Below are 230,686 nucleotides of genomic sequence, written 5' to 3'. Positions count from 1 at the left end.
ATTGAATGTAAATGGCGGCGCAGTAGCGATGGGACATCCAATTGGAGCAAGCGGAGCGCGCATTATCGTTACACTAATCCATGCGCTTAAGCAGCGCGGCGGCGGAATTGGAATTGCTTCGATTTGTAGCGGTGGCGGTCAAGGGGACGCAGTGATGATTGAAGTTCACTAATTAAAGTTCGAGGGTATAAAATTTATTAACAATTAAGGGGGAAGAAAAAATGGGTGTACAAAACATTGTTGTAATTGGTGCAGGGCAAATGGGATCAGGAATTGCACAAGTATGTGCAATGGCAGGATATGACGTGAAGGTACAAGATTTAAAACAAGAGCAATTAGATAGAGGTTTGGCTATCATTACGAAAAACTTAGCGCGCCAAGTAGAAAAAGGACGCATGAAGGAAGAAGAGAAGGAAGCGACATTAAATCGTCTTACAGTAACGCTTGATTTAGATTGTGTGAAAGAAGCGGATCTTATTATTGAAGCAGCTGTTGAGAAAATGGATATTAAAAAGAAAATCTTTGCGAATCTAGATGAAATTGCTCCAGAACACGCAATTTTAGCGACGAATACGTCATCTCTGCCAATTACAGAAATTGCAGCGGTAACGAAGCGTCCGGAAAAAGTAATCGGTATGCACTTTATGAATCCAGTTCCAGTTATGAAGCTTGTTGAGATTATTCGTGGTTTGGCTACAGATGATGCGGTATATGAAGCAATTGAAGATATTACGAAAAAAATTGGGAAAGTACCAGTTGAAGTAAATGATTTCCCAGGTTTTGTATCAAACCGCATTTTGTTACCGATGATTAACGAAGCAATTTATACGTTATATGAAGGTGTAGCGACGAAAGAAGCAATTGATGAAGTAATGAAGCTGGGTATGAACCATCCGATGGGGCCTTTGACGCTCGCTGATTTTATCGGTTTAGATACGTGTTTATACATTATGGAAGTGTTGCATGAAGGATTAGGAGATAGTAAATATCGCCCATGTCCGTTATTACGTAAGTATGTGAATGCAGGATGGTTAGGTCGTAAAACAGGTCGTGGATTCTACGTTTACGAATAAATTCCCCCTTTGTTACAAAATAGTGGTCTTACCAAATTGTTAAAAGGATATATAGCAAATGGAGGCGGAGTATATGAACTTTCGTTTTAATGAAGAGCAGCAAATGATGAGGAAAATGGTTCGGGATTTTGCACAGAAGGAAATAGCTCCCTTTGTTCCTAGTATGGAACAAGGGGTGTTCCCAAAAGAGGTTTTACAAAAGATGGGTAATCTTGGATTAATGGGGATTCCAGCGCCTGCAAAATACGGCGGGGCAGAAATGGATTTTATTTCTTACATTCTAGCAATTGAGGAAATCTCAAAGGTAAGTGCAACAGTTGGTGTAATTTTAGCTGTACATACGTCAGTTGGAATGAATCCGATTTTATATTTCGGAACAGAAGAACAGAAGAAAAAATATGTTTCTAAACTTGCAACCGGGGAATATTTAGGCGCATTTGCTTTAACAGAGCCAAATGCAGGATCGGATGCAGGGAGTTTGAAATCAAGAGCTGTAAAAAAAGGCGATCATTATATTATTAATGGATCGAAAGTGTTTATTACAAATGGTGGTGAAGCAAGTACGTACATTGTATTCGCTTCTACAAATCCAGATGCAGGAAAAAGTGGTATTTCTGCATTTATAGTAGAGAAAGATACACCTGGTTTAATCATCGGAAAAGATGAACATAAGATGGGGCTTCTCGGTTCTCGTACGGTACAACTTACTTTTGAAGATATGAAAGTGCCAGCTGAGAATTTACTTGGGGAAGAAGGACAAGGATTCAAGGTGGCAATGGCGAATTTAGATGTTGGGCGAATTGGAATCGGTGCACAGGCGTTAGGAATTGCTGAAGCGGCGCTTGCATGTGCGATTGATTATGCAAAAGAACGAGAGCAATTTGGGAAACCAATTGCGGCGCAGCAAGGGATTGGCTTCAAACTTGCAGATATGGCAACAAGTGTCGAAGCAGCAAGGTTACTCGTATATAGAGCGGCGTCTCTTAGGGCACAAGGATTACCATGCGGTAAAGAAGCATCTATTGCGAAATTATTTGCTTCTAAGACAGCGGTTGAAGTCGCGATTGAGGCGGTGCAAGTATTTGGTGGTTACGGTTATACGAAAGACTATCCAGTAGAACGATTTTTCCGTGATGCGAAAATCACGCAAATATATGAAGGAACAAGTGAAATACAGAAACTTGTTATTAGCCGTGCTTTATAAAAGGGCGAGGGGGAGACGGAGATGCATTTTAAACTATCAGAAGAACATGAAATGATAAGAAAAATGGTTCGAGATTTTGCTAAAAATGAAGTAGCACCAACAGCAGCTGAGCGTGATGAGGAAGAGAGATTTGATCGAGAGTTATTTGATCAAATGGCAGAGCTTGGTTTAACCGGTATTCCGTGGCCTGAAGAATACGGAGGAATTGGAAGCGATTACTTAGCATACGTAATTGCTATTGAAGAATTATCTCGAGTTTGTGCTTCAACAGGTGTAACACTATCTGCACATACTTCACTTGCGGGATGGCCAATTTTTAAATTTGGGACAGAAGAACAAAAGCAAAAGTTTTTACGACCGATGGCTGAAGGGAAGAAAATTGGTGCATACGGCTTAACGGAGCCAGGATCTGGATCGGATGCTGGTGGAATGAAGACAATCGCAAAGAGAGATGGCGACCATTATATTTTAAATGGATCAAAAATTTTCATTACAAATGGCGGTATTGCTGATATTTATGTTGTTTTTGCGCTAACTAATCCTGAATCGAAGCAGCGCGGTACGAGTGCATTTATTGTAGAAAGTGATACACCGGGATTTTCAGTTGGGAAGAAGGAGAGCAAGCTAGGGATTCGCTCTTCACCAACGACTGAAATTATGTTTGAAGATTGCCGTATTCCTGTAGAGAATCTACTTGGAGAAGAGGGGCAAGGATTTAAAGTTGCGATGCAAACATTAGATGGAGGTCGTAACGGTATTGCGGCGCAAGCTGTTGGTATTGCACAAGGGGCTTTAGATGCTTCTGTAGAATATGCAAGGGAGCGCCATCAATTTGGAAAGCCAATTGCGGCGCAGCAAGGGATTGGCTTTAAACTTGCGGATATGGCAACAGATGTAGAAGCGGCACGCCTTTTAACATATCAAGCGGCTTGGCTTGAATCAGAAGGGCTTCCGTATGGAAAAGAATCAGCGATGTCAAAAGTATTTGCGGGGGATACAGCGATGAAGGTGACGACTGAAGCGGTGCAAGTATTTGGTGGTTACGGTTATACGAAAGATTATCCAGTAGAGCGTTATATGCGAGATGCAAAGATTACACAAATATATGAAGGAACACAAGAGATTCAGAGGCTTGTAATTTCTCGTATGTTAACGAAGTAGGAACGAAAGCGTAGGTATTTTCCTACGCTTTTTCCTTCCAAAAAATAATAGAGAGAGGTGAAGGTAATGGTTAAACATAATGTACATGCATCGGTGAAAGATGAAAAATTAGTTGCGTTAAGACGTGAACAAATGATTAAAGGTGCGGTGCAACTGTTTAAACAAAAAGGATTTCCGCGTACAACAACGAGAGAGATTGCAAAAGCGGCGGGATTTAGTATAGGGACACTTTATGAGTACATTCGTACAAAAGATGATGTTTTGTATTTAGTTTGTGATAGTATATATGAACATGTAAAAGAACGATTAGAGGAAGTAGTATGTACAGAAAAAGGGAGTATAGAAAGTTTAAAGATAGCGATAACGAATTACTTTAAAGTGATGGACGAATTACAAGAAGAAGTATTAATTATGTATCAAGAAGTACGTTTTTTACCGAAAGAATCTCTCCCATATGTATTAGAAAAAGAGTTTCAAATGGTAGGAATGTTTGAGGATATTTTAGAACAGTGTACGGAAAATGGAACGTTTATATTAAATAAAAAAGAAATACAGCTTCTTGCACATAATATTTTTATACAAGGACAAATGTGGGGGTTTAGACGCTGGGCGCTGCAAAAACTGTATACGCTTGAAGAATATACAGAAATGCAAATTAGGTATGTGTTGCAAGGTGCCCATATGCTTCCGAAATAAGGAACAGACAAATTATTAATTTTATTACCATATAAAAGTTTCCCGTTTTTTTTGTAGCATATTTGTGCGACTTTTGTTTATAATGAATAGTATGGATTTTTTTAAGCAGACCGTTATATATAAGGTTATATTTGATGAAAGGAAGTGCCGCATAAGTGAATTTTAAGCAATATTCACCAGAAGAGCTAAAAGAATGTTCAATGATTGAAGTTGTACATAGCGTTTTAGGGGATAAAAGACAAGCAACGACATTCAACGAGTTGGTTCAAGAAATCGCTCAAGTGCTGGGACTATCTCAAGAGCAAGTTAATGCGAAACTCGCACAATTTTATACAGACTTAAACATCGATGGACGTTTCATTAATTTAGGAGAAAATCGTTGGGGACTACGCAGCTGGTACCCATATGAGCAAATTGATGAAGAAATCTTACCGCAGCCAAAACCGAAGAAGAAACGTAAAGTTGAAGAAGACGGTTTTGACGACTACATTGAAGAAGATGAAGATGACTTTGACGATGCAGACGGAAATGCAGACGAAGAAGATGATGTAGAAGATTTGGACAAGGTTCTTGAAGAAGAAGACGGAGATGACGACGATCTTGATGATTTAGAAGAAGATGAAGAAGACGACTTCGCTGAAGAAGAACTTGAGTATGATGAAACTGAAGAAGAAGAGGAAGAACTGTAGTTCTTGACTTTTCATTATCGTCCATGTAGAATCATTTTTGGGCTCTTTAAAAAAGGACGATAATACTTTTAAAGTGTAAATATAAAAGAAAATTGCTCCCTACTTATTACTTTATGTGATGAGGGGAGCAATTTTCTTTTTTGTTTTTTGTTTAGAAAATAAAAAGAGTCTAACAATAAGATGGATACAGTGTTATCTACATACGTTGCGCTTTGCAACGGTGATTATATAACAGCAAAATAGAAGGGAGCTTTTTCATGACTAAGTATATTTTTGTAACAGGCGGTGTAGTATCGTCTTTAGGAAAAGGTATTACAGCAGCATCTCTTGGAAGACTTTTAAAAAATCGTGGTTTAAATGTAACGATTCAAAAGTTTGATCCATACATTAACGTAGACCCAGGGACTATGAGCCCATACCAACACGGTGAGGTATTCGTAACAGATGATGGCGCAGAAACTGACTTAGACCTTGGTCACTATGAGCGTTTTATCGACATTAACTTAAACAAATACAGCAACGTAACAACAGGTAAAATTTACTCTTCAGTTCTTCAAAAAGAGCGTCGCGGTGAATATTTAGGAGGAACAGTTCAAGTTATTCCTCACATTACTAACGAAATTAAAGAGCGCGTATATCGTTCTGGCCGTGAAACAAATGCGGATGTTGTTATTACAGAAATCGGTGGAACTGTTGGTGATATCGAGTCTCTACCATTCTTAGAAGCAATCCGTCAAATTAAGAGCGACATCGGTCGTGACAATGTAATGTACATTCACTGTACGTTAATCCCGTACTTAAAAGCAGCGGGTGAAATGAAAACAAAACCAACACAACATAGTGTTAAAGAACTTCGTAGCTTAGGTATTCAACCAAATATTATCGTTGTTCGTACAGAACTTCCTGTTTCTCAAGATATGAAAGACAAGCTTGCATTATTCTGTGACATCGATACAAAAGCAGTTATCGAAGCTCGCGATGCAGATACTTTATATGCGGTTCCATTATCTCTTCAAGAACAAAACATGGACCAAATCGTTTGTGATCACTTAAAATTAGACAATCCAGCTGCAGATATGACAGAGTGGACTGCGCTAGTTAACAAGGTACGTAACCTTTCTAAGAAAACAAAAATCGCTCTTGTTGGTAAATATGTAGAACTTCAAGATGCATATATTTCTGTTGTAGAAGCACTTCGTCATGCTGGTTACTCATTCGATACAGATGTAGAAGTAAAATGGGTAAATGCTGAGCACGTAACAGCAGAAAATGTACAAGAATTAGTAGGAGACACAGATGGTATCCTTGTACCAGGTGGCTTCGGCGATCGTGGTGTAGAAGGTAAAATCGTTGCGATTCAATATGCTCGTGAAAACAAAGTTCCATTCTTAGGAATTTGCTTAGGTATGCAACTTGCATCAATCGAATTCGCACGTAATGTATTAGGTTTAGAAGGTGCTAACTCTTCTGAGATTAACCCTGATACACCATACGCAATCATTGACCTATTACCAGAACAAAAAGATGTAGAGGACCTAGGTGGTACACTTCGTCTTGGTCTATACCCATGTAAGCTTTCTGAAGAAACAAATGCTTACAATGCTTATAATGAGCCGGTTGTATATGAGCGTCATCGTCATCGTTATGAGTTCAACAACCAGTTCCGTCCGGATATGGAAAAAGAAGGATTCGTATTCTCTGGTACAAGCCCAGACGGTCGTCTAGTTGAAATCATTGAATTAAAAGACCACCCTTGGTTCGTAGCAGCACAGTTCCACCCAGAACTTGTTTCTCGTCCAAACCGTCCACAACCATTGTTCCATGACTTCGTAAGAGCTTCTATTACGAATAAAGAGAGCAAGTAATAAAAAAAGCGCCGTCACTTTAAAGTGACGGCGCTTTTTTTTAATATTCGTTTAACATTTCATCGATTGTAAATTTGATTCCGTGATAAGCAAATAAAGCTACTATTAAGCTTGGGAACCCGTAGCGATTACCTTCATCGTCTGGAATAAGGCCTTTTAACAGTTTTGTATCAATATGTACGTCTGTATATTGTTCCAGTGATTTCGTACCTTCTTGAAGAGCAGAAATGCCGACAATAGAGTGTCCCTCTTCTTGTAGTTTTTTTGCAATTTCTACAACTGCTTCATCTGTTGAAAAACGGCTAATAAGAAGTACACGATCCGCAGAGGTTACTTCTGCTTCTTTACCATTTTCAAATAAGCGTTTTGCTTGCTTCATTGGTTCAGCACCGAATAGTGCTTCGGTAACAACACCATCCATTTCATTTGTACCATATAAATAAATGAAACCATCGCCAATTAGTGCTTGAGCAAGTAAACGAGCGCTATCTTCTATATTCATTTCTTCTTTTTGAGAAACTCTGGAGAAATAACCACTTAATTGAGTTGAAAAAATTTTTAACATAATGTTACTCCCTTCGTACGTGTTTGCCGGCTTTCATTATAGTTTATTTTTTTAGAAAGGTGAAATCGTAGGGTAGCATAACAAAATAGGAAACGGTAAAATAAGAAAGAATAGGAAGGAATTTGCCAAAGAATAGCGAAAATAAATCGTTAAGATATAAGAAGCTTTAAATCTTGTACTTACACAGAAAGGTTGGGAATTATGGAAGGTAAAATTTTAATCGTTGATGATCAATATGGGATTCGTGTGTTATTACATGAAGTGTTCCAAAAAGAAGGTTATCAGACATTCCAAGCAGCGAATGGATTTCAAGCTTTAGATATCGTGAAAAAAGATAATCCGGATTTAGTAGTATTAGATATGAAAATTCCAGGCATGGATGGTATAGAGATTTTAAAGCATGTAAAAGAAATTGATGAGAGTATTAAAGTCATTTTAATGACTGCTTATGGAGAGCTTGATATGATCCAAGAAGCAAAAGATTTAGGTGCTTTAATGCATTTTGCTAAACCATTTGATATTGATGAAATTCGTCAAGCTGTGAGAAATGAGCTCGCTGTAGAGGCGTAAAAATGAATTTTTTATAAAAAATATGGAAAAAAGCGTTTACATGGACTATTGTGCAGGTGAATACGGTTGAGTTTTTGAGTACAAGTTGTTATCCTATTGAGTGTAGAAAAAAGTCCGGTATGTAGATATACATATTTTACCTTATTCTGGTCATACTACCAGCGATAAGAACTTATCGGATACAAAAAACGTTTTTTAGGAGGATTCACCATGCCTTTAGTTTCTATGAAAGAAATGCTAAACAAAGCACTAGAAGGAAAATACGCAGTTGGTCAATTCAACATGAACAACTTAGAGTGGACTCAAGCTATCTTAGCTGCTGCGGAAGAAGAAAAATCTCCTGTAATCCTAGGTGTATCTGAGGGTGCAGCTCGTCATATGACTGGTTTCAAAACAGTTGTAGCTATGGTTAAAGCTTTAATCGAAGAAATGAACATCACTGTTCCTGTAGCGATTCACCTTGACCATGGTTCAAGCTTCGAAAAATGTAAAGAAGCAATTGATGCAGGTTTCACATCTGTAATGATCGACGCTTCTCACCACCCATTCGAAGAAAACGTTGAAACTACTAAACAAGTAGTAGAATACGCACACGCTCGTAACGTATCTGTTGAAGCTGAGCTTGGAACAGTTGGCGGACAAGAAGACGACGTAATCGCTGAAGGCGTAATTTACGCTGATCCAGCAGAGTGTAAGCACCTTGTTGAAGCAACAGGTATCGATTGCCTAGCTCCAGCTTTAGGTTCTGTACACGGTCCTTACAAAGGTGAGCCTAACTTAGGATTCGCTGAAATGGAACAAGTTCGTGACTTCACTGGCGTACCTTTAGTATTACACGGTGGTACTGGTATCCCAACTGCTGATATCGTAAAAGCTATCTCTTTAGGTACTTCAAAAATCAACGTAAACACTGAGAACCAAATCGAGTTTACAAAAGCTGTTCGTGAAGTATTAAACAAAGACCAAGAAGTTTACGATCCTCGTAAATTTATCGGACCTGGCCGCGACGCTATTAAAGCAACTGTTGCTGGTAAAATGCGTGAGTTCGGTTCTAACGGTAAAGCGTAAGAATAAAATTCCGTTTTGGAAACCGTCTAGTCTTTTAGACGGTTTCCTTTCGTTGTATAATGAAAGCGTGAACAAGTCGAAAGATTTTATCATTTTTGGTTTTTAAATAGAAAATAATGTGCATAGTCCTATTAATAAATGTGATAACGTATCTAAATTGATAAAGTGAATTCGATGAATAGTTGATCTTTATCTATTCGTGCTACAGGAGAAATGAAGATAATGGTTTCCTATTTATCCCGCATTAAAGGGCAGTAAGACCCCCACCTCAAAATTTAGTGGAAGCAAAAAAGTTAGGTGGGGGTCAACTGCCCGTAAAAGCCCGATTGGTTCAACTAATAACCAGTGGGGGATAAACACCCCCGACTAATTAAAGTTTCACTTTATTGAGTTTTGGGATGGAAAGAGTAATTGAGATTCTTAAGGGGAGCTTTCTATAAAAATATAGAAAGTAAATACATTCACAAGAAGGGAGCTCAATATGGAAAAATTGCTAATTGAAGGCGGAAGAGCTTTAAATGGAACAATTCGAGTAAGCGGTGCAAAGAACAGTGCCGTTGCATTAATTCCAGCGACAATTTTAGCAGATACTCCAGTAACTATTGGTGGTGTCCCTAATATTTCGGACGTGAAAATGTTAGGAGACTTACTAGAGGAAATTGGAGGGAAAGTAACTTATGGACAGGAGGAAGAGATGGTAGTCGATCCTTCTAACATGGTTGCAATGCCTTTGCCAAATGGAAAAGTGAAAAAGTTGCGCGCTTCTTATTATTTAATGGGTGCGATGCTTGGCCGTTTTAAAAAAGCTGTTATTGGGCTTCCGGGTGGATGTCATTTAGGACCGAGGCCAATTGATCAGCATATTAAAGGGTTTGAAGCGCTGGGTGCACATGTTACAAATGAACAAGGTGCCATCTATTTAAGGGCAGATGAACTACATGGAGCACGTATTTATTTAGATGTTGTTAGTGTGGGAGCTACGATTAATATTATGCTAGCAGCTGTACGAGCGAAAGGTAGAACTGTTATTGAAAATGCAGCGAAAGAGCCCGAGATTATTGATGTAGCTACATTGTTAACAAGCATGGGAGCACGTATTAAAGGTGCTGGTACAGATGTAATCCGAATAGATGGTGTGGACTCTTTACATGGTTGTCACCATACTATCATCCCAGATCGTATCGAAGCTGGTACGTATATGATTCTAGGAGCTGCATCAGGAGGAGAAGTAACGGTTGATAACGTTATTCCTCAGCACTTAGAATCAGTTACTGCAAAGCTAAGAGAAGCTGGTGTTCAAGTTGAAACGAACGATGATCAAATTACGGTGAACGGTAATAGAAAGTTAAAAGTAGTTGATATCAAAACGCTTGTATATCCAGGTTTTCCAACAGATTTACAACAGCCGTTTACGACGCTTTTAACAAAAGCGCACGGGACGGGAGTTGTAACAGATACAATTTACGGTGCCCGTTTCAAACACATTGATGAATTACGTCGTATGAATGCTCAAATTAAAGTAGAAGGTCGTTCGGCAATTGTAACTGGTCCTGTGTTACTGCAAGGTGCAAAAGTGAAGGCGAGTGATTTACGAGCGGGAGCGGCACTTGTTATTGCAGGGTTAATGGCAGATGGAATTACAGAAGTAACAGGACTTGAGCATATTGATCGAGGTTATGAGAATATAGTGGACAAGCTTAAAGGGCTTGGAGCAAACATTTGGCGAGAACAAATGACAAAACAAGAAATTGAAGAGATGAAGAACGCATAAGTGATACTTCCGCAAGGGGGAAGCGAAGGATCACTACTTGCGGAAGTACACTTTATAGAAAAACACGGTTCACAAAATACGGCAGAAATATAAAGACTTAAAGGAGAGGGATTATTGTGGAAAGAAGTTTATCTATGGAGTTAGTACGTGTAACAGAGGCTGCAGCATTATCATCAGCGCGTTGGATGGGGCGCGGGAAAAAAGATGAAGCAGACGGTGCAGCAACATCAGCTATGCGTGATGTATTTGATACAATTCCGATGAAAGGTACAGTTGTAATTGGTGAAGGTGAGATGGATGAAGCACCAATGCTATATATCGGAGAGAAATTAGGTACAGGATATGGACCACGTGTAGACGTTGCAGTTGATCCTTTAGAAGGGACAAACATCGTAGCAGCTGGTGGCTGGAATGCTCTTGCTGTTATTGCAATTGCAGACCATGGTAATTTGTTACATGCTCCTGACATGTACATGGATAAAATCGCGGTTGGCCCAGAAGCAGTTGGGGCGGTCGACATTGATGCGCCTATTATTGATAACTTACGTGCAGTTGCGAAAGCGAAAAATAAAGATATTGAAGATGTTGTAGCGACAGTTTTAAATCGCCCACGTCATCAAGAAATTATCGAAGAAATTCGTAAAGCTGGTGCTCGTATTAAATTAATTAATGATGGAGATGTAGCTGGAGCGATTAATACAGCGTTTGATCGTACAGGTGTAGATATTTTATTTGGATCTGGTGGAGCACCTGAAGGTGTATTAGCAGCAGTTGCTTTAAAATGTTTAGGTGGAGAAATTCACGGAAAACTATTGCCACAAAACGAAGCTGAATTAGCGCGTTGTAAAAAAATGGGCATAGAAGACATTAATCGTATCCTTCGTATGGAGGACTTAGTAAAAGGTGACGATGCAATCTTTGCAGCAACAGGTGTAACAGATGGAGAACTATTACGCGGTGTTCAATTTAAAGGTAGCGTAGGAACAACGCAATCTCTTGTTATGCGTGCGAAATCAGGCACAGTTCGCTTCGTAGATGGTCGTCATAGCTTAAATAAAAAACCGAACTTGGTTATTAAGTAAAAGGTGGAAGTGGCTCGCTCAGAATCGCAGGACATTGGAACTCTCGACCTTGAAGCGCTCTTTGCTTCGAGTGAGAGAGTGAAATGACCGGAGATTCTAGCCGCTGGAACTGGATTTAAGTAAAAAGCGTAAGCAGCTTGCTCAGAAGGGGAAGGCATTGGAACTCCTGACGAAGAGGCGTTTTGTGCCTCGCAGGAAGGGGTGAAATGACTGACCCTTCTAGCCACCGGAGCTGGATTAAATAAAAAGCGTAAGCGGCTCGTTCAGAATGGGAGGGGGATGGAGCTTCTGACGTAGAGGCGCTTTTTGCCTCGCAGGAAGAAGTGAAGCCACCGACCATTCTAGCTGCTGAAGCTGGATTAAATAAAAAGCGTAAGCGGCTCCTTCAGAAAGGTTAAAATGGTCGATCTTTTTAACTATCGGAGCTGGAACTAAACTAAATAAGAAGCGAAGACAAATTTTCTTGTCTTCGCTTCTTGTATTTGTGTTCCAACGTATTGATTAAAACTAGATAAAAGGGTTACAATAGTGAATATTACCCTACTTGAACTTATTGCCTTTCATTATTAATTATTTGCCTTCCGTATTTTTCCCTTTACCCATGAAAAAAGAGAATAACGTTAAAGTGTGGTGTCTGAATGAATTTGTCAATTGCAGCATTAGAAAACATGAAATTAAAAGAGTTATACGAGCTTGCGAAAGAATTTAAGATTTCGTATTATAGCAAGTTAACGAAAAAAGAGTTAATCTTTTCTATTTTGAAAGCTCGAGCAGAAAAAGAAGGTTTCTTTTTCATGGAAGGCGTATTAGAAATTATTCAATCAGAAGGATTTGGATTCCTACGTCCTATCAACTATTCTCCAAGCTCAGAAGATATTTATATCTCAGCTTCGCAAATTCGTCGTTTCGATTTACGTAATGGAGACAAAGTTTCTGGTAAAGTACGACCTCCGAAAGAAAATGAACGCTATTTTGGGTTATTACAAGTTGAAGCTGTAAACGGAGATGATCCAGATTCAGCAAAAGAGCGTGTGCATTTCCCTGCATTAACACCATTATACCCAGATCGCCAAATGAAATTGGAAACGGAACCGAAAAAGTTACCGACACGTATCATGGATTTAATCGCACCAGTTGGATTTGGACAACGTGGTTTAATTGTTGCGCCTCCAAAGGCTGGTAAAACAAGTCTATTAAAAGAAATTGCACACAGTGTTACAACAAATCATCCAGAAGCAGAATTAATTGTTCTTTTAATTGATGAGCGTCCAGAGGAAGTAACAGACATTGAACGTTCTGTTAAGGGTGACGTTGTAAGTTCTACTTTTGATGAAGTACCAGAAAATCATATTAAAGTAGCTGAACTTGTGTTAGAACGTGCAATGCGTCTTGTAGAGCACAAAAAAGATGTTATCATTTTAATGGATAGTATTACCCGTTTAGCGCGAGCTTACAACCTCGTTATTCCGCCAAGTGGTAGAACATTATCGGGTGGTATCGACCCAGCGGCTTTCCATAGACCGAAGCGTTTCTTTGGAGCTGCACGTAATATTGAAGAAGGCGGTAGCTTAACGATTTTAGCAACAGCCCTTGTTGATACAGGATCTCGTATGGACGATGTTATTTACGAGGAATTTAAAGGAACTGGAAATATGGAACTTCACTTAGATCGTTCGTTAGCTGAACGTCGTATCTTCCCAGCGATTGATATTCGTCGTTCTGGTACACGTAAAGAAGATCTATTAATTCCAAAAGAGCATTTAGACAAGTTATGGGGCATTCGTAAAACAATGCGTGATACACCAGACTTTGTTGAAAGTTTCTTACGTAAGCTTCGTCAAACGAAGACAAACGAAGAATTTTTACAAAACATTGTTGCAGACTCTAAAAGGTATGTAACAACTAAGTAAAGGGAAAAGATTGGGACTCGCTTATTTTATAGTAAGCGAGTTTTCTTATGCCTTTTAGGTGATATTAAAGAGAGAAATAAGTGGGAGAACCTTAGCTGGTCAGAGCTGATCGAGCCCAAGCCACTTTAAATTTCAAAAGACAAAAACAGGTAGTTGCAAAATGAAGTTAGCCTTGTTATAATTTCATCATATGTGTTTCATCAATATAGTTGTGTATGCAGCTGAAGATGAAAAACTCTGTTTCGAAAATGATTCAGGGCGGAAGGAGATGAAAAGAATGAAAGCAGGAATTCACCCAGATTACAAGAAAGTTGTATTCATGGACACAAACACAGGCTTCAAATTCTTAAGCGGGTCTACTAAAGGCTCTAGCGAAACTGTTGAGTGGGAAGATGGTAACACTTATCCATTACTAAAAGTTGAGATCAGTTCTGATTCTCACCCATTCTACACTGGACGTCAGAAGTTTGCTACTGCAGACGGACGCGTTGATCGCTTCAATAAGAAATACGGTATCAAGTAATAAAAACATAAAACAGGCAAGTGTATGTATTCGCTTGTCTGTTTTTTTTGTGAAAATATTATACCTTTACCCTACTTTTAACTAAAAAGTAGATGAAAGGAGAGCTTCATGTACTTAATAAATCAAAATGGCTGGATTGAAGTGATTTGCGGTAGTATGTTTTCTGGTAAATCAGAAGAGTTAATCCGCCGTGTGCGCCGTACGCAATTTGCAAAACAACATGCAATTGTATTTAAACCATGTATTGATAATCGCTATAGTGAAGAAGACGTTGTATCACATAACGGATTAAAGGTAAAAGCAGTTCCTGTTTCAGCTTCAAAAGATATATTTGAACATATCACTGAAGATATGGATGTAATTGCAATCGATGAGGTACAATTCTTTGATGGGGACATTGTGGAAGTGGTGCAAGTATTGGCAAATCGTGGCTATCGTGTCATTGTAGCTGGTTTAGACCAAGATTTCCGTGGTCTACCATTTGGACAAGTTCCTCAGCTGATGGCAATTGCTGAACATGTAACAAAGCTACAAGCAGTATGTTCTGCATGTGGATCTCCGGCAAGTCGTACACAACGATTAATTGATGGAGAACCAGCGGCATTTGATGATCCGATTATTTTAGTTGGGGCTTCAGAATCGTATGAACCACGATGTCGTCATTGTCATGCAGTTCCTACAAACAAAGACAAGTAAAACTCGCTGCGCAAGGCGGGTTTTTTTCAGAATGGAGAGTGTGGGTGGTGTGAGCCGCTTATGCTTTTAAATATTATCTAGCTCCAGCGGCTAGAATCTCCGGCCATTTCACTCTCTCGCTTGAAGCAAAAAGCGCTTCAAGGTCGAGAGCTCCAATGGCCTGCGATTCTGAGCAAGCCGCTTACGCTTTTAAATATAATTTGCGTTTTTTTGAGTAAGTACCATATACTATTTGTATTAGATACTAGGATGTAGAGGTGAATGATGTGTTAGATCGTTTGCAAGCTGTAGAAAATCGTTATGAGAAGTTAAATGAATTGTTAAGTGACCCAGAGGTTATTAGCGATACAAATAAGCTTCGTGAATATTCAAAGGAACAGTCTGATATACAGGAAACGGTAGAGGTGTATCGTGAGTATAAGGATGTTCGTGAGCAATTAAAAGATGCGAAAGCAATGTTAGAAGAGAAGTTAGACGCAGAAATGCGTGACATGGTAAAAGAAGAGGTTTCTGAGTTAGAATCACAAGAAAAAACGTTATCAGAACGTCTGAAAATTTTACTAGTTCCAAAGGACCCTAATGATGATAAGAACGTTATCGTTGAGGTTCGTGGGGCTGCTGGTGGCGACGAGGCCGCTTTATTTGCTGGTGACTTATACCGCATGTATAGCCGTTATGCTGAGGTTCAAGGTTGGAAAACAGAAATTATCGAGGCTAGCTATACAGAGTTAGGTGGATATAAAGAGATTATCTTTATGATTAACGGTAAAGGTGCTTTCGCGAAGCTGAAATTCGAGAATGGTGCTCACCGTGTACAACGTGTTCCTGAAACGGAATCTGGTGGACGTATTCATACATCTACAGCAACTGTAGCTGTATTACCAGAGGCAGAAGAAGTAGAAATCGACATTCACGAGAAAGATGTTCGTGTTGATACATTCGCTTCTAGTGGTCCTGGTGGACAAAGTGTTAATACAACGATGTCAGCGGTACGTTTAACGCATTTACCGACTGGTGTAGTTGTATCTTGTCAGGATGAGAAATCACAAATTAAGAATAAAGAAAAAGCGATGAAAGTATTACGCGCACGTGTTTATGATAAGTTTAGACAAGAAGCACAAGCTGAATATGATCAAAACCGTAAACAAGCTGTTGGTACGGGTGATCGTTCAGAGCGTATTCGTACGTATAACTTCCCGCAAAACCGTGTTACAGACCATCGAATCGGTTTAACGATTCAAAAGCTAGATCAAATCTTACAAGGTAAGTTAGATGATTTCATCAATGCCTTAGTGATGGAAGATCAGGCTCAAAGGATGGAGGCAGCTGAGTAATGCGTGTCTATGAAGCCCTGAAATGGGCTTCTTCTTTTTTACAGGAAAATGGACGAGATGAAAATGCGGGAGAAATTGTCCTTTGTCATGTATTAAAGATGAACAGAACAGGATTACTTATGAATATGCGTGAAGAAATAAATGAGGAACAAGAGGCAAGCTTTACGGAGTTTATCCACAAGCACGTAGAAGGTATTCCTATTCAATATATGATTGGTTATGAAATGTTTTATGGCCGGTCGTTCTTTGTGAATGAAGAAGTATTAATACCAAGACCGGAAACAGAAGAGCTTATAGTAGGAGTATTAGAAAGAATTGAGCGCCATTTTGGCGACAAGGAACTACATGTAGCAGATATAGGCACAGGTAGTGGAGCGATTTCTATTACGCTTGCTTTAGAAAATAAAAATCTCCACGTGTATACAGTAGATATTGCACAAGAGTCGATTGAAGTTGCAAAAGAAAATGCAAAAGCTTTAGGTGCAGAAGTAACGTTCTATCACGGTGATTTATTGTCACCATTTCATAAAACGGGTCAAAAGCTAGATGTTGTTGTTTCAAATCCTCCATATATACCGGAAGAGGATTGGCGTGGTCTTTCTCCTGTTGTGAAAGAGCATGAGCCGAAGAGAGCGCTTGTTGGTGGAGAAGACGGATTAGATTTTTATCGCCGTTTTATGGAAGAATTGCCGAATGTGTTGCAGGAGAAAGCAATTGTAGCGTTTGAAATTGGAGTAGGACAAGGTGAGGATGTAAAAAGATTGTTACAACAAGCTTTTCCACATGCCCATGTTGAGGTTGTTTTTGATATTAACGGAAAAGACCGTATGGTATTTGCAGAGATGGAGTAAGGTTCACACCTTACTCCATTTTTTTGTGGGAAAATTCATATAGATTTTGAATTTAATAGTTTAGAAATATGAAAGTCTGTCCACACTGTTTGTAGAGGGGACGGTGGAGGAAATGAAAAAACAAGTTATTGCTTATCTTCTTATATTATTAATTGGTGCACAGTTACTTGTGCAGTTTGGATATATGAAAGCTGATGCAAAAGGGCCTTCAGTTATTCCGAAAGAGGCCGTTCGATTACGAATTTTAGCAAATAGTGATTCAGATAAAGACCAGGCATTAAAGCGTAAAGTGCGTGATGAAGTAAAAGCACAAATTGATGGATGGGTAGCGGATTTAACTTCATTTGAAGAGGCGCGCAAAGTAATTCAAAGTCATATTCCAGAAATCGAGAAAACGGTGGAAAATACGTTAAAAAGAGAAGGAAGTAAAGAATCATTTCAAGTGAAATTTAGTAAGAATGTAAAGTTTCCTACAAAGGTATATGGGAATTTTATTTATCCAGCAGGAGAATATGAAGCGGTATTGATTACAATTGGAGAAGGTGAAGGGGCGAACTGGTGGTGTGTATTATTTCCACCAATGTGTTTCTTAGATTTTTCGAGTGGGACAGCTGTAAGAAAAGAAGAGCACGTTGTGAAGGCGGAATCCCCTGAAGAGGAGCAGGTGAAACAACTAGATGAGGAAGTAGTAAATACAGAAGAGAAGAAAGTGGATAAGGTTAAAGAAACGAAAGTTGTAAAACAGGAAGTAGTAAAAGAAGTAACAGCTTCTGAAAAGAAAGTAGTAAAAAATGAAACAAAAGTCGAAGAGCAGCCTGTAAGTAAAGAAGAAACAAAAACGGTGGAAAAAGTGGAGAAACCTGTGGAGAAAAAACAAGAAAAGCAAAATGAGTATGTAAAAGTAGAAGAGGAAGAAAAAAAGCCAGAAGTTAAATTGTTTATTGTAGAAGCTTTTACATCTTTATTCTCTAAATAGTACTATTAATAAATCCCTCCTCATATATAAAAATGAGGAGGGATTTATTATGAAGAAAGTGTATTTTGCTACGAAAGCAGATGTGGAAAGATTACATTCTTTTTTCGGACAAGCTAATAAAAAAGATGATAAAATAAATGAGTTGTACGCACAATTTATGATTTTGGAAGAGGCGGAAGAAATAAGAGCTGTAATTGGTTATGAACAAAGTGGGGAAGATGTACTTATTCGTTCTTGTTTATTCACACCTCATGTGGATAAACAGACTTTCTTATATTTTTTTGAAATGTTTTTGCAGTATATGAAAGAAAAAAGTGTTCAACAATTGTACTTACTAACAAACCATCCACAATCTGTACCGATCTTTCAGTTCTTTGACTTTTTTACTATAGAAAAGGATGAGGTTCCAGAGGGTATTCAACAGTTAGAACATTTTTGTAAAAATATAAAAGAGCAGAATGCAATAATACTAAATTGTCAGCTATTCACAAAGTTATCCACGGATTAATTGGGTTTATCCACATTTTGTGGATAAACCTTGTTTGTCTTTTGGATAAATCTCATAGTAAACTAAAAATAGACAAGTATTTAAGGGTAGAAAAGGACGTGGAAAAAAATGCATACAAATATGTGGGTTGTGGATAATGTTGTGGAAAGAAAAAAATATTATCCACAGTTACAAGAAGCAGCAAAATTATTAAGAGAAAATGAGGCGGTTGCTTTCCCTACGGAAACAGTATATGGGTTAGGTGCAAATGCGATGGATGATGAAGCAATCGCGAAAATTTTCGAAGCGAAAGGAAGACCGAGTGATAATCCACTCATTGTCCACATAGGTACAAAATCTCAGTTAGATGGGATTGTGAAAGAAATCCCACCAGTTGCAGAGAAGTTAATGGCGCATTTTTGGCCAGGACCATTAACAATTATTTTGCCGAGAAAAGAAGGGATTTCAGAGAGGGTGACGGCGGGACTTAATACGGTTGGGGTAAGAATGCCTGATCATCCAGTTGCACTTGCTCTTATTGAAGAGGCGAATGTACCTGTTGCGGCACCAAGTGCGAATCGTTCAGGGCGTCCAAGTCCAACACTAGCTTCTCACGTATATGAAGATTTGAATGGGAAGATTGCAGGTATTGTTGATGGTGGTGCAACTGGAGTAGGCGTTGAATCAACTGTAATTGATTGTACAAGCACGGTTCCAACAATATTACGTCCAGGTGGGATTACGAAAGAACAATTAGAAGCGGTGATAGGTACCGTTTCTTTAGATCCAGCTTTAAAGGATGAGAAGGAAAAACCGAAATCACCTGGAATGAAATACACACATTATGCGCCGAAAGCACCACTTAGTATTGTTGAGGGCTCGCGTGAGTTTATTCAGCAACTTGTGGATGAGAAAAAGGAAGAAGGATTTAAAGTAGGCGTATTAACGACGGAAGAGTATCAGCATGTATATAACGCAGATGTTATATTGTCTTGTGGTGTTAGAAGTGACTTAGCTAGCGTTGCGACTAAATTATATGATGTACTTAGAACATTTGATGCAAGTGAAGTGGATGTTATTTTTAGTGAGTCGTTCCCTAATGAAGGAATAGGAAATGCTATTATGAATCGTTTAACAAAAGCGGCAGGACATCATATTATTATTGAATGATAAGGTAAGGTTAGCAAACAGAATATTTCTCCTTGGATAAGCATATTGTGAAGTAGCACGTCCAAGGAGGGGCATGAATGACGTTTGAACAGCTAATACCTTTAATAATTATGGCATTCGCCTTAGGGATGGATGCGTTCTCGGTGAGTCTTGGTATGGGGATGATGCCCCTAAAGTTAAGACAAATCCTGTATATTGGTATGACGATAGGGATATTTCATATTATTATGCCATTTATAGGGATGGTACTAGGTCGTTTTTTATCAGAGAAGTATGGAGATATTGCACATTTTGCGGGTGCTATTTTATTAATCGGACTAGGTTTTTATATCGTATATTCGACCATTTTACAAAATGGAGAGACTAGAACTGTCCCTATTGGAATTAGCTTATTCGTATTTGCATTTGGCGTTAGTATAGATAGTTTCTCAGTAGGGCTTAGTCTTGGTATTTATGGGGCACAAACAATCATTACGATATTACTTTTTGGATTTGTTAGCATGTTGTTAGCGTGGATTGGTTTATTAATTGGTAGACATGCGAAAGATATGCTCGGTACATATGGCGAGATAGTAGGTGGCATCATTCTAGTTGGATTTGGATTATATATCCTTTTTCCTATATAATTTTATGTAGGAGGGAATTATGAACAAGCTATTGGGATGGTATGTTAAGTTTTTAACCTTCTTTCCTCGATGGCTAAGAAGGCTTATAATTTGGGGTATTATTTTGCAAATTGCAATTTTAGGTTGGATTAAGTTAATTCGCGAATAGTAAGATAGCTCCTTTCTGTGCATAGTTTTGTTTGTACTATATTGATTGCGCTAAAAAATTACACATATAGAAAGGATGAGATGAATGACAAGATTGAAGCAAGTTTTTGGTATTATTATTAGTTTTTTTGTTTTTTGGTTTAGTATGCTCGGTGTACAAATGTTTGCTGAGTTTTTAGATATTGAGTCATTGAAATTTGTTGCGGGAAAGACTGAGGCGGCGCGTGCTTTTTACTCTCCGTACCCGTTTTTAATTGTTTTTCTTATTACACTGCTTTCCCTATACTTCTTCGTAATTAAGCTAGGGAAACCGAAAAAAGAAAAACTCCCTACTTTAGAGGAAAAGAAGGAAGAATTACAATGATAAAAATCCCCTGCTAAAAAGCAGGGGATTTTTATGTTTGAGTGATGGCAGGGATCGATTCTGAGCGAGCCGCTTCCGCTTTTAGATATTATCCAGTTCCAGCGGCTAGAATGGTCGGTGGCTTCGCGTCTTCCTATGAGGCAAAAAGCGCCTCTACGTCAGAAGCTCCATCCCCCTCTCATTCTGAGCGAGCCGCTTCTGCTTTTAAACTGGCCTAACCAGTTCAAATTGTTCTCCTAATTTTGCATAGTTGTGTCCTGCTAGGCGGCTTATTGGTTTGAGTCCTTCTGCGTGAATGCGCCCTTTTTCATATAGATGCTCGGCAACGTGGAAACGAACGACGCGTCCAATTAGTAGATCACAAGCTGGTGAGTCTTCTGTTCCACCAAGTGGAATTGCACGTTCTAATATACATTCCATTCGAATATTTGCTTCTTTTACACCTGGAACAGAGATGACTTCACTTTCAATTGGTGTTAGTTTTGCTAGTTCAATTTCACTTTCATTTGGCGGGAGATTAGCTGCTGTTTCGTTAATTGCTGCTACATATGATTCGTCAGAAATATGTACGACAAATTCACCTTTTTCAATTGCGTTTCGGGAAGTGTCCTTTCTTTCTCCGGCTTTTCGTTGTACAGAAACAGAGATAAGTGGTGGATTAGCAGCGACAATATTGAAATAACTATATGGTGCGCCGTTTAATACACCGTCTTTTGTTACAGAAGTAACGAATGCGACAGGGCGAGGGATGATACTTCCAGTAAGTAATTTGTAATTATCTTTTTCAGTTTGTTCATTTGGATTAATGGATAACATGCTTGTAATCCCCTTTCTAAATATGAATACTTATTGTTTGTTTACAAGATATCGGTGAGAAAATCCTGCTGGAAATAATATTTTGTTTCATAAAAAGAACTTACTTCAATTGTAATGAAGTAAGTTCTTTTTCAAGAATCTCAAGATTGAGATGAAAATTAAAGTAAAACGTATGCGCCAGGTCCGATTAAAGCTACACCAACAGCAACAGCGATTAACATTAAATTATATTCATATCCGTTTTGTGTCACCCAGTAACCATTTTTCCCGTGAACAGTGAAGATAGCCATTAACATTGTTCCAACGATAAATAATGAGCCAACTATAATGAAAATACCTGATGCGAATAAGAAACCACCTAGTAATTCAGTTGCACCAGCCATAAATGCCATAAATACACCAGGACGTAAACCGATTGATTCCATCCAGCCACCTGTTCCTTTTAAACCGTAACCGCCGAACCAACCAAATAATTTTTGAGCACCATGACCCATGAATGTAATTCCTATAATAAGACGAATAATAAGAAGACCGAAATCCATCATTTTTAAAAACCTCCTAAAAGTTATTAACTTACCTTATGTAAGTAATAATAAAATAGTTACTTACTTTAGTCAAGCGGATTTTAAAAAAAGTTTGAATTAAATTTTACAAATTAACAACAAAAAACAAAATGTAGTAAAGACCTCTAGACAAGTTGGGCAAAAAAAGAGAAAATATAAATAGAAGTTAACTTCTTATTGTTATTCAGACAATCAGAATTGACTGGAATTTTGTGAAGCGCTACAATAAGAGTCTATTAGTAATGACGTAATTTATTTCGAAAGCGTTTTTACAGTATAATATTCGAAGTATGAAGTCTTACATGTATCCCGAGCTTTACTAGGGATTGCCCTATAAACTTTTAGGTAAATTATAAGGAGGACTATCCTATGTTTAAAAAATTATTTGGTCTTGGTTCAAAAACAAATGAAGAAACAATCGTAGCTCCATTAACTGGAGCAGTGAAAAATATTGAAGAAGTACCAGATCCAGTATTCGCTGGTCGTATGATGGGTGACGGTGTTGCAATCGATCCTACTGAAGGTGTAGTTGTATCTCCAGTTGATGGTGAAATCGTACAATTATTCCACACAAAACATGCTATCGGAATTAAAGCGAAAAACGGCACAGAAATTTTAATCCACGTTGGATTAGAAACTGTAAAAATGGAAGGCGAAGGTTTCGAAGCTCACGTTTCTGAAGGCCAAGCTGTAAAAGCTGGAGATAAATTAATCTCATTCGACTTAGAATTAATCCGTGAAAAAGCGAAAAGTACAATTACTCCAATCGTTATTACAAACACAGATGCAGCTGAGTCTATTAAGACAACTGTAGGCGTAACAGCTACAAAAGGTTCAACAGAAGTAATGAAAGTTACAATGAAATAATTGCTGTATAAGAGGAATCCGTTTCGTATGAAATGGATTCCTTATTTTTGTTGCATATTCAGTAGGTATGTTAAAATACTCTGGGCACTTGGAAATAGGGTTTCACATATATGTGGATAAGGCGCATTTTTCTTAGAAAAAATATAAGAGAACTGCGCTTTTTGTATATTCACATTTCTTTTGTTCTATTCTAATGTAAGTTATGATGAGTGGTAAGAAATCGAATATAGGGGTGGGGTTGGATGAAACGAGTGTTATTTGTTTGTACTGGCAATACATGTCGTAGTCCGATGGCTGAGGCGTTGCTTCGTCATCACGGAGGAGATAGGTTTGAAGTGCAATCTGCCGGTGTTTTCGCCTATCCTGGGAGCGATGCATCGGTATATGCGAAGGAAGCTTTAGCTGAAAAAGGGATTTCAATTAATCATGCCGCGCAGCAAGTAAACGAAACTTTGCTTGATTGGGCTGATATTGTCGTAACGATGACAGAAAATCATAAACACATTGTACTTGGGCATTATCCGAGTGTTGAAAAGAAATTGAATACGTTATATGGATTAACTGAAGGTATAGGTAAGGACATTTCAGATCCATTTGGAGGCTCGCTTTCTATTTATAAAAAAACGTTAGATGAGATGGAAAAACTTGTACAAACTTTACTGAAAAAACATTCAGTAGGTTGATGTTTCGTGTATAATACGATATTGGAGATCACTTCGTCCTATTGAGGTAGCGAGTGTGAAATGAAGATAATTGATTGAAACTTTGGAGGGGTAAAAATGAAAGTAGTAATAGCATCTGATCACGGCGGTATGAATATCCGCAAAGAACTTGTAAGTTTATTAGAAGAGTTAAATATTGAATATATTGATTTAGGTTGTGAATGTGAAGCTGGTTCTGTTGATTACCCTGACTTTGCGTTTCCGGCAGCTGAAATGGTAGCGAACGGTGAAGTAGATCGTGGTATTTTAGTTTGTGGGACAGGCATTGGTATGTCAATCGCAGCAAACAAAGTAAATGGTATCCGTTGTGCGTTAGTTCATGATACTTTCAGTGCGAAAGCAACGAGAGAGCATAATGACACTAACATGCTAGCAATGGGCGAGCGTGTAATTGGTGCTGGTCTAGCGCGTGATATCGCAAAAATCTGGTTAACAACTGACTATGAAGGTGGTCGTCACGAAAACCGCGTAGGAAAAATTAAAACATACGAAACAAAGTAATAGATTCTAACTATTGGTAGTGTGAAATATAATTTGGTGAACCAACCTGTGAAAGGAAGAGGCGTAATGACAGAAATCGTAAAAGTAAGAGAACAGCTACAAATGTCGCTTTCTGATTTCCAAGAACAAGCTTCATTACAAAGCGGTCAAATTTTTGTAGTGGGTTGTAGCACGAGCGAAGTGCTAGGCGAAAGAATTGGAACATCAGGAACGATGGAAGTAGCAGAGGCGATTTTTTCTGAGTTAAAACAATTTCAAGAGCGAACAGGTATTGAATTAGCGTTTCAATGTTGTGAGCATTTAAACCGTGCTTTAGTAGTTGAGAGAGAAGTAGCGATAAAATATCAATTTGAAATTGTAACAGTTACGCCTGTTAGATCAGCAGGTGGTGCATTGGGGACATATGCGTATCACAATTTGAAAGATCCGGTAGTAGTTGAGTTTATTAAAGCAGATGCAGGAATGGATATTGGTGATACATTTATTGGTATGCATTTAAAACATGTAGCTGTTCCGGTTCGTACAAGTGTGAAGGCAATTGGAAGTGCGCATGTAACGATGGCCAAAACACGTGGAAAACTAATTGGCGGAGCACGTGCTGTTTACGCGGTGACGGAAGAGACTACCACTTGCCGTTAAATATGAGAAATTAGGAAGTCATATAGTAGCTGTTTATCATAAGATAAAAGGTATGTTGTCTGACTTTATAGTAGAAGAAAGAAAAGACCGATTTTCGGTCTTTTTTTTCTTTTATGATATAGAAAGTCATGTTAGAATGTAGTTGAAAACATGAAGGTTCGAAAGAATTACAACCTGAATTTTCGTTTTTTCTGAATAAATGAGAAAAAACTGTTGGGAATCGATGTAATTCGTTCAGAAAAGGGGGATTTTGGTGGATCATTTAAAACGTCAAGATGAAAAGGTATTTGCTGCAATTGAGGCAGAACTAGGAAGACAGCGTTCAAAGATTGAGTTAATTGCTTCGGAAAACTTTGTAAGTGAAGCGGTAATGGAGGCGCAAGGTTCTGTTTTAACAAATAAGTATGCTGAAGGATATCCTGGAAAACGTTACTATGGTGGCTGTGAACACGTAGACGTAGTAGAAGATATCGCACGTGATCGCGTAAAAGAAATTTTTGGCGCAGAGCACGTAAACGTTCAACCACACTCTGGTGCACAAGCGAACATGGCAGTATACTTCACAATTTTAGAGCAAGGCGATACAGTACTTGGTATGAATTTATCTCATGGTGGTCACTTAACACACGGAAGCCCTGTTAACTTCAGTGGAGTACAATATAATTTCGTAGAATATGGCGTGGATGCTGACTCTCACCGTATTAATTACGATGATGTATTAGCAAAAGCGAAAGAACATAAACCAAAATTAATCGTTGCAGGTGCAAGTGCATACCCTCGTGTTATCGATTTCAAACGATTCCGTGAGATTGCAGATGAAGTGGGTGCATACTTAATGGTGGATATGGCACATATCGCTGGTTTAGTAGCTGCTGGCTTACATCCAAATCCAGTACCACATGCACATTTCGTTACAACGACAACACATAAAACGTTACGTGGTCCGCGCGGTGGTATGATTTTATGTGAAGAGAAGTTTGCAAAACAAATTGATAAATCAATCTTCCCTGGTATTCAAGGTGGTCCACTTATGCACGTAATCGCTGCAAAAGCTGTTGCGTTTGGTGAGACACTTCAAGAGGATTTCAAAACGTATGCACAAAATATCATTAACAATGCGAACCGCTTAGCTGAAGGTCTTCAAAAAGAAGGACTTACACTTGTTTCTGGCGGAACAGACAATCACTTAATCTTGATTGATGTTCGTAACCTAGAAATCACAGGTAAAGTAGCAGAGCACGTATTAGATGAAGTTGGTATTACAGTGAACAAAAATACAATTCCATTTGAAACAGCAAGCCCATTTGTAACAAGTGGTGTACGTATCGGTACAGCAGCTGTAACATCTCGTGGTTTCGGTTTAGAAGAAATGGATGAAATTGCGTCACTTATTGCTTATACATTAAAAAATCATGAGAATGAAGCTGCATTAGAAGAAGCACGTAAGCGTGTAGAAGCGTTAACGAGCAAATTCTCAATGTATCCAAATCTATAATAGATTGAAGAAGACTGCTGAAACGTAATTGTTTTGGCAGTCTTTTTTGTGGACATATATTATTTTTAAAGTATGTATACAAATGATGAATAAATTTTGGCGATATAATGAAGGATACAGCTCCCATAATTGGTAAAGATACTAGATAGATTCATCGTAAAATCATGATTTTGCCAAATTTGCCCTTGAATATTAGTAGCGTTTTCTTTACAATCGTAAATAGTGTAAAAAAGCGTGCAAACGCATGAATATCATCTAAAGGAGAGATTCACATGGGAAAACTGTATGTATTTGATCACCCGTTAATTCAACATAAGATTACATATATTCGCGATAAGAATACAGGTACGAAAGATTTTCGTGAATTAGTGGACGAAGTAGCAAGCTTAATGGCTTTCGAAATTACTCGCGACCTTCCGCTTAAGGATATTGAAATTGAAACGCCTGTAAGCAAAGCGACAACAAAAGTGATCGCTGGTAAAAAACTTGGTTTAATTCCGATTTTACGTGCAGGTTTAGGAATGGTTGATGGAATTCTGAAATTAATTCCAGCAGCAAAAGTAGGACACGTTGGTTTATACCGTGACCCTAAAACATTGCAACCGGTAGAATACTATGTGAAACTTCCAACGGATGTAGAAGAGCGTGACTTTATCGTACTAGATCCGATGCTAGCAACAGGTGGTTCTGCGGCTGAAGCAATTAACTCTCTGAAAAAGCGCGGTGCGAAACAAATTAAATTAATGTGTATCGTTGCAGCTCCAGAAGGGGTAAAAGTAGTACAAGAAGAACATCCCGATGTTGATATTTATGTAGCAGCATTAGATGAGAAATTAAATGACCACGGATATGTAGTACCAGGTCTTGGTGATGCTGGTGACCGTTTATTCGGAACGAAGTAAGACAACTGACGAGCAGGGGAGATTCCCCTGCTCGTTTTTTTTTGCTGTAAGCAAGTAGGGGAGAGGAGAGGATAAATATACATCGTATATACAACATAAGTTGCATACACATCACATATAATATAGAAGTCTTACGTCTGAGGAACACTATATTATGGAAGAAAAGCGTTATATCTCGAAAATATAATAGTGACAAACTTGTGAACATTTCCTTCTATTATAAAGAGAAAACTGTTAGAAATTGCATATATGTAACCAGTATTTAGAAGGGGAACGTTTTCATTTTTGGGAGGAAATGCCTAATACTCAAATTTTTAGATTTTTTACGATTTCTCGTTGACACTGTTAATACCCTATTGTATGCTAACAACGGGGATAGATGGTAGGGCTTTCAGTGACAAAAATACATCTATTCCGTGACGAAAATGTAAACTTTTTGTTTTGTATAGGATTTATGCAAAAAAATGAGTTATTATTAACACATCGTGAATGAGGGTTACATATTGGAGGGATGAATCCTTGCAAAAAAACGATCGCAGCCATATAAAAGCATATGCTTTAATGTCAGGAATTCTTGCTCAATTAGTCGGTTCTATACTTGTTGGAATCTTTGGTGGGCAGTGGATTGATAATAAGGTTGGAACGTTTCCATTGTTTCTTATTATAGGGTTATTACTCGGGTTAGGAACAGGGGTATACGCAATGATTCGACTCATTCGACATTACTATTCGGGAGAGCAATGATGATAGACGTACATGGACTTGTCCAAAGACAAAAGAAATATATGTACTACTTGCTTGCGCTTCTAGTGCTAGGATGGGGATTTACCTCTTACAAGGATGTATTTCTTGGGCTGATTATCGGAACGATTTTCAGTTTTCTTAGTTTGCGCATCATTGCACGTAGAACAGACAAGCTGTTAGATCGCGTAACAAATGGAGAAAACGTGAAGTTTAAGGCGACAGCTGTAAGTACATATTCAAGATTCGCCACGATTGGGTTATTAATTTTATTTGCAGCCAAATATCAAGAGTTAATTGCGATGTGGGGCTTAGGTGTAGGATTGCTGACAGGATACCTTGTCATGATCATAGATTTTCTTTATTTAGAGTATAAGAGCAGGGAAGAGAGGTGAATTACTAGTGGAACACGGTAAATTAGTTAAATTTCTAGGTTTAACGTTCGATTTGTCATCAGTTATGATGGTTACTGTAGCAGCAGTTATTGTTTTCTTAATCGCTGTTATCGGAACTCGCAGCTTAGCCCTTCGCCCAACCGGGATGCAAAACTTCATGGAATGGGTGTTTGACTTCGTGAAAGGGATTATCAATAGTACGATGGACTGGAAAACAGGTGGACGTTTCTTAACACTTGGCGTTACGCTTATCATGTTTATCATCGTATCGAACTTCCTTGGTTTACCATTCATGTATTCAGCAACTGAAGCTGGCGAACATATTGCATGGTGGAGGTCACCAACGTCTGATCCAGCAGTTACATTAACATTAGCCGTGATGGTAGTTACCCTCACCCATTATTATGGAATTAAGATGAAGGGTACGAAAGAGTATGTTAAAGGTTATTTCCAACCTATGAAATTCTTATTCCCATTAAAGGTTATTGAGGAGTTTGCTAACACATTAACGTTAGGTCTTCGTTTATTCGGTAACATTTATGCAGGTGAGATCTTATTAGGATTACTTGCTAAGTTAGGCGGGGCATCATTCCTTGGAGCATTAGGTGCGCTTGTACCGATGTTAGCATGGATGGGATTCAGTGTATTCGTTGGATCAATCCAAGCATTTATTTTCGTTATGTTAACGATGGTTTATATGGCTCATAAAGTAAGTCATGACCATTAATATAATTTAAGTAAGAAAAAATTTATTTTTTTATAATACAAAGGAGGACAAATTAAATGAGTTTAGGTGTAATCGCAGCTGCAATTGCAATTGGTTTATCAGCATTAGGTGCAGGTATTGGTAACGGTCTTATCGTATCACGTACAATCGAAGGTGTTGCTCGTCAACCAGAATTAAAAGGCGCACTTCAAACAATTATGTTCATCGGGGTTGCTTTAGTTGAGGCACTTCCAATCATCGGTGTAGTTATTGCATTCATCGTAATGAACAAATAAGGGAGACTCCCCTTACATAGATGGCGAAGAGTGTTTTTCCGAACTTTCTTCGCCATTGCTTTATGAACGAAACGTATGTCTTTTTTTTTCATATGATCAATTTAGATATTTTGAAGGGAGTGAATCCTTGTGCCAACTTTATTATTAGGAGCTGCCATTCCATTTGGAACGATTGCTTATACATTGTTCATTTTCTTAATTCTATTAATAATGCTACGCAAATTTGCGTGGGGTCCTTTAATGGGAATTATGAAAGAACGTGAAGAGCATGTTACTAATGAAATCGACGCTGCAGAAAGAAGTAACGCTGAAGCGAAGAAGTTAGTAGAAGAACAACGTGAAATGTTAAAACAATCGCGTGTTGAAGCACAAGAGTTAATCGAAAGAGCGAAAAAACAAGCTGTAGATCAAAAAGATGTGATTGTTGCTGCTGCGAAAGAAGAAGCAGAATCAATTAAAGCATCTGCTGTACAAGAAATTCAACGCGAAAAAGAGCAAGCAATTGCTGCTTTACAAGAACAAGTCGCTTCTTTATCTGTTCAAATTGCTTCTAAAGTAATTGAAAAAGAATTAAAAGAAGAAGATCAAGTTAAGTTAATTCGCGATTATATTAAAGAAGTAGGAGAAGCGCGATGAGCAATGGGATTGTAGCAAAACGTTATGCTGTCGCTCTTTTTAAAATTGCAAAAGAAAAACACGTATTAGAAATGTTTGAAGAAGAATTACGCCTTGTACAAAACGTTTATGTAAAGAACGGGGAACTACATAGCTTTTTAACGCAACCAAACATTTCAAAAGAGCAGAAGAAAACGTTTCTTGCAAACGTATTCGGATCTGTTTCTGAATCAATTTTAAATACGTTATATATTTTAATTGATAACAAGCGTATTGATATCTTACCTGAAATTGCAGATGAATATGTTGTTCTTGCTAATGAAGAACGTAACGTAGCGGATGCAACTGTATATTCTATTCGTCTTCTATCTGAAGAAGAGAAGCTTAACATTGCAGAAGCATTTGCAAAGAGAACGGGAAAAGATGCAATTCGCGTGAAAAATGTTGTAGATGAAGATTTACTAGGCGGAATTAAAGTACGTATTGGAAATCGCATTTATGACGGAAGTTTACAAGGAAAATTAGCACGTATTCAGCGTGAATTAATGAAGAATAGATAGGGGTGAAGCACATGAGCATCAGAGCTGAAGAAATTAGCGCACTGATAAAGCAACAAATCGAGAACTATCAGTCTGAAATCGAAGTTAGTGATGTTGGTACAGTTATCCAAGTTGGTGACGGTATTGCGCGTGCTCATGGTCTTGATAACGTTATGGCTGGTGAACTTGTAGAGTTCTCTAACGGCGTTATGGGACTAGCACAAAACTTAGAGGAAAACAACGTAGGTATTATCATTTTAGGACCTTACACAGAAATCCGTGAAGGTGACGAAGTTCGTCGTACTGGTCGCATCATGCAAGTACCAGTAGGAAAAGAACTAATTGGTCGTGTTGTAAACCCATTAGGTCAACCAGTTGATGGTTTAGGCCCAATCAATACAACAAACACTCGTCCAATCGAAAGTCCAGCACCAGGTGTAATGGATCGTAAATCTGTTCATGAGCCACTTCAAACAGGTATTAAAGCGATCGATGCTCTTGTACCAATTGGCCGTGGTCAACGTGAGTTAATCATCGGTGACCGTCAAACTGGTAAAACAGCAGTTGCACTTGATACAATCATTAACCAAAAAGATGAAGATATGATTTGTATCTATGTAGCTATCGGACAAAAAGAATCAACTGTACGTAACGTAGTAGAAACACTACGTAAGCACGGTGCATTAGAGTACACAATCGTTGTAACTGCATCTGCTTCTCAACCAGCTCCATTATTATACTTAGCTCCTTATGCTGGTGTAACAATGGGTGAAGAGTTCATGTACAATGGTAAACACGTATTAGTAGTATATGATGACTTATCAAAACAAGCAGCGGCTTACCGTGAGCTGTCATTACTATTACGTCGTCCTCCAGGTCGTGAAGCTTATCCAGGGGATGTATTCTACTTACATTCTCGCTTATTAGAGCGTGCAGCAAAATTAAGTGATGCAAGAGGCGGCGGTTCTTTAACTGCACTACCTTTCATCGAAACACAAGCAGGGGACGTATCAGCTTACATCCCAACAAACGTAATTTCTATTACGGATGGACAAATCTTCTTACAATCTGACCTATTCTTCTCTGGCGTACGTCCAGCGATCGATGCGGGTACTTCTGTATCTCGTGTTGGTGGATCTGCTCAGATTAAAGCAATGAGTAAAGTATCAGGTACACTTCGTCTTGACCTTGCATCTTACCGTGAGTTAGAAGCGTTCGCTCAGTTCGGCTCTGACCTTGATAAAGCAACTCAAGCGAAACTAAACCGTGGTGCTCGTACTGTTGAGGTATTAAAACAAGGATTACACAAACCGTTACGTGTAGAGAAACAAGTTATCATTCTTTACGCTTTAACACGTGGATTCCTAGATGATATCCCAGTAGTAGATATCACTCGTTTCGAAGAAGAATTCCATGCTTGGTTAGATTCTAATGCGACTGACTTATTAGAAGAAATCCGCACAACTAAGAAACTTGCGGATGACGACAAATTTGCAGCAGCAATTAACGGATTTAAAAAAGTATTCGTAGCTTCTGAGTAATAAAAGCGGAAGCGGCTCGTCCTGAATGTGAGGGGGAAGAAGTGAAGCCACCGAACATTCAAGCTGCTGGAGCTAGATAATAATATATATAGGCATCTCAATCTTTGAGATTGCTGACGGTTATGTAAAGGAAAAGAGTAGGTGCACCTATTCTTTTCCTTCAATCATGAGCAAGAATATCTTGCAACGTAGATTAGGAAGAGGATTCTTACTAATCGTGCCAACTTCCGGAAAAAAGGTGGTGAAAACCTGTGGCATCTTTACGCGATATAAAAGCGAAGATTACCTCGACAAAGAAAACGAGTCAAATTACGAAAGCGATGGAGATGGTATCTGCATCTAAGTTAAACCGTGCAGAACAAAATGCTAAATCTTTCGTTCCGTATATGGAAAAGATTCAAGAAGTAGTAGCGAGCATTGCGCAAGGAAGTAAAGGAATTAATCATCCGATGCTAAATGCGCGTCCTGTAAAGCGTACAGGATACATCGTTATTACATCTGATCGCGGACTAGCAGGTGGTTATAACAGTAACGTATTACGTACAGTGAGTAACGTAATTCGTGAACGTCATAATATGGATTCAAACCAATATTCAATTATTGTGCTTGGACGACTAGGACGTGATTATTTAAAACGTCGCGGCTTTAACATCATTGATGAAGTAGTTGGATTATCTGACCACCCATCATTTACTGATATTAAAGATCTTGCTTCTCGAGCAATTGCGATGTTTGCAGATGGTGCTTATGATGAGCTGTATATTTACTACAACCATTACGTAAGTAAAATTTCACAAGAAGTAACGGAAAATAAAATTTTACCGCTTACTGATGTGGCGTCTGATAAACCGACGACAGCTTATGAATTCGAACCTTCTGAAGAAGAGATTTTAAAAGTACTATTGCCACAATACGCAGAAAGCTTAGTGTACGGTGCATTACTAGATGGTAAAGCAAGTGAGCACGCAGCGCGTATGACAGCAATGAAGAGTGCTACAGACAACGCAATGGAAGTTATCGATTCACTTACACTTTCATTCAACCGTGCGCGTCAGGCAGCGATTACGCAAGAAATTACGGAAATCGTTGGTGGAGCAGCAGCGTTAGAATAGTATTAAAAAGCGTAGGCGGTTCGTTCAGAATGAGAGGGAGATGGAGCTTTTGACGTAGAGGCGATTTGTGCCTCGTAGGAAAAAGCGAAGCCACCGAACATTCTAACCGCCGGAGCTAGATTCAATAAAAAGCGTAGGTGACTTGCTCAGAAGGGAAGGGCATTGGAACTCCTGACAAAGAGGCGTTCTTTGCCTCGTAGGAAGGGGTGAAATGACCGACCCTTCTAGCCACCGGAGCTAGATTCAATAAAAAGCGGAAGCGGCTCTTTCAAAAGAGTCGCGTAAGCTAAACTAATAAAAAATTAAAAGCCAACTTCTCTTAGAAAGCTGGCTAATTAAAAGAAAGCTAGGAGGGAACCCGATGAATAAAGGGCGCGTTACGCAAATCATGGGTCCGGTTGTAGACGTTAAGTTTGATGGCGGAAAGCTACCAGAAATCTACAACGCCCTTACGGTAAAACAAAGCAACGAAAACGGAAGCATGAACTTAACATTTGAAGTTGCACTTCATTTAGGTGATGATACAGTTCGTACAGTTGCGATGTCTTCCACAGATGGACTTGTTCGTGGCACAGAAGTAGAAGATACTGGTAAAGCAATTTCTGTACCAGTTGGTGATGTAACACTTGGACGTGTATTCAACGTATTAGGTGATGCAATTGACTTAGATGGTGAACTTCCTGCGGATGTACACCGTGATCCAATTCACCGTCAAGCACCTGCATTCGAAGAATTATCTACTAAAGTAGAAATTCTTGAAACTGGTATTAAAGTAGTAGACTTACTTGCTCCTTACATTAAGGGTGGTAAGATCGGCCTATTCGGTGGTGCCGGTGTAGGTAAAACAGTATTAATTCAGGAATTAATTAACAACATCGCACAAGAGCACGGTGGTATCTCTGTATTCGCTGGTGTAGGTGAGCGTACTCGTGAGGGTAATGACTTATACCACGAAATGAGCGATTCTGGCGTAATCAAGAAAACTGCGATGGTATTCGGACAAATGAACGAGCCACCTGGAGCACGTCAACGTGTTGCATTAACAGGTTTAACAATGGCTGAGCATTTCCGTGATGAGCAAGGACAAGACGTACTTCTGTTCATCGATAACATCTTCCGTTTCACGCAAGCGGGTTCTGAAGTATCTGCCCTTCTTGGTCGTATGCCATCTGCGGTAGGTTACCAACCAACACTTGCAACAGAAATGGGTCAATTACAAGAGCGTATTACATCTACAAATAAAGGGTCTATCACGTCTATCCAAGCGGTATATGTACCAGCCGATGACTATACTGACCCAGCACCAGCTACAACGTTCGCTCACTTAGATGCAACAACAAACTTAGAGCGTCGTTTAACACAAATGGGTATTTACCCAGCCGTAGATCCATTAGCATCTACATCTCGTGCACTGTCTCCAGAAATCGTAGGAGAAGAACATTATGAAGTAGCTCGTCAAGTACAACAAACTTTACAACGTTATAAAGAACTTCAAGATATCATCGCTATCTTAGGTATGGATGAGTTATCTGAAGAAGATAAGTTAGTTGTACATCGTGCTCGTCGTATTCAATTCTTCTTATCTCAAAACTTCCACGTAGCTGAGCAGTTTACAGGTCAAAAAGGTTCTTACGTACCTGTAAAAAATACAGTTAGTGGTTTCAAAGAAATTCTAGAAGGAAAATATGATGACCTTCCAGAAGATGCATTCCGCTTAGTAGGTGGCATTGAAGAAGTTATTGAAAACGCAAAGAAAATGATGGCGTAAGGCCTTAGGAGGGACGAAGTATGAAGACATTTCCAGTCAGTATTGTAACTCCTGATGGACCGGTTTACGAAAAAGAAGTAGAAATGGTAAGTGTAAAAGCAGAGAGTGGGGAAATGGGGATCTTACCAGGTCACATTCCAACTGTTGCACCATTAAAAATTAGTGCAGTTCGTCTGAAAAATGGTGGACACACTGATTATGTAGCAGTAAGCGGTGGCTTTATCGAAGTTCGTCCAGATAAAGTGACTGTATTATCATCATCTGCTGAAGAAGCAAACCATATCGATATCCATCGTGCAAATGAAGCGAAGCGTCGCGCTGAGCAACGTATGCAAGATAAACAAGCACATGTTGACTTTAAACGTGCAGAAATGGCCTTGCAACGTGCCGTGAACCGTTTAAACGTTTCTGATATGAAGTAAAAAAAATCCGTAAGGGCCCTTGCCTTTACGGATTTTTTGTCTATTTTATGGAGAATTTTACAAAACTGGTATAATTATATTGATGCTTGTATAAGTAGAAGTGTACAACAATTTATATTTTATGAAGGGGATGAATCAATGATTGGTGAAATGAAACGAGAAGCATTGTACTCTTTAAAGGGAAAATGGGGACTAGGTGTTGGGTCAACAATTTTATATTTTATTTTAAGTTATGTCGTTTCGATGGCTGCAATGCTTATACTATTAATTCCAGGAATTATTATATTTCTCTCAGTTGTAAGTTTAACTGGATCATTTGAAGAGGAAACGATGTCAATTGGAGCAGGTATTACCTTTGGGATTTTTTATTGCATTATGATAATTTTGAGTAACGCATCGTATGGGATTACATCATATGGTTATACAAATGTATTTTTACAGATTAGTAAACGAGAAGATGCTAAAGTAGATCACTTATTTGAAGGATTTCGCGGTTTTAAAAGAATGATGAAAACAATGTGGGCAATGCTTGCAATTTTGTTATATACAGGTACATGGATTCCGATGCTGTTAATAGGCTTATTTGCATTGTTAGGTGAAGAAGGGAATACGTCATTTGCAATAGCTTTCTTCGTGCTATTAGCGATTTCAATTGTTGGTATGATTGTGATGTATTTTTCTTATGCGCTGACGTACTATGTAATGATTGAAAATCCAGAATATAGTGTTTCGCAGGCGATGAAGGAATGTAAGAATCTTATGAAGGGGCATAAGTTAGATTTGTTTCTTTTATGGCTGAGCTTCATAGGATGGGCTATTTTAGCGCTTCTTACTTTTGGAATAGGCTTTCTTTGGCTTAGTCCGTATATGAGTACAACGACAGCACACTTTTATCGCTACATCTCAAAAGGTGAATTGCAATAGAAACATGCTATACTAATAGAATTATTGTGTATAGGAGGCTAAATATGATTAGTGATCTAAAAGGAGAAGCACTAGATTCATTAGAAGGGAAATGGGGATTAGCAGTCGGAGCCACATTACTTATTTCTGTTATAATGATCACTTTTAACTTTATTGTTGATTTTTCGTTTACACAAATTTTGGGTTGGGAAGATATGAAAAACTCCATGATAGTAGATATTATTACAACTTTTATGGTAGGTCCATTAACGTTAGGTGGCTATTATTTAGCGCTACATATAATTCGAGAAAAAGACGCGCGTATTGGGCATATATTTAGATGGTTTACAGCAGGAAGTAAGTTTATAAAGTCATTTTTATTATATATAGTAGTGAACATTTATATTTTCTTATGGTTTTTACTATTTATTATTCCAGGCATCATTAAATCATTCTCTTATGCGATGACGTACTTTATAATAAATGATCATCCTGAGTATTCCATAAATCAAGCTATTACAGAAAGCCGTCGTATGATGGATGGGCATAAGATGGAGTATTTCATTTTATGTTTAAGTTTTATCGGTTGGTTTATATTGAGTTGTATTACGTTAGGGATTGGATTCTTATGGTTAATTCCATATTTCTACACAACATCTGCGGCTTTTTACGAAGAAATCGCAGAAGAATATTATGAGAAAAAAATTTAGCACTATAAAACCCCCAGTATGAATTATTTGTTCATACTGGGGGTTTTTTGTAGAAACTTTATAAATTGATTACTAGTAAGTGGTTTACTGAAATAGTAACCTTGCATATATTTACAGTTATGTTTTTGCAGAAACTTAAGCTGTTTTTCGGTTTCAATTCCTTCGGCAACGACTGAAAGATTTAAAGTATTTGCGAGGGAAAGGATTGTAGAAACGATGGCTCGTTCTTCAGGACGATGATCGGCTAATTGTGTGAATTCTCTCGGTACTTTTAATGTGTCGATTGGAAAAATTGATAAATAAGCAAGAGAAGAATACCCAGTACCGAAGTCATCAATGGAAGTTTGGATACCGTATTCTTTTAATTGCTTCAGTCTTAATAACGTTTCTTTCTCGTCAATCATTGCAATTCTTTCTGTTAACTCAAGTGTGACATATTTTGGGTCGACGCTTACGTTGTTTAATATTTGTGAAATATTTTCGATTAATTGATCTTGCCGGAACTCTTTTGCGGATAAATTAACACTTATTTTTAAATTTTGGTAGCCAAGGATATGCCATATTTTTAATTGGAGACAAGCTTCTTGTAATACCCAATGTCCAAGTGGGACTACTTGTGGCGTCTCTTCTACAATTGGAATAAACTCACATGGTGAAATATCACCTAATAGTGGGTGTTTCCAACGTATTAAAGCTTCAGCGCCGATGATTTTATTTGTTGTCGTATCAATTTGTGGTTGATAGACGAGATGAAATTCTTTGTTTACTAAAGCAATTGGCAGATCTTTTTCAATTCGAGCTTTTCGTTCCATTTTTTTATATAGTTCTTTCGTGTAAAGAGAGCTACCGTTTTTTCCTCTATTTTTTGCTTCGTACATGGCCATATCAGCATGCTGCAAAATGGATAGCGGATCTTCACCTGCTTCAGGATATATTGCAATTCCGATACTCGGTGAGATTTGTAAATGTTGATTTTCGATTTCAAATGGCTCATTCATGGCCGCTACAATTATATCAGCCATTTTTTGGACATCTGGCTTTTTTTTGTAATTTTCGATAAGGATTGTGAACTCATCTCCAGCTAGCCGCGCGAGTTTCATATTTGATGTTGATATTCTTTCGAGCCTTTTTGCTACTGCGATGAGCAATAGGTCTCCTACTCGATGACCGAGGGTATCATTAATAACTTTAAAACGGTCTAGGTCGAGAAACATAACAGCAAAAGGCTTTTTCGATATTTTTGCTCGTGCAATTGCCTGTTCCAAATGTTGATGAAATGCACGACGATTTGCAAGCTCTGTTAAAGTATCATGGTATGCTAGAAAATTAATCTGTTCTTGCTGTTGTTTGCTTTCCGTAATATCTTTAATCATTAAATAAACCCCAGAAATTTTCTCTTTTAAAAAGATCGGTACGGCGGTAACGTGCAAGTAGTAAATATCTCTGTTTTTATGATACGCCCGTATTTCTAAAGAGATAGAATGTCCCTTTTTTACACGATGAAAGGAGTTAATCATTTCTTCTAAATCTTCTTCGTATATGAGTGAATAGTAAGGCTGGTTTAATAATTCATTCGTTTGATAACCGAGTAAAGTAGTACCAGCGTTATTTACTTTGAGAAAATTGCCGTATAAATCTAATGTGAAGATTGGATCTGGATGATGCTCGTATAAAGATTTAAACATTTGTTGATTATGATAGAGTTCATTCTTCTGTTCTACTAAATCTTCTGTACGTAGTTTAATTTGTTTCTCGAGTTCTGAGTTGAATTGCATTTGAGCTAGCAATAATATTTTATTTTGTTTTCGAACTAAACTATGACGTATGAGAACGAAAGAGAAAGTTATTATAAGACCAATTACTATAATAGGCCCAAAGACGTATTCAACTAATATAAAAAGAATAAGTGTTATTACTGAAATATAAGGCAATGATAATCGGATTGATTCACCAATTTTAGGTGTTAGTAGTACTTGCTCTTGTTTTTCAGGTTCTTTTGTATGGAGAATACAGGCGATTGCTACTAGTACTAAGGTTACTTGATAGAAAGGAGTAACTGTAAACATAGAATACTCTGGTATGAAGTATTTTATATAAGCATAAATCGCATCTGTAGTAGCATATAAAATTAAAGCACTGCTAAGAAGCGCACCAACCTTTTTAGGTAATAAGGATAGTGGTTTGAATAAAAGATTGATTCCTATTAAGAGAAAGAGTAAATCAACCATTGGATAGGTAAGTTGAACAAATATGTCGATATAGGATGTTGTGAAAAAGTGAATGGTTCGTTCAATAAGTAAGTAGTAACTTAAAGTAAATTGGGCTGTAACGATAATACAAATATCACATAGCATAAAAAGTTTTTCTAATAAATCTCGGTTATAAATGATTTCGTATAGAAAGGCAAATGCAAAAGTAACTAAAAAAAGTAAGTAAAAAAAGTCAGATGGATCAACGAACGTATAGAAGTCCTTTACAATTAAACGCTGATAGGCAACGACTATATCACCGATAAAATAAGAGAGAGCTCCAACGGATAATATAATCCAAAATAAACGAGATAGCCCTTCTTTCATGTTTGAAAAGTAAAGTATATAACTACAAGCGATAATATCAATTAATAGGGTACTCATTCCGATTAATAGCTGAAAAGGAAATGAATATTCATATAGAAAAGGCATCGCTACGTAGTGAATCGTTATAGACAGCAATACAATGCTTATAAGAATACTTACATGTGTTTGTTTTTTCATTTATATCACCTACGGTTTCTTGAAAAGCGTATATAAGTTTTATATTTATTTTGCACAGTTATAGCGAGTTGTAAAAATAGATTTTAATAATTCTTGTTTCTGTCTCCCAACATATCGACATAGGAATTTGAAGTTTGCTATAATGATTAGAATAGTTGCATTATTTAGAAAAATTTAAAAATAATAATTACTGCAACTAGGACATATTGTTTACTATGTGAACTTGTTCTTAATTTAGGGGGGAGGGTTTCACAATGGCAAGTGTATATGAAAATAGTTATATGATCGTTTTGATTTTCTTGCTATTAGGTATATTGCTGCCGGTAGTGGCTCTTACATTAGGAAGGATGCTGCGCCCAAATAAGCCAAGTGCAGCAAAGGCGACGACGTATGAGAGTGGAATTGAGCCGTTTCATGATGCAAATATTCGGTTTCATGCTCGTTATTATATTTTCGCTTTATTGTTTGTGATCTTTGATGTAGAAACTTTATTTTTATATCCTTGGGCTGTTGCGTATGACAAGCTAGGTTTATTTGCATTAATTGAAATGCTCATCTTTGTTGTAATGTTGCTAGTTGGATTAGCGTATGCTTGGAAAAAGAAGGTGTTACAATGGTTATAAATTTTGAGGAATTACATCCAAATGAGCGAGCAGAATTAGAACGAAATATCTTTTTTTCTACATTGGAGCAGTTGAAAGGATGGGCGAGGAGCAATTCTTTATGGCCAATGACATTCGGACTGGCGTGCTGTGCAATTGAAATGATGGGAGTAGGCTCATCACATTACGATTTAGATCGATTTGGGTCATTTTTTCGGACTTCACCAAGACAATCGGACGTCATGATTGTATCGGGAACAGTAACGAAGAAGATGGCTCCTATTGTTCGGCGCTTATATGATCAAATGCCCGAACCGAAATGGGTTATTGCGATGGGATCTTGTGCGACAGCAGGTGGTCCGTATGTAAATTCATATGCTGTTGTGAAAGGTGTAGACCAAATCGTACCAGTTGATGTGTATATTCCTGGTTGTCCCCCAAATCCGGCTGCATTAATTTATGGAATTAATAAATTAAAAGAAAAAATTCGTTACGAAGCAAAGACCGGGAAGCAGGTGACGAATAAATGAGTAATCCAAACAAAGACTTAGAGGATCTGAAAAAAGAAGCAGCTAGGCGTGCAAAAGAAGAAGCGAGAAAACGCCTTGTAGCGAAACACGAGGCGGAAATAAGTGAGCTTGAGGCAGAAAATCAAGAAAAAGAGAAAGCGCTACCAAAAAATAATGATATTACTATAGAAGAAGCAAAACGACGTGCAGAAGCGGCTGCAAAAGCAAAAGCGGCGGTGTTAGCGAAGCAGAAAAGAGAAGGAACAGAAGAAGTAACGGAAGAAGAAAAAGCGAAAGCGAAGGCGAAGGCAGAAGCGGCTGCAAAAGCAAAAGCGGCGGCGTTAGCGAAGCAGAAAAGAGAAGGAACAGAAGAGGTAACGGAAGAAGAAAAAGCGAAAGCAAAGGCAAAGGTAGCGGCAGCAGCAAAAGCAAAAGCGGCGGCGTTAGCGAAGCAGAAAAGAGAAGGAACAGAAGAAGTAACGGAAGAAGAAAAAGCGAAAGCAAAGGCAAAGGCGGTGGCAGCAGCCAAGGCAAAAGCGGCAGCATTAGCGAAGCAGAAAGCTTCGCAAGGTGATGGGGATTCGGGAGATGAAAAGGCAAAGGCAATTGCAGCAGCAAAAGCGAAAGCAGCAGCGGCTGCAAGAGCGAAGACAAAGGGAGCTGAAGGTAAGAAAGAGGATGAGCCGAAGCGGGAAGAAACGTCCGTAAATCAGCCGTATTTAAATCAGTATGTTGAGGCTATTAGGGAGAAGGTAGGAGAGGGTGCATTAGTAGATTCCTACATTAATAAACTGTCAAAGGATGTGCCGACTCTTGTGGTGGATCCCGAAAAATATTATGAAGTGATGGAGTCACTGCGATTCCATGAAGGACTTGCTTTTGATTATATGTCAGAGCTACATGCGACGGATTTTGTGACACATATGGAAGTATATGTTCATTTGTTTTCATATGGTAAGAAACAATCGGTAGCGGTGAAGGTAAAGCTAGACCGGGAAGAACCGCAAGTTGAATCTGTGACAGCGCTTTGGAAAGGGGCTGACTGGCCGGAGCGAGAAGCATACGATTTGCTCGGCATTGTATTTAAAGGGCATCCGAATTTAACGCGTATTTTAATGCCAGATGATTGGGTAGGACATCCGCTTAGAAAAGACTATGAACCGTATGATGTGGAGGTGTAGCTATGATCCGTACGGAAGAGATGCTTTTGAATGTAGGACCTCAGCATCCGAGTACACATGGTGTGTTCAGGCTCGTAATTAAGATTGACGGGGAAATTATTAGAGAAGCTACACCGGTTATTGGGTATTTGCATCGCGGGACGGAAAAAATCGCTGAGAGCTTACAGTATACGCAAATTATCCCTTATACAGATCGAATGGACTATTTATCAGCCATGACGAATAATTACGTCATTTGCCATGCTGTAGAGACGATGATGGGACTTGAAATTCCGGAGCGTGCCGAATACTTGCGAGTACTTGCGATGGAGCTAGGGAGAATTGCAAGCCATCTCGTTTGGTGGGGGACGAATCTTCTTGATATAGGAGCGGTCAGCCCGTTTTTGTACGCGTTTCGTGAACGAGAGATGATTATAAATTTATTAAATGAATTATGCGGGGCACGGCTTACTTTTAACTATATGAGAGTTGGCGGTGTGAAGTGGGATGCGCCAGATGGTTGGATTGAAAAGGTGGAAGAGTTTGTTCCGTATATGAGAGAGCAATTGGCAGGTTATCATGATCTTGTTAGCGGTAATGAGATTTTCTTAAATCGTGTGAAAGGCGTTGGTATATATAGCGCGGAAGAAGCGATCTCGTATTCTTTAAGCGGAGCAAATTTGCGGTGCACTGGAGTAAACTGGGATCTTCGCAAAGACGAGCCGTATTCGATTTATGATCGTTTTGATTTTGATATTCCTGTTGGAAGCGTGGGAGATGCTTGGGATCGCTACGTTTGCCGAATGCAAGAAATCGAGGAGTCTTTAAAGATTGTTGAGCAAGCAGTTCAGCAGTTCCCAAAAGATGGAGCAGTGCTGGCAAAAGTACCGAAAATTATTAAGGCACCTAAGGGAGAAGCGTTTGTACGTATCGAATCGCCGCGCGGAGAGATTGGTTGTTACATCGCTAGTGACGGAAAGAAAGAGCCGTACCGTTTGAAGTTTCGTAGGCCATCTTTTTATAACTTGCAAATTTTACCGAAGTTATTGAAAGGTGAAAACATCGCTAATTTAATTACGATTTTAGGTGGAGTTGATATTGTACTTGGGGAGGTTGATGGCTAATGATTGAGACGCTCTTACAATCACCTTCAAGCTGGACGAATTTCTTCATTTTTTTCGGATTAGCGGTGCTTCTACTATTTGCAGTCCTTGGCTTCGTTACATATGGAATTTTGGCAGAACGGAAAGTGATGGGATTTATGCAAGGGCGGATTGGACCAAACCAGGTTGGAGGCCGATTCGGTTTACTGCAAACGGTAGCTGATGTTTTAAAACTATTATTGAAAGAAGATAGTATTCCGAAAGCAGCAGATAAACCACTGTTTATATTAGCACCTGTCATTGCATTTGCGCCAGCATTTATGGTGCTGGCAGTTATACCGTTCACTGATAAATTTCAATTTGCCGATATTGGAGTCGGGCTACTTTATTATATCGCTGTTTCCGGTATTACGACGATAGGTGTTGTAACTGGGGGATGGGCATCGAATAATAAATATTCCCTTTTAGGAGGGATGCGTGCGGCGGCGCAAATGATTTCTTATGAGATTCCGCTCGTAATGAGTGTAATTGGTATCGTGTTGTTGGCTGGTAGCCTGAATTTAAATGAGATTGTAGCGGCGCAGGAGAAGGTTTGGTACATTTTCGTGCAGCCAATTGGCTTCGTCGTTTTCTTAATTGCAGCAGTTGCAGAGTTAAATCGGACGCCATTCGATTTGCCAGAAGCGGAGTCAGAACTTGTTTCTGGATATCATACGGAATACTCAGGTTTTCGCTGGGCGTTTTTCATGCTTTCAGAGTACGTATATTTCTTCGGGATGGCATCGTTAATTACAGTGCTCTTTTTAGGCGGATGGAATCCAGTCATGTTTCTTGGATTTATCCCAGGTGCCGTATGGTTTGCTTTGAAATTTAGCAGTGTAGTCTTTCTATTAATTTGGTTCCGCGTTACGTTCCCGCGTATAAGAGGTGACCAGTTAATGGAGTTTGGATGGAAAGTATTATTGCCGATTGCACTTGCAAATATTTTCTTAACGGCATTGATTAAGGAGTTATTCTTCTAATCTATGAGGGGGGTGCCAGTAAGAGATGAAGGGACTATTTAAAGGATTAAAATATACACTAAGTAATTTGAGCAAGAAGAAGGTAACGTATGATTATCCAAATCAACCGTTGCCGTTGCCAGACCGTTTTCGGGGGATTCAAAAATTCTATCCGGAGAAATGTATTGTTTGTAATCAATGCTCTAACATTTGTCCGACAGACTGTATTCAGTTAACAGGAAAGAAACATCCGGATCCTACGAAAAAAGGAAAAATTATCGACACGTATGATATTAATTTTGAAATTTGTATTCTTTGTGATTTATGTACAGAAGTTTGTCCGACAGAGGCGATTGTCATGACAAATAACTTTGAGCTCGCGGAATATTCACGTGATGACTTATTTAAAAATTTGCAGTGGCTTGACGAAAACGACGAAAACGTCAGGAAGGAGAATAAGGCATGAATGGCGAGTTTGTAGCATTCTTTATACTATCCTTGTCTGCAATTATCGGCGGTGTTCTTATGTTGAACTTAACGAAAGTTATGCACATGATGCTAGCTCTCGTTCTAACATTTCTCAGCATTGCAGGTTTGTATTTTCTTTTATCAGCCGAATTTATAGGCGTTGCACAAATTTTACTTTACTCTGGTGCAATCACAATTATTATGATTTTCGGCATTATGTTAACGAAACATAACGCGGAAAATGAATCGCGTCTTACTCTTCGAAAATGGATTATCTTCTTTGCGGTTGTAGCATTTGGAGCGGTTATGTATTTCGCTGTTAATAATATTGATTTTGCAAATGAGAGCACACAAGGAAGTTTACTTCTCCATGAAAACAACACACTTCAAATCGGTACGCTTCTCTATTCAAAATATATTATCCCATTTGAACTAACTTCAGTTATTTTACTTGTAGCACTCGTTGGCGCGATTATACTTGCGAAAAAGGACGAGAAAGAGGAGGATTCCAATGAGTAGCGTTCCGGCTTCTGCATATTTAACACTTGCGATTATTTTGTTTTGCATCGGCCTATTTGGAGCTTTAACAAAGCGGAATACAGTAATCGTATTAGTTTGTATCGAATTAATGCTAAATGCTGCCAATTTAAACTTAGTGGCGTTTAGTAAATTAGGCTTATTTCCGAATTTAACAGGTCAAATTTTCTCACTGTTTACGATGGCTGTAGCGGCAGCGGAAGCGGCGGTAGGACTCGCTATTTTAATTGCTTTATATCGTAATCGTACGACAGTTCAGGTGGATGAAATGGATACGCTCAAAGGATAGCATTGTGACCGAAAAAGGGGGAAGGAAACAATGATCGATTATGCATGGCTCATACCGCTTTTCCCACTCGTTTCGTTTTTGTTACTTATTATATTCGGGAAGAAAATTAGAGAAGGAAGCAGTGTACTTAGTATTTTTTTCGTCTTTCTCTCCTTTATACTTGCGGTACTTGTGTTAATAGAAAGATTTTCAGAAGCAAGCGTGAAGCATAAGTGGGTGTGGCTTAGAGCTGGAGATGTGGATATATCATTTGGCTTTGAAGTGACTGCATTAGGAGCTTTAATGTTGTTTATCGTTACGCTTGTGAGTCTGCTTGTACATGTGTATTCGAAAGGTTATATGAAAGGTGATGAACGATTACCAACCTTTTACGCATATTTAGGACTCTTTACATTTGCGATGTTAGGGCTTGTTATATCAACGAATTTATTACAGCTTTATATATTTTGGGAATTAGTTGGCCTTGGCTCATTTTTACTTATCGGTTTTTATTTCTTTAAAGAAGAAGCGAAGGCTGCTGCAAAAAAGGCTTTTATTATGACCCGTATTGGGGATGTTGGTTTATTTATCGGGATGATTTTAATTTTTTGGTACGCAGGTAGTTTTGAATATGACGCAATATTTAGGGCGATTTATACAGGGGATCTACCTCCTTACATGATTACAATAACGGCGATATTAATTTTTATCGGGGCGATGGGGAAATCAGGTCAGTTCCCGCTTCACACGTGGTTGCCAGATGCAATGGAGGGGCCAACGCCCGTGTCGGCACTTATTCACGCGGCGACGATGGTTGCAGCGGGCGTATATTTAGTAGCGACGATGTTTCCATTATTTTCGGCAAGTGCGGTAGCGATGCAGACAGTGGCAATTGTCGGAGCTTTCACTGCAATCTTTGCGGCCTCTATCGGCCTTGTACAAACAGATATAAAGAGAATACTTGCTTATTCTACAGTTAGCCAGCTCGGGTATATGATGCTCGCGTTAGGTTCTGCTGGTTATGTAGCTGGTATATTCCATTTGACGACACATGCTTTTTTTAAAGCACTACTATTTTTGGCAGCAGGAAGTGTAATTCATGCCGTGCATACGCAAAACATTAACAAAATGGGCGGTTTACAGAAGAAGATGAAAGTAACTGGTACGCTATTTTTGATAGGTACACTTGCAATTAGTGGGGTTCCACTCCTTTCTGGGTTCTTTAGTAAAGATGAAATTTTGGCTGCGACTTGGATGAATGGTAATTACTTTTTATTCGTATTAGCAGTACTTGCGGCATTCTTAACGGCATTTTACATGTTTCGTCTATACTTCCTTGTCTTTACTGGGGAAGCGAAGACGAAGGAAGATGTGCATGAGTCGCCCCGCATTATGACGTATCCAATGATTGTTCTCGGCGTTCTCGCAGTAGTGGCAGGATATATAAATACACCATGGTTTGGGACGTTTCTCGGAGATTGGTTGACGAAAGATGTAGGGTTTAAGGTTGAAGAAGCGCATGGACCAGTTTGGATTATGATTGTTGCGACGCTCGTTTCATTTGCGGGAATCGCTCTTGCATATTTCATATATGGCAAGAAATCAATTTCTAGAGAGTGGGCTGGGGGTACGGGAACCTCGCTTTATAATCTTTTGAAAGAAAAATATTATGTGGATGAACTATACAACATGACGGTGATCCCTATTACGAAAGGAATCGCTCGTGTGCTTCGCTTATTTGAAGTGTATGTAGTCGAAGGAATTGCAGTTTTAATTGCAAGTGTAGTTAAAGGCACAAGTAACCTTGGCTCGAAACTTCAAAACGGGAATGTACAAGTGTACGGTACTGTAACGGCGGTTTCGCTCGCTGTACTCGTCATTATTTTGCTCTATACGGGAGGGGATTTACGATGAATGATTTGTTGTTAACGTTCTTCATTTTTTCCCCGTTTTTAGGAATTTTATTGCTTGTATTAACACCGAAAAAGGAATTGCGTACAGTGCGGGCGCTTGGCTTATTTGGGACGGCACTTCCATTTGGAATCGCCATCGTCCTCGCTTGTACATATGCTTCTGGAAAGAGCTTGTCACTATTTGATGAAAAGGTGAAATGGATTAAGTTCGGAGATTTTACAGCGGTGGATAAAAGGTGGTTTTCTATTTATTACGAGCTCGGTATTGATGGTTTGTCGCTTGTCATGATGGTACTGACGGCTCTTCTAGCGATGCTTGCAGCAATTGCAGCCTTTTCTATTAAAAGCAATTTAAAAGCATTTTATATGCTGTTACTCATGCTAGAAATAGGGATGCTCGGCGTCTTTGCTGCTCAAAATTTAATGTTGTTTTTTATCTTCTTTGAAATTACGTTGCCACCCATGTTCTTATTAATTGGGAAGTGGGGAAAATTGTCGAGTGAAAAGGCTGCTTATAGTTATTTAATATATAACGGTATTGGCTCAGCTATTTTGCTCATTGTTTTCTCAATTTTGTTCGCGAAAACAGGTACAACAAATATTGTGGAGCTGAAAGAGATATTAAGAAGCGTAAGCGCAGGGGGAGAACTCGTCATCCCAAGTAGCTTGCAGCTTGGTGTATTTATTGCCATAATGATTGCCTTTGCAATTAAACTACCTGTTTTTCCGTTGCACCGCTGGATGGTCAATGTACACATAGAAGCGCATCCAGCTGTAGTTATGCTTCATGCGGGTGTTTTGTTAAAGATTGGAGCGTACGGTATTATTCGCTTCGGGAAAGGGTTATTCCCGGAATATTTTCACGATGTTGCAACGCTAATTGCGATATTAGGCGTAATTAATTTATTATACGGTGCCTTTTTAGCGCTCATCCAAACGGACTTTAGGAAAGTACTCGCTTACTCTAGTATTTCGCATATGGGAATTGTATTAATGGGACTTGCGTCACTTAATGCACCTGGTACACAAGGAGCGCTATTCCAAGTTGTATCACATGGTTTAATTGCAGCCTTGCTCTTCTTCTTGCTAGGTGTTATAGAACAACGATTTGGAACTTCGGATATTACGGTGCTAGGCGGACTTGCGAAAAGTGTACCGATACTTAGCGGATTCTTTTTAGCAGGAGGAATGGCATCACTTGGATTACCAGGGATGTCTGGGTTTGTTAGTGAATTTCTTGCCTTTCTCGGTTTATTTCAAGGAGAGCCCGTCATTGCTGCAGTCGGTGTGATTGGCATCATTTTAACCGCTGTATACGTATTAAGAGCGACACTTCAAGTGACATTTGGAAAGAAAGAATGGGAAGCAAAATCTGATATACACGGATGGGAGTACGTCCCTGTTTTACTACTTATCTTTTGTATTATTGCAATTGGGGTTATGCCAGAGATACTAGGGGATCCGCTTCAAAATACATTGAAAACATTGGGGGTGAAGTAGGATGGATATGAATACGTTACTTAGCTTATCGTGGCATCTAATGGTGCCAGAATTCATTATTCTCGGGGCCGCCATCCTTCTTTCCATATGTGATTTGTTTTTTAAGCTGAACCATAGATATGTAGCTCTTGGTGCGATTGCTGCCATCGTATTAGCAATTGTTTCATTAATTACGCTATATAGCGAACCAGCTGGAGATATTTTAAATGGATCGTTTGTGTTAGATGGATTTTCAAAAGGGTTTAAAACGTTGTTATTAGGCGCCTCAGCTCTCATTTTATGCATCGCAATGAGCGATGATAAGAAGAATCCGATTGAAGATAAGGGCGAATATTATTACTTATTTTTAATGGCACTCCTTGGCGCGATGTTCATGGCTTCTAGTGTTGACTTTATCACCCTTTTCGTTGGTTTAGAGTTACTTTCACTTTCTTCTTATATTTTAGTCGGAATACGAAAAAAGAACCGTGCATCAAATGAAGCGGCAATGAAATATGTCATTAGCGGAGGAATTGGAACGGCGATCACGCTCTTCGGAATGAGTTATTTATACGGTATTACAGGTTCAACTAACATTGTAGATATGCAAAAGGTACTCACTGGGGAGCTCGCTAGTGGTATTCAGTTATTGCTAGCTCTCGCATTTCTTTTATTGCTAGTCGGTCTCTCATTTAAAATTGCCACAGTGCCGTTTCATATGTGGGCACCTGATGTGTATGAAGGAGCGACTACACCTGTTACCGCTTTTCTTGGAACGATTTCTAAAATTGCTGGGTTCCTACTCATTATTCGTTTGTTCCTTATGGTTTTTGCAAGTGTATTAATACAAGGAGATATGCAATCTTTATATGGGCATATGAGTATATATATTGCGGTGCTAGCAAGTATAACGATGATTGTTGGGAATGTAGTCGCGTTAAAACAATACAACATAAAACGTTTATTTGCTTATTCAGGTATTGCGCATGCTGGGTATTTGCTCGTTCCACTTGTGGCATTATCACCATTTACGCTGGATAGCATGTGGTTTTATATGCTGGCATACATGCTTATGAATATAGGCGCGTTTGCCATTATCCACGGCTTAATCTTACAAAACGATAAGGAAAATATAACGATTTTCACCGGATTATATAAGAAATCACCATTTGCAGCGATCATGATGACAATCTTTATTTTATCGCTGGCCGGGATACCAGGGACGGCTGGCTTCATTGGAAAGATTAACATCTTTTTAGGCGCGCTTCATGTAGAGCCAGCACATTACGTAATAGCTTCGATTATGATGGGTACGACAGTTGTTTCATTCGTATATTATTTCCGTATTTTACAACAAATGTTTTTCCGCACCGGAGAGACAGAAGAGAGGATACGGTTACCGTTAAATATAAAGGTTGTTATGAGTCTTTGTGCAATTTCGATTGTAATACTAGGGATTATGCCGATGATTGGGTACAATTTCTTTTATGAATATTTTCCATTAATGAAAGATTTCTTCTTCTTAGGGAACGTGGTACAATAGTGAAAATAAAAGGTGTGGAGTCAGTACTCTGCGCTTTTTATTTTGTGTTAACTTGTAATGTAGATATACGTTTTTTGAAAGAAAATCACGATGTAAAATGTAAGATGTCTATGTGCATTTGAAAAAGTGTGGCTCCTACTTATTATGGTATCGTTTTTATATTCTTTCATAAGTAGTAGCTGAGTAAAAAGGGGTCGATTTTTTGGCACAACTTTTAGGGCAACAAGCACTGATTGCCATTGTTTCGCATTTATTGTTTATTACCATTACGTGGTGGGCTTTGCAAGGCATTCACATTGAGCGTTTAATGAAGTCCGGAAAAGTGCTGCAGACGCGAGTATTACTCATCTTAATTACAATTGCAATTGGGACATCTGTAAGTAACTTTTTCCTTGATTATTTAGGCTATTCGAAGAGTTTAACGTATTTAGTAAAGTAAGTGTATAGAACCTCAAATCTCCGTTAACAATGGGGATAGGAGGGGATGAAATTGAAGCTTAAAGCCATTCTTATTGTTGCACTTAGTGTTGTTTTATTTTTGGTTGGATATAGAGAGATGAAACCGATAAGCGATGAACAGAAAATGGAGAGCATGATTAAGGCTTTAGAGAAAAATGATGCTAAAGTAGAAAAATGGTCATGGTTAGCTAGAGAAACAAAAACAATTTCTAATATACATACGTTTCAAAAGTTGTTAAACGATGTGAAGGACAAGGCAAATATTCAAAAGTGGGAAGTAGAGCAATCTCCAGATGGATATAAAGCTACATCCTATAAAAAGTTTGCTTCTCATGAAGAACGAGTAGTAGTAACTTGGAGTAAAGAAAATACTAAAGAAAACACTTTCATTATCTTTGAAGTAAGTGGGGCGAAATGGGACCCGAAGTATGTTCAAAAAGTGAATAAAATTTTTAGTGAAAAACCTATAATTTACACTTGTGTTCAAGGTGTACTGAATGATAAGATTGAAGGTGTTTTGCAAAATAAAACCAATCAGGTTTTGAAAGATCTTTCAGCAAGAGCGATCGAACAAGTAGAAGAAAGAGCATTTGTGTCAGTCTCCGCATACAATAAAAAGTGGGATGACGCTCTTTCAACAAATAGAGAGAAAATAAATGTGCAAATAGCAATACGTTCTACAGACAACAAAGATACAATTGTGGTTGGCACACCGATCATAACTTCTGAGTATTGAGTGAATAGATACTGAAAAAAGGACACGGAGGGGAATAATTTGGAAAAGATCATCGTCCGTGGCGGAAAGCGGTTAAACGGCACAGTGCGTGTTGAGGGCGCAAAAAATGCTGTATTACCTATAATCGCTGCAGCCCTATTAGCGAGTGATGGAAAGAATGTACTATCTGAAGTACCAGTTTTGTCTGATGTATACACAATTAATGAGGTATTACGTCATTTAAATGCTGAAGTCGTATTTGAAAATAATCAAGTAACAATCGATTCTTCTAAAGAACTAAACATTGAAGCACCATTTGAATATGTACGTAAAATGCGTGCATCTGTTCAAGTAATGGGACCATTATTAGCACGTAATGGTCGTGCTCGTATTGCACTTCCTGGTGGATGTGCAATCGGTTCACGTCCAATTGACCAACATTTAAAAGGCTTCGAAGCAATGGGAGCAAAAGTACAGGTTGGTAACGGTTTTGTTGAGGCATATGTTGAGGGAGAACTAAAAGGAGCTAAAATCTACTTAGACTTCCCAAGCGTAGGCGCGACAGAAAACATTATGTCTGCAGCTACATTAGCAAAAGGGACAACAATTCTTGAAAACGCAGCGAAAGAACCAGAAATCGTTGACTTAGCTAACTTCTTAAATGCAATGGGAGCGAAAGTACGCGGAGCTGGAACTGGAACGATTCGTATCGAAGGCGTTGATAAATTATATGGTGCAAACCACTCTATTATTCCTGACCGTATTGAAGCGGGAACATTCATGGTTGCAGCAGCAATTACTGGTGGAGACATCTTAATTGAAAATGCTGTACCTGAACATTTACGCTCAATTACAGCGAAAATGGAAGAAATGGGTGTTAAAATTATTGAGGAAAACGAAGGTGTACGTGTTATCGGCCCAGATAAGTTAAAAGCGGTTGATATTAAAACTATGCCTCACCCAGGTTTCCCAACAGACATGCAATCACAAATGATGGCATTATTACTACAAGCTGATGGAACAAGCATGATTACAGAAACGGTATTCGAAAACCGCTTTATGCACGTTGAAGAATTCCGTCGTATGAATGCTGATATTAAAATTGAAGGTCGTTCTGTTATTATGAACGGTCCAAACAGCTTACAAGGTGCTGAAGTAGGCGCAACTGATTTACGTGCTGCAGCTGCATTAATCTTAGCTGGTTTAGTATCAGAAGGTTATACTCGTGTAACTGAGTTAAAACATCTTGACCGTGGTTATGTAGATTTCCATAAGAAATTAGCTGCATTAGGTGCAACTATTGAACGTGTAAACGAAAAAGTAGAAGAAGTGAAAGAACAAGAAGTTTCTGATCTTCACGCTTAATTGAAATAGTCTCTATGTCTTTTGACATAGGGGCTATTTTTTTTTGGGTTATTACTGTTATAGTCAATAAATTCTATACTTATGCACGTACCAGTAAAAATATTTAGAAAATTTCCGTTTTATGCTCTTCCTCCTTAAGTATGTTCTAAAAGAAAGAGTTGTTCCATAAGAATGAATGGAGTAAAGCTTTTATATTGGGGGAAAATAGGATGAAATTTTCAAAGCCACTTTTTATTACAGTAGCGCTCTTAATAGCGCTCGTTATCATTGTACCTGCAGCCCTTGTTATCCCATTTGCGAAAGCAAAAGTAGGGGAAGAAACGGCCTCTAAAACTCCTCCAGCGATAGAAAGTATACCAGCTCCAGGAAAAGTAGATACAGCGGTTCAAGTTGCTGTATATCGTGAGAAACAGAAGAAGGTAGAATCATTGCCTATGGAGGAGTATGTGACCGGTGTAGTAGCTTCTGAGATGAATGCCAGTTTTGAAATAGAGGCACTAAAGGCACAGGCATTAGCAGCGAGAACATTTGTAGTACAACGTATGCTAAGCGGAGGAAAGAAAAATAATGCGGACGTGACAGATACGGTGAAAGATCAAGTGTACAAAAGTAAAGAAGAATTGAAGAAACAATGGGGTAATAACTACGAAAATAATTTGAAGAAAATCGAAGAAGCCGTTTCGAAAACAGCAGGACAAGTTTTAACATATGATGGAAAACCAATTTCAGCATCCTTCTTCTCAACGAGTAATGGCCGGACAGAAAATGCAGCTGACTATTGGGGAAATGATTATCCGTACTTGAAAAGTGTAGATAGTCCGTGGGATCAAGCCTCTCCAAAGTTTACGAGCGAGCAAACATTTACAGTAGCTGATTTTCAAAAACGTCTCGGTGTGAAAGTACTAGCAGACGGGAAGGTTGGAAATATTAAAGACCTTACGGAAGGAAAGCGCGTAAAGGATGTAGCTTTTCAAGGAAAAACATTAACAGGAAAAGAAGTTCGTGAAAAGTTAGATTTACGTTCTTCTGATTTTACGTGGAAACAACAAGGAGATAAAATCATCGTTACGACGAAAGGCTTTGGTCACGGCGTTGGTATGAGTCAATACGGAGCGAACGGTATGGCAGCGGAAGGAAAGAAATATACAGATATCGTCGCTCATTACTATAAAGGCGTTGAAATAAAGACGATGAATGATTATGAAGGAAAATTGATGGTGAAGAAATAGGTGTCAGAACTCTGGCACTTATTTTTTTGTTTAAAATATCATAATTTTCCATTAACTGTTTGATATAATAGGATAAAAAGGCATTTGGGGGAGATGAAATGGTGCTACTGGAGTTGAAACAGTTAGGGAAAACGAACCAATTACCGGTAATTGACCTAAAAGTCGCGAAAGGACAATGTGTTGTTTTGCAATGCAATAATCATACAGCTAAAGTGTTGCACCGCATCATTATAGGCGAAGAAGAAGCGTCGACTGGCAATGTACTGTTTGAAGGGGGAGCAATTGGAAAGAAAAATTATCCACGCATCGGCTTTTGTTTTTTGAAAGATGAGGCATATGATCGTTTGAAGGTGAAGGAATACTTTAAGTTTTTAATAGGGCTTTATGAATCAAAGATAAGCATAGAAGAAGTTGTGCAGTCTGTTGGTCTCCTAGATAAACTAAACGTTAAAATAGAAAAACTATCGTTTTCAGAGAAGCGTCGTCTTCATATTGGACGAGTGATGATTCATAATCCGGATTTAGTTATTTTGGAAGAACCGGAGCAAAATGTAGATATAGAGAGTACGATCATTATTCGAAAAGCAATCATGAAAATGAAAGAGCAAGGAAAGGCAATCTTTATTACGTCATCATTTCTATCAGATGCCCTCTCGTTAACAGAGGATGTATACATATTAAACAACGATGGTGTGAAAAAGATAGAAATTGAGCAAGAGGAAGTGGAAGAAGTCGATGAAGAAAAAGTCATTCAAATGATCCCGCAAATGAAATTAGAAAGAATACCAGCGAAAGTGAACGATAAAATCATTTTACTTGATCCGATGGAAATTCATTTCATTGAAACGCAAAACGGAGTAACACATATTCACGTTCGTGAAGGGGATTTCGTATGCGCTTTAACATTAGGTGAACTAGAAGCAAGGTTAACAGGTTTTGGTTTCTTTAGATGTCATCGCTCGTACCTTGTAAATTTACAAAGAGTACGAGAAGTGATTACTTGGACTCGTAACAGTTTTAGTTTAATTTTAGACGACGAAAGAAAAAGTTCAATTCCGCTTTCAAAAGGACGCATGGATGAATTAAAAGGCGTGATTGGGCTATAAAAAGTGCTCCAATAAGCTCAACATGCGATTCATTCACCGGTAAAAATACTCCTTTTACCGGTATTTTACTGTGTAAACCCTTTGTTTTTCATATGATTGAGTCAAGAAAAGCGAAACAAACAAACGAAAAGCGCTAAAGCGACTTTCATCTATAAAGAAGAAAAACAAAGGGGATGACGAAATGACATTGGCAATTGAAATGAAAGATGTAATGAAAAATTTCAGTGGAAAAACGGCACTTCGAAATGTAAATATTGAGGTGAAGCAAGGAGAGATATTCGGATTCCTCGGACCGAGTGGATCTGGTAAGACGACAACGGTAAAAATTTTAACTTCTCAATTGCTTCATAGTGTTGGAACGGTAAGAGTATTAGGGAAAGATATTACAGGACCAAGTAGCATCGATTACAAACAAATTGGTATTTTAACAGATAACAGCGGCTTATATGAAAGACTTAGCATTTATGATAACTTACTATTATTTTGTGACTTATACGATTGCAAAAAAGAACGAATCGATGAAGTACTAGCACAAGTGAATCTATTAGATGATAAAAAAACGCAAGTAAAAAAATTATCAAAGGGAATGAAGCAACGCGTCACACTAGCAAGAGCAATCCTTCATAAACCAGATATCCTCTTCTTAGACGAACCAACATCTGCACTCGATCCAGTAAACGTCCAAAACATTCATAAAATCTTAAAGGACTTAAATGAAGAAGGAACGACGATTTTCTTAACGACTCACAACATGGATGAAGCAGAAACGCTTTGTAACCGCATTGCCTTCCTTTGTGGCGGAGAAATTGTAGCACTCGATACGCCAGAGAACCTGCGCTTGCAATACGCTAAGGATCAAATAGAGGTCGTATTAAAAGATAAACAAAAAGAAGTAGTGCAAAAAGATGAATTAGGCGCAAAACGTATTTCAGAATGGATGAACAAAGGAGAATTAATATCCATTCATTCACACGAACCAACTTTAGGCGATATCTTTATTGAAGTTACTGGGAGGGGATTATAATGACATTTTCAATGAGACGTGTATCAGCTATTTTTAGAAAAGAAGTACAAGATTTTAAGACAAATTCACAAGTGTTGTTAATGGCATTTTTACCAATTATACTTTCATTTTTGTTTAGCAGATTTGGAGTGGGAAAGGAAATGTTAGGCATTACTACTATAACGGCCTTCCTATTTGTCGCAGGCTTTGTTCAATCTATGGTAATTGCAGAAGAAAAAGAAAAACATACATTGCGTGTATTAATGCTATCACCGGCATCTTCGGTTGAAGTTCTACTTGGAAAAAGTATATTAACAGCAGGTTTGACATTGGGCATTTGTATTGTGAACTTATTTATTTTGGATCAATTCAGTGGAAATCTATTATTGCTAGGATTTATTTTCTTATGTGGAACAATTCTATTTATTGTGATTGGAACAATGATTGGATTGTTAGCTGCATCTGTACCACAAACATCAATAATTGGAATGCCGATATTAATGACGATGTATTTGGCTGTACAGTTTGAGCCAATGGTTGAAAATAAAGTAATTAAGACGATGATTGGATATCTTCCAACATCTCATATTGTAAAAGCGCTTAACAGCTCAGTAGGTGGGGCGGGATTTAGTAGTATTAGTGGGCATGTATTAAATGTTGCAGTTTGGCTTATTATATCGCTCGTTGTATGTTTAATCGTATATAAAAAGAAACAATTAGACTAAAAACTGAGCCGAAACGCTCAGTTTTTTCTTTTTTCTATCATTTCCTCGGAAATTTTACAATTATTATACATATTTTTACATATTTTGTCGAAAAGTAATTAGTTATACGTTGTATAGGATACATGAATATTGTTCAAAATGATTGCTGAGGTGATGATGGAATGCGAGGAAGAAATAATAAAAAGTCGCAAAAGGTAGTACATTTATTTCAGAAAAGATGGGTGTTTCCGGCACTATACATTGCTTGTGCAGCGGTAATCTTAATGGTTGCGCTATGGTTCCAAGGAGCTAATCCGAAGAAGACTCCAAACCACGATCAAGCAACACCGTATACACAATCGGAAGATCCAGCAGTACCAGTAACGAAATCTTCAGAAGTAGTGAAAATGCCAGCAGCCGCGAATGCGGAAGTAGTCGTACAGAAGAAATTCTATGAAGATGCAGCAACTGAGGCGGAACAAGAAAAAGCACTTGTCTTTTATAACAACACATATTCCCCGAACAAAGGAATTGACATTGCTGCGAAGAATGGGAAAGAGTTCAATGTTGCTGCTGCTTTAAGTGGTACAGTAACGAAAGCTGAAAAAGATTCACTTCTTGGTTATGTTGTAACAGTTGATAGTGGAAATGGTGTAGCGGTATCTTATCAAAGCTTAGGCAGTGTGAAAGTAGAAAAAGGTGCAAGAGTTGCACAAGGTGAAGTATTAGGAACATCCGGTCTAAGTGCAATGAATAAAGAGGCAGGCTCTCACGTTCACTTTGAAGTACGTAAAGACAATGTGGCTGTGAATCCTGAACGTTACTTAAATAAATCAGTAACAGAAATTAAAGCTGATGCAGGTGCTGCAAAAGCTACGAATGCTTCTGGTAAAAAAGCTGACGACAAATCTCAAAAAGAAGAGAAGTCAACGAGCACGAAACCAGAAAATAAAACAGAAGACAAGTCTCAAAAAGAAGAGAAATCAACAAGCGGTTCAACTAGTGACAAAAAAGAAGAACCGAAGAAAGAAGAAAAATCAACAAATGGTTCTACAAAATCATCTAACGATTCTTCTTCACAAGAATAAGAAAGTAAAAAAATCAGTTCTCACTAGGAGAGCTGATTTTTTTATTTCTATATAAAAATAATCAATTTCGAGAAAAAAGTTGCAAAAACAAGGAAAAATGACGAGATTCTCGAATATATATTACAAAAGGGAGGGGATACTGTGTCATTTTTATTTGTTCTGTCGACTGCTATTATTTTATTGTTTGTTTTATTCACTTTATATTATTATATTGCCGGTAAGAAAGAGGTTCCCCACCATCAGTTGTTAGAAGAAGAATTGGAACGAGAAGAATGACGCCTTTTATACAAGGTGTCATTTTTTTTGGCCATAATAGTCAGTTTTAACGTATTTCTCACAAAAAAATGTAATTTTTCTTAACTTAGTCCGCAAAAATAGTGAACATGTAGCATATATCAGTAGTGCGGGCAATACAATGGTATAAACCAAAGCAAAGAGAGTGTTTGAGGTGAGAAATCGTGAATCATTTCATTATAAATCCAAGAATGTTTAACGCTTACAAACAGCACTCACACTTACTTCTTAGTCGTATGCAGCGAGGCTCATTTCACCCTTCTCACATCCAAATTAGGGAGGCGAGTGGTGTGCACGATTACATCAAAGAGAGAACTATCAAGATTGGTAAGTATATCGTGGAGACAAGAAAGACAGTGCGTGTCATTGCAAAGGAATTTGGGGTATCAAAGAGTACAGTTCATAAAGATTTAACAGAACGTCTACCAGAGATTAATCCAGAGCTCGCAAATGAAGTAAAAGAAATTCTTGATTATCATAAGTCTATTCGTCATTTAAGAGGTGGAGAAGCAACAAAACAAAAGTATAGAAAAGAAGATGTAGAGAAGCCTGTACGTCAATAATGTTACAGTAGCAAACATTCCGTTCACATTCGGTAATATTTTTCAGAAGAATTCTTTTTGCGAATATTACGTTTCTGTTAAATTTATGATAAAATCAGAAATTAGGTGAAAAGAATTCGGGTGTAACCTGATTTTGAATATCGAGGAGGAAAAAACGGGAATGTTTGCGCGAGATATCGGAATTGACCTAGGTACGGCTAATGTATTAATTCATGTTAAAGGTAAGGGTATTGTATTAAACGAGCCATCTGTTGTGGCAATTGATCGTAATAGTGGTAAAGTATTAGCAGTCGGTGAAGAAGCGAGAAGTATGGTGGGACGTACGCCTGGTAATATTGTAGCAATTCGTCCGCTTAAAGATGGTGTAATAGCAGATTTCGAAATTACAGAAGCAATGTTAAAGTATTTCATTAACAAATTGGACGTAAAGAGCTTCTTTTCAAAACCTCGTATTTTAATTTGTTGTCCAACAAATATTACATCAGTAGAACAAAAAGCAATTCGTGAAGCTGCTGAACGTTCAGGTGGTAAAACAGTATTTTTAGAAGAAGAACCAAAAGTAGCCGCAGTTGGTGCTGGTATGGAAATCTTCCAACCAAGCGGTAACATGGTTGTTGATATTGGTGGAGGTACAACAGATATCGCTGTACTATCTATGGGTGATATTGTTACCTCTTCCTCTATCAAAATGGCTGGCGATAAGTTTGATATGGAGATCTTAAACTATATTAAACGTAAGTATAAGCTATTAATTGGAGAACGTACTTCAGAAGATATTAAAATTAAAGTTGGTACAGTATTCCCAGGTGCACGTAGCGAAGAACTTGAAATTCGCGGACGTGACATGGTAACAGGCTTACCACGTACAATTACAGTATGCTCTGAAGAAATTACAGAAGCATTAAAAGAAAATGCAGCTGTTATTGTACAAGCTGCAAAAGGCGTATTAGAGCGCACACCACCAGAATTATCTGCAGATATCATCGACCGCGGTGTTATTCTAACAGGCGGTGGAGCTTTACTACACGGTATTGACATGCTTCTAGCAGAAGAACTAAAAGTACCGGTATTAATTGCTGAAAACCCAATGCACTGCGTTGCGGTTGGTACAGGTATTATGTTAGAGAATATCGACAGATTACCAAAGCGTGCTTTGAGATAATTTGAAAGAACTAAGGCTGACGCCTTAGTTCTTTTTTTCGTTTTTATATTTTTTTATTTTGATTTTTTGCGAAAATGGAAGGAAAATAGAGAAATATGAAGGAAACAGGTAAAATATTCATATATATGGTTAAATTTAATATTTCCTTATTTGAAAACGTTTATAATATAATGAGTCGAATACGACATTAAGGCAAATAATGTTTCAATACATATTGCCTTTCCCTAATTTGGGCATACACTCTTTTCTACCTCCGTGTCAGTTGCAAAAATGTGCAACTATTTTAATGGAATAGAGTGTGTGCATTTTTTTTTAGGAAGTTGTGCTAAATATAAAATGTTACTTTGTAATGACAAATAATAAACAAAATGGGATAATAGCAATATGTCCAAGTGGTAAGACCAATATTACAAAAGGGGCGATTGTTACATGCTAAATATAGAACAAATTAAAGAAATCATTCCTCACCGCTATCCATTTTTACTTGTTGATAAAATATTAGAAGTAGATGAAGGAAAAAGAGCGGTTGGGATTAAAAATGTATCCGCAAACGAAGAATTCTTTAACGGACACTTCCCTGACTATGCAGTTATGCCTGGTGTACTTATTGTAGAAGCATTAGCGCAAGTTGGAGCAGTTGCAGTATTAAAGAAAGAAGAAAACCGCGGAAGACTTGCTTTCTTTGCAGGTATCGACAATTGCCGTTTCAAAAAACAAGTACGACCAGGTGATCAGCTTCGTCTAGAAGTAGAAATGACACGCGTACGCGGCCCGATTGGAAAAGGAAAAGCAATCGCAACAGTAGATGGTGAAGTTGCATGTGAGGCAGAAATTACATTTGCGATTGGTGATAAAAAAGAATAGAAATTAAAAAATCTCCTTGTGAAAAGACAAGGAGATTTTTTAATTTCTGCTATATAACGATGAAACGATAATTTACAAACTAATCAGAAAATAACTTGTAAATAGATGGCAATTACCATATACTTACTTTATTATTTATCTAGAAAACAGGATAAGTGATAAAGGTAATAAAGAAATAAGGGCATTGTCATATTGTTAAGGTACTTAAATAAGACAAAGTAGAATGTTATTGATTATGATGAAATGTGGGGAACTCAGCAAGAATATTAATTAGACGTATGAAATCGAGCATAAAAGAGAGAAAAGGGAAATGTCGCATTTCACAAAAGGAGATTATGAATATGTTCGGGAGAAAGAAAAGAAAACCATTACGACAATTAATTACACATAAAGAGCCTAAATCGCGTATTACAGAACAATACCGTAACATTCGTACAAACATTGAGTTTACATCTGTAGATAATCATGTTCGTTCTATCATTGTTACTTCAGCGGATCCAGGTGATGGGAAAACAACAACAATCGCAAACTTAGCAGTCGTTTTCGGACAACAAGGAAAGAAAGTTTTATTAATTGGAGCTGACTTGCGTAAGCCGACGATACAAAACTTATTTGCCATTCATAGTTCAAATGGGTTAACGAACTTATTATCAGGACAAGCGAAACTTATGCAATGCATTCAAAAAACAGATATAGAGAACGTATACTTAATGGCAGCAGGTCCAATCCCGCCAAACCCAGCAGAATTATTAGGGAGCCGGGCAATGGACGAGGCGTTGCTAGAAGCATATAACATGTTTGATATTATATTAATTGATACACCACCTGTCCTTGCGGTTACGGATGCACAAATACTTGCGAATAAATGTGATGGAATCGTACTCGTTGTACGAAGTGAAAAGACGGAAAAAGATAAAATCGTAAAAGCGAAACAAATATTAGATAAAGCATCTGGAAAAATACTTGGAATCGTTTTAAACGATAAAAGAGAAGAAAAAGAACAGTATGGTTATTACTAAAATATGAAAGAGCCAACAAAAAAATGTTGGCTTTTTTGTTTTCTGAAAATTATTTATCAAGTTATACAGTGCAAAAAGCATGATATGATAAAATTTTTGGGAAATGATTGGAATGTGTTGTCATATTTAAGATTATTTTGTAAGATTAAACTTGTTTCTTGTGAACAAATATAGAACTGAATTATTAAAAATAAAAAATGTAAGATTTATATGTTATAATTTTTCCTATGTGTAAATTTTAGAAAGTTGGAGGAACTTATGGAAGAAACAATTAGTCTAAAAGAGTTATTTCATATCTTAAAAAAACGTTTAGCAATGATCCTCGTAATCGCATTTGGTACAGCTATTGTAAGTGCTATCATTAGCTTTTTCTTTATGACACCAATCTATCAATCTTCGACGCAAATTCTTGTTAATCAGAAGAAGCAAGAAGGGGCAATGATTCAAGCTGGTGAAATTCAAACGAATATTCAATTAACGAATACATATAAGGTTATTATTAAAAGTCCAGTAATCTTAGATCAAGTAAATGAAAAATTAAATTTAAATATGACAGCTCAAGCGCTAACAGGAAAGATTAATGTTGCGAATGAAAAGGATTCACAAGTAATCTCTGTAACAGCTGAAGATAAAGATCCAAAACTAGCTCGTGATATTGCAAATGCAACAGCTGATGTATTTAAAGGTGAAGTTGCAAAAATTATGAGCGTTGATAACGTAACAGTATTATCTAAAGCAGAAGTTGCAGAAAATCTATCTCCAATTAAACCACGTCCAATGCTAAATGTAGCAATCGCTTTCGTCGTTGGTTTAATGGCTTCGATTGGTCTTGCATTCTTACTAGAATACTTAGATAACACAGTGAAAAAGGAAGAAGATGTAGAAAACTTACTTGGCTTACCGGTATTAGGGATTGTAGCTCGTATGGATGAAGAAACAATGAACGTGAAATCACACGCTCCATCATCAAGAAAAGTGAGGGGACAAACAATTGGCTCTTAATTTATTTAAAAAGAAAAAGAATCATCGTCAACGCCGTCAATTAATTGCTCATCAACAACCGAAATCACCAATTTCAGAACAATATCGTAATATTCGAACGAATATTGAATTTGCAGCTGTTGATACGAATTTACATTCATTAATGGTAACATCTGCGAATCCAAGTGAAGGGAAAACGACAACGACAGCTAATATGGCAGTTGTGTTTGCTCAACAAGGAAAAAAAGTATTATTAATTGATGCAGATATGCGTAAACCAGCAATGCATCAAATGTTCCAAGTAGATAACATTTTTGGACTTACGAACGTACTAACACAGAGTGAACGTTTAGAAAAATGTGTGCAAACAACATCTGTAGACAATCTACACTTTTTAGCTTGTGGTCCAATCCCGCCAAACCCGGCCGAATTGTTAGGTTCGAAATCAATGAAAGAACTTCTTGGACAAGCATACAGCATGTACGATCTAGTTATTTTTGATATGCCGCCAATTTTAGCCGTAACCGATGCGCAAATTATGGCAAATGTATGTGATGCTTCTATTCTTGTTGTTCGTAGTGAATCAACAGAGAAAGAAACAGCAGTAAAAGCAAAAGGTTTGTTAGAATCGGCTAAAGGTAAATTGTTAGGTGTTGTTCTGAACGATCGTGAACGTGAAGAGGGCTTATATTATTATTACGGTGCAAACTAATTAAAAGAGTGAGATATGGTAAAAACATATCTCCTTTTTTCCCTTGAATATGAGATATATCTCATATTCAAGGGAAAAAAGATCTTTATAGGAGAGAGGGAGGATGAAACAAATGATAGATTTACATTGTCACATTTTACCTGGTATCGATGACGGTGCACAAACAGTAACAGATAGTTTAGCGATGGCACAACAAGCCGTTTCAGAAGGAATACATACAATTGTCGCAACGCCGCACCATCAAAATGGAAAATATGTAAATGAACGTACCTCAATTATTCATCACGTAAAACAACTAAATGATGAACTACAACAATATAATATTCCACTTACTATTTTACCGGGACAAGAAGTCAGATTATATGGTGATTTATTAGAAGACTATGAAGCTGGTAAAATCGTTACTTTAAATGAAACAAATAAATATATATTCATTGAATTTCCATCAAATCACGTACCACGTTATGCCGAACAATTATTATACGAATTACGTGTAAAGGGAATGATTCCAATTATCGTTCACCCAGAACGTAATGCCGAGTTAATCGAGCGGCCAGATAAGTTATATAACATTGTAAATAAAGGTGCATTAACACAAGTGACAGCAGGTAGTTTGCTTGGAAAGTTTGGTAAAAAGATTAAAAAATTCTCACTACAGCTTGTAGAACATAATTTAACACATATGGTCGCTTCAGATGCACATAACACGACATCAAGAGGATTTCATTTAGCGGAAAGCTATGAACTAATTGGGAAAGAATTTGGAATGAATGTTATGAGTGATTTGAAAGAAAATCCGTACTTATTAATTAGCGGGAAGGCAATTTACAAAGAAGATCCAGAACAAATTCGTCGTAAAAAATTGTTCGGTATTTTTTAAATAAGAATTGGTGATGTCTCCTAACCGTTATCAATGGAGGCACTCGGTCGTGCTGTGGGTAGAAAATTTATTATCGAACCTACCTTAGACGCTTGTCGTCGGGAGTATGACGTGAGGATGGGTTGGATGCCCATAATTTATTTATGTTAGAAGCTCTACTTATGGAGTTGTAAAGACGACCCTATAAGTAGGGTTTTTGTTATTGTTACATATGGATATAATAATATGTTTGGGGGACTAGATTTGAAAAAAGTAAGAAAAGCAATTATTCCAGCTGCGGGACTGGGAACAAGGTTTTTACCGGTAACAAAGGCAATGCCAAAAGAAATGTTACCAATTGTTGATAAACCAACAATTCAATACATAGTAGAAGAAGCGATAGAATCAGGAATTGAAGATATTATTATTGTTACTGGAAAAGGTAAACGTGCCATTGAAGATCATTTTGATCATTCCTTTGAATTAGAGCAAAGCCTACTAGAAAAAGGGAAGCATGAGATGCTAGAAAAAGTACAAGCTTCTTCAAAAATTAATATTCATTACATACGACAAAAGGAACCAAAAGGGCTAGGACACGCAGTGTGGTGTGCACGTAAGTTTATTGGAAATGAACCATTTGCAGTATTACTTGGTGATGATATTGTACAAGCAGAAACGCCATGTTTACGTCAATTAATGGATCAATATGAAGGAACACAATCTCCTGTTATTGGTGTACAAACAGTGCCAGAAAATGAAACGCATCGTTACGGCATTATCGATCCAGTTGAACGAAATGATCGCCGTTATCAAGTACGTCAATTTGTGGAGAAGCCATCTCAAGGAACTGCACCATCAAATTTAGCAATTATGGGACGTTACGTATTAACGCCAGAAATCTTTATGTTCCTTGAAAATCAACAAACAGGTGCGGGTGGGGAAATTCAATTGACAGATGCGATTCAACGATTAAATGAAGTTCAACGTGTATTTGCTTATAATTTTGAAGGCACGCGTTATGATGTTGGAGAAAAGTTTGGATTTATTAAGACAACGATTGAGATGGCGCTACAAAATGAGGAATTAAATGTAGAGTTAATGAAGTATATGAAAGAACTTGTAAAAAAGGAAGATGTACATTCATAAGAGAATGTCCTTTTTATTATTAATAAGGTGCAAATTATATAAAGAAGGGAACAGATATATTGAGTTATCGAAAACGGCTCTCATTATTGATTTTATTAGATTCATTTATAGTATTAACTGCCGTGTATTTAAGTTATTGGTTTATACATCCCAATGTATTAAACAAAATTCCTATGACAGTAGTTATTAGTTCTATTACATTATTGTGTAGTCATCATATCTTTGCTGCTATTTATAAGCTTTATAACAAGGCGTGGGAATATGCAAGTATTGGAGAGTTAAAGCAAATATTTAAGGCGGTTACGCTATCAATTATAGTAACGGCCATTGTTCAACAAATTATAAATCACGATATTTATGTTCGTATTTTAGCAATTGCATGGATGTTACATTTATTGTTAATAGGTGGTTCTCGCTTCATATGGCGTATGTTCCGTGATACATATATTACAAAAGCTACAGATAAAAAACGAACATTAATTATTGGTGCCGGTTCAGCGGGGACAATGGTAGTGCGTCAGTTGCAACATAATAAAGAAGCAGATTTATATCCAATTGCGTTTGTCGACGATGATAGAAATAAACAAAAATTGGAAATTTATAATGTGCCAGTTGTTGGTACAACAAATCACATTCAAGAAATTGTAGAAGATAATGATATAGAACATATTATTATCGCAATTCCTTCATTAAATAGAAGTCAAATAAACGAGATTTTTGAGAAGTGTAGAAAAACGAAGGCGAAAACGCAAATTGTGCCGATGCTAGAAGACCTTTTAGATGGTAAACTCTCTGTCAATGAATTCCGTGATGTACAAGTAGAGGATTTATTAGGAAGAGAACCAATAAAGCTAGATGATGCTGGAATTGGGGAAAAGATTACAGGTAAAACGATTTTAGTAACGGGCGCTGGTGGATCAATTGGATCAGAAATTTGTCGTCAAGTGATGAAATACAAACCAGCTAAAATTGTTCTTTTAGGACATGGTGAAAACAGTATTTATAATATTGAGATGGAAATGAGAGTTACTTATAAAGATTCTGTGGAAATAACAACAGAAATCGCTGATATTCAAGATCGTCATAAAATCTTTGAAATAATGAAAAAGCATCAACCGTATATTGTGTATCATGCAGCTGCACATAAGCATGTTCCTTTAATGGAACGTAATCCTGAAGAGGCTGTGAAAAATAATATTTTTGGTACAAAAAATGTTGCAGAAGCAGCGGATACATTTAAAGTAAATACGTTTGTAATGGTTTCTACAGATAAAGCTGTAAATCCGACAAATGTAATGGGAGCTACAAAACGATTTGCAGAAATGATTGTGCAGCATATGGCATCGGTTAGTACTGGTACACGTTTTGTTGCGGTTAGATTTGGTAATGTTCTTGGAAGTAGGGGAAGTGTAATTCCTCTATTTAAGAAACAAATTCAAAAGGGTGGACCTGTAACAGTTACTCACCCTGATATGATTCGTTACTTTATGACAATACCAGAAGCTTCAAGATTAGTTATTCAGGCAGGCACACTGGCTAGGGGTGGAGAATTGTTCGTGCTAGATATGGGGGCCCCAGTAAAGATTGTAGATTTAGCTAAAAATTTAATTACTCTTTCAGGTTTTTCTATTGAAGAAATCGGAATTGAATTTACTGGATTAAGACCAGGTGAAAAAATGTATGAAGAGTTATTAAATGAAGGTGAAATTCATCCAGAGCAAATTTTCCCTAAAATTCATATAGGAAAGGCTGTTTTGATAGATCAAGTAATTCTAAGACAGTTTATGAATGATTTTGGTGGGATGAGTAAAGAGGAAATACGAGAACGATTATTAGGTATTGCTAATAATAAAGTTAGTATTGAAAATTAATTTTTGGAAGGAAGTTTTTGTAATGGGAGATAGAATATTGCTGTCATCACCGCATATGAGTGATGAAGGTTATGAAATGCAGTATGTTAAGGAAGCTTTTGATACAAATTGGATCGCACCACTTGGGGAAAATGTGAATGGATTTGAAAGAGAACTAGCAGTGAAGGTGGGCTCTAAAGCAGCTGCGGCACTATCTTCTGGGACAGCAGCAATTCATTTGGCTTTAAAATCGGCTGGAGTAGGAGAGGGAGATATCGTTTTCTGCCAAACACTTACCTTCTCAGCCACTGCAAATCCTATTATTTATCAAAATGCTACTCCTGTTTTCATAGATAGTGATTATGAAACTTGGAATATGTGTCCTAAAGCATTGGAAGAGGCTTTTAAAAAGTATCCTAATGTAAAGGCGGTTATCGTGGTTCACCTTTATGGTCTTTCGGCAGATATGGATAAGATTGTTGAACTTTGTAAAAAATACGATGTTACTTTAATTGAAGATGCTGCTGAATCTTTGGGAACTTATTATAAAGGTAAACATACAGGTAGTTTTGGAGATTATGGTATCTTTTCTTTTAATGGTAATAAGATTATTACTACTTCTGGTGGTGGTATGCTCGTTTCTAATGATGAAGAAAGAGTTTCAAAAGTAAGATTTTGGGCTACTCAAAGTAGAGACCAAGCAAGACATTATCAACATAGTGAATTAGGTTTTAACTATCGCATGAGTAATGTAGTTGCTGGAATTGGAAGAGGGCAACTTAAAGTATTAGATCAAAGGGTTCAGAAGAAACGATACATATTTAATTTTTATAAGAGGGAACTAGAAAATCTTGAAGGCATTGAATTTATGCCTAGTAATGAATGGAATGAACCGAATTATTGGTTAAGTTCTATGACACTAAACGGTAAGGTCCGTCCAATAGATGTGATGGAGGCACTTGAAAAAGAAAATATTGAATCTAGACCGGTTTGGAAGCCGATGCATCTACAACCGTTCTTTGGAAAATATGATTTTGTTGGTACAAATGTATCGGAGAGCCTTTTTGAGAACGGTGTTTGCTTACCAAGTGATACGAAAATGACAGATGAAAATTTAAATAAAGTTGTGAAAATTATTAAAGGGTTGTGGCTAGCATAATGAGGGGATCTAAAGTTAGCATTTATAGATTGCTTATAAAAAGACCAATGGATTTTATACTGTCTTTAATCGCTATTATAATGCTTAGTCCGGTACTTCTTATAGTTGCCTTTCTTGTGAAAACTAAATTGGGTAGCCCAGTATTATTTAAACAAGAGCGACCAGGGTTGCATGGAACTGTTTTTAAAATGTATAAATTTAGAACTATGACAGATGAAAAGAATGAAAACGGTGAGCTATTACCCGATAGTGTAAGACTTACTAAGTTCGGAGAATTTTTACGTTCGACATCACTTGATGAGTTACCAGGTCTATTCAATATCTTTAAAGGGGATATGTCAATTATAGGACCAAGGCCTTTATTAGTTCAGTATTTACCACTATATAATGAACATCAAAAGCGTCGCCATGAAGTTAGACCTGGGTTGTCAGGGTTAGCGCAGGTTAATGGGCGAAATGCTATTAGTTGGGAAGAGAAATTTAATTATGATGTAGAGTATGTAGATAATGTAAGTTTTACTACGGATTGGAAGATTATTCTTTTGACAATTAAGAAGGTTTTCATTAGAGAAGGGATTAATTCAGAAACTGCTACTACAATGGAACCATTTAAAGGGAATGGAAAAGGAAGTATAAAATTATGAAAGAAAAACTTCTTATAATAGGAGCTAGTGGTCACGGAAAAGTCATAGCTGATATCGCACTGAAAATGAATAAATGGCAGAGCATTGCTTTTTTAGATGATAATGAAAATGTAGGATCTTCAATGGGAATAGAAATAATTGATAAATCAGCAAGTGTCTCAAAGTATATAGATGATTACGATTTTTTCGTTGGAATTGGTAATAATGTTATACGAGAGAAGATACAGAGACAACTTGAAGCTGAAGAGGCGAGTATCCCGGTCTTAATTCATCCGAGTGCAATTATTGGAGAACAGGTTTATTTGGAAGCAGGAACTGTAGTTATGGCAGGAGCTGTAATTAACTGTTGTACTAAAATCGGAAAAGGATGCATTATTAATACTGCCTCCACGGTAGATCATGACAATGTAATTGAGGACTATGTTCATATATCACCGGGGGCACATTTAGCTGGGACAGTGAAAATTGGAAGAGGTACTTGGTTGGGAACTGGTAGTGTAGTAAGTAATAATATAAATATTACACATAGTTGTAAAATTGGTGCAGGTGCCGTGGTAATTAGAGATATAACTGAATCTAGAACTTATGTAGGGGTTCCGGTGAGGAGAATTTAATTTATGAATGTCTTATTTTTAACACTTCTAGATTTTTCAACAATTAAAGAAAGAGGCATATACACTGATTTGATGCGGGAGTTTACAAATAAAGGAGATAATGTCTATATTATTTCCCCAACTGAAAAGAGAAAACAGGAAGAAACAAAGTTGATTGATACGGGGAATTGTAAGATATTAAAACTGCAAATCGGTAATATTCAAAAAACTAACATGATTGAAAAGGGCATTTCAACTTTAACCTTGGAATCTAAATTTCTAAAAGGTATTAAAAATTACTTTTTAGATGTTAAATTTGATTTAGTGTTATATTCAACACCACCAATAACGCTTCAAAAGGCGGTTGAATACGTACAAAAAAGAGACAATGCAAAAACATATTTATTGCTAAAAGATATTTTCCCTCAAAATGCAGTAGATTTAGGTATGATAAAGAAAAAAGGAATTGGGAGTTTACTTTATAAATATTTTAGGACTAAGGAAAAAAATTGTATAGCATCTCAAATTATATTGGATGCATGTCACAAGCTAATGTAAATTTTTTATTACAAAATAATCCAGAAATATCTCCAGATATTGTTGAAGTATGTCCAAATAGCATAGAACCTTTAATTGTAAAAAAGGATGTAAGGAAGAGTAATGAGGTTAAGGCTAAATATAGGATACCAATTGATAAAACGGTTTTTATTTACGGAGGAAATCTTGGGAAGCCACAAGGAATTGACTTTTTAATAGAGTGTCTCAAAACTAACAAGAATAATAATCAAGTGCACTTTGTTATAGTTGGAGCGGGGACGGAGTTCACTAAACTAAAAACATGCATTAATAAAGAGAATTTAACTAATACACAATTATTTTCTCAACTACCAAAGGATGAGTATGATATTCTAGCAAATTCCTGTGATGTTGGGTTAATATTTCTTGATAAAAGATTTACGATACCTAACTTCCCTTCAAGAATTCTATCATATATGCAAGCTTCGATGCCTATTTTAGCAGCAACTGATATAAATACGGATATTGGAGAGATTATTGAAGATGGTGGATTTGGTCTGTGGTGCGAGAGTAGTAATAGTGAGAGCTTTAATGAAAAGCTAAATCAAATGTGTAACAGAGAATCGAGAGAATCTATGGGGATTAATGCTAGGAGATACTTAGAGGCTAATTATACAGCAAGAAACTCATATGAAATAATAATGAATCATTTTAAATAATATGAAAAGAGGCAACTAATATGTTTAAGGATAAAACTTTATTAATAACAGGTGGTACAGGTTCTTTTGGTAATGCAGTAATGAAAAGATTTTTAGATACTGATATAAAAGAAATTCGTATTTTCTCACGCGATGAAAAAAAACAGGATGATATGCGAAAACTTTATAGCAATGACAAACTGAAATTTTACTTAGGCGATGTAAGAGATCTAGCAAGCGTTAAAAATGCCATGCATGGTGTAGATTATGTTTTTCATGCAGCTGCATTAAAACAGGTTCCTTCATGTGAATTTTTCCCATTAGAAGCAGTAAAGACTAATATTATAGGTACGGATAATGTACTGACGGCTTCTATAGAATATGATGTGAAGAAAGTTATCTGTTTATCTACGGATAAAGCGGCTTATCCAATCAATGCTATGGGTATTTCGAAAGCGATGATGGAAAAAGTGTTTGTGGCAAAATCAAAAACAGTATCTCCAGAGAGCTCACTTATTTGCGGTACACGATATGGTAATGTTATGGCTTCACGTGGATCAGTTATTCCACTATTCATAGAGCAAATTAAAGCGGGTCAACCTTTAACTGTAACTGATCCTAATATGACAAGATTCCTTATGAGCTTAGAAGAGGCAGTAGAATTAGTAGTATTTGCATTTCAAAATGCTGCAGCTGGGGATATTATGGTTCAAAAATCTCCTGCAAGTACCATTGGTGATCTTGCTCAAGCTGTAAAGGAATTATTTAATGTTGATAATGAAATTAAAGTAATTGGTACACGCCACGGAGAGAAGCGTTATGAGACATTATTAACGAAGGAAGAGTACGTGGTAGCGGAAGATTTAGGGGGGTTCTTTAGGGTTCCTGCGGATCGAAGGGATCTTAACTATGACAAGTATTTTGCTGAAGGAAATCAAAAACTTACTACTGTTGGAGAATATAATTCAGATAATACACAAATCCTTGATATTGAGCAAATTAAAGAGAAATTATTAGAGTTAGATTATGTAAAGCAAGAACTTGAGGAATGGAATAAGACGAATATTTATTCAATGAATTAGAGGGCGGGATAACTAATGAAAATTCTTGTTACAGGTGCAAAGGGCTTCCTTGGAAAAAACCTTGTTGCGGAACTTAAAAATCAGGGGTATAAAGATATATTCGAATTTTCTAGAGAAGACGATATTACATTACTTGAAAGGTATACGAAAGAATGTAATTTTGTTTTTCATTTAGCTGGTGTGAATAGGCCTAAGGATGAAAATGAATTTATGGAAGGAAATGCTGGTTTTACATCTCAAATGCTAAATTTATTAAAAGAGCATGGTAATAAGGCCCCTGTACTTATTACTTCTTCTATTCAGGCAGAAAATAATAATCCTTATGGAAAAAGTAAAAAAGCTGGTGAAGAGGCGTTATTCAATTACTCTAAAGAAACTGGTGCTACAGCTTATGTATATAGACTTCCTAACTTATTTGGAAAGTGGAGTAAACCTAATTACAATACGGTGGTAGCTACATTTTGTCATAATATTGCTAGAGGATTAGATATTCAAGTGAATGATCCAGATGTAGAACTGAATCTTTGCTATATAGATGATGTGTTGGAGGAATTTTTCAAAGCTTTAAATCATACCCCAACTATACAGGGTGATTATTGTTTTGTGCCTGTAACGCATAACATTAAACTTGGTGAGTTAGCTAATGTTATTAAAAGCTTTAAAGAGGGTAGAGAGAATCTAAGTATCTCAAATATGGGAGATGCTTTAACTAAAAAACTTTATAGTACATATTTAAGTTTTTTACCAGAAGATAAATTTGCTTATGATTTAAAAATGCATAGCGATCATAGAGGATCATTTACAGAGTTTATTAGAACACCAGAGCGCGGACAAGTTTCTATAAATATATCAAAACCAGGAATTACTAAAGGAAATCATTGGCATCACACTAAAAATGAGAAGTTTTTAGTAGTGAGTGGTGAAGGTTTAATTCGATTTAGAAAAATAGATTTAGATGATATTATTGAATATCGAGTGAGTGGAGAAAATTTACAAGTTGTTGATATACCGGTTGGATATACACATTCGATTGTAAATATAGGGGAAAACGACCTAGTTACAGTAATGTGGGTAAACGAATGTTTTGATCCAGGAAAACCAGACACTTATTTTTTGGAGGTATAACTGATGAAAAAATTAAAAGTTATGACAGTTGTAGGTACTAGACCGGAGATTATAAGGTTATCAGCTGTGATAAATAAACTAGAAGCATCAAAATCGATAGAACATATTCTCGTTCATACGGGACAAAATTATGATTATGAACTAAATGAAGTGTTTTTTAATGATTTTAATTTAAAGAAACCAGATTATTTTTTAAATGCGGCAACTGGGACTGCTGTAGAAACCATTGGAAATATATTGGTGAAAATTGACCCTATTATGGAGGAAGTTAAACCAGATACACTTTTAGTTTTAGGTGATACAAATAGTTGTTTATGTGCTATTGCGGCTAAAAGGAGACATATTCCAATTTTCCATATGGAAGCAGGGAATAGATGTTTTGATCAAAGAGTACCTGAAGAAACAAATAGAAAAATCGTAGATCACACGGCGGATATTAATTTAACTTACAGTGATATAGCAAGGGAGTATTTATTACGAGAAGGAATGTCAGCAGATAGGATTATTAAAACAGGAAGTCCAATGTTTGAAGTTTTAAATTCAAGGAAAGATGATATTGAGAACTCAGATGTATTAGAAAGATTAGGGCTAGAAGAGGATAAATATTTTGTAGTATCCACTCATAGGGAAGAAAATATCAATTCGGAAACTAATTTCTTCGATTTAGTAGATAGTCTAAATGCAATTGCAGAAAAGTATAATATGCCTGTAATTGTAAGTACACATCCAAGGACTAAAAATATGATTGATATGAAAGGAGTTAAATTTAATTCGTTAGTAAGAACCTTGAAACCATTAGGATTCAATGATTATGTGAAACTTCAAATCAAATCAAAAACAGTTCTTAGCGATAGTGGTACTATTAGTGAGGAGTCCTCGATTCTTAACTTTAAGGCGCTCAATATTAGACAAGCTCATGAAAGACCAGAAGCAATGGAAGAAGCATCTGTTATGATGGTTGGTTTAGGAAAAGAGCGTATACTTCAAGGGTTAGAAGTACTAGAAACTCAAGAAAAAAATACATTAAGACTTGTAGGCGATTACAGTATGCCGAATGTATCGGATAAAGTGCTTAGAATAATTCTCTCATATACAGACTACGTTAATAGAGTTGTCTGGGGAAAATAAAACAATTGTGACTTGTTATGATGGTACCAAATCATTACTAATTAATTAGTATAATGGGATTACTTATAGTATTTGTGGTTTGCCTGGGGGAGATGTTTTGAAAAGGATTGATCCCCCAAATGTCCATATATTTAAAAATTATAATCATTTTCATAAGTGTTTTTGGTTTTGTGAATAAAGTACACTAATTTTTTATAATTTATTTGTAATGTTAATATGTTAGTAGGAAATTGAATTTTATACACTAGTCATTCTTATCATTAATAGTATGTCTGAATATCCCTATATATTTGAATTAACATTCCCTTAGTTATAGAATTGATTAGGAATGTTTCAAGAAATAGTGGCAAGCTTTATTTAGTAGGTAATTTTTGGGGTTAAATATATAAATGAAATTTATAAAAGTTATTTTAGATTATTAATGCACCTGTTTGGAGAAAGGAATATAGATATGAATATTATGGTTTTTGATGTTCCGGCGGAAAGAGGTGGAGCATTAGCTATCTTAAATGATTTTTATAATGAGGTGGTTGGAAGTAATGACAAAAATATTAACTGGTTTTTTATATTAAGTACGCCTCAATTAGAAGAAACAGATAATATAAAAGTGCTAAATTTCCCATGGATAAAAAAAAGTTGGGGACATCGTTTTTATTTTGACAATTTTATAGCACCAAATTTAGTGAGAAAATATAGAATTGATAGAATACTGTCGTTTCAAAATGTCATAATTCCACACATAAAATGTAACCAAATTCTTTATGTGCATCAATCTTTACCATTTGTGGAGCATAAATTTTCAATTAAAGAGAATAAACTATTTTGGGTATATCAAAATATAATAGGTCGTAAAATTATTGATTCAATAAAAAAAACAGATCATATTATTGTACAAACGCAATGGATGAAACAAGCTTGTATAGATAAAGGTCAGGTCCAGGACAATAAAATTGAGGTTATACCACCAACTATTAATGCTAAGATAGAGAAGTATTTTGAACCTAATTCAAAATCATTATCAACCTTTTTCTATCCTGCTAATGAAAGTGTATATAAAAATCATAAAGTTATTGTAGAAGCTTGTGCAATTTTGAAAAGTTTAACAGATTTGAAGTATGAAGTGATTTTTACATTAAGAGGAGATGAAAATCAGCACATTGCAGATTTGTATAGACAGGTAGAAACTCAACAATTGCCTATTTATTTTGTGGGTCAAAAAACAAGAGAAGAGGTATTTGAAGCGTATGCTAACTCCATCTTACTATTTCCTTCTTATATTGAGACCTTTGGTATGCCGATGCTTGAAGCAAGAAAGTGTAAGGGAGTTATAATTGCAGCGGATGAACCATTTGCAAGAGAAGTACTTGCTGGTTACAAGAATGCAAAATTCTTTGATACGTTTAATTCAAAAGAGCTGAGTGTGTTAATGTGCAATTATTTACAAGGGCAGGAAGAATACCATAACTCTTGTGAAATTGAATACAGAGGGGATAAGCCTAAAAAAATAATTAGTACTGTAACAAACTCCTGTTAAAAGACGATTGCTAATTGAATTATGAAGCATAAAATTAAAAATTATAAATGTATAGGTGTAGAAAATGAAAATTTTATATTTTGGTAGTCTTTGTGATGAAGAGTGGTTTGAGTCTATATCTAATACTACAGGACTTCCCTCACGTGTCGCGCAATATTCCTTTGAAAAAGCATTAGTAAATGGATTTTCAGAGATCAAAGATATTAATATGGAAATATATTATCTTTACCAAGAGCAATATTATCCTAAGGGGAAATTTTTAAAGTTCAAAAAGAGAAAAAAGCAGTTAAACAATAAAAATATGGTACGCTATTTATCTAATATTAATTTACCACTTATTAAGGAGATATACTCGGTGGTTCAGGGAATGTATATAACCTTAAAGTGGGGTCTGAAGAACTTTAAAAGCAAAGAAAAGGTTATTTTGACACCATTTAATTACACACCTTTATCCTTTGGAATTTATATAGCCTCAAAGTTATTGGGAATAAAGCGAGTAAATATTTTTACAGATCTTTCGAGTGATATAATAAATGCTAATCGACAAAAAGAAATGCACTGGATTAAGAGAAACTGCCTTTCTTACTATATGAAATTAGTTAATTATATTGAGCATAATTATGATGGCTATATTCTATTTGCTGAACCAATGAACAAAAAGGTGAATTTATTAGATAGACCATATATAGTGATGGAAGGCATTTTTAATAATGATTTAGATTTATCGCCAGTAACAAGGAGTAAAGCTATTATGTATGCAGGTACATTAGCTTTTGAGTATGGAGTGAAAAATATTTTAGATGCTTTTGAACGAATAGAAGATAATGAACTTGAACTTTGGCTTTTTGGTGATGGAGACATGAAAGAATATATTGAGAATTTATCGATTAAAGATAAAAGGATAAAATATTTTGGCTTTAAATCAAGGGCTGAAGTTTTTGAGTATGAAAAAAGGGCTAAATTATTAATTAATGCAAGAAATCCAGCAGATGAATATACGATGTATTCTTTTCCGTCAAAAACATTTGAATATATGGTTTCTGGAACGCCATTTTTAACTACAAGGTTAAAGGGGATACCACAGGAATATGATAAATACATATATTCAATAAATGATAGTGATATTAATTCAATTAAACAAGAAATTGAAAGGATATTTTCAATTCCTGATGAAGAAATAAATAAATTTACCCAAGACGCGAGATTATTTATTCTGGAAAATAAGAATAGCGCAGTTCAAGCGAAGAAGGTTTTGGACTTTTTAGATGTTATTATAGATTAAAGCGTTCGAAGTACATGGTATTTTTGATTACAATTATGACTTAAAGTGAATTTTTTTAAAGGGTGGGAATTTTGAGTTTTTATATTTGGTTAACGATAATTTGTGTCAGTCTGTCTTATATTTCAACACTACTTAGTGCAAGGAAAATTAGTATTAGGATAGTTAATGCTATTGATTTTACACCATACCTTATACTAATTTTTATTACAGGATTTAGATATAATGTTGGAACTGATTATAATGGGTATGCTTTAAACTTTGATTATTTAATGAATAATGATATACCTCGAATTGAATATTCATTTAAGGCTATCGTTAAGATAGCCCATTTGATTGGATTTAATCAACAATTTATATTTTTTGTTTATGCCGTAATAACTTATGTATTTATTTTTCTTAGTATTAAATATTTTGACAGCAAGGCTAAATATAGACATATCATAACGTTGCTTGTTTTACAGTATTTTTTATTTACCGGTTTTAATACAGTAAGACAAATGGTAGCTGTAGCTATTTTTTTCTATGCAATAAGATTTATTGTAAATAAAAACTTCGTTCGATACATTATTTGGATAATTATAGCTAGTTTTTTCCATAAATCGGCAATAATTTGTTTGATATTTTATTTTGTATTAAATTTAAATATTAAAAAATTTATAATGATTTTAATAGTATCACCTATATTCTTGATAATGGATTTAGGCAATAAATTGTTATCTTTATACGTTTTAATATCTGGTAATTCTTGGTACGATCCTTATCTAACGGATTTTAACTCTAGTGTGGATGTATCTGGGGGGAAAGTGATGTTTGTTTTATATGCAATTGCACTTATCCTTGCAATTACCTCAAATAAGATAGAGCTTGAAAAGAACGAAAAAATAATTATTAATCTCTTTATTTGTTATATTATGATATTATTTGCTACGCTATCTTCTGTTATAGCTACAAGGGCCTTGTACTATCCGATGGTATCTTTAATATTGGTTTTCCCAATGATAACTAAATATTTTCATGGTAAGTATGGCGCTATGTTCTCAAGGTATATAGTATTTATTTTTGTCGCTGCATTGTGGTTCAATTCTTTAATTGGCTATAAGGAATTATTTAAAGAAAATAGATTACTTGATTATTCTTTTAAAATATTTTTTAACTAATTATAATACTCACAAATTTTTAGGTTATATACAGTGATTTTAGGAGTAAGTCTCGTTCTTAAATTATGATGAGTAAGTAGCCTTCAGTAAATATAAGGCTGTTGTAGTGTTAAGAAAGTCAAAGCGCTGAATAAAACATTAAAAATAGGATGATTTTCTTTAGGGATGCATTAGCATAATTAATCTTACGGTTGATTTCTCTAATTTAAAGTTGTTGAGAAGTAATTTTTATGCGAGGGAATTAATTGGGGGTATATGTAGAAATTACTTGCAATATGATATTCTGTTCAGATAATTATCTCAGGAGAGTTTTAAGGAGAGTTTTCCCATGAAAATACTATGGCTTACAAACATTGCTTTACCAGAGGCGAGCTTACTTCTAAAAGAGGAAGTGCTGCCTTTTGGAGGATGGTTAGTTAATGCCTCTGAAGCATTGTCAATACATAGTGATGTATCACTATGTATTGCATCTCCAAACAATAGATTTAATGATATTCAGCTATTACAAGGAGAAAAAATTAAATACTATACTTTCCCATCTGTAAATAAAAATCATCCAATGAGTATAGTTGAAAATCCGTACCTTGAACAAACTATAGAACAATTCGATCCCGATATTGTTCATATTTTTGGCACGGAGTTTGCTCATACACTTTCGATGGTGAATATTTGTAAAAAGAAAAATATTAAGGTTGTAGTTTCTATTCAGGGGTTAGTATCTATTATTGCTAAACATTATATGTCATCTTTACCCATTGCTGTTCAAAAACGATATACGTTTAGAGATTTAATAAAACAAAATAATATAAAAAGACAACAGCGGGAGTTTATTAAACGTGGGGAATTTGAAATTGAAGCACTAAAAAAAGTAAAGCATGTTATTGGTAGAACTACATGGGATAGGGCATGCTCTACTCAGATCAATCCAAATGTGATTTACCATCATTGTAATGAAACATTAAGAAAAGAATTCTATAACTATAAGTGGGATATAAAAAAAACGGAGAGATATTCTATCTTCTTAAGTCAAGGATCATACCCTATAAAGGGGTTACATTTTATGATTGAAGCTATGCCTTTAATACTAAAAGTGTTTCCTCAGGCGAAGTTATACATTGGTGGTGTGGATATAACGAGGTCTAAAACCTTAAAAGAAAAAATAAAACTTTCATCATATGGAAAGTATATTAATCAGCTTATTAAAAATTATAATATCCAAGAAAAGGTTATTTTTACTGGGATATTAAATGAGCAGCAAATGTGTGAAAGGTATTTAGAGTCACATGTATTTGTCTGTCCCTCATCTATTGAAAATAGTCCTAATTCTTTAGGAGAAGCGATGCTATTAGGAGTTCCTTGTGTTGCATCAGATGTGGGAGGGGTGTCTGATATGCTAAAGCATAAAGAGGAAGGATTTGTGTATCAAGTAGATGCTCCTTATATGCTGGCGCATTATGTGTGTGAAATATTTAAAAATGATGAACTAGCGCTAAGATTTTCTGAAAATGCAAGAGTACATGCTTTACAAACGCATGATTCTAAAAAAAATACCAAACGCCTATTAGAAATATATAAAGATATCTTATAAAAGAAGGTATAAACATTGAAATTGAAAAATAGTTCTAAATTATTTTTAAACCGTATGAAGGGTAATGAAATTGCTGCCAAAATCGTGAGCAATGCGGGTTGGTTGGTTGGGGATAAAGTTGTCACTATGATCATAGGTGTGTTTGTTATGGCCCTAGTAGCTAGGTATTTAGGGCCAGAAAAATATGGCATATATAATTATGCTTTAGCTTATGTAACTTTGTTTACAGCTTTATCGACATTAGGTCTAGAAACGTTATCTGTTAAATCAATTGTGCATAAGGAGGAAGAAGAAGGGACCATACTTTTTACCTCTTTAGTTTTAAGGGTCATAGGTGGTATAGTTTTAACGTTGTTTACTAGTATAATTATTCGATTTGTTGCACCAAATGAGCCACTTGTTCATTTACTAGTAATGATTATGTCATTTACGATGGTTATTAAATCATTTGAAGTTATTGAATATTGGATACAAGCATATCAGAAGTCTAAAATATCTTCCTTGATTCGTATAAGTGCATATATTTTTTCTGCACTATTAAAAGTTATTTTTGTATTTTGCGAGGGGGATTTATTCCATTTATCTCTTATATATATGTTGGATTCGTTGATTATAGGGATAGCGTTGGTTATTGCGTACTTTAAAAATAGAAAATCTTATACGAAATGGAAATTTAAATTTCAGTATGCAAAGAAAATATTATCTAAAAGTTGGTATTTAATTCTCTCAGGTCTGATGGTTACAATATACATGCAAATTGATAAAGTAATGTTAGGTTCTATGTTAACGGATAAGAAAGAATTGGGTATGTACTCAGCTGCGACTCAAATTGCTAGCATGTGGTATTTTGTTCCTTTAGCTATTATTACATCATTTCAGCCTATTATCATGAAAAAAAAATTAGATACGCATGAGAACTATATAGGTACTATACAACTTCTGTATTCAATAATCGCTTGGATTGGAATCTTATTTGGTTTACTCGTAATTGTATTTTCAGATTTTATAGTTTCTATTTTATACGGACAAGAATATAAAAATGCAGCGGATGTAATTACTATAAGTGTGTGGGCAGGTACTTTTGCAACACTAGGGTCCGCTAGGTCCATTTGGTTACTAGTTGAAAATCTGCAAAAGTACACGCTGGTTTATACTTTTGTTGGCCTTATAATAAATGTAGGATTAAATTATTTGTTAATACCTATTTATGGTGGCTTTGGTGCAGCTTTTGCGACTCTTATAGCGCAAGTCTTTACCAATGTAGTTACACTGGCTTTGTTTAAAAAAACAAGAATTTCCAGCATTATGATTTTAAAAGCATTTTCTCCAAAATATCTATTTAAGTTAAGAAAGTTATAAATATCATATAATAATGGAGGGCGCTAAATGTTAGCTCCAGTAATAATTTTTGTGTACAACCGACCTGAACATACCATAAAAACAATAGAAGCTTTATCTGAAAATGAACTAGCAAGGGAGTCCGATGTCTTTATTTTTTCTGATGCGGCAAAAAATGAGGCCTCATTTGAAAAGGTAAAGGCAGTACGTGATTATATAGATACTATAGAAGAAAAAAAGTATTTTAAATCACTTACAATTAAGAAGGCTCAGGAAAATAAAGGATTGGCGAAATCGGTAATGAACGGTGTCAGTGAAATTATTAATAAATATGGAAAAGTAATAGTTTTAGAAGATGACTTGATAACCACACCCGATTTTCTAACATATATGAACGAAGGATTAAATTATTATGATGCTTTAGAGAAGGTCTGGTCTATCAGTGGATATAATATACCAATTAGATTCCCTAAGAGTTATAAGAGTGACATTTATTATTCTTATAGAGGATGTAGTTGGGGTTGGGCGACATGGAAGAATAGATGGGATCAAGTTGATTGGGATGTAAAAGATTATATAGAGTTTAAAAAAAATAGACGTTTAAGAAATCAGTTCAACCGCGGTGGAAGAGATATGTCAAATATGCTCGATGCCCAAATGGAAGGAAAGATAGATTCTTGGGCAATTCGTTGGTGTTATACTCAATCGAAAAAAAATATGTTTACGGTTTATCCAGTTAAGTCTCGAGTAAGAAACATTGGGCTGGATGGATCTGGAACACATAGTGGAATTACATCACATTATAATGTGGAAATTGATCAATCTTTAAGAAAATGTATTTTTAATAATCCAGAGTTAAATCAAGAGATATTAAGGGGTTTTCAGAATCATTATGGTTCTCGTTTAAATTATTATTTAATTAAACCAAAAATTTACATCAAAAAGTTATTAAGGATGTGATTAAAGTGAAAATCACAATAGCAGGAACAGGATATGTAGGCTTATCTAATGCAATATTACTTGCCCAACATAATGAAGTTATAGCACTTGATATTATTCAAGAAAAAGTAGATATGATTAATAACAGAAAATCTCCTATTATAGATAATGAAATTGAAGAATTTTTGGCGATAAAAGAACTAAACTTAGTGGCTACTACCGATAATTATAAAGCATTTAAGGATGCAGAATATGTTATTATTGCAACGCCGACAAATTACGATCCAGATAAAAATTATTTTAATACAAGAACTGTTGAGGCTGTAATTGCTAATGTTTTATCTATTAATCCAGAAGCTATAATGGTAATAAAATCAACTGTTCCAGTAGGATATGTAGAGAAAATAAAGGAGAAATTTGAAACGAATAATATTATTTTCTCGCCAGAATTTTTAAGAGAAGGTAGAGCTTTATACGATAACCTATATCCGTCACGTATAATTGTAGGGGAAAAATCGGATAGGGCAAAGAAATTAGCTGAATTATTAGTTCAAGGTGCGATAAAAAAAGATATTCCGGTATTATTTACAAATTCGACTGAGGCTGAAGCGATTAAATTATTTGCCAATACATATTTAGCCATGAGGGTTGCCTTTTTCAATGAACTAGATTCATATGCAGAAGTACGAGAACTAGATACAAAACAAATTATTGATGGAGTTGGACTGGATCCTAGAATTGGTGATCATTATAATAATCCATCCTTTGGTTATGGGGGATATTGTTTACCTAAAGATACAAAACAATTATTGGCAAATTATACAGATGTTCCGAATAATATAATGACAGCAATTGTTGATGCAAACAGAACAAGAAAAGATCATATTGCAGAAATGATTATAAAGAGAGAACCTAAAGTTGTCGGTATTTATAGGTTAACCATGAAAATGGATTCAGATAATTTTAGACAATCGGCTATTCAAGGAGTTATGAAGCGAATTAAAGCAAAAGGGATTGAAGTCGTTGTATATGAACCAACTCTTCATGAAGAGACATTTTATAATTCTAAGGTAATTAATAACTTTGAAGAATTTAAAAAGATAAGTGATGTAGTGGTAGCTAATAGATTAACCAGTGAACTATATGATATAGAAGATAAGGTTTATACAAGGGACTTATTTAGTAGAGATTAAAAGATATATTGATTGCCAAAAATGGAATTGGAATATATAGAGGACTAAGGCCTAATTAAAAGCAAGGAAACGCTTATATGTTTTACCTTGCTTTTAAATTTTTAAATGATATTTTGAAGGATTGAACTAAATTGTTTGTTAGAAGGGTGCAGACAATTTGTATGGATTTAAAAAATATATATGATGAATTGTTGTAGAGGTAGGAGAAGTTGACTAGTTAAAGAAAATAAGATACTTTAATTTAAGAATTACATTCCTAGAAAATCTATTAAGAATGATTGATGGAAGAAGGGTATATTAATGAAAAAGAAAATCCTATTTTGGATATTAGGGATCATAGGGGTATTAATTATAGGTGGAGGAGTTTACGCTTATAATATATATTCTTCTGTTTCAAAAACATTAGATGAAGTTCATAAACCATTAAAACGTGATCAAGGGAATAAACAAGAAGAAAAAATTAATAAATCTGAGCCTGTTTCAATCTTATTGCTAGGAGCCGATGAACGTGGTGAAGACAAAGGTCGTTCGGATTCTTTAATGGTCATCACATTAAATCCTAAAAATAATTCTATGAAAACGGTAAGTATCCCTCGTGATACATATACAGAAATCGTTGGAAAAGGAAAAAGTGATAAAATCAACCATGCGTATGCATTTGGTGGCGTAGATATGTCTGTTGCAACAGTAGAAAAATTCTTAAATGTTCCTATTAATTACTATATTGAAGTGAACATGGAAGGCTTTAAAGACATCGTTGATGCAGTTGGTGGTGTTGATGTGAATAATGATTTAGAATTTTCTCTTGGAGAACATCATTTCCAAAAGGGAAATATCCATTTAACAGGTGACCAAGCTCTAGCATTCACACGTATGCGTAAAGAAGACCCACGAGGTGACTTTGGTCGCCAAATGCGTCAACGTCAAGTGATGCAGGCTGTTATTAAGAAGGGTGCAAGCTTCTCTTCTTTATCAAGCTATGGAGATGTACTTACAGCAATTCAAAAGAATGTGAAGACAAACTTAACGCAAGATCAAATGTTTGATATGCAAAAGAATTATAAAGATTGTCTGCAGAATAGTGAAGATATTCAAATCCCAGGTGACGGTCACAAAGCTGCTGATGGTATTTGGTACTACTATGTTCCAGATGCTGCAAAACAAGATTTAACGAATAAATTAAGAGCGCATCTTGAAGTGACTAAGTAGTATGTAATAACCCAACTCCTTTGGAAGGAGTTGGGTTTATTTTTGCCTGGATTTATATTAGTATTATATATTGTGAGATTAATAGATGAGGTGAATCGATGAATAAGAAAGCAGTACTTGTCCTTGTTATTTTTGTATTGTTTGTTGCTTCGGTTGTGAGTGGTAAGCTTTACTGGAATAAGAAGATTGCGAATGCAACAGGACAAACACAAACGAGTGAAGTAACGAAAACAAAGGCTGAAGTGAAAGATAGCGGAGCGAAGAAAGAAGAGAAAAAGGAAGAGAAGAAACAAGATACGAAGTCATCTTTTAATGAAGCATACGCGAAGAATTTGCCAGATGCAGTGAAAGAGAAGTTAAAGAAAGCTGCTGAGGATAAAAAGGCAGTAAATCTTGTTATTGTTGGTGATGAAGGTTCTTCATCTGAAAAAGGTGCTTGGGCAGCTAAGTTAACGGCTAATTTAGAAGCTGCTTACGGTAAAGGTTTATGGAATGTGACTGTAAAGGAATATAAGGGTGAAAGCACAGAAGAGTTAATCGCGAATAAGCGTGATAAAGAGATTGCGAAAGAGAATCCAGATGTGATTTTATTTGAGCCACCATTTATTACTGATAACGGTAAAACTGGTAATGGGAATTCTGTTGCGAGTACACAGAAGTTTGTTCAAGCACTTTCTACTAGTGCAAAGGGCGCTACGATTATGATTCAGCCATCAAATCCAGTGTATGGTGCGAAAAATTATCCGAAAGCGATTGAAGCATTAAAACAATTTGCGACGCAAAATAATTATACATACATTGATCATTGGGGAGCATGGCCGGATGCATCGACAAAGGCTATCCTACCATATTTAAAAGAAGAATTTGGTTTCCCAACTGCTAAAGGTCATGAAGTTTGGGCACAATATGTAACGGATTATTTTGTAGCTAAATAATAAAAGGGTAGAGGGTATCGTCGACAAAATATGTTCGACAATACCCTCTCTTTTTTTATAGGATTTTTGCTATACTAAACTGTACTATAATACATGATGGAAGGAGGAGAGTAATGAAAATACTTGTGGTTGATGATGAATCGAGTATTCGTAATTTGATTCGGATGCAGTTGGAGATGGAAGGTTATGAAGTATTGGCAGCGGCTGATGGGAGAGAAGCTTTAGAGCGATGGAATGAAGGGCCGGATGTATTGATTTTGGATGTTATGCTTCCGGATACGGATGGGTATGAGTTGCTTCGTTTGTTCCGTGAGAGGGATAGGGATATTCCGGTGCTTATGTTAACGGCAAAGAGTCAGATGAATGATAAGTTGCTTGGCTTGCAGCTTGGTGCTGATGATTATGTGACGAAGCCGTTTAATTATGCGGAGCTTATTCTTCGGGTTAAGAATATGGCGCGGCGTGTAAAGAAGACGGAGACCGCTGTAAGTCATGAAGTAATTGAGGCTGGAGAGATAGTGATTTGTCCTAAGGAAAGAAAGGTACATGTGAGTGGACAAGAGATTCAGTTAACGTACCGAGAGTTTAATTTATGTCAGTTATTTGTTTCAAATCCGCAGCGTGTGTTTATGAGGGACGAGTTACTTGAGAAAGTATGGGGGTTTGAGTATATCGGAAATACGAGAGCAGTTGATATTATGGTGCAGAGACTTCGAAAGAAGCTTGGTACGAGCGGAGAATATATTAAGACAATTTATGGCGTTGGCTATAAACTGGATTGTTGAGTGGTGATGGTATGTCTTTAAAGCGAAATATGGTGTTTGGAATAGTTGGGCTGTTAATTCCGATTTTTGTTCTTTTATATGCAGTTGTTTATATTACGTTAGAAAAGAATATGTATCATAACGCAGCAGATTCTTTAGAAAAGTTAAGTGTAGAAGCACAAATTTATACGATGAATTATTTAGAGAAGGAAGCAGAAGTGGATACGCTTGGTCCTAATTCACTTTTAATTGCGTCGTATTTAGCGAAGCGTATGGATGTCCGTGTGCAGATGATCGGGAAGAATGGCGATGTTGTTGCAGATACACAAAAAGGAGCATTGCTTCACCGTAACATCGACATTGAGAGTTCCTTGAAGGGAAAGAAGTCTTACGTTTTTGAGGAGGCGGATCCAGCTCCTATTCTTTTGTTTTCAAGCCCGGTTTATTATGGAAACGATGTCATTGGAAGTATTCGTTTTATAAATGAGTTAACGGGTGAGAAGGAAGTTTTAACGAATGTGAGCTGGACGTTCTTAATGACATCTCTTTGCCTAGTAGCAACCGGTATTTTCTTTGCGATTCGTTTGGCGAAGTCTCTTCATAAACCAATTGATCAGTTGAGACAAATGGCACAGCGGCTCGCGAATGGTGATTATAAGAGTAAGATCGAGTTAAATGAGTACGTGGAAATCGCTCAGCTTTCAGCATCTTTTAACGCGATGGCCGATGGAATTGAGCTGCATATTAAGCAACTGCAGGAGGAGAAAGAGAAGCAGAAAGATTTCCTAGACCGCATTACGCATGAGCTAAAAACACCGCTAACGGCAATTATCGGCTATGTGGATTTAATTCCGAAGTTACAATCGAAAGAAGATGTACAGGAAAGTCTTCGTTATGTGGCGGTGGAAAGTGAGCGTTTATTATCACTTGTAGAGGAACTGCTTAAGTCTTCGAAATATGGGACGAGTACGTTTGAAGTGTCACCTACAGTTGTGAATATAAAGGAATTGGCAGAAGAAGCAGTTTCAATTGTGAAACCTCGCCTAAATCAGTTTGAAATTGAAGTAATAAATGAGTTAACGGATGTACATGTTGTTGCGGATTTTGATAAGACGAAGCAAATTTTCTTAAATGTGCTTGATAATGCAATTAAGTATAGTGATGCTTCGCATATTCGTATGAATGTAATTGTAAATGAGCATGAGGCGAAGGTTTTTGTTCATGATGATGGGATCGGTATAGATGAAATGGTGCTTGCAGAGTGGAATGAGTCTCCGAAAGGAAAGGCACTTCCTTCTAGTTATGGGAATGGTTATGGTTTGTATATTTGTCAGGAGATTATGAATAAGCAGGGCGGAAGCATGCGGATTGAGAGTAGTGAAGAAATAGGTACTACAATATTCATTACATTTTTGCTTCCGAGAAGGATGGAAGACATAAAAAACTTGAAAGCGGTTAAATGATACATTTATGAAACAATTATGCGGTATTTTCGAAACAACGTTTTTTTATCTTGGAGGTAGGCAGAAATGAAAAGGCTATCATTTCAAATTCTTATGTTTGTCATTTGTATAATTGTTTCTCTTGTTTTGTTTTATGTAATGGAGAAGCAAATATATAATCGAATCAACATTGTAAATGATAAACAAGCCGTTTTACAAAGGGTGAATGAATCTCTTCCAATTGAAGTGAAAGTAAGACATGAAAAGTGGGGAGAAATTGTTGTAACGGATGAAGTTCGTTTGCATACGATTGTTTCATTCTTTGACCGAATTCGAATAGAGCCAGGTGACGTTAAGAGCAAAGAACAAGTATTTACTGGAGAAGTAACGTACTTGAATGGACATAAGCGTACTTTTGCAGTAGGTGACTTGTTCCAGTATGGGGAAAATGTATACGGAAAGAATGGCATGGATCCGATGATTTCAGCACTTCAAACGTATTTATTAAGCCTGTATTACACACCAGAGCGTATTAGTGATTTCTTTGCTTCAGCAAAGGATGTCGTAGTACGTCAAGGTGATGTGGTACGTACTATCAATCTTACGCACATACTTGATTCTATTCGGTACGCAAAGCAAATTACAGATTACGGAGAAATTCAGAAGTTATTACAATCACAGAATGAACCGATTGCTTATATTACAGCTTATAAAACAGGTAAGCGTGTAAAGAATGATCGTGAAGATATTCTTACGATTTCTGTGTATCCATCGTACTTTGTTGTGCAATATCTCGGTGATAATAACGGTAATGTCATGTATATGAAAGGCTCTCTAGCAGAGTTATTCGTAAAGGAGAATGCGTCATGAGAAAGATAGCCTTTTTCTTCTTTTTGCTAGTAATTGGAGGAGCGATGTCTAGTTGCTCTCGAGATACAACCTCTATTAAATATAGTAAAAATGGTCTCCCTATTTTGGATGATCGTCATATTGTTGCGTATGTAGCGGCTCGTGAGGAAGTTGGTGAAGCGTTACTTTCGTCATTTTGTAAGCCGCGCGGATGTACGTATGAATTTATTCGTCTTTCGACAGAAGAACTTCTTCGTAGAGTGGAAGAAGAAGCTGGAAATCCGAAGGCGGATATTATTATTGGCGGTACAGTAGATGCGCATCAAATGATGAAGCAAAAAAATCTTTCTATTCCTGTGATAAGCCAACATGCAAATCGTATTTCAAAGACTGTTAAAGATAAAGATGGTTATTGGTACGGTTATGAAGTGGAGAAGCTAGCAATTGCGATTAATAAAGAGCGGTGGAACGAGGAAATAGCGCCGCTCGGTCTCTCGTATCCGTTAAGATGGAAAGATTTATTGAATCCAGTATATAAAGGAAAGATTGTCATGCCCGATCCAAATGTTTCAGGTACAGCATATACGTTTTTTCAATCACTTATTGATACGTTAGGTGAAGAGGAAGCGAAGGAATATGTGAAGAATCTGGCAGAACAAGTTGGAGAAGTAACAGTGAATGGTTATATCCCAGCAGAACTTGTTGCGAGCGGTGAATATATGATAGGCATCAACTTTATGGGAGATCAGAGAATGCTTCAAAAACAAGGCTTTCCTATTTTAAGTAACGAACCTGAGCAAACAGGGTTATCCGTTAATGCGATTTCTAAACTAAAACGTGCACCGAGTGGTATTATTGCGGATTTATTTATTGATTATTGTTTATCAGAAGAAGCGGGTCACATTTTAGAAAAAGTGTCGTTTGGCGTACCAACGATGTTTGCGAAGAATGAGAAAGAAATAGAAGGACAGCCGGTTAGAAGGACGAACCAAAATATATCAAATAGCGGGATAATCGAGATATGGAATAGACAGCGTCTCTCTCTGAAGTGAGAAAAGGAGACGAAAATATATGTTTAAATGGCTCAAGCCAGCACCTGCAATTGAAAGATTGCCAGCGGATATGATCGACCGTGTATATCGATTACTACGTATTCGTGTGTTAATCGGGATTTCAGTTGGATATGCTGCTTATTATTTAGTTCGTAGTAACTTTACGTTATCAAGTACGTACTTAGTACAAGAATATGGTTTTAGTACAGCTGAAATTGGTCTACTAGGTTCAGTAATGGCAATTGTTTATGGATTTAGTAAGTTCTTTATGGGGAATTTATCAGATAAAGCTTTCGCCCAGCGCTTTATCGCAGTCGGTTTATTCTTATCAGGGCTTGTAAATATTTGTTTTGGCTTTGCATCATCATTTGGGATGATTGTTACATTACTTGTTGTTAACGGTATTGTACAAGGTATGGGAGCACCACCTTGTAGTATTGTTATGACGAAATGGTTCTCAAAGAAAGAACGTGGTACGAAAACAGGTCTTTGGAATATTTCACATAACGTTGGTGGAATGCTTGTGCCACCACTTGTCGGAATTGGTGTAGGTATTTTTGGTGAAAACCATTGGCAAGGCGGCGTGTTTATTTTCCCTGCAATTATCGCAATGGTAATTTCAGTTCTTGTTTGGATTAATGCGAAGGATACACCAGAATCTGAAGGTCTTCCTCCAATTGATGAGTATCGTAATGACTATGAAAATCTTGAAAAAGCAGATAATGCTAACAAGATGTCACCAAAAGAAATTTTAATGAAGTATGTAGTGAAAAATAAATTTGTATGGTTCTTATGTATTGCGAATGCTTTTGTTTATTTAATTCGTTTCGGTGTTATTAACTGGGTTCCGCTTTATTTAACGACAGTTAAAGGATTTTCAAAAGCAGAAGCGCATGCGGCATATGCAATCTTTGAAGGTATGGCAATTCCAAGTTCATTAATCGTTGGTTTTTTAAGTGATAAATTATTTAAAGGAAAACGTATGCCATTATGTATTATTAGTATGGTTGGGGTTGTTATTGGTACGTTTATATATTGGCAAGCAACTAGCGTACTTGTTGTAAGTATTGCAGTTTCTATTATCGGTTGTTTAATTTATGTACCACAGTTCTTAATCGGTTTAAGTGCGATGGAATTAGTACCGAAATTTGCAGTAGGTACGACAGTTGGTATGTGTGGTTTATTCGGTTATGTAGGCGGAAGTCTTGTAGCTAACGCAGCAATTGGTGTTATTGTTGATCGTTCTGGCTGGGATGGTTGTTTCATCTTACTATTAACAGGAGCGGTTTTATCAACAATCTTCTTATTTATTGTTCAACGTGGACATGAGAGAAAAGATCCTAAAGTAGCGTAATGTTTTGTTTGAAAAGCTATCCAATTATTATTTTGGATGGCTTTTTCTATATAATATAATCTTTCCTTAAATCTATCTTAAAAGATATAATGTCATATTTCTAATCATTGGAATTTTTGTTACAATATAAATGGATGTGTAAAACTTTGTAAAAATAATGTAATAATATGTAATCTATTTTCAGAAAGTTTTATACAATTTTTATATTAAACTATTAAGTTATAAAAGGGAGCGAGAATATGTTACCAAATACGGTTCGTACTCCAAACAAGAAGAAGAAATGGATTATTATTGGGGTTATTGCACTAATTGTTATTGTAGCAGCAATTAATATTTTTGTTATGCAAGGGAAGAAGAAGGGTGCATCAACAAATGCTGATGCTGTAAGTTTTGAGAAAGTGACAGAGCGTAAGCTGAATAATACGAAGTTAATTTCTGGTCAGGTGAAGCCTGGTAATATTGAAAGCTTCTATGCAGATCCGGCCAAAGGGAAAGTGAAAGATATTGAGGTAAAAGAAGGGCAAGAGGTAGAGAAAGGCACGAAGTTATTCTCTTATGATAATGAAGAGATTAATCTTCAAATGAAGCAAGCTGAGCTTGATCAGAAGATGGCGGATATGCGTTATGATCAAGGGAAAAAGAAGATTGATTCATTGAAGAAAGAAATTAAGAAGGCGAAAGATAGCGGAGCTGGGAAAGAAGTAACGGATCCGATGGACGAGCAAGTAAGTGAGCTGGAGATTGCTCAAAAGACAACTGATCTTGAGAAAGAAAAAGGGAAGTTGCAGAAAGAAGAGTTAAGTAAGAAGCAGAAAGAGCTTACGATTTATAGTAATTTCGCTGGTGTTGTTCAAAAGTTAGATAAAGATGCGGCACAAAGTTCATCTCAAGCGTTAGGTGGTCAAGGAAAATCGTTTTTACAAGTAGCTTCTAAAGACCCATTCCAAGTTCAAGGTACGTTAACTGAGCTTCAGAAGTCACAAATTCAAAAGGATCAAACATTCAATGTAACAGCGAAAGCAAATAATAAGAAGAAGTGGACAGGTAAGATTACAGAGGTAAGTGAGTTCCCAACGAGTGCAGAGATGGCGCAAGCTGGCGGCATGGGTGAAGCAACTCAAAATATGTCTCAGTATACATATAAAGCAAGTCTTGATAGTCAAGACGGTTTATCTCCAGGTTACCACGTTTCTCTGCAAGTAAACTTAGAGAATAAGACGATGATTGCTGTTCCAAGTAAAAGCATTGTAGAAAAAGGCGAGGATGCATTTGTTTATGTTGAGGAAAAAGGGAAGCTTCGTAAACAAAATGTGAAAAAAGGTTCTACTGATGGAGACTGGACAGAGGTTGTAGAAGGCGTAACAGTGGGGCAAAAGGTGGTTAAAAATCCTTCCGACGATGTGTATGACGGAATGGAAGTGAAAGAGAAATGATTACGTTAAATAATATTGCTAAAACATATTATCAAGGAAAATTGGCGGTGCCGATTTTGCATGGTATTAGTTTAACGATTCAGAGCGGTGAGTTCGTTTCGATTATGGGACCGTCTGGTTCTGGTAAGTCAACGCTTATGAATATTATTGGTTGCTTAGATCGTCCAACAGAAGGCGAATATAAGCTGAATGACGTGAATATCTTAACAGCAGACGAGTCAAAGCTTGCTTTAATTCGTAATGAATATATTGGGTTTGTATTTCAGCACTTTAATTTACTGCCTCGTCTTTCCGCGGTGGAAAATGTTGAGCTTCCGCTCGTATATGGTGGTGTGAAGAAAGCGGAGCGTCGTAAGCGCGCTTTGGAGGCGTTAGGTAAAGTTGGATTGGCAGATCGCGTGCATCATTTACCGAATGAGTTATCAGGTGGACAGAAGCAGCGTGTAGCGATTGCAAGAGCGATTGCAAATAATCCAACGTTCATTATGGCCGATGAACCGACTGGTGCACTTGATACGAAGTCTGGTGAACAAGTTATGGATATTTTCACGAAGCTTAATGCAGAAGGCACGACGATTGTTATGGTTACGCATGAAGAGGAAGTAGCAGCGTATTCTTCCCGCCGCATTGTACTGCGGGACGGGAAAGTTACAGAAGATAGAAGGTGTGCGGTATGAGTTTACTAGATAGTATAAAAATTGCCCTCTCTTCTATTTTAGCTCATAAATTGCGTTCAGCTCTTACGATGCTCGGTATTATTATCGGGGTAGGTTCAATTATTACTGTCGTTGCGATTGGGCAAGGCGGGGAAGCGATGCTGAAGTCGAAATTCGCAGGTTCTGGTGGTAATAACCTTATGCCAATTCAATTTAAACCAGATATTAATGATGAGTTTGCTATAGGTGGATTTGAAATGCCGAAGTTAACGGAAGAGGATATTTTGGAAGTAAAACAAGTGAAAGATGTTTCACATGTTATTACGACAAACCAGAATTCAGAGGTGCTTGATGTAAATGATAAAAAAGCAAATCTGAATGTTATTGGTCTTGATAATGAATATTTTGCGGTTAATAAAGTAAAGGTCGTAAAGGGACGTACTTTAAATGAATCAGATATTTCTCATGCAAATAACGTCGTGATGATTAGTACAAAAACAGAAGAGACGTTATTTAAGGGCGTAAATCCAGTAGGACAAATTATTGAGATGAAAGGACAACCGATGCAAATTGTCGGTGTGTATACATCTGATAATGAATTTATGGGATTTGAAATGGAAGAAGCGTTAATCCCTCTTACGTTATGGCCTGTTTTATACGGAACAGATGAAATTCAAAGTATCGCAATTCAAGCTAAAAATGTAGACGATTTAGAAGCAGCAGGGAAACAAGCTGTTGATGTATTAAATAGTCGTAAGCCAAGTGAAATTCCGGGTAAATATGAACTGGTTAATTTAAAAGAATTCCAAGAAAATGTTTCTAAAGTTACTAACATTATGACGATGATCATCGGTGGTATCGCTGGTATTTCATTAGTCGTTGGTGGTATTGGTGTTATGAACATCATGCTCGTATCTGTAACAGAGCGTACGCGCGAAATTGGGATACGTAAAGCACTTGGAGCAACGCGTAGTAAAATTTTATTACAGTTTTTAATTGAAGCCGTTATGTTAACACTTCTAGGTGGTTTAATCGGAATTGGTCTTGGGTATGGCGGAGCATATATCGTTTCCACATTCGCAAAATGGCCACCGCTTGTTTCGTGGGAAGTTGTTGTTGGAGGCGTACTGTTCTCGATGACACTCGGTATTATTTTCGGATTAATTCCAGCAAATAAAGCTGCGAAATTAGATCCAATTGAAGCATTGCGTTATGAGTAATTAATAGTGTAGTAGAACTACACATTACCGTTCTAGTGGGCGGTTCGTAGCCTCTTGCATGAGGAAGTGAACCGCCCGTTAGAACGGGTTATATAAATAGAAGGAGGCGTTATAATGGAAGCAAATATTAATACGCAAAAAGTTGGTGGAGAAAAGCCATCATTGTTCGGAATAATCACTTCGCCTGGAGTGCAGTTCGAAAGAATGAAAACGAGTAATGCAGTTTGGGGAGCGTTTTGGCTACTTGTTTTATTAGGTGGACTTGTTGGGGGATTTGCTGCTTATGTATATTCTCTAACACCTGAAGCAATTGAGCTCAATAAGGAGTTAGGTGTTACTGTTTCAGCTGGAATGACATATGGTATGGGATTCGGTGTAGGTGCTCTTGGTATGGGATTTAGTTTCTTAATAAGTGCTGTAGTGTATAAAGTATTAATGGTGTTTATGAGCAATGATACTTCTTATAAAAAATTATTGGCGATTACTGTATATTCAAGTGTTATTTCATTAATTGGTGTATTAATAAATATAATTTTAGCTTATATTTTAGGTGGATCGGGTCAAGAAATGTACACTGGCCTAGGACCAATTTTCGCCTCGAGTAGTGGTGTTGTAAAAGGTATTGTAAGTAAATTTGAAGTGTTTACAATTTGGGGATATGTAGTTACATGGCTAGGTCTTCAAATTACAGCAGGCTTAACTAAAAAACAGGCAACAATTATTACTATTGTTTTCTTTGTTTTAACTCTCGGAATGGGTGCTTTACAAGGTATGTTCCAATAAGGAAATAAAATAGAAAAGGTGACTCTTCAAAGGAGTCACCCTTTTTTATTTTTACCCTTATTTCAAATACCAACAACAAAATTTCAAATACTCTCTAGTGTAATTTCAAATTCCGTCGGTAGTATTTGAAATTACTCACAGTGAAATCTTTTCTTTATTTTTATATTGTGAAGGTACCGCGGAATACTAGAAAGGTATACCTTTTAGAAACGGGTACTGTGTGAAGCCAGCGACTTTTAAAGAGGCAGTTGTTTTGTATGAAGGAATGATTGTAAATCAAATAAAGAAATTAGGTATTCGCCAAGATTATGAAGAGTATTATCAATGTGGTTTAATTGGTCTTTGGCATGCGTATGAAAGATTTGATGCAAAGAAAGGGTATTTCCCTGCATACGCACTTGTAACGGTGCGTGGTTATATATTAGAAAGATTGAAGAAAGAATCTACTGTACAAGAAAGATGTGTATGTGTAGGTGAGTATGAGGATATTTTTCATTTTGAAGATGTTGAAATAAGAGTGAAGGATTTTATGAGTGTGTTAGATGAGAAGGAGAAGTATATTATTTTTGAACGTTTTTTTGTAGGAAAGACGATGGGAGAAATCGCTTTAGAGACGGAAATGACATATTATCAAGTAAGATGGATGTATCGGCAAGCACTCGAGAAAATGCGAGATAGTGTAAGAGGATAAAAATAGCAAATAGAATGGAAGTTAAGGAAATACTACCTTCCATTCTATTTGCTATTAAGGTGATGAATCTTGCATGTTCATTTGGGATAATACATATCCAGCTTTCCATAATTGCTGACTTAGCTTATGGGAACTAATTTGTATCGTTACGGTAGCTCCGTTTGAAAAATGAATTTTAGCTTGTTTAGCTTTTTTGAAAAACTCTATTGTATGAACATGTTTGAAGAAAAGCCAAATACAATTTGGAGAAGCAGGAGATTCTGTTGGGAAAGCGCAAATATATTCTCTATGATTGATCGGAATTGGAACGTTTTGTTTAAATTTAAATTTTGTTTTTACGGCATTACGTCTCCCTTGATAGGTAGAATGAATATTTGTTAGACAAGATTTCTGTATAAGTTGGAGAGCAGTCTGACAGGAGTAAAGATGGTTTCCGCTACTGTCGATGATTTTTGTACGGTAATAAGGGTGTTTACATGGTTCAAGCATCATTGTAGAACTAGAAATAAAAATGTTGTTTTCATTATCCATAATTCTATATCCTCCCTTATAATTTTCATTCTGAATATAATTATATATAAATTAAGTAAATTGGTTGTTAATATTCTATTTCATATTGTAAATTTTGGCTATTCGTTTACAATCAATAGGTGATAGTCTTTCTAATTTGCATCGCTTGTACATATATATGAAAATAGAAAAGAGTAGGCGGTGATATAGTATGAAGAAAAAGTATATTATTATGGCTTTAGTTGTCATTCTCCTAGTATATTTAGCAAACAGCAATCCGAGTAAAGGAGAATATACAGAATGGGCAGCGAAGCAGTTTATGAAGCGAAATGATGTGAGTAAGAAGCTAGATGAAGTTCAAAAAGAGAATGAAGAGGGTCTTCTTGGCGACTTGGCATCGGCCGGTAAAAAGTTAGCGAAAAAGTATGTTGAGCCACAAGTTGGGTTATTAATTGATCATTATACGAAGCGAAATGATTATATATTCTTCTCAACATATACGACTGAGTTTGATATAGGTGAAGAACATTATAAGTACGTATGCGTCGGTTTTTCAAAGATTTTTATTCCGATTGAAATGCCGAAGAAAAAAGACGAATCTGCAAAATGATGCAGATTCGTCTTTTTCATTTTATAAAGTAATTGGAATTTCAGATACATTTTTTTCTACAAGGCGAGCTCCCTTTTTTCTTGTATTTTCATCAATGGATGAAAATACAGATGAGGAAAGGATTGTATCCATTACTTGATTTACGACTTTTGCATCGATTGGTGTGATGGGCGTATCGATAGAAAAAACGACTGTTTTTCCATCTTCTTTCGCGAAAATCAATTCCAGTACTTGCATGTGTTATTCCCTCCTTTGTATTTATCCCGCTATTTAAGGGATTCGGGTCTGCCGGTTAAATTGCGAGCTAATAATCAGCGGGGATGAATAAAATCCCTACTGATCTGAAGTTTTACTTTATAGTTTAGAAAGATCTGATGTGCTTACAAGTTGTACAGCGTGAAGTGGTGATGCCTGTAAGGAAGCAAGAGCATGAGCTACGTTGTGTACTTGATCTAAGCTCGCATTTGTTTTAACACGTTTAAATTGTTTGCTCTTGAAAACTGTTTTGCCGTTCTTATCTAATCCGTTGTTTAATACTAGACGTAAAGTTAAATCCATTACGATTGTTTCAATTGCCATGTGTATCACCTCCTTTCACTTTATAAATAGGTTGCAAATGTCATGTTTTGGCGTGAAATTTTTTCTTTTTTTTGGTACCCTTAAAAGATTAAGAGAGGAGAATTCTGGATAATGAATCGTAAATGGTTATTTTGGATTCCTGTATTACTATGGATGGGGCTGATTTTCTATTCTTCGGCACAACCATATAAAAAGCAGGATATGCGTTCAGATATTGAACAATATGTCAATGTTGAATTTGTAAAAGAGCATTTTTCATGGGTATCTATCGATTATGGTGGAGGAACCCCTGTTAGTATTGCGAATAAAGGTGTAGGCGGATTTATTGAGTTTTTCCTTCGTAAAGGTGCTCATTTTATGGTGTTCTTTATGCTAGGTTCATTGATTTATTACGCTTTTCATCGATCAGGTCATTCGAGGAAAAGGTGTTTTATATATGCCATTCTTTTCGTTGCGGGTTATGCAACATTTGATGAAATTCACCAATGGTATACGGGGGACCGTACACCAATGTGGCAAGATTCATTGCTTGATACGTGCGGCGGATTAACGGGAATTATAATAAGCAATTGGTTTTGGAATAGAAAAAAGCGCTAATCTCATTTCGAGATTAGCGCTTTTTTTGCGGGTAGTAAAACTTCCGGTAACCGACCTGATTCAAGTTTCACTTTATACACCAAGTAATTCTTTTAGTTCGTCTGTTGATAGTTCAGTCATCCAGCTATCACTTGTGATGACCGCATTGTTTAGAGATTGTTTTCTTTCTAGCATTTCATCGATTTTTTCTTCTAATGTTCCTGTTGTAATGAGTTTGTGAACATGAACAAATCGTTTTTGACCAATGCGATATGCGCGGTCTGTTGCTTGATTTTCCACAGCTGGATTCCACCAACGATCGTAGTGAATGACATGGTTGGCAGCAGTTAAGTTTAATCCTGTTCCCCCAGCTTTTAAGGATAAGATGAAAATGTCATACGTTCCGTTTTGGAACTCCTCAATCATCTTGTCACGATCTTTTTTCGGTACACTACCGTTTAAGAAGAGGACACGCTGGCCAAATTGTTCTTCTAGCACACGTTTTAGCATGTTTCCCATGCCGATGTACTGAGTGAAGATGAGGCAACTTTCATTTTGATCTTTTATATTTTCGATGAGCTCCATTAACGTTTTTGTTTTCATAGAGCGTTCAATGACATTTTGTGGTTCTTCTTCTTTTAAATAAAGAGCAGGATGATTACAAATTTGTTTTAGCTTGTTCAACATAAGTAATATAAAGCCGCGTCTTTCAATTCCGCTTAAACCTTCTACATTTTGCAGTGTATCTTGAACAAGTTGTTCATATAAGGAAGCTTGTTCACCAGTAAGAGGACAGTAAGCTTTTTGTTCTTGTTTATCTGGTAAATTTAATGCGACTGTTTGATCTTTCTTCGTTCGGCGCAGTAAAAATGGTGAGATAAACCGTTGAACTTGCTGGATTTTTCCTTCATCACGATCTTTTTCAATCGGTGTGACGAAGCGGCGTTGGAATTGTCCTAAGCTTCCGAGATATCCATGATTAATAAAGTCGAAAATGGACCAAAGTTCAGCGAGGCGATTTTCCATTGGTGTACCAGTTAAAGCGATTTTGTGATTTGCCTGCAAGTTTCGTACTGCTTTCGACTGTTTCGTATGTGGGTTCTTAATATTTTGTGCTTCATCCAAAATAACAGCATCCCAGCATAATGAAGTCAGTTCTTCCTCATCGAGTTGAGCCAATGCATAAGATGTTAATACAACATCTGCTGATTGAAGGAAATCTTCAAATGAATTGCCCTTCTCTCTATTACTTCCGTAATGTAATTGGACACATAAATTCGGTGCGAAACGCTCAAATTCTTTTTGCCAATTTCCAAGAACAGATGTCGGCGCTACGATTAATGCAGGGCCTGTTTTGAGATTGTTTTCTTTTATATATAGTAAGTAAGAGATTGTTTGAATACTTTTCCCGAGTCCCATATCGTCAGCTAGCAATGCTCCAAATCCAAGCTTTCGTAAATATAATAACCATTCAATACCATGTTGTTGATACGGACGAAGTGTTGCGTTTAGTGAAGTAGGGACATCTACCTTTGGAATATCTCCAATATGAAGCAGCTTTTGGAATAGTTCCTCATAATATCCATCTAGTTCGATTTCAATATCAGTAAACGGACTATCATCTTCTACAATTTCTGTTTCAGCCGTATTTGATAAATGTTGCTGCAGGACATCTTTCATCTCTAGTCCGTATTTATCGGCACGGTTCATGAGTTTCCTTACTTCTTCGATAAAGGCTGGATCTAGTCGCATCCATTGACCATTTATATTAAATAGACGTTTGTTTTGTTCAACGAGCTCGAAAAATTCGCTTTCTGATAAATCAATGCCGTTCGTCGAAATGCGCCAGTCAAAATTAACGAGCGTATTCATACCGAAGAACGATTGTGTTTGTGCTGTATTTTGCTTCAACTGGACACGTAATTTCGGTTTTGTTGCTTTTAAATTTTGCCACCATGATGGTAGTAAAATTGTAATGCCGGCTGCAAGTAATTCGTTGCTTGCATCTGTTAAGAAGTTCCAAGCTTCTGTTTCAAAGAGCTCATTTCGGAATGTATCTCCTTCTTTTAACCACGGTATGAGCTTACTAAAACCTTCTTGTGTTTCTGTAATCCGTTCTTCGTAATCGTGCCATCTTTTCGGTAAGGAATCGATGTTTTCATATACATATATGCGATGAGCCCCGCGCTTTGGTGTCACAATTGTTTCAAGCTTCCACATTTCAAATTCTTCTTGTGGTTCTTGTAGTCTTAGTCCGATTGTAAACGGAAGATCATCTTCAATATAACCGATTTTTCGAAGCCAATCTTCTTCATGTAGTGCTGTTTCCAATTGTCTTTTCGTAAAGTCGTAATGTTCATATAGCCTTTTAGCATCTTCCCAGCCGTCATTTGAGCGATTATCTTGTAATATGCTTTCATTAACTGCTGCTGAGAAAAGAGATGCTAATGTGTCATCTTCAATTGGTGTATTTTGAACTTTCCAAGATGGCTGTTTAGGCCAATGATTCATATCTGGTACGAAGCTACCACTCGTAAAGGTGTCCCATAATTCATTTGCATCTTTCGTAAGTGCTGTAATAGGTCCGTTTATTTGTATATGTGCAAAGGAATTCATCGGTTTGTTTGCAATGTATTCAAAGGCTTGTGCATTTGTTAGGAGCACACCTTGTTTTCCTTCGAAGGTTGCTTCTTTTAGAGAAGTACCGTAGAAAGAAGTGGAGTGCCATGTGAATGCATTTCGTTTCCAACTTTTTACGGATAATGGAGTACCGCTGTCATCTTCTCCCCAAAGGAACCAACCTTGACTAACATGCTGGAGCCTAATTGTTACTTCAGTTTGATTGATCATCGATTAATTTTCCTTTCCGTAATTCCTCTTGTAGTGCACGCAGACGTGAATGGAGATTGGCGATGTGAATAATGAAAGCATCCCATTCATCGGTGCGTTTTAATCGTTTATACAATGTACGTAATTTCTTTAAGTAACGAACTGCGCGTTTATATGATTTACGATTTCGTTCTTCAATCGCCTCTACAGCAGCAAGATGGTAAAGAGGAAGTGCCACTTCTGGCGCTTCTTTTTCAATATCTTTCAGTGGCTCTTTCAACAGCTCAATTGCTTCAAATCCATATAGGAGATGAAGCTCTGCCCATGTACGATACTGTTTTTTCGCGAGTACGTACTGTTCATAGTTTGTGAAACTATACGGTAATAGTTCTTGTAAGATCATTTCGAAACCAGCTTGTTCATTTGTATGTGTTGCATATGTTTCATACATGATTACAAATAGCCGAACGACATCTTTTATGAAAATCGTATTTTCGTGATCTTGGATCGTTTTCTTTACTTGTTTATACGTAAAGGAAAGCCAGTTTTTTGCACGATCCCAATGCATGGCACTTAATAGTTCTTCTAACCAATAGAAGTATAGACTCACAACAGAAGCAGGCTGTTTTTTTAGTAAGTCCATCGCTAGTAGATCTTCGTCATTTAAAAAGAGAAGATGAGAAGACGCTAACGCTTTAGATAGTGGATTGATTTTCGTATCGATTCGTTTTTCTTCTTCTTGTATTTTCTCTTTATTGTTTAAAAGTTCACTCCATATGTGACGATAAATGAAAAATCGCTCTTGCGTATAAGCGTCGGTAGAGAAGAATACTTCATGAACGAGACGAGCTGTTTCTTGTAAAATTATTTCAGACTCTGAAGGAATCGCTTCTGATTGTAAGTCCCGAACGATGGATTCCACTTTGTCTACAAATAGGCGAATGACATTAACAGGTTGGTGATAAGAATATGTTTTGTTTGCTTCGAATGCCTGAATTTCTTCTAATAATTTTTGAAAGCAGTAAAGTGCTGCGTGTAACCTGAATAATTCATGTATCGCAATGATACGCGGAGCTTTCCGCTCAAGTTTCGTATAGAAATCTGTAAAGATACTCATAAGAAAATACATTTGTTTATAAGTAAGCCGAGCTTGTTCTTTTTTAAATGAATCATATTCTTTTTCAAAATATGATTCCCAACTTTTATAGTCAGTTTCTTCAAAAGCTGATGATTGTAATACTTGTCTTGCAGTTCGAATAGGGGGAAGGGAAGGTTTAGTATTATTTTTAAATAAAGTTAATACATCTCCTACTTGCCCGAAACTAGACGCTGCAGATAGTAATACAGCGAGCATATGCTCACATTGTGTTGGTGCGAAGCAATCACAATAGCTTTCAGCGACGTTACGAATCGGAATATGAACGCTATATACGTTGCCTTCCGCATCTACAGTTCCTGATAGTGTATAACCATCAAAGTCAACGTTATAGACAACACCACTACGATATAGGTGCCGAGCTGTAGCGACATGTTCCTGATCAGCTGTTTGCTGTGGATCTAGTCCTTGAACGAACTCATTCGCAATCATCATAATTTCATCTTTCGTAATTGAGTGTTGCAGCATAATATTCCTCCGTACACATATTTCTTTCCTTTACCATTATAAACAAAAAATGCTCAAAACAGAAAAAATGAAATTTGGATTACATAACTTGAAAATCATGGTAATATATAAAATGTTAATTTCGTATATTACTATATATTTATAGGAGGGGAAGTTGTGTCAGATTTACAAGCGAAGTTTGGTAATGGTATGAACAAGTTGCAAGAGGGAATTGAGCAAGGAAAGATGAAGTTGCAAGTTGCACAAGAGGTTGCACAACTAAAGAAAATTACGCAGGAGAAGTTACAAGCGAAAACTGAAATTTTGTTGGAGCTTGGTCAAACTACATATATGCAACTGCGCAATGATGAAGTTCGAATAGAGGTATTGAAAGGAATTGTAGAACCGGTACAAGAGCTTGATATTGCTATTTATAACATGCGTAAGCAAATTGCTAATTTGCAGAATCAAGGTCAGAAAGGGCAGTGTAGCTGTGGTGGCTCATTATCATTAAATGATAAATTTTGTGGACAGTGCGGGAAAGAAAATGAGTTACTCCTTCAAACAAACAATGTTGAAAATGAATCATGTTCTTCATGTAGTGAACAAATCGCAACAGAAGCTATATTCTGTCCAGTTTGTGGTATGAAGCAAAGTAAGGAGTGAGGAACATGTATTGTAAAACTTGTGGTTTAGAACAGTCTGATGTATCAAATTATTGTACGCATGATGGGTCTAGTACAGGTGGTGTAGCAAGTCATATTATATTAGCGCCTAAAGACTCAAAATATTGCCGAACTTGTGGAGTGGAAAGTAAAGAAACTGCTACATATTGTGAGAAATGCGGCGATTCCTTACTAGTAGGTATTACGAAAAAAGAAATGAAAACGAAATTACCAGACCAGGGTGTACAACTAAATGTGGGTTCATCTGGAATTGCTTTGAAAAAAGGCTTACTTGGTGGTGGTCTGGCAATTATATGCATGTTTTTGGCTGGCTGGATTAGTAGTTTAATTATCGATGCAGCGATGAATGATTTAATGAGAACGATGGTTACAAATACGAACGGTATGCTGGATATGACTACCATTAATCAATCTTTCATTGGCATAGCGCCATTAATTTTAATGTATCATTTAGCGGGTCTTGAAGTCAGTGGAAGTGGTACATACATAATGTCATTTATTCTTCATGTCCCATTGTTCATTTTATTAACTATTCCAGCACTTATATTAGGTGGAATTGGCTTTTTTGTAGAGAAAAAAAACCCGTCTATTGTTTGGCGTGAGAAGCTAGTAACAGCATGTATTATCGGTATTGTATATGGAATTTTCTTATGTGTTATAAGTTTTGTAGCAAGTTCTTCTACGACGATTTCTCAATTCTATGAAACAATGACAATTAATGTTAGTTATTCTCATATTATTAGTTTGTTGTACGGTATTATATTTGGTTTATTATTTAGCTTTATTGGCATGAGTATTGCAGCGGGACCACATCGTATGCTTTCCGCAATTAGTCAAAGTGTTCCATATGCAGCATCTATTTATTATAGTGTAGTGACTGTTTTAAAAGGATTAATCATTACATTTGGTATTATACTTATTACGATTTTATTTAGTAGTTCAAAATCAATGGGACCAATTGATTTCCCTGAGAAAACATATAAAGCATTAATTTCATTAGAAGCAACACCGTATATGTGGAATATGGCTCACTTTGCTCCAACTGCAATTGAATGGGCGAACATGGAGAAAGAAATACAGAACTATCCAGGAGGAAAAGGGCCGTTACATTTATCATATACATCAGGCATATCATTAAATGGTACGTCTTTAAAAGATGTGGCAATTGCTAATGGTGCTTCTGCTAAAGAAATTAAATATATGGATGATTTCAATTCCTACATGCATTGGTGGGGTTTATTAATTTTAATACCATGTATCTTACTATTTAGAGCTGGAATGAAATTAGCTCAATATCCAATGAAAAATATATATGTAACAATTGCGATGTTTAGTGCGGTTTATACTGTGATGATGCTTTGTGTAAATGGATTAGCAAAAATCCAAATCGAAGCTTCAGGTAGTAAGGAAATTATGAAGGAATTTACGGGGATTTCTGGTCCGCTATTATCGATTCAAAGTAGCACGATGTATTTAATAGTAGGTAGCTTTATTCTTTCTTACGTATTAGTGTTTGCTGGGATGAAGTTGGTAAAAAAATAAGGGGGAGAATCGCTTGAAGTTTTGTGGAATATGTAATGAAAAAGTTGCAGACCATTTAAATTTTTGTCCAGAGTGTGGAAGTAAGATAGAAGAAATAGCTGATCAAACAGCTTCTTCTCGTTCAGAAATACAACGGGAAACAAAGCCGGTGAAAAGTAAGAAGAACATATTTTTACTGCTAGGTTTTCTTGTTATTTTTGCTATATTGTTCGGAGCATATAAATTTGGTGCAAGCAAGTTTTCAAAGGAAAAACAAGTAAACGTTATGATTGAGGCGTTTCAAAAGAAAGATGCGAATGCAATTGATGAGTTTGTAAAGGTAGATGATCCGAGCTTAAAGATTAAGGCAGAGGATATTAAGGCATATATCCGTTATTTAAAAGACAACCCTTCATATAATAAAGAGCTGCTGTCTTATTTACAAAGAGAGACAGTGGATCAAAAACTAGCAAGTGATAAAGCATCGTTTAAAGATGGACAAATTATAGAAGACGGAAAAGAATGGTTTTTATATCCGAAGTATAAATTTAGCATAAAATCGTATTATATGAATGTAAGTACAACTGCGAAGAATGCAGAAATATATGTGAATGATAAGAAAGAAGTAGAATTGTCTAATGACAAAACTTCAAAAGAAATTGGTCCATATTTTCCGGGTTCTTACGTTGTAAAGGCAAAAGCAAAGTCAGAGTTAACTGAGTTAGAAACAGAAAAAGAAGTAGATTTAGCAGATGAAAAAAGTGCGAAGGTAGATGTAAATTTATCATTAGAAGGCAATTATGTAACAATTTCCTCTGATGAAAATGATGCAAATGTAGTTGTGAATGGTAAGAAGCGTGGGAAGTTAAGCCGCGGAAGTTATAAACTTGGTCCTGTACCAACAGATGAAACGGTAGAAGTGCATTTAGAGAAAAATGCTGAGTTTGGCTTAATTAAATCAGAAAGCGTTAAAGTTGGAGACCAAAGCACCTATTACTTAAAATTCCCGAAAGAAACATCAAGTTCAGCAGTGGGCGAATTTGTAAAAAATCATATTTATGATAACGTACGTGCAATTTCATTAAATGATTTTAGTTTAATTGAAAATAATTATGATAAGAGCGGGAAATCGTATAAGGAAGACCGTGATTATATACAGTATTTACACAAAAAAGGAATTACAGAAGACTTATTAACGATGGAAGTTCGTAATGTAGAGCGTCAAAGTGATACGAAATATAAAGTAACGACATATGAAGAGTATCATATTCGTTACGGTGATGGATCTGTGAAGTTCAAAAGTTTTAACAACGAACATATTGTAACTGTGAATGGAAATGGAAAGATGTTGTATCATTCTCTTGGTGCAAATAATACGTTGAAATCAGAAGATGTATCTGGTCCAACTCGTTAATATGAGAGAGGCTGTTCAATATTTGAACAGCCTCTTTTTGTAGCTAAATCGATATTTCGTGTCAAACCGTTGATATATCGTAAGTTATGATAGATATAATTGAAAAATTGTTGATATATTGCGATTTATGATAGATATATTCGGAAAATCGTTGATATCTTTTTTTACAATTATGAGTGCGTTTCCTTTAATATCGCTTGTACATATGGATCATGTAATATTTGCTCTATAATTGGTAACATGTTTTGTTCAAATGGAATGTCGATAGGAAATGGCTTTTGAGAGCCTGGTTTTATTCCATATTGCACAATTTTGTAGTGTGTATTTTTTTCTGACTTGAGCACAATTAGCTTATAGCGATTATCATCGCCAGCGAGTGAGAAATCAATAGAAGTAGCGTTATATGTTACTTCATCTTTATATATGTACGGTTTTGGCGTACCAATCCAGTCTATTTTTGCTTGTACATTCATGGGCATAGCCTCCTTATATGTATTATAAATAAATAAAAGCCAGCTCTCAATAAAGAGAACCGGCTTGTAATTTAGCAGTCATTGGTTATTTTAAAATTTTCACTTTAACAGTTTTGCGGCCCCATTTTTGAGCAGCACTATCTGATCCAAGTAAGATATCGATACGGTTACCTTTAATTGCACCACCAGTATCTCCAGCGATAGCTTCTCCGTAACCTTCTACCCATACTTTAGATCCTAATGGGATTACTTTCGGATCAACAGCGATCATTTTCATGTTTGGATTCGCAGTTAAATCATGACCCATTGCAGTTAATACACGGCCGCCATATGTGCCACCGTTTTCGCTCGGATGAGCTGTATATGCTGTAGCTACAACTGTTAACTCACGACCACCAGATGGTTCGCTAGTTTCAGCAGCTTTCACAGCAGGCTTAGCAGCTGGTTTTGCTTGTGCTGCAGGTGTTTGATCCTTAGCTGGTGCTTCAACTTTAGCTTTAGCAGGAGCAGTTGTTTCTTGTTTCTCAATTACAGGTGCTGTACCTGTTAAGAAAGGAACATGAACATAAGCTGTTTTCCCGTTATATTCAAATTGTAACCACTCATTTTGTACTTGGTTCGTTGTTTCGATTACATCGTCTTTCTTCAACTTTCCAAGAATTTCTGAGTTTGTGTTCGCTTCAGCACGTACGTTTAATACGTTAGCTGTTACGTAGTAGATGCTTTTTGTGAACTCTGCACTTACGAATGCGTCTTTACCGTCTAAAGTAACTTTTGACCATCCGTTCTCTGTATTTTGAACATCTATTTTATTACCGTTTAGTAATTTACCGACAACTTTTGATTCAGTAGTAGGGTTTTCGCGTACGTTTAGTACGTCTGTTGTTACAACAGTTTCTGCATTAGCAGATGATGTGAAAATCCCAAGACCAAAAACTGCTGCTGTTGCTATTCCAATTAATTTTTTCATGATAGCCTCCATTGCGTTTGTTTTCGTGTCCTCATTATAGCAACAGATTTTTTCGGATTTGGGGAAAACACACAATTACAAACCATTCGTAATCAGTCGTTAACATCCTGTAATATAACAAAAAATATAGGAAAGCGTTTTTCATTCTATATGACTCATAGGTTGCTGGTTATATTCAAAATATTTAATACAACATATTTTTTTCGACGTAAATAAAAATATTACAGGAATGTTACATGATGTTTACTAAACGATTACATTCCTTGAGTATTTTACCGTTTTATGGGTAATATAGTTATATAAACATAAACATTTTGTTTGTGAAGCTATAAACACGTGCTATATACTAGCAAAAAAACCGCATAATTGTTACAAAACGAAAGGGTTGCAAGGAAGAAATTCGCCCTTTTTTACATATGTAACACATCCTTTTTTAGGAAAATACATTCCTATCCGCGTTTTTCTCACACAATTTGACAGCAGTATTTCTAACTTGTAGCTCTTGCAGAGTGAAAAGGTTATACGAAAGGTAAGGCTGTCTATAAGAATTCGAATTGGTGAAGGTGAAAGTAAGAAAATCACCGCAAAATTATAGTTTTCTATCCGATTTTACATATCGGAATTTATGTTATTTACAAAAGCGAAACCTACGAAGGGGGATTTGATGAGGAAACTGACAAAAACATTCATCGTTTCATTAACATTATGTATTGCATTTACAATTTGGGGGATTATTCCCGAATCTATTATTGGAAAAGGTAGCTTAGGAAATGTAACAACTGCAATTCAAACTGCATTAGTTAGTAAGTTTGGGTGGTTTTATATTATTTCCGTTTCTATTATTTTAGGTGTGTCTATCTTTTTAATTGTTTCGAAATACGGTTCTATTCGTTTAGGTAAAGATGATGACGAACCTGATTATAGTTATATGACATGGTTTGCTATGCTATTTAGTGCTGGTATGGGTATCGGCTTAGTTTTCTGGGGCGTTGCTGAACCATTAAACCATTTGTACGCACCTCCGTTTGGAGAAGGTGCAACTGAGGAAAGTGCGCGCCTTGCATTGCGTTTTTCATTTTTCCATTGGGGATTACATCCTTGGGGACTATATGCGTTTGTAGCGTTATGTATTGCTTATTTTACCTTTAGAAAAGGAAAAGCAAGTACGATTAGTGCGACGGTAGGTCCGTTATTTAAGGGCGGGGAACACGGACGTATTGCTCATTCATTTGATGTGTTAGCTGTTTTCGCAACTGTGTTTGGTGTTGCAACTTCATTAGGTCTCGGTGCAAAACAAATTGCAGGTGGTGTTAGCTATTTAACATCTATTCCGAATTCATTAACGACACAGTTAGTTATTATTGCAATCGTAACAGTTCTTTTCATGTTATCTGCACAAACAGGTCTTGATAAAGGAATTAAATATTTAAGTAATACGAACATTATTTTTGCATTTGCACTTATGATCATTGTATTATTTGCAGGTCCAACAAACTTTATTATGAATTACTTCACTTCAACAATAGGTTCTTATATTCAGGAATTGCCAAGTATGAGTTTCCGTTTAAGTCCATTGGATGAAGGCGGAAATCAATGGATTCAGTCATGGACAATTTTCTATTGGGCATGGTGGATTGCGTGGTCACCGTTCGTAGGTACGTTTATTGCTCGTGTTTCACGAGGTCGTACAATTCGTGAGTTTGTTATCGGTGTGTTACTTGTACCGACCGTAATCGGTGCGCTTTGGTTCTCCGTTTTCGGCGGGACTGGTATTCACATGGAGCTGTTTGGTGATGCACATATCTTTGAAAAAATTAAAGAGATGGGAACAGAAGTAGGATTGTTTGCTATGTTCGATCAGATGGGAAGCTTTGGATCAGCTTTATCTGTTTTAGCGATTCTTCTTATTTCTACATTCTTTATTACATCGGCAGACTCTGCAACATTTGTTTTAGGAATGTTAACGACACATGGTAGTTTAAACCCACCAAATCGTATTAAAATGATTTGGGGTATCGTTCTAGCCGCGATAGCTTCTACCTTATTATATATTGGCGGATTAGAAGCCTTACAAACGGCAGCTATCATTGCAGCATTCCCATTCGTCTTTGTTATTTTCTTTATGATGGCAGCATTATTTAAAGAGTTACAAAAAGAAGGACGTATGAAGCGTCATTAATAATAGAAGGAAAAGAGCTGATTTTATATCAGCTCTTTTTTTATCCCTCTATTTGCTGAGCAGTAAGAACCCCACCTCAAAATTCAGCAAAAGCAAATAAATCGAGCTGCTTGTAAAAGCCCGATTGGTGATGGCTAATGAAAGTTTCACTTTATATAGAAGGAATTTGAAATGCAGGTAGGGGAAATAAAATACTTTACTATATAAGTAGTATGCCCTTTATATGAAGAAAAAACGATAGGTTTCGACAATATTCGATACCTTACGAATTCTATTCGTATTTTTGTCAAAAATATGTCGGAAATGTGTTGTCACTTTTATGTATATGTGCTATATTATTTCCTGTAAGCGATTTCAAATAGTTTTAAAGCGCATTCAAGGGGGACATCTAGAATAATGAAACGTTACGAAAGAAAGTGGAAGCATATTTGTTTGAAACGTGTGGCACATCGTAGTGTCCAAGAAAGCACGGAACCTAAGACTGAAACGCGCAAAGAACAGCAAGAGAAGCAATTGGTTCTACAAAAATAGCAATCACTTTTTCGTATATAAATGAAGGTCGATCGTTCGTTGGGGGATGGACGTGAAATTACTTTCAGCTAAGGGGTATTGTCTGATATATAATTTATACGGCAATAAATAAGCACAGAGCATACGGCGCTCTGTGCTTATTTTTATTTATCTTTTTTAAATCGAACTGTCTTATCCCAGCCGATGACTTGTTTCTTGCTCTTTGCACGTAAATATAAGATTAAGCTGCGAATAAATAAGTACGTAAAGAGCTGTGCATACGTAAAGTACATAATAACGCTAATAAAAATATTAGTCGGTGTAAAGGTTCGTTCGACACTCTGGGCACTAAATAATTGTGAAACATATGTAATATATGCTACATACCACATAAATAGTAGCGGAATGCTATATTGAATTTGGAATATCCCGAGTAGCCCAATTACAAACCAAACGTTTGAAATGATTAGGAATAGCCAAAATACAACATACACTAGAACTTGTTGTAAGGAATGAACGAGCAGTTTTCCTTTAAAGAAACTTAATGACGAGAACATTTTTTCTAAAATGTATAAATTTCCTTGGAGCCAACGTGTACGTTGTTTAATAAGAATTTTTAAATGCTCTGGTTCTTGTTCCCAAGTAACTGATTCTGGGACGATTGGTAAGAGATAACCTTTTTGTGTAATTCGTAATGTTAATTCAGCATCTTCTGCAATTGCATAAGGGTCATAGCCACCAAGCTCTTCTAGTGCAGAGCGACGAAGAAGCATGTTTGTTCCTGTCAGTGAACCCGTTTGGAATAGTAACCAGCGTCCAGATTGCATAAGGAGCTGGAAGATTTGAAATTCTAGCGAAATCATTCGCGTCAGCCAGTTTCTTTTTTCATTTACAGTACGAACGTGTCCAACTGCTCCAACCGCATCTTCAGTTGTTTCAGCGTGCTCTACAAGCATTCGCAGTGCGTGTGGTTCAGGTTGGTTATCTGCATCGTAAACACAGAAGTATTCACCATCTGAAATACTAAGCCCATAGTTTAGTACACGTGATTTACCCTTCGGTTCACCGGAGGGAACACGAATGTGGCGAATATGAGCATAAGCTTTGTCGAAATCATCGCCGATTTCAGGTGTTTCATCTTGAGAGTTATCATTTAATAAATAAATAGTTAGCTTTCCTGGATATTCAATCTTCGCCATCGCCTCTAAAGTATCTTTAATAACGACCCCCTCGTTATGGGCAGGTATGAAAATATCGACGCTAGGATAATGTTCTAGTGTACGATCTTTTCGTTTGCTATTTCGGTGAATTAAACCCGCGATTGTTAAGAAAGAGTAGTAAACGAGTAAGCCAGAGAATAGAAAGGCCGTAAAAATAAGTACATATTTAATTGAAAATGTGATACTGATCCAAAAAACGAGTACGCAAAACAGAAGAAATAAAAGAAGTATAACGAGAGTCATCATAACAATGTCTGTCCTTTGTTTCCAATTTGCTCGCGTGAAATTTTTATATCTTGGATTGCTTCAGCTGCAAGCCATTTTTCTAATTTTGGCTGTAGACGGTTCATTACTATATCTGCACCAGCCTCATTTGTGTTCTGTAATAAAATAACTAATGTACTCTCATCATATTCAGCAGCAAGGTCAAAATCATTCCTTACCGTTTCAACTAATAAGGAAGCTACACGATCCATAACACTTTCCTTCGTATATTTACTAAAGGAAGTGAAATCAAAGTAAACGATAACGCCTGTTTCATTACGACGATTCATTGCAGTCGTTAATAACGCTTGACGTCTCTCGAATTCTTGTCTAGTTAATAATTTTGATTCTCCAATATATTGTTCCAACGTTCTCACACGCTCAGTTAAAGTTTTATTTTCATGAATCACTTTTTTCAATAGGTGAGTTGTTATATATACAATGAAGAAGTTAGCTACCATCAGGAAGTGGGTAATCATATATTGCCATTGATCTGATGTACTCCATAAATGAAGCCATGCTTGATAAAATAAATAAAATACGGAAATAATGGTTCCTAGTATGAAGAAAATAAATGCTGTTTTATCAGCTAAAAATAAGAATAGTACATTTACGATTACGTATATTATTGTAAAAATGAGCGCATGCTCATAATTCGTCACATGTACAGTAGTAAAATAAAATACAATTTGTAGAATCCACATAGAGAGGATTTTATAGAACTTATCTTTCACAAAACTTTCCTCCTTAAAGCTATTTCATCCATAGATACTTGTAGTATGCGCAATTATTAAGAAATTGACTATGTCGTTAAATTCTTTTGAAGGGCAACAACAAGTAGTATCTCTATTTTCATAAGAAAAATAAAAAGACTTAAACATTATTGTATCATAATGTCCTCATATTTGGGGTAAGGTGATTGATAGATACATAAAAGGCGTTTGGAGTGCATGAAAAAAGTCTTCTCTTGGAGAAAGAGAAGACTCTATATAAGTTTATAGGAACATCATACCTGCAACTGCTGCATTTAAGAAGTTAGCTAATGTACCAGCGATAACTGCTTTAATCCCTAATTGTGCAATTTGTTTACGGCGAGTAGGAGCTAGCGTTCCTGTTACACCTAATTGAATTGCAATAGAAGAGAAGTTTGCGAATCCACAGATTGCGAATGTTAAAATTAGATTTGTTTTGTCAGAGAACTCTGCCATATGTGGTCCTAAGTTTGCGTATGCAACGAATTCGTTGATTGCAAGTTTTTGACCGATAAAGCTTGCTGCTTGTACAGCTTCACCTGGAGAAACCCCGATTAAGATTGCAAATGGTGATAATAAGTAACCGAAGATTAAATCAAGGCTAAGTTTAATGTGGAATAAAGACCCAACTAATCCTAATAGACCATTTAATAAAGCGATTAATGCAATGAAAGCCATTAACATTGCTGCTACGTTAATAACAAGTTGCATACCTTCAGATGCACCACGTGCAGCTGCGTCGATAACGTTTGCGTCTTCACGTTCTGTAGAAAGTTCAACGTTATTATCTACTTTTTCTGTCTCTGGCATGATTAGTTTCGCAATTAATAAGCTTGATGGAGCTGCCATAATTGCAGCTGCTAATAAGTGCTCTAACGGAATACCCATTGCTGCATAGCCGACAAGAACTGATCCGGCAACAGCTGTCATACCGCTTACCATAATAGTGAAGAATTCACTATTTGTTAAGCGTGCTAAGTAAGGTTTAATTAAGATTGGAGCTTCAGTTTGTCCTAAAAATACAGTCGTTACTGAGTTTAAGCTTTCTGCTTTAGAAGTTCCAAGAAGTTTACTTAATGCACCACCAACGACGCTAACAAATTTCTGCATAATACCGAAATGATATAAGATTGCTACTAATGAACTAATAAATACGATTGGAAGTAGTGCTTGAATAAAGAATACAAATCCCCAAGGTCCTTTTGCGTTGACTAAATCCCCAGCAACGAACTTAATTCCCTCGTAAGAAAAATTAATTAATCCTTGAACACCGTCAGCAGCGTGTTTTAAACCTGCTTTACCAGCATCCCATCGTAATACGATAAATGAAAATGACATTTGTAATGCTAGCGCAATTAAAATTGTGCGCCAATTAATAGCTTTGCGGTTGGAAGATAGTAAGAAAGCAATTGCTAATACTCCAATCACGCCGCCAATTCCCCATAAAAGATTCATGCAGTGTATGCTCCTTCCTCATAGTAAAAAACAGTGTATAAACCAGTTGTCTATACATTTACGAATATAACATCTTAAGTAACTTATCATAATGGACATCGGAGGTCAAACGTCTAATGAAAAGTTTAAATAAAAAGAAAATTCTTCAAAAAAACACATATAAAATAAATAGACATGAAATAGGTTATGTTTTTTATGAAAATATATACATTATGATAACGTTATGCATTGTTTTTGCAGAATAAAGTGTATGAAATAGAAGAATGGATACATTATTTTTGTAGAGAGAAACTAGGGGAAAGGGAGTAATGTGTTGAACTCGTAACAAAAAAGCCTTCTAGTAAACTAGAAGGCTTTGAAACTATTAATTAAGGTGCTTTCGTGTATCCTAAGAAGTGGCTCTTCCAATAAGAGTTACTTAATGAAGCGATTGCTACACCTTTATCTCCAGCTTGGATAAATGATCCGCCCCCAAGGTAAATACCCATGTGAGAAGGACCAGATTTATAAGTGTTTTGGAAATAAATTAAGTCACCAGGTTGTGGACTTGAAGTTTTTGGTAGGCTACTCCAATATCCCGCAACACTTTGACGGCTAATGTTATGACCAGATTTCTTAAATACATGGTAGATGTAGCCACTGCAGTCTACGCCGTTAGCAGAAGTTCCGCCCCAAACGTATGGTACACCTTGCATTGATTTTGCATATGCAAGTACGGAAGAACTGTCGCCACTATTATTGCCTGTATTATTATTGTTGTTATTGTTTTGATTGTTATTTTGGTTATTGTTAGGCTTATTATCTACTGCGCCTCCAACTGGTGTTTTAGATAGGTAACGTGTTCCGATATAACCAGTTTGACCGTTGTAGTTAATTTTGCTCCATCCAGAGTTTTCAGAGATTACTTGAACCTTCTGTCCTTGTGGAAGTGCACCTATGATTCTATAATTTGTACCTTCGCCGCTACGTACATTTAGTGCAGAAGCATTAATGTAGTAGTCGCCAATTGCACCTTGGTTAGGTTTTTCAGGTTGTTTTGGTTGCTCAGGAGTAGTAGTACCACCTTTAACGAATTTTACAAATTCGCTACTAACAAAGCCTGTTTTTCCTTGGTAATTTACTTTAAACCAACCGTTTTCAGATCCAACTACGTTTAATGTTGTACCGTTTAAAACACCACCAATTACACTATGGTAAGCAGCAGGGCCTGTACGAACACGTAAAGATGTAGCGTTAACCACGTAAGAACCGCCAGTTTGAATAGTTCCATTATTATTGTTTTGCTCTTGTTTGTTGCCTTCTGTAACGTTTTCGTTAGAACCGCCTTTTGTTACGTAGTCTTTGCTTATATAAGCAGTTTGTCCTGCGTAATTGATTTTGAACCAATCTTGAACTTCGCCAACAACTTGTACTACTTGTCCTTTTGTAACAGAACCTACAGTTGTGTGAGAAGTACTAGGACCTGTACGAACACGAAGGGAAGATACATTTACTGTATAGTTTCCGCTTGCTGGTTTTACTTCTTGGTTGTTATTGTTATTATTCGTATTGTTGTTTGAAGAACCCGCATTAGAAGAAACGCCAGATACGAATTCGCCACTTACATAACCTACTTGTCCATTATGGTTAATTTTCACCCAACCATTTTCTTGTCCAATTACGTTTAATGTTTGTCCTGCATATACACGTCCAGAAACAGAACTAGAAGTGTTAGGAGCTGTACGTACACGTAATACATCAGCAGTAACTTTATTGTTTCCGCCTGTGCTTACATTGTTGTTTGTTGCTCCACTTTTTGATACAAATTCGCCACTAACAAAGCCTGTTTTTCCGTTAATGTTAATTTTGAACCAACCATTTTCTTCGCCAATCACGTTTAGTGATTGACCGTTATAAACGCGTGAGATGATGTCGTGAGAAGTGCTTGATCCCGCACGAACATGTAATACGCTCGCGTTTACCTTATAAGATGAGTCGTTTGATGCAGAAGCTTGGACAGTTGTAGCAGCTTTTTGTGTATTTTGTTCAGGTGCAGCTTGAACACTATCAAGTGTAGGTGCTGCTCCTCCTGCTACAGACACTGCCGCAAGACCGGCAAGATACTTTTTCATAATTTGTCGATTCCTTTCTGTCTGTAATGTAGTGAAGAAATATTTACCAACTGTTAAAAATTCTAAAGAGCATGTCGATTACTGTCAAGACTTATGTAGGAATCTGAATATGACAAAAAGATTACAAAAAAAAATCAAGGCATAAATTTACACCTTGATTTCCATTTAAATGTATATATTGAATATGAAAGGACAGAAATTATTCGTGTTTAAGAAGATGCCATATTGGATTGTAACAAGATTTGATTAAAAGATTTTTGCAGTTTTTTGGTGATAGGCCCAACTTGCCCATCTTGAATCGCGGTTCCATCAAGGTGGGTCATTGGTAAAATTTCAATCGTTGTGCCTGTAAAAAAGCATTCATCTGCTTGATAAACGTCACGAACGCTGAAAAGTTCTTCCTGTACAGGAATGTGAAGAGTATTCGCTAAAGAAAGGACATATTGACGAATAATGCCATTTAGAATAAGGTGATTGGCTGGATGTGTGTAAAGAGTTCTGTTTTTAATTAAAAAGAAGTTGGAATGGCTTCCTTCCGTTACGATACCATTCCTTATGAGAAGTGCCTCTTTACAGCCTTTACGTTCAGCTTTCGTAGCAGCTAGTACGTTTGGTAATAAATTTAATGATTTAATGTCACAGCGTAGCCATCGAGTATCGGGTTCTGATATAGCGCGTATACCATATTCAATCCATAATGCTGGTCTTTCTTTTTTTGTAATATAGGCATAAATTGTCGGAGGGGTGTCATATGAAAATACATGTGTGCGAGCTTGTACACCGCGAGATACTTGCAAATAAATTGTGCCATCTTCGTGGAAATGGTTTCGTTCAATTAATTTGTAAAGTAAAGTGATGAGTTCAGCTTTTGAGAAAGGGAGCGATAATTCTACTTCTTCCATGGATCGATATAATCTTGTTATGTGCGGATCTAATAAGTGAAAGTTCCCTTTATATAGGCGAATAACCTCGTAGACACCATCTCCGAATTGCAAACCTCTTTCTTCAAGTTCTATGTACGTTTGTTGTTTTGTTGTATCAATAACTTCATCATTCCAAAGTACAAATTTTTCGTATGCCAATTTCCGTCCCATCCTTTCGTAAGTACGTAAATAACGTGAAACTTTCATTCCTGCGAGATAAAAATCACTATAGTAATTTTTATGTAAGCAATTCTCTATATATGACCGTATATGTATTTGTAAATCATAGAGAAGTAAGGACGATTTCCCCCGCATTAACGGGCTGATTAAAGTTTCACTTTACAGCATTTTGTATATACAAATTCGAAAATAAGAAATGAGAATCCTGCTTTTAAATAAAAAAAAGCAACATTCTTATGGAATGCTGCACAAGGAGGGTAGCTATCTTTCATAGGGACATTGTCTCGTTGAATGCTTTGTGTATGGAAACAAAACATGTTGAAAGACAATTATAAGAAAGTAGAAACAAGAGATTTACACATTTCTTTAAGGGATCTTACGAAAGATGAGAGGTAAGAAATATGTAGAACCTTGTTTACATATTTTATTATAGAGATTCTTCATTAACCCTATGTGAATATTTGGTAAAGGTTATGTAATTTTAAAGTTAATGAATATAAGCAGTTGTATGGAAGAAAATAAAAAAAGAGGCTGAGATTACTCAGCGCTCTTCTTTTCTTCTTTAATAGCTGTTTTTACTTCACCAGTTTTGATCTTATTACTTTCAGAGAAGCGAAGTAAGTCACCTTCAATGATTTTATCAGACATGTGCAATTCATTTTGGGCACGATCAATTAGTGGTTGAGATTCTTCTTTCGGTAATTGTACAACTTCGCCAGTAGCACGGTCGTAGAATGTACTGTTTGTGTACATGTATTTATCTGTAATGAAGCTACCGTCACGAAGAACAACAAATCCTTTATTATCAGGTGAGAATACATCATGACCGAATCGAACGTCATTTGTAGAATCTACACCAAGTAAGTTTAGAATAGTTGGTTTAATATCAATTTCACCAGTTGGTTTCGAAATTGTTTTACCTTCTTTTTGACCTGGAACGTGAATAAACATCGGTGTTTTTTGTAAGTTCATATGGTCAAATGCAGTGATTTCTTCTTTTCCTAAGAACTGTGCCATTGCACGGTTATGGTTTTCAGAAATACCGTAGTGATCACCGTAGAATACGATTACTGAGTTGTCGTAAATACCTTCTGCTTTTAGACGCTCAATAAAGTGTTTCATTGCTTCGTCTAAGTAACGAGCAGTTACCATGTAACGGTCAAATACTCCATCACCAGAATTATATTCGTCGATTAATTTTGTACTGTCATCGTAAGTGAATGGGTAATGATTCGTTAAAGTAAGGAAGCGAGTATAGAATGGTTGCTTCACTTCTTTCAACATATCAATAGATTGATCGAAGTATTCGATATCTTTTAATCCCCAGTTTAATTTTGTTTCCGGCGTAATCTTGTAATCAAGCTCGTTGTAGTAACGATCATAACCAAGTGCTGGATACATAATGTTACGGTTCCAGAATGTTGCGTTGTTTGCATGGAATACCGACGTGTGATACCCTTGCTGACGTAAAATTTCTGGAGTTGCTGTATATTCATTGTTACCGTGTGTGAAGAATACAGCACCGCGGTCTAGTGGATATAAAGAAGTATCTACTAGGAATTCAGCATCAGATGTTTTACCTTGCCCAGTTTGATGGAAGAAGTTATCAAAGTAATAACTTTCTTTCGTAAATTGGTTTAAGAACGGTGTAACTTCTTGTCCGTTAACTGTTGCGCCAATTAAGAATGTTTGTAATGACTCAAGAGAGACAACAATTACGTTTTTCCCTTTTGCAGTACCGAACATATTTGGATCTGGTTTACTTTGTGTTGTTTTCACGTAGTTTTCTGTTTCTTGTAATTTACTACCGTCAGCGAATGCTTTTTGTGAACTTGATTTCGCTTGTAAGCCAAGATCGTATACTTGGTGTACATATAATCCTAAGTTTTTAACAAGCATAACGCGGTCGAATGAACGTGTTAATAGTTCTGGGCGTTCAGCTTCTGCAAGTCCTAAGTTTGCGAAGAAAATAGCAACTGTTGATACGAAGTATAGAGAACGCATCGGGCGTGCTACACGCTCTGTAGGTGCAAAGTTTTTCATTTTCTTCAATAGAACGAAGAATACGATAATGTCTGCGAATGCAAGAATAATTTTGTAGTTAAATAATTCTTTCACACTAGAACCTAAACTTCCGAAGTTAGATGTTTGTCCGAGTACTGGTAAAGTAACGAAGTCATTGTAGAATCCGTAGAACATTACGTTACCAACAAGAACGATTGTTAAGACAAAGTTAATTCCAAGTGCTATATAGTTACGTTTTTTCCCTTTTGCAAATAATGCAAGACCAACAAGCAGTAATGATGCTGCTAATGGGCTAAGGAATAAAATGAATTCTTGCATGAAAGATTCAAGTTTTAAATCAAAGCTTGTGCGTGTAATAATGTAAGTTTTCAGCCATAAGGCTAAAGCTACGAATACAGTGAAACGCACATTTTGAAATTGCGATTTCAAGGTTTCTTTCATTCATTTCCACCCTTTCTCTATCAGGCTTGGTCGATTTTGGAGCGAAAAATGCTAAAATAAAAAATACATAGTTTTCTTGGCCATAATTAAAGGTTCTATATTCACCCATATACGACTATAACTATGCATACCCTTTTGGTTTCTTTTGTTGCTCATAAGCATAACGTCATTTCTGTATTATACAACAAAATTCATTTCTGAGAAACACTATAACATTTTACATTTTTTGTATAAGGTTTGTCACTACCAGAGAAAACTTTAACATTCGTTTATATGTCCGTCAACTAGAAAATATAACAAAGATAGAGCAGAATGTTAAGTGGAAGTGAAAATTTCTTTGTTGAGAAATAAGAAACGAAGGTGGATAAGGGTTATCTAGAAATCTATTATATGAAGGAAATTGTGTAAAAATTAACGAACACTTGTTCTTTTTTGGTTTATTTGTTACAATGAAAGTTCATTGATAGGTTTTGTGTAATTTCCATGAACTTTTACTGATAACATATTGTAGCTTATTTCTTTTTAAAAATAGGGAGGCTTTTACATGAAACAAAAATTTTCAGTTGAAGCGTTTTGGAAGAAAGTAAAACATGTTGCAAAGCAAGCAGGGCAGTCGGTCATTTATACAAGTTTATTACTGTTTTACGTTTTGCAAAGACCCGATGTTCCAAAACGAGTGAAAATTATTGTAATTGGAGCACTTGCTTATTTTATTGCACCGATTGATGCGATTCCAGATTTCATTGCTGGAATTGGCTATACGGATGATTTAGGGGCGTTAACGGCCGCACTAATACAGGTGTCGTTATACGTCAATGAAGATGTGAAAGATAAGGCACGAGTGAAGTTGGCAGAATGGTTTGGTTCGGATATAGACACAACATTTATCGATCAGAAATTAGGTCAATAGGTGAAATCTGTCATAAGGTGACAGGACGAACGTAAGCGAGGAAGTGCATTATGCCATCAGGAAGAACGCATACGAAAATAAACTTAATATCCCTTCCGGTTGTTTTGTTTTTGCTCTTTTCGTATGGATTAACAAATTTTGATTTTTTATTAACTTTTGCAATTGGTTTTTTAGTAGGTACTTCATTTTTAACACCAGATTTAGATACGTACAGTAATGCTTATAACAAATGGGGTTTCTTACGTATATTTTGGTATCCTTATAAGAAAGTAATGCCACATCGATCTTTCTTTACGCATACGATTATACTTGGTGATGTGATTCGTATTGCGTACATGTTAATCGTCTTTTCTCCATTTTTATTCCTATTAAATGTAATCGCACTGGATGGTAATTTAATAGAAATTGCGAAGAAACATGAGGTTGAAATTGTAACGTTCTTAATGGGAATTGTTGTGGCAAGTACGCTCCACATTATAGCGGATAAGGTGAATACGCGCCGAAAGAAAATGATGAGAAAAAAGAAGAAACGCAGAAGATAAAGTAACTAATCGGGAAAAGGACCCTTGCAATTTGCAAGGGTCCTTTTTTAAACAAACGTTTGTTTAAAATTAAGCTTTCAGTACTTTAATTCCTTTTACAATGTTCCAGATGAAGTAGTATAAGCTGATGATTCCGCAAATAGCTAAGACAATCATTGCTCCAATTCCAAGTGTTACATCTGGTTGGTCAGATCCTATGCCCATAATTCCTAAAATGGTTAAGCCGATAAATGTAGCGATACTTGGAATGATGTGTGTCCATAGAGCACGTTTTGCGTGTGGCTTTGTTTCAGCGTCTCCTACAATCCAAACGATAATAGGGAATAAGATAGGGGCAAATAGTACACTAAAGTATGATAACGCAGCTAATATTTTATTTCCGTTCATATATATCACCTCATGAATAATGTCTGTTGTTATACTATTATTATGCAATAATTTAGTTAAGCTTTCTATCGATGAACATTACAAGAACATGACGATTTTGTAAGATTTTTTTGTTAAATGATAAAATTTTCAAAAAAATCTTTTTTAATGGAAATTGTTATGGTACAGTATAAATGGAAGTTGTTGAAAACGTTTTCTTAAACGTTTTTTATTTTTAGGCTTAAAGGTATGATGACCTGATAGTCTATTGATAAGATTGTATTTATTTAAAAGGGGATTCTTTAGGGGGAGAGGACAATGAACACATGGACACAAGTTTATGATCCGTTCGGTAATATTTGGATTTCAGCAGCAGTAGCACTTATTCCGATTATCTTTTTTTTCTTAGCTTTAGCGGTTTTTCGCATGAAGGGGTATGTGGCAGGATTTATTACAGTTGTACTTACAGTTTTAGTAGCATTATTCGCTTATAAAATGCCGTTCACGATGGCAATGGCAGCAACCGGGTACGGTTTTTTGTACGGGTTATGGCCAATTGCTTGGATTATCATTATGTCGGTATTTTTATATAAAATTTCTGTAAAAACAGGTCAATTCGATGTGATTCGTGCATCGGTATTATCGATTACGAACGATCATCGTTTACTCGTTATTTTAATTGGATTTTCATTCGGAGCATTTTTAGAAGGAGCGGCAGGGTTTGGAGCGCCAGTAGCGATTACAGCAGCGCTTCTTGCTGGTCTTGGGTTAAATCCTTTATACGCAGCAGGTCTTTGTTTAATTGCAAATACTGCACCAGTGGCGTTCGGAGCGATGGGAATTCCGATTACAGTTGCTGGACAAGTAACAGGTATTGATCCACATAAAATTGGACAAATGGCTGGGCATCAATTACCGTTCCTATCATTATTTGTTCCATTCTTTATCGTATTTTTAATGGATGGATTTAAAGGGGTAAGACAAACGTGGCCTGCGTTACTTGTAGCAGGTAGTTCATTTGCGATTACGCAGTTCATTACAGCGACGTTCTTAGGACCGGAACTTCCGGATATTACGTCAGCACTTGTAAGTTTAGTGAGTTTAGCACTGTTCTTAAAAGTTTGGCAGCCGAAAGAAATTTATCAATCCGGGCAAGCAAATAATGAGGTAGCAGCAACAACGACAGCAGCATCGATGCCGAAATTAACGTTTGGAAAAGTAGTGAAGGCATGGTCCCCATTTATCGTATTAACGGTTATGGTAGTCATTTGGAGCCAAAATTTCTTTAAGGCATTATTTGCTCCAGGAGGGGCTTTAGAAAGTCTTGTATTTAAGTTTGAAATTCCAGGTCTGCATAATCTAGTAATGAAAGCAGAGCCAATTGTAAATAAACCAACGCCTTACGAGGCAATTCTAAAGTTTGATGTATTATCGGCAACTGGAACAGCGATTTTAATTGCTTGTATCATTTCCATGTTTATTTTGAAAATGAATGTAAAAGATGCAGTAGTGACATTTAAAGAAACGTTAAACGAATTAAAAATGCCAATTCTATCTATCGGATTTGTACTAGGGTTTGCATTTATCGCAAACTATTCTGGCCTATCTTCTACGTTAGCGTTAGCATTAGCTGGAACAGGCGGACTATTCCCGTTCTTCTCACCATTCTTAGGCTGGATTGGCGTATTCCTAACAGGGTCTGATACGTCTGCGAATGCACTGTTCTCGAATTTACAAGCCATTACAGCGCAGCAAGTCGGCGTATCTGAAGTGCTTCTCGTTGCAGCAAATACAACAGGCGGTGTAACAGGTAAAATGATTTCCCCGCAGTCGATTGCCATCGCTTGTGCAGCAGTTGGTCTTGCTGGAAAAGAATCGGATTTGTTCCGTTTTACAGTGAAGCATAGTTTATTCTTCGTAATTATTGTTGGTATTATGACGTATGTACAGGCATATTATTTAACGTGGATGATTCCATAAAAAACAAAAGAAATAAACTTTGAATTTTTCAGATTATAGTGTATGATGGGAAAGTATTGAAAATTAAATCAGTGATAAACTAGGGGTGCCTAACGTATGCGTAGGCTGAGAGAGAAGCGCGTGAACTTCTTAACCCTTTGGACCTGATCTGGCTCGTACCAGCGTAGGGAAGTTAACGGCTTTACATAATGATGTCTTTATGAGCCAGGTCCTTATTTTTTTATGGACCTGGCTCTTTTTATTTTGGCATGCGCTGGCCATATCTTGTCCTTGTCACGAACAGGGGGGCAACAAAATTTATGAAACAATCTGTTTCAGCTGAGCAAATTGAATTGAAATCGAGTTTACCAGGGAGTAAGAAAGTATATGTGGATGGACCACGAGAAGGTATGAAAGTGCCGATGCGTGAGATTGAACAAAGCGAAACGAATGGCGTCCCAAATCCACCAATCCGTGTGTATGATACGAGCGGTCCTTATACAGATCCTGCGTATAAGGTCGAGCTGGAAAAAGGCATTCCAACGCCGCGCCACTCCTGGATTATGGGGCGTGGTGATGTAGAAGCATACGAAGGGCGTGAAGTAAAACCAGAGGATGACGGTGTGAAAGTGGCTTCGAAACATACACCTGTTTTCCCGCAAATGGATCGTAAGCCGCTTAGAGCGAAGCAAGGTGCAAATGTTACGCAAATGCACTATGCGCGTAATGGCATTATTACGTCTGAGATGGAATACGTTGCGATTCGTGAAGGGGTAGAGCCGGAGTTTGTTCGTAAGGAAATCGCAGAAGGCCGTGCTATTTTACCAGCGAATATTAATCATCCAGAAGCTGAACCGATGATTATCGGGCGTAACTTCCATGTGAAGGTCAATGCAAATATCGGAAACTCTGCTGTATCTTCTTCTATTGCAGAAGAAGTAGAGAAGATGACGTGGGCTACTCGCTGGGGTGCAGATACGATTATGGATTTATCTACAGGTAAAAATATTCATACGACGCGTGAGTGGATTATTCGTAACGCGCCTGTACCAGTTGGAACTGTACCAATCTATCAAGCGCTGGAAAAAGTAAACGGAATTGCAGAAGATTTAACGTGGGAAGTATATCGTGATACGTTAATTGAGCAGGCGGAGCAAGGCGTTGATTACTTTACGATTCACGCTGGTGTATTGCTTCGTTACATTCCAAACACGGCAAAGCGTACGACAGGTATCGTTTCACGCGGTGGTTCGATTATGGCGCAGTGGTGTTTATTCCATCATAAAGAAAACTTCCTATATACTCATTTTGAAGAGATTTGTGAAATTATGAAACAGTACGATGTTTCGTTCTCTCTTGGAGATGGATTACGTCCAGGGTCTATTGCAGATGCAAATGATGAAGCACAGTTTTCTGAGCTTGAAACACTTGGTGAATTAACCAAAATTGCTTGGAAACATGATGTGCAAGTTATGATCGAAGGACCTGGACACGTACCGATGCACTTAATTAAAGAGAATATGGAGAAAGAGCTTGATATTTGTCAGGGCGCGCCGTTTTACACACTTGGGCCACTAACGACAGATATTGCACCAGGTTATGACCATATTACATCGGCGATTGGAGCTGCGATGATCGGTTGGTTTGGAACGGCGATGCTTTGTTATGTAACGCCGAAAGAACATTTAGGTTTACCGAATAAAGATGATGTACGCACGGGTGTTATTACGTACAAAATTGCAGCGCATGCGGCTGATCTTGCGAAAGGACATAAAACGGCTCATCAGCGTGATGATGCACTTTCAAAAGCACGCTTCGAATTCCGTTGGCGCGATCAATTTAATCTATCTTTAGATCCTGAACGTGCGATGGAATATCACGATGAAACGTTGCCTGCAGAAGGGGCAAAGACAGCTCACTTCTGTTCAATGTGTGGACCGAAGTTTTGTAGTATGAGAATTTCACATGATATTCGTGAATATGCAAAAGAAAATGATTTAGAAACGACAGAAGCAATTGAAAAAGGAATGAAAGAGAAAGCAGAAGAATTTAAAGAAGCTGGTAGTCATTTATATCAATAACACGTTACACCTCTTTACTTGATTGATCACACTGTAGTACCTAACTTTATTATAGAAGAATCCCCATTTGCTAAGACGGTAGCAAATGGGGATTCTGTTGTTTATCCCGCTATTTGTGGGCAGTAAGACCCCCACCTCAAAATTCAGCGGAAGCAAAGAAGTTAGGTCGGGGTCGGGCTGCCCGTAAAAGCCCGATTGGTTAGGGCTAATAATCAGTGGGGGATGAACAAAACCCCCACTGATTAAAGTTTCACTTTATAAGGCAAAGAAGAGGTGTACCCAGTAGAATAAGAGGAATAGTGTGACGACTGTTGTGAGCGGGATAACGATAAGGGATACACTTAAATAGTCTTTCCATTTTACTTTAATTTTGTTTTGTTTCAGAATATACATCCAAATGAGTGAAGCTAGCGTACCAATTGGTAGTAATAGTGAACCGATGTCACTACCAATGATGTTTGCGAGATAGATTGTTTTTAATGTGACTGGATCTAGTCCCATTTCTGTTAATGTGATCGTACCAATCATAAGGGCAGGATGGTTATTGAAGACGTTAGAGAGGATGGATACAAGTCCGCCCATCGCAAAGCTAGCATAGAGTAGATGCTGATTCACAACTGGCTCGAGCCATTGTACAAGTGCAGCTGTTAATCCTGCGTTGTGGAGTCCGTAAATAATGACGTACATAGAGAAGGCGAAAATTAAAATGTGCCACGGTGTCTTTTTCAAAATGTCGACAGGATTTGTTCGTAAGTAGTACCATCTCCAAATGAGAAGAACGAGTGAACCGAGTACCGCAACGATTTCAATTGGTATGGATAAGAAGGATGCAACGAATAGAAGACAGCGCATAAGGAAGACAAAACCTAATACTTTTAACATGAATCTTGTCCGTTTTTGTTTCGTATCAACAGAATTATTTCCTTTTAGTGGATGGAAGTTTTTCGTGAAAAAAATTTCTTCAATATCATATGAAGAAACAGGTAATTTTTTCGGAAGTTTTTTCTTCAAAACTGTATACATGAGCCATGACATAAATAATAAGCCTAATGTTGCAGGTACAAACATCATAGCAGTATGCATATAAAGAGTCATATTAACGATATTTAATGCAATTAAGTTTACGATATTACTTACACCAATTGGTGCACTAGACGCAGTAGCGATTAAAGCGCCACTTAATAAATAAGGAATTTGTTGATGTGGTTTTAATTGAAGGTTTTTTAGAAGAAGAATTAAAATTGGAGTTGTAATTAAAATACTGCCGTCGTTATTAAATAAAAGAGTCATAAGAAAACATAGTAATTGAATATACCAGTATAAACGGTGACCGGACCCTTTTGCTAAATTTGCTAGTTTCGCTGCGGACCAATGGAAGAAACCGAAGCTTTCTAATATAACTGCCATAACAATAGTCGCTAATATTGTTATGGAGGCTCCTCCTATTTTACTAACAATATCTATGACGTCTGGTTTTGACACAAGTCCAGTAATTAGGATAATGCCAGCACCGATTGCTGCTGGCCACGCCTCATTTAAACCTCGAGGCCGCCAAAAGATAACAATCATTGTTAAGAAGAATACAATAATAGTAATCCATATTTCAATGCTCATATTTTGCCTACCTTTCTATTTTCCCTTAAACAGATGTAGCTTGTCTCAAGTTTATATTGGTAGTATATTCAGCAAAAAATAAGAAGAACTAGACGTATAACGAGATGAAGCGAATATGTGTTTTTCATGCTAAAGGACAAGTGTCACTAGTAGTGAAATAACTATTGTGATAGGAGTCTATAAATCGATTGGGCAGTAAGGTAGGAAATGAGATTTATATCGGAAATTTTTAAAATATATCGACTTAACGACAAAATATAACAAGAGGAGTCTATCCCAAAATACCTTTTGGAACAGACTCCAAGGCTATATTATTTTTCCTTCAAAAAAGTACGATCCTTCAAGAATAAATTCCAGAAGAAAATAAATCCTGGTAATAAAATTGCAATCCCAATTGCGTATAGAATGAGCAGTGCATAGAACGTTTCTTTCGTTGTAAAGCTTGTAAATACAGTTACGTCAGGATAAATAATATACGGTAAATGCGCGACCCCGTAAGCATAGCTTGCAAATGCATATTGAGCGACGACAGCTAAAACAGCAATGCGAGGGAATCCTAGTGTGTTATACTTCTTGTTTGTCCACCAAAGGGACGAGTATCCGATAACGAATAGAACAATAGAAACTGTAAACCATGGGAATTGCTTTATTAATCCTTGCATAAGCCAATGTGTTTCTGGATCCATTACAACGAGAGCGATAATCGCCGTAACAAGTGTTGCAGGGCCAAGTATGATGGCATTCCTTCTATAAAGTTTGTATGCATCTTCTGAACCTTGCTCTCTCGCAAAATCAGCAAGAAAGAGAGAGGAGAGAAATAGTTCAGACGTTAGTCCGAAGAGCATATAACAATAGATAACCGGGCTAGAAAGAAGTTTTCCATACAGGAGTACTTCTCTTCCTTCAGACATTGTAATATACGCTCCCTCTGTAACGGGTAAAACGGTAATTAATAGTGCTGGAATTAAGAGACCAGTAATACCTGAAATAACCCGAAGAAGGTACTGATATTTTGGCAAGGAGTAAGCAAATACCATAAATGTACTACGTACTGCAACGAGTACTAAAATTAACATAACTGGTACGAACATAACGGTTGCAAGAGTAAAGGCCGCTTTCGGAAAGAAGCCGAGAAATGCGACAACGACGAAAACGAGAAACGTATTTGTTACTTCCCAAGTTGGTGATAAGTACCGATTGGCAAGTTTGGCAGCGAGCGTTGGATGTTTTGCGTATACCATGCCCCAAAAACCAGCTCCAAAATCGATGGACCCTAATATACTGTATACGAAAATAAGGGCCCATAAGATGATGATTGCAATACTTTCCTCATGCACGAGAATCGCCTCCTTGGTGTTGTAAATCATTCTTTAATGGATGTCTTCTAAAGAATGTCCGTAGAACAAAGACTGTTAAAATAGCGAGTCCAATATATAAAATGATGAATAAAACAAATAAAGGACCGACGAAATCAGCGCGAGTAGAAGCATCGACTGTACGTTGCATACCATAAATTGTCCATGGCTGACGACCGCTACAACTGAAAATCCATCCGAATTCAATACCGAGCATCATAATTGGTCCGCATGCGGCAGCCCCCCAAAGTAGCCACTTCGGTAGTTCTGTCCCCTTTTTTCGGTAAACGAAGTACCAATATAAGAGAGCAATTGCTGCAACTGCAAAGGTAAACGCAGCAGTGCCGACCATTAAGTTGAACAGTGTATGTGTATAAAATGGTGGCCATGTTTCTTGTGGGAATTCATTTAGACCTTTTACGACAGTGCTAGGGTCTAGTCCCACTAATAAGCTAAGCATGTTTGGAATTTCAAGTGCATAGTTTAGTTCAAGCGTATTAGGATCCACAATCCCGCCAATGGATAGCGGTGCGTGTGATGTCGTTTCAAATAAAGCTTCAGCAGATGCAAGTTTTTCAGGTGAGTGTTTATGTAGGGCGATTGCCGATTCGTGCCCTGAAAGCCACATCGTAGCGCCTGTAATAAATGTCACGACAAGCCCTAATAGTAGCCCCTTTTTATGATAAGCAATTTCACGTGTACTTAAATTTTTCTTCAATAATTTAAATCCAGCGATAGAAGCAATGACAGCCGCACCAGTTGCATAAGCCGTAATAACGACATGGAATGCACTTGTGCCAAAACTCGGATTAAAGAAAGCTTTCCAAGGATCAACGTTAAAAACAGATCCATCTGGATTCATTGAAAATCCTGCTGGTGTATTCATCCATGTATTTGCTGATGTAATAAGAACGGCGGATGCCGTGGCACCAAGCATGACGAAAAATAGCGAGATTAATCTCATAAATGGAGGAAGTTTATCGGCTGCATATACGTAAATCGACATGAATAAAGCCTCCAAAAAGAAGGCAAAAATCTCAATTTGGAAGGGAACAGAAATAACTTGCCCAACAATTTTGGCAAAACCAGGCCAAAGAAGTGAGATTTGCACACCGACAATTGTTCCAGTTGGAATTGCTACACCGAGAAGAATAGCAAACGCCTTTGTCCATCTTTTCGCCATAATGGCATAGTCGGAGTCTTTCTTCCAGTGATAGAGTATTTCGCTTATAAAAATCATCAATGAAAGTCCAACGCCAAGTGTTGCAAAGATAATGTGGAATGCTAATGAAGAACCAAAAAATGCTCTTGCTAATGTTACCGTATCCATATGTAAACTCCTCTTCTTTTTTGCCATTATTTTCTGATTGAATTGGAAGATTTATTCAAAAAAACTACCAAAAATATATATGTATTTAAAAAGTGAATATAATAATATAATGTTGTAATATTTTGAATAGAAAGAAATAAGTAGTTGCTTATATTTTGTTTGTTTTTTGCGCAGGAATCTTTTATAATCTTTTATGCGAACATAAGTTCTGTTTTTCGAAAAAGAAGTTTATGTGAAATGGAGAGGGTGTTTTATGTATCCTGAAGTCATTAAAAAGATGGCATTTTCAAAAGAGCATAGAGATTTATTATTGAAGCTATATAATAAAGAAATTACACGTCGTGAATATGATCGACTTGTACAATCGCTATATAAACCTTCTAAAGAGGTTTGTGGGTGATAGAAATGGGGGAGACAATCTAATAGATTGTCTTTTTTAAATTTATGTATGTTCTGATAAAATTAAGGTTAGCCTTACTAGGGAGGTGAAAAGATTGCGGAAACGTTTATATATAGGGATTGGAGTTATCTTCTTAATCGCTTTAGGTGGAATTGTATTTTGGTCAGCTTTACAAGGAAACCGTACAGAAAATTTTATTTTAAGACATATGGTGAATGAAAATGGAACGCTTGCCACGTATCGTTTAGTAGATACTAAGGCAGGTACGGGTGAAGCGAAGGGACGTGAAGCTTTATCAGAATCGGCGGGATTATGGTTACAATATACACTTGATAAAGATGACCAGGCGTTATTTGATGAGCAAGTAAAGGTTATTCAAGATAATTTCGTATATAAGAATCATATCGTTTTATGGAAACTCTCTGAAAAGGGAGAGAGGCAGTCAGCTACAAATGCACTTATAGATGATCTTCGTATTATAGAACAATTATATCGTGCTTATGAAATGTATAAGGAAGAGCGTTATAAAAACCTTGCCGATCAATTAAGTGATGCTGTACTTCGTTATAATAAAAAAGATAATTATTATGTTGATTATTATGATGCAGATGCAGGGAAACAAAATAATTTTGTAACAACATCATACATAAATCCGCGTGCATTCTCTTATATGAAGAAGTACGGTAAAGTTTCTGCTCAGCAATATCAGGAAATTGTTCAATTTTTAGCGGATTATCCAAGGCATGGCTGGGCATTCCCAAAAGAATATAAAGAAGATGGTACATTTAAGTACGATAAAGAAGTGAATCTTATTGACCAATCATACGTTGCATATCATCGAAGTTTAGGTGGTCTTTCATCAGCTGCTTATTTGGAATTTATAAAGAAGAGATTCCAGGAGGATGGAAAGCTATACGGTCGTTACAATTTAGAAACGGGAAAACAAACTGTGAATTATGAATCGCCAGCCGCGTATGGACTAACGATTTTGTACGTACTACAAACAGGTGATACAAAGTTTGCGAAGGAATTGTATGATCATATGTCCACATTCCGAAATGACAACGTATTTAGTAGATATTATGGTGGATATGTAACAGGTGAAAATAATAATACGCATATTTTTGATAATGTACTACCACTTTTAGCTGAAATGGAATTAAAAAAGAGTGACCAATAAAAGGTGCCACCATATGAGGGTGGCACCTTTTATTGGTTGATATAATTTTGCGTCCTAATATTAGAGAAGTAGTCAATCACGAATTCACGGAATTGCTGAGCTGTTTTTGATAAGTATCGCTTTTTTGACCAACTTAATCCGATGGTTCGCTTACAAGCGGGTTCAATAATACGCAACTTGTTTGCTGCTAAAGTAGAGTTTTTTAATAAAGTTAAATTTGGAACAAAAGCGATGCCGAGACCTTGCTTAATGAGGTCGCTAATCACTGTCGGTTCATCTACTTCAAAAGCAATATGCGGAGTGAAACCAGCTTCTTTACAAAATTCATCCGTTAAGTGCCGAAATCCATAGCCAGTATTCATACTAATAAACGGTTCGTCTTTTACTTCATGCAGGTGGATACTTTCGCGGTTTGATAACCGATGGCCTGAAGGAACGACTAAGAAAATTTCTTCTGTAATAAGTGGTTCCCAAACAATTTCTTCTCCTTCAACTGGTACAGAGGAAAGACAAAAGTCAATTTCCATATTTTCCAGTTGTCGTTTCATAGAAGGAGTAGACGCAAGAAATTGCTGGAATCGAACATTAGGATGTTCTCGTAAAAAAGAACCTAGTAGTTCTGGTAATATTCTTGGAATAGAAACGGCCATTGTAATAGAGCCTTGTTGTAATTCGGCTAAATCTTTAATTTCTCGTTCCCCTTCACTTAATTCATGAAAAATACATTCTACCCGTTTTAAAAATACTTTTCCGAAAGAATTTAAAGTAATCTGTCGGCCTTGGCGATCAAATAAAGGGACGCCTAAATCCTTTTCGAGTCTAGCGATTGTTTTGCTGAGTGAAGGTTGCGCGATATGCAATTCTTCAGCTGCCTTTGTCATATGTTCTAGTCGTGCAACTGTCTGAAAGTATTTTAACTGGAGCAGTTCCATTTCGAATCTCCTTTCTATAGACCAAAAGGAATGAATTGATAATTAAAGATGTATTATACAGTATGGAAAGTGACGTGTATAGTAAATCTGTTAAACCATTGTAATGGTGTGAAATTAGGAGAAGGAGTATGTTTCATGAAAGGAATTCAACTTATATTTAAAGATTGGAAAGCGATGTGGCACCATAAACATGGACGTATCGCTTTAATTTTTTTATTAATCGTTCCGTTAATTTATTCAGGATTCTTCTTGGCTGGATATTGGGATCCGTACGGAAAATTAGATAAATTACCTGTTGCAGTTGTGAATTTAGATAAGGGTGCTGTGATGGATGAAAAAACAATTCATGCAGGAGACGATTTTGTTAAAAATTTAAAAGAGAATAAGGAACTGGCTTTTCATTTCGTATCAGAAAAAAATGCTGATGAAGGGTTAAAAGAAGATAAATATTATATGGTTGTTACGATTCCAGAGAATTTCTCTAAAAAGGTAAGTACACTTATGGATGAGAAACCAGAGCCAGCAAAGTTACAGTACAAAGTAAATCCAGGTAAAAACTTTGTAGCAGCTCAAATTGGAACGACAGCTGTTGAAAATATGAAAACAAAAATCTCAAATAGTATTACGAAATCTTATACAGAGGGTGTCTTTTCAAAGTTTCAAGATTTGGCACAAGGATTGAGTGATGCAAGTAATGGGGCTGAGAAGTTACATGAAGGAACGACCGATGCAAAAAATGGAGCGAATCAGCTTGCGGATGGTATTGATCGTTTAAGTGATGGGACATCGAAATTGAAAGAGGGAAGTGAAAAGCTTGCATCCAGTCAATCTGCTTTAACCGGGGGGGCAAATGAGCTGAGTCAAGGAGTGACATCACTTCATAGTGGTATGGAGTTATTAGCACAAGGTGAAAAAACGTTACAATCAGGAGTTAGTGAATTAAGTGCTGGTACAAATGAATGGGTGAGTGGAAGTGAGAAGCTTGCTGAAGGCCAAGTAAAAGCGGATGGTGCAGCTAATAGTGTAAAACAACAATTAGAAGAGTACGTGAAAAATCATCCAGAAGTGCAGCAAGATCCCGCTTTTCAAAAAATTGTTGCTACGTCTAATGGACTAGCTAAAGCAACAAGTACTTTAAATAATAGCCAACAACAATTGACACAAGGAGCGAAGAAGCTTACTGAGGGTCAACATAAGATTGAAGAAGGCATGAATACATTCGGAGTTAAGTTAAATGAAGCTACTGCTGGAACGAAAAAGGTAGCAGATGGTGCATCGAATTTAGCTGATGGATTTACGAAGTGGGGAAATGGATTTACAACAGTACAAGAAGGTGTAAATCAGCTTGCGAGTGGTGGAACGGAGCTGAATAACGGTGCTAGTAAATTAACAAATGGACTTGTTAAACTTGATGATGGTGCGAAAGAACTTTCTACGAAATTGGGAGAGGGCGCAGAGAAGATAGCGGATGTCCGTAATGATGATGCACGCAATACGATGTTCTCAGAGCCAGTTCAGTTAGTGAAGTCAACAGTTTCTGACGTTCCTAACTACGGTTCAGGCATTGCACCATATTTCTTATCACTTGCATTTTATGTTGGCGGAATTATGGCATCGAATATTTTACCTCTTGGCCGCAGACAAAATATGAAGGTAAGCGGAACGGTACATTTTATTAATAAATTAGGATTGGTATATTTAATTGGACTTATTCAAGCGCTACTCGTAGATGTAGTTGTGCTAGGTGTTATGAAACTAGAAGTTGCCAGTGTGCCACTTTTTGTTTTATCAAGTATTGTTATTTCCTTTACGTTCATGACATTTATTCTTATGTTAGTAACAGTATTTGGTCTTGTTGGAAAGTTCTTAGCGGTAACGCTTCTTGTCCTGCAATTAGCGACGAGTGGAGGTACTTTCCCAGGAGAATTAAACATAGCTGTGCTTAGCAAAATTGGACAGTTTCTCCCAATGTCCCATTCTCTTAGAGGATTACAAGATGTTATCTCTTTAGGAGATTGGTCGCAATTACAAATGCAAATTTTAATATTGTTATGTTATCTCGTTGTTGCCGGTGGAATTGCTTGGATCACGAGCCATATACAGCATAAAGAAACGAATGCAGAACAAGTTTCTTAAAATGAAATAAGCTATCCGATTTTTTCGGATAGCTTATTTTTTATTTACGTTCCATTACTGCAAAGTAATTATTTTCATTATCAGCAAAGTTGAATGCTCTACCAGTAGGTAAATCTACAACTTGTCCAACTGTGACATTTTTCTCTGAAAGATCTTTATACAGTTGATCTAAGTTATTAGAGAAGAACATAAGTGAAGGAGTACCTAAGTTTAATTCAGGTTGCATCTTCGCGATTAACGCTTTATCGTGAAGGACGATGCTTGTTCCTGCTTCTTTCGCCGGTGCAATTTCAATCCAGCGGAATCCGTTTCCGTTATTCTCTTCCGCAATGATTTGGAACCCTACTTTTTCTGTCCAAAATTGTAATGTTTCGTCTTGGTTATTTACATATAGCATAATTTGTCCAACTTGATTAATCATAGGTGTCTCTCGCTTTCTTTTTATATGCGTATCATTATATCAAATATATGGCTTGAATAGTTTTTTATGATTTTTTCGGAATACAACCTTCGTCCATTTCATCTTTGTTGTAGGAGAAGGCCCTGTAATCCAAGTATGAAATGGTATTGTGCTACAAATGACCATTGTTGAAATAGAGATAATAGCCGTTAACACAAATAGTAATAGGCTATATAATATAGTATTTTCTTGCAGTGTGAATAAAGAAAGAAACTTTGTGCATAGTTGCAAGAAGAATAAGTGAGCTAAATAAGCACCATACGTGTAATTTCCAATGAAACGTAACGTTTTATATAAGAAACCACGACGCTGTACTATCATAATAGATAACATATACAGTATGATAATTTCGCATACGATATATAAAAACATAGATGGTTTTAAATAGGTAGAAACAGTTAAATGAATAGAGTTTGCTCCGTGAAAACTAAACAACTCATAATTGATGAATAAAAATAAGATGAAAAATAATATTGTTATAAGCGGGATATGTTTCATGACGAATAGACGCCAAGTTTTTAGTGCTACAGCGGCAATGCCACCCATAACGAAATAGAATGAGTAGAATAGAAATGATCGATCTGTATAATGTAAAATTGTTGAACTTGTTAATTTTTCTCCATTAAAAATATAGTGAGAAGAGAACCACATTAATAGAAAATATAGGCACGCGAAAAAGGTCATATATTTATATATGTCTTTTTTATTTTCTGTTCGTTTTTGAAACCAATAAAAAAGTGTGCATAGTAAAGGGAACAATAAGTGAATTTGGAACATCATAATAACGTACCAAAGATGGGGCGCGGCTGTTCCGAGTAATAAACTTTTTATTCCACTTTGTAACGTAATAAGATCGTTTGTTGTTAATAGGTAAAGAATAGACCAAAAGAAATAAGGAATGAGTAAGTGTGTCGCTTTTTCAGAAATATATTCTTTATATACTAATTGCTTCGTATAGTGCCGAATTAAGTGAAATCCAACGATAAATATGAATGCTGGTGCTGAGAATTTTGCAAGGTTGAATAGCATGCCCATAATGAGAGATTGCTCAAGTAAGACATTTCCTTGATTCATTGTATATAATAAGGAACTTTGCAAAACAACAGCGAGAAATGCAATGCTTTGCAAAACTTTAAATTCTGGTGCGCTTTGAGTCATTATTTCCATCTCCTTTTCCATACATGATTATAGTACGGAGAATGGATAATGGATGTGGAATATTTGTGAAGATTGTAACAAATTTGTGGCGAGAGGAGATATCAACTTATCAACAAATAACGACAAAAAGAGGATGCTCTAAACGAGCATCCTCTTTCTATCTATTAAGCAAATTTGTTTTTGATCCAATTCTTACCTTCTACAAGGCGAGCTGTCATTACCGCACAAGCGTTATCTGCTGTTACGTTTAACATCGTTGCAGGTGGATCAATGATTGTACTAATTGCTGCAATAATTGGCAATGCTTCTGGCGGGAAACCGTATAGAGATACGATTAACATTTCACCAATCATACCACCGCCTGGAATAGCACCCATTACTGTTCCTACTAATAAAGAAACAACAAGTGCGATTGCTAATGTTTTCGGTCCTTCGAATTCCATGTTGAAAATACCGAATAAGAAAGCAATTTTTAATACGCCGCCTAAAACAGATCCATCTTTATGAAGTGTAGATCCAAGAAGGACAACTGTTTCACGAACGTCTGAAGAAATACCCATTTTCTTCGTTGCTTCTAAGTTCGCTGGAATACTTGCGGCACTACTACAAGTTGCAAGTGATGTAACTGTAGGAGAGACCATGTTCTTCCAAAATACTTGTACACCTTGTTTGCGACCTGCAAGGTATGCATAGAACGTGAAGAATACAAAGAAGTAGATAAGAGAAGCTGGATAGTATACCATTGCTGCTCGGAAGTAAGTTCCAAGAAGTTGTGGTCCGAATTCACCAACTAATGCTGCGAAGTAAGCAGCAAGTCCGATTGGAGCGTAGTACATAATGAAAGATACAACTTTCATTGAAATTTCTGCACCAGCTTGTAGGAATGTAGCGAATGGCTTTCCTTTTTCGCCAACTGCTGAAGTTGCAATCCCCATTAAGATAGAGAAGAAAATAAGAGCTAACATATTTTCACGAGATAGTAACTTCGAGAAGTCAGATACTGTTAAAATACCGACGATTTGATCTGCAACACTAACAGCTTTGCCGGCTTTGTCAGGTTGTGTTAGTTCTAGTACAACACCTTGTGCTGGCGGGAATACTTTCACGACAATAATCATAAAAATAGCAGCTAAAATACTTGTAAATAAGAAAGTCCCAGCCATACTAGACATAATTTTACCGAAACGTTTTAATCCATCCATATTAGCAATAGACGATGCGATGCTAAAGAACACTAGAGGTACAACAATCGTAAACATTAAGTTTAAGAAAATATCACCAAGCGGCTTTAAAGCAACTGCATCGGCACCCATGAAATAACCAATGAAACCACCAATTAGGATAGAAGATAATAAAATAAGTGGAAAGCGATATGCCTTCATAAATATATCCTCCTATCAATTAAAAAATCATACTGAATCATTATAGCGAGTTAGAGTCCTCTTTACTAGGAGAATACGGATAAATGGAATAGCGTGAAAACCAAGAAATTTTTGTTTTTAAGCTCGGCATACAGCAGGAAATCTAGACATATATATTTGTAACCTAGTGGTGGCAAGGGATGCACCATAACTTAGGTTTAGAAAAAGGGGGAGGGAAGCGGAATGAATATTTTGCTTTGCTGTGCAGCGGGAATGTCTTCCAGTTTGATTGTTACAAAGATGGAGAAAGCAGCAGAGGCAAGAGGGATAGAAGTGAAAATCTGGGCAGTATCAGGTTCTGAAGTGAATAGTCATATTGATAAAGCTGATGTCCTTTTACTTGGACCGCAAGTACGTTATTTATTACCGAAAATGAAAGAATTATGTAAGGAGAAAGGGGTACCTGTTGATGTTATTCAATCCGTCCATTACGGACTTTGTAATGGAGAAGCTATCTTGCAAGCAGCTTTGTCAATGAAACCATGAGGAGAGTGGGATAGATGATACGGTTTTTAGAGAAGTATGTGATGCCGGTGGCAGGGAAGGTTGCAGAGCAGAGGCATTTACAAGCAATTCGAGATGGAATTATTTTAACGATGCCTTTCTTAATTATTGGATCGTTTTTCCTCATTATTAGTGCACTGCCGATACCGGGATATAACGAGTTTATGGCAGGTTTGTTTGGTGAGAATTGGCAGAGAGCTTTAGGGTATCCAGTTAGTGCAACTTTTAATATAATGGCTTTAATAGCTGTTTTTGGAATCGCTTACAGGCTTGGAGAGTATTATAAAGTGGATGCTTTAGCATCCGGGGCATTGTCGCTTGTGACGTTTTTACTTGCGACTCCATTTCAAGTTGCATATATTATACCAAGTACAAAAGAGAGTGTACTTGTAGAAGGCGCTATCCCAGCTGCATTAATGGGAAGCCAAGGGTTATTTGTAGCAATGATTATTGCACTTATATCTACTGAACTTTATCGGTTTATTGTACAAAAAAAGATAATTATAAAGATGCCAGAGACAGTTCCACCAGCTGTCACGCGTTCATTTGCGGCACTTGTTCCAGGTTTTATTGTTGTAACAGTTATTTGGATTTTACGCTTAATTATAGAAAATACTTCTTTTGGCAGTATCCATAATATTGTAGGACAAATTTTACAGGAACCGCTTAGTGTACTTGGTGCTAGTCTTTGGGGCGCAATAATAGCAGTTATTCTCGTTCATGTTCTTTGGTCGTGTGGAATTCATGGTGCTACTATTGTTGGTGGTGTAATGAGCCCTGTTTGGTTGTCGTTAATGGATCAAAATCGAGTTGCTTTTCAAGCTGGGCAAGATGTACCAAATACCATTACGGCACAGTTTTTTGACTTATGGATTTATATGGGCGGTTCTGGTGCAACGCTGGCTCTAGTTGTCGGAATGTTACTATTTGCACGAAGTCAACAATTAAAAAGTTTAGGGAGATTGTCAATCGCGCCTGGTATATTTAATATTAATGAGATGGTAACTTTTGGTATGCCAATTGTAATGAACCCAATTTTATTAATTCCATTTATATTGGTTCCAGTTGTGTTAACAATTGTTTCTTACTTTGCAATGGAATGGGGATGGGTCGCACGTCCGAGTGGGGCGGCTGTACCTTGGACGACACCTATTCTTTTCAGTGGATATTTAGGATCGGGTGGGAAAATTTCAGGTGTTGTTTTACAACTCGTCAACTTTGCGCTTGCATTCTTCATTTATTTACCGTTCTTAAAAATATGGGATAAACAAAAAGTAGCAGAAGAAAAGGGGGAGTGAAGAAGTAAAATGGATACGATAGAGACGAAAGCTTTTCATTTAATTTTGCATGGAGGAAACGCGAGAAGTTGTTCAATGGAAGCAATTGATTGTGCGAAGCGTGGGGAGTTTACAGAAGCAGAAGCTAAATTACAAGAAGCGCTAGAGGAATTAAAAGAGGCGCACCGTGTACAAACGGAGCTTATACAGAAAGAGGCTGGTGGCGAAAAGACCGAAGTTACTCTTTTAATGGTACACGCGCAAGATCATTTAATGAATGCAATTACAGTGAAAGAATTAGCAAGTGAGTTTGTAGAGTTATATAGGAAGATGTCGGTGGATGAATGAACCTTGCTTATGCAAGGTTTTTTTATCTAGAATTAACGGGCAGTAAAACTCCCACCTCAAAATGTGGCTGGAGCAAGGAAGTTAGGAGGGAGCTTAACTTTCCGTAAAGGCCCGATTGGTTCAACTAATAATTAGTGGGAGATGAACAAAACCCCCACTAATTAAAGTTTCACTTTATGTATATGCCTGTACCATCAGTGGAATGTTCATCCCACTGATGGTATTTACAATCCTCCTTTTTCCGGATGAGTAAGAGTTATAATTAATCGGCAGTAACAATTTCTCCTATACCACGAATTAATCTTTTTATATGCATCCGCTCCGGTTTTAATATATTTACGATATAATCAATCGCAATTTGTGGTTCAACGGTTGTACCGCAAGTATAACAGTCAATAGCTGCAAAATTTTGTTCCGGGTAAGTGTGAATGGAAAGATGGCTTTCTGATAATAACACTAATACAGTAACACCATATGGCTGGAATTCTTTTTTACTTACGTTTAAAACATGGGCACCAGAGCAATCTGCAGCTGTAACTAAATGATATTCTAAAAAGTGCGTATCATCTAGTAGAGAAAAATCTACTCCCCATAAATCTACTATTATATGCTTGCCAAAAGTAGAATATTCCATAGGCAACACTCCTTACTATAATATCGTCAAAACTTCATTTCCTGTTTGTAGCATTGATGTAGGATAAGGTTCGATTCTGAATTTAAAAGAGCGAGGTTGCGTTGTTCTAGATGTTCTTCTTTAAATTGAAATAAAGGAAAAAGAAGAGCAGGCAAGGTTCGAGGAGTTGGTACTACATATAATTGTTCAATTTGATCTAGTACATAGGCAGAATTAGCAGCGATATGAAATCCCCAGTCAGTTCCAAAAGAAGGAACGATTGTATGATAACTTTTCACAGTTAGTCCAGCATGTTCAATTGTATTACCGATGCTCCAGTATACTAGTGGTGCATCAGCAGGTGAATTAGATTGGCAGACGAATGCGCCATCTTCTGTTAAGAATGTAGCTATACGAGCAAAAAGTTCGCTTGTATATAAAGTACTTAACAACTCTGTCGCTGGGTCTGGGAAATCAATAATGATTACATCGTATAAAGAGGAAGGAGAGCTTAAAAACTCTTTTGCATCGCATACGTGTGTATTTACACGATTATCAAAAAATGCACTTTTGTTTAAAGAAACTAATTCTGGAACATTACGAGCCATATCAATCATCGATCCATCTAAGTCAACAAGGTCTACATGTAGTACAGTTTCATATTTTAAAACTTCTCGCAGGGCAAGACCATCGCCACCGCCTAATATGAGAACACGTTTTGGATCAATTACTTTTGACATAATTGGATGTACAAGTGCTTCATGATAAATTTGCTCATCGACGGAGCTGAATTGTAGTTGCTTGTCCAAGTATAAGCGAATATCGTTTACTTGGACTAAATTAATATTTTGATAATTACTCTTTTCTTTAAATAAATTTGTATGTTCACCAGCTTGTATTTCCTTTAGAGAAATTTCATCCCACACATCTAAGTTGTGTGAATCTGTGGGTACTATAATTACATTTTCTGATTGTACTTGTTTATCCTGTTTATCTTGTTTGTCTTGTGTATCGTGCTTGTCCTGCTGTTCTAGTTCAAATTTGTCAGAGTCTACTTCAGAACGCTTGTCTTTTTTATAGCTTTTTATTCTATAAATCTTTATTTTGCTTTGTTTTCTATGTTTTGGCATAGGAATCTCCTTTCGAATTGTGTTATTTTACTCTATTCTATGTAATCTAGTAGAATTTGCTTGGACAATAGATAGAAGAGTGTGTTCAAGAGCATGTTGTTTTTTTACTAGATTCTACGATGAAAGATTTTTTAGTGTTTTTTTATGTTAAGCATAACTAGACAACTAAACACTAATCTATTTTCATACAGTTATGTGTTAAAAGCGTGTTGTTTTATAACACACTGTGTGTTTTTTGAGTAACACACTAATTGAAAGCGTTAACACACAAAGAAAACAGTCGAAAAAGTGCTGATTTTAGTGGTTTTAAAAAGTTGGCACGCTAATTGCATTAATAAATAGCGTAAAGAAAAATAAATAAAACATAAATTTTTTATACTACACAAGGGGGATTTTCAAATGAATATTTTATTATGTTGCTCAGCAGGGATGTCTACAAGTTTACTAGTTACAAAAATGGAAGCGGCCGCAAAAGCTCGCGGTCTAGAAGGAAAGATTTGGGCTGTATCTGGGGATGCAGTAAAAACAAATATCGATCAAGCAGATGTATTATTACTAGGACCACAAGTTCGTTACATGCTTTCTTCAATGAAAACGCTTGCTGACGAGAGAAACGTTGGAATCGACGTTATCAATCCAATGCACTACGGCATGATGAATGGAGAAGCAGTTTTAGATCACGCATTAACACTTAAAAAATAATTAGGGGGGAAGCGAAATGCAAAAGTTTATTGCATTTATGGAGAAATATTTAGTTCCAGTCGCAGGTAGAATTGGATCGCAGCGCCACTTAGTTGCAATCCGTGACGGATTTATCGCAGTTATGCCTCTTATTTTAGTTGGATCATTTGCAGTACTTATAAATAACTTACCAATTGATGCTTTCCAAAACTTTATGAAGGGCACATTTGGTGACGCTTGGAAAGATGTCGGTGGCGGTATGTGGACTGGTTCCTTTGCTATACTCGCCCTCATAGTCGCAGTTGGGATAAGTTACAATTTAGCGAAATCTTACGGCGTCGATGCGTTGTCAGCAGCAATCATTACATTCGGTGCATTAATTATTATTTCTCCGACAACGCCAAAAGAAGGCGGTATTGATTTAGCGTGGACAGGGGCACAAGGTCTATTCGTTTCCATTATAGTGGCTCTTCTTGTAACAGAAGTGTTTAGATTCTTTGTTCAAAGGGATATTACAATTAAAATGCCAGATGGTGTTCCACCCGCAGTAATGAAATCATTCGCAGCGTTAGTTCCAGCATTCGTTATTTTGATTGTAACAGCAGGTATTCAATTAGCTGTGAAACTTGCGGGAACAAGCATTCATAAAATGGTATTTGAAACAATTCAATTACCATTACAAGGTTTAGCGGGTACATTACCAAGTGCAATTATTATCGCGTTACTTATTCACGTATTATGGTTCTTCGGATTACATGGTCCAAATATTATTGGGGGGATTATTGACCCAATCTATTTACCAGCATTAGAGAAAAATATGAAATTATTTAATGATGGTATGTCTGCATATGACGTACCGCATATCTTCACAAAACCATTCTTTGATGTATACGTATATATCGGGGGATCGGGTGCAACGTTAGCGTTCTTAGTGGCAGTAATGCTTGTAGCGAAAAGTGCGCAGCTTCGCGGTGTAGGCCGTGTATCTATCGGTCCTGGTTTCTTTAATATTAACGAACCAGTTATTTTCGGTACGCCAATTGTATTAAACCCAACGTTAATTATCCCATTCGTACTTACACCGGTTGTATTAGTTATTACTTCTTATACAGCAATCACTTTAGGATGGGTACCAAAAACAGTTGCGTTAGTTCCATGGACAATGCCACCAATCTTTAGTGGTTATCTTGTATCAGGCGGAAGCATCGCTGGTGCAGCACTACAAGTGGTGAACTTTGCTATTGCGGTAGTAATTTACTATCCATTTGTATTAATGTGTGACCGTACTTATGTACAGGCTGCAAAAGCTGAAACAAAAGGAAGCGACAATTCAGTATCACTTTAAAAAATATTATTCTGGCGAGTTCCTATAGCTCGTCAGAATAATTACCTTTATATCATGTTCAAAAAGATGAAAAACATCTATATGAACACTAAACTATCATTAATAAATTCATACTTTAATAGACATGTTCAAACTGAAGGGGTATTTAAATCGGTTGAACCTTATAGAGAGGGCGGTAATTATGATGACTACAGCAGAACAAATTCCATTCCAATTGATTTTAAATAGTGGTAACGCACGAAGCTTTGCGATGGAGGCACTTCAATTTGCCAAACAGGGGAAAATGGTAGAAGCAGATGAAGCGATGGTAAAGGCGAAAGAAGCGATTAATGAAGCGCATCATTTCCAAACAGAGCTCATACAATCAGAAGCAAGAGGAGAAAAAACAGAGGTTAGTGTTCTTTTAATTCACGCACAAGATCATTTAATGAATGCGATTACAGTGAAAGAATTAGCAGCAGAGTTTATCGATCTTTATAAAAAGCTTGAAGCGAAAGGGGAATAAAGCATGACTGGAATTAAAATTGCTACAATCGGCGGTGGATCTAGTTATACACCAGAGTTAATTGAAGGATTTATTAAACGTTATGATGAGCTTCCTGTTCGTGAAATTTGGTTAGTAGATATTGAGGCAGGAAAAGAAAAGTTAGAAATTGTTGGTAACTTAGCGAAACGTATGGTGAAAAAATCTGGTTTACCAATCGAGGTACATTTAACACTTGATCGCCGTGAGGCATTAAAAGATGCAGACTTCGTAACAACACAACTTCGCGTTGGTTTATTAGAAGCACGTGCAAAAGATGAAGCAATCCCATTAAAATATGATGTAATCGGTCAGGAAACGAATGGTCCTGGTGGTTTATTCAAAGCACTGAGAACGATTCCTGTTATTTTAGATATTTGTAAAGATATGGAGGAGCTTTGTCCGAATGCATGGCTAATTAACTTTGCGAACCCAGCTGGTATGGTAACAGAAGCTGTCCTTCGTTATACAAATATTCAAAGAGTAGTTGGTCTATGTAACGTTCCAATCGGAATCCGCATGGGTCTTGCAAGATTACTTGAAGTAGATGCAAGTCGTGTCCACGTTGATTTTGCAGGTTTAAATCATATGGTATACGGACTAGATGTATACTTAGATGGCGTAAGTGTAATGGATCGTGTGTTAGAGCTTGTAACAGATCCGGAAAAGCAAATTACGATGGAAAATATCGCAGCGCTTAACTGGGAACCAGACTTTATTCGCGGTCTTCGTGCAATTCCATGTCCATATCATCGTTATTACTACAAAACACGTGAAATGTTAGAAGAAGAAAAAGAAGCTTCTGTTGAAAAAGGTACACGTGCAGAAGTAGTAAAACAATTAGAAAATGATTTATTTGAGTTATATAAAGACCCGAATTTAGATATTAAACCACCACAATTAGAAAAACGTGGCGGCGCTTATTATAGTGACGCAGCATGTAGCTTAATTACGTCTATTTACAACAATAAAGGTGATATCCAGCCTGTTAATACACGAAACAACGGAACAATTGCAAGCTTACCAGATGATTCTGCTGTTGAAGTGAACTGTATTATTACGAAAGAAGGTCCAAAACCAATTGCGGTCGGAGATCTTCCAGTACCAGTTCGCGGTTTAGTACAGCAAATTAAATCATTTGAGCGCACAACAATTGAAGCTGCTGTTACAGGTGATTATCATAAAGCGCTGCTTGCTATGACAATTAATCCACTTGTACCATCAGATACAGTTGCAAAACAAATTTTAGATGAAATGTTGGAAGCACATAAAGAATATCTTCCGCAGTTCTTCAAAAAGGTAGAGAAGTAAAAGCGGCGCTATTTAGCCCGCTTTTTTTATTCTATCCCACTTTAATGGGCAGTAAGAAGTAAGACCACTACCTCAAAATTCAGCGAAAACAAAGAAATTAGGTGGGGGATCAACTGCCCATAAAAGTCCGATTGGTTCAACTAATAATCAGTGGGGGGGAGAAACCCCCCCACTGATTAAAGTTTCACTTTATTAGGAGGTATTACGATGATTAAGTTAATTGTAAACGCAGATGATTTCGGTCTTACAGAAGGTACAAATTGCGGCATTATTGATGGGCATATAAACGGACTTGTAAATTCAACGACGATGATGATGAATATGCCAGGAACAGAGCATGCGGTACGCTTAGCCAAAGAGTATGAAACGCTAGGAGTAGGAGTACATCTTGTATTAACGGCAGGAGAACCACTTCTTGGAGACGTACCATCACTTGTAAGTAGCGATGGATTGTTTCATAAACAAGGTGTCGTAAGGGAAGGAAATATAAATCCAGAAGAAGTTGAGAGAGAGTGGACTGCTCAAATTGAGAAATTCCTATCTTACGGATTAACACCAACTCATTTAGATAGTCATCATCATGTGCATGGTTTACCGATTTTACATGATGTTCTTGAGAGATTAGCGGCTACATATAATGTTCCGATTCGTCGTTGTGAGGAAGATAGAGCGGTGCGCCCATTTTCTGATGTGTTTTACAGTGACTTTTATGCGGATGGTGTGACGGAAGATTACTTTGTGAAGTTAAAAGAAAGAGTACAAGGTGAACAAACGGTAGAAATTATGGTTCATCCAGCTTATATTGATCCAGAGCTTGTGAAGCGTTCTTCTTACGTAATGGATCGTGTGAAGGAATTGCGTATTTTAACAGAGAGCGAATTACCAGAAGGAATAGAGCTTGTGAAGTTTTAATAGAAAAACGACGGCTACATCATGCCGTCGTTTTTTATTTATAAAATGGATAGAGCACATCCGCCAAATGCCCCGAGTATAACGATAACCCAAGGTGGTGTTTTCCAAAAAGCGAGCAAGCAAAATAGAAGAGATGCAAAAACAAAATCTACAGAGTTCATAATTGTGCTTGTCCAAATAGGATCATAAAAAGCTGCTAGTAAAATACCGACAACAGCTGCATTGACTCCAAGTAGTGCGCCTTGTATGAATGATATTTTTCTCACGCTGTTCCAAAATGGTAAAACACCAATAACGAGTAAGAAAGCAGGGAAGAAAATTGCAATTGTTGCGAGTAATGCCCCAAGCGTCCCGTTTAACACTGCTCCTATATAAGAGGCGAATGTAAACAGTGGTCCTGGTACTGCTTGTGTTAATCCGTATCCAGCTAGGAACTGTTCTTTCGTCATCATTCCGTTTTGTACGAACTCACCTTCAAGAAGAGGCAGCACGACATGTCCTCCTCCAAATACAAGTGCGCCAGAGCGATAGAAACTATCAAATAAAGCGATGTAATAAGAGAACGGTCTTAATATTGGTAGCAGTAGTAATAGTCCAAAGAATAAGACGAGACAAGAAACTGCTATCTTTTTTGAAATAGGTACTTTTATATGTTGAGATTGGCTAATTGGTTGGTTGCGATATAACAACCAGCCGATAAAGCCACATATTATGATGAGGGTGACTTGTGTCCAACTACTTGGCCATAATAAGGCGATTGCGGCAGTTACAATCGCAATCGTTGCACGATTTCGATCTGGAGTTAACTTCCGCGCCATTCCCCATATGGCATGAGCGACAATAGCGACTGCTACAAGTTTTAGTCCATGAATCCAGCCAGCACTTCCAAGATCGAACTGATTAAGGAATGAGGCGAAGAAAACCAAAACAAGCACAGACGGTAAAGTGAATCCAATCCATGAAATAATAGCTCCTAATAGCCCGCCCCGTAATAATCCAACCCCCATACCGACTTGACTGCTGGCAGGACCGGGAAGGAATTGACATAGTGCTACTAAATCTCCATAGCTTCGTTCATCCATCCATTTTCTTTTTTGCACGTATTCGTGGTGGAAATAGCCGAGATGAGCGACAGGACCGCCGAATGAAGTAAGTCCTAATTTAAATGAGACGAGAAAAATCTCTAATAATGTATGAAAAGTGTATTTGTTAGTTTTCAATGGAACCTCCTATAATGTTTTTCTATGTGCATTATACAAGAGACTTTCAATCTACAGGAACAATTACAATGTAAAGATTTTGTGAATCTTTTCTTTGTAATTAAAATTGAAAAAGTCATAAATGATTATGTCTAAACCATAAAGTAGTAGAAGTAGTGCTGGGAAATTTATATAAGGAGAATGCCTTATGACAACACATTTCTTTGCCAGGTTAACAGGTAAGAGGGAAGTGCCTCCTGTAAATACAGAAGCTTTTGGGGTAGCAGAGTTTATTTTTAGTGATGATTTAACGAAATTGCATTACAGAGTCATACTAAAAAATATAGAAAAGGTTACATCGTGTCAAATTCATTTAGGGAAGTCTACTCAAATTGGTCCTGTTGTTTTATATTTGTATGGTCCACTGGAGCAAGGTATTAGCTTGAACGAGGGAAGCATTACTGGTGTAGTGAATGTGGAGGATTTTGAGGGACCTTTACAAGGGAAATCATTTGTACATTTACTTCAAGAAATTATTCAAGCAAACGTATATGTTAATGTCCATACGAAATCACAAAAAAGAGGAGAAATAAGAGGGCGAGTTAGAAAAGTAAAGAAATAGAGGAAAAGGCTGTCCATATGTTGGAACAGCCTTTTCTTCTTAATATAAGGTGCTAGTTTTAGCGATTATTGTCGGTAAAGCGATATATTTTGAAAATCGCTGATATAACTCGCGTTACGGTCGATATTTTTAAAAACTGCCTCGATTAATTTTTCGCAGGCTGATTTTTAATAAAGAAGTCCATAACGTAAAATACTTCGTCATCAGGTATTTGTATTTCAAATGTATTTTCAATTGGTTGCAATGCTTTTTTTACTTTCATATACATCCAGTATTCATCTTGTCTTCTTTTCTCTTTATCAGGATGAGGAAGAAGGCTTTCTCCTTTTTGAAGACGGTCAACCATACAGCTCATATGCAGAATAACGCCCATTAAGCTATCAGGAGTTAGCTGTAAGGAAATTAATTCTTGAATTGTATTTAATGCGTAACGAATTGTTTTGATCAGTAATGCCCCATCGTTACGCTGCATTTGTTGTTCAAGAATATCCGCCATTTTTGCATATGTTTCTTCATACGTAATTAATTCTTGAATGGGCTGAATTACTGTGTAGTTTACGATGTCTTGGAAATGATATGTTAAGCACGGCACTTGCACATCGAAATTCGTGACGATACAAATGATGTTACGCTCTTTTTTTATGTTCTCAATCATTTTCGTTAAATCTTTTTCATGGACGATACTAATCGGAATAATTTCAATTAAGTCTTTATCAAATCTTAAATAGTTTTCTAACATTTTTTGAATAGCTAAAGCACTTCCTTCACCAGTTAAACAAGCTGTTAAAATAACAGATTTCATTGGAGAGAGAGGTTTTTTCTTTTCTTCTTGTACGTTTAAGTAAAATGGTGTTAAATTTTTTACTGTTTCATACAGCGCATCTAATGAATAACCGAGCTGAGCTTTTCGAGCTGCTTCTAGTGCATGTGGTGTGCTCGTCATCGAGAGAACACGTACAGGGATTTTGAACTCCGTTTCTAATATGTCACCGATATAAGCAAGTGACCCCATATCAACAAGTAAGAGAAGCCCATTTACATTTTGTAGTGTTTTCATATACACTTTCACACGTTCCAAGAAATCTTTCGGTGATTCGTGTAACGGCATATCAATACCGGTTACTTCCTCAATGCCGAGAAGTTCGTTTGCAACGTTTGCCATTTCAGTTGCGATGCCATTACCGTGTGCTAATATTAATACTTTTACTTCTGTTTGTGAGGCAGGAATTGGATCAACAACGAAGAACATTGTTAAAAAGCCAGCTTCATCAATAGGCATTGTTATTTGTAATTCTTCCTCCAGTAGTTGAATGCATTGCATAGCGACGGAAAAAGCTTCTTTATATTTCGTACGAATTTGATTTAATTGTGGGTGATGTATTTGTTTTCCGCTTTGTAAACGTTGTAGAGTTGTCTGTACATGTAAACTTAAAGCGAGAAATACTTTTTCATCAAACGTCTTAGATAAATGCTTTTCAGCAAGTTCCGCTATTTTTTCACATACGGAAACGATATTACGATCCACAATTTTAAAAACATTTTCATGGCTTGTTTTTTTGGATATTTGGTTAAAATATTGTACGAAAAAGCTTTGAACATCATTTTCTATTAGTAATTCTAATTCTTCCTCTTCGATACCACGGGCTTGAAGTTCTTCGTATTTATAGTCAATATAATCGTAAATAGAAGAGCGTTTTTCATCTTCTGTTTTATGATTACTCCAACCTTCCTCACCTGTAAATACAAATGTTTCATTTGGTATTTGGTATAAGTGACGGCTCTTCCTTTCAATGAACAACCCTTCTTTCATATACCAAGGTAAATCTGTACTTGAAACATAGACAGAATCACGTTTCTTTGTGACCAAATCAGAATAGGCTTTCGCACAGGCAATTTGAACATCTGTTTTTAATTGACCAATGTTATTGGGACAATTATAAAAGACGAAAGCACGCATTGCATTTGGGCTAACGTGAATGTCTTTTCGCAGACGAATTGCTTCATTTGTGAAAAATAGCTGTAGTAAAGCAAAGCGCTCTTTATGTGTACGCTCACGAAGTGGTGGCAGCGTAACAGTCATCGGTATACGTCTTGTAAATGTTTTTAATAAAAATGAATTTGGTTCTTCTGTTGTTGCAGTAATGATTAATACTTGTGCTTTACGTTCGTTCTCTGTTTCTCCAAGGCGGCGGTACACTCCGCGGTCAATAAAGGTGAAAAGCATTTCTTGTCCCTCTGGAGGTAGGCGATGTACTTCATCTAAGAAAAGAATTCCTTCATGTGCTTTTTCAATTAATCCTTTTTGATCACTTGCTCCTGTGTAAGCTCCTTTTTTAATCCCAAATAATTGCCCGAGTAGTAGCTGTGGATTATTTGCGTAATCAGCACAGTTAAAGACGATAAATGGTGCATTTTTAGGAAGCTGTTCAACTTCAATTGCATATTCGTGCATTAAAGAAGCAAACATAGACTTTCCGACCCCTGTTTCTCCCAGTAGTAAAGTATGCATACCGTTTGGAGGATAGAGCATAGAAGCTTTCGCTTTTTCAATTGCGATTTTAAGGCTCGTATTTTCAATTGCAAATGTATCTAATGAAGTTACTTCTTTTGAATGCGTTTCCAACGAAGTGTTCGTTTCTATGTAAAAACGAACAGGTCGCGTATTTGTTTTTAATAAACGTTTATCTTTTACAAGTTTGTTTAAGTCGCTACTTACATTGGCGCGATCTAGTTGCAACAGGGTAGCTAGTTCTGATGCGGTTACACCTTCTGTATAATTGCCTTCTTGTATTGCGTTAAAAATGAGATCTATTCGTTTCATTTCTATTCACCTCGAAACTTCATCACTATTTAAAATTTTACACAAAAATGGGAAGGGTGGGAAGAGAAAAATAAAACAGCTTTAGCACATAGGCACTAAAGCTGTTACAATCTTGTGTCTTTCCAAAAATTTACCTTGAGATGAGAAGAAGGATTATAGGGAAGAAGTTTGTATCCTTGTGACTGTAAATAATCAATTACTTTTGGCAGTATTTGTACGGTTACACTCGAATCATGCATTAAAATGACTTCTACTTGTTCATCACTTTGATTACGTACTCTTTCGAGTATGGCAGAAGGATTGTCATAGCTTTTCCAGTCGTATGTATCGATTGTCCAATCCCACATTTTATACTGGGCCGATACAAGTGCGTCACGGTAATTCTTTTTTAAGTAAGGCATACTACCATATGGAACGCGAACGAGATGTGTATTTAATTTCGTAACTTGCTGGACAATGCTTTGTGTTTGCTCCATTTCTGCAATTAAAGTGGAAGGGTCACCAGTGTAAAGGCGTTTTACATCATGTGACATGCTGTGGAGACCGATATAATGTCCTTCTTTAATTAATCTTTGCATCGTTTTTGTGTAATGTGGCACTTTTCCGCCAATAACAAAGAAAGTTGCTTTTCCGTTCTTTTCTTTTAAGATGTTTAAAATTTGTGTAGTATATTTGTTTGGCCCGTCATCAAATGTTAAGTACGCAATTTTTTGTGTAGGAGAGGTCGTTTCAGTATTTGGATGATATTCAGCAGGAATAACAGTTGTTGCTTCAGTATTAGATGATGCGTACATAGTAATGGTTAAAAATAAAATAATACATTGCAATACTCGCTTGATCATAACATTCACCCTCAGTTTGACAATCAAGATGTAAAAAGAAAACTTGATACGTTTCTTATTATGTATATCTTTCTCCAATAGAGGAACTCTCAAACAATCTATATTTTGGAAATGTAAAATAATGAATAAAAAAATAGCATCCTCTTATAAGAAAGAGGGTGCTATTTGAATATTTCATAATGGTAAAGGCTATACTACAATTAGTCTTCGCGTTTTTTCACTTTTTTATAAAAGGAAATAAGTGGTTTGTAACGTTCATGTACAAGCCCGATTATTTCAGCAATGATCTCTGTGAAGAAAATCAAAGCGAAAAGAAGAATAATGGATAACCATAACGTTGCACTAGTGAAAATAATGGCATTTACACTAAAGAAAATACCGAATGCGTATATTATTAGTACCGTTTTGCGATGAGAGAATCCCATTGCAAGTAAGCGGTGATGTAAATGCGATTTATCTGGTGCTGAAATAGGTTTTTTATTTACGATACGACGGATGATTGCAAATATCGTATCAAATATAGGTACACCTAAAATGATAATTGGAACAATAAAACTGAATAACGTTACACTTTTGTATAATCCAAGTAACGATATAACAGAAATACAGTATCCTAAAAATAGTGCTCCTGTATCTCCCATGAAAATTTTTGCTGGATGGAAGTTGTAGAATAAAAATCCAATTGTACTTGCTAATATAATTAATGCGAGTGGCAAGATAATCGCTGTTCCAGTACCCCATGGGCTAGTGAAGGCCATATATGCTAGCGTTGCAAGTACGATAGATGAAATCCCAGCAGATAATCCATCTAAGCCGTCAATTAAGTTGATTGCATTCGTAATACCTACAAGCCAAAATACTGTAATTGGATAAGCAAGCCATCCAAGTTCAGTATCCCCAAGGAATGGGATATATAATACTTGCACTAATAATCCACTTTTTACAATCATAATGGCAACTAACAGTTGTCCACCGAATTTTACTCTCGCAGATAACTCGTACATATCATCTAAAATTCCGATGATTACAATGATAATCGCACCTAGCGTTATCGATAACATTCTTTGCTCATATAAGCCGCCGACAACAAATCCTACAGCTACACCGATAAAGATTGCTAACCCGCCAAGACGTGGCATAATCTTTTGGTGCACTTTACGTGCGTTTGGCTTATCTGTCGCTCCTATTTTAAAAGCTAATTTAATAACTAAAGGAGTAACGACGAGTACAGTGATGAAAGATGCCAAAATGGCATAAATCACTTGTGAGTCCATTAATACCCCACCCTTTATAGTCTAACGTAATTTTTTTTTTGGAAATATATTTATCTGAAAATTATGATGTTTATTTACAGGCTCATAACATATGGTATCACAAAAAGATTAGAATTCAATCTTTTTTTCTTTTTACGGTTAATGGAAGCGGATAGAATATATGACAATTGTATATAGAATATTGAATCATATAAGAAGGTTAATCGTACTGGACTTTGGAATATGACATTTCCTCTTTTTCTTCGATAGTGAATACTTTTAGTTCAGTATTATAAGTGTTACACGTAGAAATGAGTAAGTCTCGTGTTAAAATGTGGGAATTTATCTGGAGTGAGCTGGTAACTGGATTCCCAATGATTAAGTTTCACTTTATATTATAGTGCATTTAATTTTACAAAAACTTTAAAAAGAATGAGGGAAGTAATTCATATAATGAAAAAGGAAAAGAGTTTTCTCATTTTTAATGTGAGAGGGGGAAGCGCAGGGAGAATTCTATATTTCATATCTTTTCTATTGTATATTCCTGTGCGAAAAGGAAATGAAAATTACGATAGTAGGTACTGGATATGTTGGATTGATTACAGGAGTAGGATTGGCAAAGTTGGGGCATTCAGTTACATGTTTTGATATAGATGATGAGAAAATTGAACGGATAAAACAAGGGGATTTACCTATTTATGAGGTTAGATTACATGAATTAATAAATCATGCATATGAGAATAATGCTTTAACTTTCACATCAAATAAAGAAGAGGCGTTTGAGGATGTAGAGTTTATATTTATTGCAGTTGGAACACCACCTTTATTAGATGGGACGGCGGATTTAACATATATTCAGAGTGCTTGTAATGATATTGGAGTATATGCGACGAACGATATTATTGTTGTTACGAAAAGTACAGTTCCAGTAGGTACAAATGATGTAATGAAAGGATGGATTGAGGAGGAGTTAAAGGGGAGATATACATTACATATCGTATCGAATCCAGAGTTTTTGCGTGAAGGTTCAGGTATTTATGATTTCTTTCATGGAGATCGTATTGTAATTGGAGCAGATAGTGAGGAAGTAGCAAGAAGAGTAAAGAGTTTGTATAGCGAATTACGCTTAGAAACGTATGTTACAGATATTAAAAGTGCAGAGATGATTAAATACGCGTCGAATGCCTTTTTAGCTACAAAGATTAGTTTCATTAATGAAATTTCAAATATATGTGAGAAGGTAGGCGCAAATGTATTGGATGTTGCTAAAGGGATGGGAATGGATAAGAGGATCGGTGCATCTTTTTTAAATGCAGGTATTGGATACGGGGGATCATGTTTTCCAAAAGATACGAAAGCGCTGGTGCAAATTGCGGGAAATGTTGCTCATGATTTTCGTTTGTTAAAAGCGGTTATTGAAGTAAATAATAAGCAACAACTGCTATTGATTGAAAAAGCGAAAAAAGTCATGAACATGAATAAAAAGCGGATTGCAGTTCTTGGCGCATCCTTTAAACCGAATACGGATGATATTAGAGAGGCATCATCTCTTATTATAATAGAAGCATTAATTAATATAGGTGCAGATATTGTTCTTTACGACCCAAAAGCAATTCAATATGTGAAAAATATATTTGGAGATGCTATACAATATAGTAGATGTATAGATGAATCGATTAGAGATGCGAGTGCGGTTTTTATCGTAACAGAATGGGAAGATATTCAAACTTATCCGTTAGAAAAGTACGTACAACTTATGAGGGAGCCTATTTTATTTGATGGGAGAAATTGTTATACTGATGAAGATGTTAAGAAACAAAAGATAGATTATTACTCGGTGGGAAGAAAAAGTATTTGTAATAGAAAAGTTTCTGTTATGCGTTAAAAAGGGATGTACTCATACATATTTTTATATGTCATAATAGAAGCTGTAATTAGTGAAAGAAAAGAGGCAATCACATGACTGAACGTTTAAAAGTAATGACAATTTTCGGGACACGTCCAGAAGCAATTAAAATGGCACCTCTTGTATTAGAGTTGCAAAAACACCCAGAAAAAATTGAATCGATTGTGACTGTAACAGCACAACATCGCCAGATGTTAGACCAAGTATTAAGTATCTTTGGAATTACGCCAGATTTCGATTTAAATATCATGAAAGACCGCCAAACTTTAATTGATGTTACAACGCGTGGCTTAGAAGGTTTGGATAAAGTAATGAAAGAAGCGAAGCCGGATATCGTACTTGTACATGGTGATACAACAACAACATTTATTGCAAGCTTAGCTGCTTTTTATAATCAAATTCCAGTAGGTCATGTTGAGGCGGGCCTTCGTACGTGGGATAAGTATTCTCCATACCCAGAAGAGATGAATCGTCAATTAACAGGTGTAATGGCGGATCTTCATTTCTCACCAACAGCAAAATCAGCAACGAACTTACAGAAGGAAAATAAAGATGAGTCACGTATTTTCATCACAGGAAATACAGCGATTGACGCGCTACAAACGACTGTAAAAGAAACATATAGTCATCCTGTACTAGAGAAACTTGGAAATGATCGTCTTATACTTATGACAGCTCACCGTCGTGAAAACTTAGGTGAACCGATGCGTAATATGTTCCGTGCAATTAAGCGTCTTGTTGATAAGCATGAAGATGTACAAGTTGTGTACCCTGTTCATATGAACCCTGTTGTTCGTGAAATAGCAAATGAAATTTTAGGTGAACATAACCGTATTCATTTAATTGAGCCGCTAGATGTAATTGATTTCCACAATGTTGCAGCTCGTTCATACTTAATGTTAACGGATTCTGGTGGTGTACAAGAAGAAGCTCCATCACTTGGGGTACCAGTTCTTGTTCTTCGTGATACAACAGAGCGCCCTGAAGGTATTGAAGCAGGTACGCTGAAATTAGCAGGAACAGACGAAGAGACAATCTTTGGTCTTGCTGATGAGTTGTTATCAGATAAAGAAGCTCATGATAAGATGGCGAAAGCATCTAATCCTTACGGTGATGGTCGTGCATCAGAGCGTATTGTAGAAGCAATTTTACAACACTTTAATAAGTAAATAAAAAAGGCCCAATCGGATAGATTGGGCCTTTTTGTTATGGCTGATTGCGCATAATCCACTCTGCATGAGCATTTGTAGAAGGTGGCGGATCAGTTGGTGTTTTATTTTGGTTTGTTTCTTTTTTTGTTTGTTCGTTAGAACTTGAATTTGAATCAGGATTTGAGTTGTTTTTTGTAGTTGGATTTTTTGCTTTTTCTCCTAATTCTTTTTCAATTTCGTTACGCACCGTTTCTACACTGATTGGATCTGGAAGGAAGTAATAAATACCGCCTATCTTTTTGTCTTCGCCTTCAAGCTTTAACGTTTGCATTGTAGAAGGATCAAATCCAGAAATTTTATTGTAAAGAGCAAGTCCGTCTGAAATAGGAATGTCGGTTTTTATATATTTTCCAACGACAGCCGTTAAATCTTTAATTTTAAATACAGTAGATGTGGAGTTTAGTTTATGAGCAACAGCGGCCAGTAATTGTCTTTGTCTAGCAGCTCGACCATAATCGCCATTTGGATCTTGCTTTCGCATACGGACGTAAGCAAGTGCTTCTTCACCGTTTAAGTTTTGTTGTCCTTGCTTAAATTGAATTTTTTTGTAGTAATCCACGTCAGAGCGCTCCCAGAAATCGAAGGGTACGTCAACAGTAACACCGCCAACAGCATCAACGATACCTTTAAAGCCTTGGAAATCAATTTTAAGATAATGGTCTACAGGAACTTTTAGAAAGCCTTCGACAGTTTTGATTGCCATTTCTTCTCCGCCGTAAGCATGGGCAGCGTTAATTTTGTCTTCTTTATTTTTACCAACAATTGTAACTCGAGAATCACGAGGAATACTCATAAGTGAAATCTTTTGCGTTTTCGGGTTGACTGTTGCAAACATTAATGAGTCTGTACGACCATTTTGACCGTCTGTCGCATAATCTTCTATACCCATAATGAGAATTGTAAAAGGTTCCTTTGTAATTTCTACATCTTTGTTTCTTAAATCCGATTTTTCACGAGTAAAACCACTATACATCCCCATAAGAGAAGAGTAAGAATTTAACACATAAACTCCTATACTGCCAAATAAAAATGCGAAAATAAGGAAGAAGAAAAGTTTCCTTCTTCGTTTCTTTTTTATTCTGCTATTTTGGAGATGATAATAACGTTCTTCCATATATAATCTCCTTAGTTCGTTAGTTCATTTGTAGGGAAGTAATTCACTACATTAATCTTTAAAGGTGATAAAAGAGTTATGCTTAGATAACATCTTGTTCTAAGTACAACATATCTCCTTCTGTAATTGTACATTTCCCGTTTGTTAATTCAATCATCCAATCTGTAAAGGCTTGTTTGCCGTCTTCTTCAACATACGTATCAAATGTGACATTTTCTAGATAATGTATATCTTTAATGGCATATTTTGAATTGCGTAATTCATTTTCCACTTTGCCAAGTAATGTGTAATCAATCTCGGTTTGCATCACACGCATTAGTTTTCGCTGGACAACACCGACATGATTAATGCCTTCGCTTGTACACTTTCCATATGCACGAATTAATCCACCTGCGCCAAGTTTAATGCCACCAAAATAGCGTGTTACGACAACAACGGTATCTTTTAGTCCACGTTTTTTAAGTACTTCTAGCATTGGTACGCCAGCTGTACCGCTAGGCTCGCCGTCATCATTTGCTTTTTGAATATGATCTTGTTCGCCAATTAAATAAGCGGAACAATTATGTGTTGCATTCCAATGTTGTTTTTTTATTTTTTGTATAAATTCTTGAGCCTCTTCCTCAGTCGTTGCTCGGCTAATATAACAAATAAATCTTGATTTTTGAATGACGATTTCGTGTTCGCCGTAGTCTTTGATTGTTAAATATTGTAATAGCACTTGTATACGCCCCTATCTATCAAAATGACTAGTACTTTCCATTTTAAAAGCGAGCCTTTTTATATTCAAACATTTTTTCTAAATACGTTGAAGTTTTTGGTGATTATTTTATCTTTTTGTTGTAATTTGTCGAGATGGTGAGTATAATTTCAACCGGCATTTCCCTGTATGGATGCACCATTTGTAGTTTTCGTGTAAAATTAGGAAATAAAACTTTTTATAAGGCAGGTACGAAAATGAAAATAGCTATTGTTACTGATAGTACAGCATATATACCGAAGCAAATTCGTGATGAACTCAATATATATATGATTCCATTAAACGTTGTGTTTGGAACAGAATCTTATCAAGAAGAAGCTGAAATTTCAGCAGATGATTTTTATGTGAAAGTACGTGAACAAGAGGAACTTCCAAAAACTTCTCAACCAGCAATCGGAAAGTTTGTTGAGCTATATGAAGAACTAGCTAAAGATTATGATGCAGTTATTAGTATTCACCTATCAAGTGGAATTAGTGGTACATATCAAACATCAACAACAGCTGGACAGATGGTAGAGGGTATTGATGTATATACGTATGACTCTGAAATTAGTTGTGAAGTACAAGGATTTTATGTGCGTGAAGGTGCAAAGTTAGCAAGTGAAGGAAAGAATCCAAAAGAGATTATCGCTCGTTTTGATGAAATGAAGAAAACGATGGACGCCTATTTTGTAGTTGATGATTTACATCATTTGCAACGTGGTGGTCGATTAAATAGCGCGCAAGCTTTCATCGGCAGTCTGTTACAAGTGAAGCCAGTTTTATATTTTAGAGATAAAATCATTATTCCGTTTGAAAAGATTCGTACACGTAAAAAAGCATTAAAACGTATCATTGAAATTTTTGATGAGCAAGCAAGTAAAGGTGTACCTATGGAAGCAGTTATCATTCATGCGCAACGTGAAGAGGAAGCGAATGAATGGAAGAAAGAATTAGAAGCAAAATATCCTCACGTCACAATTCGTACAGGTTATTTTGGAGCTGTAATTGGTACGCACTTAGGTGAAGGTGCATTAGGTCTTGGATGGTATACGAAGTAATAAAGATATAAAAAGCTCTCTTTTTAAGAGGGTTTTTTTACGGGTATGTTACGTTTAGTTGACAAGTTAATATTTGGAAATGGTAAAATGTACGTAAAATAAAATAATGAGGAAAGTTTTATAACTTACTTTTTACAAGAAACTATATTATAATAGAAGAGAGGTGAAACATATGGAGCATAATTCTTGTTTATGTCCAAAGTTTGAGTCAGCTTTTACTTTGCTTAGTAAGAAATGGACTGGCTTAATTATTAAATCTTTGCTTGAAGAGTCGAAACGTTTTAGAGAAATCGCAGATATTATCCCAAATATGAGCGATCGTATGTTGTCAGAGCGTTTGAAGGAATTGGAAAGCGAGGGCATTGTAGTTCGTAATGTTTATCCAGAAGTACCAGTTCGAATCGAGTATGGCTTAACTGACAAGGGAAAAGCGTTAGAAAGTGTTATGGATGAGGTCCAAAATTGGGCTGAGAAATGGATGAAGTAGCATTTCATTTGTATTCGTATATTTAATAAAACGTAAGGGATTCCTTACGTTTTTTCTTTGTTCACAGAAGTGAGAAAAGTATATAAATTTCTACACATACATACAAAAATATACGAATTTTGCGCTAGAGCTACAAATAATATTACATTTGTTTTACAAAAACGTAACATTAGCAAAAAAAATCCCGAATTATGGTATAAATTTTATAGGTTATATACGGAAAAAGAAAAAAGAAAGCGGTGTAAAAAATAAAATGAAAAAGCTAAAAATGGCATCTTGCGCATTAGTTGCAGGGTTAATGTTTTCAGGACTAACACCAAATGTATTTGCAGAAGATAAAATTTCTGACGTGAAATCACAAATTAATACACAAAATGACACTTTACATAAACAACAACAAGAACGTGATGAATTACAAAAACAAATGAATGACTTAAACAAAACAATTCAAGGTTTAGATAAGTCTGTTCAAGAGAATGCTGCAAAACTTGATGAAACAACGAAAAAAGTTTCTGATACTGAGCAATTGATTGAAAAGAAAAATAAAGATATTGCAGAATTACAAACAAAGATTGCAAAACGTGAAGAGTTATTAAGAAAGCGTTTAGTTGCACTTCAAGAACAACCAAATACGAACGTTGTAACAGAAGTTCTTGTAAACTCTAAAAACGTTGCAGATTTAGTTGATCGTTTAACTTCTGTTTCTAAAATTCTTGAGTCTGATGAAGATATCATGAAAACACAGCAAGAAGATCAAGCTAGTGTGAAAAAAGATGTTGCAACGGTAAAAGAGAAACAAAAAGAATTAAAAGAAGCACAAGCTCAAATTGAAACTGCTAAGAAAGAACTTGACGCTGAAAAAGAGAAAAAAGCAACAGCGGTAAACGATTTAAGTGGTAAAATGGATACAGTTGTAACTACAATGACAAGTACGGAAAGCCAATTAAAAGAGCTTGAGAAACAAGCGTTACAATTACAACGTATTGCAGAAGAAGAAGCACAAGCAAAAGCTGCACAAGAAGCTGCTGCTCAAAAACAAGCAGAGCAAGCTGCTAAAGCTGCGCAAGCTCAGCCAGCACAAGCACCTGCAGAGCAAGCTGCACCAGCAAACAATGGTGGACAAGCTCAAAAAGAAGAGCCTAAAAAAGAAGAACCTAAAAAGGAAGAACCTAAAAAAGAGGCACCTAAAGCAGAAAAGAAAACACCAGAGCAAAACCCAGCACCAACTCCACCGGATACTGGCGTAATTGGTAAAGCTAAGCAATATTTGGGTAAGCCATATGTTTGGGGAAGTGCATCTCCATCAAACGGTGGTTTTGATTGTAGTGGATTCATTTCTTACATTTTTGGTGTAGGTCGTCAAGATGTTAGGGGTTACTGGAACTCAGTTTCTAAAATAAGTAGTCCACAGCCGGGAGACTTAGTGTTCTTCCAAAACACTTATAAAGATGGTCCATCTCACATCGGTATTTACGTTGGTAATGGCCAAATGATCCATGCTAGTGATAAAGGAATTGCGTACGGTGATATTAACAGCTCATATAACCAAAAACATTTCTTAGGTTACGGTCGATTCTAGGATCTATAAAAGAATAAAAAACGTGTATAAAGTCGATAGCTTACTATTTTATAAGTAGGTTATCGGCTTTTTTGAGTTTTTACGGGATTTGAAGAAGGGTTTATAGTAGTGCTGGAGGTGATTGTTGATGCTGGCGGGGAAACAGTTGCTATTAGACGAACTTTCTTCAGATTTACAGAGGGAATTAAATGATTTGAAAAGGAAGGGAGAGGTCATATGTGTACAAGGTGTAAAAAAGAAGAATTCTAAATATAATATGTGCCAACGCTGCGGAAATGTAGATCAGCGGCTATTTGCGTCGTTTTTATGTAGAAGGTGCAGTAAAGTGTGCACATATTGCCGGAAGTGTATAACGATGGGGAGGGTAAGTGAATGTGCTGTACTTGTTCGCGGGATTGCTGAAAGAAAGAGAGAAAAGAAATTAAACTTGTTACAGTGGAACGGGAAGTTGTCTACTGGTCAGAATTTGGCGGCACAAGGTGTTGTAGAGGCTATTAAGCAAAAAGAATCATTTTTTATTTGGGCTGTATGCGGGGCTGGGAAAACAGAGATGTTGTTTTACGGTATTAACGAAGCGCTTCAAAAAGGAGAAAGAGTTTGTATCGCAACGCCGAGAACGGATGTTGTTCTGGAATTAGCACCGAGATTACAAGAAGTATTTCCATATATAAAGGTAGCGGCTTTATATGGAGGGAGTGTGGATAAAGAAAAAGATGCAGTATTAGTCGTTGCGACCACGCATCAATTATTGCGTTATTATAGGGCGTTTCATGTCATGGTTGTAGATGAGATAGATGCTTTTCCATATTGTGCAGATCAAATGTTACAGTACGCGGTAAAACAAGCGATGAAAGAAAGGGCGGCGCGTATTTATTTAACTGCGACTCCAGATGAAACGTGGAAGCGAAAATTTAGAAAAGGTGAACAAAAAGGTGTTATTGTTTCTGGACGATATCACCGTCATCCTTTACCAGTTCCTTTATTTTGTTGGTGCGGGAATTGGAAAAAAAGCCTCATTCATAAAAGAATTCCTCGAGTTTTACTACAGTGGTTACAAACATACTTAAATAAAAAACATCCTATTTTTTTATTTGTCCCCCATGTGCGATATATAGAAGAGATAAGCCTGTTGTTAAAATCATTAAACAAGCGAATTGAAGGTGTACATGCAGAAGATCCGGGGAGAAAAGAAAAAGTAGCGGCTTTCAGAAAAGGAGAAATCCCATTATTAGTTACAACGACAATTTTAGAGCGAGGCGTAACGGTGAAAAATTTGCAAGTAGCGGTTTTAGGGGCTGAAGAAGAAATATTCTCAGAAAGTGCACTCGTACAAATTGCGGGCCGAGCAGGGCGGAGCTTTGAAGCACCGTATGGAGAGGTCATTTATTTTCACTATGGTAAGACAGAGGCGATGGTGCGCGCGAAAAAACATATTCAAGGTATGAATAAAAATGCCAAAGAACAAGGATTGATCGATTAATGCATTGTTTACTTTGTGATGAGTGTTTTGTAGAAAAGGTTAGTTGGTACACTTTTTTTGTAAAGTGTCATAGAAAATATATATGTGATAGATGTGAGCAGAAACTTTCCTATATTATAGGAGAAATTTGCATGGAGTGCGGCCGACCTTTAGAATTTGTTCCTGCCTCATTTCAAGAAGACGGTATTTGCATAGATTGTATAAGGTGGATGAATGAGGAGAAGTATCGTCCTTTTAAAAACCGTTCGTTATACATGTACGATAATGAGATGAAAGAAATAGTAGCACAGTTTAAGTTTCGGGGTGATGCAGAGTTAGTGCGCATTTTTTATCGTCCTTTTCGAAGTTTATTTCAAAAGTATTTTGCTGATGTTTCAACCGTTATCGCTGTTCCGCTTAGTAAGGAAAGGGAAGTTGAACGTGGCTTTAATCAAGCGGAGTTATTAGCAACTTGTTTGCCTGTCCGTATTTCTGATTTTTCCTTAAGACGGCGAGAAACAGAAAAGCAAAGTAAGAAGACGCGTAAAGAAAGGATGTCAGGAAGCAATCCTTTTTATTTTCAGGGAGAAGAGATGTTTTGTGGGCAACATATTTTACTCGTTGATGACGTGTATACGACAGGAATTACAGTTAGGCAAATCGGAAGTTTGTTATATGAAAGAGGGGCAAGGGAAGTATCTAGTTTGACACTTTGTAGAAGTTAATATGGCAGTGTCGAAAGGGATAATAAAAAGGCGATAAGTCTTCTTTGACTTCATATGTTGTCATTCGTTATAGTCAAAATATGGGGCGAATGCCCTGATTTTTAGAGTGAAGGGAATGGAATGAACATGCAAGGACGAGTGAAATGGTTCAATGCAGAAAAGGGATTTGGATTTATTGAGCGCGAAGATGGTGACGATGTATTTGTCCATTTTTCTGCTATTCAACAAGATGGGTATAAGTCATTAGAAGAAGGGCAACAAGTAGAGTTTGACATTGTAGATGGAGCACGTGGACCACAAGCAGCTAATGTTGTAAAACTGTAGGAATATTGTTTTTGGGAAGAGAAAGCTGCATTTGTGGCAACGTTATATATATGGTAGAACCTCTTGTTTTTCGCAAGGGGTTTTTTGTTATAGGGTAAGTTGTCAAAAAGTTGTTTCTTTTCTGTAACGAATTGGCCACAGTTATATTCGTTATTCACGATGTTAATAGGATAAAATAAAGATAGAAACGATGCATCTTTTCATTTCAACAAAAAACGATAAAAAAATCGCAATTCCACTAATTTTTTTAAAAAAGTTAGAAGGAGTTTTTAAGCCAGTGTCGAAATTATAGTACATAGGCTTGAAAGGAGGAATTCATCTATGAAATTCAACATTCGTGGTGAAAATATTGAAGTAACTCCAGCATTAAAGGAATATGTAGAGAAAAAACTAAGTAAGTTAGAACGTTATTTTGATACATTCCCAGAGATTAAAGTTAATTTAAAAGTATACTCTGACAAGCAACGTGTCGAGGTAACAATACCATTTACTGATTTATTACTTCGTGCAGAAGAAACTAATAGCGATATGTACGCTGCTATCGATTTAGTAGTTGATAAAATTGAGCGACAAATTCGTAAACATAAAACAAAAGTAAATCGTAAGTTACGTGAGAAAGGTTCTATGAAAACAAACTTTATCCTTCCAGAAGCAGTAGCTGTTATGGATGAGGTAGAAGAGGATGAATTAGAACTTGTACGTACAAAACGATTCGATTTAAAACCGATGGACGTTGAAGAAGCGATTCTACAAATGGATATGCTAGGACATAATTTCTTCGTCTTCACAAATGCTGATACAAATGAAACTAATGTTGTATACGGCCGTAAAGATGGGAAATATGGTTTAATCGAAACTAAATAATAATTCAAAAGCGCAGCCGAATGAGGCTGCGCTTTTTTGTATTGAGATTTTGAATGTGATTATCTCCATAAGTATGTACTTGTTAGGAGTATACTAATTTTGTTTAATTTAACAATATTTTATAATTGTAAATAAAATATTAAGTTTTCTGGAATCAATTGATAGTGTATTTTGCTTTTGTTATCTTTAAATTGCATTATATAGATTCACTTTGTTTCTTTAGTAAAAAAATAAAATCAATATAATGCTACAAATTATCGGAGGTGCTTTTAGTGAGCATTAAGAAAAAAGTCGTTTTATGTTTGGATCTGTTTTATCGTTAGGTATTTTAGCTAGTACTTTTGCTTTAACCGAACCGGCTAAGGCTAATACTAAGGCTAATACTAAGGCTAACACAAGGGATGATCATGTGGAATTTACCTTTAGACTTTGGAGTCCATATGATTATACTAATGCACGTGCTAAAGAAAATACTTCTTCTATGTATATGCGTGTGAAGGATAGTGACAATGGCGGTGGCTCTTTCAAAGTTTGGGCAGAGGCGGATAAAAATAGAAATGCAAATAATAGGGATTGGAAAAATGTTTCAGGTGATCACGAAGGAGAAGTGAAACCATATAAAACTTATCTTTTCATGAATCATGCGGTAGAAAGCTATGGGAAAAATGTTCCGGTTAGATTTGGTGGTTATTCTAGAGAAAATAATGCTTATCCTACTGCTTGGAGTCCTGATAGTGTAAGACCTAGTGGACCTTACACTGAATATTGATTTAGAAATTATAAATTAAAATTATTTATTTTATAGTGCTAGAAAAAGTCGTATAGTTTCAAATCTAGATTATACGACTTTTCCTGCTATTTCATTTTAAAAATAGGAGGAGCTGTAATGAAACTTATTTTAAAATATATTGTATTCTGTTGTTTTATATTGAGTATTAGTTTCTTAGTTTCTTGTCAAAAGAAAGTAGATGAACCTATTGTAAATATTGAAGATACTTTAACGGAAAAATATAATTTGAAAAGTATTCAGTTGCAAGAAATTAAGAAAAATACTATTTATGAACAAGTATTTTCGGGGAATAAAAATGGTAATGATTTCTTTCAAGGTCAAATAGATAGAAATGATATTGCAATAGAAGATAGGCTTTCAGATAAAAATTTAAAGTCAGGAGTTATACCAGAAAATTATTATGTGTTTTTATCGGGTGTTACGAATAAGAAAAAACCAACGTATCTTTTGGGACGGATTGAACAAACTGATGGGAAAGTAATTGAGTGGAAACAAGAAGTTAAGAGTGTAAAAAGAAAAGGTACAAATGATGTTTATCAGTATGAAGTTGAGTTTCCTAAATTTGAAGGAGAGAGAGCAAATGTTGCTTTTCGTTACATCTGGTTAAATAAAGAAAATAAATGTTATGGTGTTGCAGATCAATTGTTCATATTAAAAAAGGTTTAAATTTAATTAATGGTTTATGGAGGAGCTGTAGATGAGTTACTTTTTAGGAAGGATTTTAAAAGGTAGGATGTTTTGGTTGTCTTTATTTATTATGTTAATAATTGTTACTGCTCAATATATTGCTATGTTTGTGACAACTAAAGGATTTAACGATGCTGGGATTATAAAGGTATCCCCATATTTATCTAATATTTTACATTTTAATAGATTGTCATTTTATAGTGAGTTTTATCTACTTATATTTCCTATGCTTTCCGCAATGGCTGTAGCAGGGATCTATAGAATTGATAAAAATTATGGATTTATTTATCCTGTTATTTCTAAAATGGGAACAGGTTATTATTTTAAGCTACTTTATTTTATTAACTTTAGTGTATCTTTTTTTATTATAAGTTTCCCTTTACTATTTAATTTTTATTTATATGCAATGACTTATCCAACAGTCGCTCCGCATCCAATATTAAATTATATGGCTGCTACTGTCTCACCAACAGCTCAATTTAATACAGTTTATTATGAGTACCCTACTTTATATTTTCTAATGTATGTATTTTTAAATGGTTTATACGGTGCGGTTTTTTCGAGTTTGGCTTTATCAGTTTCATTTTTTATAAAACGAGTTTATTTTATTTATTTAGTTCCATTTGTTTTACATATTTTTTGGCTTGGTATTGGAAAAGGGATTCTCAATCCTAAAGATTATGTAATTAAAGATTTCGGCTTTTTTGAATTACAAATTTTTCTTAGTGTCTTGTTATGTATTTGGTTTTGTTCTGTAGTTCTTTATTTACGGGGGAGTAGGAAGCATGTTCTTTTATAATGTAATGAAAGAAACTATAAGGATGAAGTACGTTTGGTTAAGTATTCTTTTTTTACTTAATGTTAGTATCATTGGTTGTTTGTTCAATTATTTTGAACCTGGAATTATAAAAGAGAAAATGAACGAATTGGAAACCTTGTATAAGGTTATGTCGTTTTATAATTTGTCGACTATATTTATTCCTTTAACCATCGTTTTTTCTGTATATTCTATGTCGAATTTTTTTAGTATTTATGTAGTTTCTCGAGTAAATAATGCATTGAAATTAGTTTCTATATATTATTTGAAACTATTCATTTTTGTTTGTTTTTTCGCTGGGAGTATGATTTTACAGTTATTTTTGATGTCAAATATGATGGCTGTAAATAGTGTTTCTGTAAATTATGAATTGTTATTTTGCATTCAATTATTTGCGAATATTTTTATATGCATGATAAGTGCTGTATTGCAATTATTTTTACCTAGTTTACTTGTAATAATATGTATGATTACTGCTGTTTTATTAGATAGATTTATATTACATGGATTTTTATTTACAAATGCTTTTTATATAAATGTTTTTGAAGATGCTACTGGTTTACTTATACGCTTATTTGGATGTTTTTTTATCTTTTTTATAAGTGTATGGATTTTATCTAAAAAAAGTTATATTGCTATGAATGATGAGACAGAGGTGATCTAGTTTACATTATGATTTTATATCATTTGTTAAAAAGAGATTTACATGTAAGGTTTAGAGATTCCATCAAGATAATGGCTTTTTTATTCTTAATTTACGCTATGATTGTAGTTACTTTTTTATACAATCAGCCTCTTAGTAATGGTAAAGAACCTGTATTGGTAGATGTTACCTTTTATCGATTTTTTCATGGAGTAGACTTTGTGGATTTATCTTATTTTTATAAGGAAGGGCGATTTTCTATTCCTTTTTATTGGATATTTTTTCAAATCGTTCCTTTGTTGCTAGTAGGGAAGTTTGCTTTTTCAGATATTCAGCAGAATGGTGTTTATTTATTTCCTCGTGTTAAGAAGAAGCATTTTCTTTGGTTAACGAAAATACTATCTTTGTTTTTTTACATAATTAGTATTTGGATTGTTATGTATTTGATTTGGTTTACTTTTTATTATTTGCTTACTTTTGGCGGGCATTCTTTTTCAAATGTATATAGTCAATTTTCTTATAAGATAGTAGGTACTATGCTAATTCAAATAATTATAAGCTTTTTATTAGCTTTAATTTTTGAGTTTTTAACGCTTTATATACCAATAACTATTGTTTTTATACTGATGTTGATGTACCTATTTTTGTCTATTTTCTTTCATAGTATTTATTTTTTAGGTTCTTTTATTATGCCAAATCGTTGGTATTTTGTTGATCACAGTTCAATGCAATTGACTTTAGGTAATAATCAATCTATTCAATGGCATGAGTTACTTTTAATCGGAGTAGTAATTGTTGTTGTAATGATTTTTTTAGGTAGTTTTTGTTTGAAAAAACTAGATGTGATAGGTGAATAATTTATGGACAATTATATTAAATGTGAATGTATGACGAAAAGATTAAAGGGAAATATTGTGTTAGATAATATTAGTTTGTCAGTAAAAAAAGGAGAGTTTTTAGTTTTGAAGGGGCATAATGGTTCTGGTAAAACAATGATTTTACGTGCTATATCAGGATTAATGCGTTTAAATTCTGGAGTTGTTTATGTAGATAATGAAATGATTGGAAAACAAAAGCAATTTCCTGATTCTATGGGGATATTGATTGAATATCCAAGTTTTATTCCGGGGTATACTGGTTTTCAGAACTTGAAGTTTTTATCATCGATTAACAATAAAATCTCTGATGAGGAAATTTATAATATTATTCAAAGGGTTGGACTTGATAAAACAGATAAGAGAAAGTATAAAAGATACTCTTTAGGTATGAAGCAACGTTTAGGGATAGCGCAAGCTTTAATGGAACAACCAAAATTATTGTTATTAGACGAGCCAACTAATGCTTTAGATAGTGATGGAATAAAAGATGTTTTGGATATTTTGAAAGTAGAAAAATCTAAAGGAACGACTATTATAGTAGCTAGTCATGATGTGCATGTTCTAGATAATGAAATAGTAGATCGCATTGTACATGTTAATAATGGAAAGTTGGTAGATTAAGAGTGACAAGAAATCATGTCTTAATAATCATTGGATTGTGTCTGTTGCTATGTATATTTGCTAGTTTCTTTAGATTTAAAACATTAAATCTAAAGAATGAATCTTATAAAGTGGTAAATGGTGAGTTTTTATCTGATAGAAATTTTGAAGATGGACAAGGAATTACGTTTCATGCACTTGATCCTCTTGATCCTACAAAAGTTTATGATCCTTATGAAGACCGTGAAGTAGTGACGTATGTGTTACCTTTAGATATTACAAATACAACGAATCGGGATATTAATTTGCTTAGTAACAAGTCTATTTCTAATACAATGTTTTATTCTAAAATAGGAGAGTTTTATAATTTAATTCCGTATGCAATGGAATTACCTAAACAATATCAGTTTGAGCCTGTAATACCTGCTGGTAAAACGGTACGAGGATATATTGGGGCAAATTATTTTATAGGAGATGACCCTGGTAAGAATTATAAAAACTTTTCAAATGAATCAACTAAGGTGAAATTCATTTCTTTTATGAAGGATCAGAAAGGGAAATATCATGAATTAGAAATACCAATAAATTAATAAAATTCATGATTGATACAGATATATTTTAAGGGTGTTTTTTGCTGTGGTTGAGTAGATCTTGCAACATAATAATATCTTTTAAAGTCGGAGTTGTTTCGCAGGTGTAAGTATCTATGGATGCTGCACTTGCGGAATTTCCGACTTTTTGTAATTGTTCATTTAAAACTAATAGATTTCCTTCGATTATCCTCTTTTAAAGGGGGATATTTAATACGAAATTTGCAATAGAGGGATAGAGAAAAGACATATTAGTTTGTTGGAACAAATGAAATGAAAACTTTTTTTGAATATAAGGCCTGACATTCGGCCGATTGTTGTCATAGTTATAAGACAAGTGTTACAATTATCATTAGGTATATACATTTTAGTTTTTTTAATTAGGAGAAAAATTGGCATAACATACATTTGATTTTTACAACGACTGATTGTAATAGAGAAAAAGAAAACAATCGGAAGTTTTATTTTAATAAAAGAGGAGCGTATTTCCTATGATCGGTATTTTAAAAAAGGTGTTTGATGTAAACCAACGCCAAATTAAACGTATGCAAAAGACAGTTGAGCAAATTGATGCATTAGAGTCATCTATTAAGCCACTAACTGATGAACAATTAAAAGGAAAGACGCTTGAATTTAAAGAACGTCTAACAAAAGGTGAAACAGTAGATGATCTACTACCGGAAGCTTTTGCAGTTGTTCGCGAGGCGGCAACTCGTGTTCTTGGAATGCGTCCATATGGCGTACAGTTAATGGGTGGTATTGCCTTACATGAAGGGAATATTTCTGAGATGAAAACGGGTGAAGGTAAAACGTTAACATCTACATTACCTGTATATTTAAATGCTTTAACAGGAAAAGGTGTTCACGTTGTTACAGTCAATGAATACTTAGCACAACGTGATGCGAACGAAATGGGACAACTTCATGAGTTCCTTGGCTTAACGGTAGGAATTAACTTAAATAGTATGTCACGCGAAGAGAAACAAGAGGCTTATGCTGCTGATATTACGTATAGCACAAATAATGAGCTTGGATTCGATTACTTACGTGACAACATGGTTTTATATAAAGAGCAGTGCGTTCAACGTCCACTTCATTTTGCTATTATCGATGAAGTCGATTCTATTTTAGTCGATGAAGCACGTACGCCGCTTATTATTTCGGGACAAGCTCAAAAATCAACAGAGCTATACATGTTTGCAAATGCATTCGTTCGTACGTTAGAAAATGAAAAAGAGTATTCATTTGATGTGAAAACGAAAAATGTAATGTTAACAGAAGATGGTATTACGAAAGCAGAGAAAGCTTTCCATATTGAAAACTTATTCGATTTAAAACATGTAGCACTTCTTCACCATATTAATCAGGGGCTTCGTGCACACGTTGTTATGCACCGTGATACAGATTATGTTGTACAAGAAGGCGAAATCGTAATTGTAGACCAATTCACTGGTCGTCTTATGAAAGGTCGTCGTTATAGCGAAGGATTACACCAAGCAATTGAAGCAAAAGAAGGTGTAGAAATTCAAAATGAAAGTATGACACTTGCGACAATTACATTCCAGAACTACTTCCGTATGTATGAAAAATTATCTGGTATGACTGGTACAGCGAAAACAGAGGAAGAGGAATTCCGTAACATTTACAATATGAACGTTATTGTAATTCCAACAAACAAACCGATTATTCGTGATGATCGTGCTGATTTAATCTTTAAATCAATGGAAGGTAAGTTCAATGCTGTTGTTGAGGATATTGTAAATCGTCATAAACAAGGGCAACCTGTTCTTGTAGGTACAGTTGCAATTGAAACTTCAGAGCTTATTTCAAAAATGTTAACGCGTAAAGGTGTACGTCATAACATTTTAAATGCGAAAAACCATGCACGTGAAGCAGATATTATTGCGGAAGCTGGTATGAAAGGTGCTGTAACGATTGCGACGAATATGGCTGGTCGTGGTACAGATATTAAGCTTGGAGATGATGTGAAAATCTTCGGTCTAGCAGTTATCGGTACAGAACGTCATGAAAGCCGTCGTATTGATAATCAGTTACGTGGTCGTGCTGGTCGTCAAGGGGATCCTGGTGTGACGCAGTTCTACTTATCGATGGAAGATGAATTAATGCGCCGATTTGGTTCAGATAATATGAAAGCAATGATGGATCGTCTTGGTATGGATGATTCTCAGCCAATTGAAAGTAAAATGGTTTCTCGTGCGGTAGAGTCTGCACAAAAACGTGTTGAAGGAAATAACTATGATGCACGTAAGCAGTTATTACAATACGATGATGTACTTCGTCAGCAACGTGAAGTTATTTATAAGCAACGTCAAGAAGTAATGGAATCGGAAAACTTACGTGGCATTATTGAAGGTATGATGAAATCTACAGTAGAACGTGCTGTTGCGCTTCATACACAAGAGGAAATTGAAGAGGATTGGAACATTAAAGGTCTTGTTGACTACTTAAATACAAACCTTCTTCAAGAAGGAGACATAAAAGAAGAAGAATTACGTCGCCTTGCTCCTGAGGAAATGAGCGAACCGATTATCGCGAAATTAATAGAGCGTTACAATGACAAAGAAAAGCTTATGCCAGAAGAGCAAATGCGTGAGTTTGAGAAAGTTGTTGTATTCCGCGTTGTAGATACAAAATGGACGGAGCATATTGATGCGATGGATCACCTTCGTGAAGGTATTCATTTACGTGCTTACGGTCAAATTGATCCACTTCGTGAGTACCAAATGGAAGGATTTGCGATGTTCGAGTCAATGGTTGCTTCTATTGAAGAGGAAATTTCTCGTTACATTATGAAAGCTGAAATTGAACAAAACTTAGAACGTCAAGAAGTTGTTCAAGGTGAAGCTGTTCATCCATCTAGCGACGGCGAAGAAGCGAAGAAAAAGCCAGTTGTAAAAGGTGACCAAGTGGGCCGCAACGATTTATGTAAATGTGGTAGCGGTAAAAAATATAAAAACTGCTGTGGTATTGTTCAGTAATATAGGGCGGTAGCTTTGGCTGTTTTGCAAACTTTTATATCAAAAATGTATAATTAAGAAGGGTTAAACTCTCTCCGTAATAAGTGGAGAGAGTTTCCCTTGTTTTCATACGAAAGTAACAGCAATTACATAGAGGTGAAGGAAATGGAATTAGTAGAAATTAGACAGGAATTAGAGAAAATGGCTAAGCGATTAGCGGCTTTTAGGGGGTCTCTTTGACCTTCCTACTAAGGAGAAACAAATTGCAGAATTAGAAGAAAAAATGATGAGCGCAGGATTTTGGGATGACCAACAAGGCGCGCAAGCTGTAATTAATGAAGCGAATGCGTTAAAAGATATGGTTGGAAGTTTCCGTCAATTAGATGAAACGTTCGAAAATTTAGAAGTAACGCATGAGCTTTTAAAAGAAGAATACGATGAAGATTTACATGAGGAATTAGAGTCAGAAGTAAAAGGCTTAATTCAAGAAATGAATGAGTATGAGCTTCAGTTACTATTAAGTGATCCTTATGATAAAAATAATGCAATTTTAGAATTACATCCAGGTGCAGGTGGAACTGAGTCACAAGACTGGGGTTCTATGTTATTACGTATGTATACACGTTGGGCTGAAAAACGTGGATTTAAAGTAGAAACGGTTGACTATTTACCGGGTGATGAAGCTGGTATTAAGAGTGTAACTTTATTAATTAAAGGTCATAACGCTTACGGTTACTTAAAAGCAGAGAAAGGTGTACATCGTCTTGTACGTATTTCACCATTTGATTCTTCAGGTCGTCGTCATACATCGTTCGTATCTTGTGAAGTTGTACCAGAGTTCAATGATGAAGTTGAAATCGAAGTACGTACAGAAGATTTAAAAATTGATACGTACCGCGCAAGTGGAGCGGGTGGGCAGCACGTTAATACGACAGATTCAGCAGTTCGTATTACACATACACCGACAAATACAGTTGTAACGTGTCAGTCGGAACGTTCTCAAATTAAAAACCGTGAGCATGCGATGAAGATGTTAAAAGCGAAATTATATCAAAAGAAACTAGAAGAACAACAGGCACAATTAGATGAAATCCGCGGGGAACAAAAAGAAATCGGATGGGGTAGCCAAATCCGTTCTTACGTATTCCACCCGTATTCTCTTGTAAAAGACCACCGTACAAATACGGAGGTTGGTAACGTACAAGCAGTTATGGATGGAGAGATTGATCCATTTATTGATGCCTACTTACGTTCTCGCATCTAATAAGTGAAAAAAAGCCAACTAAATTGTTGGCCCACGCTGAGGATATAGAGGATATAAAGAATTTGATTTTATTTTTATAGATGAAGTAAAGAGGAAGAGAAGTTGGAAACGACAACTTCTCTTTTTGATGGGATTATATGTAGATTACAATGGTGTATATTGTTTTGTAAAAAGTAGAGAATAGTAAAATAGAGCGATAATAGGGTAAAGATTTATATAGAACATTTCTAATTTTCCTTTTAAAAAGGATTCTTTATAGAAGTTTTTTAAGCTGTTCACAGAATTGAAACAACTTATGAAAGCTTTATTTTATCAAGGTTCTCACTGTATTTTTGAGGAATATGAAATACACCTTAGTTTTTCTATATAAAGATAATGCTTATAATGAAAATGAGTGTGTTAGGAATAAAAAGAATATCAACAATGGGGAGCGATAGAAGTGAAAAAGAAATTGTTGGCTATTGCGCTAGGGACATCGGTTGTTTTTGCTTTAGGAGCATGCGGAAATAAAGAAGAGAGTAAGTCTTCGAAACAGTCTGCAAGCACAGACAGCGCAGAACAAATTTTCCAAAGAAGTTGTGCTGGATGTCACGCGACAGATTTATCAGGGGCAACTGGACCTGATTTAAGAAAAGTAGGCGGTAAGTACGACGCTGCAGATATCGAAGAGATTATTAAAAAAGGCCGCGGTTCAATGTCACCAGGACTTATTCAAGGTGAAGATGCGAAAAAAGTATCTGAATGGTTAGCTGAACATAAATAAAAAAGGTGAACTGGACGAGTTGATAATATAGGTCAACTCGTTTTCCTTTTCATTTATGTAACATAACTGTAACAAAAATGTATCCGAACTGGAAACCGTTTGATGTTACAATGGGGTTTGTAGAATTTTGCTGAAATATATTACATAGAGTGGTATTGCTTATGAGAAAGCATAAGTAAACTACCTTCAACAAGGATGACTAAGTGAAAATGAAGGATGTCTTTTATTTTCAGATGTACAGAAAAGTATTTCGAAAAAAATCATTAAGTATTGGGTGATAAATAATGATAAAAATGACGAATGTTTATAAGGAGTACCCGAATGGTATGAAAGCCATTGCTGGTCTTACAGTTAACATTAAACAAGGTGAATTCGTATACGTAGTTGGACCGAGTGGAGCCGGAAAATCTACATTTATTAAAATGATGTATCGTGAAGAGAAACCATCTACAGGATCTATTAATGTAAATGGACTTACTATCGAAACATTGGCAGAAAGAGACGTTCCGTATTTTCGTCGTCAATTAGGCGTAATTTTCCAAGATTTTAAATTGCTACCTAAATTAACGGTATATGAGAATGTTGCGTTTGCTTTAGAAGTAATTGAAGAAGAACCGGATGCAATTCGTGAGCGTGTAACAGAAGTTCTAGGTCTTGTAGGCCTTGAAGATCGTGCAGACGCACTTCCAAGTGAACTTTCAGGTGGAGAGCAACAGCGTGTGGCTATTGCAAGAGCAATTGTAAATCGACCAAAGGTTGTAATTGCCGATGAGCCAACAGGTAACTTAGATATTGAAACAGCTCTTGATATTATGAAGATTTTTACTCGCATTAATGAGCGTGGTACAACAATTGTTATGGCGACGCATAATGCAGATATCGTAAATACAATCCGTCATCGTGTAATCGCGATTGAAGGCGGAAAAATTGTTCGAGACGAGATTGAGGGAGGATACGGATATGAAGGCTAAGACCCTTAGTCGACATTTGCGAGAAGGTGTAAAGAATCTATCACGTAACGGATGGATGACGTTTGCTTCTGTTAGTGCAGTAACAGTTACATTATTACTTGTAGGTGTCTTTTTAACAGCGATTATGAATATGAACCATTTTGCGACAAAAGTAGAGCAAGATGTAGAGATTCGTGTACACATTGATCCAGCTGCGAAAGAAGCTGATCAAAAGAAATTAGAAGAAGATATGAGTAAGATTGCAAAAGTAGATTCTATTAAATATTCTTCTAAAGAAGAAGAGTTAAAACGTTTAATTAAAAGCTTAGGTGATAGCGGAAAAACGTTTGAGTTATTTGAACAAGATAACCCACTTAAAAACGTATTCGTTGTAAAAGCAAAAGAACCAACAGATACAGCGACAATCGCGAAGAAGGTTGAAAAAATGCAGTTTGTCAGTAATGTTCAGTACGGAAAAGGGCAAGTTGAACGATTATTTGATACTGTAAAAACTGGTCGTAACATTGGGATTGCGTTAATTGCTGGTCTTTTATTCACAGCAATGTTCTTAATCTCTAACACAATTAAAATTACAATTTATGCTCGTAGTACAGAAATTGAAATTATGAAACTTGTTGGTGCAACAAACTGGTTCATTCGTTGGCCATTCTTGCTAGAGGGGTTATTCTTAGGAGTATTAGGATCAATTATTCCAATTGGCCTAATTCTAGTTACGTATAATTCGTTGCAAGGTGTGTTTAACGAAAAACTTGGCGGAACAATTTTCGAGCTTCTACCATACAGTCCTTTCGTATTCCAATTAGCTGGTTTACTAGTGTTAATCGGTGCTTTAATCGGTATGTGGGGAAGTGTAATGTCAATTCGTCGCTTCTTAAAAGTATAAAAAGTTGCAAACATAATTCGTACAAGCTTATCATATAGTAGAAATAGGTAAAGGCATCACACACTGTGTGATGCCTTTTGCTACACCACCTGTGTGTTTTGGAAAGGGGAATTCCGCATTGAAACGTAGAGTTGCAATTATTGGAATGGTTGTTGCATTTTTAATTGGTGCTGGCGGAATGTTTGCAGGCATGTCTGTATTTGGGGTTAACCCAGCAGAAGTAACGCAAACAATTTCGAGTGGGAATGCTAGCACTGCGCAAGGGAATTTGGCAAAAATTAATGAGGCGTATGCACTAATTGATTCACGTTATGTGGAAGACGTGAAAGATGAAAAGTTAGTTGAAGGTGCAATACAAGGTATGTTGTCTACGCTGAAGGACCCTTATTCCACGTATATGGATAAAGAAACAGCCAAACAGTTTAGTGAATCGCTTGATCCTGAATTAGAGGGGATTGGGGCTGAGGTGAACAAGACGGACGATAAGCTTATTATCGTATCGCCAATTAAAGGTTCACCAGCAGAAAAGATAGGAATTAAACCGAATGACCAAATTTTATCTGTAGATGGAAACAGTGTGAAAGACTTATCACGTGAAGAAGCAGTATTAAAAATTCGTGGTAAAAAGGGAACGACTGTCGCAATTGAAATTAAACGTGCGGGAGTAACTGATCCGATTGTATTTAAAATTAAGCGTGAAAAGATTCCAATCTTTACAGTGTTTAGTTCTGTGAAGCAAGAGAGCGGAAAAGATATCGGTTATATGCAAATCACTTCTTTTGCTGAGAATACAGCGAAAGAATTTAAGGATCAGTTAAAAGAGTTGGAAAAGAAAAATATAAAAGGCTTAGTTATTGACGTGCGTGGTAATCCTGGTGGCTATTTAAATAGTGTAGAAGATATACTAGGGGAAATTATGACGAATAAAAAGCCAATGCTACAAGTAGAGCAGCGAAATGGTGAGAAGAAGAAATTCTCTACGGAACTGAAAGAGAGAAAACCATATCCAATTTCAGTATTAATTGATAATGGAAGTGCTTCTGCTTCAGAGATTTTAGCGGGTGCGCTGAAAGAAGGAGAAGGATATGATTTAATTGGTGAAAAAACATTTGGTAAAGGTACTGTGCAGCAAGCTGTTCCATTTAAAGACGGCAGCAACATTAAATTAACGATGTTTAAATGGTTAACGCCGGATGGGAACTGGATTCATAAAAAAGGAATCGCGCCAACAGTAGAAGTGAAGCAACCAAATTATTATCATGCGACACCAATTCAAATTGAAAAAACACTTTCATACAATTCAAATGATGTACAAGTAAAACATGCTCAAGAAATGCTTAAGAGCTTAGGGTATGTACCAGGTCGTGAAGATGGATACTTTAGTAAAGAGACAGAATCGGCGCTGAAAGCATTCCAAAATGCGAATGAAATGGAAGCGACAGGACAGCTTGATAAAAAGACAGCTGAAGCGATTCAAACTAAAATTATCGAAAAAATCCGTTCTGGAGAAAATGATCTACAATTACAGTCAGCATTAAAATTAATGGCAAAATAAGAAGAAATACAGGCAGTTTGCTGCCTGTATTTTTTTGTGTTAAACAAACGTTTGTTTAGTTATGATAATATAAAAAGAAAGAATGATATAAATGGTGGTGAATGAGTTCGTGGAGTCGTGGATTTTTGAAATAATGCGGGCAGTTGGACGTTTTTTCTTACACCCTGCTGTCTATATATTTGTAATAAGTAGTATCTTCGTTGGATACTTACGTATGTTAAGAGAACGAAAAGATTTTTCTTTTAAAGTTTATGATATTTGGTTTGAACTGCGAACCTCTCTATTTGCAGGGATTGGATACGGATTAGTAGTATCTATTATTACGATTGGGCTTGGACTTGTTGTTTCTAAAGCAAGCTTATGGGCCATTTTAATTTGGACATTACTATTTGGATTAACGGCTATGTATCGATATTTATCAGCGGCTTATACATTTAGCATTGCGATTGTATGTGTTCTATTATCTTCTAAGCTACCAGTTTCCTTCTTACAGCTTCGAGAAGGTGAAGAGAATACCATTGTATCCCTTGCTATTTTGCTAGGCGTTATGCTTATTGTAGAAGGCTTATTGATTTCTAAAAACGCAGTAGGATATTCTACACCGAAGATTAGGAAGGGGAAGCGTGGATTAAAGATTGGTTTACACGAATCAAAGCGTTTATGGATCGTTCCTATTTTTATTCTTGTACCGGGTGATGCGGTAACGCAGTTTATTTCATGGTGGCCTGTCGTTTCAATAGGTTCAAATACATATTCTCTATTTCTCGTTCCATTTTTAATTGGATTTATGAGAAAGATTAAAAGTTATGAGCCGACGGAAGCTTTATTATTTACAGGAAGACGTGTTTATGGGTTAGCAGGACTTGTGCTCGTTTTAGGAATCGCAAGTTACTGGTGGCATGTACTTGCAATTATCGCGATGGGAGTCGCAATGCTTGGGCGTTTCACAATTTCGATGCAAGAGAAAATTACTGATGAAACAAGACCAGCGTATTTTGCTGCACGCAATGATGGGCTCGTTGTACTAGATACAATCCCAAATACAATTGGAGCAGAGCTAAAATTACTACCTGGAGAAATTATTACGAAAGTAAATGGAGTCATTCCAAAAAGCGCCGAGGAATTTTATGATGCGCTTCAAACGAAGACGACAGGAGCATTTTGTAAATTAGAAGTATTAGATACAAATGGTGAGCTTCGTCTTGCACAAACTGCATTATATGCTGGTGGACATCACGAATTAGGTATTGTATTCGTTGAGCAGGAGCATGAGTGGGATTCGGAAGCGATGTAATAGAAGGAATGGTATCACCTTGTGGTGGTACCTTTTTTTGTTTTGGGGGAGGGTAGTTAGTAAATGAAATTTATATCGGCGATTATTTGAATATATCGACTCTCTGGAAAAAATGACAAATACCAAAAATCTTATTTTTAGTTTCATAGACGGATAACTTGAATAATTATTTGATAATGGTTATCATTTAGAGAGTCTTTTTAATTTTGGAAAATGGAGGTAAGATATGCTGCGTAAATTTTTTTCTTACTATAAACCGTATAAAGGTTTATTTATACTCGACTTTTCTTGTGCGGTTGTCGCAGGATTATTAGAACTCGGCTTCCCGCTTATCGTAAATCAATTTATTGATAAGTTATTGCCAGGGCAAAACTGGACGCTTATTTTATGGGCTTGTTTCGGTTTACTCGCAGTTTATATGTTAAATGCAGGCTTACAATATGTCGTTACATATTGGGGACATATGCTTGGTGTTAACATTGAAACGGATATGAGGCAGAAATTATTTGATCATATTCAAAAGCTATCATTTAGATTTTTTGACAATAATAAAACAGGTCATTTAATTTCACGTCTTACAAACGACTTAATGGAAATTGGGGAAATTGCTCACCATGGACCAGAAGATTTATTTATCGCTATTATGACTTTAGTTGGGGCATTTTCATTTATGATGATGATCAACTGGAAGTTAGCGCTATTAACGTTCTTCGTCATTCCATTCTTATTATGGTTAGCACTTTACTTCAACAAAAAAATGACAGGTACATTTAGACGTTTATTCTCAGACGTTGCTGACTTCAATGCATGTATTGAGAATAATGTTGGTGGTATTCGCGTAGTACAAGCATTCGGAAATGAAAAGTTTGAGAAAGAGCAATTTGCTGTTAACAACGCTCGTTTCCGCACAACGAAATTAATGGCGTATAAAATTATGGCATTAAATTCATCGATTAGTTATATGCTCATGCGTCTCGTAACACTCTTCGTCTTAATATGCGGTACATGGTTTGTTCTGCAAGGTGAATTAACGTACGGTGGATTTATTGGATTCGTTCTATTAACGAATATTTTCTTCCGCCCAATTGAAAAAATTAATGCGGTAATCGAAAGCTATCCGAAAGGGATCGCTGGTTTTAAGAGATATGTAGAGCTTCTTGAAACAGAGCCAGATATTGTAGACTCTAAAGGTGCGATGGAAGTTAAACATGTACATGGTGATATTCAATATAACAACATTACGTTCGGATATGAAAATAAAGAACCGATTTTAAATGACATTAGTTTGAACATACATGCAGGTGAAACGGTTGCGTTCGTTGGACCATCAGGAGCTGGAAAAACAACGTTATGTAGTTTACTCCCACGTTTTTATGAACAATCGTCTGGTTCAATCCGAATTGATGGTATTGATACGAAAGATATGACATTATCTTCACTTCGTAAACAAATTGGAATTGTGCAGCAAGATGTGTTCTTATTCTCAGGAACGATTCGTGAAAATATTGCTTACGGAAATTTAAAGGCGTCAGAAGCTGAAATTTGGCAGGCGGTAAAACGTGCGCAGTTAGAAGACTTAATTTACTCACAACCAGACGGTTTAGATACCGTTATCGGTGAGCGTGGTGTGAAACTTTCTGGTGGACAGAAACAGCGTCTAGCGATTGCTCGTATGTTCTTGAAAAACCCACCAATTTTAATATTAGATGAAGCGACTTCTGCATTAGATACAGAGACGGAACTAGCGATTCAAAAATCGCTTGCAGAACTATCTGTCGGCCGTACAACATTAGTTATCGCTCACAGGCTTGCAACGATTAAAAATGCAGATCGTATCGTCGTTGTAAATAAAGATGGTATTGCAGAACAAGGTTCGCATGAGGAACTAATTGAGCAAGGCGGAGGATACAGCCGATTATACGAAGCTCAGTTCAGTTCATAAATATAATTTCTGCTGAATTAGTGCACCATAAGTAAGTGAAAATCTTATATGGGAGGCTATAAAGCATGATTGTAACAACAACGTCTACAATTCAAGGAAAAGAAATTATTGAGTACATTGATATCGTCAATGGAGAAGCGATTATGGGCGCGAATATCGTTCGTGACCTTTTCGCTTCTGTTCGTGACGTTGTCGGCGGCCGCGCGGGTGCTTATGAAAGTAAATTAAAAGAAGCGCGCGACATCGCAATGGAAGAAATGAAAACTTTCGCAAGACAAAAAAATGCGAATGCAATTGTTGGTATCGACGTGGATTACGAAGTAGTTCGCGAAGGGATGTTAATGGTTGCGGTGAGCGGGACTGCTGTCCGTATATAAAAGTGAAAAAGCCGTGCTGATGCACGGTTTTTTCACTTTTATTAATGCTATTCTGTGTCGAAGTTCCAATATTTCTTGGGAAATGCGGAAGGCCTTGTCGATATATAGGGAAGACATTAGAGCGCTTCTTTACATTTTCGGATTTGAACTAATAATGTTTCGTATTCTTGTTCGAGAGATGTGATGTCATCGTGATGATTTGGTATGGAAATTCGGCCGATGATTTCTGTTAATTTTGTTTGTAATCGTAATAATTCTTGTTCAGTAACGTTTACAGAATCCCCGGTTGTTCTTTTTGTGTATTGCTCGTAATTACCTTGGAATATTCTTGGTTCACTCTCATCTACTTGTAGAATATGGTCTGCAACAGAGCGAATAAAGGCACGGTCATGGCTAATGAAAAGTATTGTGCCAGGGTATTCTTGTAACATAATTTCTAATTCTTCTTGCGTTGCTAAGTCTAACTAGTTTGTCAAACTTATTTCTGTTCGCTATTTTTGAATTTATTATTATACAATTGTGCTTTTGCCAGCGCCTCAGCATCGTTTTGGATTTCATCTAGTCCATTCGCATCCCCAATAATATATCCTTCAAATGATGAACCAACAAAATCAAAGATGTATTGAAACTGAGCGATAAGCGGCAATGCTTTCAGTTTTGGATTGTCTCCGCCAACGATGACAACATACATTTTTTTGCCTTTCATTTTTTCTTTGAAATGAAGAGATGTATCGCGCAAGCTTTGTGACCAACGATCGACGAAGTTTTTCATATGTCCGCTCATTCCGTACCAGTATAGCGGTGTAGCAAAGATAATTGTGTCGTGCTCTAACATGCGTTTCGTTAACTGCTCATAATCATCATTTACAGGTTGGAATCCTTCTGCATCATGACGCTTATCTGTAATAGGATAGACTGTGTGATCACGTAAATAAATTTGTTCTGTTTCAATTCCATCAATCATCATATGTGTTAAAGCTTCCGTATTTCCGTTTTTTCTTGAACTGCCATGTATAACAAACATGTAATCATCCCTTTTCTTTTGCTTGTTTTAGGAGTGAAACGTGTTTTTGCAAATTCGTTTGAATGTTGGAAAGTAATGTGATTTGCTTTGTTACTTCATTGAGTTTATCTTCGTAAAGCGTAAGGATACTGCTGCACGGATTGTCGTACAGGTGCGGTTCAATTTCAAGGCAGCGCAGCATCCTTGCCGTCTCTTCTAAATTTAAGCCAATTTGTAAGTACATTTGAATAAGCTCCACTTTTCCGATGGCACTTTCATCAAAATCACGGTAGCCATTTGCGAGGCGCTTAGAAGGGAGTAATCCCTTTTCTTCGTAATGTCTTAGTGATCTTTCACTAACGCCAGTTTCTTTTGATAATTCTCCAATTCGCAATGTGTTTCACTCCTTTTACATGTATTGTAAACCTTCACACTAATGTGAAGGTCAATGCTGTTTTTTCGCAAAAGAATTTACATGATTTAAGAACACTTGAATGGCTTTAGAGGGAATGAAATATTTGCCGCGCACGATGGAGAACGGACGGATTAGTTGTTCATTTGGAACCTCGATGTGGAATAGTTCTCTTGCTAGTAGCTCTTTCCGTACAGTCCAATCAGAAAGTATAGCGATGCCAAGACCGGCGGCGACGGCTTCCTTCACACTTTGAATACTGCTAAATGTAAAGAATCGCTTCATTTTTAAATGGTGTTGATGAATAAATCGATCGCTATAAGCACGTGTACCAGAACCACTTTCTCTTAATACCCATACTTGGTCTTGGAGTGTGCTTTCATTTATTTCCTTTGTGCGGAGCAATGGATGATTTGGCGGAACGACGAGCTTCATTTCATCTTGCATAAATGTTTCAACGTTAACATCAGCGTATACGACTTGCCCTTCCACTAAGCCGATATCAATTTGATTAGAGCGAAGACTTTGCAAAACTTCTTCTGTATTTGAGATAAAGGTATGCACTTCGACGCGTGGATTTTCATTCGCATAGTTAGCGAGTATTTTTGGAAGTAAGTATTCGCCAATTGTAAAACTAGCACCGATGCGAAGTGTTCCTGTTACAACGTTATGTAGTTCATTAATTTCTTGCTTAGCATCTTCGTAAAGAGAGAGCATTTGCTTTGCATGTATATATAGTATGTTTCCAGCCTCCGTCACTTGGACGTGCTTTGGGGAGCGCTGAATAAGAGTAGTGCCAAATTCGTTTTCTAAGTTGCGTATATGCATACTTACGCCAGGTTGTGAAAGGTTTAATAATTCTGCTGCACGTGAGAAGTGTTTCTGTTCAACGACAGTAACAAAAATTTTTAAAATGTCTACGTTCATGTAATGGGCTCCTTTCTTTTTCTATCATCTTATCATAAGTATTCCTGATGATAGAGATTTGGTATTGGTATTAAACTTATTATAGAAACTCTCTTATAATGTAAGTAGAAAGAACATGCATGTTCCAATACGATTATTGGAGTGGTTCAAAGTGGAACAAACACTTGTTATACAAAAGAAGAAGGGCTTTGGATTTTCGCAAGGAATTGGGATTACATTATTAATCGCAATTGCCGCGAAATATTTAGCTGGGCTTCCATTTTTAAATATTATGGGACAATTAGTAATTGCTATTCTAATTGGGATGGTTTGGCGCGCTGCAATTGGAGTTCCTCATGATGCGATTGCAGGAACGAACTTTGCGAGTAAGAAGTTACTGCGCTTTGGGATCATCTTACTTGGAATGCGATTAAATCTTGTTGATATTGCGAAGGCGGGGCCGAAAGTATTGGTCATCGCTGCGGTTGTTATTGCATTTACGATTTTCGTTGTATATGGACTAACGAAAGTATTTAAAGTAGAAAAGAAACTCGGAATTTTAACAGCGTGTGGAACAGCAATTTGCGGTGCGGCAGCGGTCGTGGCAATTGCACCGCAAGTGAAAGCAAAAGATGACGAAACAGCAGTTGGAGCAGCGATTATCGCAATTTTAGGTACTATATTTACGCTTATTTATACGTTATTATATCCAGTGCTTGGTTTATCTCCATACGGTTACGGTGTATTCTCAGGTGCGACGCTGCATGAGATCGCCCATGTCATCGCAGCTGCGGCACCAGGAGGAAGCACGGCTGTAGACATCGCAGTTATCGTGAAATTAACGCGCGTTGCAATGCTTGTGCCAGTAGCGATTTTAATTGGATTATGGTTTGGTAAGAGTGAAGGTAGCGAGGAAAAAAAATCGTGGCGCGATCTTCCAATTCCGTGGTTCATCTTCGGATTTTTAGCGATGAGTGCAGTGCATTCGCTCGGGGTTATACCAGAAGTTGTTGCCGGCTACATTGTTGTCATTGCTTACATGCTGATTGCAATGGCGATGGCGGGGCTTGGTTTAAATGTAGAGTTTAAAACGTTCCGTAAGTTAGGAAGTAAGGCATTCGTGGCGGGGCTGATCGGCTCGGTTTGCCTTTCTATTCTTGGATACGTTCTTGTATATGCGTTAGGATTTATGTAGTAGGACGAAGAAGCTGTTCCAAAAGATATTTTGGGACAGCTTCTTTCTTATGCTTATAGTGCTATCGATGTCGATATATTAAAAAAACGCTGATATAAATTGAACTATTCTTGTACTTTGTTAGAGTAGATGTTTAGTGAAATGTTTTTCTAAAATTTGTAAGGATATCTTTACTTGTTACTGGAAAATATTTATAATTTAAGTAAAGATATCTTTACTTTTGAAGGTGGATCCTATGGGTGTGAAAAATAAAATAAAAGAGTTAAGAAAGCAAAATCATATAACACAAGTTGAAATGGCAAAGGCGATGCAGGTGACGCGGCAGACGATTGTGGCGATTGAAAACCATCACTATAACCCGAGTCTAGAGTTATCCTTAAAAATCGCCAAATATTTTGGAGTGAAGGTGGAGGGAATCTTTACGCTGGAGTAAGGGGGAAAGAAAATAAATGATAAGTTTGAGAGATTTCAATTAGATTAAACGTTTAAATATATAAGGATTGATTTTGGTTTATTAATAAGTATGGCATCGACGAGTGTGTTAGCAACAAAGAATAATAGATAGAAAAAGGGGAACTGGGATGGAATTACCGGTGTTATGTGTCGCTACAGCTATATTTGCGCTTCTTTGGGGAATGCAAAACTTTTCTCGTAATCCAGTGCCAAGTATTTGTATTATGATTGGTACTGTAGGTTTAACGTATTATTTATTAGTATTAGCCCATTATCATAAAACGGCAACGAGTGTTGTTGTTGGAGCACTTATTTTATTTTGTGGGCGCGCCATACAAAAGGGGTTATTTCCATAAAAGCTGTTTATACACTTTGTATAAACAGCTTTTTGTATTTTTTTACAAATTACTTGAAAGTTACGTAACGTCATCTTTTATAATGAAGGGGAAGAGGTGATGGTAGTGATTTCAATACAACAATTGACGAAAGAAACAGGGATAACAGTACGTACATTACGTTATTATGATCAAATAGATTTATTAAAGCCGAGCGGGAAAACAGAAGGTGGGCATCGTTTATATAGTGAAGTTGACGTAATAAGGCTGCAACAAATTTTATTTTTAAAGGAAATGGGATTTTCATTAAAAGAGGCTGCGAATATGTTAGTAAAAGGTGAGCTTAACTTAAAGGATTCTCTTGAAAAACAACTTCGGTTTGTACAGGAAGAACAAAAGAAATTTAATCGAATGGAGCGTGTTTTACAAGCTGTTGTTTATTCGGTAGATGTGGAGGGAGATCTTGATTGGAAAGTTATGTTTGAACTTATTCAGCTTTCGAAACAGTCTCCTCGTATACGTGAAATATTCCAAAATGAAGTGTTTTCAAAGGAAGAACAAAAGTTGCTTCACAATTTGCCGAATATGAGTGAAGAAGATCCGAATGTTTTAGAATGGGTAGATTTATTAAAGCAATTCCGTACTTTTATGAAGGAAGGTAAAGAAGCTGCTAATGATGAGGTACAAGGGGCAACGAAAAAATTAATGCAGAAGTGTTTAGAAATGGCTAATGGTGACGAAGCATTTTTAGATAAGTTATGGGAAGTTAGAAAATCGAAGGAAGATTCACAGAAAATGAGCATGTATCCAATTGAAGAAGAACTTTTAATATATATGGATGAAGCTTTTCGTATTTATGATGAAAAGGAGAAGGATAAATGAGTATACTCGCAGAATATCGTTGGTATTTTTTAATTGGGGCAGAAATTGTATTTTGGTTATCAGCTATCGGTTTCTTTTTACTCCGTTACGGATTCCGTTTGAAAAAGGCGAGCTTTATTATGGGGATTGTACTCCTCGTAAATGAAGTGTTTATTTTAACATTAGGGGTAGTGGACTATTATCAAACAGGAAAGTTCTCTAATTTTCAAATCATTACTGTAATTATTTTATTGTATGCAGTTTTCTACGGGAAAAAGGATTTGAAGAAGCTGGATATATTTGCGCAAAAGCTAGTTGCGAAATGGCGTAATGAACCAGCGCCAATTATGGAAGAGCACGTAGAATTAACAGGTATGGCCTATGCGAAGCAGGAAATAAAAAATTGGGTATTACATCTTGTTTTATTCGTTGGTGTGCACATATTCTTTTTCTTTGCGTATGGATTTATTTCGTTTGAACAATGGGGTAATTGGTTAGAATCGGGAATCGTTTTAAATAAAGCTGCAAGTCGCGTGAGCCAAGTGTGGGCAATTATATTTTTAGTTGATACAGCGATTTCATTTTCATATGTGATTTTTCCGAAGAAGGAGAAAGGAAAAGAAAAGCTACTTTCATAGTTGAAAGTAGCTTTTGGGTATACAAATAATTTTTATAGGAGAGGATGACAATAGGAAAAAGAATCAGTTTTATATGTCTATTTCTCTTTAGTTTAGTAGCATGTGCACCATCTAACACTACAATTAACAAGAAGAATGATGTCATTGTAAAGGGAACCAGGATTTCCAATCTAGATAAATTCGAGCAGTTCGTTTGGAATGTGGAACAAGGGAAAGTTGATGAAATAAGAATTGTACAGTATACCGATGAAGGTGACCCGGTTTTTCAAACGTTAGAGCATAGTGGGAAAGATATCCTTTATGTGTTAGATAGTAGACAAGACAAATTTGCTGGTGAGGATAAAAGGTTATATAAAGATAGCTGTAAAAGGATTGTTAAAGAGCAGCGTGAATCGCAAACGGCTTATAGGTTAATAGACTGTGTGAATGAAAATGGGCGCAATGGATATGACTTAGTATATGTACCTAAAAAATAGAGTTAGTAGAGGAAGGAAGTATTTACTCCTTCCTTTTTCTATGTGTATATTGTCGAAAACTTTACCGAATATCTGTTCGTTTTTTTAGGTTTTTTATAGGTATTCGTGGTAAAATAATAATACAGATTTTTATGAGGAGGTCGGATTTTCTTGGAACGTCAATTTGAAATTGTCTCAGCGTATTCCCCGCAAGGTGATCAGCCGGTAGCTATAGAGAAGCTTGTAGAGGGAATTAATAGTGGAAAGAAAAAGCAAGTGTTGCTTGGAGCGACAGGAACGGGTAAGACATTTACGATTTCAAATGTCATTAAAGAAGTGCAAAAGCCAACACTTGTCATGGCTCACAATAAAACATTAGCAGGTCAGTTATATAGTGAGCTAAAAGACTTTTTCCCGAATAATGCAGTTGAATATTTTGTTAGTTATTACGATTATTATCAGCCAGAAGCGTATGTACCACAAACAGATACGTTTATTGAAAAGGACGCGCAGATTAATGATGAAATTGATAAATTGCGTCACTCGGCAACGTCTGCATTATTTGAACGGGACGATGTAATTATCGTTGCGAGTGTATCGTGTATATATGGTTTAGGTTCTCCTGAAGAATACCGCGAGTTAGTTGTGTCACTTCGAGTTGGTATGGAGAAGGACCGCAATCAATTGCTTCGTGAACTTGTTGATGTACAGTATGGACGTAATGATATTGATTTCAAGCGTGGTACATTCCGTGTGCGCGGAGATGTAGTTGAAATCTTCCCAGCATCACTTGATGAGCATTGTATTCGGATTGAATTTTTCGGCGATGAAATTGATCGTATTCGTGAAGTAAATGCGTTAACAGGTGAAGTATTAGCAGAACGTGATCATGTAGCAATCTTCCCAGCATCTCACTTCGTTACACGTGAAGAGAAAATGAAGGTCGCTATTGAAAATATCGAAAAAGAATTAGAAGAGCGTTTAAAGGAATTAAATGATAACGGTAAGTTGCTAGAAGCACAGCGTATAGAGCAACGTACACGTTATGATTTAGAAATGATGCGCGAGATGGGCTTTTGTTCAGGGATTGAAAACTATTCCCGTCATTTAACACTTCGTCCAGCGGGTGCAACGCCGTATACGTTATTAGATTATTTCCCGAAAGATTTCTTAATTGTTATGGATGAGTCGCACGTATCAGTGCCACAAGTAAGAGCGATGTATAACGGGGACCAAGCACGTAAGCAAGTGCTTGTGGATCATGGATTCCGTCTGCCGTCAGCTTTAGATAATAGACCGCTCATGTTTGATGAGTTTGAGGAGAAAACAAATCAAGTTATTTACGTTTCGGCGACGCCAGGACCGTATGAGTTAGAGCAGTCACCAGAAGTAATAGAACAAATTATTCGTCCAACAGGGCTTTTAGATCCACCAATCGATATACGACCTATTGAAGGTCAAATTGACGATCTATTAGGAGAAATTCAAGATCGTATTGCAAAAAATGAACGTGTACTAATTACGACTTTAACGAAGAAAATGTCAGAGGATTTAACGGATTACTTAAAAGATGTAGGAATTAAAGTGAACTATCTTCACTCTGAAATTAAAACGTTAGAACGTATTGAAATTATCCGTGACCTTCGCCTTGGTAAGTTTGATGTACTTGTCGGTATTAACTTATTACGAGAAGGATTAGATATTCCAGAAGTATCACTTGTAGCGATTTTAGATGCTGATAAGGAAGGGTTCTTGCGTTCAGAACGTTCGTTAATTCAAACGATTGGTCGTGCGGCGCGTAATGAAAACGGCCGCGTTATTATGTACGCAGATCGCATAACGAGATCGATGGGAATTGCAATTGAAGAAACGCAGCGTCGTCGTACTATACAAGAAGCTTACAATGAAGAGCATGGTATCACGCCGAAAACGATTCAAAAAGGTGTTCGTGATGTAATCCGTGCAACGACAGCGGCTGAAGAGACAGAAACATACGAAGCAACTCCTGCTAAGAAAATGACGAAAAAAGAGCGCGAAAAGACAATTGCGAAGATGGAAGCAGAGATGAAAGAAGCAGCAAAAGCGTTAGACTTCGAGCGTGCAGCTGAACTAAGAGATTTACTATTAGAATTAAAAGCGGAAGGGTGAAAAGAGTGAGTAAGAGCAAGGATTTTATCGTTGTAAAAGGTGCTAGAGCACATAACTTAAAAAATATTGATGTAACCATTCCGAGAAATCAGCTTGTCGTTGTAACGGGATTGTCTGGTTCGGGGAAATCATCATTAGCATTTGATACGATTTATGCAGAAGGGCAGCGCAGATATGTAGAATCGTTATCTGCGTATGCGCGCCAGTTTTTAGGACAAATGGATAAGCCGGATGTAGATACGATTGAAGGATTGTCACCGGCGATTTCAATCGATCAAAAAACGACGAGTCGTAATCCACGTTCAACTGTCGGAACAGTGACGGAGATTTATGATTATTTACGTTTATTATTTGCACGAATTGGTACGCCAATTTGTCCGAATCATGGGATTGAAATTACATCACAAACAGTCGAGCAGATGGTAGACCGTGTTCTTGAATATCCTGAGCGTACGAAATTGCAAGTGTTAGCGCCTATCGTGTCTGGGCGTAAAGGAGCGCATGTGAAAGTACTTGAAGATATTAAGAAGCAAGGGTATGTTCGTGTACGTGTTGATGGTGAAATGCTTGATGTGTCTGAAGAGATTACGTTAGATAAAAATAAGAAGCATTCCATTGAAGTTGTAATTGACCGTATTGTTGTAAAAGAAGGAATCGCAAGCCGTCTTGCTGATTCACTTGAAAGTGCATTAAAGCTTGGCGGAGGCCGAGTGTTAATCGATGTAATGGGAGAAGAGGAACTTCTATTTAGTGAACATCATGCTTGTCCGAATTGTGGTTTTTCAATCGGAGAATTAGAGCCGCGTATGTTCTCATTCAACAGTCCATTCGGAGCATGTCCTTCTTGTGATGGACTTGGTTCAAAGCTAGAGGTAGATTTAGAACTTGTTATTCCGAACTGGGATTTATCATTAAATGAACATGCGATTGCTCCATGGGAACCGACAAGCTCACAATATTACCCACAGCTTTTACAATCTGTATGTAATCATTACGGCGTTGATATGGATGTGCCTGTGAAAGATATACCAAAAGATTTATTTGATAAAGTGTTGTACGGAAGCGGTGAAGAGAAAGTTTATTTCCGCTATGTAAATGAATTTGGTCAAGTAAAGGAAAATGAGATTTTATTTGAAGGTGTTATTCCAAATATCGAACGTCGTTATCGTGAAACGAGTTCTGATTATGTCCGTGAGCAAATGGAAAAGTATATGGCAGAGCAAGCTTGTCCGAAGTGTAAAGGTGGACGCTTAAAGCCTGAGAGTTTAGCTGTTTTCGTTGGTGATAAAACGATTGCTGATGTAACGAAGTATTCTGTTCAAGAAGTACAGGAATTCTTCTCGAATGTGGAGCTAACGGAGAAACAACAAAAAATTGCTCATTTAATTTTAAGAGAAATCCAAGAGCGCGTTGGGTTCTTAGTGAACGTCGGTTTAGATTATTTAACGTTAAGTCGTGCCGCAGGAACTTTATCAGGTGGTGAGGCGCAGCGTATTCGTTTAGCGACGCAAATTGGTTCTCGTCTTACTGGCGTACTTTACATTCTTGATGAGCCTTCTATCGGTTTACATCAGCGCGATAACGATCGTCTTATTCGTACGTTGCAAGAAATGCGCGATTTAGGTAATACATTAATCGTTGTTGAGCATGATGAAGATACAATGATGGCTGCTGATTATTTACTTGATATCGGACCGGGTGCAGGTATTCACGGTGGGCAAGTTGTATCGGCAGGGACACCAGCTGAAGTGATGCAAGATGATAATTCGTTAACAGGAAAATATTTAAGTGGTAAAGAGTTTATTCCAGTTCCACTTGAAAGACGTAAAGGTGACGGACGTAAAGTGGAGATTGTCGGTGCAAAAGAGAATAACTTAAAGAATGCAAAAATGTCATTCCCGCTTGGTACGTTTGTAGCGGTAACAGGTGTATCTGGATCAGGTAAAAGTACGATGATTAATGAAGTACTATATAAATCGTTAGCGCAAAAGTTATATAAAGCGAAAGCGAAGCCAGGTACTCATAAAGAGATTAAAGGTCTTGAACATTTAGATAAAGTAATTGATATTGATCAATCGCCAATTGGTCGTACACCACGTTCTAATCCAGCGACGTACACAGGTGTATTCGATGATATTCGTGATGTGTTTGCACAAACGAACGAAGCTAAAGTGCGCGGATATCAAAAAGGACGTTTCAGCTTTAACGTAAAAGGTGGCCGTTGTGAAGCGTGCCGTGGAGATGGAATTATTAAAATCGAAATGCATTTCTTACCAGATGTGTATGTTCCGTGTGAAGTTTGTCACGGTAAACGATATAATCGTGAAACGTTAGAAGTGAAATATAAAGATAAGAATATTTCTGAAGTGTTAGGGATGACAATTGAAGATGGAGTAGAATTCTTCGCCAATATTCCTAAAATTAAGCGTAAACTTCAAACGCTTGTAGATGTTGGGCTTGGTTATATGAAATTAGGGCAACCAGCAACAACATTATCTGGTGGGGAAGCACAGCGTGTGAAATTAGCTTCTGAATTACACCGTCGTTCTACAGGTCGTACGTTATATATTTTAGATGAGCCAACGACTGGTTTACATGCGCATGATATTGCACGTCTTCTAGAAGTGCTGCAACGTCTTGTTGAGAGTGGTGAGACGGTACTTGTAATTGAACATAATTTAGATGTGATTAAAACAGCTGATTATATTGTTGACCTTGGACCAGAAGGCGGGGACAAAGGTGGACAAATCGTCGCTTCGGGAACGCCAGAGCAAGTAGTAAAAGAAGAGCGCTCGTATACTGGTAAGTATTTAAAAGAGATTTTAAATCGTGATAAAGCAAGAATGAAAGAGAAAATAAAAGAAGTAGAGTTATCGCAATAAGTTTATTGATGAAAACCGAGTGGAAATGACGCTCGGTTTTTATTGTATAGGGGGAGATGATGGAGTTTTTAGATGTGTTGCGAAAGAAGAATATGAAGGTAAGAAAGTTCCAAAAGTGGGGTGTATATTTTCGGAAGCGCTGGGAGAATAACTTTGCAAACCATTTAAGTGATGAAGAAAAAGAAGACATTTTCTTTTACGGAGATAAGTATGTATGTGGATATCTTTGGCACATATTTAGTTATGAGAAAAAGAAGTGCTTAGAAGGAATAGAAGCAGAGAGCGCGTTTCATAATGAAGTGAAAAAGGAGTGCTACATTTTCTACCAACACTGTGATGAGGTACTATTAATAAAGGATGCGAGTTTATTACATATGGATGATACATTGTGTGAGACAGATGATGCGTATAAAGGTGATATCTATATTGTAGATAAAGATTTCACTTGGACTTTTGTAAAAACTCATGAACATAGATGGTGTGGTCCCTATTTCACAAAGAAATGTTGGTAGGTATACAAGCGTGAAGAGTAGAATAAGTTGGTATAAGTATTTGTATGATACTTGCGTTTATTGTCTATTAGCGTATGATGAAATATATATGTTAAAAGGATGTGTAAGAAAATGAGATGGATTGTATCACTTCTTGTAAATAGCGTTGTGTTAATCGCTGTATCGGGACTTTTAAAAGGGATTGCACCAGACGCGTTTTACGTAGCAAATATACAAACTGCAATTATTGCGAGTATTATTTTGGCTGTTTTAAATGTGTTCGTAAAGCCGTTTTTAATTTTAATTACGCTACCAATTACTGTTGTAACTTTCGGCTTCTTCTTAATTGTTATTAATGCGATTACGTTAAAAATAGCAGATTCATTATTAGGAGATGCTTTTAATATATCAGGATTTGGTGTAGCGATTGTTGCGGCAATTTGTATTTCAATTTTTAATATGATTATTGAAAAGGCAATTGTGGAACCTCTATATGAAAAAAAGAGAAAATGACAAAAAGAAAAACATTTCATTATTCGTATGAAATGTTTTTTTCTATTTATCAGAAACCGTATTTCTTGTTTCCAGAAAAAAATGGTACAATATCCGGTAGAATGGAATTTTACATCAAACGAGACTGAACCCGCAGCGGAGTGGAGGTTTATACATATGCCAAAAGTAAGGACAAAAGATTTAATTGAACAATTTCAATTGGAGTTAATAAGTGGTGAGGAAGGAATTCATCGTCCGATTGATACAAGTGATTTATCACGACCTGGAATTGAAATGGCAGGATTCTTTACATATTATCCAGCTGATCGCGTGCAGCTTCTTGGAAAAACGGAGCTTACGTTCTTTGATACGTTAACGACAGAACAAAAACAAGAGAGAATGAAAGCGCTTTGTACCGAGGAGACGCCATGTATTATTATAACTCGTAATCAAGATGTACCAGATGAGTTATTACAAGCATCACGTGAATCAGGCATGCCTTTATTACGTTCTTCTCAAACGACAACGAGATTATCAAGTCGTTTAACCAATTATTTAGAAGGTAAGCTAGCACCAACAACTGCTGTTCATGGTGTATTAGTGGATATTTACGGTGTTGGTGTTTTAATTACAGGTCAAAGTGGTGTTGGTAAAAGTGAGACAGCTCTTGAACTTGTGAAGCGTGGCCATCGCCTTGTTGCGGATGATAGTGTAGAAATTCGCCAAGAAGATGAAGACACATTAGTAGGAAGCTCACCAGATTTAATTGAGCATTTATTAGAAATTCGTGGTCTAGGTATCATTAACGTTATGACGTTATTCGGTGCAGGGGCAGTGCGAAATTATAAGCGTATTACACTTGTTATTAATCTTGAAATTTGGGATCAAAAGAAAAATTATGATCGCTTAGGTCTTGATGAAGAGAAGATGAAAATTATTGATACAGAACTTACGAAGATTACACTTCCGGTTCGTCCTGGTCGAAACTTGGCTGTTATTATTGAAGTAGCAGCGATGAACTTCCGTTTAAAGCGTATGGGAGTCAATGCAGCACAGCAGTTCTCAGAACGATTAATGAGTGCGATTGAGTTAGGGAATCAGGAGTAAACATTGGAGAGGGAGGTCATACATATGCTGTTAGGTTCTGTACCGCAGCTTGACCGCGTAGCTGTCCAACTTGGGCCGTTTCCTGTTTATTGGTACGGGATTATTATCGGTACAGGTGTGCTATTAGGTCTTTGGCTAGCAACTCGCGAGGGAGAAAGGCTAGGTATTCCAAAAGATACATTTGTTGACCTTGTATTAATTGCAGTACCGATCGCTATTCTATTTGCGAGAATGTATTATGTTATTTTTGAATGGGAATATTACGCGCAAAACCCGAGTCAAATTATTAATATTCGTCAAGGTGGCTTGGCGATTCATGGTGGTTTAATCGGAGCGGTTATTACCGGAATTCTTTTTGCAAAGCGACGCGGGGTTTCATTCTGGAAGTTGGCGGATATTGCTGCGCCAAGTATTTTACTAGGACAAGCAATTGGCCGATGGGGAAACTTTATGAACCAAGAGGCACATGGTGATGAAGTAACGAGACAGTTTTTAGAAGGTCTTCATTTACCAGATTTCATTATTAATCAAATGTATATTGAGGGTGTGTACTATCATCCGACGTTTTTATATGAATCATTATGGAATTTTGTAGGTGTAATTTTACTACTTGCATTAAGAAAAGTGAATTTACGCCGCGGGGAATTATTCTTCACATATTTAATTTGGTATTCAGTAGGACGCTTCTTCGTAGAAGGCTTACGTACAGATAGTTTAATGCTAGGACCACTTCGCATTGCACAAGTAATGTCAATTGGACTTGTTGTTATTTCTATTATTTTCATTATTGTGAGACGAAAAATGGGGCAAGCTGATAAAAGATATTCGGAAAATTAGAGAAAAGTAGCATCTTATTGTAAGATGCTGCTTCTTTCATATTCAGGAAAGCGAAAGGACTAAGGCAATGAGAATAAATACAGTGTTATTTGATTTAGATGGAACTTTAATTAATACAAACGAACTTATTATTTCTTCTTTTTTACATACTTTAAATACATATTATCCAAATCAATATAAGCGTGAAGATGTGTTGCCATTTATCGGTCCATCTTTGCATGATACTTTCAGCAAGATTGATGAAAGTAAGGTTGAAGAGATGATTACAAGCTATCGCGAATTTAACCATGATCATCATGATGAATTAGTAGAAGAATATGAAACTGTATATGAAACAGTTCGAGAGTTGAAGAAGCAAGGTTATAAAGTTGGTATTGTTACAACGAAAGCGAGACAAACCGTTGAGATGGGATTACAGTTGTCAAAGCTTGATGAATTTTTTGATGTTGTCGTGACAATTGATGATGTAGAGCATGTGAAACCACATCCAGAGCCACTTCAAAAAGCGCTTGAATTATTAGATGCAAAACCAGAAGAGGCATTGATGGTTGGGGATAATCATCATGATATTGTCGGTGGTCAAAATGCGGGGACGAAAACAGCTGCGGTTTCATGGACGTTGAAAGGTAGAGCGTATTTAGAAGCTTACAAGCCGGACTTTATGCTAGATAAAATGAGTGATTTGCTACCGATTTTGTCTAATATGAACCGTTCATAAAGGTCCAAGTAAGTTAGTAGAGGAGCGAGCTCAGTGCGACGGACAACGCGCTATCCTGTTTCAGGAGGAAATTCATTATGGAATGTGTATAAAACAGTGTCTTTTTGGAAGGTAATGAAAAACTTTATTATTATCCAAATTGCGCGTTACACGCCATTTTTATCTGTGAAGAATTGGTTGTACCGTACTTTTTTACGGATGAAAGTAGGAAAGAAAACATCATTTGCACTTATGGTAATGCCGGATATTATGTTCCCAGAAAAGATAACTGTGGGAGAGAATTCGATTATTGGTTATAACACAACGCTTTTAGCACATGAATATTTAATTCGTGAATATCGACTTGGGGAAATCATCATTGGAAATGAAGTGATGATTGGAGCGAATGTAACAATATTACCAGGTGTGAAAATTGGAGATGGTGCGAATGTCTCAGCTGGCACACTTGTTCATAGAGATGTACCGAGCGGAGCTTTCGTAGGTGGAAATCCAATGCGTATTATTTATACGAAAGAGCAAATGACCGCAAGAGAAGGTTCATGGTGAAAATGTAACATTTCTCTTCTTTTTTTATGAATAAAAAGGAAATAATTGAGTAGAATATACTGTTTTGTTTTTTACGGAATCGTTTATACTTATAGATAGAAGAATGTGTGAACGAAGAAAACAAAAAACTGGAGGATATATGGGGAAAAATCAAAGAATATATAAGGAGAACGGACAAGTTATCTCTTTTAATCAGCTAGCGGACTTCTTTTATAAAAAAGGGATGAGAGCTTACAAAGGGCAAAAATTGCAAGATGCAATTAAATATTTTCGAAGAGCGGCACAAAGTGAGAAGGAGCCGTTTATTTTATGTCAATTAGCATCAGTATTATCTGAGGCTGGTGAATATCAAGAATCGAATCAAATCTTCTTAAAGTTAGTTAGATCTAATCCAGAACTTGAACAGTGCTATTATTTTATTGCAAATAATTATGCATATATGGGGTTATTTCAACAGGCGAAGAAATATGCGGATCGCTATTTAGAATTTGCAAAAGAGAAGGAATTCGTAGAAGATACATTAGAACTTCTTGAGATTATGGAAGAAGAAGCAATGGGTGCGGAAGAGATTGAAGATGAAGATGATTTAATTGTTATGCAGGAAGAAGCGAATCGTTATATTCGTAATGGACAATTGGAAGAAGCGATTGCTACATTAGAAATTGTTACGAAAGATTATCCGGAATTTTGGTCAGGTCATAATAATTTAGCCATTGCACATTTTCAATCTGGTAATGTAGACAAGGCACTGAAGTTAACAGAAATGATTTTAGAGAAAAATCCTGGTAATATACATGCGCTTTGTAATACGCTTATTTTTCTATATTCAATTGGAGAGCATAAACAAGTAGAAGCGTTAGCGGGACAGCTAGTTTCAGTATATCCGATTTCATTTGAACATCGTTTGAAACTGGGAACCACACTTGCAACGATTGGTTATTTCGAGCATGCATATAAATGGTTCAAATTATTAAAGCGTCAAGGATACGAGGGAGACGTTAGTTTTTATTATTGGTTTGCATATTCTGCTTATATGGTGAAAGATCAGCAACTAGCTGAAAAAATGTGGCAACATGTCGTGGAATTGCACCCTGATAAAAAAGGAAAAGAGCCCTGGAATGCGCTGAATTTAGCAGATGAAGGACAAAGTTTGCTATTTGAAGAATTACGAAAATCATTTCAGCAAAGTGCGACGTTAGAAGAACAAATGCTGGCTTTATATTTAATGAATGAATTGTCAACGCCGGAGAAGGTTGGATTCTTCTTTGATATAACGCAAGCGAAGAACGGTGTTCCCATCGTATCACAACTTGCAAATTACTTCTTTTTACTTAATAGTCATAAGAGTATTCCAGCTGATTTACAACAATTTGAGCAGTGCGTACGAATCGCGGATGCATTATACAATTATACGAAAAAAGATGATGAATTAATTGAAGAGTGTTTACACTTTTGGTTTTGTACGTTCATACGTTTATATACATCTGGAGATATATTTACAAATGTGTACGGCTGGTCAGCTGCGATTGAATACATTGTACGCGGCGAACAAGGAAATAAAATGACACAGTCGGAGCTTGGAGATGTATATAATGTATCTGTAGCGACTGTCCGAAAGTATGTGCAGGCTGTTAAGCGTACGCACACATAAGATAAGCAAATCATTGGGAAAAAAATGATGCTAACAGTATAATGAGGGTAACTTAATTGTGTAGGAATGGATAGGAGTGAATAGTGTGTCAGAAGAAAAAATTTATGATGTCGTTATTATTGGTGCAGGACCAGCTGGTATGACAGCTGCAGTATATACATCTCGTGCAAATTTAAGCACATTAATGCTTGAGCGTGGTATTCCAGGTGGCCAAATGGCAAACACAGAGGATGTAGAAAACTACCCAGGTTATGAGTCTATTTTAGGACCAGACTTATCAAATAAAATGTTTGAGCATGCGAAGAAATTTGGTGCTGAATATGCATACGGTGATGTGAAAGAAGTCATCGATGGTAAAGAATACAAAACAATTATTGCTGGTAAAAAAGAATATAAAGCACGTGCAATTATCGTTGCAAGCGGTGCAGAGTATAAAAAAATTGGTGTACCGGGTGAAACAGAACTTGGCGGCCGTGGTGTATCATATTGTGCAGTATGTGACGGGGCATTCTTTAAAGAAAAAGAACTTATCGTAATTGGCGGCGGAGATTCTGCTGTTGAAGAGGGTGTATTCTTAACGCGCTTTGCATCAAAAGTAACGATTGTTCACCGTCGTGACACGCTTCGTGCACAGAAAATTTTACAAGACCGTGCTTTCCAAAATGAAAAAGTAGATTTCATTTGGAACCATACTATAAAAGAAATCAACGAAGCAAGTGGTAAAGTAGGAAGTGTAACACTTGTCGACGTAAACAGTGGAGAAGAGAAAGAAGTCAAAACTGACGGCGTATTCGTATACATCGGTATGTTACCATTATCAAAACCATTTGTTGAACTAGGTATTACAAATGAAAATGGTTACCTTGAAACGAACGAACGTATGGAAACGAAAATTCCTGGTATTTTTGCAGCTGGTGATGTTCGTGAAAAAATGCTTCGTCAAATTGTAACTGCAACAGGTGACGGTAGTATTGCAGCACAAAGTGCTCAACATTACGTAGAAGAATTATTAGAGGAATTAAAAACTGTATCAGAAAAATAAGGGATAATATACCTTGTGAGAAGAAAGCTACCGACAGGAGCTTTCTTCTTTTTTTGTTTGAAAATGTCAAAGTTTTGTCAAAAAATATTAGGATTATAAGCTTTCTTATTGATATACTGGACTTTACGGAAAAAATCACTATAAGAAATGAGGAATTTATTCAGTATGGAATGGCGTAATATATATCGTGGATTTTGTATGGGCGTTAGTGATTTAATTCCTGGTGTGAGCGGCGGTACAATCGCTGTTGTGTTAGGGATTTATGAACAATTACTTGCGGCAATTAGTGGATTCTTTAGTCGTGAATGGAAAAAACATTTAGGATTTTTAATTCCCCTTGCAGCTGGTGTGGCAGCAGCATTTTTAACGTTAAGTCACGTTATTAAATATTTACTTGCAAATCATTATGAACCGACTCAATTTTTCTTCCTCGGTTTAATTATTAGTATATTACCGATGTTAATGAGAGAAGCTGATGCAAAGTCATCGTTTAAAGGTAAGCACATTGTTTTATTAATAGTTGCAGCAATTCTTGTTGCGATTACAGCTTTCTTTAAACCAGATAAGGCAGCAGATCCAATTACGACGTTAACAATTTTAAATGCAATTGGTTTATTTTTCGCAGGATGGATGGCTAGTATGGCCATGCTGCTTCCTGGGATTAGTGGATCGTTTATTTTATTAATTATTGGTGTGTATCCAACAGCAATTAACGCTTTAACTACACTTAATTTACCTTTAATCGTGGTTATCGGTGCTGGTGTTATGGTCGGATTTGTTGTAAGTAGTAAAGGCATTAGTTTTTTATTAGATCGTTATAAAAGTATGACATTTGCGGCAATTATTGGACTTGTAATCGGTTCGATTGTAATTGTGTTCCCTGGGATTCCGACTGGCGGATTTTCAATTATAAGTTCGATTATTACCTTTATTTTAGGATTTGCGATTGTTACTTATTTCGGTAAGAAATAAAGGCTTTAATCCCCCTTGGCGATAAAAATCGTTAAGGGGATTTTTTATGCTATTCATTGAAAGTCTAAGCATTTACATTGCTTGTTATAGAAAGCTTTTTTAAAATTGTTGAGTAGCATATGCTTAACGAAAGAGGACTGGCTCCTTCGTTGTAGCAAACTGTTTTTGATAGTATAATGAAAGAAGTATGCAGTGAGGAATTTTACTGCAAGTAGCTGAGGTGAAGAAACATGCAAAGAGTGACAAACTGTGTGTTAATTAGAGATAATGAAGTACTCTTACTCCAAAAACCTCGCCGAAATTGGTGGGTTGCACCAGGCGGGAAAATGGAGCGTGGTGAGACTGTAAGAGATTCCGTTGTTCGCGAGTATCGTGAAGAAACAGGTATTTATTTGAAAAACCCAGCGTTAAAGGGGGTCTTCACCTTTGTCATCCAAGAAGGTGATAAAGTTGTTTCTGAATGGATGATGTTCTCCTTTTTAGCGACAGATTTTGCAGGAGAAAACAAACTAGAGAGCGAAGAAGGCATCATTGGTTGGCATACATTTGACAAAATTGATGATTTAGCAATGGCGCCAGGAGATTATCACATTATTGATTACTTAATTAAAGGAAATGGCATAATCTACGGTACATTTGTATATACCCCAGATTTTGAGTTGCTTTCATATCGATTAGATCCGAGTTAAACCGTCAAGGAGAGGATACGATGACAGAGAATAATGATATAAAAATGGTAATTATTACAGGGATGTCTGGAGCTGGAAAAACAGTAGCTTTACAAAGTTTTGAAGATTTAGGATATTTTTGTGTAGATAATTTGCCACCGATGTTATTGCCAAAGTTTATTGAACTTATGGCGGATTCAAAAGGGAAAATGAATAAAGTGGCACTTGGTATTGATTTACGTGGCCGCGAGTTTTTCGAACATTTATGGGGAGCGCTTGATGATTTATCAGAACGTACATGGATTATTCCTCATATTTTATTTTTAGATGCGAAAGATAGTACGCTTGTAACTCGTTATAAAGAAACGAGACGTTCGCATCCACTTGCACCAACTGGTTTGCCGTTAAAGGGAATCGAAGCAGAGCGCGATTTATTAACAGATATGAAGGCACGAGCGAATATTGTGCTTGATACATCGGATTTAAAACCGAAAGAATTACGTGAAAAAATTGTTCACTTGTTCTCAACAGAAACTGAGCAAGCATTTCGTGTAAATGTTATGTCATTTGGATTTAAGTACGGTATTCCAATTGATGCAGATTTAGTATTTGATGTTCGTTTTTTACCAAATCCATATTACATTCCACATATGAAGCCATTAACAGGACTAGATGAAGAAGTTTCTTCGTATGTACTGAAATTTAATGAGACACATAAGTTTTTAGAGAAGTTGACGGATCTGATTACTTTCATGTTGCCTCATTATAAAAGAGAAGGCAAAAGTCAACTTGTAATTGCAATTGGATGTACAGGTGGACAGCATCGTTCTGTTACGCTTACAGAATACCTTGGGAAACATTTGAAACCAGAGTATAGTGTTCATGTATCTCATCGTGATGTGGAGAAGAGAAAGGGCCATTAAGGGATGAAAAAAGAGAGAAAGCCTAAAATTGTTATCATGGGAGGCGGAACTGGACTCTCTGTTTTATTAAGAGGATTAAAGCAATATCCTGTTGATATTACAGCAGTTGTTACAATCGCTGATGATGGTGGCAGTTCAGGTAGATTACGTGATGAGCTAGAAATTCCACCTCCAGGTGACATCCGTAACGTACTTGTTGCGTTATCGGATGTAGAGCCACTGGTGGAAGCTTTATTTCAGCACCGTTTCACAACAGGGGACGGACTGAAAGGTCATGCGTTAGGAAATCTATTGTTGGCAGGTATGACCTCAATTACAGGAGACTTTTTCCATGCAATTACGGAAACAAGTAAAGTATTAAATGTCAGAGGACGTGTATTACCAGCAGCGAATCAAAGTGCGGTACTTCATGCGGAACTTGAAGATGGAGAAATTGTAACAGGCGAATCAAAGATTCCTTATTACGGAAAGAAGATTAATCGTGTCTTTTTAACTCCAGAAGATGTAGAGCCATTGCATGAAACCTTGGCTGAGATTAAACGAGCTGATTTACTCGTTTTCGGTCCAGGAAGTTTGTATACAAGTATATTACCCAACTTAGTTGTTAATAAAATTGGGGATGCTGTTCTTGCTGCAAAGGCGAAGAAGGTGTATGTATGTAACGTTATGACACAAGCGGGTGAAACGATGGGATATACTGCTTTTGATCATGTGCAGGCGTTACACGATCATTTAGGGCAACCATTTATCAATACTGCAATTGTAAATAACCGTGATATTCCTTGTGAATTACGTAAGTTATATGAGGAAGAAATGTCTACACCAGTTGTAGTGGATGAAGAACGTTTTGCTGAAAATAATATTGATGTCATTCAAGGTGGATTAGCGAAGTATGATGATCGTGTTGTAAGGCATGATACGTTAAAGTTAGCTTCGATTTTATATTCATTGTTATAAATATGCGTTGCCTCGTTTGAGGTAGCGCTCCTCATTCATATAGGACAAGAATTTTGTTCCATAATAATCGTATAAGGAGGTGTTGACTGTGTCATTTGCATCAGAAACAAAGAAAGAGCTGACGAACCTTGAAATGAAGGAATGCTGTGAAAAAGCTGAATTATCAGCGTTACTTCGAATGAATGGATCGCTTTCTTTTTCAAACCGTCGTCTATCTATTGATATTCAAACAGAAAATGCGGCAATTGCAAGAAGAATTTATACGCTTTTGAAAAAGGGATATGACGTAACGGTAGAATTGCTTGTTCGTAAAAAAATGCGATTGAAGAAAAATAATGTATATATCGTAAGGCTTGTTGAGAAGTCTCGCGAAATATTAGCCGATCTTCATATCGTGCGAGATGACTTTTCATTTATTCGAAATATATCACAAGAATTGATTGAGAAGAAGTGTTGTAAACGATCGTATTTACGCGGTGCATTTTTAGCAGGTGGTTCAGTAAATAACCCAGAAACATCATCTTATCATTTAGAGATCTTTTCGTTATATAAGGAACATAATGATGCTATATGTGAACTGATGAACGGATTTGATTTAAATAGTAAGACGCTGGAAAGAAGAAAAGGGTACATTACGTATTTGAAAGAAGCGGAGAAAATTACGGAATTTTTAAATATTATTGGTGCTCATAATGCGCTTTTAAGATTTGAAGATATTAGAATCGTACGTGATATGCGTAATTCCGTAAATCGTTTAGTGAACTGCGAAACAGCTAATTTAAATAAAACAATTGGTGCAGCGCTAAGGCAAATTGAAAATATCCGCTATATTGATGAGACGGTTGGTCTTGATATATTGCCAGATAAACTACGAGAAATTGCGCAGCTACGAAGAGATTATCAAGATGTAACATTGAAAGAGTTAGGTGAGATGGTATCCGGGGGGAAAATTAGTAAATCGGGTATTAATCATCGTTTGCGTAAAATCGATGAAATTGCAGAGAAATTACGCGCGGGGGAAACGGTAGCAAAAAAATAAGAGGTTAAAGGGGAAATGGAGCTGTGGTTCAAAAACGAGTTCAGGTTTCATTAAAAAACGGTTTACAAGCACGTCCGGCTGCGTTGTTTGTACAAGAGGCAAATCGCTTTCATGCAGATATCTTCATTGAGAAAGATGGAAAGACAGTAAATGCAAAGAGCATAATGGGGATTATGAGCTTAGCAATTGGAACTGGAAGCATGATAACAATTACAACAGAAGGTTCAGATGCAGAAGAGGCTTTAGAAGCATTAGCTGCATATGTACAATAAAGAGCTATCGCGTATATGCGATAGTTTTTTTGTTTTGTTGCTTGTGCGGATTAGCGGGTAGGGGGTATGTAGTTGGTTTGTCCTTGTCGGAGATTGTCGGTAAATCGATATGTTGTGTCGAACCGTTGATATATTAAAAAAATCGTTGATATAATTTGAGTTTTGTTCGATATAATTGAAAAATCGTTGATATATTTAGAGGGATACTGGATAGGGTATACAGACGGAGGTATATGATAATAAAAAAGCGCCCAATTATAGGGCGCTTCCGCTTTTAGTTGTATCCAGCTCCAGCGGCTAGAATGGTCGGTGGCTTCGCTTCTTCCGCCGAGGTAAAAAGCACCTCTTTGTCAGAAGCTCCATCCTCCTCCCATTCTGAACGAGCCGCTTCCGCTTTTAGTTATTAACGATTTGTAAAGATCTTATCGATTAAACCGTATTCTAAAGCTTTTTCTGCTGTCATGAAGTTGTCGCGGTCTGTGTCGCGTTGTAGTACTTCAAGTGGTTGACCAGTGCGGTCAGCAAGAATTTGGTTTAGTTTTTCACGTAAGAATAGGATACGTTTTGCAGCGATTTCGATTTCAGTCGCTTGACCTTGTGCTCCACCAAGTGGTTGGTGAATCATTACTTCACTGTTTGGAAGTGCATAACGTTTTCCTTTTTCACCTGCTGCAAGTAAGAATGCACCCATAGATGCTGCCATACCGATACAGATTGTTGATACTTGTGGTTTAATAAACTGCATTGTATCATAGATTGCCATACCTGCTGTGATAGAACCACCAGGGCTGTTGATGTAGATGTGAATATCTTTTTCTGGATCTTGAGATTCCAAGAATAAAAGCTGGGAAACGATTGAGTTAGCTACGTTGTCATCAATTGCACTACCAAGCATAATGATGCGGTCTTTTAATAGTCGAGAGTAAATATCGTAAGCGCGTTCTCCACGATTTGTTTGTTCAATTACTGTAGGAATTAAATTCATCTGTTATTTCCTCCTTCTAAAGCTTTCTTAGTCTTATAATACAATTATGGTCAATAAAGGTCAAACGAAACCACTTTAAATCAAAAAAATATGTAGTTGTATCATGAAATATTCGCTATGTTTTCGAAATTCCCTGCTTATGTATCTTCAACATCATAACCGAATTCCATAAATTTAAACGTTATGAAAAGTGGAGAAAAAAAGAAAAGAACGCCTTTTAACTGAAGCGTTCTTTCGATAGTTAGTCTTTTAAAAGATAGGTAACTCTATTTAAAATCTTTTCGATTTGTTTCGCGTTTTTACTATACATTTCGCTTGCTGATTTCGACTTTGTTTCTAGGGAAAATAGTTCAAGATCAGCATGACATTTTTTTAAAGATGCTAATAATAAAGGTTTGTTTTGAGGAGAAGGCATTTGGAGTTTGTCATTGTAAATGTCGATAGTAAGTTGTCCGTATGAATCCACTTGACCGAGAAAGACATTTTCAATAACAACACCGAGCTTTTCTAGTTCAGAATGTAGCCAAGCGCGGTTATGTCCACTAGAGGATAAAGGTTCATCTAAGACATTGCCATCCATAATAACAGTTTGCGGTTCTTTTTCATTCGGTACTTTTAATCCAAGGTCTTTTGCAGTAATGGGCTGAGAATCTTTCTTTAATAATACATTTAATTCTCCGCTCGGTTCTAAGACAGCAAATTCGACTTCAGCTATACTGAATGCACCATTTCCTCTAAGAAGCTCAAGTAACTCATCACTTGTATATTTTTCTTTCTTTAAATTATCCTCAAGTACTTTTCCATCTTTTATTAACACTGTAGATTTTCCTTCAAAGAAATCTCTAGCAGTTTTGTTTTTCAAGGAAAGAATTCCAACGAAAAAAGGTACGGAGGCGAAAATAAGTATAGCAAAGACACCATGGAAAAACTTTTGGTCAAGCCCTGTAGATATTTGAGCGGCGATATCACCGATTGTCATTCCTGCTATGTATTCAAAAAAGGAAAGCTGAGAGATTTGCCTTTTTCCTAAGCACTTTGTAATAGTGAATAAAATGATTAATATGAATACAGAGCGAATAATGACAAGTGTCCATTCCGGCAGGTGAGACATAGTCATTTCCTCCAGTCTACTTAAAACCCTTTATATTGAGGTTCTTCACGTTCTAATACTGAAACTCTATCCTTTAAATCAGTGATGACACTGTCCATTTCTAACATACATTCATGAAATACGCGTTTTGCTTCGTCATCTGTGGAATTTAGCGAAAGAGAGCTTAAACTTGCTTGAGCGCCCCTTACACTAGCAAGGCAAGTTTTTACGCTAGCAATAACAGTCATACAAACACCCCCTTATCCTTTCGGTTTGAATAGCAATGCGCCAATGAAGCCGAAAATAATAGCTGCAGATACGCCGGCGCTCGTTACTTTAAACATGCCGGTAATAACGCCAACGATACCATGTTTTGCAGCTTCTTCCATTGCACCGTGAACGAGTGCATTTCCGAAGCTTGTAATAGGTACAGTTGCCCCGGCTCCAGCGAAATCAATTAATGGCTCATACAAATTAAATCCATCTAATATAGCTCCAGCAACAACGAGTGTTGCCATTGTATGAGCGGGTGTTAGTTTGCCGACATCAAACATAAGTTGGCCGATTACACATATGAGTCCGCCAATGACGAAAGCCCAGAAAAAAATCATTGCGTTGCACCTCCAAATTCAATCGAAACGGCATGAGCGATACACGGAATCGTTTCTTCTTGTTGGAATGTAAGTGGAGATAGTAAAGCGCCTGTCGCAACGACAAGTATTTTTTTGAACTCTCCTCTTTTCATTCGGTTTAATAAATGACCGTACACGACTGTTGCGGAACATCCTGGTCCACTAGCACCGGCTATGACAGGCTGTCCTTCTCTATAAATGAGGAGTCCGCAATCTTGAAACTGTTCGCTCATTACTTTTGTTCCGTGTTTATGTAGTAAGTCATAAGCAATTTCGCGTCCTACATGTCCGAGATCGCCTGTTACAATTAAATCGTAGTAAGAGGCATCAATTTGACGTTCGCGTAAGTGAGCTTCAATTGTGTCGACGGCAGCTGGAGCCATTGCACCTCCCATATTAAACGGATCCGTTAATCCCATATCAACGACTCGTCCGATTGTGGCAGATGTTACCCTAGGGCCGTGCCCAGTATCGCTTAAAATAGCGGCTCCTGCTCCGGTTACTGTCCACTGTGCAGTAGGCGGCTTTTGTCCACCGTATTCGGTAGGATAGCGGAACTGTTTTTCTACAGCGGTGTTATGACTTGAGGCACCAGTTAATAAATATTTTGCGCCCTTTGCGTTTACGATACTTGCCCCAAGTGCTAAACCTTCCATGGAAGTAGAACAAGCCCCGAATAATCCGAGATAAGGAGTGCCCAGTGTGCGGCAAGCAAAGCTTGTAGGGGTAATTTGATTAATTAAATCTCCTGCGAGTACGAATTGAATATCGTCTTTACGAAGTTCTGCTTTTTCAGTAGCCCGGCTACAAGCTTCTTCGAATAAAATTTTATGTGCTTTTTCATAGGAATCTTGTCCGAGCCATAAATCTTCATGAAGGATATCGAAGTCTTCTGGGATTTTCCCTTTTGCCTCAAAAGGTCCACCAACGACTCCTGTTGAAATAATAACGGGTTTGTTTTCAAATACCCACGTTCGGTGTCCTTGTAACATTTATAGCCCTCCCCATTGAACGAGAATCGTTTTAATAAGTGCGATGACAAAAGCCGAAAATACACCAAATAAAATAACAGAGCCAGCTAATTTAAACATGTTACCGCCAACACCAAGAACAAATCCTTCCGTTCGGTGTTCGATACAAGCTGCAATAACGGAGTTTCCAAATCCAGTAACAGGTACAGCTGTACCAGCACCAGCAAACTGCCCAAAACGATCGTATATACCAAATCCAGTTAGTAACATAGAAATGAAAATAAGAGTTGCGACGGTTGGATTTCCTGCCGAACGTTCAGTGAAATCAAAATATGTGATGTAAAAAGTAGAAATGAGTTGTCCGATGAAGCAAATAAAACCACCAACGAAAAAGGCTTTTATACAATTTTTTAAGACAGGTCGTTTCGGTTCGCGTTCTTGTTCGAATTTTTTATACTCCTGTTGTACAGGGGTTAAGTTTTTATCTTTACTAGACATTGCAATCCTTCCTTTTCTTTTAAAAAGCGTTAAGTGTTAGACTCCATTTTTTTACCAATGAGTTTTAATTGCTTATTAATCTCATCTTTAGATACTTTTTTTTCCTTAATCTTTCTTTCGAGCTTTTCGAGTAACATAAAGATTTTTTTATCTGTACTTACACGAACATCGAAAGTAGGGTGCTCATCACTTAGCTGCTTTTGAAGCTTTTTACGAAGCGGTTTTAATCCAAACCTTTCGTGATGCTCAGGTGTAACTGCTATGTAGAGATCTAAATTTGAATTCACTGCTGTGCTTTTTATAATTTCATCCATAGCGAGAGCTCTTTTCTTCGCTCCTTGTGATATAGATTGATTAAAGGATTCCGTACTCGTCTTTGTTAACTTTGGACCTTTTTCTTTCTCCGTTTGTTTTGCTTCTTCTTTCACTTTTTTATCTAAAGGACTATTATCACATCCGGTAAAAGAGCTAAATAGAAGTGCAAATAATGCGGTTATGAGGCCGAGTTTTCGCATAATTATCATTCCATTTCTATTGCAATATGTAATGTGATAGAAAAAGGATGACTGCATATCATCCTTTTTCTATTTCACAGCAAGATTGGTTCGTTATTGCTGTGAGTATTGTGGTTCTTCCTGTTGGACTTCTTCAACACGTGGGTTTAAAGAATCGATAATCGTTTGTGTTTGCTGCGCAGCTGTTTGAAAAAGTTGCTTAGCTTGTTGGTTATCCGTATCAAGAGCGAATCCCTCTAAGCTAGCTTGTGCACTTTTTAATCCAGAAACAGTTTGCTTTAGTTTCGTAATTACAGTCATTGAATGAAGCCCCCTTTGGAATATCAATTCATAGGTTATAATTTGTGAGTTGGGGAGAATTTATGATTGGAAAATTTAGGGGGCGCTTTTGGGAAAGGGAAAGAGTGTATAGAATGAAGGTGATTTCATAGGAAGGATAGAAGATAAGGAATTTAATACCAATATAAATTTCTTTATTTAGCATGGTATATCCGTTTATAATGGGCACTTATGTAATTTTAATACGGAGGTTGTACATGAATACTTTATTTTTATTAATGGCGATAGTAGGATTTGTTACTTTTCCAATCCTGTCTATTGTTTTTATTTTTTCTTTTTTTATGAAACGACTAAAACCATATAAGAAAAAAATATTAGGTGCTATGGTAATAGGCTTTCTTCTGTTGATTGTAGGAGCTGTTACTCATGAGCCTAGTCCGGGAGCAAAGGCTCAAGCGGCGAAACAAGCTGAGGAAGCAAAGAAAGAGAAGGAAGCAAAAGCGAGAGAACAAGCTGAAAAAGAAGAGAAGAAAAAGGCTGAGCAACAAGCTGAAAAAGAAAAGAAAGCAGAAGAAAAAGCGCAGAAAGAAGCGGAAGAAGAGAAAAAGAAGAAAGATAAAGAAGAGGCGGAGCGCTTAAAAGCACAAGAAGCTGAGAAGAAAAAAGTAGAAGAAGAACAGCGTAAAGCACAAGAGGCTGAGAAGAAAAAAGCAGAAGAAGAGCAGCGTAAAGCGCAAGAGGATGAAAAGAAAAAAGCAGAAGCGGAATTAACGAACTTGCCTTTCGAGGGATTTTTAAATAAATATTATGCGTTAAGCGCAGATGAAAATAGTAAGTTTTATGATGAAAATATTCATAAAAAAGTGTTTACATGGAGCGGTTATGTTGCGGATATGATTGGCTCTAAAGTTGTAGTGAATACGAAGCAAATTACTAAACCTTGGAGTGAGTTTACTGGCGAGGAACGTGCGCATACGTTTATTGTAAGATTTGATAATAAGAAAGAGATAGTGAATGTTAAACAAGGAGATAAGATCACGGTGTCGGGCTCTGTGGAAAGTAGAGGGGCATACATGCCAGAGAAAGAATTGTATTCTTATTGGAAAATGTATAACGGAAAGCTAATTAAATAGTTATAAGAGGAGCGAATTCGCTCCTTTTTTAATGGTTGAATTGATTGAAATTAGGTATTATTTCCTATATAATTAACAAAGCAGAATTGTTCGAGTAATTTATACTTAACAATTGGATCATGCGCCCATAGCTCAGTCGGATAGAGCGGTGGTTTCCGGTACCACGTCTGCCGGGGGTTCGAATCCCTCTGGGCGCGTTTTTTTATTACGAAGCTTAATATACTTACGTTCTTTCAAGAAATATTTTGGATAAATGTCATAATTTAACGCTATTGTGACACGTTCTATTCCAAGATGGAAAGGTTTAAGGTATTAAGTAAGCGGCACTCAACAGCGTGAAGAATGTGTTGAAAATTAATAGTAAATCTAGGGAAACCCCTTGTATGTGATTAGAAATAATCGTGTACAGGGGTTTTGTTATGAAAAGAATTAAAAAGCGTGCTGCTGGAAAGAGACGTGATGTGGATACAGATATTGTTCTATATAAGCCGTTAGAACGTGTTATGGGTATTTTAAATGAAGAAATAAATAAGCGAAGTATAGAATTATGAAATAACAAAAAAGCCATACAAGTAGTATGACTTTCTTTGCGAAACAATTAAGCTTTTGGTGCAGGTGGTCGTCCGTGGTCATAAGCAGGTGAACCAGTGTTACCATCAGCTATACCCCAAGGTTCTCCGTGTGTGTAAGATGGAGACCAACCTTCTCCATGTGTATATTCAGGAGAACCACCAGTATGACCGTGACTATACGCTAAGCCAGGCTTTTGTGGTGCAGGTGTATCACCCTCAGCCATTGCTAAGAAACTAAATGCCGTAACCGTTAAAAGTAGTGCTGTTTTAAGTTTTTTCATTACACTAACGCCCCTTTTTCTTCATATTTCTTTCTTGCTTCATTACTCATGTAAAAATACTTGCTTGCTTTCTTCTCGTTCTCTTCCTTATAAAATATAGTTGCTAATAGTTCCGTATATTCTTGTACGCAACGTGTTAAATTTTCTGCTTCGAAGTAAGAAATTCCTTCTAAAATAATACTTTCCAACGTTAGAGAATCAGAACCATTATTCATTTCCTTCAGGATATTAAAACGGTGCACGTATTCCTTATTTTCTATCTTAGTACAAGCTGCAAGTCCTTTTTCAATTAGTGTATTAACCTTGTTGTGTTCGCCCAATTTATAATATTCCCTAGCCTGTAAGAATATAGCTTTATAATGGTTTGGAAGATGTTCTGTAACTTCTGATAAATGACGAATAGCTAAATCTGAAAGGTTTTGATTTGCGTATAACCAACCTAAATTATTTCTAATACGTAACAGTAGTTCATTGTTATTAATCTCTTTAACAATGTCAATCGCTTTATTTAAATATTCTTCTGCTTGTTCAAATTGTCTTATCTGAATACACGTTAATCCTAGAACGTTTTCGCATAAAGCAATGTTAATGTTATAACAGTTAGTTTTGCTGAAAAAGTCTTTTGCTTTGTTAGCATATGAAATAGATGGTAGTGGTTTATAAGTTTGGTAATAGAAAGATGCCAACCTATAATTAAATTCTGCTTTTTCTACTTCGGCAGGCACATACATTAAAAGTTTCTCTGCTTTTCCAAAGTGTTCATTTGCTTCATTATAGTCTGCAAGAATTGTGCTGTGAATAGCTTTGAAGAAGTGATAATAATAGGATAAAAAACTACTATCAGGTATATCAAAGGAGTTAATTTCATTAAAGCTATCTTTTGTAATGTTAAGTCCATCGGTTAGTACTTTATATCTAAAGTCTAATAATGAATAGTATAATAATAAATTTTTATCTTCTTTTATACTGGAAAGCTTATCTTCAACTTCTTTTTTTAAGTTTGTTGCTTGTACATTTTGATGTTGTAGTATAGCTTGATACCAGTCATTAAGTAACTTTGTAACCTTTTCATTCCCCTTCACTGGAACATGCATATAATCCCTTCCTTTTCTGAATAGTCTTACATTAAATGATAGCAAGAATGGAATATAATGGAAATTGAAATTTGATATTTCTCAACATTTGTTTAACAATTTTATTTTAAAAGAAGAAATTCATTGTGTTTAGTAAATTCAAACATTTGGCAAAGTGGGGAATTTAACATGGTATAATTTTCTTATAAAATACTGTATAAAGTGAATGATTATGTGACCACTGAAGTATTGCATATAGGTAGTCATTCTAAAGAGTATATAAGAGAAGTAACAGAACGACTAAATAGTGTTATAGAAATGGGTGGTACTCAAGCTGATGTAGCTGAAGTTTTACACAAAATAAGACAAGATTTATTAGAAGGTAAGATAAGATTAAATGAACCAAAGAAATAATTATATATCAGTTAACAAATTGTATAGGAGAATATACATATGAAAATTTGGCGATTAAAAAGTTCAACTGATGATTATCAAACTTTTCAATTATTAAATTATGAAGAGGACAAGAAATATTTTAAAAATGATTTTAATTCCAAAGTAAGTTTGTCAGATTCATGGACAGTTAAATTTATTGAGATTATAGATGAAGGGTATCAAAGTGATTGTCCTATTTTTTGGGGGAAATCTGGTGTACAAATAATTAGTGAGAAAGCTAAAGGAGTATTAGAACCTTTAGTAGGCAATAATGTTGAATTTTTACCATTAATTCATAAAACAACAAACGAAAAGTACTATGCTATTCATGTTTTACGTGTATTAAATGCACTTGATATTAATAATACAATATTTGAAAAGTTAAGTTCAGGTTTAATAATAGGCTGTGAAAAATTTGTATTTATTCCTAGTGTTGTTCAAAATGAAACGATTTTTAAATTGTATATAAATGAAAAAATTCATCCGAACTATCTGTTGGTATCAGATGAATTTAGAAATGCAGTTTTAGAGAGTGATTTAAAAAGCTTTGAATTTGTAGAGGTATGGGATTCAGAAGCAAACATGTAAAAGAAAGTCCTAAAACAACTGATTGGGGTTAACCACATGGACGAAAAAGTTTCAGAAATTCTAAGAATGTTAAACAATTATGAGGGAAATGAAGAAGAAATTTTTGAACAGATTCAGGCTGAAGCAATGGTGAAATATAAGCAATGCGAAGAAATGGTAGATACGATACTTAATAATAAGTCTAGAACTGAAACAGAAAAACATGAAGCTATAATGAATATGATAGGGCATATCTTCACTTGTGGGGTGTCTTATGGAACTGTTCAAATTCCATTAGCAATGATTGAGAAACATCAATCGTCTACGCATTAATTTATATTTTAAAATAAAGGTGAAACAATAGAAGAAATGAAATTAATATTGAAAAAAGTACGTAAGCGATTTATAATCGAAATAGTTTAGCATACATAACGTTGTATGTTCATGTCAAAAAAATTCATTTCTAAATTACATGCAAGGTAAAACCTTGATTTTACTGATAATTTTACATAACCGTTACCGTGTGGTTTCCGGTACCACGTCTGCCGGGGGTTCGAATCCCTCTGGGCGCGTCAAAAAGTCCTAACTTACGTTTTGTAGGTTAGGACTTTTTATGTATTCCATTATTTGAGGGTTAAACAAAACAAACTGATGGAAGTTTCATTTTATATGTGTACTTTCAAAATGCCGTGTCTCATTGCTTCTGTTAAAGCTTCGGAGCGTGATCCTACTTTTAATTTTTTGAAGATTTTTGTTAGGTTGTATTCTACAGCTCTTGAACTCATGTACAGCTCATCAGCAATTTGTTTATTGCTACTTCCTTTAGAGACGGATTCTAAGATTTCTAATTCTTTTTGTGTAAGAAGAGCGGTTTTATTTTCAAGTTGTTGAGTTGTTATATCGTCTGTACGTAGTTGACGTAATAACGAAATAGGAAGTAAAGTATATCCGTTTACAGCTGCACGAATTGCCATTAATAGCTCTTGCTGAGAAGCTGATTTACTAATAATTCCGCTGATACCAGAGTTTATTAATAAATTAAATTGGGATACGTATTCAAAACCTGTATATAAAATGATTTTGGCATCTGTTTGAATATGTAATATTTTCTTGGCGAGTTCAATACCACTACAATTGGGCATATTCATATCCAAGAGGTAAACGTCAAAAGGTGTAGCTTCACTTTTTATAAGTGCTTCCTGTTCATTTAAAATATATTCTGCTTGCATATCTTCTTCTAATTCAATCATGCTCTTTGTTCCTTCGCCTACAATTTGATGATCATCTACGATTAATACTCGAATCATTATTTACCACCTCGGAACTGTAATGTTTATTTGAAGTCCTTTTTTAGCTTCGGATACTATATGTATTTCTCCACCAATTGATTGAAGCCTTCCTTTTATACCGGAAAGCCCCATATGCTGCTTAGGAGAGTAGGGAGTGTCTATATTAAAACCTTTGCCGTTGTCTCGGTAGTCTAGGAAAATACAGTTATTCTCTTCCCATAAAAAAATCGATACGATGGTTGCCTCGGAATGTTTATCTGCGTTTGTTAGTAGTTCTTGAATGATACGATATAAAGATAAAATTTTGTCAAAATCGTAATGATGTTCTTGAATTGATTCATGATCAAATTGAATTTGAAACTGCACACGTAATTGTGTTTGGGCTAGCAATTCTCTTAATGCACCAATTAAACCAGCATCTGATAAAAGTGATGGACGCAATTCATTACATGTGTCGCGAATTTGTTGTATTACATCATGCATACCGAAGTGGATTTTTTTTAGTTCATTTTTTAATTCTAGTGGAACGGATTTGTTTTTTAGTAAAGAGTCTAGTTTGCGGTACCATACGATTTGATCTTGTAATGCAGAGTCGTGTAAATCTGAAGCGAGTCGGCGCCTTTCTTGTTCAGAAATTTGAAAGAGGAGGCGCGATAAGCTTGCAGAATTTGTTTTGGATTCTAAACTCTCCTGCTCTAGAGAATGAATAATTTCATTAATGGTATACAAGTTTTCGTAAATAAGACGGACGTATGTCGTGACAGTGATGAACCATGATTTTTCATGCGTATTATATTTAATATTATTCACTTTTGTTCCAATCCAGATATAGTGTTTTATATGTTTAGTAGAGTATAAGTAAGTGCCGATGCATCCATCATCCTCTAATAAATCATTAATTAGTAATGCTGCCATACTCCATTTTTTCTTTTTAGAAAGTGTGAAATCTTTCGTTTGTCCATATCCGTTGCATTGTGTATATGTGTTGTCTTTCATATCATATTGAACAAATTGAATAAAAGAAGATTTCAACATCGAAACGATTTCATTAGTGAATTTTTTCTCTAACTCTTCTGTTTTCATAATAGATGATAGCTGTGCGGTAAACTGTTCAATGTTTACGTACAAGTTTGTTTTAGTCCGAAAGAGGTGATTACGGAATGTAAAATCTAATCTTTCTTTTAATATGAGAAATAGAATGTTTAACGGAAAAATAATAATAAAACTTTGCAGCAGTCGAGAGAGAAAATTGCCTTTGTAATAAATGCTCCAGCTCGTAATGATTGCAATTAATAGAGTTGGAATTAATGACAGAAATGCGTAATATCGTAAACGATCAAATACAAAATCTATATCAAAAATCTGCTTCGTCGCTACTAAATAAAAATAACCGATTGGAAGAGCGATTAGGAACATAGCTCCAATATCTGCTGAGAGAATCGGTGTACTGAATATTGCATCTGGAAGGGCATAGAGTGTAACGAACGGAAAGAAGGCAATGGAATGAATCGTGAGCATTAATTTTAAAAATGGTTTATGTACTGTATTGTGATATTTGATATAGGCACTGATTAAAAAGTATATGCAAAAGATAATATTTATTGAAAGGTAAATTAGTTCTAATCCATCGGTATTAACTACGGGAAATGGAATGAACATCATTAAAATAGAGAGTGATAATAAAATAATGCCAATTGCAATGTCGATTTTTAGAAATCTCATAGAAATGACGTATAGTTGCTTTTTCTTGAATAATTCATTCAACAATAAAATGAGAGACATAGGTGTACCTTGAAATACAATACTTAAAATAATGAGGGCGATAAAATCACCTTTACCAGATTCAACTGCAATTAGAAGACTTGAGGAAGTCATGAATAGAAACGTGATCAAAAAGAATGTTTCCCGGTTCAAAGGCTTCTTTGTATAAAGAAAAATAGATAACCCTAAACAAATAAAAGCGAGTAGGAAGGGGAAGTATACAGAAATGATTTTGTCACGATAATCAATGAAATGTTGTGTTCCTTTATAAGTTTGGGTGATATCGTCTTTTTTAACTTGTATTTCTGATGCATTTAGTGATTGGTTTTGATATCCAGGAAGTATTCCTAAATGAGGCTCTTCTTTATTGATCGAATAGATTATATCTCCTTCTTTTAAGTCCGTATGAAAAGCCCAACCGGAGGATTTAATTTTTGCTATTGTGTATGTAGCTGAGTCTGTTTTAGAAATAAGAACTCCACTATATGGTTGGTTTATTTTATATAAGATATAGCCTTGTAAACAAAAATACAGGATAGTTACACATGAAATGAAAACGAAGTTACGTTGTATCTGCAACGGTTTGGACACCTCTCTTTGTAGGTACATCATTTAATTTCTGAATATTTTTATAATAACATTTAAGAAGTTTTCATACAATCAACTGCATCTGTTGAAATTGCGGTGAACCACATAAGAGTGGTTCGCTTTTTTACGGTAAATACAGTACGGATTGCGGACAATAGCATCAGAAAGAAGTCTATGATAAAGATACGACTTAACAAGTAAATGAAAGGGGAAATAGTTATGAAAAAGTTTTTGTTGATGGTAGGCGGGATTGTATTAGGAATGGCGGTTATTTATTTCGTAAAAAGCTAAAAGGAGCTGTTATGGATGGCGTTTGAAATTCAAGGATTAAATAAAACATTTGGTGAATATAAAGCCGTTAATGATTTAAATATACGTGTAGAAGAAGGTGGGATTTTAGGGATGCTGGGCCGAAATGGTGCTGGTAAGACGACAACGATTCGTATGATCTTAGATTTAATCAAACCGGATAGCGGCCAAATTCTATGGAATAATCGCCCTTTTTCAAAGAAAGACCTATCTATTGGCTATTTACCAGAAGAGCGTGGATTATACCCGAAAATGAATGTAGTGGAGCAATTGGTGTATTTCGGCAAGTTAGAAGGAATGCCAGCTAATCTTGCAAAAAGGCATGCGTTACAATGGCTAGAAAAATTAGAAATGACACCACATTTAAAGAAGAAAACAGAGGAATTGTCAAAGGGAAATCAACAAAAAATCCAATTGATTTCAGCGATATTGCATAATCCGGAATTCATCATACTAGATGAGCCATTTAGTGGATTGGATCCTGTAAATGCAGAGATGTTAAAAAATGTTGTGCTCGAGTTAATCGCGCAAAGAAAAACGATTATCTTCTGTAGTCATCAAATGGACAGTGTAGAAACGTTCTGTGAGGAAATTTGTATTATGAAAAATGGTCAACTTGTATTATCGGGTGCCTTGTCAGATATTAAGAAAAGTTATCAATACAAATATATGACGTTGCAAACGGAAGGGGATATTGAACCTATTCTTAAGAATAAAAATTTCAATTTTGAAAAAGTTAATCGTACGTTCATGATTAAAGTTAATGATGGAGAGGATGCATTTTCGCTGCTTGAAGACATTAAAACTAAACAATATATCCGAGATGTTTCTATTAAAGAACCTTCTTTACATCAAATCTTTGTTGAAAAGGCGGGTGCATAAGTAATGAGGAATTTCTGGATTGTTTTAGGGCAAACGTATTGGGATCGTGTGAGGACGAAAATATTTATTGGGATGACATTGTTATTAATAGGGGGAGGGATATTCTTATTCTCCTTTCCAACTTTAGTACAAAAGTTTTCTGGAGAGAAAGAAAAAGCAAAAGTTGTATTTATTTCCGAAGCACCTAATGTTACTTTGGATCAATCTAATCTTAGTAAAGCTCTTCCAGAATGGGATTGGTCTTTAGGTGATAAAACAAAATTAAATCAATATAAGCAAGATTTGTTAGATAAGAAAGTCGAAGCGCTCTTTATATTAAAAGAGGGTGCGGGTGCTGAACCAGTATTAGATTACTTTATGAAGGTGGATAATCCTAAGTTGATTCAAAGTGCGCAGGTATTTGTACAAAATCAGTATTTTCAAAGTGCGGTAGTTAAACAACAGTTATCAGAAGAGGCTGTGAAATCACTGACGATGAACGTGCAAGCGAAAAAGCAAAACTTAAATAACGAAGAAACAAGCTCATTCTTACTGGTGTATTTATTAGTAGCGATTATGTACTTAGCAATTACTTCGTATGGAAATGCGATTGCTACAGCGGTAGCGTCAGAGAAGGCGTCGCGTGTTATGGAAGTGATGGTAACGAAGGTGTCGCCTGTTCACATGGTCTTTGGGAAGATATTAGGAGTCGGTCTTGCTAGTTTGACACAGTTATTTATTTTCTTCCTTAGTATGGCGCTATATATTAAATCTGGAATTTTTAAGGTATCGGATTCGTTTTTTGGAGTGAATATTGATGTAAATATGATTACAGGTGAGCATGCTGCATATTTCTTGTTATATTTTGTTCTCGGTTACTTCGTTTATGCGGCACTTTTCGCAGTGTTTGGTTCTATGGTAAGCAGGCCAGAAGAATTATCCGGAACAACGATGCCGATTACTCTTATATTGATGGGAAGCTTAGTGGTGGAGTTATTAGTAGTACTTGATAACCCTGAAGGGCTAGTATCAAGGGTGACATCATATGTTCCGTTTACAGCTCCAATTAGTATGGTAGTTAGGATTATTAATGGATCCGTTGGGAGTTTAGAAATTATTACATCTATGGTTGTATTACTAGCTAGCATTAGCTTAATTGCTATGTTTGCAGCGAAGGTCTATCCGAAAGGTGTATTAAGAAGTGGTAAGAGCCTTAAATTCATTCAATTGTTAAAAAATAATTAATTGCAGGGGGGAATAAATTATGGGATTTTTTTCGAAAAGAAAACAAAAAATGATGGATAGTAATAACGAGAGAAGCGTGAAAAAAATAGTTGAGTTGTCTGTGGAAGAGATGAGAGGAATTCAAGGAGCGTCTAGTGAATCGAACGATTATCTCTATGACTCCTATGTAATTAGGAATCAAAGTTCCTTAGCTTTAAATAAGAGGTTTCTTTCTTAATTAAGAATCGTAAAAGAGTAGTTAGGCATAGTGAAGTGTCACTATACCTAAACTGCTCTTTTTATTTTGGAATTGAACAGAGATAAATTTAATGTTGTTATATATAAAATTAAGGGTTACTATTAGTATGTGGTAACAAATAATTGAGTTTATTATTTTCTTTCAATATTATTCAAATTTCGGTTGTAAGTTGTAAATATCATTAATACATATAAATTAATAATATTTTGGAATGGGCGTCTGCGTGAGGATTCTCCTTTTACCAAACTTATTGTACAATAGAAACAAGGGGGAGATTAGTTTGAAGGCAAGTCTTTTACAAGAACAAAGCTTACGTTTGGCAATGACACAAGAGTTAAGGCAAGCGATTACAATGCTTCAGTATAATGTACAAGAATTATCGGAGTTTTTGTATGAGCAATCGTTAGAGAATCCCCTTATTGAGTTAGGTGGTTTTGAGAGGGAGAAGAAAAAGAGCTCTAACAACAGTAAAAGTACCAGCAAACAAGTCGAGAATCAGATGGAAATCTACAGTGTGGATTCTACAACGATTCAGCAACATTTATTAAATCAAATACAGTATTATAAAATAGATGAAGAAGAGCGGAAAGTGGCTTCTTTCATTATTATGAACATGGATGGAAACGGGTATTTACAAGAAACGAATGAAGAGTTAGCAGAGCTCCTTTCTGCGCATATTCATGTAGTTGACCGCTCTGTAGAGCTTGTCCAATCACTGGAGCCAGCAGGGGTAGGGGCGCGTAATATTCAGGAATGTTTAACCTTACAATTGAAGCGCTTACAAAGAAGGGATGGATTAGCGGAAGATATTGTAGAGGAGCACTTTGCTTATTTCGTGAAGAAGGATTGGCGAAAGCTCGTTCATGTGCTGAAGTGTAGTAATGAAGAATTACAATCGGCGGTGAACTGTATTACATCATTGCAGCCGAAACCGGGCCTTGCGTATTCTTCGGATAAACCACTGTATATTGTGCCTGACATGGCAGTGAAAAAAGAAGGCGATCGCCTCGTTTTACAGATGAATGAGAGAAATATGCCGAGAATTGAAATTCACTCTGAGTACAGTGCGCTTCTTAATAATAGTGAAAGTGAAGTAGCATCTTACGTTTCAGAAAAGTATCAGCATGTGCAATGGATTATGCGCAGTTTGAAACAGAGAAAACAAACACTTCTGCAAGTGATGACGATTATTATGGAAAAACAACGTGATTTCTTTTGGGAAGGTCCAGCGTATTTGAAGCCGCTCGCTTTAAAAGAGGTGGCGGAAGAGCTAAGTGTGCATGAGTCTACGATTAGTCGTGCAACAAGAAATAAGTATGTGCAAACGCCACACGGTTTATTTGAGATGAAATCGTTCTTTAGTAATGCAGTTTCGACGACAGAGGATGAGGCAGTTTCAACGAAGCGAGTGAAACAGTTTATTCAAACGCTTGTGGAAGCAGAGAATAAGAAAAAGCCACTCTCAGATCAAAAGATTTCAAAATTATTAGAAGAAGAGCATGAAATTGTTATTTCTCGAAGAACGGTGGCGAAGTATAGAGAACAAATGCATATCCCAGCTTCGTCATTGCGAAAAACAATCGGATAGGTGAAGAAGATGAAAGTTGTGCTGTATACAAAAAAGAATTGTGGTCTTTGCGTGCAGGCGAAACAAGTTTTGCAGGAAGTACAATGTGAATATTCTTTTCAAATCGAGGAAATAGATATATATGAAGATAATGACCTTTTAGAAAAATATCATTTAATGATTCCGGTTGTAGAAATAGACGGAAAACAAGTAGAATATGGTAACATTCACAAAGGTGTCATAATAAACTATATAAAGAATGCAGTTAAGAGTTGAATAAGTTTCTATCTCCTGTTACAATAATACACGTAGCAGGGATTATTTTTTTAACCTATGTGGGACACAAAATGTCACTACGGGACGTAAAGTGACCACCAAGGAAAAATGAACCAATGTAGTGAGGAGAAAAGATATGCGCTCATGGATTCAGAACACAAAAAAATTATTACCTGATCTGCTACCTGTTATGCAAACGAGAATGCAAATTCTTCAATACATTAGGCTCATGCAGCCGATTGGAAGAAGAAACTTATCAGCAAGCCTCGGTATGACAGAACGAGTATTGCGAAGTGAAGTTCAAGTTTTGAAAGAACAAAACTTAGTTCACGTCGCTTCTTCTGGAATGACTTTGACAGAAGAAGGAACAGCTTTAGTTCTTGCTTTGGAAGACTTTATGAAAGAAATTTCCGGGTTAAAGGTTTTAGAAAAGCAACTTAAGGAAACATTAGACTTGGATGAAGTTTTCGTTGTCCCTGGTGATAGTGATGAATCACCTTGGGTCAAACTGGAGATGGGCCGTGCTTGTGTGACTTGTATAAAAGACCGTCTGACAGCGAATAATATCGTTGCTGTGGCTGGAGGAACTACGCTAGCTGCTGCTGCGGACATGATGCAACTTGATTGTAAAGATTTACATATGCTATTTGTCCCAGCACGTGGTGGAATCGGAGAAGGTGTTGAATTAGAAGCCAATACCATTTGTGCCAAGATGGCGCAAAATACGATGAGTAATTATCGCTTATTGTATGTTCCAGACCATGTTAGTAGCGAAGCATATGCGTCTATTGTGACAGAGCCTTCCGTGAAAGAAGTTCTTGAGTTGATTCGATCTTCCAATATCGTCATTCATGGAATAGGTGATGCGTTAACAATGGCACGTCGCAGAAGTACTTCGGAAGCAGATTGGTTAAAGATTCAAGCAAGCGAAGCAGTTGGTGAAGCTTTCGGTTACTACTTTAATGAAGAAGGAAATGTTGTTCATAAAGTAAGAACAGTTGGTATGCAATTAGAGGATTTACAAAATGTATCTCACGTTGTTGCAGTCGCTGGAGGTTCTTCAAAGGCAAAAGCAATACAGGCTGTAATTAAACAAGGGCACACTTCAATTCTAATTACAGATGAAGGTGCAGCAAAACAGTTAACAAAGGGTTTTACCCTTTAATATAATCCCCCAAGGAGGAAATTCAAATGACTAAAATTGGTATTAATGGATTTGGACGTATCGGACGTAACGTATTCCGCGCAGCTCTTAACAACTCTGAGGTAGAAGTAGTAGCAATCAACGACTTAACAGATGCTAAAACATTAGCTCACCTTTTAAAATATGACACAGTTCACGGAACTTTAAATGCAGAAGTATCTGCTAACGAAAACAGCATCGTTGTTAACGGTAAAGAAATTAAAGTTATCGCTGAGCGTGACCCAGCTCAATTACCATGGAGCGACTACGGAGTAGAAGTAGTAGTAGAATCTACTGGCCGTTTCACTAAAAAATCAGACGCTGAAAAACACTTAGGTGGATCAGTTAAGAAAGTTATCATCTCAGCTCCAGCTTCTGACGAAGATATCACTGTAGTTATGGGTGTTAACCACGAACAATACGATGCAGCTAACCACAACGTAGTATCTAACGCTTCTTGTACTACAAACTGTCTAGCTCCATTCGCTAAAGTATTAAACGAAAAATTCGGCGTAAAACGCGGAATGATGACAACAATTCACTCTTACACTAACGACCAACAAATCTTAGACTTACCACACAAAGATTTACGTCGTGCTCGTGCAGCAGCTGAAAACATGATCCCAACATCTACTGGTGCAGCTAAAGCTGTAGCATTAGTATTACCAGAACTTAAAGGTAAATTAAACGGTGGCGCTGTACGTGTTCCAACTGCTAACGTTTCTCTTGTTGACTTAGTTGTTGAACTTGACAAAGAAGTAACAGTTGAAGATGTAAACGCAGCATTCAAAGCAGCAGCTGAAGGCGAATTAAAAGGTATCCTTGGATACAGCGAAGAGCCATTAGTATCTATCGACTATAACGGATGTACAGCTTCTTCTACAATCGATGCATTATCTACAATGGTAATGGAAGGTAACATGGTTAAAGTACTTTCTTGGTACGATAACGAAACTGGTTACTCTAACCGCGTAGTAGACTTAGCAGCTTACATGACTTCTAAAGGTCTTTAATTCTTAATTATATAAGCAATCAATGACAAAACGAGGGAGAGGGTTTGTTCCCTCTCTCTCTTCTTTCGTTTTAAAAGCAAATGTGTTAAGCTTTTGAATGGGTTTTGTCAATCCTAACTAGTAGTCGGAGGGAAATCCAATGAACAAAAAATCAATTCGTGACGTAGATTTAAAAGGTAAGCGTGTATTTTGCCGCGTTGATTTCAACGTACCTATGAAAGAAGGCAAAATTACAGATGAAACTCGTATCCGTGCAGCTCTTCCTACAATTCAATATTTAGTAGAGCAAGGTGCGAAAGTTATTTTAGCAAGCCACTTAGGCCGTCCAAAAGGTCAAGCGGTAGAAGAATTACGTCTTACTCCAGTAGCAGCACGTTTAGGTGAGCTTCTTGGTAAAGATGTTAAAAAAGCAGACGAAGCATTCGGACCAGTTGCACAAGAAATGGTTGCAGCAATGAACGAAGGCGACGTATTAGTTCTTGAAAACGTACGTTTCTATGCGGGCGAAGAAAAGAACGATGCAGAACTTGCGAAAGAATTTGCAGCACTTGCTGACATCTTCGTAAACGATGCATTCGGTGCAGCTCACCGTGCTCACGCTTCTACAGCAGGTGTCGCAGACTACCTACCAGCAGTATCTGGTCTATTAATGGAAAAAGAGTTAGATGTATTAGGTAAAGCACTTTCTAACCCAGAACGTCCATTTACAGCTATTATTGGTGGTGCGAAAGTAAAAGATAAAATCGGTGTAATTCGTCATCTATTAGACAAAGTAGATAACTTAATCATCGGTGGCGGACTTGCTTACACGTTCGTTAAAGCTTTAGGTCATGAAATTGGTCTATCTCTATGTGAAGACGACAAGATTGAACTAGCTAAAGAATTTATGCAACTTGCAAAAGAAAAAGGCGTAAACTTCTACATGCCAGTTGATGTTGTAATCACTGAGGAATTCTCTGAAACTGCAACAACTCAAATCGTTGGTATCGACTCTATCCCTTCTAACTGGGAAGGCGTAGACATCGGTCCTAAAACACGTGAAATTTATGCAGATGTAATTAAAAACTCTAAGCTTGTTGTATGGAATGGACCAATGGGTGTATTCGAAATGACTCCATTCGCAGAAGGTACAAAAGCAGTAGGACAAGCATTAGCAGATGCAGAAGATACATACTCTGTTATCGGCGGTGGTGACTCTGCAGCAGCTGTTGAAAAATTCGGTATGGCTGATAAAATGAGCCACATTTCTACTGGCGGCGGTGCGTCATTAGAATTCATGGAAGGTAAAGAGCTTCCAGGTGTAGTTTGTCTTAACGACAAATAAGTAGCAGCCAAAGAAAAAGGACGGTGCAAAGCATGCGTAAACCAATTATCGCAGGTAACTGGAAAATGAATAAAACTCTATCTGAAGCAGTTAGCTTCGTAGAGGAAGTTAAAGGTCAAATCCCAGCAGCTTCAGCTGTTGATGCAGTAGTTTGCTCTCCAGCTCTATTCTTAGAGCGCCTTGTAGCAGCAACTGAAGGAACTGATTTACAAGTAGGTGCACAAAACATGCACTTCGAAAAAAATGGTGCATTCACTGGCGAAATTAGCCCAGTAGCACTTAGCGACTTAAAAGTAGGCTACGTAGTACTTGGCCACTCTGAGCGTCGTGAAATGTTTGCTGAAACAGACGAATCAGTAAACAAAAAGACTCTAGCAGCATTTGAACATGGTTTAACACCAATCGTATGTTGTGGTGAGACTTTAGAAGAGCGCGAAAGCGGAAAAACATTTGATCTAGTAGCAGGTCAAGTGACAAAAGCACTTGCAGGTTTAACAGAAGAGCAAGTTAAAGCAACTGTTATCGCTTATGAGCCTATCTGGGCTATCGGTACAGGTAAATCTTCTTCTTCTGCAGATGCAAATGAAGTATGTGCGCACATCCGTAAAGTTGTTGCAGAAGCTGTTTCTCCAGAAGCTGCAGAAGCTGTTCGTATTCAATACGGCGGTAGCGTAAAACCAGAAAACATTAAAGAGTATATGGCACAATCTGACATCGACGGCGCTTTAGTTGGCGGTGCTAGCTTAGAGCCGGCTTCGTTCTTAGGTCTTCTGGGGGCGGTAAAATGAGAAAGCCAACAGCTTTAATCATCCTTGACGGTTTCGGACTTCGTGAAGAAACTCACGGGAATGCTGTAGCACAAGCTAAGAAACCTAATTTTGATGGTTACTGGAACAAATTCCCTCATACAACGCTTACAGCTTGTGGTGAGGAAGTAGGTCTTCCAGAAGGTCAAATGGGTAACTCTGAGGTTGGTCACTTAAATATTGGTGCTGGCCGCATAGTATATCAAAGCTTAACACGCGTAAACGTTGCAATTCGTGAAGGTGAGTTCGATCAGAACGAAACATTCCAAAATGCAATTAAAAGCGTAAAAGAAAAAGGTACTGCTCTTCATTTATTCGGTTTACTTTCTGATGGTGGTGTGCACAGTCACATGAACCATATGTTTGCTCTTCTTCGCTTAGCAGCAAAAGAAGGTGTGGAGAAAGTTTACATCCATGCGTTCTTAGACGGCCGCGATGTTGGACCACAAACAGCAAAAGGTTATATCGATGCAGCAAATGAAGTAATTAAAGAAACAGGAGTAGGACAATTCGCGACTATCTCTGGTCGTTATTACTCCATGGACCGTGACAAGCGTTGGGATCGCGTAGAAAAATGTTACAGTGCTATGGTGAATGGTGAAGGCCCTACTTATAAATCAGCAGAAGAGTGTGTAGAAGACTCTTATGCGAACGGTATCTATGATGAATTCGTATTGCCGTCTGTAATTGTTAACGAAGATAACACGCCAGTTGCAACAATCAATGATGATGATGCAGTTATCTTCTATAACTTCCGTCCAGACCGTGCAATTCAAATTGCTCGTGTATTTACAAACGAAGACTTCCGTGAGTTCGATCGTGGTGAAAAAGTACCTCACATTCCAGAATTCGTATGTATGACACACTTCAGTGAAACTGTGAATGGTTACGTGGCATTCAAGCCAATGAACCTTGATAACACTTTAGGTGAAGTTGTTGCGCAAGCGGGATTAAAGCAACTTCGCATCGCGGAAACCGAAAAGTATCCGCACGTTACATTCTTCTTTAGCGGTGGTCGTGAGGCTGAATTCCCAGGAGAAGAGCGTATCTTAATTAACTCACCGAAGGTTGCAACGTATGACTTGAAACCTGAAATGAGCATTTACGAAGTAACGGACGCTTTAGTAAATGAAATCGAAAATGATAAACATGATGTTATCATTCTTAACTTTGCAAACTGTGATATGGTTGGCCATTCTGGGATGATGGAACCAACAATTAAAGCAGTAGAAGCAACTGACGAATGTTTAGGAAAAGTTGTAGAAGCGATTCTTGCAAAAGATGGTGTAGCACTTATTACTGCTGACCATGGTAATGCCGATCAGGAGTTAACTGCTGATGGCGAGCCGATGACAGCTCATACAACTAACCCGGTTCCTTTCATCGTTACAAAAAATGATGTAGAGCTTCGTGAAGGTGGTATTTTAGGAGATATCGCTCCAACAATGCTTACACTTTTAAATGTGGAACAACCGAAAGAAATGACAGGTAAAACAATTATTAAATAATTTGCTTATATAAAAAGGAGAGAATTTATTATGTCAACAATTATTGATGTTTATGCTCGCGAAGTCCTTGACTCTCGTGGTAACCCAACTGTAGAAGTAGAAGTTTACACAGAAAGCGGTGCTTTCGGACGCGCTATCGTACCAAGTGGTGCATCTACTGGTGAGCACGAAGCAGTAGAATTACGTGACGGTGACAAATCTCGTTACCTTGGTAAAGGTGTTGTTAACGCAGTAAACAACGTTAACGAAATTATCGCTCCAGAAATCGCTGGTTTCGATGTAACTGACCAAGCTGGTATCGACCGTGCTATGATCGAATTAGACGGCACTCCAAACAAAGGTAAACTAGGCGCTAACGCTATCCTTGGTGTATCTATGGCAGTAGCTCACGCAGCAGCTGACTTCGTAGGTCTTCCATTATACCGTTACCTTGGTGGATTCAATGCAAAACAATTACCAACTCCAATGATGAACATCATCAACGGTGGTTCTCACGCTGATAACAACGTTGACTTCCAAGAGTTCATGATCTTACCAGTTGGTGCTCCAACATTCAAAGAATCAATCCGTATGGGTGCTGAAGTATTCCATGCACTTAAAGCTGTATTACATGACAAAGGTCTTAACACTGCAGTAGGTGACGAAGGTGGATTCGCTCCAAACCTTGGTTCTAACCGTGAAGCTTTAGAAGTAATCATCGAAGCTATCGAAAAAGCTGGTTACAAAGCTGGCGAGAACGTATTCTTAGGAATGGACGTTGCTTCTTCTGAGTTCTACAACAAAGAAACTGGTAAATATGACCTTGCAGGCGAAGGCCGTACTGGCTTAACTTCTGCAGAAATGGTTGATTTCTACGAAGAGCTTTGCAAAGACTTCCCAATCATCTCTATCGAAGATGGTTTAGACGAAAACGACTGGGATGGTCACAAATTATTAACTGAGCGTATCGGTGATAAAGTACAATTAGTTGGTGACGATTTATTCGTAACTAACACTCAAAAACTTGCTGAAGGTATCGAAAAAGGTATCTCTAACTCAATCTTAATTAAAGTTAACCAAATCGGTACTTTAACTGAGACTTTCGAAGCTATCGAAATGGCTAAACGTGCTGGTTACACAGCAGTTGTATCTCACCGTTCTGGTGAAACTGAAGATGCTACAATTGCTGACATCGCAGTTGCAACTAACGCTGGCCAAATCAAAACTGGTTCTATGAGCCGTACTGACCGTATTGCTAAGTACAACCAATTATTACGCATCGAAGACGAACTAGGCGAAATCGCTGTTTACGATGGTATCAAATCTTTCTATAACATCAAACGATAATTGTAGAAAATAACGACAGACCGTGAGAAATCACGGTCTGTTTTTTTATGCTAAAATTGTTCGCCCGTCATAAGTGACATGAAATGTTTGAAGAAGCGGTTATAATCAAAATCAATTGCGATTTGATGACTCGGCCAATCAATAAATGGCTTAGATTCTCCTAAAGAGCGAAATTCTCCAATGCTTGCCCCCTGCGCATAAGATTCTGTCATGACAACGATAGGTGATTTGTGATAGGTAAACATAGAGTTATCAAGTAAAGCGAGTATTGGCATTGTGTCATGGAAGGGGCTACCCTTTAAATGTGGTAGGGCGTCTTTATAATATCCGTAGTAATAATGATCGAATAAAGGTTTGACAAGTGGGGCTTTTCCTTTTGTTTCAATATACTCCGCCATCTCGGGTGTAATGACGGAATATTGGGTGACGTTTAATGGGTATATGTACATGTTAGCTGTAGATTGGAGGACTATATTAGCAGCAGTAGGATCGCCATAAAAGTTTGCTTCGGAAATAGGGGTAACATTACCAGGGTGTAAAAAGGCACCGCCCATTACGTAGTAAGATTTAACTTGCTTCATTAACTGTTGACATACGATGAATAAAATTGCTAGGGAGGTAAGTCTTCCTAAACTTACAATGATTAATTCATCTTTATACTGCTCAATAAGAGGAATAACTTCAAAAAAATTCTCCATGTCTCCGTTAGTCACATTTACCTTTGGAATAATTGGCCCGAGCCCCTGTTTCCCATGTACATCCGTAAAAAACGCAGGTGGGGCACCAGTAAGAGGACGTTCTGAACCACCGAATATCTTGATATTTCTATTCTTTGTTTCGTTATTAAAAAAATGAGCATTTTGTACGGCCATTTTTTTCGGGACATTGCCGTAATCAGCAACAATACCGATAATTTCTATTTCATCAATAAAGAAAGCTAAGAGGAGAGCCATCGTATCATCAATCCCAGGATCACAAAAAATGAGAACTTTTTTTGGCATATGTTCACCACCTATCTTGTTTATCCCTTACAAACCCGCTTGATGAGGGCTAACAATCAGTATGGATGTGGGAATCCTCATGGATTAAAGTTTCACTTTATATATATGTAAGCTTAAGGATAAAAAGATTATTTTATTGAAATAATAGTCTTATAAATTCAGAAAATAAAAACTTTTTATATTAGGTCAAGGTTTTTGACGTAATTTTCGTTTGGAAATGCAGTCATATCAAGGTTGTAAGCGTATAACACAGGCTGTTTTTGCTGTCAAGTTGATAAATTGCAGCTTTTTACAATTTATACTATGATAAAGATATTAACAGAAGATCGTATAAACATGAGGGATGATGAACATGAAATTTACAAAGATTCTTGTCCAAATTGCTGCTCTTTACGTGTTTTATATGGTTGGAACTTGGGTGCAAGAAATGCTAAATATTCCAATTCCAGGAAGTTTGATTGGGATGTTCCTCTTACTTGTTTTACTTAGCCTAAAAGTTCTTCCAGTGAAATGGTTCGATTTAGGAGCAGAAACACTCGTTGCTATTATGCCGTTTTTATTAATTCCGCCAACGCTTGGCTTAATGAATTACGGTGCTTTTTTTATGAGTAAAGGAATTTCTCTTTTCATTACAGTTGTAGCGAGTACATTTTTAATTATTATTGTCGCAGGACATACAGGACAATATCTTGCGAATAGGAAGGAAAGAGAGTCGCGATGAGCCAAATATTAATCGGAATCGGTTGGGTTCTTTTTACGGTGCTATTATATCAATTATCTAAAAAAATCTATAAATTATTTCCAACACCATTCACCATTCCAATGCTTGTAGCAACAGGATTAATGGCTTTCCTATTTATCGTGCTTGATATACCATATCAACATTATATGGAAAGTGGTGGT

At 36.6% G+C, this 230,686-nt stretch carries 233 protein-coding genes, 1 tRNA gene, 1 pseudogene and 1 riboswitch (2 of these 236 cut by a window edge); of the genes and pseudogenes, 185 read left to right on the top strand and 50 right to left on the bottom strand.

What is annotated here, in order from left to right; genetic code table 11:
• The 7 genes from DOS87_RS28935 to pyrG form a co-directional block, all read left to right on the top strand.
• On the top strand, positions 1–172 hold the 3' portion of the coding sequence (locus DOS87_RS28935) for an acetyl-CoA C-acetyltransferase (protein ID WP_002083553.1). 1,112 nt of this gene lie to the left of the window's left edge; only the last 172 of its 1,284 coding nucleotides appear in the window; its start codon lies beyond the left edge, outside the window; the stop codon is at positions 170–172.
• A 49-nt stretch (positions 173–221) separates the two neighbouring features.
• Positions 222–1,073 carry a 3-hydroxybutyryl-CoA dehydrogenase gene (locus tag DOS87_RS28930; RefSeq protein ID WP_000538874.1) on the top strand — a complete coding sequence of 284 codons (852 nt, stop codon included), beginning with the start codon at positions 222–224 and terminating at the stop codon, positions 1,071–1,073.
• Positions 1,074–1,146: 73 nt separating this feature from the next.
• Entirely contained in the window at positions 1,147–2,277 is a 1,131-nt protein-coding gene (locus DOS87_RS28925) for an acyl-CoA dehydrogenase (protein WP_001011191.1), read from the top strand.
• 21 nt (positions 2,278–2,298) lie between these two features.
• Positions 2,299–3,438, top strand: coding sequence for an acyl-CoA dehydrogenase AcdA (gene acdA, locus DOS87_RS28920; RefSeq protein WP_000545547.1), 1,140 nt, complete (start codon positions 2,299–2,301; stop codon positions 3,436–3,438).
• A 66-nt stretch (positions 3,439–3,504) separates the two neighbouring features.
• Positions 3,505–4,134, top strand: a complete 630-nt coding sequence (locus DOS87_RS28915; RefSeq protein ID WP_000238594.1) for a TetR/AcrR family transcriptional regulator — start codon at positions 3,505–3,507, stop codon at positions 4,132–4,134.
• A gap of 155 nt (positions 4,135–4,289) precedes the next feature.
• Positions 4,290–4,823: a DNA-directed RNA polymerase subunit delta gene (gene rpoE, locus DOS87_RS28910; protein ID WP_001009774.1), complete on the top strand. Its 534-nt coding sequence runs from the start codon at positions 4,290–4,292 to the stop codon at positions 4,821–4,823.
• Positions 4,824–5,080: 257 nt separating this feature from the next.
• Entirely contained in the window at positions 5,081–6,688 is a 1,608-nt protein-coding gene (pyrG, locus tag DOS87_RS28905) for a CTP synthase (RefSeq protein ID WP_000170448.1), read from the top strand.
• A gap of 40 nt (positions 6,689–6,728) precedes the next feature.
• On the opposite strand, the gene DOS87_RS28900 is transcribed toward pyrG, so the two are convergent.
• A complete protein-coding gene (locus tag DOS87_RS28900; protein ID WP_000912391.1) occupies positions 6,729–7,253 on the bottom strand; it encodes a DUF2529 domain-containing protein in 525 nt (174 codons plus the stop codon).
• Positions 7,254–7,454: 201 nt separating this feature from the next.
• Between DOS87_RS28900 and spo0F the strand changes: the two genes are divergently transcribed.
• From spo0F to DOS87_RS28830, 15 genes are all read left to right on the top strand, one after another.
• The gene (spo0F, locus tag DOS87_RS28895; RefSeq protein ID WP_000398594.1) at positions 7,455–7,823 is read left to right on the top strand and encodes a sporulation initiation phosphotransferase Spo0F; all 369 of its coding nucleotides are present in this window, start codon (positions 7,455–7,457) and stop codon (positions 7,821–7,823) included.
• Positions 7,824–8,033: 210 nt separating this feature from the next.
• The gene (locus tag DOS87_RS28890) at positions 8,034–8,891 is read left to right on the top strand and encodes a class II fructose-bisphosphate aldolase (RefSeq protein ID WP_001131856.1); all 858 of its coding nucleotides are present in this window, start codon (positions 8,034–8,036) and stop codon (positions 8,889–8,891) included.
• A 481-nt stretch (positions 8,892–9,372) separates the two neighbouring features.
• Positions 9,373–10,662, top strand: coding sequence for a UDP-N-acetylglucosamine 1-carboxyvinyltransferase (gene murA, locus DOS87_RS28885; RefSeq protein ID WP_000413248.1), 1,290 nt, complete (start codon positions 9,373–9,375; stop codon positions 10,660–10,662).
• Positions 10,663–10,778: 116 nt separating this feature from the next.
• Positions 10,779–11,744: a class II fructose-bisphosphatase gene (gene glpX / locus DOS87_RS28880; RefSeq protein WP_000442340.1), complete on the top strand. Its 966-nt coding sequence runs from the start codon at positions 10,779–10,781 to the stop codon at positions 11,742–11,744.
• 638 nt (positions 11,745–12,382) lie between these two features.
• Positions 12,383–13,654: a transcription termination factor Rho gene (gene rho / locus DOS87_RS28875; protein ID WP_001053903.1), complete on the top strand. Its 1,272-nt coding sequence runs from the start codon at positions 12,383–12,385 to the stop codon at positions 13,652–13,654.
• 277 nt (positions 13,655–13,931) lie between these two features.
• A complete protein-coding gene (locus DOS87_RS28870; RefSeq protein ID WP_000643435.1) occupies positions 13,932–14,177 on the top strand; it encodes a type B 50S ribosomal protein L31 in 246 nt (81 codons plus the stop codon).
• Between the two features lie 108 nt (positions 14,178–14,285).
• Entirely contained in the window at positions 14,286–14,873 is a 588-nt protein-coding gene (locus tag DOS87_RS28865; protein ID WP_000280851.1) for a thymidine kinase, read from the top strand.
• A 266-nt stretch (positions 14,874–15,139) separates the two neighbouring features.
• Positions 15,140–16,207, top strand: coding sequence for a peptide chain release factor 1 (prfA, locus tag DOS87_RS28860; RefSeq protein ID WP_000887066.1), 1,068 nt, complete (start codon positions 15,140–15,142; stop codon positions 16,205–16,207).
• A complete protein-coding gene (prmC, locus tag DOS87_RS28855) occupies positions 16,207–17,058 on the top strand; it encodes a peptide chain release factor N(5)-glutamine methyltransferase (RefSeq protein ID WP_001267024.1) in 852 nt (283 codons plus the stop codon). Before prfA ends, prmC begins: the two co-directional genes overlap by 1 nt.
• Positions 17,059–17,170: 112 nt before the next feature.
• Positions 17,171–18,034 carry a stage II sporulation protein R gene (gene spoIIR / locus DOS87_RS28850; protein ID WP_016078210.1) on the top strand — a complete coding sequence of 288 codons (864 nt, stop codon included), beginning with the start codon at positions 17,171–17,173 and terminating at the stop codon, positions 18,032–18,034.
• A 49-nt stretch (positions 18,035–18,083) separates the two neighbouring features.
• On the top strand, positions 18,084–18,542 hold the full coding sequence (locus tag DOS87_RS28845) for a GNAT family N-acetyltransferase (RefSeq protein WP_000758437.1): 459 nt from the start codon (positions 18,084–18,086) through the stop codon (positions 18,540–18,542).
• A 108-nt stretch (positions 18,543–18,650) separates the two neighbouring features.
• Complete coding sequence (locus tag DOS87_RS28840) at positions 18,651–19,691, top strand: L-threonylcarbamoyladenylate synthase (protein WP_000557357.1); 1,041 nt, start codon at positions 18,651–18,653, stop codon at positions 19,689–19,691.
• 77 nt (positions 19,692–19,768) lie between these two features.
• Positions 19,769–20,317: a manganese efflux pump MntP gene (locus DOS87_RS28835; RefSeq protein WP_000142476.1), complete on the top strand. Its 549-nt coding sequence runs from the start codon at positions 19,769–19,771 to the stop codon at positions 20,315–20,317.
• Positions 20,318–20,336: 19 nt separating this feature from the next.
• Positions 20,337–20,465, top strand: coding sequence for a hypothetical protein (locus DOS87_RS30425; protein ID WP_001037654.1), 129 nt, complete (start codon positions 20,337–20,339; stop codon positions 20,463–20,465).
• A gap of 84 nt (positions 20,466–20,549) precedes the next feature.
• Positions 20,550–20,828: a DUF3935 domain-containing protein gene (locus DOS87_RS28830; RefSeq protein ID WP_000197471.1), complete on the top strand. Its 279-nt coding sequence runs from the start codon at positions 20,550–20,552 to the stop codon at positions 20,826–20,828.
• A 204-nt stretch (positions 20,829–21,032) separates the two neighbouring features.
• Here the strand turns inward: DOS87_RS28830 and DOS87_RS28825 are convergent, their stop codons facing one another.
• Complete coding sequence (locus DOS87_RS28825; RefSeq protein WP_000949048.1) at positions 21,033–21,644, bottom strand: flavin reductase family protein; 612 nt, start codon at positions 21,642–21,644, stop codon at positions 21,033–21,035.
• A 158-nt stretch (positions 21,645–21,802) separates the two neighbouring features.
• Positions 21,803–22,189, bottom strand: coding sequence for a DoxX family protein (locus DOS87_RS28820; protein ID WP_000968613.1), 387 nt, complete (start codon positions 22,187–22,189; stop codon positions 21,803–21,805).
• Positions 22,190–22,576: 387 nt separating this feature from the next.
• Between DOS87_RS28820 and DOS87_RS28815 the strand changes: the two genes are divergently transcribed.
• The 19 genes from DOS87_RS28815 to DOS87_RS28725 all read left to right on the top strand — a co-directional run bounded on the left by DOS87_RS28815 (position 22,577) and on the right by DOS87_RS28725 (position 37,081).
• Positions 22,577–23,074, top strand: a complete 498-nt coding sequence (locus DOS87_RS28815) for a PTS sugar transporter subunit IIA (RefSeq protein ID WP_000473666.1) — start codon at positions 22,577–22,579, stop codon at positions 23,072–23,074.
• Between the two features lie 242 nt (positions 23,075–23,316).
• The gene (locus DOS87_RS28810; protein WP_000832378.1) at positions 23,317–23,757 is read left to right on the top strand and encodes a low molecular weight protein arginine phosphatase; all 441 of its coding nucleotides are present in this window, start codon (positions 23,317–23,319) and stop codon (positions 23,755–23,757) included.
• 96 nt (positions 23,758–23,853) lie between these two features.
• Entirely contained in the window at positions 23,854–24,297 is a 444-nt protein-coding gene (rpiB, locus tag DOS87_RS28805) for a ribose 5-phosphate isomerase B (RefSeq protein WP_000869542.1), read from the top strand.
• 66 nt (positions 24,298–24,363) lie between these two features.
• On the top strand, positions 24,364–24,936 hold the full coding sequence (locus DOS87_RS28800) for a TIGR01440 family protein (RefSeq protein WP_000136383.1): 573 nt from the start codon (positions 24,364–24,366) through the stop codon (positions 24,934–24,936).
• A 253-nt stretch (positions 24,937–25,189) separates the two neighbouring features.
• Positions 25,190–26,431, top strand: a complete 1,242-nt coding sequence (gene glyA, locus DOS87_RS28795; RefSeq protein ID WP_000349800.1) for a serine hydroxymethyltransferase — start codon at positions 25,190–25,192, stop codon at positions 26,429–26,431.
• Between the two features lie 272 nt (positions 26,432–26,703).
• A complete protein-coding gene (gene upp, locus DOS87_RS28790) occupies positions 26,704–27,333 on the top strand; it encodes a uracil phosphoribosyltransferase (RefSeq protein ID WP_000517539.1) in 630 nt (209 codons plus the stop codon).
• 379 nt (positions 27,334–27,712) lie between these two features.
• Positions 27,713–27,826, top strand: coding sequence for a DUF4024 domain-containing protein (locus tag DOS87_RS28785; protein ID WP_000232961.1), 114 nt, complete (start codon positions 27,713–27,715; stop codon positions 27,824–27,826).
• Positions 27,827–27,852: 26 nt separating this feature from the next.
• A complete protein-coding gene (locus tag DOS87_RS28780) occupies positions 27,853–28,077 on the top strand; it encodes an AtpZ/AtpI family protein (RefSeq protein WP_001171223.1) in 225 nt (74 codons plus the stop codon).
• The gene (locus DOS87_RS28775; RefSeq protein ID WP_000567600.1) at positions 28,077–28,469 is read left to right on the top strand and encodes an ATP synthase subunit I; all 393 of its coding nucleotides are present in this window, start codon (positions 28,077–28,079) and stop codon (positions 28,467–28,469) included. Before DOS87_RS28780 ends, DOS87_RS28775 begins: the two co-directional genes overlap by 1 nt.
• 7 nt (positions 28,470–28,476) lie before the next feature.
• A complete protein-coding gene (gene atpB, locus DOS87_RS28770; RefSeq protein ID WP_000399879.1) occupies positions 28,477–29,196 on the top strand; it encodes a F0F1 ATP synthase subunit A in 720 nt (239 codons plus the stop codon).
• Positions 29,197–29,252: 56 nt separating this feature from the next.
• Positions 29,253–29,471 (top strand): F0F1 ATP synthase subunit C, encoded by a 219-nt coding sequence (atpE, locus tag DOS87_RS28765; protein WP_000052064.1) that lies wholly within the window; start codon positions 29,253–29,255, stop codon positions 29,469–29,471.
• A gap of 129 nt (positions 29,472–29,600) precedes the next feature.
• Complete coding sequence (gene atpF, locus DOS87_RS28760) at positions 29,601–30,107, top strand: F0F1 ATP synthase subunit B (RefSeq protein WP_208730167.1); 507 nt, start codon at positions 29,601–29,603, stop codon at positions 30,105–30,107.
• Positions 30,104–30,646, top strand: a complete 543-nt coding sequence (atpH, locus tag DOS87_RS28755) for a F0F1 ATP synthase subunit delta (RefSeq protein ID WP_000064682.1) — start codon at positions 30,104–30,106, stop codon at positions 30,644–30,646. The genes atpF and atpH overlap by 4 nt, the downstream gene beginning before the upstream one ends.
• An 11-nt stretch (positions 30,647–30,657) precedes the next feature.
• Positions 30,658–32,166, top strand: coding sequence for a F0F1 ATP synthase subunit alpha (gene atpA / locus DOS87_RS28750; protein ID WP_000027521.1), 1,509 nt, complete (start codon positions 30,658–30,660; stop codon positions 32,164–32,166).
• 251 nt (positions 32,167–32,417) lie between these two features.
• Positions 32,418–33,278 carry a F0F1 ATP synthase subunit gamma gene (gene atpG / locus DOS87_RS28745; protein WP_000157703.1) on the top strand — a complete coding sequence of 287 codons (861 nt, stop codon included), beginning with the start codon at positions 32,418–32,420 and terminating at the stop codon, positions 33,276–33,278.
• A 361-nt stretch (positions 33,279–33,639) separates the two neighbouring features.
• Entirely contained in the window at positions 33,640–35,046 is a 1,407-nt protein-coding gene (atpD, locus tag DOS87_RS28740) for a F0F1 ATP synthase subunit beta (protein ID WP_001032597.1), read from the top strand.
• A gap of 20 nt (positions 35,047–35,066) precedes the next feature.
• A complete protein-coding gene (gene atpC, locus DOS87_RS28735; protein WP_000847214.1) occupies positions 35,067–35,468 on the top strand; it encodes a F0F1 ATP synthase subunit epsilon in 402 nt (133 codons plus the stop codon).
• A gap of 138 nt (positions 35,469–35,606) precedes the next feature.
• Complete coding sequence (locus tag DOS87_RS28730; protein ID WP_000578833.1) at positions 35,607–36,392, top strand: DUF975 family protein; 786 nt, start codon at positions 35,607–35,609, stop codon at positions 36,390–36,392.
• Between the two features lie 44 nt (positions 36,393–36,436).
• Positions 36,437–37,081: a DUF975 family protein gene (locus DOS87_RS28725; protein ID WP_000622478.1), complete on the top strand. Its 645-nt coding sequence runs from the start codon at positions 36,437–36,439 to the stop codon at positions 37,079–37,081.
• A 23-nt stretch (positions 37,082–37,104) separates the two neighbouring features.
• Here DOS87_RS28725 and DOS87_RS28720 read toward each other — a convergent pair whose 3' ends face one another.
• Positions 37,105–39,834 carry a putative bifunctional diguanylate cyclase/phosphodiesterase gene (locus DOS87_RS28720; RefSeq protein ID WP_151619110.1) on the bottom strand — a complete coding sequence of 910 codons (2,730 nt, stop codon included), beginning with the start codon at positions 39,832–39,834 and terminating at the stop codon, positions 37,105–37,107.
• A gap of 254 nt (positions 39,835–40,088) precedes the next feature.
• Between DOS87_RS28720 and nuoA the strand changes: the two genes are divergently transcribed.
• The 56 genes from nuoA (at position 40,089) to DOS87_RS28445 (ending at position 95,900) form a co-directional block, all read left to right on the top strand.
• Positions 40,089–40,457, top strand: coding sequence for an NADH-quinone oxidoreductase subunit NuoA (gene nuoA, locus DOS87_RS28715; protein WP_000179273.1), 369 nt, complete (start codon positions 40,089–40,091; stop codon positions 40,455–40,457).
• Positions 40,448–40,966 (top strand): NADH-quinone oxidoreductase subunit NuoB, encoded by a 519-nt coding sequence (nuoB, locus tag DOS87_RS28710; protein ID WP_000236331.1) that lies wholly within the window; start codon positions 40,448–40,450, stop codon positions 40,964–40,966. The genes nuoA and nuoB overlap by 10 nt, the downstream gene beginning before the upstream one ends.
• Complete coding sequence (locus DOS87_RS28705; protein ID WP_208730166.1) at positions 40,963–42,126, top strand: NADH-quinone oxidoreductase subunit C; 1,164 nt, start codon at positions 40,963–40,965, stop codon at positions 42,124–42,126. The genes nuoB and DOS87_RS28705 overlap by 4 nt, the downstream gene beginning before the upstream one ends.
• A 2-nt stretch (positions 42,127–42,128) precedes the next feature.
• Positions 42,129–43,229 carry an NADH-quinone oxidoreductase subunit NuoD gene (gene nuoD, locus DOS87_RS28700; protein ID WP_000621463.1) on the top strand — a complete coding sequence of 367 codons (1,101 nt, stop codon included), beginning with the start codon at positions 42,129–42,131 and terminating at the stop codon, positions 43,227–43,229.
• The gene (nuoH, locus tag DOS87_RS28695) at positions 43,229–44,230 is read left to right on the top strand and encodes an NADH-quinone oxidoreductase subunit NuoH (RefSeq protein ID WP_000573426.1); all 1,002 of its coding nucleotides are present in this window, start codon (positions 43,229–43,231) and stop codon (positions 44,228–44,230) included. The genes nuoD and nuoH overlap by 1 nt, the downstream gene beginning before the upstream one ends.
• A 25-nt stretch (positions 44,231–44,255) precedes the next feature.
• Positions 44,256–44,675: an NADH-quinone oxidoreductase subunit NuoI gene (gene nuoI, locus DOS87_RS28690; RefSeq protein ID WP_000677191.1), complete on the top strand. Its 420-nt coding sequence runs from the start codon at positions 44,256–44,258 to the stop codon at positions 44,673–44,675.
• Positions 44,672–45,196: an NADH-quinone oxidoreductase subunit J gene (locus DOS87_RS28685; RefSeq protein ID WP_098577944.1), complete on the top strand. Its 525-nt coding sequence runs from the start codon at positions 44,672–44,674 to the stop codon at positions 45,194–45,196. The genes nuoI and DOS87_RS28685 overlap by 4 nt, the downstream gene beginning before the upstream one ends.
• Entirely contained in the window at positions 45,189–45,503 is a 315-nt protein-coding gene (nuoK, locus tag DOS87_RS28680) for an NADH-quinone oxidoreductase subunit NuoK (protein WP_000100079.1), read from the top strand. The genes DOS87_RS28685 and nuoK overlap by 8 nt, the downstream gene beginning before the upstream one ends.
• Positions 45,504–45,533: 30 nt before the next feature.
• Positions 45,534–47,396: an NADH-quinone oxidoreductase subunit L gene (gene nuoL / locus DOS87_RS28675; RefSeq protein WP_208730165.1), complete on the top strand. Its 1,863-nt coding sequence runs from the start codon at positions 45,534–45,536 to the stop codon at positions 47,394–47,396.
• A complete protein-coding gene (locus DOS87_RS28670; protein WP_151525165.1) occupies positions 47,393–48,895 on the top strand; it encodes an NADH-quinone oxidoreductase subunit M in 1,503 nt (500 codons plus the stop codon). Before nuoL ends, DOS87_RS28670 begins: the two co-directional genes overlap by 4 nt.
• A gap of 7 nt (positions 48,896–48,902) precedes the next feature.
• Complete coding sequence (gene nuoN, locus DOS87_RS28665) at positions 48,903–50,417, top strand: NADH-quinone oxidoreductase subunit NuoN (RefSeq protein ID WP_346608246.1); 1,515 nt, start codon at positions 48,903–48,905, stop codon at positions 50,415–50,417.
• A 202-nt stretch (positions 50,418–50,619) separates the two neighbouring features.
• The gene (locus DOS87_RS28660) at positions 50,620–50,856 is read left to right on the top strand and encodes a DUF1146 family protein (RefSeq protein WP_000057889.1); all 237 of its coding nucleotides are present in this window, start codon (positions 50,620–50,622) and stop codon (positions 50,854–50,856) included.
• Between the two features lie 51 nt (positions 50,857–50,907).
• Entirely contained in the window at positions 50,908–51,612 is a 705-nt protein-coding gene (locus DOS87_RS28655; protein ID WP_000767913.1) for a YwmB family TATA-box binding protein, read from the top strand.
• Between the two features lie 39 nt (positions 51,613–51,651).
• Positions 51,652–52,956, top strand: a complete 1,305-nt coding sequence (gene murA, locus DOS87_RS28650) for a UDP-N-acetylglucosamine 1-carboxyvinyltransferase (protein WP_000411275.1) — start codon at positions 51,652–51,654, stop codon at positions 52,954–52,956.
• Positions 52,957–53,165: 209 nt separating this feature from the next.
• Positions 53,166–54,185 carry a stage II sporulation protein D gene (gene spoIID / locus DOS87_RS28645; RefSeq protein ID WP_000672656.1) on the top strand — a complete coding sequence of 340 codons (1,020 nt, stop codon included), beginning with the start codon at positions 53,166–53,168 and terminating at the stop codon, positions 54,183–54,185.
• Positions 54,186–54,283: 98 nt separating this feature from the next.
• The gene (locus tag DOS87_RS28640) at positions 54,284–55,291 is read left to right on the top strand and encodes a LytTR family transcriptional regulator DNA-binding domain-containing protein (protein ID WP_086389694.1); all 1,008 of its coding nucleotides are present in this window, start codon (positions 54,284–54,286) and stop codon (positions 55,289–55,291) included.
• A 181-nt stretch (positions 55,292–55,472) separates the two neighbouring features.
• Positions 55,473–56,315 (top strand): ABC transporter ATP-binding protein, encoded by an 843-nt coding sequence (locus tag DOS87_RS28635; protein WP_086389695.1) that lies wholly within the window; start codon positions 55,473–55,475, stop codon positions 56,313–56,315.
• Entirely contained in the window at positions 56,315–57,019 is a 705-nt protein-coding gene (locus DOS87_RS28630; protein ID WP_000144446.1) for an ABC transporter permease, read from the top strand. The genes DOS87_RS28635 and DOS87_RS28630 overlap by 1 nt, the downstream gene beginning before the upstream one ends.
• A gap of 161 nt (positions 57,020–57,180) precedes the next feature.
• Positions 57,181–58,086 (top strand): stage II sporulation protein SpoIIQ, encoded by a 906-nt coding sequence (locus DOS87_RS28625; RefSeq protein ID WP_086389696.1) that lies wholly within the window; start codon positions 57,181–57,183, stop codon positions 58,084–58,086.
• A 141-nt stretch (positions 58,087–58,227) separates the two neighbouring features.
• Complete coding sequence (locus tag DOS87_RS28620) at positions 58,228–58,362, top strand: hypothetical protein (protein ID WP_000008903.1); 135 nt, start codon at positions 58,228–58,230, stop codon at positions 58,360–58,362.
• Positions 58,363–58,670: 308 nt separating this feature from the next.
• Positions 58,671–58,943 (top strand): sporulation transcriptional regulator SpoIIID, encoded by a 273-nt coding sequence (spoIIID, locus tag DOS87_RS28615; protein ID WP_000544012.1) that lies wholly within the window; start codon positions 58,671–58,673, stop codon positions 58,941–58,943.
• A gap of 160 nt (positions 58,944–59,103) precedes the next feature.
• On the top strand, positions 59,104–60,105 hold the full coding sequence (locus tag DOS87_RS28610; RefSeq protein ID WP_000457978.1) for a rod shape-determining protein: 1,002 nt from the start codon (positions 59,104–59,106) through the stop codon (positions 60,103–60,105).
• A gap of 429 nt (positions 60,106–60,534) precedes the next feature.
• Positions 60,535–60,969, top strand: coding sequence for a 3-hydroxyacyl-ACP dehydratase FabZ (gene fabZ / locus DOS87_RS28605; RefSeq protein ID WP_000931959.1), 435 nt, complete (start codon positions 60,535–60,537; stop codon positions 60,967–60,969).
• A 341-nt stretch (positions 60,970–61,310) separates the two neighbouring features.
• Positions 61,311–61,988: a CpsD/CapB family tyrosine-protein kinase gene (locus DOS87_RS28600; protein WP_140161746.1), complete on the top strand. Its 678-nt coding sequence runs from the start codon at positions 61,311–61,313 to the stop codon at positions 61,986–61,988.
• A 258-nt stretch (positions 61,989–62,246) separates the two neighbouring features.
• Positions 62,247–62,990 carry a YveK family protein gene (locus tag DOS87_RS28595; protein ID WP_086389698.1) on the top strand — a complete coding sequence of 248 codons (744 nt, stop codon included), beginning with the start codon at positions 62,247–62,249 and terminating at the stop codon, positions 62,988–62,990.
• The gene (locus tag DOS87_RS28590) at positions 62,980–63,681 is read left to right on the top strand and encodes a CpsD/CapB family tyrosine-protein kinase (RefSeq protein ID WP_016118933.1); all 702 of its coding nucleotides are present in this window, start codon (positions 62,980–62,982) and stop codon (positions 63,679–63,681) included. Before DOS87_RS28595 ends, DOS87_RS28590 begins: the two co-directional genes overlap by 11 nt.
• A 112-nt stretch (positions 63,682–63,793) precedes the next feature.
• Complete coding sequence (locus DOS87_RS28585) at positions 63,794–64,561, top strand: tyrosine-protein phosphatase (RefSeq protein ID WP_086389748.1); 768 nt, start codon at positions 63,794–63,796, stop codon at positions 64,559–64,561.
• A gap of 243 nt (positions 64,562–64,804) precedes the next feature.
• Positions 64,805–65,686 carry a UTP--glucose-1-phosphate uridylyltransferase BpsC gene (gene bpsC / locus DOS87_RS28580; RefSeq protein WP_086389699.1) on the top strand — a complete coding sequence of 294 codons (882 nt, stop codon included), beginning with the start codon at positions 64,805–64,807 and terminating at the stop codon, positions 65,684–65,686.
• Positions 65,687–65,745: 59 nt separating this feature from the next.
• Positions 65,746–67,557 carry a polysaccharide biosynthesis protein gene (locus DOS87_RS28575; RefSeq protein ID WP_140161747.1) on the top strand — a complete coding sequence of 604 codons (1,812 nt, stop codon included), beginning with the start codon at positions 65,746–65,748 and terminating at the stop codon, positions 67,555–67,557.
• Between the two features lie 22 nt (positions 67,558–67,579).
• On the top strand, positions 67,580–68,695 hold the full coding sequence (locus DOS87_RS28570) for a DegT/DnrJ/EryC1/StrS family aminotransferase (protein WP_086389750.1): 1,116 nt from the start codon (positions 67,580–67,582) through the stop codon (positions 68,693–68,695).
• A complete protein-coding gene (locus DOS87_RS28565) occupies positions 68,695–69,339 on the top strand; it encodes a sugar transferase (RefSeq protein ID WP_086389700.1) in 645 nt (214 codons plus the stop codon). The genes DOS87_RS28570 and DOS87_RS28565 overlap by 1 nt, the downstream gene beginning before the upstream one ends.
• Positions 69,336–69,953, top strand: a complete 618-nt coding sequence (locus DOS87_RS28560) for an acetyltransferase (RefSeq protein ID WP_086389701.1) — start codon at positions 69,336–69,338, stop codon at positions 69,951–69,953. The genes DOS87_RS28565 and DOS87_RS28560 overlap by 4 nt, the downstream gene beginning before the upstream one ends.
• Positions 69,954–69,956: 3 nt before the next feature.
• Complete coding sequence (locus DOS87_RS30420) at positions 69,957–70,490, top strand: glycosyltransferase family protein (RefSeq protein ID WP_261795560.1); 534 nt, start codon at positions 69,957–69,959, stop codon at positions 70,488–70,490.
• Positions 70,472–71,167 (top strand): glycosyltransferase family 4 protein, encoded by a 696-nt coding sequence (locus DOS87_RS30415; RefSeq protein WP_261795559.1) that lies wholly within the window; start codon positions 70,472–70,474, stop codon positions 71,165–71,167. The genes DOS87_RS30420 and DOS87_RS30415 overlap by 19 nt, the downstream gene beginning before the upstream one ends.
• A gap of 20 nt (positions 71,168–71,187) precedes the next feature.
• Positions 71,188–72,228, top strand: a complete 1,041-nt coding sequence (locus DOS87_RS28550) for a polysaccharide biosynthesis protein (protein ID WP_086389703.1) — start codon at positions 71,188–71,190, stop codon at positions 72,226–72,228.
• 15 nt (positions 72,229–72,243) lie between these two features.
• Complete coding sequence (locus tag DOS87_RS28545; protein ID WP_086389704.1) at positions 72,244–73,353, top strand: capsular polysaccharide biosynthesis protein CapF; 1,110 nt, start codon at positions 72,244–72,246, stop codon at positions 73,351–73,353.
• 3 nt (positions 73,354–73,356) lie between these two features.
• Entirely contained in the window at positions 73,357–74,481 is a 1,125-nt protein-coding gene (wecB, locus tag DOS87_RS28540; RefSeq protein ID WP_086389705.1) for a non-hydrolyzing UDP-N-acetylglucosamine 2-epimerase, read from the top strand.
• 451 nt (positions 74,482–74,932) lie between these two features.
• On the top strand, positions 74,933–76,015 hold the full coding sequence (locus tag DOS87_RS28535; RefSeq protein ID WP_086389706.1) for a glycosyltransferase: 1,083 nt from the start codon (positions 74,933–74,935) through the stop codon (positions 76,013–76,015).
• A 64-nt stretch (positions 76,016–76,079) separates the two neighbouring features.
• Positions 76,080–77,297 (top strand): glycosyltransferase, encoded by a 1,218-nt coding sequence (locus DOS87_RS28530; RefSeq protein ID WP_086389707.1) that lies wholly within the window; start codon positions 76,080–76,082, stop codon positions 77,295–77,297.
• 71 nt (positions 77,298–77,368) lie between these two features.
• On the top strand, positions 77,369–78,454 hold the full coding sequence (locus tag DOS87_RS28525) for an EpsG family protein (protein WP_180232496.1): 1,086 nt from the start codon (positions 77,369–77,371) through the stop codon (positions 78,452–78,454).
• A 328-nt stretch (positions 78,455–78,782) separates the two neighbouring features.
• Positions 78,783–80,042, top strand: coding sequence for a glycosyltransferase family 4 protein (locus DOS87_RS28520; RefSeq protein ID WP_086389709.1), 1,260 nt, complete (start codon positions 78,783–78,785; stop codon positions 80,040–80,042).
• A gap of 15 nt (positions 80,043–80,057) precedes the next feature.
• The gene (locus DOS87_RS28515; protein WP_086389710.1) at positions 80,058–81,401 is read left to right on the top strand and encodes a flippase; all 1,344 of its coding nucleotides are present in this window, start codon (positions 80,058–80,060) and stop codon (positions 81,399–81,401) included.
• Between the two features lie 27 nt (positions 81,402–81,428).
• Positions 81,429–82,340 (top strand): glycosyltransferase family protein, encoded by a 912-nt coding sequence (locus tag DOS87_RS28510; RefSeq protein ID WP_086389711.1) that lies wholly within the window; start codon positions 81,429–81,431, stop codon positions 82,338–82,340.
• A 5-nt stretch (positions 82,341–82,345) separates the two neighbouring features.
• A complete protein-coding gene (locus DOS87_RS28505; protein WP_086389712.1) occupies positions 82,346–83,512 on the top strand; it encodes a nucleotide sugar dehydrogenase in 1,167 nt (388 codons plus the stop codon).
• Positions 83,513–83,812: 300 nt separating this feature from the next.
• Positions 83,813–84,721 (top strand): polyisoprenyl-teichoic acid--peptidoglycan teichoic acid transferase TagU, encoded by a 909-nt coding sequence (locus DOS87_RS28500; protein ID WP_086389713.1) that lies wholly within the window; start codon positions 83,813–83,815, stop codon positions 84,719–84,721.
• Positions 84,722–84,819: 98 nt separating this feature from the next.
• A complete protein-coding gene (locus tag DOS87_RS28495) occupies positions 84,820–85,656 on the top strand; it encodes an SGNH/GDSL hydrolase family protein (protein ID WP_208730164.1) in 837 nt (278 codons plus the stop codon).
• 113 nt (positions 85,657–85,769) lie between these two features.
• Entirely contained in the window at positions 85,770–86,441 is a 672-nt protein-coding gene (locus DOS87_RS28490) for a response regulator transcription factor (RefSeq protein WP_000699556.1), read from the top strand.
• An 11-nt stretch (positions 86,442–86,452) separates the two neighbouring features.
• Entirely contained in the window at positions 86,453–87,883 is a 1,431-nt protein-coding gene (locus DOS87_RS28485) for a HAMP domain-containing sensor histidine kinase (protein ID WP_016078180.1), read from the top strand.
• 66 nt (positions 87,884–87,949) lie between these two features.
• Positions 87,950–88,732: a DUF3919 family protein gene (locus tag DOS87_RS28480; protein ID WP_097980957.1), complete on the top strand. Its 783-nt coding sequence runs from the start codon at positions 87,950–87,952 to the stop codon at positions 88,730–88,732.
• Positions 88,729–89,763, top strand: a complete 1,035-nt coding sequence (locus DOS87_RS28475) for an ABC transporter substrate-binding protein (RefSeq protein WP_001225641.1) — start codon at positions 88,729–88,731, stop codon at positions 89,761–89,763. The genes DOS87_RS28480 and DOS87_RS28475 overlap by 4 nt, the downstream gene beginning before the upstream one ends.
• 19 nt (positions 89,764–89,782) lie before the next feature.
• Entirely contained in the window at positions 89,783–91,117 is a 1,335-nt protein-coding gene (locus DOS87_RS28470; RefSeq protein WP_000477603.1) for an MFS transporter, read from the top strand.
• A gap of 239 nt (positions 91,118–91,356) precedes the next feature.
• Entirely contained in the window at positions 91,357–92,550 is a 1,194-nt protein-coding gene (locus DOS87_RS28465; RefSeq protein WP_098832790.1) for an efflux RND transporter periplasmic adaptor subunit, read from the top strand.
• Positions 92,547–93,227, top strand: a complete 681-nt coding sequence (locus DOS87_RS28460) for an ABC transporter ATP-binding protein (RefSeq protein WP_000631619.1) — start codon at positions 92,547–92,549, stop codon at positions 93,225–93,227. Before DOS87_RS28465 ends, DOS87_RS28460 begins: the two co-directional genes overlap by 4 nt.
• Positions 93,224–94,426, top strand: coding sequence for an ABC transporter permease (locus DOS87_RS28455; RefSeq protein ID WP_000054362.1), 1,203 nt, complete (start codon positions 93,224–93,226; stop codon positions 94,424–94,426). The genes DOS87_RS28460 and DOS87_RS28455 overlap by 4 nt, the downstream gene beginning before the upstream one ends.
• Before the next feature lie 114 nt (positions 94,427–94,540).
• Entirely contained in the window at positions 94,541–95,209 is a 669-nt protein-coding gene (locus DOS87_RS28450) for a YknW family membrane protein (protein WP_097891559.1), read from the top strand.
• Between the two features lie 220 nt (positions 95,210–95,429).
• On the top strand, positions 95,430–95,900 hold the full coding sequence (locus DOS87_RS28445) for a sigma-70 family RNA polymerase sigma factor (protein WP_097891562.1): 471 nt from the start codon (positions 95,430–95,432) through the stop codon (positions 95,898–95,900).
• A gap of 54 nt (positions 95,901–95,954) precedes the next feature.
• Here the strand turns inward: DOS87_RS28445 and DOS87_RS28440 are convergent, their stop codons facing one another.
• Positions 95,955–96,431 (bottom strand): competence protein ComK, encoded by a 477-nt coding sequence (locus DOS87_RS28440; protein WP_000368310.1) that lies wholly within the window; start codon positions 96,429–96,431, stop codon positions 95,955–95,957.
• Between the two features lie 190 nt (positions 96,432–96,621).
• Here DOS87_RS28440 and DOS87_RS28435 point away from each other — a divergent pair, with 190 nt between their 5' ends.
• A complete protein-coding gene (locus DOS87_RS28435) occupies positions 96,622–97,020 on the top strand; it encodes a DUF4359 domain-containing protein (RefSeq protein ID WP_000731400.1) in 399 nt (132 codons plus the stop codon).
• Between the two features lie 21 nt (positions 97,021–97,041).
• On the opposite strand, the gene DOS87_RS28430 is transcribed toward DOS87_RS28435, so the two are convergent.
• Positions 97,042–97,257 (bottom strand): DUF2922 domain-containing protein, encoded by a 216-nt coding sequence (locus DOS87_RS28430; protein ID WP_001197589.1) that lies wholly within the window; start codon positions 97,255–97,257, stop codon positions 97,042–97,044.
• Positions 97,258–97,374: 117 nt separating this feature from the next.
• Entirely contained in the window at positions 97,375–97,599 is a 225-nt protein-coding gene (locus DOS87_RS28425; protein WP_000963861.1) for a DUF1659 domain-containing protein, read from the bottom strand.
• 111 nt (positions 97,600–97,710) lie between these two features.
• Between DOS87_RS28425 and DOS87_RS28420 the strand changes: the two genes are divergently transcribed.
• Positions 97,711–98,196, top strand: a complete 486-nt coding sequence (locus tag DOS87_RS28420) for a VanZ family protein (protein ID WP_001080704.1) — start codon at positions 97,711–97,713, stop codon at positions 98,194–98,196.
• A 72-nt stretch (positions 98,197–98,268) separates the two neighbouring features.
• Here the strand turns inward: DOS87_RS28420 and DOS87_RS28415 are convergent, their stop codons facing one another.
• On the bottom strand, positions 98,269–101,025 hold the full coding sequence (locus tag DOS87_RS28415) for a DEAD/DEAH box helicase (protein WP_000610095.1): 2,757 nt from the start codon (positions 101,023–101,025) through the stop codon (positions 98,269–98,271).
• On the bottom strand, positions 101,009–102,628 hold the full coding sequence (locus DOS87_RS28410; protein WP_000939128.1) for an SWIM zinc finger family protein: 1,620 nt from the start codon (positions 102,626–102,628) through the stop codon (positions 101,009–101,011). Before DOS87_RS28410 ends, DOS87_RS28415 begins: the two co-directional genes overlap by 17 nt.
• Positions 102,629–102,784: 156 nt before the next feature.
• Here DOS87_RS28410 and DOS87_RS28405 point away from each other — a divergent pair, with 156 nt between their 5' ends.
• Genes DOS87_RS28405 through DOS87_RS28395 form a run of 3 tightly spaced genes read left to right on the top strand, consistent with a single transcriptional unit; the run spans position 102,785 to position 106,228 of the window.
• Positions 102,785–103,273 (top strand): zinc ribbon domain-containing protein, encoded by a 489-nt coding sequence (locus DOS87_RS28405; protein WP_001281736.1) that lies wholly within the window; start codon positions 102,785–102,787, stop codon positions 103,271–103,273.
• Positions 103,274–103,278: 5 nt separating this feature from the next.
• The gene (locus DOS87_RS28400; protein ID WP_016078175.1) at positions 103,279–104,835 is read left to right on the top strand and encodes a zinc ribbon domain-containing protein; all 1,557 of its coding nucleotides are present in this window, start codon (positions 103,279–103,281) and stop codon (positions 104,833–104,835) included.
• Positions 104,836–104,848: 13 nt separating this feature from the next.
• Positions 104,849–106,228 carry a zinc ribbon domain-containing protein gene (locus DOS87_RS28395; RefSeq protein WP_208730163.1) on the top strand — a complete coding sequence of 460 codons (1,380 nt, stop codon included), beginning with the start codon at positions 104,849–104,851 and terminating at the stop codon, positions 106,226–106,228.
• 170 nt (positions 106,229–106,398) lie between these two features.
• Here the strand turns inward: DOS87_RS28395 and DOS87_RS28390 are convergent, their stop codons facing one another.
• Complete coding sequence (locus DOS87_RS28390; RefSeq protein WP_001102514.1) at positions 106,399–106,701, bottom strand: DUF3910 family protein; 303 nt, start codon at positions 106,699–106,701, stop codon at positions 106,399–106,401.
• A gap of 85 nt (positions 106,702–106,786) precedes the next feature.
• A complete protein-coding gene (locus DOS87_RS28385; RefSeq protein ID WP_086389724.1) occupies positions 106,787–107,671 on the bottom strand; it encodes a cell wall-binding protein EntA in 885 nt (294 codons plus the stop codon).
• A 664-nt stretch (positions 107,672–108,335) separates the two neighbouring features.
• Here DOS87_RS28385 and opuD point away from each other — a divergent pair.
• Complete coding sequence (opuD, locus tag DOS87_RS28380; RefSeq protein WP_001230116.1) at positions 108,336–109,850, top strand: glycine betaine transporter OpuD; 1,515 nt, start codon at positions 108,336–108,338, stop codon at positions 109,848–109,850.
• Between the two features lie 674 nt (positions 109,851–110,524).
• On the opposite strand, the gene DOS87_RS28375 is transcribed toward opuD, so the two are convergent.
• From DOS87_RS28375 to DOS87_RS28350, 6 genes are all read right to left on the bottom strand, one after another.
• Complete coding sequence (locus DOS87_RS28375) at positions 110,525–111,826, bottom strand: glycosyltransferase family 2 protein (RefSeq protein ID WP_000988755.1); 1,302 nt, start codon at positions 111,824–111,826, stop codon at positions 110,525–110,527.
• A complete protein-coding gene (locus DOS87_RS28370; RefSeq protein ID WP_000653230.1) occupies positions 111,823–112,578 on the bottom strand; it encodes a nucleotidyl cyclase domain-containing protein in 756 nt (251 codons plus the stop codon). The genes DOS87_RS28375 and DOS87_RS28370 overlap by 4 nt, the downstream gene beginning before the upstream one ends.
• A 261-nt stretch (positions 112,579–112,839) precedes the next feature.
• Positions 112,840–114,051, bottom strand: a complete 1,212-nt coding sequence (locus DOS87_RS28365) for a NupC/NupG family nucleoside CNT transporter (RefSeq protein WP_001051018.1) — start codon at positions 114,049–114,051, stop codon at positions 112,840–112,842.
• A gap of 368 nt (positions 114,052–114,419) precedes the next feature.
• Positions 114,420–116,162, bottom strand: a complete 1,743-nt coding sequence (locus DOS87_RS28360) for a C40 family peptidase (protein ID WP_086389727.1) — start codon at positions 116,160–116,162, stop codon at positions 114,420–114,422.
• Between the two features lie 209 nt (positions 116,163–116,371).
• The gene (locus DOS87_RS28355) at positions 116,372–117,256 is read right to left on the bottom strand and encodes a D-amino-acid transaminase (RefSeq protein ID WP_079997269.1); all 885 of its coding nucleotides are present in this window, start codon (positions 117,254–117,256) and stop codon (positions 116,372–116,374) included.
• Positions 117,257–117,802: 546 nt separating this feature from the next.
• The gene (locus DOS87_RS28350) at positions 117,803–119,731 is read right to left on the bottom strand and encodes an LTA synthase family protein (RefSeq protein WP_000665344.1); all 1,929 of its coding nucleotides are present in this window, start codon (positions 119,729–119,731) and stop codon (positions 117,803–117,805) included.
• Positions 119,732–120,275: 544 nt separating this feature from the next.
• Between DOS87_RS28350 and DOS87_RS28345 the strand changes: the two genes are divergently transcribed.
• Together DOS87_RS28345 and DOS87_RS28340 are read left to right on the top strand one after the other, a co-directional pair.
• Positions 120,276–120,641, top strand: coding sequence for a YkvA family protein (locus DOS87_RS28345; protein WP_000810378.1), 366 nt, complete (start codon positions 120,276–120,278; stop codon positions 120,639–120,641).
• Between the two features lie 50 nt (positions 120,642–120,691).
• Positions 120,692–121,183 carry a metal-binding protein gene (locus DOS87_RS28340; protein WP_001139059.1) on the top strand — a complete coding sequence of 164 codons (492 nt, stop codon included), beginning with the start codon at positions 120,692–120,694 and terminating at the stop codon, positions 121,181–121,183.
• A 69-nt stretch (positions 121,184–121,252) separates the two neighbouring features.
• Here DOS87_RS28340 and DOS87_RS28335 read toward each other — a convergent pair whose 3' ends face one another.
• A complete protein-coding gene (locus DOS87_RS28335; protein ID WP_001014091.1) occupies positions 121,253–121,570 on the bottom strand; it encodes a magnetosome magnetite crystal formation protein family in 318 nt (105 codons plus the stop codon).
• Positions 121,571–121,867: 297 nt separating this feature from the next.
• On the opposite strand from DOS87_RS28335, the gene lldP reads away from it, so the two are divergent.
• On the top strand, positions 121,868–123,529 hold the full coding sequence (gene lldP / locus DOS87_RS28330; RefSeq protein WP_001099345.1) for an L-lactate permease: 1,662 nt from the start codon (positions 121,868–121,870) through the stop codon (positions 123,527–123,529).
• 71 nt (positions 123,530–123,600) lie between these two features.
• Positions 123,601–123,716, top strand: a riboswitch (TPP riboswitch).
• Positions 123,717–123,828: 112 nt separating this feature from the next.
• A complete protein-coding gene (thiC, locus tag DOS87_RS28325; protein WP_151525210.1) occupies positions 123,829–125,589 on the top strand; it encodes a phosphomethylpyrimidine synthase ThiC in 1,761 nt (586 codons plus the stop codon).
• A gap of 255 nt (positions 125,590–125,844) precedes the next feature.
• Here thiC and DOS87_RS28320 read toward each other — a convergent pair whose 3' ends face one another.
• The 3 genes from DOS87_RS28320 to cydA all read right to left on the bottom strand — a co-directional run bounded on the left by DOS87_RS28320 (position 125,845) and on the right by cydA (position 129,888).
• On the bottom strand, positions 125,845–127,203 hold the full coding sequence (locus tag DOS87_RS28320; protein ID WP_000021125.1) for an arsenic transporter: 1,359 nt from the start codon (positions 127,201–127,203) through the stop codon (positions 125,845–125,847).
• A 311-nt stretch (positions 127,204–127,514) separates the two neighbouring features.
• Positions 127,515–128,540, bottom strand: a complete 1,026-nt coding sequence (locus DOS87_RS28315) for a cytochrome d ubiquinol oxidase subunit II (RefSeq protein ID WP_000544189.1) — start codon at positions 128,538–128,540, stop codon at positions 127,515–127,517.
• A complete protein-coding gene (gene cydA / locus DOS87_RS28310) occupies positions 128,533–129,888 on the bottom strand; it encodes a cytochrome ubiquinol oxidase subunit I (RefSeq protein ID WP_000381974.1) in 1,356 nt (451 codons plus the stop codon). Before cydA ends, DOS87_RS28315 begins: the two co-directional genes overlap by 8 nt.
• 253 nt (positions 129,889–130,141) lie before the next feature.
• Here cydA and DOS87_RS28305 point away from each other — a divergent pair, with 253 nt between their 5' ends.
• Both DOS87_RS28305 and DOS87_RS28300 read left to right on the top strand, forming a co-directional pair.
• Positions 130,142–130,288, top strand: a complete 147-nt coding sequence (locus DOS87_RS28305) for a hypothetical protein (RefSeq protein ID WP_098425232.1) — start codon at positions 130,142–130,144, stop codon at positions 130,286–130,288.
• Positions 130,289–130,382: 94 nt separating this feature from the next.
• Positions 130,383–131,468 carry a hypothetical protein gene (locus DOS87_RS28300; protein WP_001231674.1) on the top strand — a complete coding sequence of 362 codons (1,086 nt, stop codon included), beginning with the start codon at positions 130,383–130,385 and terminating at the stop codon, positions 131,466–131,468.
• A gap of 29 nt (positions 131,469–131,497) precedes the next feature.
• On the opposite strand, the gene DOS87_RS28295 is transcribed toward DOS87_RS28300, so the two are convergent.
• A complete protein-coding gene (locus tag DOS87_RS28295; RefSeq protein WP_097980965.1) occupies positions 131,498–132,400 on the bottom strand; it encodes a LysR family transcriptional regulator in 903 nt (300 codons plus the stop codon).
• Between the two features lie 135 nt (positions 132,401–132,535).
• Between DOS87_RS28295 and DOS87_RS28290 the strand changes: the two genes are divergently transcribed.
• On the top strand, positions 132,536–134,536 hold the full coding sequence (locus tag DOS87_RS28290; RefSeq protein ID WP_000676322.1) for a YhgE/Pip domain-containing protein: 2,001 nt from the start codon (positions 132,536–132,538) through the stop codon (positions 134,534–134,536).
• Between the two features lie 40 nt (positions 134,537–134,576).
• On the opposite strand, the gene DOS87_RS28285 is transcribed toward DOS87_RS28290, so the two are convergent.
• The 3 genes from DOS87_RS28285 to DOS87_RS28275 all read right to left on the bottom strand — a co-directional run bounded on the left by DOS87_RS28285 (position 134,577) and on the right by DOS87_RS28275 (position 137,536).
• A complete protein-coding gene (locus DOS87_RS28285) occupies positions 134,577–134,957 on the bottom strand; it encodes a VOC family protein (protein WP_098425230.1) in 381 nt (126 codons plus the stop codon).
• A 39-nt stretch (positions 134,958–134,996) separates the two neighbouring features.
• Positions 134,997–136,154, bottom strand: coding sequence for an acyltransferase (locus DOS87_RS28280; RefSeq protein WP_000194338.1), 1,158 nt, complete (start codon positions 136,152–136,154; stop codon positions 134,997–134,999).
• 164 nt (positions 136,155–136,318) lie between these two features.
• On the bottom strand, positions 136,319–137,536 hold the full coding sequence (locus DOS87_RS28275) for a dicarboxylate/amino acid:cation symporter (RefSeq protein ID WP_000649376.1): 1,218 nt from the start codon (positions 137,534–137,536) through the stop codon (positions 136,319–136,321).
• 222 nt (positions 137,537–137,758) lie between these two features.
• On the opposite strand from DOS87_RS28275, the gene DOS87_RS28270 reads away from it, so the two are divergent.
• The 3 genes from DOS87_RS28270 to DOS87_RS28260 are packed head-to-tail and all read left to right on the top strand — an operon-like array spanning position 137,759 to position 139,704.
• Positions 137,759–138,061, top strand: a complete 303-nt coding sequence (locus tag DOS87_RS28270) for a PTS sugar transporter subunit IIB (RefSeq protein ID WP_001023546.1) — start codon at positions 137,759–137,761, stop codon at positions 138,059–138,061.
• Positions 138,062–138,075: 14 nt separating this feature from the next.
• Positions 138,076–139,377 carry a PTS cellobiose transporter subunit IIC gene (gene celB, locus DOS87_RS28265; RefSeq protein WP_000617788.1) on the top strand — a complete coding sequence of 434 codons (1,302 nt, stop codon included), beginning with the start codon at positions 138,076–138,078 and terminating at the stop codon, positions 139,375–139,377.
• A gap of 9 nt (positions 139,378–139,386) precedes the next feature.
• Positions 139,387–139,704 (top strand): PTS sugar transporter subunit IIA, encoded by a 318-nt coding sequence (locus tag DOS87_RS28260; protein WP_000379645.1) that lies wholly within the window; start codon positions 139,387–139,389, stop codon positions 139,702–139,704.
• Between the two features lie 262 nt (positions 139,705–139,966).
• Here DOS87_RS28260 and speD read toward each other — a convergent pair whose 3' ends face one another.
• Together speD and DOS87_RS28250 are read right to left on the bottom strand one after the other, a co-directional pair.
• On the bottom strand, positions 139,967–140,338 hold the full coding sequence (gene speD / locus DOS87_RS28255) for an adenosylmethionine decarboxylase (RefSeq protein ID WP_000456838.1): 372 nt from the start codon (positions 140,336–140,338) through the stop codon (positions 139,967–139,969).
• Between the two features lie 26 nt (positions 140,339–140,364).
• A complete protein-coding gene (locus DOS87_RS28250) occupies positions 140,365–141,447 on the bottom strand; it encodes a polyamine aminopropyltransferase (protein ID WP_001123951.1) in 1,083 nt (360 codons plus the stop codon).
• 399 nt (positions 141,448–141,846) lie between these two features.
• Here DOS87_RS28250 and DOS87_RS28245 point away from each other — a divergent pair, with 399 nt between their 5' ends.
• The 5 genes from DOS87_RS28245 to chbG all read left to right on the top strand — a co-directional run bounded on the left by DOS87_RS28245 (position 141,847) and on the right by chbG (position 146,219).
• On the top strand, positions 141,847–142,149 hold the full coding sequence (locus tag DOS87_RS28245) for a PTS sugar transporter subunit IIB (RefSeq protein WP_001023569.1): 303 nt from the start codon (positions 141,847–141,849) through the stop codon (positions 142,147–142,149).
• A 16-nt stretch (positions 142,150–142,165) separates the two neighbouring features.
• On the top strand, positions 142,166–143,473 hold the full coding sequence (gene celB / locus DOS87_RS28240) for a PTS cellobiose transporter subunit IIC (RefSeq protein ID WP_001168848.1): 1,308 nt from the start codon (positions 142,166–142,168) through the stop codon (positions 143,471–143,473).
• 181 nt (positions 143,474–143,654) lie between these two features.
• Complete coding sequence (locus DOS87_RS28235) at positions 143,655–143,978, top strand: PTS lactose/cellobiose transporter subunit IIA (RefSeq protein ID WP_000989059.1); 324 nt, start codon at positions 143,655–143,657, stop codon at positions 143,976–143,978.
• 3 nt (positions 143,979–143,981) lie between these two features.
• A complete protein-coding gene (celF, locus tag DOS87_RS28230) occupies positions 143,982–145,307 on the top strand; it encodes a 6-phospho-beta-glucosidase (RefSeq protein WP_000145760.1) in 1,326 nt (441 codons plus the stop codon).
• A 207-nt stretch (positions 145,308–145,514) separates the two neighbouring features.
• Positions 145,515–146,219, top strand: a complete 705-nt coding sequence (gene chbG, locus DOS87_RS28225; RefSeq protein ID WP_000593447.1) for a chitin disaccharide deacetylase — start codon at positions 145,515–145,517, stop codon at positions 146,217–146,219.
• A gap of 38 nt (positions 146,220–146,257) precedes the next feature.
• Here the strand turns inward: chbG and DOS87_RS28220 are convergent, their stop codons facing one another.
• The gene (locus tag DOS87_RS28220) at positions 146,258–147,439 is read right to left on the bottom strand and encodes a chromate transporter (protein ID WP_000856217.1); all 1,182 of its coding nucleotides are present in this window, start codon (positions 147,437–147,439) and stop codon (positions 146,258–146,260) included.
• A 187-nt stretch (positions 147,440–147,626) separates the two neighbouring features.
• Here DOS87_RS28220 and exsM point away from each other — a divergent pair, with 187 nt between their 5' ends.
• Positions 147,627–148,040: an exosporium regulatory protein ExsM gene (gene exsM / locus DOS87_RS28215; protein WP_000207046.1), complete on the top strand. Its 414-nt coding sequence runs from the start codon at positions 147,627–147,629 to the stop codon at positions 148,038–148,040.
• A gap of 145 nt (positions 148,041–148,185) precedes the next feature.
• On the opposite strand, the gene DOS87_RS28210 is transcribed toward exsM, so the two are convergent.
• From DOS87_RS28210 to DOS87_RS28200, 3 genes are all read right to left on the bottom strand, one after another.
• Positions 148,186–150,861 carry a sigma-54-dependent transcriptional regulator gene (locus DOS87_RS28210; RefSeq protein WP_000820955.1) on the bottom strand — a complete coding sequence of 892 codons (2,676 nt, stop codon included), beginning with the start codon at positions 150,859–150,861 and terminating at the stop codon, positions 148,186–148,188.
• 104 nt (positions 150,862–150,965) lie between these two features.
• Positions 150,966–151,703, bottom strand: coding sequence for a polysaccharide deacetylase family protein (locus DOS87_RS28205; RefSeq protein ID WP_000597185.1), 738 nt, complete (start codon positions 151,701–151,703; stop codon positions 150,966–150,968).
• Between the two features lie 200 nt (positions 151,704–151,903).
• On the bottom strand, positions 151,904–152,977 hold the full coding sequence (locus DOS87_RS28200) for a glycosyltransferase family 4 protein (RefSeq protein ID WP_000378320.1): 1,074 nt from the start codon (positions 152,975–152,977) through the stop codon (positions 151,904–151,906).
• Positions 152,978–153,515: 538 nt separating this feature from the next.
• On the opposite strand from DOS87_RS28200, the gene DOS87_RS28195 reads away from it, so the two are divergent.
• Together DOS87_RS28195 and wecB (DOS87_RS28190) are read left to right on the top strand one after the other, a co-directional pair.
• Positions 153,516–154,841, top strand: a complete 1,326-nt coding sequence (locus DOS87_RS28195; RefSeq protein ID WP_000704926.1) for a UDP-glucose dehydrogenase family protein — start codon at positions 153,516–153,518, stop codon at positions 154,839–154,841.
• A gap of 74 nt (positions 154,842–154,915) precedes the next feature.
• Complete coding sequence (gene wecB / locus DOS87_RS28190; RefSeq protein ID WP_208730162.1) at positions 154,916–156,031, top strand: non-hydrolyzing UDP-N-acetylglucosamine 2-epimerase; 1,116 nt, start codon at positions 154,916–154,918, stop codon at positions 156,029–156,031.
• Positions 156,032–156,068: 37 nt separating this feature from the next.
• Here wecB (DOS87_RS28190) and DOS87_RS28185 read toward each other — a convergent pair whose 3' ends face one another.
• Both DOS87_RS28185 and DOS87_RS28180 read right to left on the bottom strand, forming a co-directional pair.
• On the bottom strand, positions 156,069–157,187 hold the full coding sequence (locus DOS87_RS28185) for an LCP family protein (protein ID WP_000392802.1): 1,119 nt from the start codon (positions 157,185–157,187) through the stop codon (positions 156,069–156,071).
• 82 nt (positions 157,188–157,269) lie between these two features.
• Positions 157,270–157,905, bottom strand: coding sequence for a YigZ family protein (locus DOS87_RS28180; RefSeq protein ID WP_000926669.1), 636 nt, complete (start codon positions 157,903–157,905; stop codon positions 157,270–157,272).
• Between the two features lie 236 nt (positions 157,906–158,141).
• Between DOS87_RS28180 and DOS87_RS28175 the strand changes: the two genes are divergently transcribed.
• The 23 genes from DOS87_RS28175 (at position 158,142) to DOS87_RS28065 (ending at position 181,454) form a co-directional block, all read left to right on the top strand.
• Positions 158,142–158,984: a DegV family protein gene (locus DOS87_RS28175; RefSeq protein WP_000684725.1), complete on the top strand. Its 843-nt coding sequence runs from the start codon at positions 158,142–158,144 to the stop codon at positions 158,982–158,984.
• Between the two features lie 172 nt (positions 158,985–159,156).
• Complete coding sequence (locus DOS87_RS28170; RefSeq protein WP_000400857.1) at positions 159,157–159,471, top strand: winged helix-turn-helix transcriptional regulator; 315 nt, start codon at positions 159,157–159,159, stop codon at positions 159,469–159,471.
• Positions 159,472–159,619: 148 nt separating this feature from the next.
• A complete protein-coding gene (locus tag DOS87_RS28165; RefSeq protein ID WP_000499488.1) occupies positions 159,620–161,050 on the top strand; it encodes a C40 family peptidase in 1,431 nt (476 codons plus the stop codon).
• 127 nt (positions 161,051–161,177) lie between these two features.
• On the top strand, positions 161,178–162,530 hold the full coding sequence (gene comFA / locus DOS87_RS28160) for an ATP-dependent helicase ComFA (RefSeq protein ID WP_002162976.1): 1,353 nt from the start codon (positions 161,178–161,180) through the stop codon (positions 162,528–162,530).
• Positions 162,530–163,234, top strand: coding sequence for a ComFC family protein (locus DOS87_RS28155; RefSeq protein WP_044783038.1), 705 nt, complete (start codon positions 162,530–162,532; stop codon positions 163,232–163,234). Before comFA ends, DOS87_RS28155 begins: the two co-directional genes overlap by 1 nt.
• Positions 163,235–163,360: 126 nt before the next feature.
• Positions 163,361–163,558, top strand: coding sequence for a cold shock protein CspC (cspC, locus tag DOS87_RS28150; protein ID WP_001990088.1), 198 nt, complete (start codon positions 163,361–163,363; stop codon positions 163,556–163,558).
• Between the two features lie 321 nt (positions 163,559–163,879).
• Entirely contained in the window at positions 163,880–164,422 is a 543-nt protein-coding gene (hpf, locus tag DOS87_RS28145; protein WP_000671187.1) for a ribosome hibernation-promoting factor, HPF/YfiA family, read from the top strand.
• Between the two features lie 298 nt (positions 164,423–164,720).
• Positions 164,721–165,191 (top strand): hypothetical protein, encoded by a 471-nt coding sequence (locus DOS87_RS28140; RefSeq protein ID WP_208730161.1) that lies wholly within the window; start codon positions 164,721–164,723, stop codon positions 165,189–165,191.
• Between the two features lie 117 nt (positions 165,192–165,308).
• Entirely contained in the window at positions 165,309–165,878 is a 570-nt protein-coding gene (locus DOS87_RS28135; protein WP_000767072.1) for a hypothetical protein, read from the top strand.
• Between the two features lie 31 nt (positions 165,879–165,909).
• Positions 165,910–166,698, top strand: a complete 789-nt coding sequence (locus DOS87_RS28130) for a hypothetical protein (protein ID WP_000120041.1) — start codon at positions 165,910–165,912, stop codon at positions 166,696–166,698.
• A complete protein-coding gene (locus DOS87_RS28125; RefSeq protein WP_000466501.1) occupies positions 166,685–167,380 on the top strand; it encodes a hypothetical protein in 696 nt (231 codons plus the stop codon). Before DOS87_RS28130 ends, DOS87_RS28125 begins: the two co-directional genes overlap by 14 nt.
• 71 nt (positions 167,381–167,451) lie before the next feature.
• Positions 167,452–168,216, top strand: coding sequence for a hypothetical protein (locus DOS87_RS28120; RefSeq protein ID WP_208730392.1), 765 nt, complete (start codon positions 167,452–167,454; stop codon positions 168,214–168,216).
• A 3-nt stretch (positions 168,217–168,219) separates the two neighbouring features.
• Positions 168,220–168,858 carry an ATP-binding cassette domain-containing protein gene (locus DOS87_RS28115; RefSeq protein WP_000371031.1) on the top strand — a complete coding sequence of 213 codons (639 nt, stop codon included), beginning with the start codon at positions 168,220–168,222 and terminating at the stop codon, positions 168,856–168,858.
• Between the two features lie 41 nt (positions 168,859–168,899).
• Positions 168,900–169,427, top strand: a complete 528-nt coding sequence (locus DOS87_RS28110) for a hypothetical protein (protein ID WP_033669790.1) — start codon at positions 168,900–168,902, stop codon at positions 169,425–169,427.
• Between the two features lie 491 nt (positions 169,428–169,918).
• Positions 169,919–172,426: a preprotein translocase subunit SecA gene (secA, locus tag DOS87_RS28105; protein WP_000579373.1), complete on the top strand. Its 2,508-nt coding sequence runs from the start codon at positions 169,919–169,921 to the stop codon at positions 172,424–172,426.
• Positions 172,427–172,570: 144 nt separating this feature from the next.
• Positions 172,571–173,669, top strand: a protein-coding gene (gene prfB / locus DOS87_RS28100) for a peptide chain release factor 2 (RefSeq protein ID WP_097807990.1) whose coding sequence is annotated in 2 segments (ribosomal slippage) — positions 172,571–172,642 and positions 172,644–173,669 — 1,098 coding nt in all. Because the reading frame shifts where the segments join, the coding sequence is not laid out codon by codon here.
• Between the two features lie 439 nt (positions 173,670–174,108).
• Positions 174,109–174,432 carry a cytochrome c551 gene (gene cccB / locus DOS87_RS28095; RefSeq protein WP_000727971.1) on the top strand — a complete coding sequence of 108 codons (324 nt, stop codon included), beginning with the start codon at positions 174,109–174,111 and terminating at the stop codon, positions 174,430–174,432.
• Between the two features lie 284 nt (positions 174,433–174,716).
• Positions 174,717–175,403: a cell division ATP-binding protein FtsE gene (ftsE, locus tag DOS87_RS28090; RefSeq protein WP_080117069.1), complete on the top strand. Its 687-nt coding sequence runs from the start codon at positions 174,717–174,719 to the stop codon at positions 175,401–175,403.
• Positions 175,393–176,286: a permease-like cell division protein FtsX gene (ftsX, locus tag DOS87_RS28085; RefSeq protein WP_000645028.1), complete on the top strand. Its 894-nt coding sequence runs from the start codon at positions 175,393–175,395 to the stop codon at positions 176,284–176,286. The genes ftsE and ftsX overlap by 11 nt, the downstream gene beginning before the upstream one ends.
• Before the next feature lie 70 nt (positions 176,287–176,356).
• Complete coding sequence (locus DOS87_RS28080) at positions 176,357–177,841, top strand: S41 family peptidase (RefSeq protein WP_029443603.1); 1,485 nt, start codon at positions 176,357–176,359, stop codon at positions 177,839–177,841.
• A gap of 91 nt (positions 177,842–177,932) precedes the next feature.
• On the top strand, positions 177,933–179,135 hold the full coding sequence (locus DOS87_RS28075; protein ID WP_000261257.1) for a PDZ domain-containing protein: 1,203 nt from the start codon (positions 177,933–177,935) through the stop codon (positions 179,133–179,135).
• 226 nt (positions 179,136–179,361) lie between these two features.
• Entirely contained in the window at positions 179,362–181,077 is a 1,716-nt protein-coding gene (locus DOS87_RS28070) for an ABC transporter ATP-binding protein (RefSeq protein WP_098577977.1), read from the top strand.
• Between the two features lie 65 nt (positions 181,078–181,142).
• On the top strand, positions 181,143–181,454 hold the full coding sequence (locus DOS87_RS28065; RefSeq protein WP_000637523.1) for a heavy metal-binding domain-containing protein: 312 nt from the start codon (positions 181,143–181,145) through the stop codon (positions 181,452–181,454).
• Positions 181,455–181,570: 116 nt separating this feature from the next.
• On the opposite strand, the gene DOS87_RS28060 is transcribed toward DOS87_RS28065, so the two are convergent.
• Genes DOS87_RS28060 through DOS87_RS28045 form a run of 4 tightly spaced genes read right to left on the bottom strand, consistent with a single transcriptional unit; the run spans position 181,571 to position 183,796 of the window.
• Complete coding sequence (locus DOS87_RS28060) at positions 181,571–181,885, bottom strand: macrolide transporter (protein WP_098577976.1); 315 nt, start codon at positions 181,883–181,885, stop codon at positions 181,571–181,573.
• A 47-nt stretch (positions 181,886–181,932) separates the two neighbouring features.
• The gene (locus tag DOS87_RS28055) at positions 181,933–182,478 is read right to left on the bottom strand and encodes a flavodoxin family protein (protein WP_000497589.1); all 546 of its coding nucleotides are present in this window, start codon (positions 182,476–182,478) and stop codon (positions 181,933–181,935) included.
• 4 nt (positions 182,479–182,482) lie between these two features.
• A complete protein-coding gene (locus tag DOS87_RS28050; protein ID WP_001219209.1) occupies positions 182,483–182,851 on the bottom strand; it encodes a MerR family transcriptional regulator in 369 nt (122 codons plus the stop codon).
• 51 nt (positions 182,852–182,902) lie between these two features.
• Positions 182,903–183,796: a LysR family transcriptional regulator gene (locus DOS87_RS28045; protein ID WP_071713836.1), complete on the bottom strand. Its 894-nt coding sequence runs from the start codon at positions 183,794–183,796 to the stop codon at positions 182,903–182,905.
• A 151-nt stretch (positions 183,797–183,947) separates the two neighbouring features.
• Between DOS87_RS28045 and DOS87_RS28040 the strand changes: the two genes are divergently transcribed.
• From DOS87_RS28040 to DOS87_RS27935, 22 genes are all read left to right on the top strand, one after another.
• Positions 183,948–184,970, top strand: coding sequence for a YeiH family protein (locus DOS87_RS28040; RefSeq protein ID WP_142330501.1), 1,023 nt, complete (start codon positions 183,948–183,950; stop codon positions 184,968–184,970).
• 235 nt (positions 184,971–185,205) lie between these two features.
• Positions 185,206–185,403, top strand: a complete 198-nt coding sequence (locus DOS87_RS28035; RefSeq protein WP_000538366.1) for a helix-turn-helix transcriptional regulator — start codon at positions 185,206–185,208, stop codon at positions 185,401–185,403.
• A gap of 148 nt (positions 185,404–185,551) precedes the next feature.
• Positions 185,552–185,779, top strand: a complete 228-nt coding sequence (locus DOS87_RS28030) for a hypothetical protein (RefSeq protein WP_000422656.1) — start codon at positions 185,552–185,554, stop codon at positions 185,777–185,779.
• Positions 185,780–185,878: 99 nt separating this feature from the next.
• Positions 185,879–186,640 carry a MerR family transcriptional regulator gene (locus tag DOS87_RS28025; protein WP_142330500.1) on the top strand — a complete coding sequence of 254 codons (762 nt, stop codon included), beginning with the start codon at positions 185,879–185,881 and terminating at the stop codon, positions 186,638–186,640.
• Positions 186,637–187,257 carry a hypothetical protein gene (locus tag DOS87_RS28020; RefSeq protein ID WP_000025208.1) on the top strand — a complete coding sequence of 207 codons (621 nt, stop codon included), beginning with the start codon at positions 186,637–186,639 and terminating at the stop codon, positions 187,255–187,257. The genes DOS87_RS28025 and DOS87_RS28020 overlap by 4 nt, the downstream gene beginning before the upstream one ends.
• 44 nt (positions 187,258–187,301) lie before the next feature.
• A complete protein-coding gene (locus tag DOS87_RS28015) occupies positions 187,302–187,733 on the top strand; it encodes a DUF4362 domain-containing protein (RefSeq protein ID WP_000151993.1) in 432 nt (143 codons plus the stop codon).
• Between the two features lie 150 nt (positions 187,734–187,883).
• The gene (gene uvrB, locus DOS87_RS28010; protein ID WP_017763744.1) at positions 187,884–189,860 is read left to right on the top strand and encodes an excinuclease ABC subunit B; all 1,977 of its coding nucleotides are present in this window, start codon (positions 187,884–187,886) and stop codon (positions 189,858–189,860) included.
• Between the two features lie 5 nt (positions 189,861–189,865).
• Positions 189,866–192,742: an excinuclease ABC subunit UvrA gene (gene uvrA / locus DOS87_RS28005; RefSeq protein WP_208730160.1), complete on the top strand. Its 2,877-nt coding sequence runs from the start codon at positions 189,866–189,868 to the stop codon at positions 192,740–192,742.
• Positions 192,743–192,801: 59 nt separating this feature from the next.
• Positions 192,802–193,254: a DUF4275 family protein gene (locus tag DOS87_RS28000; RefSeq protein ID WP_000394721.1), complete on the top strand. Its 453-nt coding sequence runs from the start codon at positions 192,802–192,804 to the stop codon at positions 193,252–193,254.
• 111 nt (positions 193,255–193,365) lie between these two features.
• Positions 193,366–193,746 (top strand): phage holin family protein, encoded by a 381-nt coding sequence (locus DOS87_RS27995; RefSeq protein ID WP_001267308.1) that lies wholly within the window; start codon positions 193,366–193,368, stop codon positions 193,744–193,746.
• A gap of 156 nt (positions 193,747–193,902) precedes the next feature.
• Complete coding sequence (hprK, locus tag DOS87_RS27990; RefSeq protein WP_001127251.1) at positions 193,903–194,832, top strand: HPr(Ser) kinase/phosphatase; 930 nt, start codon at positions 193,903–193,905, stop codon at positions 194,830–194,832.
• 24 nt (positions 194,833–194,856) lie between these two features.
• Entirely contained in the window at positions 194,857–195,669 is an 813-nt protein-coding gene (lgt, locus tag DOS87_RS27985) for a prolipoprotein diacylglyceryl transferase (RefSeq protein ID WP_000924241.1), read from the top strand.
• Between the two features lie 67 nt (positions 195,670–195,736).
• Complete coding sequence (gene ppaX / locus DOS87_RS27980; RefSeq protein ID WP_001222403.1) at positions 195,737–196,387, top strand: pyrophosphatase PpaX; 651 nt, start codon at positions 195,737–195,739, stop codon at positions 196,385–196,387.
• A gap of 33 nt (positions 196,388–196,420) precedes the next feature.
• Positions 196,421–196,933 (top strand): acyltransferase, encoded by a 513-nt coding sequence (locus DOS87_RS27975; protein ID WP_098577973.1) that lies wholly within the window; start codon positions 196,421–196,423, stop codon positions 196,931–196,933.
• A 139-nt stretch (positions 196,934–197,072) separates the two neighbouring features.
• Entirely contained in the window at positions 197,073–198,584 is a 1,512-nt protein-coding gene (locus DOS87_RS27970) for a tetratricopeptide repeat protein (RefSeq protein ID WP_000517718.1), read from the top strand.
• 85 nt (positions 198,585–198,669) lie between these two features.
• Positions 198,670–199,626 (top strand): thioredoxin-disulfide reductase, encoded by a 957-nt coding sequence (gene trxB / locus DOS87_RS27965; RefSeq protein ID WP_001288077.1) that lies wholly within the window; start codon positions 198,670–198,672, stop codon positions 199,624–199,626.
• 165 nt (positions 199,627–199,791) lie between these two features.
• Positions 199,792–200,598, top strand: coding sequence for a DUF368 domain-containing protein (locus DOS87_RS27960; RefSeq protein WP_000455196.1), 807 nt, complete (start codon positions 199,792–199,794; stop codon positions 200,596–200,598).
• Positions 200,599–200,828: 230 nt separating this feature from the next.
• Complete coding sequence (locus tag DOS87_RS27955; RefSeq protein ID WP_001190080.1) at positions 200,829–201,287, top strand: NUDIX hydrolase; 459 nt, start codon at positions 200,829–200,831, stop codon at positions 201,285–201,287.
• Positions 201,288–201,307: 20 nt separating this feature from the next.
• Positions 201,308–202,189 (top strand): RNase adapter RapZ, encoded by an 882-nt coding sequence (rapZ, locus tag DOS87_RS27950; RefSeq protein WP_000138458.1) that lies wholly within the window; start codon positions 201,308–201,310, stop codon positions 202,187–202,189.
• 3 nt (positions 202,190–202,192) lie between these two features.
• Positions 202,193–203,146, top strand: coding sequence for a gluconeogenesis factor YvcK family protein (gene yvcK, locus DOS87_RS27945; RefSeq protein WP_000712185.1), 954 nt, complete (start codon positions 202,193–202,195; stop codon positions 203,144–203,146).
• Positions 203,147–203,234: 88 nt separating this feature from the next.
• Positions 203,235–204,185, top strand: a complete 951-nt coding sequence (gene whiA / locus DOS87_RS27940; protein WP_000006563.1) for a DNA-binding protein WhiA — start codon at positions 203,235–203,237, stop codon at positions 204,183–204,185.
• 23 nt (positions 204,186–204,208) lie between these two features.
• Positions 204,209–204,457, top strand: coding sequence for an HPr family phosphocarrier protein (locus DOS87_RS27935; RefSeq protein ID WP_000250307.1), 249 nt, complete (start codon positions 204,209–204,211; stop codon positions 204,455–204,457).
• Between the two features lie 403 nt (positions 204,458–204,860).
• Here DOS87_RS27935 and clpP read toward each other — a convergent pair whose 3' ends face one another.
• The 8 genes from clpP to DOS87_RS27895 all read right to left on the bottom strand — a co-directional run bounded on the left by clpP (position 204,861) and on the right by DOS87_RS27895 (position 209,448).
• Complete coding sequence (gene clpP, locus DOS87_RS27930; RefSeq protein ID WP_001049162.1) at positions 204,861–205,442, bottom strand: ATP-dependent Clp endopeptidase proteolytic subunit ClpP; 582 nt, start codon at positions 205,440–205,442, stop codon at positions 204,861–204,863.
• A 241-nt stretch (positions 205,443–205,683) separates the two neighbouring features.
• The gene (locus DOS87_RS27925; RefSeq protein ID WP_000018891.1) at positions 205,684–206,553 is read right to left on the bottom strand and encodes a DUF421 domain-containing protein; all 870 of its coding nucleotides are present in this window, start codon (positions 206,551–206,553) and stop codon (positions 205,684–205,686) included.
• A 20-nt stretch (positions 206,554–206,573) separates the two neighbouring features.
• Positions 206,574–206,780: a DUF1657 domain-containing protein gene (locus DOS87_RS27920; RefSeq protein WP_000215918.1), complete on the bottom strand. Its 207-nt coding sequence runs from the start codon at positions 206,778–206,780 to the stop codon at positions 206,574–206,576.
• 12 nt (positions 206,781–206,792) lie between these two features.
• A complete protein-coding gene (gene spoVAE, locus DOS87_RS27915; RefSeq protein WP_000575919.1) occupies positions 206,793–207,143 on the bottom strand; it encodes a stage V sporulation protein AE in 351 nt (116 codons plus the stop codon).
• Positions 207,140–208,156, bottom strand: coding sequence for a stage V sporulation protein AD (gene spoVAD, locus DOS87_RS27910; RefSeq protein ID WP_000938953.1), 1,017 nt, complete (start codon positions 208,154–208,156; stop codon positions 207,140–207,142). Before spoVAD ends, spoVAE begins: the two co-directional genes overlap by 4 nt.
• Positions 208,157–208,633, bottom strand: coding sequence for a stage V sporulation protein AC (spoVAC, locus tag DOS87_RS27905; protein ID WP_000095399.1), 477 nt, complete (start codon positions 208,631–208,633; stop codon positions 208,157–208,159). It lies immediately after the preceding gene.
• Between the two features lie 29 nt (positions 208,634–208,662).
• Entirely contained in the window at positions 208,663–209,148 is a 486-nt protein-coding gene (locus DOS87_RS27900; protein WP_001228537.1) for a YhcN/YlaJ family sporulation lipoprotein, read from the bottom strand.
• A gap of 93 nt (positions 209,149–209,241) precedes the next feature.
• Positions 209,242–209,448: a DUF1657 domain-containing protein gene (locus DOS87_RS27895; protein WP_000216166.1), complete on the bottom strand. Its 207-nt coding sequence runs from the start codon at positions 209,446–209,448 to the stop codon at positions 209,242–209,244.
• Positions 209,449–209,684: 236 nt separating this feature from the next.
• Here DOS87_RS27895 and DOS87_RS27890 point away from each other — a divergent pair, with 236 nt between their 5' ends.
• From DOS87_RS27890 to DOS87_RS29950, 3 genes are all read left to right on the top strand, one after another.
• On the top strand, positions 209,685–210,560 hold the full coding sequence (locus DOS87_RS27890; RefSeq protein ID WP_001093924.1) for a hypothetical protein: 876 nt from the start codon (positions 209,685–209,687) through the stop codon (positions 210,558–210,560).
• A gap of 121 nt (positions 210,561–210,681) precedes the next feature.
• Positions 210,682–210,757 (top strand) — tRNA-Arg (locus DOS87_RS27885).
• A gap of 222 nt (positions 210,758–210,979) precedes the next feature.
• Positions 210,980–211,111 (top strand): hypothetical protein, encoded by a 132-nt coding sequence (locus DOS87_RS29950; protein ID WP_257148828.1) that lies wholly within the window; start codon positions 210,980–210,982, stop codon positions 211,109–211,111.
• 47 nt (positions 211,112–211,158) lie between these two features.
• On the opposite strand, the gene DOS87_RS27880 is transcribed toward DOS87_RS29950, so the two are convergent.
• The gene (locus tag DOS87_RS27880) at positions 211,159–211,413 is read right to left on the bottom strand and encodes a DUF2790 domain-containing protein (protein WP_074790276.1); all 255 of its coding nucleotides are present in this window, start codon (positions 211,411–211,413) and stop codon (positions 211,159–211,161) included.
• On the bottom strand, positions 211,413–212,507 hold the full coding sequence (locus tag DOS87_RS27875) for a Rap family tetratricopeptide repeat protein (protein ID WP_098577972.1): 1,095 nt from the start codon (positions 212,505–212,507) through the stop codon (positions 211,413–211,415). The genes DOS87_RS27880 and DOS87_RS27875 overlap by 1 nt, the downstream gene beginning before the upstream one ends.
• 195 nt (positions 212,508–212,702) lie before the next feature.
• On the opposite strand from DOS87_RS27875, the pseudogene DOS87_RS27870 reads away from it, so the two are divergent.
• The 3 genes and pseudogenes from DOS87_RS27870 to DOS87_RS27860 all read left to right on the top strand — a co-directional run.
• Positions 212,703–212,900, top strand: a pseudogene (locus DOS87_RS27870) (AHH domain-containing protein); the annotation flags it as partial.
• A 39-nt stretch (positions 212,901–212,939) separates the two neighbouring features.
• Positions 212,940–213,509 carry an imm11 family protein gene (locus DOS87_RS27865; RefSeq protein ID WP_098577971.1) on the top strand — a complete coding sequence of 190 codons (570 nt, stop codon included), beginning with the start codon at positions 212,940–212,942 and terminating at the stop codon, positions 213,507–213,509.
• A gap of 36 nt (positions 213,510–213,545) precedes the next feature.
• Positions 213,546–213,821 carry a hypothetical protein gene (locus DOS87_RS27860; protein WP_074790270.1) on the top strand — a complete coding sequence of 92 codons (276 nt, stop codon included), beginning with the start codon at positions 213,546–213,548 and terminating at the stop codon, positions 213,819–213,821.
• A gap of 332 nt (positions 213,822–214,153) precedes the next feature.
• On the opposite strand, the gene DOS87_RS27855 is transcribed toward DOS87_RS27860, so the two are convergent.
• Positions 214,154–214,795 carry a response regulator gene (locus DOS87_RS27855; protein ID WP_000621767.1) on the bottom strand — a complete coding sequence of 214 codons (642 nt, stop codon included), beginning with the start codon at positions 214,793–214,795 and terminating at the stop codon, positions 214,154–214,156.
• Positions 214,796–214,798: 3 nt separating this feature from the next.
• Positions 214,799–217,150 carry a sensor histidine kinase gene (locus DOS87_RS27850; protein ID WP_003280732.1) on the bottom strand — a complete coding sequence of 784 codons (2,352 nt, stop codon included), beginning with the start codon at positions 217,148–217,150 and terminating at the stop codon, positions 214,799–214,801.
• Positions 217,151–217,432: 282 nt separating this feature from the next.
• Here DOS87_RS27850 and DOS87_RS27845 point away from each other — a divergent pair, with 282 nt between their 5' ends.
• From DOS87_RS27845 to eno, 11 genes are all read left to right on the top strand, one after another.
• Positions 217,433–218,317: an ABC transporter ATP-binding protein gene (locus DOS87_RS27845; protein ID WP_000863495.1), complete on the top strand. Its 885-nt coding sequence runs from the start codon at positions 217,433–217,435 to the stop codon at positions 218,315–218,317.
• A gap of 3 nt (positions 218,318–218,320) precedes the next feature.
• Positions 218,321–219,541 (top strand): ABC transporter permease, encoded by a 1,221-nt coding sequence (locus tag DOS87_RS27840; protein WP_001243601.1) that lies wholly within the window; start codon positions 218,321–218,323, stop codon positions 219,539–219,541.
• Positions 219,542–219,560: 19 nt separating this feature from the next.
• Positions 219,561–219,758 carry a hypothetical protein gene (locus DOS87_RS27835; protein ID WP_000505575.1) on the top strand — a complete coding sequence of 66 codons (198 nt, stop codon included), beginning with the start codon at positions 219,561–219,563 and terminating at the stop codon, positions 219,756–219,758.
• A gap of 301 nt (positions 219,759–220,059) precedes the next feature.
• Entirely contained in the window at positions 220,060–221,367 is a 1,308-nt protein-coding gene (gene rpoN / locus DOS87_RS27830) for an RNA polymerase factor sigma-54 (protein WP_000647951.1), read from the top strand.
• A 9-nt stretch (positions 221,368–221,376) separates the two neighbouring features.
• Positions 221,377–221,622, top strand: coding sequence for a glutaredoxin family protein (locus DOS87_RS27825; RefSeq protein WP_000869737.1), 246 nt, complete (start codon positions 221,377–221,379; stop codon positions 221,620–221,622).
• Positions 221,623–221,758: 136 nt separating this feature from the next.
• Positions 221,759–222,787 (top strand): gapA transcriptional regulator CggR, encoded by a 1,029-nt coding sequence (cggR, locus tag DOS87_RS27820; RefSeq protein ID WP_001258185.1) that lies wholly within the window; start codon positions 221,759–221,761, stop codon positions 222,785–222,787.
• A 26-nt stretch (positions 222,788–222,813) separates the two neighbouring features.
• Positions 222,814–223,818, top strand: coding sequence for a type I glyceraldehyde-3-phosphate dehydrogenase (gene gap, locus DOS87_RS27815; protein WP_000161234.1), 1,005 nt, complete (start codon positions 222,814–222,816; stop codon positions 223,816–223,818).
• 139 nt (positions 223,819–223,957) lie between these two features.
• Positions 223,958–225,142 carry a phosphoglycerate kinase gene (locus DOS87_RS27810; protein WP_208730159.1) on the top strand — a complete coding sequence of 395 codons (1,185 nt, stop codon included), beginning with the start codon at positions 223,958–223,960 and terminating at the stop codon, positions 225,140–225,142.
• Between the two features lie 32 nt (positions 225,143–225,174).
• A complete protein-coding gene (gene tpiA, locus DOS87_RS27805) occupies positions 225,175–225,930 on the top strand; it encodes a triose-phosphate isomerase (protein WP_001231042.1) in 756 nt (251 codons plus the stop codon).
• Positions 225,927–227,456 carry a 2,3-bisphosphoglycerate-independent phosphoglycerate mutase gene (gpmI, locus tag DOS87_RS27800; protein ID WP_001231141.1) on the top strand — a complete coding sequence of 510 codons (1,530 nt, stop codon included), beginning with the start codon at positions 225,927–225,929 and terminating at the stop codon, positions 227,454–227,456. Before tpiA ends, gpmI begins: the two co-directional genes overlap by 4 nt.
• 30 nt (positions 227,457–227,486) lie before the next feature.
• A complete protein-coding gene (gene eno, locus DOS87_RS27795) occupies positions 227,487–228,782 on the top strand; it encodes a phosphopyruvate hydratase (protein WP_000103951.1) in 1,296 nt (431 codons plus the stop codon).
• Positions 228,783–228,832: 50 nt separating this feature from the next.
• Here the strand turns inward: eno and DOS87_RS27790 are convergent, their stop codons facing one another.
• Positions 228,833–229,783, bottom strand: a complete 951-nt coding sequence (locus DOS87_RS27790; protein WP_208730158.1) for a nucleoside hydrolase — start codon at positions 229,781–229,783, stop codon at positions 228,833–228,835.
• 352 nt (positions 229,784–230,135) lie between these two features.
• Here DOS87_RS27790 and DOS87_RS27785 point away from each other — a divergent pair, with 352 nt between their 5' ends.
• Together DOS87_RS27785 and DOS87_RS27780 are read left to right on the top strand one after the other, a co-directional pair.
• The gene (locus DOS87_RS27785) at positions 230,136–230,504 is read left to right on the top strand and encodes a CidA/LrgA family holin-like protein (RefSeq protein ID WP_000673222.1); all 369 of its coding nucleotides are present in this window, start codon (positions 230,136–230,138) and stop codon (positions 230,502–230,504) included.
• Positions 230,501–230,686, top strand: partial view of an LrgB family protein gene (locus DOS87_RS27780; protein ID WP_000078304.1) — the 5' end (the start) only. Its footprint extends 507 nt past the window's final position; 186 of the gene's 693 nt are visible here — the first part of the coding sequence; the start codon lies at positions 230,501–230,503; the stop codon falls past the right edge of the window. Before DOS87_RS27785 ends, DOS87_RS27780 begins: the two co-directional genes overlap by 4 nt.

This window comes from Bacillus sp. CR71, assembly GCF_003429245.1.
Taxonomy (GTDB): domain Bacteria; phylum Bacillota; class Bacilli; order Bacillales; family Bacillaceae_G; genus Bacillus_A; species Bacillus_A thuringiensis_S.
This window is presented reverse-complemented; position numbering and strand designations above follow the sequence as displayed.

Bases quoted from the DNA above. Each gene is read 5' to 3' on its own strand.
- DOS87_RS28070 (WP_098577977.1), top strand. From the start codon at position 179,362: ATGCTGCGTAAATTTTTTTCTTACTATAAACCGTATAAAGGTTTATTT.
- DOS87_RS30420 (WP_261795560.1), top strand. From the start codon at position 69,957: ATGAATGTCTTATTTTTAACACTTCTAGATTTTTCAACAATTAAAGAA.
- DOS87_RS28530 (WP_086389707.1), top strand. From the start codon at position 76,080: ATGAAAATTTTATATTTTGGTAGTCTTTGTGATGAAGAGTGGTTTGAG.
- DOS87_RS28345 (WP_000810378.1), top strand. From the start codon at position 120,276: ATGAAACAAAAATTTTCAGTTGAAGCGTTTTGGAAGAAAGTAAAACAT.
- nuoH (WP_000573426.1), top strand. From the start codon at position 43,229: ATGATTGAGACGCTCTTACAATCACCTTCAAGCTGGACGAATTTCTTC.
- DOS87_RS28415 (WP_000610095.1), bottom strand. From the start codon at position 101,025: ATGATCAATCAAACTGAAGTAACAATTAGGCTCCAGCATGTTAGTCAA.
- DOS87_RS28425 (WP_000963861.1), bottom strand. From the start codon at position 97,599: ATGGCAATTGAAACAATCGTAATGGATTTAACTTTACGTCTAGTATTA.
- DOS87_RS28385 (WP_086389724.1), bottom strand. From the start codon at position 107,671: ATGAAAAAATTAATTGGAATAGCAACAGCAGCAGTTTTTGGTCTTGGG.
- spoVAE (WP_000575919.1), bottom strand. From the start codon at position 207,143: ATGATTTTTTTCTGGGCTTTCGTCATTGGCGGACTCATATGTGTAATC.
- nuoN (WP_346608246.1), top strand. From the start codon at position 48,903: ATGAATACGTTACTTAGCTTATCGTGGCATCTAATGGTGCCAGAATTC.
- DOS87_RS28055 (WP_000497589.1), bottom strand. From the start codon at position 182,478: ATGTTTGTTATACATGGCAGTTCAAGAAAAAACGGAAATACGGAAGCT.
- DOS87_RS28235 (WP_000989059.1), top strand. From the start codon at position 143,655: ATGATGACTACAGCAGAACAAATTCCATTCCAATTGATTTTAAATAGT.
- DOS87_RS28625 (WP_086389696.1), top strand. From the start codon at position 57,181: ATGCGAGGAAGAAATAATAAAAAGTCGCAAAAGGTAGTACATTTATTT.
- DOS87_RS28900 (WP_000912391.1), bottom strand. From the start codon at position 7,253: ATGTTAAAAATTTTTTCAACTCAATTAAGTGGTTATTTCTCCAGAGTT.
- DOS87_RS28270 (WP_001023546.1), top strand. From the start codon at position 137,759: ATGAATATTTTGCTTTGCTGTGCAGCGGGAATGTCTTCCAGTTTGATT.
- DOS87_RS28305 (WP_098425232.1), top strand. From the start codon at position 130,142: ATGTATCCTGAAGTCATTAAAAAGATGGCATTTTCAAAAGAGCATAGA.
- DOS87_RS28290 (WP_000676322.1), top strand. From the start codon at position 132,536: ATGAAAGGAATTCAACTTATATTTAAAGATTGGAAAGCGATGTGGCAC.
- DOS87_RS27900 (WP_001228537.1), bottom strand. From the start codon at position 209,148: ATGCGAAAACTCGGCCTCATAACCGCATTATTTGCACTTCTATTTAGC.
- DOS87_RS28410 (WP_000939128.1), bottom strand. From the start codon at position 102,628: ATGCTGCAACACTCAATTACGAAAGATGAAATTATGATGATTGCGAAT.
- DOS87_RS28200 (WP_000378320.1), bottom strand. From the start codon at position 152,977: ATGGACTCACAAGTGATTTATGCCATTTTGGCATCTTTCATCACTGTA.
- DOS87_RS27995 (WP_001267308.1), top strand. From the start codon at position 193,366: ATGAGATGGATTGTATCACTTCTTGTAAATAGCGTTGTGTTAATCGCT.
- DOS87_RS28460 (WP_000631619.1), top strand. From the start codon at position 92,547: ATGATTACGTTAAATAATATTGCTAAAACATATTATCAAGGAAAATTG.
- DOS87_RS27925 (WP_000018891.1), bottom strand. From the start codon at position 206,553: ATGTCTCACCTGCCGGAATGGACACTTGTCATTATTCGCTCTGTATTC.
- DOS87_RS28640 (WP_086389694.1), top strand. From the start codon at position 54,284: ATGGTGCTACTGGAGTTGAAACAGTTAGGGAAAACGAACCAATTACCG.
- nuoI (WP_000677191.1), top strand. From the start codon at position 44,256: ATGAAGGGACTATTTAAAGGATTAAAATATACACTAAGTAATTTGAGC.
- DOS87_RS28930 (WP_000538874.1), top strand. From the start codon at position 222: ATGGGTGTACAAAACATTGTTGTAATTGGTGCAGGGCAAATGGGATCA.
- DOS87_RS28065 (WP_000637523.1), top strand. From the start codon at position 181,143: ATGATTGTAACAACAACGTCTACAATTCAAGGAAAAGAAATTATTGAG.
- hpf (WP_000671187.1), top strand. From the start codon at position 163,880: ATGAAATTCAACATTCGTGGTGAAAATATTGAAGTAACTCCAGCATTA.
- DOS87_RS28845 (WP_000758437.1), top strand. From the start codon at position 18,084: ATGAAGAAAGTGTATTTTGCTACGAAAGCAGATGTGGAAAGATTACAT.
- DOS87_RS28275 (WP_000649376.1), bottom strand. From the start codon at position 137,536: ATGAAGGCATATCGCTTTCCACTTATTTTATTATCTTCTATCCTAATT.
- tpiA (WP_001231042.1), top strand. From the start codon at position 225,175: ATGCGTAAACCAATTATCGCAGGTAACTGGAAAATGAATAAAACTCTA.
- DOS87_RS27860 (WP_074790270.1), top strand. From the start codon at position 213,546: ATGGACGAAAAAGTTTCAGAAATTCTAAGAATGTTAAACAATTATGAG.
- atpA (WP_000027521.1), top strand. From the start codon at position 30,658: ATGAGCATCAGAGCTGAAGAAATTAGCGCACTGATAAAGCAACAAATC.
- DOS87_RS28350 (WP_000665344.1), bottom strand. From the start codon at position 119,731: ATGAAAGAAACCTTGAAATCGCAATTTCAAAATGTGCGTTTCACTGTA.
- atpE (WP_000052064.1), top strand. From the start codon at position 29,253: ATGAGTTTAGGTGTAATCGCAGCTGCAATTGCAATTGGTTTATCAGCA.
- DOS87_RS28865 (WP_000280851.1), top strand. From the start codon at position 14,286: ATGTACTTAATAAATCAAAATGGCTGGATTGAAGTGATTTGCGGTAGT.
- DOS87_RS28485 (WP_016078180.1), top strand. From the start codon at position 86,453: ATGTCTTTAAAGCGAAATATGGTGTTTGGAATAGTTGGGCTGTTAATT.
- DOS87_RS28455 (WP_000054362.1), top strand. From the start codon at position 93,224: ATGAGTTTACTAGATAGTATAAAAATTGCCCTCTCTTCTATTTTAGCT.
- yvcK (WP_000712185.1), top strand. From the start codon at position 202,193: ATGAAAAAAGAGAGAAAGCCTAAAATTGTTATCATGGGAGGCGGAACT.
- DOS87_RS28600 (WP_140161746.1), top strand. From the start codon at position 61,311: ATGTTCGGGAGAAAGAAAAGAAAACCATTACGACAATTAATTACACAT.
- DOS87_RS28610 (WP_000457978.1), top strand. From the start codon at position 59,104: ATGTTTGCGCGAGATATCGGAATTGACCTAGGTACGGCTAATGTATTA.
- DOS87_RS28560 (WP_086389701.1), top strand. From the start codon at position 69,336: ATGAAAGAAAAACTTCTTATAATAGGAGCTAGTGGTCACGGAAAAGTC.
- DOS87_RS28925 (WP_001011191.1), top strand. From the start codon at position 1,147: ATGAACTTTCGTTTTAATGAAGAGCAGCAAATGATGAGGAAAATGGTT.
- spo0F (WP_000398594.1), top strand. From the start codon at position 7,455: ATGGAAGGTAAAATTTTAATCGTTGATGATCAATATGGGATTCGTGTG.
- DOS87_RS28480 (WP_097980957.1), top strand. From the start codon at position 87,950: ATGAAAAGGCTATCATTTCAAATTCTTATGTTTGTCATTTGTATAATT.
- DOS87_RS28210 (WP_000820955.1), bottom strand. From the start codon at position 150,861: ATGAAACGAATAGATCTCATTTTTAACGCAATACAAGAAGGCAATTAT.
- eno (WP_000103951.1), top strand. From the start codon at position 227,487: ATGTCAACAATTATTGATGTTTATGCTCGCGAAGTCCTTGACTCTCGT.
- prmC (WP_001267024.1), top strand. From the start codon at position 16,207: ATGCGTGTCTATGAAGCCCTGAAATGGGCTTCTTCTTTTTTACAGGAA.
- nuoL (WP_208730165.1), top strand. From the start codon at position 45,534: ATGATCGATTATGCATGGCTCATACCGCTTTTCCCACTCGTTTCGTTT.
- DOS87_RS28375 (WP_000988755.1), bottom strand. From the start codon at position 111,826: ATGATGACTCTCGTTATACTTCTTTTATTTCTTCTGTTTTGCGTACTC.
- DOS87_RS28035 (WP_000538366.1), top strand. From the start codon at position 185,206: ATGGGTGTGAAAAATAAAATAAAAGAGTTAAGAAAGCAAAATCATATA.
- DOS87_RS28630 (WP_000144446.1), top strand. From the start codon at position 56,315: ATGACATTTTCAATGAGACGTGTATCAGCTATTTTTAGAAAAGAAGTA.
- DOS87_RS28635 (WP_086389695.1), top strand. From the start codon at position 55,473: ATGACATTGGCAATTGAAATGAAAGATGTAATGAAAAATTTCAGTGGA.
- DOS87_RS27890 (WP_001093924.1), top strand. From the start codon at position 209,685: ATGAATACTTTATTTTTATTAATGGCGATAGTAGGATTTGTTACTTTT.
- celB (WP_000617788.1), top strand. From the start codon at position 138,076: ATGATACGGTTTTTAGAGAAGTATGTGATGCCGGTGGCAGGGAAGGTT.
- DOS87_RS28825 (WP_000949048.1), bottom strand. From the start codon at position 21,644: ATGTTATCCATTAATCCAAATGAACAAACTGAAAAAGATAATTACAAA.
- atpD (WP_001032597.1), top strand. From the start codon at position 33,640: ATGAATAAAGGGCGCGTTACGCAAATCATGGGTCCGGTTGTAGACGTT.
- DOS87_RS28840 (WP_000557357.1), top strand. From the start codon at position 18,651: ATGCATACAAATATGTGGGTTGTGGATAATGTTGTGGAAAGAAAAAAA.
- DOS87_RS28400 (WP_016078175.1), top strand. From the start codon at position 103,279: ATGTATTGTAAAACTTGTGGTTTAGAACAGTCTGATGTATCAAATTAT.
- DOS87_RS28060 (WP_098577976.1), bottom strand. From the start codon at position 181,885: ATGTTACAAGAATACCCTGGCACAATACTTTTCATTAGCCATGACCGT.
- DOS87_RS28495 (WP_208730164.1), top strand. From the start codon at position 84,820: ATGAATAAGAAAGCAGTACTTGTCCTTGTTATTTTTGTATTGTTTGTT.
- spoIIR (WP_016078210.1), top strand. From the start codon at position 17,171: ATGAAAAAACAAGTTATTGCTTATCTTCTTATATTATTAATTGGTGCA.
- lgt (WP_000924241.1), top strand. From the start codon at position 194,857: ATGCTGTTAGGTTCTGTACCGCAGCTTGACCGCGTAGCTGTCCAACTT.
- spoIID (WP_000672656.1), top strand. From the start codon at position 53,166: ATGAAATTTTCAAAGCCACTTTTTATTACAGTAGCGCTCTTAATAGCG.
- wecB (WP_208730162.1), top strand. From the start codon at position 154,916: ATGACTGAACGTTTAAAAGTAATGACAATTTTCGGGACACGTCCAGAA.
- DOS87_RS30425 (WP_001037654.1), top strand. From the start codon at position 20,337: ATGAACAAGCTATTGGGATGGTATGTTAAGTTTTTAACCTTCTTTCCT.
- cydA (WP_000381974.1), bottom strand. From the start codon at position 129,888: ATGGATACGGTAACATTAGCAAGAGCATTTTTTGGTTCTTCATTAGCA.
- ftsE (WP_080117069.1), top strand. From the start codon at position 174,717: ATGATAAAAATGACGAATGTTTATAAGGAGTACCCGAATGGTATGAAA.
- DOS87_RS28250 (WP_001123951.1), bottom strand. From the start codon at position 141,447: ATGCCAAAACATAGAAAACAAAGCAAAATAAAGATTTATAGAATAAAA.
- lldP (WP_001099345.1), top strand. From the start codon at position 121,868: ATGAACACATGGACACAAGTTTATGATCCGTTCGGTAATATTTGGATT.
- DOS87_RS28830 (WP_000197471.1), top strand. From the start codon at position 20,550: ATGACAAGATTGAAGCAAGTTTTTGGTATTATTATTAGTTTTTTTGTT.
- DOS87_RS28725 (WP_000622478.1), top strand. From the start codon at position 36,437: ATGATTAGTGATCTAAAAGGAGAAGCACTAGATTCATTAGAAGGGAAA.
- DOS87_RS28245 (WP_001023569.1), top strand. From the start codon at position 141,847: ATGAATATTTTATTATGTTGCTCAGCAGGGATGTCTACAAGTTTACTA.
- DOS87_RS28025 (WP_142330500.1), top strand. From the start codon at position 185,879: ATGGTAGTGATTTCAATACAACAATTGACGAAAGAAACAGGGATAACA.
- DOS87_RS28440 (WP_000368310.1), bottom strand. From the start codon at position 96,431: ATGGATAATGAAAACAACATTTTTATTTCTAGTTCTACAATGATGCTT.
- DOS87_RS27960 (WP_000455196.1), top strand. From the start codon at position 199,792: ATGGAATGGCGTAATATATATCGTGGATTTTGTATGGGCGTTAGTGAT.
- DOS87_RS27970 (WP_000517718.1), top strand. From the start codon at position 197,073: ATGGGGAAAAATCAAAGAATATATAAGGAGAACGGACAAGTTATCTCT.
- DOS87_RS27850 (WP_003280732.1), bottom strand. From the start codon at position 217,150: ATGATGTACCTACAAAGAGAGGTGTCCAAACCGTTGCAGATACAACGT.
- DOS87_RS28800 (WP_000136383.1), top strand. From the start codon at position 24,364: ATGACAGAAATCGTAAAAGTAAGAGAACAGCTACAAATGTCGCTTTCT.
- DOS87_RS27790 (WP_208730158.1), bottom strand. From the start codon at position 229,783: ATGCCAAAAAAAGTTCTCATTTTTTGTGATCCTGGGATTGATGATACG.
- DOS87_RS28475 (WP_001225641.1), top strand. From the start codon at position 88,729: ATGAGAAAGATAGCCTTTTTCTTCTTTTTGCTAGTAATTGGAGGAGCG.
- fabZ (WP_000931959.1), top strand. From the start codon at position 60,535: ATGCTAAATATAGAACAAATTAAAGAAATCATTCCTCACCGCTATCCA.
- DOS87_RS28730 (WP_000578833.1), top strand. From the start codon at position 35,607: ATGATTGGTGAAATGAAACGAGAAGCATTGTACTCTTTAAAGGGAAAA.
- DOS87_RS28355 (WP_079997269.1), bottom strand. From the start codon at position 117,256: ATGGGACGGAAATTGGCATACGAAAAATTTGTACTTTGGAATGATGAA.
- DOS87_RS28685 (WP_098577944.1), top strand. From the start codon at position 44,672: ATGAATGGCGAGTTTGTAGCATTCTTTATACTATCCTTGTCTGCAATT.
- upp (WP_000517539.1), top strand. From the start codon at position 26,704: ATGGGAAAACTGTATGTATTTGATCACCCGTTAATTCAACATAAGATT.
- DOS87_RS28115 (WP_000371031.1), top strand. From the start codon at position 168,220: ATGGACAATTATATTAAATGTGAATGTATGACGAAAAGATTAAAGGGA.
- DOS87_RS27845 (WP_000863495.1), top strand. From the start codon at position 217,433: ATGGCGTTTGAAATTCAAGGATTAAATAAAACATTTGGTGAATATAAA.
- DOS87_RS28130 (WP_000120041.1), top strand. From the start codon at position 165,910: ATGAGTTACTTTTTAGGAAGGATTTTAAAAGGTAGGATGTTTTGGTTG.
- thiC (WP_151525210.1), top strand. From the start codon at position 123,829: ATGAAACAATCTGTTTCAGCTGAGCAAATTGAATTGAAATCGAGTTTA.
- DOS87_RS28335 (WP_001014091.1), bottom strand. From the start codon at position 121,570: ATGAACGGAAATAAAATATTAGCTGCGTTATCATACTTTAGTGTACTA.
- celF (WP_000145760.1), top strand. From the start codon at position 143,982: ATGACTGGAATTAAAATTGCTACAATCGGCGGTGGATCTAGTTATACA.
- clpP (WP_001049162.1), bottom strand. From the start codon at position 205,442: ATGAATTTAATTCCTACAGTAATTGAACAAACAAATCGTGGAGAACGC.
- DOS87_RS28260 (WP_000379645.1), top strand. From the start codon at position 139,387: ATGGATACGATAGAGACGAAAGCTTTTCATTTAATTTTGCATGGAGGA.
- DOS87_RS28550 (WP_086389703.1), top strand. From the start codon at position 71,188: ATGTTTAAGGATAAAACTTTATTAATAACAGGTGGTACAGGTTCTTTT.
- DOS87_RS28120 (WP_208730392.1), top strand. From the start codon at position 167,452: ATGGCTTTTTTATTCTTAATTTACGCTATGATTGTAGTTACTTTTTTA.
- nuoB (WP_000236331.1), top strand. From the start codon at position 40,448: ATGGTTATAAATTTTGAGGAATTACATCCAAATGAGCGAGCAGAATTA.
- DOS87_RS28545 (WP_086389704.1), top strand. From the start codon at position 72,244: ATGAAAATTCTTGTTACAGGTGCAAAGGGCTTCCTTGGAAAAAACCTT.
- speD (WP_000456838.1), bottom strand. From the start codon at position 140,338: ATGGAATATTCTACTTTTGGCAAGCATATAATAGTAGATTTATGGGGA.
- wecB (WP_086389705.1), top strand. From the start codon at position 73,357: ATGAAAAAATTAAAAGTTATGACAGTTGTAGGTACTAGACCGGAGATT.
- ppaX (WP_001222403.1), top strand. From the start codon at position 195,737: ATGAGAATAAATACAGTGTTATTTGATTTAGATGGAACTTTAATTAAT.
- acdA (WP_000545547.1), top strand. From the start codon at position 2,299: ATGCATTTTAAACTATCAGAAGAACATGAAATGATAAGAAAAATGGTT.
- DOS87_RS28430 (WP_001197589.1), bottom strand. From the start codon at position 97,257: ATGCAAGTACTGGAATTGATTTTCGCGAAAGAAGATGGAAAAACAGTC.
- DOS87_RS28280 (WP_000194338.1), bottom strand. From the start codon at position 136,154: ATGACTCAAAGCGCACCAGAATTTAAAGTTTTGCAAAGCATTGCATTT.
- DOS87_RS27835 (WP_000505575.1), top strand. From the start codon at position 219,561: ATGGGATTTTTTTCGAAAAGAAAACAAAAAATGATGGATAGTAATAAC.
- DOS87_RS28000 (WP_000394721.1), top strand. From the start codon at position 192,802: ATGGAGTTTTTAGATGTGTTGCGAAAGAAGAATATGAAGGTAAGAAAG.
- nuoD (WP_000621463.1), top strand. From the start codon at position 42,129: ATGATCCGTACGGAAGAGATGCTTTTGAATGTAGGACCTCAGCATCCG.
- DOS87_RS28285 (WP_098425230.1), bottom strand. From the start codon at position 134,957: ATGATTAATCAAGTTGGACAAATTATGCTATATGTAAATAACCAAGAC.
- DOS87_RS27855 (WP_000621767.1), bottom strand. From the start codon at position 214,795: ATGATTCGAGTATTAATCGTAGATGATCATCAAATTGTAGGCGAAGGA.
- DOS87_RS28320 (WP_000021125.1), bottom strand. From the start codon at position 127,203: ATGAGCATTGAAATATGGATTACTATTATTGTATTCTTCTTAACAATG.
- DOS87_RS30415 (WP_261795559.1), top strand. From the start codon at position 70,472: ATGTCACAAGCTAATGTAAATTTTTTATTACAAAATAATCCAGAAATA.
- DOS87_RS27785 (WP_000673222.1), top strand. From the start codon at position 230,136: ATGAAATTTACAAAGATTCTTGTCCAAATTGCTGCTCTTTACGTGTTT.
- nuoA (WP_000179273.1), top strand. From the start codon at position 40,089: ATGGCAAGTGTATATGAAAATAGTTATATGATCGTTTTGATTTTCTTG.
- exsM (WP_000207046.1), top strand. From the start codon at position 147,627: ATGACAACACATTTCTTTGCCAGGTTAACAGGTAAGAGGGAAGTGCCT.
- DOS87_RS28535 (WP_086389706.1), top strand. From the start codon at position 74,933: ATGAATATTATGGTTTTTGATGTTCCGGCGGAAAGAGGTGGAGCATTA.
- DOS87_RS28670 (WP_151525165.1), top strand. From the start codon at position 47,393: ATGAATGATTTGTTGTTAACGTTCTTCATTTTTTCCCCGTTTTTAGGA.
- DOS87_RS28815 (WP_000473666.1), top strand. From the start codon at position 22,577: ATGTTTAAAAAATTATTTGGTCTTGGTTCAAAAACAAATGAAGAAACA.
- DOS87_RS28520 (WP_086389709.1), top strand. From the start codon at position 78,783: ATGAAAATACTATGGCTTACAAACATTGCTTTACCAGAGGCGAGCTTA.
- opuD (WP_001230116.1), top strand. From the start codon at position 108,336: ATGAGGAAACTGACAAAAACATTCATCGTTTCATTAACATTATGTATT.
- DOS87_RS28175 (WP_000684725.1), top strand. From the start codon at position 158,142: ATGAAAATAGCTATTGTTACTGATAGTACAGCATATATACCGAAGCAA.
- DOS87_RS28155 (WP_044783038.1), top strand. From the start codon at position 162,530: ATGCATTGTTTACTTTGTGATGAGTGTTTTGTAGAAAAGGTTAGTTGG.
- DOS87_RS28015 (WP_000151993.1), top strand. From the start codon at position 187,302: ATGACAATAGGAAAAAGAATCAGTTTTATATGTCTATTTCTCTTTAGT.
- DOS87_RS28365 (WP_001051018.1), bottom strand. From the start codon at position 114,051: ATGAATCTTTTATGGGGAATTGGCGGCGTGATTGGAGTATTAGCAATT.
- DOS87_RS28185 (WP_000392802.1), bottom strand. From the start codon at position 157,187: ATGGAAGAACGTTATTATCATCTCCAAAATAGCAGAATAAAAAAGAAA.
- DOS87_RS28135 (WP_000767072.1), top strand. From the start codon at position 165,309: ATGAAACTTATTTTAAAATATATTGTATTCTGTTGTTTTATATTGAGT.
- hprK (WP_001127251.1), top strand. From the start codon at position 193,903: ATGCCAAAAGTAAGGACAAAAGATTTAATTGAACAATTTCAATTGGAG.
- DOS87_RS28340 (WP_001139059.1), top strand. From the start codon at position 120,692: ATGCCATCAGGAAGAACGCATACGAAAATAAACTTAATATCCCTTCCG.
- DOS87_RS27865 (WP_098577971.1), top strand. From the start codon at position 212,940: ATGAAAATTTGGCGATTAAAAAGTTCAACTGATGATTATCAAACTTTT.
- DOS87_RS28820 (WP_000968613.1), bottom strand. From the start codon at position 22,189: ATGATGGATTTCGGTCTTCTTATTATTCGTCTTATTATAGGAATTACA.
- spoVAC (WP_000095399.1), bottom strand. From the start codon at position 208,633: ATGTCTAGTAAAGATAAAAACTTAACCCCTGTACAACAGGAGTATAAA.
- DOS87_RS28465 (WP_098832790.1), top strand. From the start codon at position 91,357: ATGTTACCAAATACGGTTCGTACTCCAAACAAGAAGAAGAAATGGATT.
- cggR (WP_001258185.1), top strand. From the start codon at position 221,759: ATGCGCTCATGGATTCAGAACACAAAAAAATTATTACCTGATCTGCTA.
- DOS87_RS28080 (WP_029443603.1), top strand. From the start codon at position 176,357: ATGCCTTTTGCTACACCACCTGTGTGTTTTGGAAAGGGGAATTCCGCA.
- DOS87_RS27840 (WP_001243601.1), top strand. From the start codon at position 218,321: ATGAGGAATTTCTGGATTGTTTTAGGGCAAACGTATTGGGATCGTGTG.
- DOS87_RS27825 (WP_000869737.1), top strand. From the start codon at position 221,377: ATGAAAGTTGTGCTGTATACAAAAAAGAATTGTGGTCTTTGCGTGCAG.
- DOS87_RS28295 (WP_097980965.1), bottom strand. From the start codon at position 132,400: ATGGAACTGCTCCAGTTAAAATACTTTCAGACAGTTGCACGACTAGAA.
- DOS87_RS28420 (WP_001080704.1), top strand. From the start codon at position 97,711: ATGAATCGTAAATGGTTATTTTGGATTCCTGTATTACTATGGATGGGG.
- DOS87_RS28490 (WP_000699556.1), top strand. From the start codon at position 85,770: ATGAAAATACTTGTGGTTGATGATGAATCGAGTATTCGTAATTTGATT.
- DOS87_RS28595 (WP_086389698.1), top strand. From the start codon at position 62,247: ATGGAAGAAACAATTAGTCTAAAAGAGTTATTTCATATCTTAAAAAAA.
- gap (WP_000161234.1), top strand. From the start codon at position 222,814: ATGACTAAAATTGGTATTAATGGATTTGGACGTATCGGACGTAACGTA.
- gpmI (WP_001231141.1), top strand. From the start codon at position 225,927: ATGAGAAAGCCAACAGCTTTAATCATCCTTGACGGTTTCGGACTTCGT.
- DOS87_RS28195 (WP_000704926.1), top strand. From the start codon at position 153,516: ATGAAAATTACGATAGTAGGTACTGGATATGTTGGATTGATTACAGGA.
- DOS87_RS28500 (WP_086389713.1), top strand. From the start codon at position 83,813: ATGAAAAAGAAAATCCTATTTTGGATATTAGGGATCATAGGGGTATTA.
- DOS87_RS27955 (WP_001190080.1), top strand. From the start codon at position 200,829: ATGCAAAGAGTGACAAACTGTGTGTTAATTAGAGATAATGAAGTACTC.
- rapZ (WP_000138458.1), top strand. From the start codon at position 201,308: ATGACAGAGAATAATGATATAAAAATGGTAATTATTACAGGGATGTCT.
- DOS87_RS28435 (WP_000731400.1), top strand. From the start codon at position 96,622: ATGAAGAAAAAGTATATTATTATGGCTTTAGTTGTCATTCTCCTAGTA.
- DOS87_RS28810 (WP_000832378.1), top strand. From the start codon at position 23,317: ATGAAACGAGTGTTATTTGTTTGTACTGGCAATACATGTCGTAGTCCG.
- DOS87_RS28075 (WP_000261257.1), top strand. From the start codon at position 177,933: ATGGTGGTGAATGAGTTCGTGGAGTCGTGGATTTTTGAAATAATGCGG.
- spoVAD (WP_000938953.1), bottom strand. From the start codon at position 208,156: ATGTTACAAGGACACCGAACGTGGGTATTTGAAAACAAACCCGTTATT.
- murA (WP_000413248.1), top strand. From the start codon at position 9,373: ATGGAAAAATTGCTAATTGAAGGCGGAAGAGCTTTAAATGGAACAATT.
- atpH (WP_000064682.1), top strand. From the start codon at position 30,104: ATGAGCAATGGGATTGTAGCAAAACGTTATGCTGTCGCTCTTTTTAAA.
- DOS87_RS28125 (WP_000466501.1), top strand. From the start codon at position 166,685: ATGTTCTTTTATAATGTAATGAAAGAAACTATAAGGATGAAGTACGTT.
- nuoK (WP_000100079.1), top strand. From the start codon at position 45,189: ATGAGTAGCGTTCCGGCTTCTGCATATTTAACACTTGCGATTATTTTG.
- chbG (WP_000593447.1), top strand. From the start codon at position 145,515: ATGATTAAGTTAATTGTAAACGCAGATGATTTCGGTCTTACAGAAGGT.
- DOS87_RS28140 (WP_208730161.1), top strand. From the start codon at position 164,721: ATGTTTGGATCTGTTTTATCGTTAGGTATTTTAGCTAGTACTTTTGCT.
- DOS87_RS28205 (WP_000597185.1), bottom strand. From the start codon at position 151,703: ATGATCAAGCGAGTATTGCAATGTATTATTTTATTTTTAACCATTACT.
- rpiB (WP_000869542.1), top strand. From the start codon at position 23,854: ATGAAAGTAGTAATAGCATCTGATCACGGCGGTATGAATATCCGCAAA.
- DOS87_RS28510 (WP_086389711.1), top strand. From the start codon at position 81,429: ATGTTAGCTCCAGTAATAATTTTTGTGTACAACCGACCTGAACATACC.
- DOS87_RS28585 (WP_086389748.1), top strand. From the start codon at position 63,794: ATGATAGATTTACATTGTCACATTTTACCTGGTATCGATGACGGTGCA.
- comFA (WP_002162976.1), top strand. From the start codon at position 161,178: ATGCTGGCGGGGAAACAGTTGCTATTAGACGAACTTTCTTCAGATTTA.
- DOS87_RS28045 (WP_071713836.1), bottom strand. From the start codon at position 183,796: ATGAACGTAGACATTTTAAAAATTTTTGTTACTGTCGTTGAACAGAAA.
- DOS87_RS28890 (WP_001131856.1), top strand. From the start codon at position 8,034: ATGCCTTTAGTTTCTATGAAAGAAATGCTAAACAAAGCACTAGAAGGA.
- rho (WP_001053903.1), top strand. From the start codon at position 12,383: ATGAATTTGTCAATTGCAGCATTAGAAAACATGAAATTAAAAGAGTTA.
- DOS87_RS28785 (WP_000232961.1), top strand. From the start codon at position 27,713: ATGGTAGGGCTTTCAGTGACAAAAATACATCTATTCCGTGACGAAAAT.
- DOS87_RS27875 (WP_098577972.1), bottom strand. From the start codon at position 212,507: ATGCATGTTCCAGTGAAGGGGAATGAAAAGGTTACAAAGTTACTTAAT.
- DOS87_RS28775 (WP_000567600.1), top strand. From the start codon at position 28,077: ATGATAGACGTACATGGACTTGTCCAAAGACAAAAGAAATATATGTAC.
- DOS87_RS27810 (WP_208730159.1), top strand. From the start codon at position 223,958: ATGAACAAAAAATCAATTCGTGACGTAGATTTAAAAGGTAAGCGTGTA.
- secA (WP_000579373.1), top strand. From the start codon at position 169,919: ATGATCGGTATTTTAAAAAAGGTGTTTGATGTAAACCAACGCCAAATT.
- DOS87_RS29950 (WP_257148828.1), top strand. From the start codon at position 210,980: ATGAAAAGAATTAAAAAGCGTGCTGCTGGAAAGAGACGTGATGTGGAT.
- DOS87_RS28915 (WP_000238594.1), top strand. From the start codon at position 3,505: ATGGTTAAACATAATGTACATGCATCGGTGAAAGATGAAAAATTAGTT.
- DOS87_RS28020 (WP_000025208.1), top strand. From the start codon at position 186,637: ATGAGTATACTCGCAGAATATCGTTGGTATTTTTTAATTGGGGCAGAA.
- DOS87_RS28360 (WP_086389727.1), bottom strand. From the start codon at position 116,162: ATGAAAAAGTATCTTGCCGGTCTTGCGGCAGTGTCTGTAGCAGGAGGA.
- DOS87_RS28170 (WP_000400857.1), top strand. From the start codon at position 159,157: ATGGAGCATAATTCTTGTTTATGTCCAAAGTTTGAGTCAGCTTTTACT.
- DOS87_RS27880 (WP_074790276.1), bottom strand. From the start codon at position 211,413: ATGAAAAAACTTAAAACAGCACTACTTTTAACGGTTACGGCATTTAGT.
- DOS87_RS28565 (WP_086389700.1), top strand. From the start codon at position 68,695: ATGAGGGGATCTAAAGTTAGCATTTATAGATTGCTTATAAAAAGACCA.
- DOS87_RS28870 (WP_000643435.1), top strand. From the start codon at position 13,932: ATGAAAGCAGGAATTCACCCAGATTACAAGAAAGTTGTATTCATGGAC.
- DOS87_RS28705 (WP_208730166.1), top strand. From the start codon at position 40,963: ATGAGTAATCCAAACAAAGACTTAGAGGATCTGAAAAAAGAAGCAGCT.
- DOS87_RS27895 (WP_000216166.1), bottom strand. From the start codon at position 209,448: ATGACTGTAATTACGAAACTAAAGCAAACTGTTTCTGGATTAAAAAGT.
- atpC (WP_000847214.1), top strand. From the start codon at position 35,067: ATGAAGACATTTCCAGTCAGTATTGTAACTCCTGATGGACCGGTTTAC.
- DOS87_RS28030 (WP_000422656.1), top strand. From the start codon at position 185,552: ATGGAATTACCGGTGTTATGTGTCGCTACAGCTATATTTGCGCTTCTT.
- DOS87_RS27920 (WP_000215918.1), bottom strand. From the start codon at position 206,780: ATGACTGTTATTGCTAGCGTAAAAACTTGCCTTGCTAGTGTAAGGGGC.
- cspC (WP_001990088.1), top strand. From the start codon at position 163,361: ATGCAAGGACGAGTGAAATGGTTCAATGCAGAAAAGGGATTTGGATTT.
- ftsX (WP_000645028.1), top strand. From the start codon at position 175,393: ATGAAGGCTAAGACCCTTAGTCGACATTTGCGAGAAGGTGTAAAGAAT.
- celB (WP_001168848.1), top strand. From the start codon at position 142,166: ATGCAAAAGTTTATTGCATTTATGGAGAAATATTTAGTTCCAGTCGCA.
- DOS87_RS28390 (WP_001102514.1), bottom strand. From the start codon at position 106,701: ATGAATGTACAAGCAAAAATAGACTGGATTGGTACGCCAAAACCGTAC.
- DOS87_RS28570 (WP_086389750.1), top strand. From the start codon at position 67,580: ATGGGAGATAGAATATTGCTGTCATCACCGCATATGAGTGATGAAGGT.
- pyrG (WP_000170448.1), top strand. From the start codon at position 5,081: ATGACTAAGTATATTTTTGTAACAGGCGGTGTAGTATCGTCTTTAGGA.
- DOS87_RS28450 (WP_097891559.1), top strand. From the start codon at position 94,541: ATGGAAGCAAATATTAATACGCAAAAAGTTGGTGGAGAAAAGCCATCA.
- DOS87_RS28835 (WP_000142476.1), top strand. From the start codon at position 19,769: ATGACGTTTGAACAGCTAATACCTTTAATAATTATGGCATTCGCCTTA.
- DOS87_RS28720 (WP_151619110.1), bottom strand. From the start codon at position 39,834: ATGAAAAAACAAACACATGTAAGTATTCTTATAAGCATTGTATTGCTG.
- DOS87_RS28470 (WP_000477603.1), top strand. From the start codon at position 89,783: ATGTTTAAATGGCTCAAGCCAGCACCTGCAATTGAAAGATTGCCAGCG.